Source organism: Kibdelosporangium aridum, assembly GCF_900176515.1.
Taxonomy (GTDB): domain Bacteria; phylum Actinomycetota; class Actinomycetes; order Mycobacteriales; family Pseudonocardiaceae; genus Kibdelosporangium; species Kibdelosporangium aridum.
On record NZ_FWXV01000007.1, the window covers coordinates 230,687 to 459,122 of the forward strand.

General features: G+C 66.2%; 223 protein-coding genes and 4 pseudogenes (2 of these 227 cut by a window edge). 78 read left to right on the forward strand and 149 right to left on the reverse strand.

The genetic code is table 11. The features are described from left to right. Positions 1 to 559, forward strand: the final stretch of a protein-coding gene (locus B9C43_RS34550) for a sensor histidine kinase (RefSeq protein WP_380141359.1). The gene continues 650 nt to the left of window position 1, outside the view; 559 of the gene's 1,209 nt are visible here — the last part of the coding sequence; its start codon lies off the left edge, out of view; its stop codon occupies positions 557 to 559. Positions 560 to 633: 74 nt separating this feature from the next. On the opposite strand, the gene B9C43_RS34555 is transcribed toward B9C43_RS34550, so the two are convergent. From B9C43_RS34555 to gap, 5 genes are all read right to left on the reverse strand, one after another. Beyond that, positions 634 to 975, reverse strand: a complete 342-nt coding sequence (locus tag B9C43_RS34555; protein ID WP_033385843.1) for an RNA polymerase-binding protein RbpA — start codon at positions 973 to 975, stop codon at positions 634 to 636. 81 nt (positions 976 to 1,056) lie between these two features. Next, a complete protein-coding gene (gene secG / locus B9C43_RS34560) occupies positions 1,057 to 1,290 on the reverse strand; it encodes a preprotein translocase subunit SecG (RefSeq protein WP_033385845.1) in 234 nt (77 codons plus the stop codon). 138 nt (positions 1,291 to 1,428) lie between these two features. After that, a complete protein-coding gene (tpiA, locus tag B9C43_RS34565) occupies positions 1,429 to 2,214 on the reverse strand; it encodes a triose-phosphate isomerase (protein WP_084430964.1) in 786 nt (261 codons plus the stop codon). A 6-nt stretch (positions 2,215 to 2,220) separates the two neighbouring features. Next, entirely contained in the window at positions 2,221 to 3,444 is a 1,224-nt protein-coding gene (locus B9C43_RS34570) for a phosphoglycerate kinase (RefSeq protein ID WP_033385850.1), read from the reverse strand. A 9-nt stretch (positions 3,445 to 3,453) separates the two neighbouring features. Then, the gene (gap, locus tag B9C43_RS34575; protein ID WP_033385852.1) at positions 3,454 to 4,461 is read right to left on the reverse strand and encodes a type I glyceraldehyde-3-phosphate dehydrogenase; all 1,008 of its coding nucleotides are present in this window, start codon (positions 4,459 to 4,461) and stop codon (positions 3,454 to 3,456) included. Between the two features lie 199 nt (positions 4,462 to 4,660). Here gap and B9C43_RS34580 point away from each other — a divergent pair, with 199 nt between their 5' ends. Beyond that, positions 4,661 to 5,104 (forward strand): Rieske (2Fe-2S) protein, encoded by a 444-nt coding sequence (locus B9C43_RS34580; RefSeq protein WP_084430965.1) that lies wholly within the window; start codon positions 4,661 to 4,663, stop codon positions 5,102 to 5,104. Between the two features lie 75 nt (positions 5,105 to 5,179). Continuing rightward, positions 5,180 to 5,848 carry a hypothetical protein gene (locus tag B9C43_RS58860; protein WP_235039027.1) on the forward strand — a complete coding sequence of 223 codons (669 nt, stop codon included), beginning with the start codon at positions 5,180 to 5,182 and terminating at the stop codon, positions 5,846 to 5,848. 297 nt (positions 5,849 to 6,145) lie between these two features. On the opposite strand, the gene B9C43_RS34595 is transcribed toward B9C43_RS58860, so the two are convergent. Genes B9C43_RS34595 through B9C43_RS34625 form a run of 7 tightly spaced genes read right to left on the reverse strand, consistent with a single transcriptional unit; the run spans position 6,146 to position 12,494 of the window. Then, complete coding sequence (locus tag B9C43_RS34595) at positions 6,146 to 6,973, reverse strand: alpha/beta fold hydrolase (protein WP_084430966.1); 828 nt, start codon at positions 6,971 to 6,973, stop codon at positions 6,146 to 6,148. A 10-nt stretch (positions 6,974 to 6,983) separates the two neighbouring features. Beyond that, complete coding sequence (locus B9C43_RS34600; RefSeq protein WP_084430967.1) at positions 6,984 to 8,282, reverse strand: ABC transporter substrate-binding protein; 1,299 nt, start codon at positions 8,280 to 8,282, stop codon at positions 6,984 to 6,986. Next, positions 8,279 to 9,265: a branched-chain amino acid ABC transporter permease gene (locus tag B9C43_RS34605; protein ID WP_084430968.1), complete on the reverse strand. Its 987-nt coding sequence runs from the start codon at positions 9,263 to 9,265 to the stop codon at positions 8,279 to 8,281. Before B9C43_RS34605 ends, B9C43_RS34600 begins: the two co-directional genes overlap by 4 nt. 1 nt (position 9,266) lies before the next feature. Continuing rightward, positions 9,267 to 10,118 carry a branched-chain amino acid ABC transporter permease gene (locus B9C43_RS34610; protein ID WP_084430969.1) on the reverse strand — a complete coding sequence of 284 codons (852 nt, stop codon included), beginning with the start codon at positions 10,116 to 10,118 and terminating at the stop codon, positions 9,267 to 9,269. Then, positions 10,115 to 10,813, reverse strand: a complete 699-nt coding sequence (locus B9C43_RS34615; RefSeq protein ID WP_084430970.1) for an ABC transporter ATP-binding protein — start codon at positions 10,811 to 10,813, stop codon at positions 10,115 to 10,117. Before B9C43_RS34615 ends, B9C43_RS34610 begins: the two co-directional genes overlap by 4 nt. Next, entirely contained in the window at positions 10,810 to 11,571 is a 762-nt protein-coding gene (locus tag B9C43_RS34620) for an ABC transporter ATP-binding protein (protein WP_084430971.1), read from the reverse strand. Before B9C43_RS34620 ends, B9C43_RS34615 begins: the two co-directional genes overlap by 4 nt. Continuing rightward, positions 11,568 to 12,494 carry an alpha/beta hydrolase family protein gene (locus tag B9C43_RS34625; protein ID WP_084430972.1) on the reverse strand — a complete coding sequence of 309 codons (927 nt, stop codon included), beginning with the start codon at positions 12,492 to 12,494 and terminating at the stop codon, positions 11,568 to 11,570. The genes B9C43_RS34620 and B9C43_RS34625 overlap by 4 nt, the downstream gene beginning before the upstream one ends. Before the next feature lie 151 nt (positions 12,495 to 12,645). Between B9C43_RS34625 and B9C43_RS34630 the strand changes: the two genes are divergently transcribed. Both B9C43_RS34630 and B9C43_RS34635 read left to right on the forward strand, forming a co-directional pair. Next, entirely contained in the window at positions 12,646 to 13,254 is a 609-nt protein-coding gene (locus B9C43_RS34630) for a QsdR family transcriptional regulator (protein ID WP_084430973.1), read from the forward strand. Positions 13,255 to 13,306: 52 nt separating this feature from the next. Then, the gene (locus tag B9C43_RS34635) at positions 13,307 to 15,232 is read left to right on the forward strand and encodes a helix-turn-helix transcriptional regulator (RefSeq protein WP_084430974.1); all 1,926 of its coding nucleotides are present in this window, start codon (positions 13,307 to 13,309) and stop codon (positions 15,230 to 15,232) included. Here the strand turns inward: B9C43_RS34635 and B9C43_RS34640 are convergent. From B9C43_RS34640 to uvrC, 5 genes are all read right to left on the reverse strand, one after another. Continuing rightward, entirely contained in the window at positions 15,229 to 16,104 is an 876-nt protein-coding gene (locus B9C43_RS34640) for an LLM class F420-dependent oxidoreductase (protein WP_084430975.1), read from the reverse strand. The two genes, B9C43_RS34635 and B9C43_RS34640, sit on opposite strands and share 4 nt — an antisense overlap. Before the next feature lie 106 nt (positions 16,105 to 16,210). Beyond that, positions 16,211 to 17,197: a DNA-binding protein WhiA gene (gene whiA / locus B9C43_RS34645; RefSeq protein ID WP_033385886.1), complete on the reverse strand. Its 987-nt coding sequence runs from the start codon at positions 17,195 to 17,197 to the stop codon at positions 16,211 to 16,213. Continuing rightward, positions 17,188 to 18,198: a gluconeogenesis factor YvcK family protein gene (locus B9C43_RS34650; RefSeq protein ID WP_143446807.1), complete on the reverse strand. Its 1,011-nt coding sequence runs from the start codon at positions 18,196 to 18,198 to the stop codon at positions 17,188 to 17,190. The genes whiA and B9C43_RS34650 overlap by 10 nt, the downstream gene beginning before the upstream one ends. A 38-nt stretch (positions 18,199 to 18,236) precedes the next feature. Further along, complete coding sequence (gene rapZ / locus B9C43_RS34655) at positions 18,237 to 19,109, reverse strand: RNase adapter RapZ (RefSeq protein ID WP_051896275.1); 873 nt, start codon at positions 19,107 to 19,109, stop codon at positions 18,237 to 18,239. Further along, entirely contained in the window at positions 19,102 to 21,078 is a 1,977-nt protein-coding gene (uvrC, locus tag B9C43_RS34660; protein WP_084431197.1) for an excinuclease ABC subunit UvrC, read from the reverse strand. The genes rapZ and uvrC overlap by 8 nt, the downstream gene beginning before the upstream one ends. Before the next feature lie 389 nt (positions 21,079 to 21,467). On the opposite strand from uvrC, the gene B9C43_RS34665 reads away from it, so the two are divergent. The 5 genes from B9C43_RS34665 (at position 21,468) to B9C43_RS34685 (ending at position 28,291) form a co-directional block, all read left to right on the forward strand. Beyond that, complete coding sequence (locus B9C43_RS34665) at positions 21,468 to 23,702, forward strand: WD40/YVTN/BNR-like repeat-containing protein (RefSeq protein WP_033385902.1); 2,235 nt, start codon at positions 21,468 to 21,470, stop codon at positions 23,700 to 23,702. 199 nt (positions 23,703 to 23,901) lie between these two features. Then, entirely contained in the window at positions 23,902 to 25,053 is a 1,152-nt protein-coding gene (locus B9C43_RS34670; protein ID WP_160096889.1) for an FIST signal transduction protein, read from the forward strand. 1 nt (position 25,054) lies between these two features. After that, a complete protein-coding gene (locus tag B9C43_RS34675) occupies positions 25,055 to 26,560 on the forward strand; it encodes a sensor domain-containing diguanylate cyclase (RefSeq protein ID WP_051896281.1) in 1,506 nt (501 codons plus the stop codon). Positions 26,561 to 26,629: 69 nt separating this feature from the next. Further along, a complete protein-coding gene (locus tag B9C43_RS34680; RefSeq protein WP_033385906.1) occupies positions 26,630 to 27,508 on the forward strand; it encodes an NAD-dependent epimerase/dehydratase family protein in 879 nt (292 codons plus the stop codon). A 30-nt stretch (positions 27,509 to 27,538) separates the two neighbouring features. After that, positions 27,539 to 28,291 carry an alpha/beta fold hydrolase gene (locus tag B9C43_RS34685; RefSeq protein WP_033385889.1) on the forward strand — a complete coding sequence of 251 codons (753 nt, stop codon included), beginning with the start codon at positions 27,539 to 27,541 and terminating at the stop codon, positions 28,289 to 28,291. Between the two features lie 514 nt (positions 28,292 to 28,805). Here the strand turns inward: B9C43_RS34685 and B9C43_RS34690 are convergent. The 8 genes from B9C43_RS34690 to B9C43_RS34725 all read right to left on the reverse strand — a co-directional run bounded on the left by B9C43_RS34690 (position 28,806) and on the right by B9C43_RS34725 (position 36,867). After that, positions 28,806 to 32,150, reverse strand: coding sequence for a glycosyl hydrolase family 95 catalytic domain-containing protein (locus B9C43_RS34690; RefSeq protein ID WP_235039028.1), 3,345 nt, complete (start codon positions 32,148 to 32,150; stop codon positions 28,806 to 28,808). Positions 32,151 to 32,427: 277 nt separating this feature from the next. Then, positions 32,428 to 32,889 carry a PH domain-containing protein gene (locus B9C43_RS34695; RefSeq protein WP_084431198.1) on the reverse strand — a complete coding sequence of 154 codons (462 nt, stop codon included), beginning with the start codon at positions 32,887 to 32,889 and terminating at the stop codon, positions 32,428 to 32,430. 26 nt (positions 32,890 to 32,915) lie between these two features. Beyond that, positions 32,916 to 33,413 (reverse strand): 6,7-dimethyl-8-ribityllumazine synthase, encoded by a 498-nt coding sequence (ribH, locus tag B9C43_RS34700; protein WP_033390112.1) that lies wholly within the window; start codon positions 33,411 to 33,413, stop codon positions 32,916 to 32,918. Then, a complete protein-coding gene (locus B9C43_RS34705; protein WP_033390113.1) occupies positions 33,410 to 34,681 on the reverse strand; it encodes a bifunctional 3,4-dihydroxy-2-butanone-4-phosphate synthase/GTP cyclohydrolase II in 1,272 nt (423 codons plus the stop codon). The genes ribH and B9C43_RS34705 overlap by 4 nt, the downstream gene beginning before the upstream one ends. Further along, complete coding sequence (locus tag B9C43_RS34710; RefSeq protein ID WP_084430978.1) at positions 34,671 to 35,294, reverse strand: riboflavin synthase; 624 nt, start codon at positions 35,292 to 35,294, stop codon at positions 34,671 to 34,673. The genes B9C43_RS34705 and B9C43_RS34710 overlap by 11 nt, the downstream gene beginning before the upstream one ends. A gap of 2 nt (positions 35,295 to 35,296) precedes the next feature. Further along, entirely contained in the window at positions 35,297 to 35,956 is a 660-nt protein-coding gene (rpe, locus tag B9C43_RS34715; protein WP_033390115.1) for a ribulose-phosphate 3-epimerase, read from the reverse strand. A gap of 24 nt (positions 35,957 to 35,980) precedes the next feature. Further along, positions 35,981 to 36,499 carry a flavoprotein gene (locus B9C43_RS34720; protein WP_084431199.1) on the reverse strand — a complete coding sequence of 173 codons (519 nt, stop codon included), beginning with the start codon at positions 36,497 to 36,499 and terminating at the stop codon, positions 35,981 to 35,983. Continuing rightward, positions 36,496 to 36,867, reverse strand: coding sequence for a PLD nuclease N-terminal domain-containing protein (locus B9C43_RS34725; RefSeq protein WP_084430979.1), 372 nt, complete (start codon positions 36,865 to 36,867; stop codon positions 36,496 to 36,498). The genes B9C43_RS34720 and B9C43_RS34725 overlap by 4 nt, the downstream gene beginning before the upstream one ends. 145 nt (positions 36,868 to 37,012) lie before the next feature. Here B9C43_RS34725 and B9C43_RS34730 point away from each other — a divergent pair, with 145 nt between their 5' ends. Then, on the forward strand, positions 37,013 to 37,438 hold the full coding sequence (locus B9C43_RS34730) for a DUF3574 domain-containing protein (protein WP_235039030.1): 426 nt from the start codon (positions 37,013 to 37,015) through the stop codon (positions 37,436 to 37,438). Between the two features lie 180 nt (positions 37,439 to 37,618). Here the strand turns inward: B9C43_RS34730 and B9C43_RS34735 are convergent, their stop codons facing one another. The 6 genes and pseudogenes from B9C43_RS34735 to B9C43_RS34760 form a co-directional block, all read right to left on the reverse strand. After that, entirely contained in the window at positions 37,619 to 39,037 is a 1,419-nt protein-coding gene (locus B9C43_RS34735; RefSeq protein WP_235039031.1) for an RsmB/NOP family class I SAM-dependent RNA methyltransferase, read from the reverse strand. Beyond that, complete coding sequence (gene fmt / locus B9C43_RS34740) at positions 39,034 to 39,963, reverse strand: methionyl-tRNA formyltransferase (protein WP_084430982.1); 930 nt, start codon at positions 39,961 to 39,963, stop codon at positions 39,034 to 39,036. Before fmt ends, B9C43_RS34735 begins: the two co-directional genes overlap by 4 nt. A gap of 2 nt (positions 39,964 to 39,965) precedes the next feature. After that, on the reverse strand, positions 39,966 to 40,511 hold the full coding sequence (gene def / locus B9C43_RS34745; RefSeq protein WP_033390120.1) for a peptide deformylase: 546 nt from the start codon (positions 40,509 to 40,511) through the stop codon (positions 39,966 to 39,968). Positions 40,512 to 40,522: 11 nt separating this feature from the next. Further along, positions 40,523 to 41,497: a hypothetical protein gene (locus B9C43_RS34750; protein WP_143446809.1), complete on the reverse strand. Its 975-nt coding sequence runs from the start codon at positions 41,495 to 41,497 to the stop codon at positions 40,523 to 40,525. Between the two features lie 261 nt (positions 41,498 to 41,758). Beyond that, positions 41,759 to 43,222 carry a glycoside hydrolase family 28 protein gene (locus B9C43_RS34755; RefSeq protein WP_084430983.1) on the reverse strand — a complete coding sequence of 488 codons (1,464 nt, stop codon included), beginning with the start codon at positions 43,220 to 43,222 and terminating at the stop codon, positions 41,759 to 41,761. Between the two features lie 97 nt (positions 43,223 to 43,319). Next, positions 43,320 to 44,499: pseudogene (locus B9C43_RS34760) on the reverse strand (thiolase family protein). 82 nt (positions 44,500 to 44,581) lie between these two features. Here B9C43_RS34760 and B9C43_RS34765 point away from each other — a divergent pair. Together B9C43_RS34765 and B9C43_RS34770 are read left to right on the forward strand one after the other, a co-directional pair. Then, entirely contained in the window at positions 44,582 to 45,052 is a 471-nt protein-coding gene (locus tag B9C43_RS34765; RefSeq protein ID WP_160096891.1) for a winged helix-turn-helix transcriptional regulator, read from the forward strand. Then, positions 45,049 to 45,519 (forward strand): PaaI family thioesterase, encoded by a 471-nt coding sequence (locus B9C43_RS34770; RefSeq protein WP_084430985.1) that lies wholly within the window; start codon positions 45,049 to 45,051, stop codon positions 45,517 to 45,519. Before B9C43_RS34765 ends, B9C43_RS34770 begins: the two co-directional genes overlap by 4 nt. Positions 45,520 to 45,564: 45 nt before the next feature. On the opposite strand, the gene B9C43_RS34775 is transcribed toward B9C43_RS34770, so the two are convergent. The 6 genes from B9C43_RS34775 to B9C43_RS34800 form a co-directional block, all read right to left on the reverse strand. Next, on the reverse strand, positions 45,565 to 47,496 hold the full coding sequence (locus B9C43_RS34775) for a glycoside hydrolase family 18 chitinase (RefSeq protein ID WP_084430986.1): 1,932 nt from the start codon (positions 47,494 to 47,496) through the stop codon (positions 45,565 to 45,567). 218 nt (positions 47,497 to 47,714) lie between these two features. Continuing rightward, the gene (gene ggt / locus B9C43_RS34780; protein WP_235039056.1) at positions 47,715 to 49,457 is read right to left on the reverse strand and encodes a gamma-glutamyltransferase; all 1,743 of its coding nucleotides are present in this window, start codon (positions 49,455 to 49,457) and stop codon (positions 47,715 to 47,717) included. 103 nt (positions 49,458 to 49,560) lie between these two features. Beyond that, positions 49,561 to 50,904: an aminobutyraldehyde dehydrogenase gene (locus B9C43_RS34785; protein ID WP_084430988.1), complete on the reverse strand. Its 1,344-nt coding sequence runs from the start codon at positions 50,902 to 50,904 to the stop codon at positions 49,561 to 49,563. After that, entirely contained in the window at positions 50,901 to 52,502 is a 1,602-nt protein-coding gene (locus B9C43_RS34790; protein WP_084430989.1) for a thiamine pyrophosphate-binding protein, read from the reverse strand. The genes B9C43_RS34785 and B9C43_RS34790 overlap by 4 nt, the downstream gene beginning before the upstream one ends. Continuing rightward, positions 52,499 to 53,437: an agmatinase gene (gene speB / locus B9C43_RS34795; RefSeq protein ID WP_084430990.1), complete on the reverse strand. Its 939-nt coding sequence runs from the start codon at positions 53,435 to 53,437 to the stop codon at positions 52,499 to 52,501. Before speB ends, B9C43_RS34790 begins: the two co-directional genes overlap by 4 nt. Next, positions 53,434 to 54,867 carry a sodium:solute symporter family protein gene (locus B9C43_RS34800; RefSeq protein ID WP_033390130.1) on the reverse strand — a complete coding sequence of 478 codons (1,434 nt, stop codon included), beginning with the start codon at positions 54,865 to 54,867 and terminating at the stop codon, positions 53,434 to 53,436. Before B9C43_RS34800 ends, speB begins: the two co-directional genes overlap by 4 nt. A gap of 124 nt (positions 54,868 to 54,991) precedes the next feature. Here B9C43_RS34800 and B9C43_RS34805 point away from each other — a divergent pair, with 124 nt between their 5' ends. Both B9C43_RS34805 and B9C43_RS34810 read left to right on the forward strand, forming a co-directional pair. Further along, positions 54,992 to 56,506, forward strand: coding sequence for a PucR family transcriptional regulator (locus B9C43_RS34805; protein ID WP_160096893.1), 1,515 nt, complete (start codon positions 54,992 to 54,994; stop codon positions 56,504 to 56,506). A 73-nt stretch (positions 56,507 to 56,579) separates the two neighbouring features. After that, the gene (locus tag B9C43_RS34810; RefSeq protein WP_033390134.1) at positions 56,580 to 57,155 is read left to right on the forward strand and encodes a sigma-70 family RNA polymerase sigma factor; all 576 of its coding nucleotides are present in this window, start codon (positions 56,580 to 56,582) and stop codon (positions 57,153 to 57,155) included. On the opposite strand, the gene B9C43_RS34815 is transcribed toward B9C43_RS34810, so the two are convergent. Continuing rightward, positions 57,152 to 57,373 (reverse strand): RNA-binding S4 domain-containing protein, encoded by a 222-nt coding sequence (locus B9C43_RS34815; RefSeq protein ID WP_033390135.1) that lies wholly within the window; start codon positions 57,371 to 57,373, stop codon positions 57,152 to 57,154. The two genes, B9C43_RS34810 and B9C43_RS34815, sit on opposite strands and share 4 nt — an antisense overlap. 151 nt (positions 57,374 to 57,524) lie before the next feature. Next, the gene (locus B9C43_RS34820; protein ID WP_235039032.1) at positions 57,525 to 58,661 is read right to left on the reverse strand and encodes a carboxylate-amine ligase; all 1,137 of its coding nucleotides are present in this window, start codon (positions 58,659 to 58,661) and stop codon (positions 57,525 to 57,527) included. Positions 58,662 to 58,795: 134 nt separating this feature from the next. On the opposite strand from B9C43_RS34820, the gene B9C43_RS34825 reads away from it, so the two are divergent. Then, positions 58,796 to 59,386, forward strand: a complete 591-nt coding sequence (locus B9C43_RS34825) for an RNA polymerase sigma factor (protein WP_235039033.1) — start codon at positions 58,796 to 58,798, stop codon at positions 59,384 to 59,386. Further along, on the forward strand, positions 59,383 to 60,123 hold the full coding sequence (locus tag B9C43_RS34830) for a hypothetical protein (RefSeq protein ID WP_084430992.1): 741 nt from the start codon (positions 59,383 to 59,385) through the stop codon (positions 60,121 to 60,123). Before B9C43_RS34825 ends, B9C43_RS34830 begins: the two co-directional genes overlap by 4 nt. On the opposite strand, the gene B9C43_RS34835 is transcribed toward B9C43_RS34830, so the two are convergent. Continuing rightward, positions 60,120 to 62,117, reverse strand: a complete 1,998-nt coding sequence (locus tag B9C43_RS34835; protein ID WP_084430993.1) for a primosomal protein N' — start codon at positions 62,115 to 62,117, stop codon at positions 60,120 to 60,122. The two genes, B9C43_RS34830 and B9C43_RS34835, sit on opposite strands and share 4 nt — an antisense overlap. Before the next feature lie 27 nt (positions 62,118 to 62,144). On the opposite strand from B9C43_RS34835, the gene B9C43_RS34840 reads away from it, so the two are divergent. Further along, a complete protein-coding gene (locus B9C43_RS34840; protein ID WP_084430994.1) occupies positions 62,145 to 63,083 on the forward strand; it encodes a proline dehydrogenase family protein in 939 nt (312 codons plus the stop codon). 124 nt (positions 63,084 to 63,207) lie between these two features. On the opposite strand, the gene metK is transcribed toward B9C43_RS34840, so the two are convergent. The 12 genes from metK to pyrR form a co-directional block, all read right to left on the reverse strand. Continuing rightward, the gene (gene metK / locus B9C43_RS34845) at positions 63,208 to 64,413 is read right to left on the reverse strand and encodes a methionine adenosyltransferase (RefSeq protein ID WP_033390139.1); all 1,206 of its coding nucleotides are present in this window, start codon (positions 64,411 to 64,413) and stop codon (positions 63,208 to 63,210) included. 51 nt (positions 64,414 to 64,464) lie between these two features. Beyond that, on the reverse strand, positions 64,465 to 65,718 hold the full coding sequence (coaBC, locus tag B9C43_RS34850) for a bifunctional phosphopantothenoylcysteine decarboxylase/phosphopantothenate--cysteine ligase CoaBC (protein ID WP_407657145.1): 1,254 nt from the start codon (positions 65,716 to 65,718) through the stop codon (positions 64,465 to 64,467). After that, the gene (gene rpoZ / locus B9C43_RS34855; protein WP_033390145.1) at positions 65,715 to 65,996 is read right to left on the reverse strand and encodes a DNA-directed RNA polymerase subunit omega; all 282 of its coding nucleotides are present in this window, start codon (positions 65,994 to 65,996) and stop codon (positions 65,715 to 65,717) included. Before rpoZ ends, coaBC begins: the two co-directional genes overlap by 4 nt. Positions 65,997 to 66,012: 16 nt before the next feature. Further along, a complete protein-coding gene (gene gmk / locus B9C43_RS34860) occupies positions 66,013 to 66,603 on the reverse strand; it encodes a guanylate kinase (RefSeq protein WP_235039034.1) in 591 nt (196 codons plus the stop codon). A gap of 11 nt (positions 66,604 to 66,614) precedes the next feature. Then, positions 66,615 to 66,932, reverse strand: coding sequence for an integration host factor, actinobacterial type (mihF, locus tag B9C43_RS34865; protein WP_033390147.1), 318 nt, complete (start codon positions 66,930 to 66,932; stop codon positions 66,615 to 66,617). A 111-nt stretch (positions 66,933 to 67,043) separates the two neighbouring features. After that, positions 67,044 to 67,892: an orotidine-5'-phosphate decarboxylase gene (gene pyrF, locus B9C43_RS34870; RefSeq protein WP_084430996.1), complete on the reverse strand. Its 849-nt coding sequence runs from the start codon at positions 67,890 to 67,892 to the stop codon at positions 67,044 to 67,046. Beyond that, positions 67,889 to 71,215, reverse strand: a complete 3,327-nt coding sequence (gene carB / locus B9C43_RS34875; RefSeq protein ID WP_084430997.1) for a carbamoyl-phosphate synthase large subunit — start codon at positions 71,213 to 71,215, stop codon at positions 67,889 to 67,891. The genes pyrF and carB overlap by 4 nt, the downstream gene beginning before the upstream one ends. A 3-nt stretch (positions 71,216 to 71,218) precedes the next feature. Continuing rightward, on the reverse strand, positions 71,219 to 72,328 hold the full coding sequence (gene carA / locus B9C43_RS34880; RefSeq protein ID WP_033390150.1) for a glutamine-hydrolyzing carbamoyl-phosphate synthase small subunit: 1,110 nt from the start codon (positions 72,326 to 72,328) through the stop codon (positions 71,219 to 71,221). Continuing rightward, positions 72,325 to 72,828, reverse strand: a complete 504-nt coding sequence (locus B9C43_RS34885; protein WP_084430999.1) for a PH-like domain-containing protein — start codon at positions 72,826 to 72,828, stop codon at positions 72,325 to 72,327. The genes carA and B9C43_RS34885 overlap by 4 nt, the downstream gene beginning before the upstream one ends. Beyond that, complete coding sequence (locus B9C43_RS34890; protein ID WP_084431000.1) at positions 72,825 to 74,108, reverse strand: dihydroorotase; 1,284 nt, start codon at positions 74,106 to 74,108, stop codon at positions 72,825 to 72,827. Before B9C43_RS34890 ends, B9C43_RS34885 begins: the two co-directional genes overlap by 4 nt. Continuing rightward, positions 74,105 to 75,037 (reverse strand): aspartate carbamoyltransferase catalytic subunit, encoded by a 933-nt coding sequence (locus B9C43_RS34895; protein WP_084431001.1) that lies wholly within the window; start codon positions 75,035 to 75,037, stop codon positions 74,105 to 74,107. Before B9C43_RS34895 ends, B9C43_RS34890 begins: the two co-directional genes overlap by 4 nt. Continuing rightward, positions 75,034 to 75,606: a bifunctional pyr operon transcriptional regulator/uracil phosphoribosyltransferase PyrR gene (gene pyrR, locus B9C43_RS34900; RefSeq protein ID WP_033390154.1), complete on the reverse strand. Its 573-nt coding sequence runs from the start codon at positions 75,604 to 75,606 to the stop codon at positions 75,034 to 75,036. The genes B9C43_RS34895 and pyrR overlap by 4 nt, the downstream gene beginning before the upstream one ends. 262 nt (positions 75,607 to 75,868) lie before the next feature. Between pyrR and bldD the strand changes: the two genes are divergently transcribed. After that, on the forward strand, positions 75,869 to 76,357 hold the full coding sequence (bldD, locus tag B9C43_RS34905) for a transcriptional regulator BldD (protein ID WP_003096372.1): 489 nt from the start codon (positions 75,869 to 75,871) through the stop codon (positions 76,355 to 76,357). A 270-nt stretch (positions 76,358 to 76,627) separates the two neighbouring features. Here the strand turns inward: bldD and nusB are convergent, their stop codons facing one another. Genes nusB through B9C43_RS34920 form a run of 3 tightly spaced genes read right to left on the reverse strand, consistent with a single transcriptional unit; the run spans position 76,628 to position 78,768 of the window. Beyond that, positions 76,628 to 77,047 carry a transcription antitermination factor NusB gene (gene nusB, locus B9C43_RS34910; RefSeq protein WP_033390155.1) on the reverse strand — a complete coding sequence of 140 codons (420 nt, stop codon included), beginning with the start codon at positions 77,045 to 77,047 and terminating at the stop codon, positions 76,628 to 76,630. A 1-nt stretch (position 77,048) separates the two neighbouring features. Continuing rightward, the gene (gene efp, locus B9C43_RS34915; RefSeq protein WP_260478970.1) at positions 77,049 to 77,615 is read right to left on the reverse strand and encodes an elongation factor P; all 567 of its coding nucleotides are present in this window, start codon (positions 77,613 to 77,615) and stop codon (positions 77,049 to 77,051) included. 43 nt (positions 77,616 to 77,658) lie between these two features. After that, positions 77,659 to 78,768: an aminopeptidase P family protein gene (locus B9C43_RS34920; protein ID WP_084431002.1), complete on the reverse strand. Its 1,110-nt coding sequence runs from the start codon at positions 78,766 to 78,768 to the stop codon at positions 77,659 to 77,661. Positions 78,769 to 78,838: 70 nt separating this feature from the next. Here B9C43_RS34920 and B9C43_RS34925 point away from each other — a divergent pair, with 70 nt between their 5' ends. Next, the gene (locus B9C43_RS34925) at positions 78,839 to 79,255 is read left to right on the forward strand and encodes a hypothetical protein (RefSeq protein ID WP_084431203.1); all 417 of its coding nucleotides are present in this window, start codon (positions 78,839 to 78,841) and stop codon (positions 79,253 to 79,255) included. On the opposite strand, the gene B9C43_RS34930 is transcribed toward B9C43_RS34925, so the two are convergent. From B9C43_RS34930 to B9C43_RS34985, 12 genes are all read right to left on the reverse strand, one after another. Continuing rightward, on the reverse strand, positions 79,219 to 80,703 hold the full coding sequence (locus B9C43_RS34930) for a glycoside hydrolase family protein (protein WP_084431202.1): 1,485 nt from the start codon (positions 80,701 to 80,703) through the stop codon (positions 79,219 to 79,221). The genes B9C43_RS34925 and B9C43_RS34930 overlap by 37 nt on opposite strands. A gap of 153 nt (positions 80,704 to 80,856) precedes the next feature. After that, a complete protein-coding gene (locus B9C43_RS34935; RefSeq protein ID WP_084431003.1) occupies positions 80,857 to 81,897 on the reverse strand; it encodes a GNAT family N-acetyltransferase in 1,041 nt (346 codons plus the stop codon). Next, on the reverse strand, positions 81,894 to 82,319 hold the full coding sequence (aroQ, locus tag B9C43_RS34940) for a type II 3-dehydroquinate dehydratase (RefSeq protein WP_084431004.1): 426 nt from the start codon (positions 82,317 to 82,319) through the stop codon (positions 81,894 to 81,896). The genes B9C43_RS34935 and aroQ overlap by 4 nt, the downstream gene beginning before the upstream one ends. Beyond that, on the reverse strand, positions 82,316 to 83,416 hold the full coding sequence (gene aroB, locus B9C43_RS34945; RefSeq protein WP_084431005.1) for a 3-dehydroquinate synthase: 1,101 nt from the start codon (positions 83,414 to 83,416) through the stop codon (positions 82,316 to 82,318). Before aroB ends, aroQ begins: the two co-directional genes overlap by 4 nt. 5 nt (positions 83,417 to 83,421) lie before the next feature. Continuing rightward, a complete protein-coding gene (locus B9C43_RS34950) occupies positions 83,422 to 83,937 on the reverse strand; it encodes a shikimate kinase (RefSeq protein WP_084431006.1) in 516 nt (171 codons plus the stop codon). Beyond that, positions 83,934 to 85,121 carry a chorismate synthase gene (gene aroC / locus B9C43_RS34955; RefSeq protein WP_084431007.1) on the reverse strand — a complete coding sequence of 396 codons (1,188 nt, stop codon included), beginning with the start codon at positions 85,119 to 85,121 and terminating at the stop codon, positions 83,934 to 83,936. Before aroC ends, B9C43_RS34950 begins: the two co-directional genes overlap by 4 nt. 27 nt (positions 85,122 to 85,148) lie before the next feature. Beyond that, positions 85,149 to 85,742: a hypothetical protein gene (locus B9C43_RS34960; protein ID WP_084431008.1), complete on the reverse strand. Its 594-nt coding sequence runs from the start codon at positions 85,740 to 85,742 to the stop codon at positions 85,149 to 85,151. Between the two features lie 139 nt (positions 85,743 to 85,881). Then, a complete protein-coding gene (locus B9C43_RS34965; protein WP_084431009.1) occupies positions 85,882 to 87,051 on the reverse strand; it encodes a DUF222 domain-containing protein in 1,170 nt (389 codons plus the stop codon). Positions 87,052 to 87,103: 52 nt separating this feature from the next. Then, positions 87,104 to 87,574: a prepilin peptidase gene (locus tag B9C43_RS34970; protein WP_235039036.1), complete on the reverse strand. Its 471-nt coding sequence runs from the start codon at positions 87,572 to 87,574 to the stop codon at positions 87,104 to 87,106. A 234-nt stretch (positions 87,575 to 87,808) separates the two neighbouring features. Next, positions 87,809 to 88,405, reverse strand: coding sequence for a class I SAM-dependent methyltransferase (locus tag B9C43_RS34975; RefSeq protein WP_200825823.1), 597 nt, complete (start codon positions 88,403 to 88,405; stop codon positions 87,809 to 87,811). Next, complete coding sequence (locus tag B9C43_RS34980; protein WP_084431011.1) at positions 88,393 to 88,848, reverse strand: PTS sugar transporter subunit IIA; 456 nt, start codon at positions 88,846 to 88,848, stop codon at positions 88,393 to 88,395. The genes B9C43_RS34975 and B9C43_RS34980 overlap by 13 nt, the downstream gene beginning before the upstream one ends. Then, the gene (locus B9C43_RS34985) at positions 88,845 to 89,081 is read right to left on the reverse strand and encodes a PTS sugar transporter subunit IIB (protein WP_033390170.1); all 237 of its coding nucleotides are present in this window, start codon (positions 89,079 to 89,081) and stop codon (positions 88,845 to 88,847) included. The genes B9C43_RS34980 and B9C43_RS34985 overlap by 4 nt, the downstream gene beginning before the upstream one ends. Before the next feature lie 193 nt (positions 89,082 to 89,274). On the opposite strand from B9C43_RS34985, the gene B9C43_RS34990 reads away from it, so the two are divergent. The 3 genes from B9C43_RS34990 to B9C43_RS35000 all read left to right on the forward strand — a co-directional run bounded on the left by B9C43_RS34990 (position 89,275) and on the right by B9C43_RS35000 (position 91,453). Then, complete coding sequence (locus B9C43_RS34990) at positions 89,275 to 90,570, forward strand: PTS transporter subunit EIIC (RefSeq protein WP_235039037.1); 1,296 nt, start codon at positions 89,275 to 89,277, stop codon at positions 90,568 to 90,570. Then, a complete protein-coding gene (locus B9C43_RS34995; protein ID WP_084431012.1) occupies positions 90,563 to 90,829 on the forward strand; it encodes an HPr family phosphocarrier protein in 267 nt (88 codons plus the stop codon). Before B9C43_RS34990 ends, B9C43_RS34995 begins: the two co-directional genes overlap by 8 nt. Positions 90,830 to 90,964: 135 nt before the next feature. Continuing rightward, positions 90,965 to 91,453, forward strand: coding sequence for a pyridoxamine 5'-phosphate oxidase family protein (locus tag B9C43_RS35000; protein ID WP_084431013.1), 489 nt, complete (start codon positions 90,965 to 90,967; stop codon positions 91,451 to 91,453). A gap of 84 nt (positions 91,454 to 91,537) precedes the next feature. On the opposite strand, the gene B9C43_RS35005 is transcribed toward B9C43_RS35000, so the two are convergent. From B9C43_RS35005 to aspS, 18 genes are all read right to left on the reverse strand, one after another. Further along, positions 91,538 to 92,146, reverse strand: a complete 609-nt coding sequence (locus tag B9C43_RS35005) for a GrpB family protein (RefSeq protein WP_084431014.1) — start codon at positions 92,144 to 92,146, stop codon at positions 91,538 to 91,540. Between the two features lie 57 nt (positions 92,147 to 92,203). Further along, entirely contained in the window at positions 92,204 to 92,362 is a 159-nt protein-coding gene (locus B9C43_RS56965; protein WP_160096897.1) for a hypothetical protein, read from the reverse strand. A gap of 71 nt (positions 92,363 to 92,433) precedes the next feature. Next, positions 92,434 to 93,294 carry a shikimate dehydrogenase gene (locus B9C43_RS35010; protein WP_456077599.1) on the reverse strand — a complete coding sequence of 287 codons (861 nt, stop codon included), beginning with the start codon at positions 93,292 to 93,294 and terminating at the stop codon, positions 92,434 to 92,436. Continuing rightward, positions 93,281 to 94,501, reverse strand: coding sequence for an endolytic transglycosylase MltG (gene mltG / locus B9C43_RS35015; RefSeq protein ID WP_235039038.1), 1,221 nt, complete (start codon positions 94,499 to 94,501; stop codon positions 93,281 to 93,283). The genes B9C43_RS35010 and mltG overlap by 14 nt, the downstream gene beginning before the upstream one ends. Then, positions 94,498 to 95,025: a Holliday junction resolvase RuvX gene (gene ruvX, locus B9C43_RS35020; protein WP_033390174.1), complete on the reverse strand. Its 528-nt coding sequence runs from the start codon at positions 95,023 to 95,025 to the stop codon at positions 94,498 to 94,500. The genes mltG and ruvX overlap by 4 nt, the downstream gene beginning before the upstream one ends. Beyond that, a complete protein-coding gene (alaS, locus tag B9C43_RS35025; protein ID WP_084431015.1) occupies positions 95,022 to 97,685 on the reverse strand; it encodes an alanine--tRNA ligase in 2,664 nt (887 codons plus the stop codon). The genes ruvX and alaS overlap by 4 nt, the downstream gene beginning before the upstream one ends. A 72-nt stretch (positions 97,686 to 97,757) precedes the next feature. Continuing rightward, complete coding sequence (locus B9C43_RS35030) at positions 97,758 to 98,024, reverse strand: hypothetical protein (protein WP_051795185.1); 267 nt, start codon at positions 98,022 to 98,024, stop codon at positions 97,758 to 97,760. Further along, complete coding sequence (locus B9C43_RS35035; RefSeq protein WP_033393075.1) at positions 98,021 to 98,422, reverse strand: DUF948 domain-containing protein; 402 nt, start codon at positions 98,420 to 98,422, stop codon at positions 98,021 to 98,023. The genes B9C43_RS35030 and B9C43_RS35035 overlap by 4 nt, the downstream gene beginning before the upstream one ends. A gap of 58 nt (positions 98,423 to 98,480) precedes the next feature. Next, on the reverse strand, positions 98,481 to 99,047 hold the full coding sequence (locus B9C43_RS35040; protein WP_084431016.1) for a hypothetical protein: 567 nt from the start codon (positions 99,045 to 99,047) through the stop codon (positions 98,481 to 98,483). A gap of 81 nt (positions 99,048 to 99,128) precedes the next feature. Then, positions 99,129 to 99,638, reverse strand: coding sequence for an RICIN domain-containing protein (locus tag B9C43_RS35045; RefSeq protein WP_033393077.1), 510 nt, complete (start codon positions 99,636 to 99,638; stop codon positions 99,129 to 99,131). A gap of 84 nt (positions 99,639 to 99,722) precedes the next feature. Beyond that, positions 99,723 to 101,303: a purple acid phosphatase family protein gene (locus B9C43_RS35050; protein ID WP_084431207.1), complete on the reverse strand. Its 1,581-nt coding sequence runs from the start codon at positions 101,301 to 101,303 to the stop codon at positions 99,723 to 99,725. Positions 101,304 to 101,403: 100 nt separating this feature from the next. Beyond that, positions 101,404 to 101,859, reverse strand: a complete 456-nt coding sequence (locus B9C43_RS35055; RefSeq protein ID WP_084431017.1) for a GNAT family N-acetyltransferase — start codon at positions 101,857 to 101,859, stop codon at positions 101,404 to 101,406. Further along, positions 101,856 to 103,211 (reverse strand): replication-associated recombination protein A, encoded by a 1,356-nt coding sequence (locus B9C43_RS35060; protein ID WP_084431208.1) that lies wholly within the window; start codon positions 103,209 to 103,211, stop codon positions 101,856 to 101,858. The genes B9C43_RS35055 and B9C43_RS35060 overlap by 4 nt, the downstream gene beginning before the upstream one ends. 18 nt (positions 103,212 to 103,229) lie before the next feature. After that, a complete protein-coding gene (locus B9C43_RS35065) occupies positions 103,230 to 103,709 on the reverse strand; it encodes a hypothetical protein (RefSeq protein ID WP_084431018.1) in 480 nt (159 codons plus the stop codon). Positions 103,710 to 103,719: 10 nt separating this feature from the next. After that, positions 103,720 to 104,520, reverse strand: coding sequence for an SGNH/GDSL hydrolase family protein (locus B9C43_RS35070; RefSeq protein WP_235039039.1), 801 nt, complete (start codon positions 104,518 to 104,520; stop codon positions 103,720 to 103,722). A 71-nt stretch (positions 104,521 to 104,591) separates the two neighbouring features. Continuing rightward, positions 104,592 to 105,788, reverse strand: a complete 1,197-nt coding sequence (locus B9C43_RS35075) for an aminoglycoside phosphotransferase family protein (RefSeq protein WP_033393079.1) — start codon at positions 105,786 to 105,788, stop codon at positions 104,592 to 104,594. A gap of 91 nt (positions 105,789 to 105,879) precedes the next feature. Then, positions 105,880 to 106,821 (reverse strand): DUF389 domain-containing protein, encoded by a 942-nt coding sequence (locus B9C43_RS35080; protein WP_084431019.1) that lies wholly within the window; start codon positions 106,819 to 106,821, stop codon positions 105,880 to 105,882. Positions 106,822 to 106,824: 3 nt separating this feature from the next. Then, entirely contained in the window at positions 106,825 to 108,600 is a 1,776-nt protein-coding gene (gene aspS / locus B9C43_RS35085) for an aspartate--tRNA ligase (RefSeq protein ID WP_084431020.1), read from the reverse strand. Positions 108,601 to 108,797: 197 nt separating this feature from the next. Here aspS and B9C43_RS35090 point away from each other — a divergent pair, with 197 nt between their 5' ends. Next, entirely contained in the window at positions 108,798 to 109,751 is a 954-nt protein-coding gene (locus tag B9C43_RS35090) for a helix-turn-helix domain-containing protein (RefSeq protein WP_051897796.1), read from the forward strand. Here the strand turns inward: B9C43_RS35090 and B9C43_RS35095 are convergent. The 5 genes from B9C43_RS35095 to B9C43_RS35115 form a co-directional block, all read right to left on the reverse strand. Next, positions 109,723 to 111,417, reverse strand: a complete 1,695-nt coding sequence (locus tag B9C43_RS35095) for an aminotransferase class V-fold PLP-dependent enzyme (RefSeq protein ID WP_084431021.1) — start codon at positions 111,415 to 111,417, stop codon at positions 109,723 to 109,725. The genes B9C43_RS35090 and B9C43_RS35095 overlap by 29 nt on opposite strands. Continuing rightward, positions 111,418 to 112,191: an amino acid ABC transporter ATP-binding protein gene (locus B9C43_RS35100; protein WP_084431022.1), complete on the reverse strand. Its 774-nt coding sequence runs from the start codon at positions 112,189 to 112,191 to the stop codon at positions 111,418 to 111,420. Next, entirely contained in the window at positions 112,188 to 113,057 is an 870-nt protein-coding gene (locus B9C43_RS35105; RefSeq protein ID WP_033393089.1) for an amino acid ABC transporter permease, read from the reverse strand. Before B9C43_RS35105 ends, B9C43_RS35100 begins: the two co-directional genes overlap by 4 nt. Positions 113,058 to 113,176: 119 nt before the next feature. Next, on the reverse strand, positions 113,177 to 114,088 hold the full coding sequence (locus B9C43_RS35110) for an ABC transporter substrate-binding protein (protein ID WP_084431023.1): 912 nt from the start codon (positions 114,086 to 114,088) through the stop codon (positions 113,177 to 113,179). Between the two features lie 19 nt (positions 114,089 to 114,107). After that, positions 114,108 to 115,571, reverse strand: coding sequence for an Rv2578c family radical SAM protein (locus B9C43_RS35115; RefSeq protein ID WP_084431024.1), 1,464 nt, complete (start codon positions 115,569 to 115,571; stop codon positions 114,108 to 114,110). 446 nt (positions 115,572 to 116,017) lie between these two features. On the opposite strand from B9C43_RS35115, the gene pnuC reads away from it, so the two are divergent. Genes pnuC through B9C43_RS35130 form a run of 3 tightly spaced genes read left to right on the forward strand, consistent with a single transcriptional unit; the run spans position 116,018 to position 119,034 of the window. Further along, complete coding sequence (gene pnuC / locus B9C43_RS35120; protein WP_084431025.1) at positions 116,018 to 116,659, forward strand: nicotinamide riboside transporter PnuC; 642 nt, start codon at positions 116,018 to 116,020, stop codon at positions 116,657 to 116,659. Continuing rightward, positions 116,656 to 117,741, forward strand: coding sequence for an AAA family ATPase (locus tag B9C43_RS35125; RefSeq protein WP_084431026.1), 1,086 nt, complete (start codon positions 116,656 to 116,658; stop codon positions 117,739 to 117,741). Before pnuC ends, B9C43_RS35125 begins: the two co-directional genes overlap by 4 nt. Before the next feature lie 24 nt (positions 117,742 to 117,765). Continuing rightward, positions 117,766 to 119,034 carry a YibE/F family protein gene (locus B9C43_RS35130; protein WP_084431027.1) on the forward strand — a complete coding sequence of 423 codons (1,269 nt, stop codon included), beginning with the start codon at positions 117,766 to 117,768 and terminating at the stop codon, positions 119,032 to 119,034. Here B9C43_RS35130 and B9C43_RS35135 read toward each other — a convergent pair. Then, entirely contained in the window at positions 118,991 to 119,623 is a 633-nt protein-coding gene (locus B9C43_RS35135) for a hypothetical protein (protein ID WP_084431028.1), read from the reverse strand. The genes B9C43_RS35130 and B9C43_RS35135 overlap by 44 nt on opposite strands. A 3-nt stretch (positions 119,624 to 119,626) precedes the next feature. Beyond that, positions 119,627 to 120,328 carry an MBL fold metallo-hydrolase gene (locus B9C43_RS35140; RefSeq protein WP_033393096.1) on the reverse strand — a complete coding sequence of 234 codons (702 nt, stop codon included), beginning with the start codon at positions 120,326 to 120,328 and terminating at the stop codon, positions 119,627 to 119,629. Between the two features lie 118 nt (positions 120,329 to 120,446). Between B9C43_RS35140 and B9C43_RS35145 the strand changes: the two genes are divergently transcribed. Continuing rightward, a complete protein-coding gene (locus B9C43_RS35145) occupies positions 120,447 to 121,289 on the forward strand; it encodes a peptidylprolyl isomerase (protein ID WP_084431029.1) in 843 nt (280 codons plus the stop codon). Positions 121,290 to 121,400: 111 nt separating this feature from the next. Further along, a complete protein-coding gene (locus B9C43_RS35150; protein ID WP_084431030.1) occupies positions 121,401 to 122,144 on the forward strand; it encodes a DUF6597 domain-containing transcriptional factor in 744 nt (247 codons plus the stop codon). 91 nt (positions 122,145 to 122,235) lie between these two features. Here B9C43_RS35150 and B9C43_RS35155 read toward each other — a convergent pair whose 3' ends face one another. From B9C43_RS35155 to ruvC, 8 genes are all read right to left on the reverse strand, one after another. After that, positions 122,236 to 124,551 (reverse strand): RelA/SpoT family protein, encoded by a 2,316-nt coding sequence (locus B9C43_RS35155; protein WP_084431031.1) that lies wholly within the window; start codon positions 124,549 to 124,551, stop codon positions 122,236 to 122,238. A 112-nt stretch (positions 124,552 to 124,663) separates the two neighbouring features. Further along, positions 124,664 to 125,179 (reverse strand): adenine phosphoribosyltransferase, encoded by a 516-nt coding sequence (locus tag B9C43_RS35160; protein ID WP_084431032.1) that lies wholly within the window; start codon positions 125,177 to 125,179, stop codon positions 124,664 to 124,666. Further along, entirely contained in the window at positions 125,179 to 126,414 is a 1,236-nt protein-coding gene (secF, locus tag B9C43_RS35165) for a protein translocase subunit SecF (RefSeq protein ID WP_084431033.1), read from the reverse strand. The genes B9C43_RS35160 and secF overlap by 1 nt, the downstream gene beginning before the upstream one ends. A gap of 1 nt (position 126,415) precedes the next feature. After that, positions 126,416 to 128,233 carry a protein translocase subunit SecD gene (gene secD, locus B9C43_RS35170; protein WP_084431034.1) on the reverse strand — a complete coding sequence of 606 codons (1,818 nt, stop codon included), beginning with the start codon at positions 128,231 to 128,233 and terminating at the stop codon, positions 126,416 to 126,418. A gap of 148 nt (positions 128,234 to 128,381) precedes the next feature. Beyond that, positions 128,382 to 128,801: a preprotein translocase subunit YajC gene (gene yajC / locus B9C43_RS35175; protein WP_033379981.1), complete on the reverse strand. Its 420-nt coding sequence runs from the start codon at positions 128,799 to 128,801 to the stop codon at positions 128,382 to 128,384. Between the two features lie 114 nt (positions 128,802 to 128,915). Continuing rightward, entirely contained in the window at positions 128,916 to 129,956 is a 1,041-nt protein-coding gene (ruvB, locus tag B9C43_RS35180; protein ID WP_084431035.1) for a Holliday junction branch migration DNA helicase RuvB, read from the reverse strand. Positions 129,957 to 129,980: 24 nt separating this feature from the next. Continuing rightward, positions 129,981 to 130,577: a Holliday junction branch migration protein RuvA gene (gene ruvA / locus B9C43_RS35185; RefSeq protein ID WP_084431036.1), complete on the reverse strand. Its 597-nt coding sequence runs from the start codon at positions 130,575 to 130,577 to the stop codon at positions 129,981 to 129,983. After that, complete coding sequence (ruvC, locus tag B9C43_RS35190) at positions 130,574 to 131,143, reverse strand: crossover junction endodeoxyribonuclease RuvC (protein ID WP_033379977.1); 570 nt, start codon at positions 131,141 to 131,143, stop codon at positions 130,574 to 130,576. The genes ruvA and ruvC overlap by 4 nt, the downstream gene beginning before the upstream one ends. Before the next feature lie 86 nt (positions 131,144 to 131,229). On the opposite strand from ruvC, the gene B9C43_RS35195 reads away from it, so the two are divergent. After that, on the forward strand, positions 131,230 to 131,673 hold the full coding sequence (locus tag B9C43_RS35195) for a cupin domain-containing protein (RefSeq protein WP_033379982.1): 444 nt from the start codon (positions 131,230 to 131,232) through the stop codon (positions 131,671 to 131,673). Here the strand turns inward: B9C43_RS35195 and B9C43_RS35200 are convergent. From B9C43_RS35200 to B9C43_RS35215, 4 genes are read right to left on the reverse strand one after another with little or no spacing between them, the layout of a single operon-like run. Beyond that, positions 131,634 to 132,896 (reverse strand): cation:proton antiporter, encoded by a 1,263-nt coding sequence (locus tag B9C43_RS35200; RefSeq protein WP_084431037.1) that lies wholly within the window; start codon positions 132,894 to 132,896, stop codon positions 131,634 to 131,636. The two genes, B9C43_RS35195 and B9C43_RS35200, sit on opposite strands and share 40 nt — an antisense overlap. A 10-nt stretch (positions 132,897 to 132,906) precedes the next feature. After that, a complete protein-coding gene (locus tag B9C43_RS35205; protein WP_084431038.1) occupies positions 132,907 to 134,229 on the reverse strand; it encodes a cytochrome P450 in 1,323 nt (440 codons plus the stop codon). After that, a complete protein-coding gene (locus B9C43_RS35210; protein WP_143446814.1) occupies positions 134,223 to 135,272 on the reverse strand; it encodes an alpha-hydroxy acid oxidase in 1,050 nt (349 codons plus the stop codon). The genes B9C43_RS35205 and B9C43_RS35210 overlap by 7 nt, the downstream gene beginning before the upstream one ends. Continuing rightward, the gene (locus B9C43_RS35215; RefSeq protein ID WP_084431039.1) at positions 135,272 to 136,834 is read right to left on the reverse strand and encodes an NAD(P)-binding domain-containing protein; all 1,563 of its coding nucleotides are present in this window, start codon (positions 136,832 to 136,834) and stop codon (positions 135,272 to 135,274) included. Before B9C43_RS35215 ends, B9C43_RS35210 begins: the two co-directional genes overlap by 1 nt. 167 nt (positions 136,835 to 137,001) lie before the next feature. On the opposite strand from B9C43_RS35215, the gene B9C43_RS35220 reads away from it, so the two are divergent. Continuing rightward, positions 137,002 to 139,749, forward strand: a complete 2,748-nt coding sequence (locus B9C43_RS35220; RefSeq protein ID WP_084431040.1) for a P-loop NTPase fold protein — start codon at positions 137,002 to 137,004, stop codon at positions 139,747 to 139,749. Here the strand turns inward: B9C43_RS35220 and B9C43_RS35225 are convergent. The 5 genes and pseudogenes from B9C43_RS35225 to B9C43_RS60255 form a co-directional block, all read right to left on the reverse strand. Continuing rightward, positions 139,736 to 140,254, reverse strand: a complete 519-nt coding sequence (locus B9C43_RS35225; protein ID WP_084431041.1) for a DUF4262 domain-containing protein — start codon at positions 140,252 to 140,254, stop codon at positions 139,736 to 139,738. The two genes, B9C43_RS35220 and B9C43_RS35225, sit on opposite strands and share 14 nt — an antisense overlap. A gap of 9 nt (positions 140,255 to 140,263) precedes the next feature. Beyond that, positions 140,264 to 140,830: a hypothetical protein gene (locus B9C43_RS35230; protein WP_084431042.1), complete on the reverse strand. Its 567-nt coding sequence runs from the start codon at positions 140,828 to 140,830 to the stop codon at positions 140,264 to 140,266. A 35-nt stretch (positions 140,831 to 140,865) separates the two neighbouring features. After that, positions 140,866 to 141,615: a YebC/PmpR family DNA-binding transcriptional regulator gene (locus B9C43_RS35235; RefSeq protein WP_033379987.1), complete on the reverse strand. Its 750-nt coding sequence runs from the start codon at positions 141,613 to 141,615 to the stop codon at positions 140,866 to 140,868. A gap of 25 nt (positions 141,616 to 141,640) precedes the next feature. Then, complete coding sequence (gene pdxT, locus B9C43_RS35240) at positions 141,641 to 142,258, reverse strand: pyridoxal 5'-phosphate synthase glutaminase subunit PdxT (protein WP_084431043.1); 618 nt, start codon at positions 142,256 to 142,258, stop codon at positions 141,641 to 141,643. 164 nt (positions 142,259 to 142,422) lie between these two features. After that, positions 142,423 to 142,542, reverse strand: a pseudogene (locus B9C43_RS60255) (SRPBCC family protein); the annotation flags it as partial. An 82-nt stretch (positions 142,543 to 142,624) separates the two neighbouring features. Here B9C43_RS60255 and B9C43_RS60260 point away from each other — a divergent pair. After that, positions 142,625 to 142,753, forward strand: a complete 129-nt coding sequence (locus B9C43_RS60260) for a hypothetical protein (protein WP_407657146.1) — start codon at positions 142,625 to 142,627, stop codon at positions 142,751 to 142,753. Here B9C43_RS60260 and B9C43_RS35250 read toward each other — a convergent pair. Then, positions 142,750 to 144,129 carry an amino acid permease gene (locus B9C43_RS35250; protein WP_084431045.1) on the reverse strand — a complete coding sequence of 460 codons (1,380 nt, stop codon included), beginning with the start codon at positions 144,127 to 144,129 and terminating at the stop codon, positions 142,750 to 142,752. The genes B9C43_RS60260 and B9C43_RS35250 overlap by 4 nt on opposite strands. A gap of 209 nt (positions 144,130 to 144,338) precedes the next feature. After that, entirely contained in the window at positions 144,339 to 145,424 is a 1,086-nt protein-coding gene (locus tag B9C43_RS35255; protein WP_143446816.1) for an abortive phage infection protein, read from the reverse strand. Between the two features lie 40 nt (positions 145,425 to 145,464). Here B9C43_RS35255 and B9C43_RS35260 point away from each other — a divergent pair, with 40 nt between their 5' ends. Continuing rightward, the gene (locus tag B9C43_RS35260; protein ID WP_160096903.1) at positions 145,465 to 146,085 is read left to right on the forward strand and encodes a TetR/AcrR family transcriptional regulator; all 621 of its coding nucleotides are present in this window, start codon (positions 145,465 to 145,467) and stop codon (positions 146,083 to 146,085) included. Positions 146,086 to 146,127: 42 nt separating this feature from the next. Here the strand turns inward: B9C43_RS35260 and pdxS are convergent, their stop codons facing one another. Then, positions 146,128 to 147,033, reverse strand: a complete 906-nt coding sequence (pdxS, locus tag B9C43_RS35265) for a pyridoxal 5'-phosphate synthase lyase subunit PdxS (protein WP_084431048.1) — start codon at positions 147,031 to 147,033, stop codon at positions 146,128 to 146,130. A gap of 273 nt (positions 147,034 to 147,306) precedes the next feature. On the opposite strand from pdxS, the gene B9C43_RS35270 reads away from it, so the two are divergent. Next, a complete protein-coding gene (locus B9C43_RS35270) occupies positions 147,307 to 149,427 on the forward strand; it encodes an elongation factor G-like protein EF-G2 (protein ID WP_084431049.1) in 2,121 nt (706 codons plus the stop codon). Here B9C43_RS35270 and B9C43_RS35275 read toward each other — a convergent pair. The 5 genes from B9C43_RS35275 to B9C43_RS35295 form a co-directional block, all read right to left on the reverse strand. Then, positions 149,424 to 150,386: an NUDIX hydrolase gene (locus B9C43_RS35275; protein ID WP_235039040.1), complete on the reverse strand. Its 963-nt coding sequence runs from the start codon at positions 150,384 to 150,386 to the stop codon at positions 149,424 to 149,426. The genes B9C43_RS35270 and B9C43_RS35275 overlap by 4 nt on opposite strands. Further along, positions 150,383 to 151,513 (reverse strand): glycosyltransferase family 4 protein, encoded by a 1,131-nt coding sequence (locus tag B9C43_RS35280; protein WP_084431050.1) that lies wholly within the window; start codon positions 151,511 to 151,513, stop codon positions 150,383 to 150,385. Before B9C43_RS35280 ends, B9C43_RS35275 begins: the two co-directional genes overlap by 4 nt. Beyond that, a complete protein-coding gene (locus tag B9C43_RS35285; protein ID WP_084431051.1) occupies positions 151,510 to 152,415 on the reverse strand; it encodes a phosphatidylinositol mannoside acyltransferase in 906 nt (301 codons plus the stop codon). The genes B9C43_RS35280 and B9C43_RS35285 overlap by 4 nt, the downstream gene beginning before the upstream one ends. Continuing rightward, positions 152,412 to 153,023, reverse strand: coding sequence for a phosphatidylinositol phosphate synthase (pgsA, locus tag B9C43_RS35290; protein ID WP_084431052.1), 612 nt, complete (start codon positions 153,021 to 153,023; stop codon positions 152,412 to 152,414). The genes B9C43_RS35285 and pgsA overlap by 4 nt, the downstream gene beginning before the upstream one ends. A 68-nt stretch (positions 153,024 to 153,091) precedes the next feature. Then, on the reverse strand, positions 153,092 to 153,586 hold the full coding sequence (locus B9C43_RS35295) for a MarR family winged helix-turn-helix transcriptional regulator (RefSeq protein ID WP_033380002.1): 495 nt from the start codon (positions 153,584 to 153,586) through the stop codon (positions 153,092 to 153,094). Between the two features lie 87 nt (positions 153,587 to 153,673). Here B9C43_RS35295 and B9C43_RS35300 point away from each other — a divergent pair, with 87 nt between their 5' ends. Next, positions 153,674 to 154,222, forward strand: a complete 549-nt coding sequence (locus B9C43_RS35300; protein WP_084431053.1) for a YceI family protein — start codon at positions 153,674 to 153,676, stop codon at positions 154,220 to 154,222. Positions 154,223 to 154,662: 440 nt separating this feature from the next. On the opposite strand, the gene B9C43_RS35305 is transcribed toward B9C43_RS35300, so the two are convergent. Together B9C43_RS35305 and thrS are read right to left on the reverse strand one after the other, a co-directional pair. Beyond that, positions 154,663 to 155,211 (reverse strand): HIT family protein, encoded by a 549-nt coding sequence (locus tag B9C43_RS35305; RefSeq protein ID WP_084431054.1) that lies wholly within the window; start codon positions 155,209 to 155,211, stop codon positions 154,663 to 154,665. Then, complete coding sequence (gene thrS, locus B9C43_RS35310; protein ID WP_084431212.1) at positions 155,208 to 157,223, reverse strand: threonine--tRNA ligase; 2,016 nt, start codon at positions 157,221 to 157,223, stop codon at positions 155,208 to 155,210. Before thrS ends, B9C43_RS35305 begins: the two co-directional genes overlap by 4 nt. Positions 157,224 to 157,449: 226 nt before the next feature. Here thrS and B9C43_RS35315 point away from each other — a divergent pair, with 226 nt between their 5' ends. Further along, on the forward strand, positions 157,450 to 157,983 hold the full coding sequence (locus B9C43_RS35315; protein WP_084431055.1) for a hypothetical protein: 534 nt from the start codon (positions 157,450 to 157,452) through the stop codon (positions 157,981 to 157,983). 236 nt (positions 157,984 to 158,219) lie between these two features. Here the strand turns inward: B9C43_RS35315 and B9C43_RS35320 are convergent, their stop codons facing one another. Beyond that, positions 158,220 to 158,843 carry a DUF305 domain-containing protein gene (locus B9C43_RS35320; RefSeq protein WP_084431056.1) on the reverse strand — a complete coding sequence of 208 codons (624 nt, stop codon included), beginning with the start codon at positions 158,841 to 158,843 and terminating at the stop codon, positions 158,220 to 158,222. A 126-nt stretch (positions 158,844 to 158,969) separates the two neighbouring features. Here B9C43_RS35320 and B9C43_RS35325 point away from each other — a divergent pair, with 126 nt between their 5' ends. The 11 genes from B9C43_RS35325 to B9C43_RS35380 all read left to right on the forward strand — a co-directional run bounded on the left by B9C43_RS35325 (position 158,970) and on the right by B9C43_RS35380 (position 171,952). Further along, a complete protein-coding gene (locus tag B9C43_RS35325; RefSeq protein WP_033380006.1) occupies positions 158,970 to 160,382 on the forward strand; it encodes an LVIVD repeat-containing protein in 1,413 nt (470 codons plus the stop codon). 105 nt (positions 160,383 to 160,487) lie between these two features. Then, positions 160,488 to 161,435: an ABC transporter ATP-binding protein gene (locus B9C43_RS35330; RefSeq protein WP_200825824.1), complete on the forward strand. Its 948-nt coding sequence runs from the start codon at positions 160,488 to 160,490 to the stop codon at positions 161,433 to 161,435. Next, entirely contained in the window at positions 161,428 to 162,285 is an 858-nt protein-coding gene (locus B9C43_RS35335) for an ABC transporter permease (protein ID WP_084431057.1), read from the forward strand. The genes B9C43_RS35330 and B9C43_RS35335 overlap by 8 nt, the downstream gene beginning before the upstream one ends. Further along, the gene (locus B9C43_RS35340) at positions 162,282 to 163,232 is read left to right on the forward strand and encodes an ABC transporter ATP-binding protein (RefSeq protein ID WP_084431058.1); all 951 of its coding nucleotides are present in this window, start codon (positions 162,282 to 162,284) and stop codon (positions 163,230 to 163,232) included. Before B9C43_RS35335 ends, B9C43_RS35340 begins: the two co-directional genes overlap by 4 nt. Beyond that, positions 163,229 to 163,945 (forward strand): ABC transporter permease subunit, encoded by a 717-nt coding sequence (locus tag B9C43_RS35345; RefSeq protein ID WP_084431059.1) that lies wholly within the window; start codon positions 163,229 to 163,231, stop codon positions 163,943 to 163,945. Before B9C43_RS35340 ends, B9C43_RS35345 begins: the two co-directional genes overlap by 4 nt. Before the next feature lie 68 nt (positions 163,946 to 164,013). Next, positions 164,014 to 164,382, forward strand: a complete 369-nt coding sequence (locus B9C43_RS55925; RefSeq protein ID WP_143446817.1) for a hypothetical protein — start codon at positions 164,014 to 164,016, stop codon at positions 164,380 to 164,382. A 496-nt stretch (positions 164,383 to 164,878) separates the two neighbouring features. After that, positions 164,879 to 165,733, forward strand: a complete 855-nt coding sequence (locus B9C43_RS35355) for a helix-turn-helix domain-containing protein (protein WP_084431061.1) — start codon at positions 164,879 to 164,881, stop codon at positions 165,731 to 165,733. A gap of 68 nt (positions 165,734 to 165,801) precedes the next feature. Further along, on the forward strand, positions 165,802 to 167,643 hold the full coding sequence (locus B9C43_RS35360) for a maleylacetate reductase and hydroxyquinol 1,2-dioxygenase domain-containing protein (protein WP_084431062.1): 1,842 nt from the start codon (positions 165,802 to 165,804) through the stop codon (positions 167,641 to 167,643). After that, positions 167,640 to 169,400, forward strand: a complete 1,761-nt coding sequence (locus B9C43_RS35365; RefSeq protein ID WP_084431063.1) for an FAD-dependent oxidoreductase — start codon at positions 167,640 to 167,642, stop codon at positions 169,398 to 169,400. Before B9C43_RS35360 ends, B9C43_RS35365 begins: the two co-directional genes overlap by 4 nt. 91 nt (positions 169,401 to 169,491) lie before the next feature. Continuing rightward, positions 169,492 to 170,859: a lipase family protein gene (locus B9C43_RS35370; protein WP_084431064.1), complete on the forward strand. Its 1,368-nt coding sequence runs from the start codon at positions 169,492 to 169,494 to the stop codon at positions 170,857 to 170,859. Between the two features lie 409 nt (positions 170,860 to 171,268). Further along, positions 171,269 to 171,952: a GntR family transcriptional regulator gene (locus tag B9C43_RS35380; RefSeq protein WP_200825825.1), complete on the forward strand. Its 684-nt coding sequence runs from the start codon at positions 171,269 to 171,271 to the stop codon at positions 171,950 to 171,952. A gap of 3 nt (positions 171,953 to 171,955) precedes the next feature. Here B9C43_RS35380 and B9C43_RS56970 read toward each other — a convergent pair whose 3' ends face one another. Next, a complete protein-coding gene (locus B9C43_RS56970) occupies positions 171,956 to 172,108 on the reverse strand; it encodes a hypothetical protein (RefSeq protein WP_160096905.1) in 153 nt (50 codons plus the stop codon). A 207-nt stretch (positions 172,109 to 172,315) separates the two neighbouring features. Between B9C43_RS56970 and B9C43_RS35385 the strand changes: the two genes are divergently transcribed. Continuing rightward, complete coding sequence (locus B9C43_RS35385) at positions 172,316 to 173,143, forward strand: phosphotransferase family protein (RefSeq protein WP_084431067.1); 828 nt, start codon at positions 172,316 to 172,318, stop codon at positions 173,141 to 173,143. 38 nt (positions 173,144 to 173,181) lie between these two features. Here B9C43_RS35385 and B9C43_RS35390 read toward each other — a convergent pair whose 3' ends face one another. Then, positions 173,182 to 173,934 carry an ABC transporter permease gene (locus B9C43_RS35390; protein WP_084431068.1) on the reverse strand — a complete coding sequence of 251 codons (753 nt, stop codon included), beginning with the start codon at positions 173,932 to 173,934 and terminating at the stop codon, positions 173,182 to 173,184. Further along, positions 173,931 to 174,908 (reverse strand): ATP-binding cassette domain-containing protein, encoded by a 978-nt coding sequence (locus B9C43_RS35395; protein ID WP_084431213.1) that lies wholly within the window; start codon positions 174,906 to 174,908, stop codon positions 173,931 to 173,933. The genes B9C43_RS35390 and B9C43_RS35395 overlap by 4 nt, the downstream gene beginning before the upstream one ends. Before the next feature lie 74 nt (positions 174,909 to 174,982). Between B9C43_RS35395 and B9C43_RS35400 the strand changes: the two genes are divergently transcribed. The 3 genes from B9C43_RS35400 to B9C43_RS35410 all read left to right on the forward strand — a co-directional run bounded on the left by B9C43_RS35400 (position 174,983) and on the right by B9C43_RS35410 (position 178,402). Then, positions 174,983 to 175,948, forward strand: coding sequence for a helix-turn-helix transcriptional regulator (locus B9C43_RS35400; RefSeq protein WP_200825826.1), 966 nt, complete (start codon positions 174,983 to 174,985; stop codon positions 175,946 to 175,948). A 192-nt stretch (positions 175,949 to 176,140) separates the two neighbouring features. Next, complete coding sequence (locus B9C43_RS35405; RefSeq protein ID WP_084431215.1) at positions 176,141 to 177,367, forward strand: MFS transporter; 1,227 nt, start codon at positions 176,141 to 176,143, stop codon at positions 177,365 to 177,367. Positions 177,368 to 177,376: 9 nt separating this feature from the next. Continuing rightward, positions 177,377 to 178,402, forward strand: a complete 1,026-nt coding sequence (locus B9C43_RS35410) for a DNA polymerase IV (RefSeq protein ID WP_084431069.1) — start codon at positions 177,377 to 177,379, stop codon at positions 178,400 to 178,402. On the opposite strand, the gene B9C43_RS35415 is transcribed toward B9C43_RS35410, so the two are convergent. Next, the gene (locus B9C43_RS35415) at positions 178,392 to 178,970 is read right to left on the reverse strand and encodes a TetR/AcrR family transcriptional regulator (RefSeq protein WP_051894730.1); all 579 of its coding nucleotides are present in this window, start codon (positions 178,968 to 178,970) and stop codon (positions 178,392 to 178,394) included. The genes B9C43_RS35410 and B9C43_RS35415 overlap by 11 nt on opposite strands. Before the next feature lie 36 nt (positions 178,971 to 179,006). Continuing rightward, entirely contained in the window at positions 179,007 to 179,366 is a 360-nt protein-coding gene (locus tag B9C43_RS35420; RefSeq protein WP_084431070.1) for an ArsR/SmtB family transcription factor, read from the reverse strand. Between the two features lie 331 nt (positions 179,367 to 179,697). Here B9C43_RS35420 and B9C43_RS35425 point away from each other — a divergent pair, with 331 nt between their 5' ends. Further along, the gene (locus B9C43_RS35425) at positions 179,698 to 182,034 is read left to right on the forward strand and encodes a glycosyl hydrolase family 95 catalytic domain-containing protein (protein ID WP_084431071.1); all 2,337 of its coding nucleotides are present in this window, start codon (positions 179,698 to 179,700) and stop codon (positions 182,032 to 182,034) included. Between the two features lie 3 nt (positions 182,035 to 182,037). Here the strand turns inward: B9C43_RS35425 and B9C43_RS35430 are convergent, their stop codons facing one another. Then, the gene (locus B9C43_RS35430; protein ID WP_200825827.1) at positions 182,038 to 182,478 is read right to left on the reverse strand and encodes a MarR family winged helix-turn-helix transcriptional regulator; all 441 of its coding nucleotides are present in this window, start codon (positions 182,476 to 182,478) and stop codon (positions 182,038 to 182,040) included. Positions 182,479 to 182,548: 70 nt separating this feature from the next. Between B9C43_RS35430 and B9C43_RS35435 the strand changes: the two genes are divergently transcribed. Further along, a complete protein-coding gene (locus B9C43_RS35435) occupies positions 182,549 to 182,923 on the forward strand; it encodes a VOC family protein (protein ID WP_084431072.1) in 375 nt (124 codons plus the stop codon). A 238-nt stretch (positions 182,924 to 183,161) separates the two neighbouring features. Here B9C43_RS35435 and B9C43_RS58870 read toward each other — a convergent pair whose 3' ends face one another. Next, complete coding sequence (locus tag B9C43_RS58870; protein WP_235039041.1) at positions 183,162 to 184,382, reverse strand: GNAT family N-acetyltransferase; 1,221 nt, start codon at positions 184,380 to 184,382, stop codon at positions 183,162 to 183,164. A 108-nt stretch (positions 184,383 to 184,490) separates the two neighbouring features. Here B9C43_RS58870 and B9C43_RS35445 point away from each other — a divergent pair, with 108 nt between their 5' ends. After that, positions 184,491 to 185,513 (forward strand): LacI family DNA-binding transcriptional regulator, encoded by a 1,023-nt coding sequence (locus B9C43_RS35445; RefSeq protein ID WP_084431073.1) that lies wholly within the window; start codon positions 184,491 to 184,493, stop codon positions 185,511 to 185,513. Here the strand turns inward: B9C43_RS35445 and B9C43_RS35450 are convergent. From B9C43_RS35450 to B9C43_RS35475, 6 genes are all read right to left on the reverse strand, one after another. Then, the gene (locus B9C43_RS35450; protein ID WP_084431074.1) at positions 185,510 to 186,232 is read right to left on the reverse strand and encodes an ABC transporter ATP-binding protein; all 723 of its coding nucleotides are present in this window, start codon (positions 186,230 to 186,232) and stop codon (positions 185,510 to 185,512) included. The genes B9C43_RS35445 and B9C43_RS35450 overlap by 4 nt on opposite strands. Continuing rightward, a complete protein-coding gene (locus tag B9C43_RS35455; RefSeq protein WP_084431075.1) occupies positions 186,232 to 187,950 on the reverse strand; it encodes a branched-chain amino acid ABC transporter ATP-binding protein/permease in 1,719 nt (572 codons plus the stop codon). The genes B9C43_RS35450 and B9C43_RS35455 overlap by 1 nt, the downstream gene beginning before the upstream one ends. A 44-nt stretch (positions 187,951 to 187,994) precedes the next feature. After that, positions 187,995 to 188,876, reverse strand: a complete 882-nt coding sequence (locus B9C43_RS35460; RefSeq protein WP_084431217.1) for a branched-chain amino acid ABC transporter permease — start codon at positions 188,874 to 188,876, stop codon at positions 187,995 to 187,997. After that, positions 188,873 to 190,087 (reverse strand): amino acid ABC transporter substrate-binding protein, encoded by a 1,215-nt coding sequence (locus tag B9C43_RS35465; RefSeq protein ID WP_084431076.1) that lies wholly within the window; start codon positions 190,085 to 190,087, stop codon positions 188,873 to 188,875. The genes B9C43_RS35460 and B9C43_RS35465 overlap by 4 nt, the downstream gene beginning before the upstream one ends. Positions 190,088 to 190,893: 806 nt before the next feature. Then, positions 190,894 to 191,283, reverse strand: coding sequence for an MmcQ/YjbR family DNA-binding protein (locus tag B9C43_RS35470; RefSeq protein WP_084431077.1), 390 nt, complete (start codon positions 191,281 to 191,283; stop codon positions 190,894 to 190,896). Between the two features lie 9 nt (positions 191,284 to 191,292). After that, entirely contained in the window at positions 191,293 to 192,015 is a 723-nt protein-coding gene (locus B9C43_RS35475) for a dienelactone hydrolase family protein (RefSeq protein ID WP_084431078.1), read from the reverse strand. Positions 192,016 to 192,118: 103 nt separating this feature from the next. Between B9C43_RS35475 and B9C43_RS35480 the strand changes: the two genes are divergently transcribed. Further along, positions 192,119 to 193,612 carry an ArnT family glycosyltransferase gene (locus tag B9C43_RS35480; RefSeq protein ID WP_084431218.1) on the forward strand — a complete coding sequence of 498 codons (1,494 nt, stop codon included), beginning with the start codon at positions 192,119 to 192,121 and terminating at the stop codon, positions 193,610 to 193,612. Here the strand turns inward: B9C43_RS35480 and B9C43_RS35485 are convergent. The 4 genes from B9C43_RS35485 to B9C43_RS35500 all read right to left on the reverse strand — a co-directional run bounded on the left by B9C43_RS35485 (position 193,606) and on the right by B9C43_RS35500 (position 196,689). Continuing rightward, entirely contained in the window at positions 193,606 to 194,481 is an 876-nt protein-coding gene (locus tag B9C43_RS35485; protein WP_033388473.1) for a DMT family transporter, read from the reverse strand. The two genes, B9C43_RS35480 and B9C43_RS35485, sit on opposite strands and share 7 nt — an antisense overlap. Then, positions 194,471 to 195,307, reverse strand: coding sequence for an AraC family transcriptional regulator (locus B9C43_RS35490; RefSeq protein WP_033388475.1), 837 nt, complete (start codon positions 195,305 to 195,307; stop codon positions 194,471 to 194,473). Before B9C43_RS35490 ends, B9C43_RS35485 begins: the two co-directional genes overlap by 11 nt. A 335-nt stretch (positions 195,308 to 195,642) precedes the next feature. Next, complete coding sequence (locus B9C43_RS35495; RefSeq protein ID WP_084431079.1) at positions 195,643 to 196,194, reverse strand: RNA ligase 1 family protein; 552 nt, start codon at positions 196,192 to 196,194, stop codon at positions 195,643 to 195,645. A gap of 54 nt (positions 196,195 to 196,248) precedes the next feature. Next, positions 196,249 to 196,689 (reverse strand): hypothetical protein, encoded by a 441-nt coding sequence (locus B9C43_RS35500; protein WP_143446818.1) that lies wholly within the window; start codon positions 196,687 to 196,689, stop codon positions 196,249 to 196,251. A gap of 161 nt (positions 196,690 to 196,850) precedes the next feature. Between B9C43_RS35500 and B9C43_RS35505 the strand changes: the two genes are divergently transcribed. From B9C43_RS35505 to B9C43_RS35545, 8 genes are all read left to right on the forward strand, one after another. After that, positions 196,851 to 197,708 (forward strand): TetR/AcrR family transcriptional regulator, encoded by an 858-nt coding sequence (locus B9C43_RS35505; protein WP_084431081.1) that lies wholly within the window; start codon positions 196,851 to 196,853, stop codon positions 197,706 to 197,708. A 646-nt stretch (positions 197,709 to 198,354) separates the two neighbouring features. After that, entirely contained in the window at positions 198,355 to 199,233 is an 879-nt protein-coding gene (locus tag B9C43_RS35515) for a beta-keto acid cleavage family enzyme (protein ID WP_033388482.1), read from the forward strand. Continuing rightward, on the forward strand, positions 199,230 to 200,153 hold the full coding sequence (locus tag B9C43_RS35520) for a 3-hydroxyacyl-CoA dehydrogenase NAD-binding domain-containing protein (RefSeq protein WP_084431083.1): 924 nt from the start codon (positions 199,230 to 199,232) through the stop codon (positions 200,151 to 200,153). Before B9C43_RS35515 ends, B9C43_RS35520 begins: the two co-directional genes overlap by 4 nt. Next, positions 200,146 to 200,559, forward strand: coding sequence for a thioesterase family protein (locus B9C43_RS35525; protein WP_033388484.1), 414 nt, complete (start codon positions 200,146 to 200,148; stop codon positions 200,557 to 200,559). The genes B9C43_RS35520 and B9C43_RS35525 overlap by 8 nt, the downstream gene beginning before the upstream one ends. 12 nt (positions 200,560 to 200,571) lie before the next feature. Beyond that, complete coding sequence (locus tag B9C43_RS35530; protein WP_084431084.1) at positions 200,572 to 202,122, forward strand: ABC transporter substrate-binding protein; 1,551 nt, start codon at positions 200,572 to 200,574, stop codon at positions 202,120 to 202,122. Continuing rightward, complete coding sequence (locus tag B9C43_RS35535) at positions 202,119 to 203,069, forward strand: ABC transporter permease (protein ID WP_084431085.1); 951 nt, start codon at positions 202,119 to 202,121, stop codon at positions 203,067 to 203,069. The genes B9C43_RS35530 and B9C43_RS35535 overlap by 4 nt, the downstream gene beginning before the upstream one ends. A gap of 23 nt (positions 203,070 to 203,092) precedes the next feature. Continuing rightward, entirely contained in the window at positions 203,093 to 203,953 is an 861-nt protein-coding gene (locus B9C43_RS35540) for an ABC transporter permease (RefSeq protein WP_235039061.1), read from the forward strand. After that, positions 203,950 to 205,482: an ABC transporter ATP-binding protein gene (locus B9C43_RS35545; protein ID WP_084431087.1), complete on the forward strand. Its 1,533-nt coding sequence runs from the start codon at positions 203,950 to 203,952 to the stop codon at positions 205,480 to 205,482. The genes B9C43_RS35540 and B9C43_RS35545 overlap by 4 nt, the downstream gene beginning before the upstream one ends. Here B9C43_RS35545 and B9C43_RS35550 read toward each other — a convergent pair. Then, a complete protein-coding gene (locus B9C43_RS35550) occupies positions 205,472 to 206,899 on the reverse strand; it encodes a PQQ-dependent sugar dehydrogenase (protein ID WP_160096907.1) in 1,428 nt (475 codons plus the stop codon). The genes B9C43_RS35545 and B9C43_RS35550 overlap by 11 nt on opposite strands. A gap of 83 nt (positions 206,900 to 206,982) precedes the next feature. Here B9C43_RS35550 and B9C43_RS35555 point away from each other — a divergent pair, with 83 nt between their 5' ends. Further along, positions 206,983 to 207,825, forward strand: coding sequence for an ADP-ribosylglycohydrolase family protein (locus tag B9C43_RS35555; RefSeq protein WP_084431089.1), 843 nt, complete (start codon positions 206,983 to 206,985; stop codon positions 207,823 to 207,825). Positions 207,826 to 207,893: 68 nt separating this feature from the next. On the opposite strand, the gene B9C43_RS35560 is transcribed toward B9C43_RS35555, so the two are convergent. Next, on the reverse strand, positions 207,894 to 210,161 hold the full coding sequence (locus B9C43_RS35560) for a CARDB domain-containing protein (protein WP_160096909.1): 2,268 nt from the start codon (positions 210,159 to 210,161) through the stop codon (positions 207,894 to 207,896). Between the two features lie 35 nt (positions 210,162 to 210,196). Between B9C43_RS35560 and B9C43_RS57760 the strand changes: the two genes are divergently transcribed. Beyond that, positions 210,197 to 210,361, forward strand: a complete 165-nt coding sequence (locus B9C43_RS57760) for a hypothetical protein (RefSeq protein WP_200825849.1) — start codon at positions 210,197 to 210,199, stop codon at positions 210,359 to 210,361. Here B9C43_RS57760 and B9C43_RS58875 read toward each other — a convergent pair. After that, positions 210,301 to 210,735: pseudogene (locus B9C43_RS58875) on the reverse strand (discoidin domain-containing protein); the annotation flags it as partial. The gene B9C43_RS57760 and the pseudogene B9C43_RS58875 overlap by 61 nt on opposite strands. 179 nt (positions 210,736 to 210,914) lie before the next feature. Here B9C43_RS58875 and B9C43_RS35570 point away from each other — a divergent pair. Genes B9C43_RS35570 through B9C43_RS35580 form a run of 3 tightly spaced genes read left to right on the forward strand, consistent with a single transcriptional unit; the run spans position 210,915 to position 213,369 of the window. Continuing rightward, positions 210,915 to 211,895 (forward strand): ABC transporter substrate-binding protein, encoded by a 981-nt coding sequence (locus B9C43_RS35570; protein WP_143446819.1) that lies wholly within the window; start codon positions 210,915 to 210,917, stop codon positions 211,893 to 211,895. Further along, positions 211,892 to 212,632: an ABC transporter ATP-binding protein gene (locus B9C43_RS35575; protein WP_084431092.1), complete on the forward strand. Its 741-nt coding sequence runs from the start codon at positions 211,892 to 211,894 to the stop codon at positions 212,630 to 212,632. Before B9C43_RS35570 ends, B9C43_RS35575 begins: the two co-directional genes overlap by 4 nt. Continuing rightward, the gene (locus B9C43_RS35580) at positions 212,629 to 213,369 is read left to right on the forward strand and encodes an ABC transporter permease (protein WP_084431093.1); all 741 of its coding nucleotides are present in this window, start codon (positions 212,629 to 212,631) and stop codon (positions 213,367 to 213,369) included. The genes B9C43_RS35575 and B9C43_RS35580 overlap by 4 nt, the downstream gene beginning before the upstream one ends. Here B9C43_RS35580 and B9C43_RS35585 read toward each other — a convergent pair. The 4 genes and pseudogenes from B9C43_RS35585 to B9C43_RS35600 all read right to left on the reverse strand — a co-directional run. Then, positions 213,366 to 213,545: pseudogene (locus B9C43_RS35585) on the reverse strand (response regulator transcription factor); the annotation flags it as partial. The gene B9C43_RS35580 and the pseudogene B9C43_RS35585 sit on opposite strands and share 4 nt — an antisense overlap. Positions 213,546 to 213,898: 353 nt before the next feature. After that, positions 213,899 to 214,618 carry a helix-turn-helix domain-containing protein gene (locus tag B9C43_RS35590; RefSeq protein WP_160096911.1) on the reverse strand — a complete coding sequence of 240 codons (720 nt, stop codon included), beginning with the start codon at positions 214,616 to 214,618 and terminating at the stop codon, positions 213,899 to 213,901. A gap of 7 nt (positions 214,619 to 214,625) precedes the next feature. After that, positions 214,626 to 215,366 (reverse strand): isocitrate lyase/PEP mutase family protein, encoded by a 741-nt coding sequence (locus B9C43_RS35595; protein ID WP_084431096.1) that lies wholly within the window; start codon positions 215,364 to 215,366, stop codon positions 214,626 to 214,628. After that, the gene (locus B9C43_RS35600; protein ID WP_033388503.1) at positions 215,363 to 215,821 is read right to left on the reverse strand and encodes a carboxymuconolactone decarboxylase family protein; all 459 of its coding nucleotides are present in this window, start codon (positions 215,819 to 215,821) and stop codon (positions 215,363 to 215,365) included. Before B9C43_RS35600 ends, B9C43_RS35595 begins: the two co-directional genes overlap by 4 nt. Before the next feature lie 134 nt (positions 215,822 to 215,955). Here B9C43_RS35600 and B9C43_RS35605 point away from each other — a divergent pair, with 134 nt between their 5' ends. Then, positions 215,956 to 216,363: a VOC family protein gene (locus B9C43_RS35605; protein WP_084431097.1), complete on the forward strand. Its 408-nt coding sequence runs from the start codon at positions 215,956 to 215,958 to the stop codon at positions 216,361 to 216,363. Positions 216,364 to 216,367: 4 nt separating this feature from the next. Here B9C43_RS35605 and B9C43_RS35610 read toward each other — a convergent pair whose 3' ends face one another. Further along, complete coding sequence (locus B9C43_RS35610) at positions 216,368 to 216,955, reverse strand: pyridoxamine 5'-phosphate oxidase family protein (protein WP_033388505.1); 588 nt, start codon at positions 216,953 to 216,955, stop codon at positions 216,368 to 216,370. A gap of 73 nt (positions 216,956 to 217,028) precedes the next feature. Here B9C43_RS35610 and B9C43_RS35615 point away from each other — a divergent pair, with 73 nt between their 5' ends. Next, positions 217,029 to 217,844, forward strand: coding sequence for an NmrA family NAD(P)-binding protein (locus tag B9C43_RS35615; RefSeq protein WP_084431098.1), 816 nt, complete (start codon positions 217,029 to 217,031; stop codon positions 217,842 to 217,844). Between the two features lie 111 nt (positions 217,845 to 217,955). After that, complete coding sequence (locus B9C43_RS35620) at positions 217,956 to 218,330, forward strand: YccF domain-containing protein (protein ID WP_033388507.1); 375 nt, start codon at positions 217,956 to 217,958, stop codon at positions 218,328 to 218,330. Here B9C43_RS35620 and B9C43_RS35625 read toward each other — a convergent pair. Together B9C43_RS35625 and B9C43_RS35630 are read right to left on the reverse strand one after the other, a co-directional pair. Continuing rightward, positions 218,272 to 218,598 (reverse strand): DUF6191 domain-containing protein, encoded by a 327-nt coding sequence (locus B9C43_RS35625; RefSeq protein ID WP_235039042.1) that lies wholly within the window; start codon positions 218,596 to 218,598, stop codon positions 218,272 to 218,274. The genes B9C43_RS35620 and B9C43_RS35625 overlap by 59 nt on opposite strands. A 36-nt stretch (positions 218,599 to 218,634) precedes the next feature. Next, positions 218,635 to 219,459, reverse strand: a complete 825-nt coding sequence (locus B9C43_RS35630; RefSeq protein ID WP_033388508.1) for an SAM-dependent methyltransferase — start codon at positions 219,457 to 219,459, stop codon at positions 218,635 to 218,637. 140 nt (positions 219,460 to 219,599) lie between these two features. Between B9C43_RS35630 and B9C43_RS35635 the strand changes: the two genes are divergently transcribed. After that, on the forward strand, positions 219,600 to 220,946 hold the full coding sequence (locus B9C43_RS35635) for a cytochrome P450 (protein ID WP_200825828.1): 1,347 nt from the start codon (positions 219,600 to 219,602) through the stop codon (positions 220,944 to 220,946). 31 nt (positions 220,947 to 220,977) lie between these two features. Then, the gene (locus B9C43_RS35640; RefSeq protein ID WP_235039043.1) at positions 220,978 to 221,997 is read left to right on the forward strand and encodes an alpha/beta hydrolase; all 1,020 of its coding nucleotides are present in this window, start codon (positions 220,978 to 220,980) and stop codon (positions 221,995 to 221,997) included. A 61-nt stretch (positions 221,998 to 222,058) separates the two neighbouring features. Here B9C43_RS35640 and B9C43_RS35645 read toward each other — a convergent pair whose 3' ends face one another. Next, positions 222,059 to 222,934, reverse strand: a complete 876-nt coding sequence (locus tag B9C43_RS35645; RefSeq protein WP_084431100.1) for an SAM-dependent methyltransferase — start codon at positions 222,932 to 222,934, stop codon at positions 222,059 to 222,061. 94 nt (positions 222,935 to 223,028) lie between these two features. On the opposite strand from B9C43_RS35645, the gene B9C43_RS35650 reads away from it, so the two are divergent. The 3 genes from B9C43_RS35650 (at position 223,029) to B9C43_RS35660 (ending at position 225,746) form a co-directional block, all read left to right on the forward strand. Then, on the forward strand, positions 223,029 to 224,147 hold the full coding sequence (locus tag B9C43_RS35650; RefSeq protein WP_084431101.1) for an acyl-CoA dehydrogenase family protein: 1,119 nt from the start codon (positions 223,029 to 223,031) through the stop codon (positions 224,145 to 224,147). Beyond that, positions 224,140 to 224,625, forward strand: a complete 486-nt coding sequence (locus tag B9C43_RS35655; RefSeq protein ID WP_084431102.1) for an LLM class flavin-dependent oxidoreductase — start codon at positions 224,140 to 224,142, stop codon at positions 224,623 to 224,625. Before B9C43_RS35650 ends, B9C43_RS35655 begins: the two co-directional genes overlap by 8 nt. Positions 224,626 to 224,738: 113 nt before the next feature. Then, positions 224,739 to 225,746, forward strand: a complete 1,008-nt coding sequence (locus B9C43_RS35660; protein ID WP_084431103.1) for an ABC transporter substrate-binding protein — start codon at positions 224,739 to 224,741, stop codon at positions 225,744 to 225,746. Between the two features lie 60 nt (positions 225,747 to 225,806). Here the strand turns inward: B9C43_RS35660 and B9C43_RS35665 are convergent, their stop codons facing one another. Further along, positions 225,807 to 226,916 (reverse strand): FAD-dependent oxidoreductase, encoded by a 1,110-nt coding sequence (locus B9C43_RS35665; protein WP_084431104.1) that lies wholly within the window; start codon positions 226,914 to 226,916, stop codon positions 225,807 to 225,809. Positions 226,917 to 226,983: 67 nt separating this feature from the next. Here B9C43_RS35665 and B9C43_RS35670 point away from each other — a divergent pair, with 67 nt between their 5' ends. Continuing rightward, complete coding sequence (locus tag B9C43_RS35670) at positions 226,984 to 227,664, forward strand: TetR/AcrR family transcriptional regulator (protein ID WP_084431105.1); 681 nt, start codon at positions 226,984 to 226,986, stop codon at positions 227,662 to 227,664. A gap of 182 nt (positions 227,665 to 227,846) precedes the next feature. After that, positions 227,847 to 228,436: the 5' portion of a 50S ribosomal protein L11 methyltransferase gene (locus B9C43_RS35675; protein WP_143446820.1), read on the forward strand. 427 nt of this gene lie beyond the right edge of the window; only the first 590 of its 1,017 coding nucleotides appear in the window; its start codon is at positions 227,847 to 227,849; its stop codon lies beyond the right edge, outside the window.

The following is a 228,436-nucleotide window of genomic DNA, read 5'->3' on the forward strand; positions in this document are numbered from 1 at the left end:
GTCCCATCAGGTCACCTTGATCGCCATGCAGGCGGGCGCGCTCGCGGTCTCCGCGCACGACGAGGAGTCCCGGCAAGGCGCGAACACCATCAGGCAGTTGAGCAAACGCACGCTCGACGAGCTGCGTGACCTGGTCGGCGTGCTGCGTTCGGGCACGTTCGACGACGGCGTGCATCCGGGACTGGAGGAGCTGCCGCAGTTGCTGCGCAACTCCGAGGTGCCGGTCGAGCTGGCCGAACAGGTGGTTCCTGACTCGGTGCCGCCCGCGGTCTCGCGTGCGGCGTACCGGACCGTGCAGGAAGCGTTGACCAACATCCACAAACACTCGCCGGGTGCCAAAGCTGTGATCCGGCTGTTCCCCTGCGGATCGGCGTTGATCGTCGAAGTGGTCAACGACCAGGCCGACCCCGAGATGGCGTATTCCAGCCGGCTGCCGTCCGGCGGGCACGGCCTGCTCGGTGTCCGGGAACGAGCCGTCCTGCTCGGCGGTACGTTCCACGCCGGCCACACACCGGACGGCGGTTTCCGGGTCTGCGTGACCTACCCGACCGAGAACTGACTGAAGCCGCAGACAGCTCAAAACCCTCGTAGGTGCCGCACCAGGCACTTACGAGGGTTGTTGAGTCTCTGGGCTCAGCCTTCGCGCTGTGCGCGGAGCTTGGCCAGCGCCTCGGCGAGGATCGCCTCGCCATCAGCGTCCGACCTGCGCTCCTTCACGTACGCGAGGTGAGTCTTGTACGGCTCGTTCCGGGGTGCGTTCGGCGGCGCTTGCTGGTCACGGCCACCCGGCAGGCCGCAGCGCGGGCAATCCCACGACTCCGGCTCTTCCGCGTCGACCGCGAACGACGGACGGGACTCGTGCCCGTTCGCACACCAGTAGGACACTCGGCGACGCGGAGCGGACTCGCCGCGCTCCGACTCACCCATCGGTCCAGCACCGACCCGGGTACCCCGAATCGCGTTACCACCAGCCATCGGCCCTCACACCCCCATCACACACGGCTATCCCGCAATGGTTGATCGGTGAACACTCGTACGTCCCCAGCGCGCGGGCACTCACGCGATCTTGATCAGCAACCCGAGCCCGATGATGCAGATCAGCCAGATGACTCCGACCACCAGGGTGGCACGGTCGAGGTTCTTCTCCACCACGCTTGACCCCGAAAGGCTCGACTGCATCCCGCCACCGAAGAGCGACGACAAACCACCGCCACGGCCGCGGTGCAGCAGCACCAAGAGGATCAACAGCACGCTCGTGGCGATCAAACCGATTTGCAGAGCCAGTTCCATTTCATCCTCGCTGTCGCACGGCAGGAATCACAGATTACCTCGTACGTGTCCCGCTTTGACCACGGGCCGTGTAAAGACCCAACGCTTGTGTCACGTAAACAGTCGGTTCGCCGGTTCAGTTCCCCGATCGAACGAGATTCAGACGAACGGACCGCCCGCGGCCATCGCGGAGAGCTTGGTGAACTCCTCGCCGTCCAGGCTCGCGCCGCCGACCAGGGCACCGTCGATGTCCGGCTGGGCCATCAGGTCGGAGACGTTGCTCGACTTCACTGACCCGCCGTAGAGGACGCGCACCTTCGTCGCGACCTCGGCGCCGTATTTCTCTTCGAGCTGTTTGCGCAGCGCACCGCAGACTTCCTGCGCGTCCGCCGGGGTGGCCACCTTGCCGGTGCCGATCGCCCACACGGGCTCGTATGCGATGACGATCTTCTCGACCTGCTCGGCCTTGAGGCCCTTGAGGTCGGCGACGAGCTGCTCGTTGCAGTGGTTCACGTGCCCAGCGGCCTCCCGCACGTCGAGCTTCTCGCCGACGCACAGGATGGGCGTGATGCCGTGCTTGAGGGCCTGCTTGACCTTCTTGTTGATCAGCTCGTCGCTTTCCTCGTGGTACTCGCGGCGCTCGGAGTGCCCGACCACGACGTACTGGCAGCCCAGCTTGGCCAGCATCGGGCCGGAGATGTCGCCGGTGTAGGCGCCCGACTCGTGCGGGGCGAGGTCCTGCGCCCCGTGCTTGATCTGGAGCTTGTCGCCCTCGATCACGTTCTGCACAGCGCGGATCGCGGTGAACGGCGGCAGGACCGCGACCTCCACCTTGGCGTAGTACTTCTCCGGCAGCGAGAACGCGATCTTCTGCACCAGCGCGATGGCCTCGAGGTGGTTGAGGTTCATCTTCCAGTTGCCGGCGATCAGCGGCGTGCGAGCCATGTCGGGTCAGTCCTCCAGAACCTGGACGCCGGGCAATTGCTTGCCCTCGAGGAACTCCAGCGACGCGCCGCCGCCGGTCGAGATATGTGAGAAACCGTCCTCGGGCAGGCCGAGCTGGCGTACGGCCGCAGCGGAGTCACCGCCGCCGACCACGCTGAACGCCTTGCTGTCGACCAGCGCCTGCGCCACGGCGCGGGTGCCGCCTGCGAACGCCTCGAACTCGAACACGCCCATCGGGCCGTTCCAGAACACGGTGGCCGCGTCGGCCAGTTTCGACGCGAACAGCTCACGCGTCTTCGGGCCGATGTCCAGGCCCTGCCGGTCGGCCGGGATCTCGGTCGCGGCGACGACCTCGTGCGGCGCGTCCGGCCCGAACTCGGTCGCGGCCAGCACGTCCACCGGCAGCAGCAGCTCGACGCCGCGCTTCTCGGCGTCCTCGAGGAAGCCACGCACCTGGTCGAGCTGGTCTTCCTGGAGCAGCGACTGGCCGACCTCGTGGCCCTGGGCCTTGAGGAACGTGTACGCCATGCCGCCGCCGATGAGCAGCCGGTCGACCTTGGTCAGCAGGTTGGCGATGACGCCGAGCTTGTCGGAGACCTTCGCGCCACCGAGCACCACAACGTATGGCCGCTCGGTGCCTGTGGCCTGATTTCCGGCTCCGCCGGAGGCGGTCAGCTTGTGCAGGACCTCGACCTCGGCGAGCACCAGGCCGCCCGCGTAGTGCGGAAGGCGCTTGGCCACGTCGAACACCGACGCCTGCTTGCGGTGCACGACGCCGAAGCCGTCGGACACGAACGCGTCGGCGAACTGCGCCAGCTCGTCGGCCAGCGCGCCCCGCTCGGCTTCGTCCTTGCTGGTCTCGCGCGCGTCGAAGCGGATGTTCTCCAGCAACGCGACGTCGCCGTCGGCCAGGGACCCGACGGTCGCCTTGGCCGATTCGCCGGTGACGTCCGCGGCCAGCTTGACGTCCTTGCCGAGCAGCTCACCCAGCCGCTTGGCCACGGGCTTGAGGGAGAACTTCGGGTCCGGCTCGCCCTTGGGGCGGCCGAGGTGCGCGGTGACAACGACCCGCGCGCCCGCGCCCGTGAGCTGCTGGATGGTGGGCAGCGACGCACGGACACGGCCGTCGTCGGTGATCGTCTCGCCGTCCAGAGGGACGTTCAGGTCGGCACGCACGAGCACGCGCCGACCTGACACACCCTCGGCCAGCAAATCAGCCAGGGTCTTCATCTCTGTACGTCAGCCGATCTTCGAGGCGACCAGGGTGACCAGGTCCGCGAGGCGGTTGGAGTAACCCCACTCGTTGTCGTACCAGCCGACGACCTTGACCTGGTTGCCGATGACCTTGGTCAGCGGCGCGTCGTAGATGCAGGACGCCGGGTCGGTGACGATGTCGGCCGACACGATCGGGTCGGTGTTGTAGCGAAGGATGCCCTTCAGCCCACCCTCAGCGGCCGCCTTGAACGCGGCGTTGACCTCGTCGACGGTGGTGTCGCGGCCGACGGTGACCGTGAGGTCGGTGGCCGAACCGGTCGGCACCGGCACGCGCAGCGCGTAACCGTCGAGCTTGCCGTTGAGCTCCGGCAGCACCAGGCCGATGGCCTTGGCCGCACCGGTGGACGTCGGGACGACGTTCAGCGCGGCAGCGCGGGCGCGGCGCAGGTCCTTGTGCGGCGCGTCCTGCAGGTTCTGGTCCTGCGTGTACGCGTGGATGGTGGTCATCAGGCCGCGCTCGACGGTGAAGGTGTCGTGCAGGACCTTGGCCAGCGGGGCCAGGCAGTTGGTGGTGCAGGAGGCGTTGGAGATGACGACCTGCGAGCCGTCGTACTTGTCCTCGTTCGCACCGAGCACGACCGTGAGGTCCTCGCCCTTGGCCGGGGCGGAGATGATGACCTTCTTGGCGCCGCCCTCGTCGACGTGCTTGCGGGCGTCGGCGGCGTTGGTGAAGAAGCCGGTGGACTCGACCACGACGTCCACGCCGAGGTCCTTCCACGGCAGCTTGCCGGGGTCGCGCTCGGCCAGGGCCTTGATGGTCTTGCCGCCGACGACGATGCCCTCGTCGGACACGCTCACGTCCTCCGAGAGCCTGCCGAGGATGCTGTCGTACTTCAGGAGGTGGGCCATGGTGGCCACGTCGCCCAGGTCGTTGAACGCCACAATCTCGATGTCGTGGCCGCTCGCCTGAACGGCGCGCCAGAAGTTCCGGCCGATCCGGCCGAAACCGTTGACACCTACTCGGACCGTCACGGTGAGCTCCTTGAGTTCGTGCTGTCAGGGGTGAGTCGGGCGAACCAACACTACTGCCCTGGTCCTGGCGCCATTGCCACAGTGCCGACCGCGTCACTTTATCGAATCAGAACCCGGATGGTTGAACCGGATATCCGCGGGCGGCGTGATCTTCCGATAACAACCCGGACGCCTACCCACCACCTTTTGGAGGCATCTCTTGCCGGACCCCACTCGCCGCACGGTCGTGTGCGGCCTGCTAGCCGGTCTGGTCGCGCCGGTCTCGCTCGCCGCCTGCTCGTCCTCCACTGACACACCGCCCGCCACGCCACCCGCCTCCACCGGCGGTGGCGGTACGGCCGGAGGCGGTGGCACACCGCTGGCCAAGCTCGCCGACGTCCCAGTCGGCGGCGGCACGATAGTCAACGGCGGCCCAGGCAAAGTCCTGCTCGTACGACCGACCGAGAACGAAGTCCGCGGCTTCGACCCCGTGTGCCCGCACGCGGGCGTCACGGTCTCCGCGCCGTCGGGCAGCACCATCACGTGCCCCGGCCACGGCAGCGTGTTCAACGCTTCGAACGGTGACGTGCAGAAGGGACCGGCCACGACCGGCCTGACCCCAGTCGCTGTGAAGATCAACGGCGACTCGATCGTCACCGCATGAGACCTGTTCGGCGGATGTGACGACGCTGAGTGACCGATAGCGTCCGGTGTTTCGCAGCTTGGGGAGGTATGCGAGATGCCGGGGTTCTTCACGGACAAAAATGGCGTCGTCCGTCCGCTGAACGGCAAGAAATCCAAGAGCGGTGCGGTGGTGGCGCTCGCCGCCGCCGGCGTGATCGCGGTGGGCGCAGGTGCCGCGACCGGCGGCGCCGGTGCCTCAACTGCCGCGGTCTCCGCCGGTTCGTCCACTGGATCAGGTGCGGCGCAAGCGATCCGCGTTCGCGCGAAAAGCAGCAAGGACTCCGCCCGCAAAGGACGCCATGACGAGGCTTGGCGGCGGATGTCCTGGAAATCGGTCAAGCGTCTGGCGAAACAGCAACTGCGCTGCGGGCCGCAGTCCTACGGCGAAGTCCAGCAATTCTTCTTGCGGAACCCGTGCAAGTCCCTCGATCGGATGCTCGTTCATCTCACGGATGACGACGGCAGCTCGCTAGCCGTGATGGTCGCGTGGGTACGGATGCCGAAAACCACTTCGGCACAAGGCCTTCGTCGTCTCGCGGACAAGTACGGCACGGGTTGCGTGACGCCCGTTGCTGGCTCACCGAAGCCGACTGGGCAGCACTACGCGTCACGTCGTTCCGGCGCGCTGGTGGTGATCGCCGAAGCAGAACCCGTCAGCGGGCGACCCACTGACGAAGCTCTGAACGCGGCGGCTGACATCGCAGCCCAGTTCCCACCCCCGTAGGCGGGAAAACCGCTCACCAAGACCGCGTCCCCTGGCGTTATCGTGCACGCCATGGAATGGGTACGCATCTTGTCGTTCCGGAACGAAGGCGGGTACTGGACGCGGCGCGCACTGTCGCTTTGACTGCTTGACCGCGGCATGGACTGGTTCCCGTTCCGAGACGACGAGGTCCGCATCGACGTGATGCGCGTCGCCGATCCGCAAGGTCCGACCTGTTGGTGCGCCATCTCTGTCACAGCGGATGGGTTGCGCAGGCTCGGCCTGCATCCCGATCAGCCGACGTCACGAATTGTCGGCTCAAGTCCGTGGTGGCCGCGCTAGGAACTCGTCCACGGCCCGCCGGAACTCGGCGGGCTGCTCGATCCACGGGTAGTGCCCGCACTCCTCGATCACCGCGACCTCGCCGTGCGGGAACAGGTCGGCAAGCGCGATCACCGGCGCGAATCCCGTCAGGCAATCCGAGTCACCGGCGATGACGAGCGTCGGCGCGGTCACCGCGCCAAGCCTGGACGGCAGGTCGGCGGGCGGCTGGACGCTGAAGTAGTCCTGTGCCGCCGCGAGGTCCCAGCGGCCGATCGCGGCGTGCCGCTGTTCGGCAACATCCCATTTCCTATATCCGATAGGCGCGGTGGCACGGTTCCAGGCGTTGAACGCGTCGTCATCGGACACGTCAGGGCCCGCTTCGAACGCCTGCAGAGCGGTGTCGAACGCCGGGTCGCCGCGCCTGGCGTCGATCAGCTTCGCCGCGTCCGACGGATCAGATATCAAATAGGTTGCCGGCGGAGTGATCAGCACCAGGCGTTCGACCCGCGACGGGAACTGAGCGGCGTACGAGATCGCCAGCCGCGTACCCGCCGAGTGCGCGACGATGACCAGCCGCTCGACGCCAAGTTGTGACCGCAGGGCATCCACGTCGGACGCCTGAGCCCAGTACGAACCAGCGCCGCCGGACGGTGACTGACCCACGCCGCGAAGGTGCGGCACGACGAGCCCGCTCAGCCCGGCCAAGTCGCCCAGGTAACTCGGGTGCCGTGCGGCCCCACCGGCAAGCGTGACGACGGGACCGCCCTCCCCTAGAACGTCGTAGTGCAAGGACACGCCATCTGCGGCAACGTAATTCGGCACATCCCGAATCTTATGGTCCGACGAGAGCGACCTCCGCGGGTGATTTGCGTGCCGTGGGCGCCGGGATGATCGCGCCCTGCTCGCGGTCGGTGGTCATCGGTGGCTGGATCTCCCGGGTCGTGCTGTCCGGGTTGACCTGGAAGACGTACGCACCGGTGTACCCGGAATGCGACTGCGCGGAGAACCCGAACGGCGTCACGCCGGGACCGTTGATCTGCCCGGACTCCATGGCCTGGACGAGTTTGGCGCGGGTCAGGTCCCGGCCGGTGAGCTTGAGTGCCTGCGCGAACGTGTACGCCTGCGCCATGCCGAAAATGACGGTGTTGGTCAGCGGCTCGTTCGGCATGTACTTGGCGTGCACCTCGCGGAACAGTTGGATCCACGGATCGTCGGTACGACCCGCGTCGGGCAGGTAGCCCGTGCCGATCATGCCGTTCAGCAACGCGGGGGCGGAAACCTCGGTCCCGCCGCGTTTCGCGAAGTCCTGCAGCAGTCCTGTGAGTGTCGCGGGGTCGGCGCCGATGCTGCTGACGACGAACTGTGTCTGGTAACCAAGCCTGGCCGCGGTGAGGATCGACAGCGCGGTGAACGCCGGAACACACGAGCACACCACGATTTCCGCGCCCGCCGACTTCAGGGCGTTCACCTGCGGCAGCACGTCGGTGTTCGCCGGGTCGTAGGCCTGGCGGGTCACGGTCCGGTCGGCGATGAACTGGTCAAGGCCCTTCTGCGCGTCGCGGCCCACGTCGTCGTTCTGGAACAGCAGGCCGACCTTCTTGCCCGGCAACTGATCCGCGATGTACTTGCCCTGGATCCTGCCCTCGCGGGTGTAGTCGACCTGGAATCCGAACGTCTGCTTGCTCGCCGGGTCGTCCCACATCAGCGCGCCGGACGAGACGAGCACGTCAGGCACGCCCTCGGTGTTCAGGTACTCGACCACTTTGGAGTGCGTCGGGGTGCCGAGGCCGCCGACGATGGCGAACACCTGGTCCTGCAGCACGAGTTTCTTGACGACTTCGACCGTGCGGGTCGGGTTGTAGCCGTCGTCCTCGACGCGGTAGTCGATCTTGCGGCCGTGGATGCCGCCCTTGTCGTTGATATAGCTGTACATCGCTTTGGCGGCGACCGAGATGCGGCTGTACCCGGGGGCGGCGGGCCCGGTCAGCGGCTGGTGTGTGCCGATCACGACGGTGTCGCCGGTGACGCCTGGCGCCGAGTCGCCAGACGCCGCACCACCGCCGGCGGGCCGTTCACCCGCGCCCGCACAGGCACTGAGTAACAGCAACGACACCAGGATCAGTGTTCTCATGGTCTTCCCTTCCGGATCGACTGCCACAACCGGGCCACAGCGCCATGGATGCCGCGCGGGAACACGAGCACCACCACGACGAGCACGGCGCCGAACACCGCGAGCGGCAAGTTCTGGGTGATGTTGGTGCTCAGATCCAGCGAGTGGGTCACGTCGTTGGCCCACGCGGGCACGTAAACCAACGCCAGCGCACCCCACAAGGCACCCCATAGGCTGCCGACTCCGCCGAGCACCATGGCGGCCAACAACGACAAGGACAACGCGACGCTGAACGAGCCGGGTGCGGCCGTGCCGAGCAAGAAGGCCTGCAATCCGCCGGCCAGCCCACCACATGCCGAGCTCAGCAGGAAAGCCATGATCTTGGTTCGTCCAATGTGGATGCCGGAAACAGCGGCGGCAACTTCGTCGTCACGGACGGCGCGCAGCAGCCGGCCGAACCGGCCGCGGACCACGTTCGCGAGCAGAACCAGCACAAGCAGGGCGGTCGTCCACACGACCCACGCCTGCCACTGGGTCTGCGAAACCTCAAGCCCCACAGGCAGACTGTTCACTGTGAACGCCAAACCGTTGCTGCCACCGAGGAAATCCGGGAACCGCTGAGTGATCGCCGGTAACCCGACAGCCAAACCCAGGGTCGCGCCAGCCAGGTAAGGACCGTGCAGTCGCGCGGCCGCGGCGCCGGTGAGCATGCCCGCGAGCCCCGCCGTGACGCCCGCCAGCAGGAGGTCCACCCAGAACGGCAACGACGGCACATAGATCACCAGGAGGCCGACCGTGTACGCGCCGATGAACATGAAAGCGCCGTGTCCCAACGAGATCTGACCATTGCCGCCAGTCAGGAGCGTCAGACCCGCGACCGCGACAAGGTAGTAGCCGACCGTCGCGATGCGCACGTTGGTGAACGGGTCGACCACCATCGTCACAAGAACGACTGCGGCCAGGGCCGCCAAGGCAAAGAGGACGTGCCGCAGCAATAGGCTCATCTCACACCCTCCTCGCCAGGCCGCGCCCGAACAAGCCGTGGGGACGCACGCTCAGCACCACCACGAGAATCGCGAGCGATGCGAGCGTGACGAGTTCGGGTCCGAGGTATCCGGACACATAGGACAGTCCTATGCCGGTTCCGAATCCGGCGATGACCGTGCCGATCGGGTTGTCCAGGCCACCGACGACAGCGGCCGTCAGCGAGTACACGAAGATCCCGTCCAGCACGGTCGGATACAGAAGAGGCGGCACAGCAAGCAAACCGGCGAGCGCGCCGACCGCCGCGGCCAACGCCGTGCCCGCGGTGACCATCAGCCCGACGCGCACACCGGCCAAAGCGGCGGCTTCTGGCGCGAATGCCGCGGCACGCATCCGCAAACCCAACGACGTGAACTTGAACAACAGCAAGACACCGGCTGCGGTGACAAGTACGACCAGAACCGCGAAAACGCTGGCCGCGGAGAACAATCCCCGGAAGTCGAAGGCGTAGCCGAAGGACCGCGGCTCGCTCGTCCATATCATGCCCGCAATCGCTTGCACGACCAGCAAAAGCCCGAGGGTGACGATCACCGAGCCGAGTTCGCCGTGCGCACGGGCCGGACGAATGAGCAACCGATCGCTCAGTGCGCCGAGCACGGCTCCCGCGACGATCGCCACCGCGAAGCCGAGCCAGTACGTTCCGGTGATCTGGTTGACGGTGAAGGCGAAGTACGTCGACAGCAACGCCAGCGCGGGCTGGGCGAAGTTCACCACCCGGGTCGCCCGGAAGATGATCACGAGCGACAGCCCCAGAGCCGCGTACACCGCTCCGCTCGCCAGGCCGCCGACAGTCAGCGTCCACCAGGTGCTCACCGGTTCACTCCCAAGTAGGCCTCGTGCAACGCCTCCACCGAGATCGACTCGGCCGATCCGTCCAGCGCCACCGCACCGAGCGCCAGTACGTAAGCCCGTTCGGCCACGGACAAGGCACTTCGCGCGTTTTGTTCCACCAGCAGCACGGTCAATCCCGTGCGGTCCCGCAGATCACGCAGGACGCGCATGATCGCCGCGGTCACCAACGGCGCCAACCCCAGTGACGGCTCGTCCAGCAGCAGAACGCGCGGCTTGCCCATCAAGGCACGGCCGATCGCGAGCATTTGCCGTTCCCCACCGGACAACGTGCTCGCCTGCCGTCCCAGTTTGTCGGTCAGCGGCGGGAACAGGTCCAGCACCTCGTCGAACGCCGGATTGCGGCACCACAGCCCGCCGAGCCGGAGGTTCTCCCGCACGGTCAGCTCCCTGATCACGCCGCCGTGTTCCGGGACGTGGCCGAGCCCCATCCGCGCGATCCGGTCGGCGGGAAGCCCGGTGATCTCGGTGCCGTCGAACGTGATCGACCCCGAGGACGGCGCCACCAGGCCGCTGATCGTCCGTAACAGGGTCGTCTTGCCGGCGCCGTTCGCGCCGAGGACAGCGGTCAGCGTCCCGTCGGGCACCGAGAGGTCCACGCCGTTCAAAGCGCGCACGGCACCGTACTTGGTGACCACTGAGGACAGCGACAGCGTCACGCCGGGACCCCCAGGTAGGCGTCGATCACGCGCTGGTCGTTCTGGATGTACGCGGGCCGTCCGGCCGCGATCACCTCGCCGAAGTCCAGCACCACGACCCGCGAGCAGACCCGCATCACCCAGTCGATGTTGTGCTCGACCACCACGACCGCGCATCGCGTGGACAGCGCGGTGATCCGCTCCTCCAGTTCGTCGATCTCATCGGCGGCCAGGCCGCTGGCTGGTTCGTCGAGCAGGAGCAGTCGAGGCTCCGCGACCAGTGCACGGGCGAGTGCCACGCGTTTGCGGATCCCGTATGGCAATGAACTGGGCATCGCGGCGTGCACGCCCGCGATGCCCAAGCCCTCCAGCGTTTCCATCGCCCGGTCGCGTAACTCGGCTTCGTCCCGTGCCGCGCGGCGCAGTCCGAGGAGTGTCGACAGTGGACCAGACCGGGCCAGCGGCCCCGCTCCGACCAGCACGTTGTCCAGTACGGACATGCCTGGGAACAGCCCGAGGCCTTGCAAGGTCCGGCTGATCCCCATGCTGGCCAACGAGTCCGGCCGATGGCCATGCAGTTGCGTGCCGCACCAGCGGATCGTGCCGCTTTGCGGCCGGACCAACCCGCTGACGACGTTGAACAGGGTGGTCTTGCCCGCGCCGTTCGGGCCGATGACGCCGAGGACGGTGCCGTCTTCGACGGCCAGGCTCACGTCTCGCAACGCGACCAGGCCGTCGAAGCGCACCGTCACTTTCTCGATGCTGAGCAGTTCGATCATGAGTGTGGGCAGGTGTCCCGGTAGTCGGAGATCTCCCGGTCGTTCGGAGCCGGGCAGAGGAACTGCTCGTAGCGGGTGTCGTTGTCGACGAACCGTTTGAGCCACGAGATCATGTACTTGGCCATCGTGGTGTTGGGCGTCTGCGGGAAGAAGTGGCTGGCGTTGTCCAGCTCCATGTACGCCTTCTCGGCCGACGCCGGAATCGAGGTGTAGAACGGGATCGAGTGCGACGCGACAGGCGCGACGGAGTCGCTCTCGCCGCCGATGACGAACGTCGGCACCCGCAGGGTCGACCACGTCTTCTGGGTGTTCCACGCCGCGATCGGGATCGCCGCCTGCAGCGTCGGCTGGTCTGCCGCTGCCTCAAGGGAACCGCCGCCGCCCATCGAGTGCCCGGCCACAGCGAGGCGGGAGGCGTCGATGCGCGTGCGGACCGTGCTGCGCTGAGTCAGGTACGTCAGCGCGGCCCGCAGCTGATCACCACGGCTGTCCGGTTGGTCGAGAGTGGACAGTGTGTCGATGGTGATCACCACGAACCCTTGGGAGGCAAGGCGAGGACCCATCCAGGAGATGCTGGACTGGGTCGCGGTGAAGCCCGGCGAGATGGCGAGCGCACCGAACGTGCCCTCGCTGGTGCTCGTCGGGTAGTAGATCGTGCCGCCACCGAAGCCGGTTGCCGACAACCGTGACACGGTCGTCTGGGAGACCGAGAACGGACCGCGAGAAGCTTCAATGCTGCTCTCGGTCGGGTCAGGGCCGCGTTCATAGGGGTTTTCAGCACTGAGTTCGACGGCGCCGATGGCGGTGGTGGGAGTACCGGTGACGACTGCGCCGAGGGCGGTGGCAGGGACTCCGGCGGCAACGACTGCGCCGATTACTGGGGCAATGGTCAGTCCGGTCAGGATCCGAACGCCTCTTCGCATGATGCGCTGTTCTCCAATCGACTCTTCGTTGAGCGTCGGACGCGATCAGTGACTGACTGTCGCAAGCGGTGAGCGCCGCGCGCATCGGTGGAATCGCCAGTCCTCACGCGCGCCGGGCGGGTACTAGGGCGTACCGCCGTACGCTGCCGTCGTGAGCCCCACCGCCGAAGAGATCGTCCGGGTCGCCGCGCACTGGATCGACCGGGGAATCCGGCTTGACACCCGCACTCTGGCCGCCGAGCTGGGGATTTCGCGGACCACGCTGTTCCGCCGGGTCGGCAACCGGGAGGACCTGCTCGGCGACACGCTCTGGTACATGGGCGACCGGACGCTCAAGGCAGCGCAACGGGACTGGCAGACCAAACACGGATCGGCGGTCCGCGACCCGGATGGCCAGTTGCGGTGCTTGGAGGTGATGCGCCGCTACCGGGCGGACATCGCGGGCAACCACGGCTTCCGCCAGTTCCTGAACGACGAGCCCGCTGTCGCGATCCGGGTGCTGACCGATCCGCAGGGCCGGGTGCAGCCGCGGGTGATGACCGCGCACGTCGAACTGCTGCGCCGGGACGTCGAGGACGGCGGGTTCGTGCCGGTGGTGAGCCTGGAGAACCTGTCGTACGCGATCGTCCGGCTCGGTGAGGCGTTCCTGTACTCCGATGTGCTGGCTTCCCGCGCGCCGGATTTGGCGGCCGCCTCGACTTTGCTCGGTGCGTTGGTGGAAGGGCGGGTGACGGCTCCAGAGCCGACCGTGGGGTTGTGAAACACTTCGCGCTGGTGTTTCATCGTCAGGGCGCTCACCGAGGAGGCCCTCCATGTCGTCCGCGTGGCACGAGAAGCTGCTCGCGGACGCGCGCGCCGGGCTCGGAGCAAGCCGCGTGCTGTTGGGTGCGGCACCGGACTTGGTGCCTGCCAACGACTTCACGGTGTTGCGGATCTGCGGGCTGCAGTCAGAACGCGACCTGCCGTTCGCCGCGCTGCATCGTCTGCTGCTGCCAGTACTGTCCGCTGACGACCTGCGTCAGACGCTGCGCGGCTCGCCACTCCAGTTGCGATGTGCGGTGCACGAACTCCTGATCGGCTTGTCCCCCGTGCTGGTCCAAGCCGACGACGCACAGTGGCTGGACCGGGAGACCATGGACGTTCTGGGATTCGTCGCCCGGCGGGTGACCGGTCACCGTCTCGCGGTCCTGATCTCCGGCTGTCCTGAGTGGACTGGCGAGCTGCCGTCCGCACTGGTCGGGCTGGTCGCCGAGCTGGGCAGCCCAGTCGACGCCGCACAGCACGCGTGGCACGCCGATCGCCCCGACTGGGCGCGGACACTGCTGTCCCGGGCTGGTGCGGACGCGGGTCGCACAGCGTTGTTGCTCGGCGAAATCGAACTGCGTGACGGCGATCCGGCTGTCGCCGTCCACGAACTGACCACCGCCGCGGCTCAACTGGACGATCCGAGTCCCGCGCTGCTATTGGCCGGTGAGGCCCGCCGGTTGTGCGGTGATGTGCGCGGTTACCGCGCGATGGCGCGCACGCTGCCGCCTATATCAGATCTGCCTATTTCAGATCTGATGTTGGCGCACTTCCGTGGTCTGACGGCGACGTTCGAAGGCAGGCACGCTGACGCCGCCCAACCGTTGCGCGACGTCGTGCGGCTCGGCATGGCGGCGACGGACGTGGCGTCGGCGGTGTGGGCTGCCGAAGCCGCGTTCGCGCTCGGCCTGGGCGAGAAAGCGTTCGAGTGCGCGTCGGCCGCGGTCAGCCGCGCCCGACCGACCGGTCGGGAGGCGGCATTGCCGTGGGCGCTCGTCCAGTTGTCGTTGGCGGCGATCGTGCTCGACCGCCACGAGGTCGCGCTGGAGGCGTCGCGCGAAGGTTTGGCCGCATCCACCGCACAGCGCACTACCCGGACGGAACACCTCTCCCTGCTCGCCCTGTCAGCCGCCTTGCGTGACGACCGCGAGACCGCCCAGTCGCATTTGGACAACGCGGCCACCGCGATCGCCAAGCGCGGCCTTGGCCGGCCGTGCGCGATCGCTTCGTGGGCATACGCATGTCTCGACCTCGCCGACGACCGTCCCGCGGACGCTTTGGCGCGACTGGACACCATGACGGCGGGCGTAAGCGGAACGCAGCCCGCGATCCGGGCACTGGCAACGCCGCAACTAGTCGAGGCAGCTGTGCTCGTCGGACAACACGACCGCGCGGAACGTGCACTGAAGGTCTTCGACGGCTGGGTCCGCACGGGCGGGAACTCGGCCTGGCTGGCGTTGTCGCACCGCTGCCACGCCCTGCTCACCGACGACCTCACCCATTTCGAGACGGCGATCGCCCTGCACCGCAAAGCAGGCGCGGCCATGGAACTGGCACGCACGCAACTGCTGTACGCCAACCGTCTGCGGCTACGGCGCCGTCTGCTCGACGCCCGCGACCAGTTCCGGTCCGCGTTGAGAGTGTTCCAGTCCATCGGCGCCCAGCGCTGGACCGCCCGCGCCGAAGCAGGGTTACGCGCCGCAGGCGAAACGGTCAGCGCACCGAACGTTTCGCTCGCGGGCCTGACCCCGCAGCAAGCGGCGATCTCCCGGCTGGTCGCCGTCGGCGAGACGAACAAGGAGATCGCCCGGCGGCTGGTGATCAGCCACCGGACGGTCGACCACCACCTGCGCAACATCTTCACCACGCTGGGCGTCCGCTCGCGGGTGGAACTGGCCCGCCGCGTCACCAGCCTGGAAGACGAGCAGGCCTAGAGCTCCGCGATCCGTTCGGCCACGGCGCCCGCGTTCTGTGCGATCCACTGCGACGCGCGTCCCGCGGGAGGCATGAGGATCACCAGGTCCACGCCCAGCTTGGCGTACTGGCCCATCTGTTCGGCAAACCCGTCCGGCCCGGTCTCGGCGAGCATCGCGCCCGCACCGGCGATCGTCTTCTGGATCGTGGAGTAGTCACGGCCGACGGCATCGCAGTGCTCACGCAACACGTCGAGCTTGCGCCGGATCTCGTCAGGCCCCAGCGTGAGGAAGAGATTGCACGCGTCGCCGTACTGGGCGACCATGCGCAACGTCTTCCGCTCGCCGCCACCACCGATCATGATCTGCGGACGCGGCGAGCTGACGGGCGCCGGCACGCACAACGTCTCGGCCAGCTTGTAGTGCTTGCCGTCGTACGGCCCGTTGTTGTTCGGATCCCACATCTGCAGGCAGATCTGCAGTGCCTCTTCCAGACGCTCGAACCGTTCGGCGACCGGCGGATACGGAACCCCGAGGCCGACGTGTTCGCGCTCGTACCAAGCCGCGCCGATGCCGAGCGTCGCGCGACCGCCGGACAACACGTCGAGGTTGGTCACGCTCTTGGCGAGCAACCCGGGGTACCGGTAGGTCACGCCGGTGACAAGCGCGCTCAACCGAACCGTCGACGTGTGCGCGGCGAGGAAGCTCAGTGTGGAGTACGCCTCGAGCATCCCGGCTTCCGCACCGCCGTTGTGCTCCATTTGAAAGAAGTGGTCCATCACGGAAATCCAGCCGACGCCAGCCGCCTCCGCGGCTTGTGCGGCCGCCGCCAGTTCGTCACGGATCTCGCCGGCGGGTTCGTCGAACTTGGTGATGTGCACACCGAGTCGCACGGTCGATCGCCTCATTTCGCAGTGCCTACCCAGCGACGCTATCTCCTGGAGCGCGCTCCAGGTCAACCTGCGCGCACGGGGCACTCCGCGCAACTCGGACGCCGGTTTAGACCTCTTCCTCCAGCATCTCGGCGGTCACCGCGGACTCGGTCGGCGGCAGGCCCAGATCCTTGGCACGCTTGTCGGCCATGGCCAGCAAACGGCGGATCCGACCCGCGACGGCGTCCTTCGTCATCGGCGGCTCGGCGAGCTGGCCGAGTTCCTCAAGTGACGCCTGACGGTTGGCCAACCGCAGTTTGCCCGCGGCCGTCAAGTGCTCGGGCGCCTCCGGACCGAGGATCTCCATGGCGCGCTGCACGCGGGCAGCGGCAGCGACAGCCGCACGGGCGGAGCGGCGGAGGTTGGCGTCGTCGAAGTTGGCGAGGCGGTTGGCCGTCGCGCGGACTTCGCGACGCATTCGGCGTTCTTCCCATGCCAGCACTGAGGAATGCGCACCCAATCGGGTGAGCAGAGCACCGATTGCGTCGCCGTCCCGGATGACAACCCGGTCCGCGCCACGGACTTCGCGTGACTTGGCCTGGATACCGAGGCGACGAGCCGCACCCACCAAAGCCAAAGCGGCCTCAGGACCCGGGCACGTGACCTCCAAAGCGGAGGAACGGCCAGGTTCGGTCAACGAGCCGTGCGCGAGGAAAGCACCGCGCCACGCGGCTTCCGCGTCACATACGCCACCGGACACCACCGCGGCGGGCAACCCACGCACGGGACGACCACGCGGGTCGAGCAGGCCGGTCTGACGGGCGAGGCCGTCACCGTCCTTGACCACGCGCACGACGTACCGAGTGCCTTTGCGCAACCCGCCGGACGTGATCACGTGCACGTCGGCGTGGTGCCCGTAGAGCTCGTGGATCTCCTTACGCAGTCGCCTGGCCGCTGAACCGGTGTCCAGCTCGGCCTCGACCACCACACGGCCGCCGACGATGTGCAGCCCTCCCGCGAAGCGCAGCAGGGAGGACACTTCCGCACGGCGGCAGCATGTCTTGGACACAGCCAGTCTGCTCAGCTCGTCCTTGACTGCCGCGGTCATCGCCACGTGTCCTCCTCTCCCCCGCCGGGCTCACGCCCTGCGTATCCCACCATCTCCTGGCCGGTCGCGCTCGTCGTTCCGGCCAACGCGTGCCGCAGGCTCCGGGCAAGCGCTGCCGGATCGTGACGATCCGCGGCTCCCTGCGTCGCTACAGGGGCCAGGTGCGCCTGCGCGCCGAGCGCGGCAGCGGCACGCCGCAACCGGTCCGGCGTCGGCACCGCGTTCGCGTCGGCGATGACCGCGTCCACGCGGAGCTCTGGAGCGTGTTCGCAGAGTACGTCCAGATGCTGCTCTGGTGAGAACCCAGCCGTCTCACCCGGTTGTGGCACGAGATTCAGCACGACCACACGCGTCGCTTTTGTCTCGACAAGCGCGCGATGCAACTCTGGCACCAGCAGGTGCGGCAGGACGCTCGTGAACCATGAGCCCGGACCGAGCACGACGAGGTCCGCCGAACGGACGGCGGCCAATGCCTCCGGACATGCGGTCGGCACATCACCCGAATTGGTCTGTACGCCGATCCGCCGCACCCGGCCCGGCGTCGTGGCCACGGCGACCTGGCCGCGGATCCGGCGGATCGCGGCGGGGTCCTCGTCGAGGCCTTCCACGTCGGCTTCGATGTCCAGCGGCTCGCACGACATGGGCAGCACGCGGCCGGTGATGCCGAGCATCCGGGCGGCTTCGTCCAGCGCGGCGACCGGGTCACCGAGGACCTCGATCAGCCCGGAGAGCACCAGGTTGCCGATCGCGTGCCCGGCCAGCGCGCCCGTGCCGCCGAACCGGTGCTGGAACACCGAGTTCCACAGTTTCGCGTTGTCGTCGGCGCCCGCCAGGGCGACCAACGCCTTACGCAGGTCGCCGGGCGGGAGCATGCCCAGTTCCCGGCGCAACCGGCCCGAGGAGCCGCCGTCGTCCGCGACGGTGACCACGGCTGTCACGTGCGGGGTGATCTCGCGCAGCGCGCACAGTGTGGCGTGCAGCCCGTGACCACCGCCGAGTGCGACCACCCGTGGAGTGTCCCGCTCCGGCTCCGTGGACCGATTTCTCACTCGCGCCCCAAATCCCGGTGGACGACCTTCACCGCCACACCGTCCTCTTTAGACAACCTGGTAGCCAGCTCTTCGGACATCGCGACGCTGCGGTGTTTCCCGCCGGTGCACCCGATCGCGAGGGTCAGGTAACGCTTGCCCTCGCGGCGGTAGCCCGCGCCGATCAGCCGGAGCAGTTCGTGGTAGCGCTCGAGGAAGTCCTCGGCGCCCTCCTGGGTCAGCACGTAGTTGCGGACCTCGGCGTCCAGCCCGGTCTGCTCACGCAACTCCGGGATCCAGAACGGGTTTGGCAGGAACCGGACGTCCATCACCAGGTCGGCGTCCATCGGCAGGCCGTACTTGTAGCCGAACGACAACACCGTCACCCGGGTCTGCAGGTCCTCCGCGCCGCCGAACGCGTCCTCGATCTTGGCGCGCAACTGGTGCACCGACAGCGAAGTCGTGTCCAGGATCAGGTCGGCTTCCTCGCGCAGCGGCGTCAGCAGGTGCCGCTCCGCCTTGATGCCGTCGATCAGCCTGCCGTCGCCCTGCATCGGGTGGCCGCGCCGGACGTGCTCGAACCGCCGGATCAGCAACTCGTCGGTCGCCTCGAGGAACAGCACCCGCGGCTTGTACCCGCGCGCGTCCAGGTCCTTGATCACCGACGACAGGTCCTCGGTGAACGCGCGGCTGCGCACGTCCATCACGACCGCGACCTTGGTGATCGCGCCCCGCGCCTGCACACCGAGCTCGATGATCGTCGCGATCAGCTCAGGCGGCAGGTTGTCCACCACGAACCAGCCAAGGTCCTCAAGACACTTGGCCGCCGTGCTGCGGCCGGCGCCGGACAGGCCGGTCACCACCGCCACTTCGATACCGGATTCAGACATCGTTCCCCTCTTTGTCCCGTGCCAAGGCCGCCAGGACGGCCTCCGCGGTGCGCCGGCCCACGCCCGGCACCCCGCTGATCTCGTCGATACTCGCCGCGCGCAGCCGTTTCAGCGAGCCGAAATGCTTGATCAACGCGGTTTTCCTGGTCTCGCCGAGACCGGGCACGTCATCGAGGGCGGACGTGGTCATCCGCTTGGCCCGTTTCTGGCGGTGATACGCGATCGCGAAGCGGTGCGCTTCGTCACGCACCCGTTGCAGCAAGTACAACGCCTCGCTGGCGCGCGGCAGGATGACCGGTTCCGGCTCGGCAGGCAGCCAGACCTCCTCCAGCCGCTTGGCCAGTCCGATCACCGCGACGTCACCGATCCCCATTTCGGTGAGCACGTCCGCGGCCGCGTTGGCCTGCGGCCCGGCACCGTCGACCACGAGCAGGTTCGGCGGGTAGGCGAACTTCTTCGGTTTGCCGGTCTCCGGGTCGATGCCCGGCTTCGAGCCGTCAGGTGCGGTCTCGTTGACCATCCGGTAGAACCGGCGACGGACGACCTCGGCGATGGACGCGACATCGCCCTGCGTCGCTGCTTCCCGGATGGCGAACCGGCGGTACTCGGCCTTACGCGGCAAGCCGTCCTCGAACACCACGAGCGACGCGACGACGTCACTGCCCTGGATATGGCTGATGTCGACGCATTCGATCCGCAGCGGCGCGGTGTCCAGGCCGAGCTGGTCCTGCAACTCCTGCAACGCGGCCGAACGAGCGGTCAGGTCGCCCGCGCGCTTGAGCTTGTGCTGAACGAACGCCTCTTTGGCGTTGCGCTCCACGGTTTCCATCAACGCACGCTTGTCCCCGCGCTGCGGAACCCTCAGCTGCACGCGGGAACCGCGCAATGTGCTGAGCCACTCGGCGATCGCCGGAGCGTCGTCGGGCAGTTCGGGGACGAGCACCTCGCGCGGCACTGCACTGTTTTCCTCTGGACTGTTTTCCTCTGGACTGCTGGCGATGGGCTCGTCGGCGGTGGCCTGGTCGCCGTAGAACTGGCTGAGGAACTGGTCGACCAGCCCCGCGGTTCCGGTCGCCTCGACCTTCTCGATCACCCAGCCGCGCTGGCCGCGGACCCGTCCGCCGCGGACGTGGAAGACCTGTACGGCGGCTTGCAGATCATCCTGTGCGAAGGCGACGACGTCCGCGTCCGCGCCGTCCCCGAGCACGACGGCCTGCTTTTCCATCGCCCGCCTGAGCGCGCCGAGATCGTCGCGCAGCCGCGCGGCCCGTTCGAATTCCAGCTCGGCCGCCGCCTCCTGCATCTCCTTTTCCAGGCGGCGCATCATCACATCGGTGCGGCCTGCGAAGAACTCACAGAAATCGTCGACGATCTGGCGGTGTTGTTCGGCGGTCACCCGCCCGACGCACGGCGCGGAACATTTGCCGATGTCGCCGAGCAGGCAGGGCCTGCCGATCCGGGACTGCCGCCGGAACACGTCCCGCGAACAAGTCCGGGCCGGGAACACTCTGAGTAGAACGTCGAGCGTTTCCCGCAACGCCCACGCGTGTGCGTATGGACCGAAGTACCGCACGCCTTTCCGGCGCGCACCGCGGTACACGTGCAGCCGCGGGAATTCCTCGTTGAGGGTGACCGCGAGCACTGGATAGGACTTGTCGTCGCGGTAGCGGACGTTGAACCGCGGGTCGAACTCCTTGATCCAGTTGTATTCCAGCTGCAGCGCCTCGACCTCGGTGGTCACCACCGTCCACTCGACCGACGCGGCCGTGGTGACCATCTGCGCGGTACGCGGGTGCAGGCCGGACACGTCGGCGAAGTAGGAGTTCAGCCGGCTGCGCAGGCTCTTGGCCTTGCCGACGTAGATGACCCGGCCGCCGGAATCTCGGAACTTGTACACGCCAGGGGCGTCCGGGATGGTTCCGGGCGCAGGGCGGTAACTAACACGACGGTCGGTCGACGGATCGGCCACCACATAAGCCTAGGCGCACCGTCCGACACTCTGACGAGTGACTACCGGCTGAGCCTGGCCAGCGCGCAGTACGCGAAGAAGACGCGATCAAGATCAGCGCCGGCGCCGCGACAGCCCGGAACTTACTCGGCGCCGCCACGACAGTGACAATGAGGCGGCAATCGGGCGGCAAAAGCCGCCACGCGCCGCAACGTCCTTTCTGTATTCACAGCATCCATTTTTCCCGGGACGAGCTATGCCATCTGGTAGGGACCAGCCCGCGGAACCGGTACCGGATGTGTGTGACGAGTATCTGTCAAAAAGTCCCCACTCATGCCGGATGTCCGGACCGGGCGGGCGCTCGTAACGTCACGGCGCCTTTGCCAACCGCTCACCCCATGGGGGTTTCGATGCGAGTTCGCCGATGTCTGGTCCTGGTGGCCGGCCTGACCCTGTTATCCCCGTTGGCCCCGACCCCCGCGCTGGCCGATCCCCCGGGCACCGGTCAACCCGGTGAATACCGTCCGGTGCGCGGGCCCTCGGCACCCGCGGAACACCGGTTCCTGCAGAAAGCGATCCGTGGCGAGTCGATCCCACGGCACGCCCACGACACCGCCGCGCAGGAGGCGGCGAAGCTGCCGGTGGTGGGCGGGCGTTGGCGCTCAGCCGGCCCGACCAACATCGGCGGCCGGATCGTGAGCCTCGCGCTGGACCCGAAACGGGCCGACACCCTGTACGCCGCCGCGGCCAGTGGTGGGCTTTGGCGCTCGACGGACGCGGGCCGCACCTTCGCTCCCGCGTGGCCGGACGACTGGACGCAGGCGATGGGCGCGGTAGTCGCCGCCGAGGACGGGACGTTGTACGTCGGCACCGGCGAGCCCAACCCGGGCGGCGGCAGCGTCACCTACGAGGGCACCGGTGTCTACCGCTCGACTGACGGCGGCAAGAACTGGCGGAACATCGGGTTGCGCGACTCGGGGACGATCGGCGCGATCGCGATCGACAAGAACCGGATTTTCGTGGCCGCCAACGGCTCGCTCTACAGCCCGGGCGGCGATCGCGGCGTCTACCTGTCCACCAACGGCGGATCGAGCTGGCGGCGCGTGCTCGACGTGGCCAACGAGTTCACCGGCGCGGTGGACGTCCAGATCGATCCGACCAACCCCAACCGTGTGTACGCCGTGCTGTGGGATCACCGCCGGACGCCGGTCAAACGCACCTACGGCGGCGAGGGCTCCGGTGTGTTCCGTAGCGACGACGGCGGCCTGACATGGCAGCGCCTCGGTGGCGGATTGCCTGGCGTGGGACCGGACGTGGGCCGGATCGGCATCGGCGTCTCGGCTTCTGAACCCGGCCGGGTATACGCCATCGTCAACAGCACCGCCGGGCCGTTCGCGGGCTTCTACACCTCGGCGGACGCGGGCGCGACGTGGACGCGGCTGCCGGAACCGGACGTGCTGAAGTCGTCGCAGTCCTCCTTCGGCTGGTGGTTCGGCAAGATCTGGGTCGACCCCGACGACAGCAAGCAGGTGCACGTCGCCGGCGTCCCGCTGATGACCACAAAGGACGGTGGAGGTACGTGGACCGCCGACAGCACCACGATCCACGTCGACCAGCACGCGATGATCTGGGACCCGCGCAAGCCAGGTCGCGTGTACCTGGGCAACGACGGCGGCGTGTACCGGTCGGACGCGGACGGTCTCGGCGGCTGGATCAAGGCGGAGTACGAGCCGTACACGCAGTTCTACAGCGCCGCGATCACCCCGCAGGACACGTCCCGGATCTCCGGTGGGACGCAGGACAACGGGTCGCTGCGGTCGTGGAACGGTGACCGGTTCAACGAATACCTCGGCGGTGACGGCGAGGAGAACATCATCAACCCGACCGACAAGCAGAACGTCTTCGCCTGCTACCAGTACGGCAACTGCTTCCGGTCGACCGACGGCGGCGACACCATGACGTACTTCGCCCCCGCGACGACCGCTGAGCGCCGCAACTGGTTCACGCCGCTGCAGTTCGACCCGTCCGACCCGAAAGTCCTGTACTACGGCGGGAACCGGCTCAACCGGTCGGCCGACGGCGGCGTGACGTGGACGCCGATCAGCCCGGATCTCACCGGCGGGCCAGGCCAGGACACCTATCCGTACGGCACCATCACCACGGTCGCCGCCGCACCATCCGATCCGCGCACGATCTGGGCGGGCACCGACGACGGCCGCGTCTGGATCACCCGGGACCTCGGGACCACGTGGACGAAGGTGCTCGACGGGCAGCCGTGGGTCACCCGGATCGCGGTCTCCGAACGGGACCCAGCGACCGCGTACGTCACGTTGTCCGGGTACCGCTCGGGGTCGGACCAAGCGCACGTGCTCATGACCCGATCGGCCGGGGCCAAGTGGACTGACATCTCCGGCAACCTGCCGTCGGCGCCGGTCAACGACGTGATCCTCGGCTTCGCCGGGCTGATCTACGTGGCCACGGACCAAGGCGTGTTCCTCGGGCACACCGCGGTCGCGGGCTACTGGAGCCGGCTCGGTCACGGCATGCCGCGGGTCGCGGTCGACGACATCGAGTACGACCCGCGCAACCATCGGCTGGTGGCGGCCACATTCGGCCGCGGACTTTACGAGACGTCCGTCCCGTAGAAGAACGAGAAACTAACGAACAAAGCACCGCAACGCGCCTATCTCCAGGTGTCCGTTTCGTCGCCTCCCGATGAACGGGACGGACCGTGCTCCGATCGGGTAACAGGGCCAGTCCCTGTTACCCGATGTGGGCCTGCCGACTACGGTGATGCACCTGGCAGCCTCGGGAGGGCGCATGATCGAGCCGGGCAGAAGATGGATGGGGGTCGCGCGTAGCGCGGACAACGCGAGCCGTGCCGCCGCCGCGGCGGCGACCGCCGACGCGATCACCGGCACGGATCCCAAGGTCCTGATCGTGTTCTTCGCGATCACCCACGATCCGGCCGAGGTGCTGGCCGGTGTCCGGGACACCTGCCCGGACGTCCCCCTTGTCGGGTGTTCCACGCACGGCGAGATCGCCCCGGGCGGACCGACCGACGGCACGGTGGTCGTCGCGGCCATCGGCGGGCCCGGGATCGAGGTCACCGCATCGGTCGCCGAAGGGGTCTCCGGGCGGCAGCGTGAAGCGGGCGCGGAGATCGCGCAGTGTGCTCTGCAGGCGAGCGAGGATCTCCCGCACAAGGTGCTGCTGATCCTGACTGACGGCCGGATCCGTGACCAGGAAGCGATTCTGCGCGGCTGCTACGGCGTCGTCGGCGCGAGCATCCCGCTCGTCGGCGGCGCCGCGGGTGACGGCTGGCGGATGGCGCACACGCTCGTGATCGGCAACGACCAGGTGCTGACCGACGCGGTCGCCGGCGTCACGATCGCCTCCGAGGCCCCACTGGCCGTCTCGGTCGGCCACGGCTGGCGCAAGACCGGCGACCCGATGATCGTGACGAGCGCGGGCAACGGCCGTGTGTACACATTGGACGACCGGCCCGCGATGGACGTGTACCTCGACCGGCTGGGCGCGCCGCCGGAGGCGTACACCGATCCACAGGCCTTTATGGACTTCGCGATGTCCCGCCCGCTTGGCGTGCAACGGCGAAGCGGTGTCGAGGCCCGCAACCTCTCCACCGAGATCGACATCGAGGGCCGCTCGATCGGCAGCGGGACCGCGATCGACCACGGCGGGCTGACGTGGGCGATGACCGGCGACGAGGACTCCATCCTCGAGGCGACCGACACCGTCTGCGAGAACGTGCTGGCCGACATGGGCGATCTCGAACCAGTGGGCCTGCTGGTGTTCAGCTGCGCGGCGCTGCGTGCCGTGCTCGGCGACGAAGGCATCAAACGGGAGAACGAGCGGATCGCCAAGTGGGCGCGCACGGCGCCGTTCGCCGGTTTCTACACATACGGGGAGATCGCGCGGATCCGCGGGATCGACGGTTTCCACAATCAGACGCTCGCGGTGTTGGCTATCAGTTGAGATGACCGACGAAGACGGATGGCTACAAGGTCAGCAGCTGCTCGAGCTGCTGGCCGTGATCTCGTCCTACCCGGACGAGGAGTCCGCCGTCCGCGGCGCGGTCGAACGTGCCGCCCAGGCCCTGGAGGCCGAGGTGGCGGCAGTCGTGATCGGCGAGCGGGTGGTCGCGTCGGTCGGCTTCCCGGCAGGCCTGGTCCCCGAGGACGACCTGGTGGCCGTGACCCGACGGGAACAGGACAAGCTGGAAGTGCCCGGCGTCGGCGAATGCCCGACGGTCTCGGCGCGCTGGGGCGGCACGCATCCGGGCAGCCTGCTGCTGGCCCGGTGGGACGAGGGCTTCAGCATCCAGGAGCAGTCGCTGGTCCGCGGGATGGCACGGCTGCTGGAGCTCACCCTGACGATGCTGCGCGCGTTGGAACGCAGCGAGCGCCAGGCCGCGGAGAACGCCGAGCTGCTGAAGTCGTTGCGGCAACGGCAACGCCTGGTGGAGCACTTGTTCGACATCCAGCGCGCGATCTCCCGCCGGCGCCCGCTCGCGCAGATCCTCGACATGATCACCGGCGCGGCGCAGGACCTGCTCGGTGACGAGATCGTCGGCCTGTGGCTGCGCGAATCGCCCGACGGCGAGGACACCAAGCTGGTCGCGCACGTCGGCCTGCGTACCGAGGTCGCGCGCAGGCGCCCGACAGTTCCGTTGACCGAGGCGGGGTCTGCGGGTCAAGCCATGCTCACCGACGACGTCGTTGTCCTGCACGGGTACGCCGAGACGTCATCGTTGATCGCCGAGCTGACCGACGGACGCCTGTGCGCCTCGATGGCCGCACCCGTGCATGACAGCGGGACGGTCACCGGAAGCCTGATGGTCGGCTCGCACCGGCAAACTCGCGCGTACACGGCGTCGGACGTGCAAACGCTGCGGGCGTTCGCCGAGCATGTCAGCCTGGCGCTGACCGACGCCAACACCGTTGACCGGATGTACCAGGCATTCCACGACTCGCTGACCGGACTGGCCAGCCGTGGGCTGTTCCTCGAGCAGCTGACCAAGCGCTTGGGAGCGGCCGAGCACGAAGCGAAACGCGTGGCGCTGCTGTTCCTCGACCTGGACAGGTTCAAAGCGGTCAACGACAGCCTCGGGCACGCGGCAGGCGACGACCTGCTGACCATCACGGCAGGCCGCCTGAAGTCCCAGCTGCGCGCGACAGACGTGGCCGCGCGCTTCGGCGGCGACGAGTTCGCCGTGCTCCTGTACGGCGTGGCCACCGCGGCCGACGCGGCGAAGGTCGCCGAACGGATCCTGCGCACTCTGGGCGAGCCGATGCCGATCGCCGGGCGGCAGCTGCGGGTGAACGCCAGCATCGGGATCGCCCTGAGCACACCGGGCATGCCCGATCCCGCCGACCTGATGCGCCGCGCGGATGTCGCGATGTACCAGGCGAAACGCAACGGCCGGGGCCGTCTGGAAGTGTTCACCGACGAGATGCTGTTGTCCTTCCCAACATCCGACTGACTCGCCGCTTGGACAGGTGCCGCTGCTGCACCATGAGCGCGACAGTCGCCGTGTGAAGGGATGACGGCCGTGCGAGTTCTCGTGATCGGATCGACTGGGACGCTGGGAAGTTTCGCGGTACCGCAGCTGATTGCGGCGGGGCATCGGGTGACTGGGCTGGCGCGTAACGAAGAACGTGCCGCCGTGGTCAAGAAGCTCGGCGCTGAACCGGTCGTGGCCGATCTGTTCGACGTCGAGCAGTTGATCGACGCGCTGAACGGGCACGACGCCGTTGTCAACCTGGCGACGCGGGTTCCCGTTGGGGGCAAACTGATCCGGTCGTCCTCGTGGGCGGAGAACGGACGCATCCGGATCGAGGGCAGCAAGGCGTTGGTCCGGGCGGCAACCGCGGCGGACATCGGGATCTTCGTCCAAGAAGGCGTTGCGCTGGCGTACGCCGACGGCGGAGACCGTGAACTGGACGAGGACGCCCCGGTCGTTGCGGCCGGGCCCCCGCAGACTTCGCTGATCGCACACGACACGGTTGCCGGCTTCGCGCAAGACGGCCGGATCGCGGTTCGGCTGCGGATCGCCAACGTGCACGGCGACGAACCGCTGACGCGATGGATCGTCAAAGGCGCTCGCGGATTGGGCCCGTCGTACTTCGGTTCCAAGGACGGATGGATCACGCCGATCCACCCCTCCGATGTCGGATCGGCCGTCGTCGCCGCCTTGACCGCCCCCAGCGGCGTGTACAACGTGGGCGCCACTCCGCTGCGCAAGCGGGAGTTCGGCGCGGTCGTCGCGGCCGTGGCAGGGGCCCGCAAAGCACGGACTGTGCCGATCACGTTCGGGTTTTTGAAGATCCTCGCGCGCTCGCAGCGGGTCGTGTCGACCAAGCTGACCGAGGCGACCGGATGGAAACCCGAGCGGCCGGTCGTGACCTCCGAGTGGTTCCCCTCGCCCTAGCGCTGCTCCCGCTGTGGCAAAATTCGTCGGATGGGAGACCGGCTGAGGGTGCAGCGAGGCGGTTCCGGCGACGCTGCGGTGTTGCTATTGCACGGTTTGGGCGCCACAGGAGATGTCTGGCACGGCGTGCACGAGCAGCTCGCGAACGGGCCATGCCGTTGGATCACCCCCGACTTGCCTGGTCACGGAGGGTCGGCCAACTTGCCGCGCTACACCTTCGGGCACATGGCGGCGGCGTTGGTCGAGCTGATCGAAGACGAGGAACACGTGGTCGTCCTCGGTCATTCACTGGGTGGAGTGCTCGGACTGACCTTGGCCAGCGGCTGGTTCGGCGGCTCCGTCGACCGCGCATGCGGCCTAGGCATCAAGGTGGCGTGGTCAGCGGCGGAACTTTCGGGCGCGAAGTCGTACGCCGAGCGGCCGAACAAGATGTACCTCGGCCGGACAGAAGCGGCGGAACGGTACCTGAAGGTGTCCGGCCTCGGCGGCCTCGTGGATGTCGAGGACCCGCGCGTGGACTTCGGCCTGGTCGGCACGCCCGACGGGTGGCGGTTGGCGTGCGACCCGAAGACGTTCGCCGTCGGACGTCCGGACGTACCCGGGTTGTTGGCAGCGAGTCAAGCGGAGACTGTGCTCGCCGTCGGGGAGCAGGACCAGATGTGCAGCCCCGAGCAGGTCCGGGAAGTCGACCCGAACGCCATCGTGCTGCCCGGCCTCGGCCACAACGCGCATGTCGAGGACCCAGGCGCGATGGTCAAACTGATCTCCGACCTGCTGAGCTGACTCGGTTGGACGTGCCTGGCTGCCAGGCGACCTCGACGAAGCAACGATGTGGTCGGGCGGAGTAGTTCGTTGTCATGCCCGCCGCCTCCAGGCGTCGTGATGGGCTTCTTCAGCCGAACCACTGAGCTGACCAACCCACCGCCCAGCCGAATCCACCAGTCCACCAAACCCGTCAAACCCGCTACCGGGCCGAACCACCGCCAACCCCGCTACAGCGCTAGCCCCGCCACAGCGCCGCCCCCCACAGCGCCGAACCCTCACAGCGCCGGGCCACCAAACCTGCTACCAGGCCGCCCCAGCCCACCGATCCCACCAGCACAAACCCGCCACAGCGCCGAACCCGCCAGTCCACCAACTCCACCACAGCGCCTGGCCACCGAATCCGCCACCATGCGGCCCCACCTCACCGAACCTGCCCACCCGACCGGGGAAGCCCTCGCGTCAATCACCGACATCGAAGGCTCCCCCGTCAGGCCAAAGTAACCGTGGGGTCTGACAGAAACTGGTTGGCCGGTCAGCTGAAGGCGCGGGTGCGCCAGGTGGGGACTTCGGCCGCTGTGAGGGCGTCGGCGAAGATCGCCGCCCGGTCGACCGCGCCGGTCAGCCGTTGACCGCCGTTCTGGTCGACGGCGAATCTCAACTGCCGGGTCGCGCAGCCGTTGATGCCGTCGTCCGGAACAGTCGCGCCGCCGACTCGTGCGCCGTCGACGTACACGTCGATCTGGCCGTTGTCGGTCATCGTGATCACCAAGTCGATGTACCGCCCGGTTGGCACGACGGCGTTCGTCGTCACGTTTTGTTTGGAGCCGATGAACCGCACGTTGTTCGACGGCGTCAGGTCGATCAGCACGCCGTCGTTCCCCGGATCGCCGCTCGGCTGGAAGTCGAACAACCGCCGATACGTCCCAGATCCGTCGACTTTCACCTCGGCGGCGAACGTCGCCTCACGCAAGAAACCAAGCGACGTATCCGCCGTGCGCAGGAACGACCCGTTCAACACGAGACCAGAACCCGTTGGCGCCGATGCGTCATATGACGCTGTGCCGTCGACGGTCGCGTCGCGGTTGAACGACGACTTGTCGTCAACGACGGTTCCTGACACCGGATCCCACGCGACGATCGGCCCGTTCGGTGACGGGATCGCGCACGGCGGCAACGGATCGATTCGCACCAACGTCACGCCCGACGCGTGCACTCCCCTACCACTGAGCTCGGCCCGTAAGCCTTGATACCGAGCCGCACTACCCGAAGGTGTGACGGTGAACGTGTACGTTCTGGACTGTCCAACTCGGATGGACGACACACGCTGGTTCGCCGGTGTGGCAGTCCATCCCGCAGGCAACGTCATCGCCAACTGCGACGCTGGAACCGGTCCGCCGATGCCGGACACCGTCACCTGTGCGTCGAACGGCGTCCCGGCGACGACTCGCTCAGGCGCGTCAACCGCGATCGCGATGTCAGCGACAGCGACGTACGTATTGCCAGCGACCGCGGTGAAGGCGATCTCCTTGCCAGCGCGCTGATGTGGCACGTCCCGGCCAGTCTGGTTGTCGACCAGGCGGTATCGCCCGGCGAACATCTCGCTGGCGACTTTGAGCTGTCCGGCACGTCCTGGCTTGAGCGTGACGCGCGTCGGAACGCCGCCCACCCAGTCGGTGTCGACAGTGACGTCACCGCGCGCCCGCAGTCCGCGAACTGACCCGGTGTCCCAGAAGTCCGGCGCGGCGGGCAGCACGTCGATGACGCCGCGGTGGCTTTGCAGCAGCATCTCCGCGACACCGGCGGTCGCGCCGAAGTTGCCGTCGATCTGGAACGGCGGGTGTGTGTCCCACAGGTTGTCCAAGGTGCTGCTCTTCAGCAGCTCCTCCAGCATCAGGTGCGAGTGGTTGCCGTCCAGCAGCCGCGCCCAGAAGTTGATCTTCCACGCTTTGCTCCAGCCGGTGCCGCCGTCACCGCGCGCGGTCAACGACTTCTCCGCGGCCGCGACGAGGTCCGGGTTCTGCTGCGGCGTGATCTGCCTGCCGGGGTGCAATGCGAACAGGTGCGAGACGTGCCGGTGGTCGTTGTTCGGGTCGTCCCAGTCCTGCTTCCACTCCTGCAACTGTCCCCACCGGCCGACTCGCAGACCGGGGTCAAGCCGGTTGAGCACGTCCCGTGCCTGTGTCGCGAATGCCTGGTCGCCCAGGATGTTCGCGGCTTCGGCGGTGCTGGTGAACAGGTCCCACACGATCTGCTGGGACATCGCCGCACCCGCGGAAAATGGTCCTTGCTCCGGGGAGAAGCTCGGCGTGACGACCAGCTTGCCGTCTCGCGGGTCGGCGAGCAGTTCGTCGATCCAGAACTCGGCCAACGACTTCATCATCGGGTACGCGCGGTTGCGCAGGAACGCGTCGTCGCGCGTGAACAGGTAGTGCTCGTAGTAGTGCTGCGCGAGCCACGCCCCTGCCTCGGGGAACCAGAACGAAGTCGCCCAATTGTGTACACCGGTGAAGCCGAACGGGTTGGTTTCGTTGTGCACCACCCAGCCGTCGTTGCCGAACATCTCCTGCGCGGTCTTACGTCCCGGCGCGACCATCGAGTCCACGTAGTCGAAGAACGGCTCGGTGGTCTCCGACAGATTCGTGGTCTCCGCAGGCCAGTAGTTCATCTGCAGGTTGATGTTGACGTGGTAGTCGGCGCTCCACGGCGGTGACGTCGAGTTGTTCCACACGCCCTGCAGGTTCGCGGGCAACGAACCGGCCCGCGACGACGCGATGAGCAAGTACCGGCCGTACTGGAAATGCATGACCTCCAACGCCTTGCGCGCCTCGGGCGGCAACGCCGTTCCCCGGTAAGCGCGCAGCAGTTCGTCCGTCGGCATGTCCGGCACGTTCTGACCGACATCGAGCGACACACGGTCGAACAAACCGCGGTGGTCGCGAACGTGAGCGTCCCGCAACGCTGCGAACGACTTCGCGGACGCCGCGTCGACGCGTCGCGTGACGGCATCGTGCGGATCGACCGACCGGTAGGTCGGGTAGACGTCCGAGTAGTTCGTCCCGGCCGCCAGCACGAGAGTGACCGCATCGGCGCCGCTGACGGTCACCGTGCCGTCGGGGTTGTCCGTGCGCGTGCCGCCTTCGTTGCGGACCTGCAGCTGCGACTCGAACCGCATGCCGTTGTCGTGCAGGTTGCCCGCGAACGTGATCCGGCCGTCGCGCGCACTGGACGACCGCGATCGGTTATCGGGTGCGATATAGGAAATCGTAAAAGAGATCCGGCCCGGCTGGCTGGCGCTGATGCGACCCACAAGGACTTCGTCGGGGGCGGAGGCGAAGTACTCGCGGGCGAACGTCGCGCCGCCGGACGCGTACGTGACTCCGGCGACGGCGTCGGCGATGTCGAGCGTGCGCCGGTAACCGGTGACGTTCGGCGGCGCTTGCGGCTGCGAGATGCGTACGTCACCGAACGTCTGGTACGCACCAAAACCTGTCTTGCCCTGACCGAGCACACTGGCGGCCCACTCGGGCGTCACCTGGCCCTCGGCGTTGATCCGGTCCTGAACCTGCTTGATGGCGTCGGGTCGCGGGGACCGCCAGTTGCCGAAGTCGTAGCCGGGTGAACCGGGACCACCGGTCCACAACGTCTTCTCGTTGAACTGCAGTTGCTCGTTCTGGACGCCGCCAAAGACGCTCGCGCCCAACGCGCCGTTGCCGATCGGCAGCGACTGCGATTCCCAGTCGGTTGCGGGTTCGTCGTACCAAAGCTTCAACCCGGTGTTCCGCGGCGATCTCGGTTGTTCGCCGGACGCACCGTCAGCCGCCGTGGCGGCCGCAGCGAGCGTGGCCATGGATAAAGCCATGACTACTGCTGCGACCACGGCCGTTCCTCGTTGAACGCGCATGTTCGTCATTCCTCGCTGTCATGACAGGACAACAATCAGGCTAGAGATCCGATGTATTTACCGTCAAGGCATGACAAAGAGACGCAAATAGACAGAAACGCGGGTCTATGCTCGGATGTTTCTCCGCTGGACGGAAGCGGCCACTGTGGACATGTGCTGTCCTGCGGCAAGGCATCGTGGGCACAACACAAACGCGCTGCGGCAGTGCGATGTCAATGCACTGCCGCAGCGCGGTTCAGAGAACTGGGGAGGCTTACTCCGCTGCGTTCGCCTTGAGGCGGCGCAGTTCGCGCATCGCGACGACAGACCGTTCGCCGTCGATCGCGGGGATGGCCATGATCGTCACGTATTCGTCGTCCGGCAGTTCGAGCCGCGCCCACGAGGCACCATCCGGGAAGCTGACGTGCTCGACCTGCTTCCACTCGTAGCGACGGGTGCCGATCAGGTTGCGCACCTCGATGCCCGACTCGTCCGCGCGGACACGCGACCGCGCGAACATCAGCACCCCAAGCGCAAGCATGACGCCGATGCCTACCATCGCGACCTGGTCCGACGTCTGGAAGTAAGCGCCAGTCCACTCACTGCGCAGCAGGAACGCCACCACCGTGAACACCGCGACGAAAGCCACCGCGATAACAAGGGCCACGTAGCGGACCTTGCGCGGGCGGAACTGGAACGTCGGCTCGGTCGGCACAGTCACCTCAGTCGTCCCCATCGGCTCAGTCGGCACAGTCGGCTCCGTCACTCGAATCCTCGTTCCGTCCATGGCTGACGGAGGCCACGCAGCACCATCGCGGCTTCGAGCGCGGCAGCACACGCCTCGAACCCCTTGTCCTCCGCCGAGTCTGGATAACCCGCCCGGTCGAGGGCCTGCTTCTCGTCGTTGACCGTCAGCACACCGTTGCCGACCGGGGTCCCTTCATCGAGCGAGACCCGGGTCAGGCCCGCGGTCACCGAGTCGCACACGTACTCGAAATGCGGAGTTCCGCCGCGGATGACGACGCCCAGCGCGACCACGGCTTCGTGGTGCTTGGCAAGCTCCTGGCAGACGACAGGCAGTTCGATGGCACCGGCCACGCGGACGACCGTCGGTTCGTCGATCTTCCCCTGCTTGGCCGCGGCCAGTGCGCGGTCAAGCAGTTGGTCCGTGATCTCGCTGTGCCATCTGGTGGCCGCGATGGCCAGCCGGATGCCCGAGCATTCCGGAACCGACGACTCAGGCCGTCCTTCGCCGCTCACTGCCGCGTCTCTCCTTCGAACTGTTCAAGGTTGCCCAGCTCGTGGCCCATCCGATCGCGCTTGGTGCGCAGGTACCGCAGGTTCTCCGGGTTCGGCCACACCGACAGCGGCACACGATCGACCACCGTCAGGCCATAGCCTTCCAGACCCACGCGCTTGGCCGGATTGTTGGTCAGCAAACGCATGGTCTTCACGCCGAGATCCGATAGGATCTGCGCGCCCGTACCGTAGTCACGCGCGTCGGCGGGCACCCCGAGGGCGAGGTTGGCGTCCACCGTGTCGGCGCCGCTGTCCTGCAACTGGTACGCCTGCAACTTGTGCATCAGGCCGATGCCGCGGCCCTCGTGGCCTCGCATGTAGAGCACAATGCCACGGCCCTCGGACGCGACCGCTTCCAGGGCGGCGTCAAGCTGGGGACCGCAGTCGCAGCGCAGCGAACCGAACACATCACCGGTCAGGCATTCCGAGTGGACCCGCACCAGGACCTCGGTGCCGTCGCCGATCTCGCCGTACACCAGCGCGATGTGTTCGATGCCGTCAAGCAGGCTGTCGTAACCGACCGCGCGGAAGGTGCCGTGCGCGGTCGGGATACGAGCCTCGGCAACCCGGACGACCTGCTTCTCGTTGCGCCGCCGGTAGGCGATCAGCGCGGCGATCGAGATGATCGCCAAGTCGTGCTCGGCCGCGAAGACCTCGAGCTCGTCGCGGCGCGCCATGTCGCCTTCGTCCTTTTGCGACACGATCTCGCACAGCACACCCGCTGGCCGCAGCCCCGCCATCACCGCCAGGTCGACGGCAGCCTCGGTGTGGCCGGGGCGGCGCAGCACGCCGCCTTCCTTGGCACGCAAGGGAACCACGTGGCCAGGGCGGCTGAAGTCAGTGGGCTTGCTGTCCTGGTCGGCCAGCAGCCGGATCGTGTGCGCACGGTCCGCGGCTGAGATACCGGTGCTCACGCCGTCGCGAGCGTCCACAGTGACCGTGTACGCCGTACCCCGGCGGTCCTGGTTGGTGTGGAACATCGGCGGCAGGTCGAGACGGTCACAGTCCGCCTCGGTCAGCGGGACGCAGATGTAGCCGGACGTGTACCGGACCATGAACGCGACCAGCTCGGGCGTGGCCTTCTCGGCCGCGAAGATCAGATCGCCCTCGTTCTCCCGGTCCTCGTCGTCGACGACGATCACTGGACGCCCTTCGGCGATGTCCTTGATCGCACGCTCGATGTCGTTCAAGCCGGCCACGGCGCCTCCTTCAGAACCACTAGCGCCCATTGTGGCCCTGCCCTGCCGCCGTTGCCGTCGCGATGTGAGGCACAGCAAGTCGCTCGACGTACTTGGCCAGCACGTCCACTTCCAGGTTCACCACGTCGCCCGGCTGGCGCAGACCCAGCGTGGTCAGCGACAACGTAGTCGGGATCAGGGCGACCGAGAACCGGTGGTCGGCGACGGACGCCACCGTCAGCGACACCCCGTCGATGGCGATCGAACCCTTCTCGACCACGTACCTCGCCAGGTCGGCCGGCAGTTCGAACGTGGTGAGCCCGTCCTCGGCGCGCGAGACGAACACGCCGGTGCCGTCCACGTGACCTTGCACGATGTGCCCGCCGAGCCGGTCACCGAGCGCCATCGCGCGCTCGAGGTTGACCTGGTCACCCTCGTGCGCCTTGGCCAGGCTGGAGCGCAGCAGCGTCTCGTGCACCACATCGACGGTGAACGCACCGCCGGAGACGTCCACGACGGTCAGGCACACGCCGTTGACCGCGATGGAGTCCCCGTGTTTGGCGTCGGAGGTCACCAGCGGGCCCGCGACCGTGAGCCGCGCCGCGTCGGGCAAGGGCTCGACAGCCACGATCTGGCCGCGCTCCTCGACGATCCCGGTGAACATGCTCAGGCTCCTCCCCTGATTCGCGCAGCGCGATCGCGCAGCGCCGAAATGGCTTTCCCGGGATCGTCCGCGTTGTAGACCGCTGACCCAGCGACAAAACAGTCGACACCGGCTTCAGCTGCTAGGTCGATCGTGTCGCTGTTTATTCCCCCGTCGATCTCGACGAGCAGATCTAGGTGCCCGGTGTCGACCAGGCGGCGCGCTTGGCGGACCTTGCCGAGCACTTCCGACATGAACGACTGCCCGCCGAACCCGGGTTCGACCGACATCACCAGCAGGGTGTCGTAGTGTTTGAGCACGTCGAGCCATGGCTCGAGCGGGGTGTCCGGCTTGATCGACAGCCCGGCTTTCGCGCCCGCGGCCTTGAGGTCCTTGGCGAGCTTGACCGGATCTCCGGCCGCCTCAGCGTGCACGGTGACGTTGTGCGCGCCTGCCTCGGCGTATCCGACCGCCCAGCGGTCCGGGTCGTCGATCATCAGGTGACAGTCCATCGGGATGTCGGTCACCTTCAGCAGCGCCTCGACCACGGGCAGTCCCAAGGTCAGGTTGGGCACGAAATGCGCGTCCATCACGTCGACATGCACCCAGTCCGCTCCCGCGATGGCGGCCAGCTCGTCAGCCAGGCGGGCGAAATCGGCGGACAAGATGCTAGGCGCGATCATTGGTTCTGCGGACACACCCGAAGTCTATGGTTGATGCGTTCCGGCTACCGGAAGGGCGTCCAGCACGGTCGTCCACGGTTGGTCATATGAGACCGGCGTCACCAGCGCACCCGCCGCGTGCAACGTGGCCAGATGGCTCGGCCACGCCGGGTGCGCCGCCTGCGTTTCGGACAACTGCGGGCACACCGACACGTGCACCTGCGGATTGCCGAGCGCTTCGCACAGCACGGTCAGGGCCTGGTTGTCAGCGATGCCGAGCGCCAGCTTGGCGGTGGAGCTCGCGCTCGCGGGCACGAACAGGAACGTGGCCGGGTCCGGATGCGGGCGAGGTTCGCCGGGCAACCGCGACTCGCTGCGCACCGGCAAGTCGGTGAGCTCAGTCAGCCGGTCGTATTCACCGGACGTCTTCAGCCACCGGTGCGCCGTCGGCGTCAGCGTGATCGCCAGCCGCCAGCCGCGCTCGGCGGCTGGCCGGGCGATCTCGTCGTGCAACCGGCTGTCGACGCCGAAGCACGCCGCGGCGACCAATCCCAGAACGGCTATGACTCGTCCTTCTGGTCTCGTGGCTTGGCTGCCTTGCGCTGCTGCTCCGCGCGTTCGCGGCACTTGCGCAAGAACTCCTCGTCGTCGTCCGGGCTGGCCGCGACGTGGCGCCCCGGCCGGTCGTATTCCGGGAACCGGCTCGGCGACGCCTGACGGTAGTGGCCACCGCCGCCGCCTGCCCGTTCCGGACGGCCGGCGACCAGCCACAGGATCGAGCCGATCAACGGCAGCAGCAAGACGATGAACAACCAGCCCATCTTGGGCAAGTTGCGGGTGGTCCCGTCGACGGTGGTGATCACGTCGACGAGGCAGAAGATCCAGAGGCCCATCACGACGATGCTGACCAGGCCACCAGCGAACAACGGCATGTGTCTCTCCGCCCCAGAAGACAAAGCGAAATCCGTGTGAAGAGCGGCCAGTGTGCCAGGCCTGCCCGAGCGGGCAGCTCGCAGGGTCCGGATACCGCCCGAAATTCGCGGACAAAGACCCGCCGGTACCGCTTGAATGCCGTCCATGACGACACGACGCACCGCCATCGCCGGCATGGTGACCGCGCTGATGCTGGGGTTGACCGCCGCCGGAACCGCCGCGCCGGCCACTGTGGACAACGCGGTCGAGAAGACACCTGGGGAGTCCTACAAGCGCACGGAGTTGTACTTCGGCGGCAGCAAACCGGACGGTTCGGTCATCACGCCCGCCGATTTCGAGCAGTTCGTGGACAAGGAGGTCACGCCCGCGTTCCCGGACGGCCTGACCTGGCTCGAGGCGCACGGCCAGTGGATGGGCGGCAAAGAGGACTCGTACGTGCTGATCCTGCTGTACCCGTACACCAAGCGGACGGCCAACCGCGACATCGAAGAGATCCGCACCGACTACAAGACGCAGTTCCAGCAGCAGTCCGTCCTGCGCGCTGACAGCGTCGAGCGTGTCTCCTTCTGACGCCGAAGCTGTGAGCGTTCCGGACAAAGCGGGACGCTCACAGGCACGAGGCGCCATCGGGTGTCTCATCGCGACACTCGGCGGACCGGCGAGCGCGATCCTCGCCAACGGCGGCCTGGGTCGGCTGATCAGGTCGTGTCACGACGCCGAGCGGGCCCTCGTGGCTTCCGTTGTACTTGCCTAAATCCTTCGGATGATGGCGCAGTACATCGCGTCCGTGCCGTGCAGGTGCGGCCAGAGCTGCACGTCGGGACCGTCGCCGAGATCGGGCACGCCAGGGAAGAACTCCCGGGCGTCCAATTGCTCTGCTTTGGTCCGGCGAACCACGTCGCCGACAACGCCAACGGTCTCGGACAGGTGCGGCGAGCACACGACGTACGCGACCACGCCGCCTGGCCGGACGAGTTCCATCGCCGACAGCAGCAGTTCGCGCTGCAGTTTGGTCAGGTCGCCGACGTCCGATTGCTGACGCCGCCACCGCGCCTCGGGCCTGCGCCGCAATGCACCGAGCCCGGTGCACGGCGCGTCCACGAGCACCCGGTCGAAGCTGCCCGGTTTGAACCCGGTGTCGCGACCGTCGACCACATGCACGGTCACCGGCTGTCCCTCGGTGGCGTTCTCGATGAGCTTCGCCCGGTGCGGCGCCTTTTCGACGGCGTCCACAGTCGCGTCACTCAGCCCAGCCAAGGCGCCGAGCATCGCCGCCTTACCGCCCGGCCCCGCGCACAGGTCCAGCCAACGCTCGTCGGAGCCGGTGAGCGTCGGCCGCGTCAACGCGATCGCGCACAGCTGACTGCCTTCGTCTTGCACGCCTGCGAACCGTTCGCGAACGGGTTCCATATCGGACGGATCACCGGCGCCGGCTTCCAACCGCACGCCATAAGGCGAGTACGGCGCGACATCGCCACCGGTGATCGCAGCGAGTTCCTCAGCGGTGATCTCGCCCGGCCGCGCCACCAAGTGCACAGCGGGACGTTCATCGTCGGCTTCCAGCGCGGCCTGCAGGCGGTCGCCCTTGTCGCCGAGCGAGTCAGCGAACGCGCGCGCGATCCACCGCGGATGAGCGGTCGCCGTTGCCAAATATCCTATAGGATCTTCGATACGGGATGGCGCCAGCGCGTCGACCCACTCCTGTTCGGACCGTTCGCCAACCTTGCGGAGCACCGCGTTGGCGAACCCGGCCAACCGGGAACCGACGTCGAACCGAGCGAGATCCACAGTGGACGACACGGCGGCGTGCGGTGGGATCCGGGTGCGCAACAGTTGATACGCGCCCAGCCGGAGCACGTCGAGCAGCTGCTTGTCCACTTGCGACAACGGACGGTCCGAGCATTCGGCGATCACCTGGTCCAGCCAGCCCATCGCGCGGCACGTGCCGTACGCCAACTCAGTCGCCAGAGCCGCGTCACGTCCGGTGATCCGCCGTTCCCGCAGCAAACCGGGCAAGACGAGGTTCGCGTACGCGTCACGGTCACGCACCGCGCGCAACGTGTCCAACGCCGCGCGACGAGCCGGATCCTCCATCGGCGGGCGCGGAGCGGACGGCTCACGGCGGCGCGGCGGATGCGCCCGTCGCGGCCGGGACGGTCGGTGCGTCAAGACAATCGTTCTCCTTGCTCGACCCGGGCCCCACGAGCCCAGTCGGTCGCAGCCATCTTCTTCTTACCCGGCGCTTGGACATCGCCCAGCTGCACGGGCTGCGTCGCGGTGCCGACAAGCACACGCTTGCGTTCCACTTTGACCTCACCAGGCTGCAGCGCCTCGGCGTCAACCACCGTCACCGGCCCGAGCTTGAGACGTTCGCCGCGGAACTCCGCCCACGCGCCCGGCTCCGGCGTGACGGCACGCACCAGGCGATCGACCGCGAGCGCGGGCTGCGTCACGTCGATGTGCCCGTCGTCCACCGTGATCTTGGAGGCGTAACTGACCCCGTCGACCTCTTGCTGCTCGACCGCGCGGATCGTGCCGTCCTCGATTCCGTCCAACGTGGACACCATCAGGTCGGCACCGGCCACCGCGAGCCTGGCGAGCAAGTCGCCCGCGGTGTCCTGCGGCCGGATCGGCTCGGTCAGCACACCGAACACCGGCCCCGCGTCCAGTTCCTTGACGATCCGGAACGTGCTCGCACCAGTGATCTCGTCGCCCGCCCTGATAGCGGCCTGCACCGGCGCGGCGCCACGCCACGCTGGCAACAGCGAGAAGTGCAGGTTCACCCAACCGTGCGGAGGAATGTCCAACGCGACCTGCGGCAGCAACGCCCCATACGCGACGACCGGGCAGCAGTCCGGCGCCAACTCGGTCAACTTGGCCAGGAAATCCGGGTCCTTGACGCGTTGCGGCGTAAGCACCTCGATGCCGTGTTCGTCAGCCAACGCACCGACCGGCGACCGGACGACGTGCCTGCCGCGGCCAGCGGGGGCGTCCGGCCTGGTCACCACCGCGACGACCTCGTGCCGCGGTGAGTCGATCAGTGCTTGGAGTGTCGGTACCGCGGGCTCGGGCGTCCCGGCGAAGACCAGCCGCATGGTCAGAAGCCTCCGAACAACGCGTGCGGGTCCTGCTTGATCGTCGGCATCGAACCGCTGAACCACGACGCCTGCCGGATCTCGCGCATCGCTTGCTTGCGCGTGTCCGGGTCGAGCCGGTCGAGGAACAGCACGCCGTCCAGGTGGTCGGTCTCATGCTGGATACAGCGCGCCAGCAGGTCGGTTCCCTCGATCTCGATCGGTTCGCCGTGCATGTTCCACCCGGTCGCGACGATGTTGCGCAGCCGCCGTGTCTCCCAGGTGAAGCCAGGGATGGACAGGCAGCCTTCCTCGCCGTCCTGGCATTCGTCGTCGATCGCGTTCCACGTCGGGTTCACCATGTGCCCGGCGAAGCCGTCGCAGTGATACGTGAACACCCGCAGGCCCACGCCCAACTGCGGGGCGGCGAGCCCGGCACCGCCCTGCGACTCCATGGTGTCCCACAGGTCCTGGACGAGCGTACGGAGCTCCTTGTCGAAGTCGACGACCTCGTCCGCGGGCGTGCGCAGCACCGGGTCACCGAAGAGCCTGATCGGTTGGATGGTCACGACGTTCGATTCTACGAAGTTTCCTCGTAGGCGGTTGTCAGCACTCCCTTGGTCAGGGTGATCCGGCCCTTGGTAGTCCCGCTGACGCCGGGCTCGTCAAGGTACCTGTCGTCGCCGTAGTCCTCCCATGCGGCGATTGCCTCTGACATCTCGGCCGCGTCGTCGTCCGCACCGCGCAGCACCGCGACGGCGAGCCGGAGATAGCAACCAGGTTTCGTATCCGAAAACTGATGAGCCATCGCCTCCACCTTGGCGATGACTTCGGTTCGGGAGTAAAGCGCGGCCAGCAGCGCCAGCGGATAACGATTGGCAGGCGGTTCGAAGTCCCAGCGCTCCAGCAACGACGGCAAAACTTCGCCGACAGCTCGGTGAACCTCATCAGTCCAGGCCGCGGGTTCCGGCTCGCCACCAAACGCCATCCGCGAAACCATGCTGGCGTCCCGCTCGCCTGCGGCGAGGGTCAGGTCGCGGTAGAGATACGACCGGCAGATGGCGGGCAGGGCGCCGGATGTCACCATCCGGGCGATGAACGGGATCGCGGGCGCCGTCGCCGAGTAGAACGTCCCCTGGTGCATGAGGTTGTCGCCGAAGAGCTCGCTGTGGATCTCCGCCCACTCTTCCCACACTTCGAAGTCGTGGGCGAGGCCGCGGATCAGGCCGGGGATGTCCTCGGCGCTGCCGTGCGCGTGCTCGAGTGCTGCCCAGTCGATGTCGTCGAGTCCGCTGAGATCGATCTCGGTTTTCTCGATGTCATCCGGGCTGAGCGAGAGGATGGCATCCGCGGGCTGCGGAACCTCCACGATCTCCGGCACGGCAGGCCGCCGCCCCGGATTGATCAGCCGAATCGGCCCGTCCTGGTCGGCAATCCCCAGCTGGCTCACATCGAACTGGGATCCGCCTTGGAAGAACCCACCGTGCTCTCGCGCGACCGCAGCGGCCCGCCGACCCACCTCGCGGTAAGCGCGATGACCGGCCTTGTCGGTCATATACGGTCCCTCGTCGACCACGAAGACGGTCCAACTCGTTCGCTCGACAGGGTCGACGTCAAACGGCAGCGCCCGGCTCGGTCGAGCTGTCACTCGGGGATATCCGAACTCCGCGAAGGCTTCGGCTAGTGCCCGGGCCGTCTCTTCATCTGGAACAACGAAATAGGACGTGCCAGCCATCGCCGTCCACTCACTCACAGTGTCCCCAAACGCAGTGCGGCGGCCGCTGTTGCTGCGGCCGCCGCATGGATATCACCGGGGTTACTGGACTCGGACGCGCGGGTTGCCGCTGTTGACGACCTGCTGCCCGCTGGACTTCTGGAACGTCACATCCCAGCTGCCCGTGCTGCGCTCCATGGTCACGCCGTCGATGACCACGCCGGTCGTGTCGTTGGCAAGGAACGCGGGCCGGCCGTCGGACTTCTGGAACTCAACGGTGCTGTTGAGGAACTTGATGCCCTTGGCGTGCCGCACCCAGAACGCGTAGGCCGGGCGGACGCCGAACGTCCGCGGCGGGTACGCGGTCGAGTTCTCCGGCGGCACGCGGTTGGCGTCGGACGCCGGGTGACCGCCGGGGAAGTTCAGGCTCACGTTCTCCAACGTGACGTTCTCGATCGGCGAGTCAGTGCGGCCGGTGATGGTGGCCGAGTACTCGTCGTCACCGGCGACGTCGCGCGGTGTGGTCAGGTTCGTGCCGGTGATGTTCTTCAGCGTGATGTTGCGGATCTTGCCCGCGGGCGGGTTGCCCGGGCAGCGCGAGCGTTTGCCGATGTGCATGAAGATCGCCGAGGCGGTCTTGCTGAGCTTGATGTTGTCGTACGTGATGTTCTCGATCGTGGCGCCGTCCATCGACACCATGCCTATGCCCGCCTTGCCCGCGCCGGTCACGTTGAGGTTCTTGAACTGGATGTTGCGGAAGTTACCGCACGTCTCCGAACCGAACTGCAGTGCGTTGTTCTCCGTCGACAGGATCGTCGAGTCCCGGACGATCGCGTTCTCGGTCGGGAAGGTCCGGCCGAGCGCGTAGTCGCTCTTGAACACGACCGCGTCGTCGCTGGCCTCGATCCGGGAGTTCGCGATCTCCACATTGGACGTGTTGATGATGTTGAACGCGTCCCGGTCGTCCGCGCTGAGGATCTTGGTGTTGTGCATCTGCACGCCGTCGCAGCCGTTGATCAGGATCGCGAAGTGGCCACCCTGGCGGAAGGTGATGTCCTGGAAGCGGAGGTTGCGGCAGTACTTGAGGCTCAGCGCCTTGTCGGCCTGGCCCTGGTCGGGATCGCCGGTGATCAGGTTGTTGTCGCCGTCGATCGTGCCAGCGCCGGTGAACGCGATGTTCTCGACGTTCTCGCCGAAGATCAGCGCGTTGCGGAAGTGGCTGTGCCCGTAGTCCTGGTATTCGTCCCATTCGTTCGGCTCGGCGCGATCCATGCCGCTGCTCGCGGCGAGCAAGGTCGCGCCCGCGTTGAGATTGAGCGTGACGTTGCTCTTGATGTGGATCGTCCGTGAGCGGTACCGCCCGGCCGGGAAGTCCACAACGCCGCCACCTGCCGCGTTGGCGGCGTTGATAGCCCGATCGATGGCATCGTCGTCGTTGGTGCTGCCGTTGCCTGTGGCGCCGTACGACTTGACGTTGAACACCGGCGGCGCCGCGGCCTGCGCCACAGGAATGGTCAGTCCTGTGATGATCAGTCCAGATACGATCAACGTGCCGATTCTCGCCATGAGCTCACCTCGTCTTCTTTGACGTGTCACTCTCGCGGCAGAATGAAAACGTTTACAGGAACGTACATTAGGGCTGCCGGACGGTCACCGTCAACATTCAGAGCCGTTCGATGATCGTGGCGTTGGCAAGGCCTCCGGCTTCGCACATGGTCTGCAGGCCGTACCGGCCGCCGGTCTGCTCGAGAACCGACAACAGCGTGGTCATCAGCCGCGCGCCACTCGCACCCAGCGGATGACCGATCGCAGTCGCGCCGCCGTTGACGTTCACCTTCGCCAGATCGGCACCGGTTTCCGCCTGCCAGGCCAGGACAACGCTGGCGAACGCTTCGTTGACCTCGAACGCGTCGATGTCGCCGAGCGTGAGGCCGGCCCGGTCGAGCACCTTGGCGGTCGCGGGAAAGACGCCGGTGAGCATCAGCAACGGATCGTCGCCGACGACGGCGAAGCTGTGCAGCCGTGCGCGCGGCTTAAGGCCGAGGCGTTGTGCCGTCTCGCTGCTGGTGATCAGCACAGCCGCGGCGCCGTCGTTGATCGGTGACGAGTTGCCCGCGGTCACGTGCCAGCCGATCTGCGGGAAACGCTCCGCCCAGTAGTCGTCGTAGAACGCCGGCTTGAGTCCGGCCAGAACGTCCACAGTGGTCGACGGGCGGACCGACTCGTCCAGTCGCACCTCGTCCGCGCCCACCTTCAGCGGCACAACGTCGCGGTCGAACCGACCGTCCGCCCATGCGGCCGCCGGGCGTTGATGACTCGTTGCGGCGAACATGTCGAGTTGCTCGCGGGTCAAACCCCAGCGAGCGGCGATCAACTCGGCGCTGATCCCTTGCGGAACGAGACCGTCCGGGTACCGCGCGGCAACCTGCGTGCCAATGAAGTCCCGGCCGTCGCGCTGGCTGCCGATCGGGACGTGGCTCATCGACTCGATGCCCGAGGCGATGACAACGTCGTACGCACCAGCGAGCACACCTTGAGCGGCGAAATGGATGGCCTGCTGACTGCTGCCACATTGCCGGTCAATGGTGACCGCGGGGACGGACTCCGGCAGTCCGGCGGCGAGCGCGGCCCAGCGCGCGGTGTTGCCACTTTTGCTCACCGATCTGGCCGACCGCACCGGAAATCACGTCGTCAATCAGTGCCGGGTCGATACCCGTCCGGTCGACAAGTGCGCGAATGGCGTGCGCGTGCAGGTCGACGGGATGCACACCAGCCAACGTTCCCGTGGCGCGGCCTTTGCCGATCGGCGTGCGTACGGCGTCGACGATCACAGCGTCCTTCATGGCCAACCTCCTTGTTGACTTGCTTAAAGCAAGCCTACTTCGTATAGGCTTTCTTCGAGCAAGCCAATGTGAGGAGCGTCCCGTGCTACGTCAGGACTGGTCGAAGCACCCGTGCCCGATCGCCCGATCACTCGATGTGGTCGGCGACCCGTGGGTCATGCTCGTGCTCCGCGAGGCGTTGCTGGGCACGACGAAGTTCGAGCGGTTCCGCGAAGTGCTCCAGGTCGCCGACAACGTGCTGTCACGCCGGCTTGCCCAGATGGTCGACGCGGGACTGCTGCGCCGCAGGCCGTATCGCGGCAAACAACGGATGCAGAACGAGTACGTGATCACAGACGCTGGCGCCGACCTTCTGCCAGCGCTCGACGCGCTCGCGCGGTGGGGCGAGAAGTACACACAGGCGCCCACCCGGCACATCGAGATGTCCATCCTGCACCGGTCAGCTGATCACTTGAGCAGTTCACCGACCGTGTGCAGCACTTGCGGCGAACCGCTCACCTCGGCCGACCGGGTCTATCAGCGCAAGTGGGCCGCCATGTCGGAGGGGCGATGACGAACAGCCGTACGTATCACTGGGGAACGCCCGAGTTCCCGGCGGAGCTGACCGGTATGGAGATCATGTGCGGAATCCTCGCGGGCACCGTCTCCCCGCCGCCGATGGTACAGACACTTGGCTTCGACATGATCGATGTCAAACCAGGCCGAGTCGTGTTCGGCGTCAAACCCGCGGAGTACATGTACAACGGCGCCGGCATCGTCCACGGTGGATTCATCGCGTCCATGATGGACACCGCTGCCGGCTGCGCGTTGCATACAAAATTGGATGTAGGCGTCGGCTATACGTCGATTGACCTGTCAGTCAAGTTCCTCAGCGCCATCTCAGAACGCACCGACGTGATCCGATGCACCGGAACGCTGACCCACCAAGGACGGCGAATCGCGTTGGCTGAAGCGCGGATGACCGACACCAAGGATCGTCTACTCGCGACAGCCACCAGCAGCCTGATGATCCTGTCGTGAACCGCGCACGTTGACCGGCGGGCCAACGTGCGCGGTCCTTTGCCGTCAGCCGATGCCCTGGTGCACCGCGGTCATCAACTCACCGTTGGACGTGTCGCCGTCCATTGACCAGATCATCGCTCCGCCCAGCCCGTTGCTGGTGATCCAGGCGGTCTTCCTGGCGATCTCGGTCGGGTCGTCGTAGGTCCAGAACGTGCTGCCGTTGAACAGCCACGCGTGTCCCGCGGCGGCATCCCGGTACACCTGGTAACCGCTGCCGACCAACGGTTTGATCAGCTTGTAGTCGTTGATGCCCGCTTCGTAGCGACCAGGCGCCGGACCGGTCGCCGTTTGGTGCAGGCCGTTGTTGACGTTGGGCACGCCGGTCCATCCACGGCTGTAGAACGGCACACCGAGAACAAGCCGGTTGGCGGGAGCGCCCCTGCTGGTCCACGCGTTCGCCGCGATCTCGACGCTGTACGGCTTCGGGCCGGGGTCGCCCGCCGGAAGGCGCAGCGCGGACTGGTTGTTGGTCACCGTCTCCCAACCACCGTGCAGGTCGTAACCCTGCAGGGTGGCGAAGTCCAGCGAGTTGAAGATCTGGCTCACCTCGAAGCCCGCGGTCACCTTGTCGGGATCGGCGGGCAGGAACGCGGTCAACTCGTAGTGCTTGCCCGTCGTCGCGCCGTACGCGTCAAGCTGGCGGCGCCACTCCTGAACCAGCAAAGTGAAGTTCTGCTTGTCCTCCGGACGCACGACGTTTCCGACGTTGCCCTCGCTGCCCGGCCATTCCCAGTCCAGGTCGATGCCGTCGAACACGCCCGCGGCCGACCCAGGTCCGCCTTGCGGCTCCCCGCCGAGTTGCGGCAGGTTGCCCTTGATCCACATGTCCAGGCACGAAGACACGTGCGCCTGTCGTGAGGAAGCGGTCAGCGCCGCGTTGGAGAAGTACTTCGACCAGGTCCAGCCACCCAGCGACAAGTTGACCTTCAGGTGCGGGTACTTGGCCTTCAACTGCTTGATCTGGTTGAGGTTTCCGGCCAGCGGCTGGTTGTAGACGTCCGCTTGCCCGTTGACGGTCAGGTCCGCGGTGAACCGCCGCTGGTAGTCAGCCCACGCGTCGCCTTGGCCCAGTTGGTTCGCCTGGAAGCAACGGCCGGCGGAATCGATGTTGCCGAACGCGTAGTTGATGTGCGTCAGTTTCGCCGCTGACCCGGAAGTGTCCAGGTTCTTGATGTAGTACGCGCGGTCGTAGACGCTCCACTGGGTGAAGTAGCCGACCTTGCGTTTTCCGCCCGGCCCGGGGTTGCCGGTCTCCTTTGTGGTCGCAGACACCGGCGCGCTGAGCGCGGAAACGTTGCCTGCACGGTCGCGTGCGCGCACCCGGAAGCTGTACGTCGTCGACGGTTGCAAACCGCCGACAATGAACGACGTGGACGACGCGGTGCCAACCGGCGTCGTCGAAGAACCTTGGAAAATATCGTATCCGATAACGCCGACGTTGTCGGTGGACGCGGTCCAGCTCAACGGAACCGTGCCGCTGGTCGTGCCCGCCGCGAGGCCGGTCGGGACGGTCGGCGCCTCGGTGTCAGGCTCCCCCGACGAACCGTCACACGGGTTGCCGTTGATCGTGCAGTTCACCGGCGCGCCGGGGCCGGCGCCGTTGAACCCGAATGTCGTCGTGGCGCCAGCGGCCACGCTGCCGTTGTACGGCCGGTTGACGAACGTGTAGCTGTCGCCGACGCGGGTCATGTTCGCTTCCCACGTCGAGCCGATGCTGGTGCCCGTGGGCAGATCGAACTTCACGGTCCAGCCGTTGAGCGCGGTCGAGTCACCGGCCCGGACCACCACTTGGCCGGTGAACCCGGTGCCCCAGTCGGACACCTTGGTGAACGTCGCGGTGGGATTGGCGGCGGCCTGCGCGGTGCCGGAGAAGCCAGATAACGCGAGTGAACTGGCGACCAGCAGGATGCCGAATCGCCGTTGTCCGACTGACATCGGTTTCTTCCTCCAGTTGGCAGGGTTGTGGCAGGAAGACCACACACCAGTTAATGGTTCAGACCAATGATCAACTCAAGGTCTAGACCAAACTTCGTCACCTGACCGCAACCCGCGCCGACAAGAAACCGGTTCCGGCGCAACGCGTCCGCACAACAAAAGCGGAGCACCCCGGCATAAGACCGAGGTGCTCCGCTTGTTGACGAACGACCAGCGCCCTACCAGCGCGCAGGAATCACGACCGCCGCCGAGCCACCGCCGCGCCGAACGGTCTCGGCCGCAGCGATCCACCGCCCGTCGGGCAACCGCTCAACGCCGGTCGCCGCGCCGATCTCACCCGGCGCGTTGCTGAAGCCCTGTCCACGAGCGATCAATTCAGCCGTCTCCGGCTGCGCGAGGAACTCCTTCTCGACCTGAGCCGACGCGGAGTTGCGCTGCGAGGCACGCGGTGCGGCGATCGCGTCCTTGAGCGACATGCCACGATCCACCCGTCCGGTGACCACCTGAGTGACCGTGGTGATGATGGACGCGCCACCCGGCGAGCCAGTGGCGAAGAACGGCTTCCCGTTACGCAACACGATGGTCGGCGCCATCGACGAGCGCGGCCGCTTGCCCGCGGCAGGCAGGTTCGGGTCAGGAACGCCGGGGAACAGCGGCGCGAAGTTGAAGTCGGTCAACTCGTTGTTGAGCAGGAAGCCGCGCCCCGGCACGACGATTCCGTTGCCGCCCTCCGACTCAATGGTCAATGTGTACGCAACGACGTTGCCCCACGCGTCCGCAGTGGTCAGGTGCGTGGTGTGCTTGCTGCCGATCTCGGCGGCGACACCCTGGCCAGTGGTCGCACACGGTTCCGGGTTACGCGGGTCGCCGGGCGCGACCGGGCTCGTCAACGCCTTGGTCGGGTTGATCAGGCAAGCGCGTGAGTCGGCAAAGCGCTGCGACAGCAACTCACGCGTGGGCACGTTGCTGAACGCCGGGTCCCCGACCCACCGGTTGCGGTCAGCGAACGCCAGCCGGGTCGACTCCAGGAAGTAATGCAGATAGTCCGTCTTCGACAGCTTGCTGAGGTTCGTCGGCTCCAGAATGTTCAGCGCTTCGCCGACGGTCGTGCCACCCGAGGACGGCGGCGCCATGCTGTAGACGTCCAGGCCGCGGTAGGCCGTCTTGGTCGGTTCGCGCAGCGGAGCGTCATAACGAGCAAGATCGGCCTCGGTCATCTTGCCTGGCCGCACGTTCAAAGTGGACGCCGGATCCTTCGGCGGCTGCTGCACGGTCTTGACGATTTCCTTGCCGATTTGACCGCGGTACAGCGACTTCAGGTTCGTGTCGGCCAGTTCCCGGTAGGTGTTGGCCATGTCGGGATTACGGAACTTCGTGCCCACCGCCGGCGGCTGGCCACCCGGCAGGTACAGCTCACGGGTGGACGGGAACGCGGAGAACCTCGCCGCGTTGTTGGCGATTTGGTTGCGGAACGTGTCGTCCACGACGAATCCGCTGCGGGCGAGCTGCTCCGCAGGCCTCATCACGTCCTTGAGCGACTTCCGTCCCCACAGCTGCAGCGCGCGCTGCCACGTGCGCGGTGTGCCGGGAACGCCAACGCTCAACCCGCTGGTCACACCTTCGGCGAAGGGAATCGGCACGCCGTTTTCTTGGAACATCGTTTCGGTCGCCGACATCGGTGTTGTCTCGCGGCCGTCGATCGTGTGGACCTTGCCGGTCTTCGCTTCGTAGAACACGAAGAATCCACCGCCGCCGATGCCGTTGGAGAACGGATCGGTGACGCCCAACGCCGCTGCCGTCGCCACTGCGGCATCGACCGCATTGCCACCACGACGCAGGACAGAGATGCCGATCGCGGTCGCGTCAGCGTCGATACTCGCGACCGCGCCGCCGTAGCCGATCGCCTCGGGCACCTTGGGCCGACTGGGACTCGCGCCCGCCTCCGCACCACCGACCAGCACGGTGGTCGCGGTGAGTAAGGCGAATAGGGCGGCTGATCTGCGCACGACGTGACCTCCCACAAACGTTTGAGGTTGCCCACTTTGCCTCGCCGGCGTGGCGATCTCAAGCCAGCTTGGTCATCACGTGCTTGACGCGCGTGTAGTCCTCCAGGCCGATCATGGACAGGTCCTTGCCGTATCCGGATTGGCCGAACCCGCCGTGCGGCATCTCCGCTGCGAGCGGGCCATGGGTGTTCACCCAGACACAGCCGAAGTCCAGGTCGATGCTGACGCGGGCGACGCGGCCCGCATCGGTTGTCCACACCGAGGAGGCCAGGCCTTGCGGGACGCCGTTCGCGCTGGTAACGCCCTCTTCCTCGGTACCGAACCGCTGCACGGTCACGACCGGCGCGAAGACCTCTTCCTGGACGATCTCGTCATCCTGGCGCAATCCGGAGACGACGGTCGGTTCCAGGAAGAATCCCCGGTCGCCGAGCCGCTTACCTCCACAGTGGACGACAGCATGGCCGGGAAGGCGGTCCATCAGCCCGAGCACCCGCTCCAACTGGACCGCGCTGTTGAGCGGCCCGGTCTTCGCCGCCTTGGCCCGGGCCACCAACGCGTTGACGAACTCGTCGTGCACGCGTTCCTGGACAAGCACTCGTGTCGCCGCCGTGCAGTCCTGGCCAGCGTTGTAGAACGCCGCGGCGATGATCCCGTCCGCCGCCGAGACCACGTCGACGTCGTCGAACACCAGAACCGGCGCGTTGCCGCCGAGCTCAAGGTGTGTCCGCTTCAAGGTGTCCGCCGCGGCCCGCGCCACTTCGATACCCGCGCGAGTGGATCCGGTGATCGACACCATCGCGGGGACGGGATGGGCGACAAGCAGCCTGCCAGTGTCGCGGTCGCCGGTGACAACGTTGACCACGCCTTCGGGCAGGAAGTCCGCAGCCAGCTCGCCAAGCAGGACCGTGCTGCTGGGCGTGGTGTCAGCTGGCTTGATCACAACGGTGTTACCTGCGGCGACGGCGGGCGCGATCTTCCACACCGCCATCATCAGCGGGTAGTTCCACGGCGTGATCTGCGCGATCACGCCGACTGGCTCGCGGCGCAGGCTCGACGTGTGCCCGGCCAAGTACTCCCCGGCTGACGCACCGGGCAACGTCCGTGCCGCACCTGCGAAGAACCGGAAGACGTCAGCGGACTGCGGAATTTCGTCACTGAGCATCACCGCCCGGTCCTTGCCGGTCTCCCGGCATTCCAGGTCAGCGAACTCGTCCGCCCTGGCTTGCAAGGCGTCAGCGATCGCGAGCAACGCGGCCTGCCGTTCCATCGGCGTGCTGCGGCGCCACGTGGTGAAGGCCTTCGCCGCGTTCTGGACCGCGGTATCCACTTCGGACTCACGACCGACCGGGATCGAGCCGAAGACTTCCCCGGTCGCAGGATTGACCAGGTCGAGTGCGTTCATCGGTGCTCCAGGTGGGTTGGGGCGAACATCCGCAGCAACGCAGGCAGGACAACCACACGCGGTCCCGCGTCGGCCAATGCGTCGGCCAGGTCGGTTCGAAGCCGTTCGGGAGTTGTCTGAATGGCCGGGATGCCGAACGACTCCGCCAGGGCCACAAAGTCCGGCCTGGCCAGTTCGGTTCCGCTGGCAGCACCGAAGGCGTCGGTCATGTATTCGCGCAGGATCCCGTAGCCGCCATCGTCCACAATGAGCCACGTGACGTTCAGGTTGTGCTGCTTCGCCGTGGCCAACTCCGGCAATCCGTACATGGCGCCGCCGTCGCCCGACACGGCCAGGACGGGGCCATCCACAGTGGACGCCGCACCGAGCGCGGCTGGGAACGCGTAGCCGAGACCGCCCGCACCCTGCGCTGAGTGCATTGCGCCGTCGCGTGGGTCCCATGCCGACCAAGCCCAGTAGGCCAGGATCGTCATGTCCCAAAAGCTCGGCGCGTCGTCGGGCAACGCGTCGCGGACGCTGGCGAGCACGTCACGTTCCAACGTCAAGTCCTGCCCGTCGAGTCGTTGCTGAACCTTGGTCAGCAGTTCGGGAACGACCGCGTCCCGTTGTTCCGCGAGCGGTATCAGTGCGCGCAAGGCGAGTTTCGCGTCGGCGTGGATGCCCAGCGCGCGGTGGTTGGACTCGAGCTTGCCCAGGTCGGCTTCGATCTGGATGACCCGGCCACGCGGCTGGAACGTGTGGTAGTTGCTCGACAGTTCGCCAAGTCCGGAACCGATCACCAGCAGGACGTCGGCGTCCTGCAGCACCTCGGTGGTGTGCCAGTCCTCCAACCAGGACTGCAGCGAAAGCTTGTGGTGCCACGGGAAGGCGCCCTTGCCGCCGAATGTCGTGACCACCGGCGCGCCGATCTTCTCGGCCAACGTCAGCAACTCCGGCTGCGCGCCGCTGCGGACCACTCCCCCGCCAGCGAGGATCACCGGCCGCTGCGCGTCGGCCAGTACACGCGCCGCCTCAGCGATCAACTCGGATCGTATTTCCAATACGATCGGCTGCCCTGACAGTTCGCTGACGACCGGAACCCCTGCGGGACCGAGCAATACATCCTGTGGGATCTCAACCCACACCGGTCCCGTCGGCGCACTCGCGGCGATCCGCCACGCCTCGGCGATGGCCGACGGAATCTGCGACGCGGCGCGCACCACACGCGTGTGTTTCACGACGTCGCGGAAGCTGGCCTGTTGGTCGGGCAGTTCATGGAGGAAGCCGCGCCGCGCGCCGCCCAGTCCGGCCGACGGGATCTGACTGCTGATGCCGAGCACTGGCACGCTGGATGCCGCCGCCTCTTGCAACCCGGCCAACGTCTGCAACGCGCCCGGACCGGTCGAGACGAACAACGGCGTCACCTCGCCGGTCGTCCGAGCGTGGCCGTCGGCGGCGAACGCCGCGTTGACTTCCGTTCGGCTGCCGACGTAGCGGAGTGTCGAGCGGTGCAACGCGTCGAGCAGTCCGAGCGCGTGCTGACCTGGAAGCCCGAAAACGGTGCGCGCACCCAGTGCGGTCAGAGACTCGACGACCAGGTCACCGCCGGTCCGGCTCATTTGGCCACGCCCATGGCCAGCAGTGTGACAAGGTCGTACGCGACGTGCGACGCGGCGATGGACGTGATGTCCGCGTGGTCGTACGCGGGTGCGACCTCGACGACGTCCGCCGAAACGAGGTTCGTTCCCGCCAGGCCGCGCAGGATCTCAAGTAGTTCCCGGCTTGTCATGCCGCCCGCTTCAGGCGTTCCGGTGCCCGGCGCGTGCGCGGGATCGAGGACGTCGATGTCGACCGACACGTACAACGGGCGGTCGCCGATCCGCTCTCGCAGCGCCTCGACGACCTCATCCACACCCCGGCGCATTACGTCAGCTGACGTAACGATGCCGAAGCCAAGACGTGCGTCCTCGGACAGGTCGGCGCGGCCGTAGAGCGGTCCGCGAGTGCCCACATGCGACAGTGCCGACGTGTCGAGCAGGCCTTCCTCGACCGCGCGGCGGAACGGCGTTCCGTGTGTGTACGGCTCACCGAAGTACGTGTCCCAAGTGTCCAGATGCGCGTCGAAGTGCAGCAGCGCCACAGGCCCATGTTTCGACGCGACGGCTCGCAGCAGCGGCAGGGCGATCGTGTGATCACCGCCGACCGTCACCAGTTTGGCGCCCGCGTTCAGCAGTTCCGTCGCCTGCTCGGAGATCTCCGTGATCGCCTTGCCGATGTTGAACGGGTTGCACACGATGTCCCCGGCGTCCACGACCTGCGCGGACTCGAAGGGTGAAACGTCCAGACCCGGGTGGTACGGCCTGAGCAGGCGGCTTGCCTCGCGGACGGCGGCCGGGGCGAACCGAGCGCCCGGCCGGTACGAGACGCCGATGTCGAAGGGGACGCCGACGACCGCGATGTCGGCTTTGCCCACCTCGTCCAGCCTGGGCAGCCGGGCGAACGTGGCGGGCCCGGCGAACCGGGGCACCTTCGAGGAATCGACCGGACCGATCATGCTGGCACTTCCTCCTTGACCTCGCCGTTGACGCGCCTGTTCCAGTGATCCAACACGGCCTTGTCGGTCGGCGGCGTCAGCAGACTGACCACCACGTAGGACACCAGGCTGACGCCAAGTCCGTAGTAGATGACCTCGTTGGCCTCAAGACCGGCGGTGAACATCACGATCACCACGGTGATCGCGCCGGTGACCATCGAGGCCAGCGCGCCCTGCCGGTTGCCGCGCTTCCAGATCAGCCCGCCAACGATCGCGACCAGCAAGCCGCCGACCAACAGGTTGTACGCGACGGTCAGCGCGGCGATCACGCCTTCGATCAGGATCGCCAGCACGATCGCGGCGACACCGAGCACCAAGGTGAAGATGCGGTTGGCGTGTACATCCTCTTTCGTATCCGATACACGCCTGGTCAGGCGCGGCCAGATGTCGTTCGCCGCGACCGTGGACGAGGCGATCAGCGCACCGCTCGACGTGGACATCAGCGCCGCAAGCGCGGCGGCGAGCACGAGACCGCGAACGCCCATCGGCAGCAGGTTCTCGACCGCGGTCGCGAAGGCGTCATCGCGGCTGGGCAGATTCGGATACAGCGCCTTGGTCGCCATGCCGATCAACGCGCCCGCGAACGCGTAGATGACGCAATACAGGCCGGAGGTGATCCCGCCCCAGGTCGCGACGCTTGAGGACCGCGCGGTGAACACCCGCTGCCAGATATCCTGTCCGATCAGCAGACCGAGCGTGTAGATCACCAAGTACGTGACGATGGTATCGCCGCCGATCGCGGTGAAGTCGAAGAAGCTCGCGTCTAGGCGTTCCCGCATCCCGTCGAACCCGCCGGCTTTGATCAACGCGAACGGCAGCAGCAGGAACAGGATGCCGACGGTCTTGACGACGAACTGGACGATGTCGGTCATAGATATCGACCACATGCCGCCGAGCACCGAGTACAACACCACGATCCCGCCCGCGAGCAGGATGCTCGACCAGCGGTCGAACCCGAACAGCACTTTGAAGATCGTCGATGACGCGCCAAGCGACGTGACCGTCAGCATCAGCGCGTAACCCCACATCACGACGCCGGACACGGACGCCGACGAACCCCCATATCGGATATCCAACATGTCCGAGACCGTGTACACCTTCAGCCGCTGGATCCGTCGGGCGTACGCGGCGGACAACAGCAGGATGCCGAGACCGATGGCGAGAACGAGCCAAGCGCCGGAGATGCCGAACTTGTAGCCGAGGCCCACGCCGCCGACCGTCGACGCGCCACCCAGCACGATCGCCGACATCGTTCCCGAGTACATCGGGCCGCCCAGCCGCCGCCCGGCGACCAGGTATTCGCTCTTGGTGGTGGCCCGGCGCATGCCCCACCACCCCATCGCGACCATGCCGAGCAAGTAGGCCACAATCACTGCGTTGTCGAGGGCCATGTCGATCTCCTACGCGTGGCGTTTCGTTCCGGTCACCGTAAAGAGCCAGGTCTGGTTCGTTCGAAGGTTGTTCTGCACAATCTGGCCAGCCACCATTGGACGAATCGGCCCGGGGAGGCGTGCCATGGTGCTCAGGACCATCCCATTGCGTGCGGTAGTCAGCCGCGCGGAGCTGGGCCTTGAGGTGAAAGCCGGCAAGTCGCGGCTGGACCGCCCGATCTGCTGGGCGCACGTCAGTGAACTGCGAGATCCGGTGCCGTACCTGCTCGGCCAGGAGCTGTTGCTGACCGCGGGCACGAACTTCCCGCGCACGCCGGCGGAAATTGACGCTTACGTGGAGAGCCTGATCAACGCGGGTGTCAGCGCGTTGGGCTTCGGAGTCACCCCGGTGTACGACGTTGTTCCCCGCGAACTGGTCAAGGCATGCCGCGACCGCGACCTGCCGTTGCTCGCCGTTCCGGAACGAACGCCGTTCCTTGCCGTCAGCCAGGCCGTCGGCGCCGCCCTCGCCGAGGCGCAAAATGCCGAACTTCGTGTCATCGCCGATGGTCAACGCAACTTGACGCGGGCCGCAACGCGTCCTCGGCCGACAGAGACCACGGTCCGTTCGTTGGCCACGTCGCTGACCGGCTGGGCCATGCTGCTGGATTCCGACGGCGCGGTCGTGACCAGGTCCGGCCTGGCGCCCGAGCCGACCGAGGACCTGCTGTCGTTGGCCACCCGGCTACGCGGTGGTTCAGGTCCGCGCAGCGCGAGCACGCACATCGGCGGCGATCACGTCGTCCTGCATCCGATCGACCAGTCGTCCGTGCTGATCGTCGGACGCAACCGGGCGTTCAGCGTCGGCGACCGCGCTGTCGTCGCGATGGCGTTGGCGATGCTCGGACTGTTGCGGCGAGACACAGACACGTCTCGCGGTCACGCTTCCCGATTGGCCGCGCGGTTACTGCTGGCCGCCGGTTCGGCCGCCGAGTCGACGGGCGACCATCTGGCCGCGTTGCTGGACAACCGCGCGGGACAGGATTACCGCGTTCTGGCGGGCGTTGACGTGCGTCGCAGGCACCGCGGCGACGTGGACGGCGACTTCTCTCAGCTCGTCCAGTTGCTGGGCACTCCCCTGGTCGATCTGGCAGGCGGCAGTTTCCGCGCCATCGTTTCCGCACGTTCAGCGCCGTCGCCGACCGCGTTGGAGACGTTGCACAAGCGCGGGTGGCTCGTCGGGATGAGCGGCGTCGTCGGTGTCGCCGATCTGCGGATGGCCGAACGGGAGGCCGTCGCCTTACGCCGCCGGGCCGCCGCATCGGGTCATCCGATCAGTGCGGACAACGAGTCGGAAAGCGTCGCTTCGCTGATCGACCCCGCTCAAGCGCGTGCGTTCGCGCGGCGCACTTTGGCGCCGCTCGCCGAGATACGCTCGCCCGGTCCGGCGCATCTGGTGGAAACGCTGCGGGTCTGGCTCGCCAACCACGGCAACTGGGACCGCTCCGCGGCCGCACTGGATGTGCACCGCAACAGCGTCCGGCACCGGATCGGTCAGATCGAGCGGGCCCTGCACGTGGATCTGTCCCAGGCACAGCACCGAATGGACCTCTGGTATGCCGTCAATTGGCTGCCACAGGATTGGCCCGATTCCCAGTAGGGCCTAAAGTCATCAATCCGCCGAAGTCTTCCGGCACTGTCGGTAACCACTGCGGGCAACAAGGATCGACCACGTGGCTACAGACTTGGTCAACTACCTCGACGCCCTGGTGCCGGCGGCCGTCGAAGGCGACCCTGAAGCGGTGGGTCGGCTGCTGACGACCATCCGGCCACTGGTCGTGCGCTATTGCCGCGCTCGCGTCGGCCGGGGTGAGCGTTCCTACACCTCAGCCGATGACATCGCGCAGGAGGCTTGCCTCGCGGTTCTCACCGCACTGCCGCGCTACGTGTTCCAAGGACGTCCGTTCCTGGCGTTCGTCTACGGCATCACGTCGCACAAGGTCGCCGATGCCCATCGCGCCGTCGCCCGTAACCGAGAGCAACCAGTCGCGGACATCCCGGACACGCCTGAGGTCGAGGGCAGTCCGGTCCAGCACGTCCTGCAGGGCGAGGCCGCCAGGCGGATCAACGAGATCCTGAGCATCCTACCCAGCCGCCAACGCGACATTCTCGTTCTGCGGATCGTCGTCGGGCTGTCCGCTGAGGAAACGGCCGCGGCCGTCGGCTCCACGCCAGGCGCCGTCCGGGTCGCTCAACACCGGGCGCTGGCACGTCTGCGACGACGAGCGGATATCGCCGAACTCGTTTAGCGGTTCGCCACCAAGCGCGCTTGTTCGCCGTCGACTGCGACCACGTCACCGTGCCGCAACTGCCTGCCCCGGCGCACCTCGACCTCGTCGTTGACCGTCACGTCCTGGGCCTCGATCAGGTCCTTCGCATGGCTGCCGTCCTCGGCCAGCCCAGCCAGTTTCAGGAACTGACCGAGCCTGATCGAGTCGTCCCGGATCGACACCTCACGAATGCTCATCGCGCACGAGCCTACCGCCATGCGGATCAACGACCGCTCGGCAACCTGCCCTTTATCGGATACGAAACACGAAATAGCCGCCAGCGAGGACACCGTGCGGCACTGCTGGCGGAGCGGGAGATCGGCTCCGAGCTCCCGAGCGCTCCGAAAGTCACGCGGACCGCGTCTGCTCGGCGAGGAACTGGACGACTCCACCCAACGACCCAGTTCTACTGAACGCCGCCCGTTGCCGAGCGGCGCCGCATCCGTCCAACACCAAACGGGCCAAAGACTCGTCAACCAACTCGTAGTCCCCGGACACCTCAAGCGCCGGGCGGATCCACCGCACCAACGCACTGGCGAGGTCCGCGGCCGGAGCCAGCCCTCCGGTGACGAGATCGACTCCCTGCCCTTCCAAGCCGTCCCGCGCCGCGCGCCACAGCGCGGGACGCAACAGGTGTGGCGGCACGGCAGGCGCGCGCTCGCCCGACGCCAACGCGGTGGCGGCGATACCGCGAACCAGTGCGGCCATCAGCACCGCGTCGTCGACGGTCGGAGCCACGTCGCAAACGCGGACTTCGACCGTCGGCTGATGGGCGGAAAGCCTTACGTCCCAATAAAGCATGCCGAGATCCATCGCCGCGCCGCTGGCAATGACCTGTTCACGAGCGGCGTAGTAGTCCGAGGCCGTTTCGAACCACGGCGGTGCGCCGGCTGACGGCCAACGGCTCCACATCAAATAGCGCCAGCTCGCGTATCCAGTGTCGGAGTCGTTGCAATACGGCGAATTGGCGCTGATCGCGAGCAGGGTGGGAAGCCAGTAACGAATGTGGTTGCACACCAGCACTCGGGCTTCATCGTCTGGCAGACCGACGTGCACATGACATCCGCAGACAGGCAGATCCCCAATCAGAGCACGGAATTCTCGGGTCATCCGGTGATACCGCGGCAAGGGGGTCAGTGCGCTTGGCGATCCACGGCCCAGCACTGGCGTCCCCGTGGCGATCAACCGCGACCCGTGCCGCTCCGCCTCCTCAGCGAGCACCCGGCGAGCACCACTCAGCTGCGCACGCAGCTCAGGCATGGTCAGGCAGACACCGCTGGCCGATTCGATTTGGCTCAGCGCGATCTCCGCCTGCAGGTCGTGCCCGTCACGTCGGACGTCCGACAGGATGTCCGGAGCACGGTCGGCCAGCCTGCCGGACTCCTCGTCGACCAGCAGGAACTCCTCTTCCACGCCGACCGTCAGCTGATCCACCTCGGTGGCGGCCAACAAGTACTCCCGGGTGCCGAGCTGGGCTTCGCTCACGCCTGCCTCCAGTGACGGCCTTCCTACCTTCGACAGTAGGAGCAGGCAGCACCACCCCGCATGCGGCGTTGGGCTGAACCAACTGTGAGTTTGGGGGATGCAACGTCGTTACCGGGTGTGGCCATCTAATAGATGTGACCACCAGAAGCTTGCAGGCCGATGTGCACAGCGACGCGGCGCTGTGGCACCGGGCCGCTTCAGGCAACAAAGCCGCGTTCGGTGAGCTGTTCGAGCGGCATGCGCAAGCCGTGTGGAACCACGCCTATCGGTTGACCGGCTCGTGGTCGTTGGCCGAAGACCTCACGTCCATGACGTTTCTGACCGCGTGGCGCAAGCTGCACGAAGTCACGTTGGTCCGCGACAGCGCCTTGCCTTGGTTGTACGCGGTCGCGGGAAACCTGGCGCGCACGGAATTCCGTAGTTCCGGGCGATTTGCCAGATTGCTACGCCGGATACCGACCGTTGAGACCATCGAGGACCACGCGGATTCGGTGGTGGACAAGGTCGACGGTGAAGTCAGGATGCGTGTGTTGCTCCAGGCCGTCGCACGATTGCCGAAATCCGAGCGTCAGGCCGTCGAGTTGTGCCTGATCGGCGAATTGTCCATCGCCGAAGCGGCCGAGCTGCTCGGTCTTGAGGAGGTCAGCATCCGGTCTCGGCTTTCGCGTGCCCGTTCCCGCCTTCGCCGCATGCTGGGCGACGATCTGCTGGAGGGAACACGATGACCCGCCACGACCCGCTGCCTCGCCGCGAGATGCCGCCGGAGGTCCGGGATCGGCTGCGACGCAGGCTATGGAGCCAATTGGACGTTCCGGCCCGGTCAAGGCTCAGCCGGGTACGCGCACCGATCGTCGCTGCCGTCGGCGCGGTCGCCGTCCTTATCGCCGGCACGGTTGTGCTGGCGCAGAACGTGTCTTCGTCGAACAACCCCATGGCAGCGGCGGCGTTCGGTACCGCGAATGTCGCCTCGCAAGGCGCCGAAGCCGAACTGGACCGCTGTTCCACGACGGCCGCACCCGCCAGCAACCTCCTGCAGCGTCCACAGTGGTCGTTCGTGACCAGGTTCGAGGCCGACGGCGTGAGCGTCACCGCGGCGCGTGTCGAGGGCAAACCGGTGTTCTGCGAGATCACAGCAACCACGGTGACGGTTTCCGATCCATTCGCCGAGCCCGGTTACGCCGCTTCGTCGGGCACCGCGGCCATGTTCGCGACCTCGAACGGCACTGTCGCTGGTGTAGTCGACTCCGGCTGGAGGGAGTTCGAACTGCGTATGACCGTCGAGCCGAACCGCACCGAGACCGTGACGCCTCGATTGAGCGACGGCTTCTTCGTCGCCCGCGCGCGAACACCTATCGACCCGCAGAAACCGGGCGTAAAGCTGTACGCCATGCACGATGGGGCCGAGCACATATTCAGTCGTGTGCCGCCAGTGCTCGCGTCCGCGGGAGGACTCAGGAACTAGACGAGTTCCAACGGATCGAGCCGGATCCTGATGGACTCCGGCTCTTTCCGTGCCGTTCGTTCCTTTTGCGCCACGGCGAGCGCGGCGGCGAGCGCACGCCCGTCAACACGAGGCGTCCGGATCAGCGCGCGCTCGTTGGTTTCGCCGATCGGCACCGGACCGAGCACTTCGGCCGACTCCGGCAGCGCGATGTTGTCCAGGAAATCGGCCAACGCGTCCGGTGATCCGTCCACTGACGCCATCCGGACCGCGGGCGGGAAGCCCAGTTCGGTCCGCGCCTCGAGTTCCTGCGCGGCATGCCAAGCCGGATCCCAGCGCACCAACGCTTGCACGGGAGCGAACGCGGACTCCGCCACCACAACCACTCGCCCACCGTCCACTCCGGGACGGACAAGCGCGGCCGCGCCCATCCAGCGCCGCAGCGTTTCTTCAGTGGCACGCAGATCCGCGCGACCGAGCAAAGCCCAGCTGTCCAACAAAAGCGCCGCGCCGTAACCGCACTCGGCAACTGGTTCGGCGCCTGGCGTCGACACGACGAGCGCGGGCGCGTTGGAAACCGTCGCGAGCACTTCGTCGGCGCCCGATGTCCGGACAGGCACGCCCGGGAACGCACGGCCCAACTCCTCCGCGGTCCGTTTAGAACCGACCACAACTGCCCTCAGCCGTCGTGATCCACAGTTCCCGCAACGGAAAGCGGCCTCGGCAGCACCGCACCACCGGCACGCAGCCGGACGCGCCATACCGTCGTCAAAACCGCCAGGCAACGCGAGCGGACCGGCGCATCTCCGGCATCGCGCTGGTGCTCGGCACTGCGCGCACGCCAACGCAGGCACGTAACCGCGCCGCGGTACCTGCACCAACACCGGCGCACCCGCCGCGAGGGCGTGCCGCGCTGCCTCAAAACTCACCAACGGCAGCCTGGCCGCCCGGGCGGCCGGATCGCGGGCGAGCTGGACGTCGGTCTCGCCGATCGCGGTCACCCGTGGCGCCGACTTCCTGACTTCGTCTCGGGTCGCGATGACCTCGTGCGCCCAGCCGGTGTCCAGGAGCAATTGGGCCTCGGCCGTCCTGGCGAACCCGCCGATGACCATGGCGGCCCCGGTTTGATGCGCGCGGAGCGTCAGGATTTCACGCACATGGGCGTACGGCGAACGTTGATCCGCGTGCAAGTCGTCACCGTCATCCCAGACGACGACCAGTCCAGGGTCCTTGACCGGCGCGAACGCCGTGGCCCGCGTGCCGAGAACGATCCTGGCCGAGCCCCGCAGGACGGCAAGCCATCGTTTGTAGCGCGTAGACGGCCCTAGATCGGCCGACAACGCCACGACTGCCGACTCCTGCGCCTTGCCGACCAGGTCAAGGCATGCGGCGTGCAGACGGGCCACATCGCGGTAGTCCGGGACGACCATGACCACACCCCGGCCTGTCGCCGCGACCGTCACCGCCAGTTCGGCGAGCCGCCGTGGCCAGTCGTCGTTCGGTAACGCCTGCCACACCGCGTGCGCGTTGCGACCGGCTTTCAGAGCGTCAAGAAACGCCGGTCCGCGTGGATACCGGCCCCAGCCGGTCTCCTCAGGCGGGTTGACGTCGATCGGTTCCGGCGACGGTGCCGCTTCGGCCCGGGCGTGGCGGGGCGGGATCGCCAGCCGCAGCACGTCCATCATCGTGCCCGCGTAGCGGTCGGCGACCGTTCTGGCCAGGTGCGCGATCTCCGACGCGAGTACTGGCTCAGGGGACACGACCTTCTCGAGGAACATCGGCTTGGGATGCTCGGACTCCGCCGCGCGCTCGATGACGTAGGCGTCCACGAGCCTGCCGGAGAACCGCACCCGCACCCGGCAGCCAGGAACCACTTGTTCGTCCAGCTGCGTGGGAATCAAGTAGTCAAATGTCTTGTCCAGGTGCGCCAATGGCACGTCGACGTAGACACGGGCAACCGGAAGGGCGGCCGCTGGGTGCCGTTCGCCCTTGTTTCGATTACCTGCGTTGACCACGCCTGAGGTTTACCAGAGGCTCGGATCATGACCATCTCCGCCCAGGCAGCGCAGGCAGCCGAAGTCATGCGCGCCCTCGCCCTCGACGAAGACCTGAAGTGGCGAATCCCCGCCGATCCGATGATCGGCCCGCTGGTGCGCAAGGTCGCCAGTCGGTACGTCGCCGGTGAGAACCTGGCCGATGCGCTCGAAAGAGTGACCGGGATCCTGGCCAACGGCCACCGCGCGAACGCCGAATACATGGGTGAAAGTTGCCGCGACGCGCAACGCGCCACTGAGGAGACCGCGGTGTTCGTCGACATGGCCCGTCGTTTGCCGGCGGGTTGCTCGGTATCGCTTGACCTTTCGCACATCGGTCTCGCCGTTGACGCCGGTCTCGTGCTGGACAACGCGACCGAGATCGCCGCGGCGACCGCCGAGACTGGGCGTGAAATGGTCATTTCAGCGGAAGGCTCGGACCGGACGGACGCCGTCCTAGCGGTCCACGAACAACTCTGCGCGCGCTTTGACCACGTGGGCATCACCGTTCAGGCGCGACTGCACCGAACGCGCGCCGACATGCGCCGCGTTCTCGAACGCCCCGGACGGATCCGTCTGGTCAAAGGCGCCTTCTTGGAAAGCGAAGCCGTCGCGTACCCGCGCGAGGCGCCCGAACTGGCCGTCGCCTATCAGCGCTACGCCGAGCAGCTGGTTGACGCCGGGCACCTTTGTTCGTTCGCGACCCACGACTGGGCCCTGATCAACCACATCGACAGCTACCTCGGCGGCACCGGGCGTCCCGACGCACCGTGGGAGTTCGAGACGCTTCTCGGTCTGGGACCGGACCGTCTCGAAGCAATGGCGAAAAGCGGTCACCCGACACGCGAGTACGTCGTGTTCGGCACCGAGTGGTGGCTCTACGTCTGCAACCGCATCGCCGAAGACCCGCAACGACTCCTGCAAGCCCTCGTCGACGCCGCGTCCTGACAACCGACCGGACACGAAACCGGTCACCCAAGAATCGGATACGAAACCCGATTAGACCGAACCGGAATCGGATACGAAAACGGCGCGGGCGATGATGCCCGCGCCGTTCGGCGACAATGAACCGTCAGAGCCCGGCAGCCTGCTTCAATGCCTCGGCACGGTCGGTGCGCTCCCACGGCAGGTCCAGCTCCGGACGACCGAAGTGGCCATACGCCGCGGTCGGCGCGTAAATCGGACGCAGCAGGTCCAAGTCACGGATGATCGCAGCCGGACGCAGATCGAAGACCTGGGAGATGGCCTGCTGGATCTTGGCCGGGTCGACGACCTCGGTGCCGAAGGTCTCCACGAACAGACCCACCGGCGCGGCCTTGCCGATCGCGTACGCCACCTGGACCTCGACCCGCGAGGCCAAGCCCGCCGCCACCGCGTTCTTGGCGACCCACCGCATCGCGTACGCCGCGGAACGGTCAACCTTCGACGGGTCCTTGCCGGAGAACGCGCCACCACCGTGCCGCGCCATACCGCCGTACGTGTCGACGATGATCTTGCGGCCGGTCAGGCCGGCGTCACCCATCGGACCGCCGACGACGAACCGGCCGGTCGGGTTGACTAGCAGTCGCACGTTGGACGTGTCCAAACTCAGATCGGCGATCTCCGGCACCATGACGTGCTCACGGATGTCGACGCCCAGCAGGCGCTCGAGGTCGATGCCCTCGGCGTGCTGCGACGACACCACGACGGTGTCCAGCCGAACGGCCTGGTCACCGGCGTACTCGATGGTGACCTGGGTCTTGCCGTCCGGACGCAGGTACGGCAGGACACCGTCCTTGCGGACCTTGGTCAGCCGCTTGGAGAGCCGATGCGCCAAAGCGATCGGCAGCGGCATCAGCTCAGGCGTGTCGGTGCACGCGTAGCCGAACATCAAGCCCTGGTCACCGGCACCCTGACGGTCGATCTCGTCGTCAGCGGACTCGACGCGGGACTCGTATGCGGTGTCCACACCCTGTGCGATGTCGGGCGACTGCGAACCGATGGCGATGTTCACGCCACAGGAGTTGCCGTCGAAGCCCTTGGCCGACGAGTCGTAGCCGATCTCGAGGATCTTGTCGCGGACGATGGACGGGATGTCCGCGTACGCCTCGGTGGTCACCTCACCGGCGACGTGCACCTGGCCGGTGGTCACCATGGTCTCGACCGCGACGCGGCTTCGTGGGTCTTTCCGCAGCAGGGCGTCCAGGATCGAGTCGCTGATCGCGTCGCAGATCTTGTCCGGGTGCCCCTCCGTGACCGACTCCGACGTGAACAGCCGGCTGGCCTTGTTTGTTGCCATTACCCCTCACTTCATCACGGATGAGCTGCATGGATCAGCGTACTGAAGGATCTAGCCAGCCGTTCGAGAAGTGCTGGAGTTCATGACGAAGTCCCATATTCCGGCCGCCATTTGCGCTTTGGAGCCCAGTGCGATAGGCCGTTCGGACCCGTCGGCGGCCAGCAACCATCCGGCGTTGTCCTCGACCTCGAACGCCTGTCCTTCACCGACGGCGTTGACAACGAGCAGGTCACAGCCCTTCCTGGCGAGCTTCGCACGCGCGTGCGTGAGCACGTCGCCGTGCTCGTCACCGGTCTCGGCGGCGAAGCCGACGATGTAGGCGTCGAACTTGCCCTCTGAGCGGGCCACGACCAGCTCGGCGAGCACATCCGGGTTACGGGTCAGCGCGACCGGATCCGGGTCCTTGTCGGACTTCTTGATCTTGTGGTCGGCCTTGCTGACCGGCCGGAAGTCCGCCACGGCAGCCGCCATGACCACGATGTCCGCCTCGGCCGCGGCCTTGTGCATGGCGTCCCGCAATTCCAGCGCGGTTCCGACGTTGACGATGTCCACGCCCGCAGGTTCCGGCAACGCGACGGTGTGCGCTGAGACCAGGGTGACCTGCGCGCCGCGCTGCGCAGCGACCCGCGCGAGCGCGTAGCCCTGCTTGCCAGACGAACGGTTGCCCAGGTAGCGGACCGGATCCAGCGGTTCACGGGTTCCGCCCGCGGACACCACGACCCGCTTGCCGGTCATGTCACGGGGCAGCGCGTCGGCACGAGCGAGCAGCAATCTGGCCAGGTCGACGATCTCGGCGGGGTCCGCCAGACGGCCCTTGCCGGTGTCCGTGCCGGTCAGCCGCCCGCTGGCGGGCTCGGTGACGATGACGCCCCGCGAACGCAGCAGCGCGACGTTGTCCTGAGTCGCCGGGTGCTCCCACATCTCGGTGTGCATCGCCGGGACCATCAGCACCGGGCATCGCGCGGTCAGCAGGGTGCCGGTGAGCATGTCGTTGGCGTTCCCGTGCGCGGCCTTGGCCAGCAGGTCCGCCGTTGCCGGGACGACGACGACAAGATCGGCTTGTTTGCCGATACGGACGTGAGCCACCTCGGGCACGTCCTCGAAAACGCCCGTGTACACGGGCTGGTGGGACAACGCCTCGAAAGTCGCCTTGCCGACGAAGTTCAGTGCCGACTCGGTGGGCAGCACCTGCACGTCGTGACCGGACTCGATCAGCCGGCGCAGGACCTCACAGGCCTTGTAGGCGGCGATGCCCCCGCCGACCCCGAGCACCACCCGGGGCCGGCCAGAAGCCGGGGTGGTCACTCGCCTTCGGTGTGCTCAAGCAGGCCGGAGTGGATCTCGCGAAGCGCGATGGACAGCGGCTTCTCGCGAGGGCCCGGCTCGACGAGCGGGCCGACGTACTCCAGCAGGCCCTCACCGAGCTGCGCGTAGTAGTCGTTGATCTGGCGGGCGCGCTTGGCGGCGTAGATCACCAGCGCGTATTTCGAACTGACCTTGTCAAGCAGGTCGTCGATCGGGGGGTTGGTGATGCCTTCCAGGTTGGTGGTCGGCTCGCCCAGTGCGCCCAGCTCGGTGGTCAAGAGGAACTCCAGGGATTCAGACAGCTGTACCGGTTATCAAGGTTAGCAACTCGGCCGCGGCCTGCTTCACGTCGGTGTTGACCACCAGCGCGTCGAACTCGCCTTGCGCGTCCAGTTCCTTCTCCGCGACGGCCAGACGGTGCTTGACCACCTCGGGGTCCTCGGTGCCTCGACCGGTCAACCGGCCGACCAAGGTTTCCCACGAAGGCGGTACGAGCATCACCAGCTGCGCGTCAGGCATCGCGGCGCGAACCTGCCGCGCGCCTTGCAGTTCGATCTCCAGGATGGCGGGTCGTCCCGCGGCCAGCGCGTCGAGAACCGGCTGGCGGGGCGTGCCGTAGCAGTTGCCCGCGTATTCGGCCCATTCCAGGAAATCGCCGCGGGCCACCATCTCGTCGAACCGCGGACGGTCGACGAAGTGGTAGTGGCCGCCGTCGATCTCACCGGGCCGCTGGGCGCGGGTGGTCATCGAGACGCTGAAGAAAATGCTCGGGTCCATCCTGCGCAGCTCGCCCACCACAGTGGACTTGCCGACGCCGGACGGACCCGACACAACAGTGAGCCGGGGCCGGGCGCGCACACCCGTCCCCGGCTCAGTGGCACTCAAGTGACTACCAGTCACTCGCCGCTGAACTCAGCGAGCAGCGCCTTGCGCTGCCGGTCGCCGAGACCCCTGAGACGGCGGCTTGGGGCGATCTGCAACCGCTCAATGATCTGGGTGGCGCGCACCTTGCCGACGCCGGGGAGGGCCTCCAGCAGTGCGGTCACCTTCATCTTGCCCAAGACCTCGTCGCTGTCGGACTGGGCGAGCACGTCCTTGAGGGTCGTGCCGCCTCGCTTCAGGCGCTCTTTGAGCTCAGCCCGGGCCCGACGAGCGGCAGCCGCCTTCTCCAGCGCTGCGGCCCGCTGCTCCTCGGTCAGCTGGGGAAGGGCCACGATTTCCTCCGTGGGGTGGGTGTTTCCGGATCGGGTGCTGGCGACCGTACCGACACGCCCGGGTCAAGGACAACGTGGGTCGCCGATCCTGCGCAGATCACGCGTGGTACATCAATGGTGACCCGCGGCCGACACGATCGCGTCACGCGTCCGCAGGGCCTCACTACGCAGCGCGAACACGTCCGGACCCGCCTTCAGGACGTCCCGTGACGAGGTGGGAAGCACGCTACGCAGGGATTTCCCGAAGAGTGTCCGGATATCGGACATCGTGCCCCCTTGTGCCCCGAAACCGGGCACCAGCACGGGCCCGTTGAGTGCCGCGAGGTCCACGCCAAGAGTCCCGATGGTGGCCCCGATGACGAGACCGATTCCCCCGATCGGAGTCACTCCGGCGTTGCGTTCGGCCGCACCGTCCACGACCGTTTGCGCAATGCTGCGTCCGCCATTGAGCGCACGCTGGACGTCCGACGCCTCAGGGTTCGAGGTCAGAGCGAGGACGAAAACGCCCCGCCCGGACTTCTCCGCGGCTTGGAACGCCGGTTCGAGTGAGCCGAATCCGAGGAAAGGTGACAGTGTTACGGCGTCGGCGGCGAGCGGCGATCCGTCGGTCAGGTACGCCGCCGCGTAGGCCGCCATCGTGGATCCGATGTCGCCGCGTTTGACGTCCAGCAGCACGAGTGCGCCAGCCTGCTGGGACTCCGCGATGACCCGCTCGAGCACCGCGATGCCCTTGGAGCCGTAGCGCTCGAAGAACGCCGACTGTGGCTTGAGGACGGCGATCTCGCCGGCCAAAGCGTCCACACAGGTCATCGCGAACCGTTCGAGTCCGTTCGCGTCGTCGGGAAGTTCCCACTGCGCCAGCAGACCGGGGTGCGGGTCGATGCCGACGCAGAGCGGGCCCCGTTCGGCGACGGTGTCAGTCAGCCGCGCGCCGAACGAGGCGCGATCCGATCGCGTCATGCCTTGCTCCCCGATTGTGCCTTCAGCGCTTCTTGCAGGGCTTGCAACGGCCGGACGGTGATTTCCCCTCGGATCAGGGCCTCGATGCCCTGAACGGCCGCTGCGGCGCCTTGAATCGTGGTCACACAAGGGATGTCACGCGCCACGGCGGCGGTACGGATCTCGTAACCGTCCACACGGGGCCCGCTGTTGCCGTACGGCGTGTTGATCACCATGACCACCTCGCCGTCGAGGATCACGCTGACCGCGTTGCGCACCGAGTCCGCCGGTGTCTCGAAGTGCTTGGGCACTTCGGCGCATGGGATGCCGTTGCGCCGGAGCACTTCCGCGGTCCCCTGGGTCGCGATGATCTCGAAGCCGAGGTCGGCGAGCCGCTTCACCGGGAAGATCATGGCGCGCTTGTCCCGGTTGGCCACCGACACGAACACGCGGCCGGACATCGGCAGCGAGCCGTACGAAGCGGTCTGTGACTTGGCGAACGCCTTGCCGAACGAGGTGTCGATGCCCATCACCTCGCCGGTCGACTTCATCTCCGGGCCCAGCAACGAATCCACGCCTTGGCCTTCCGGCGTGCGGAACCGGTGGAACGGCAGCACTGCTTCCTTGACGGCCACTGCGGCGTCCGACGGCAACTCGCCACCGTCGCCGGACGGCGGGAGCATGCCTTCGTCACGCAACTCCTTGATGGTCGCGCCGAGCATGATCCGCGCCGCGGCCTTCGCCAACGGCACCGCGGTCGCCTTGGACACGAACGGCACCGTCCGCGACGCGCGCGGGTTGGCTTCCAGCACGTACAGCTGGTCGTCCTTCAGCGCGTACTGGACGTTGAGCAGTCCGCGTACGCCCACGCCCTTGGCGATCGCCTCGGTCGAACGGCGGACGTTCTCCAAGTCCGTACGGCCCAACGTGATCGGCGGAAGGGCGCACGACGAATCTCCTGAGTGGATACCCGCTTCCTCGATGTGCTCCATCACGCCGCCGATGAACACCTCGTCGCCGTCGCACAACGCGTCGACGTCGATCTCGATCGCGTCGTCGAGGAACCGGTCGACCAGAACCGGGTGCTCCGGCGAGACCTCCGTCGCGCGTGCGATGTAGTCGGCGAGCGTGGAGTCGTCGTACACGATCTCCATGCCGCGCCCGCCGAGCACATAGGACGGTCGGACCAGAACCGGATATCCTATTTCGTCTGCAATCCGCTTCGCGCCCTCGTACGAGGTCGCTGTCCCGTAACGCGGCGCCGGCAAGCCGGCGGACGTCAGCACATCACCGAACGCTCCACGGTCCTCGGCCAGGTTGATCGCGGCGGGCGGCGTGCCGACCACCGGGACGCCCGCGTCCGCCAACCGTTGCGCGAGACCGAGCGGTGTCTGACCGCCGAGTTGCACGATGACGCCCGCGACGGTGCCGGACTCCTGCTCGGAGTGCACGACCTCCAGAACGTCCTCAAAGGTCAGTGGCTCGAAGTACAACCGGTCGGACGTGTCGTAGTCGGTCGACACCGTTTCCGGGTTGCAGTTGATCATCACGGTCTCGTACTGGTCGGCACGCAACGCCATGGCCGCGTGCACACACGAGTAGTCGAACTCGATGCCCTGCCCGATGCGGTTCGGACCGGAACCGAGGATGAGCACCTTCGGCTTGTCGCGCTGCGGCGTGACCTCGGTCTCGGCCGCCGGATCGGACTCGTAAGCCGAGTAGTGGTAGGGCGTCTTCGCGGCGAACTCGGCGGCGCAGGTGTCGACTGTCTTGAACACCGGCCGGATTCCGAGGCGGTGCCGCAGCGTGCGAACGCCGTCTTCCCCCGCCAGTTCCGGTCGCAGGGCCGCCACCTGACGGTCCGACAACCCGGCGCGTTTCGCCCTGCGCAACAACGGTTCGTCGAGCACGGCGGCGTTCAGGATCTCGGCACGCAACTCCACCAGCGACAGGATCTGGTCGATGAACCAGGGGTCGATGCCGGACGCCTTGTGCACGTCTTCGACGGACGCGCCAAGCCGCAAGGCGCGCTCCACCGTGTACAGCCTGCCGTCGTGCCCGGCCTTGAGCTGCTCCAAAGTGGACTCGAGGGTGGCGTCAGCCGGGTCCGGTGTTGTCCAGAAGCCCGCGGCCTTGGTTTCCATCGACCGCAACGCCTTGCCCAGCGCCTCGGTGAAGTTGCGGCCGAGCGACATCGCCTCGCCGACCGACTTCATCGTGGTGGTCAGCGTCTTGTCCGCGCCGGGGAACTTCTCGAACGCGAACCGCGGCACCTTGACCACGACGTAGTCCAGCGTCGGCTCGAAGCTCGCCGGGGTCTCGCCGGTGATGTCGTTCGGGATTTCGTCGAGCGTATATCCGATAGCAAGTTTGGCTGCGATCTTGGCGATCGGGAAACCGGTCGCCTTCGACGCCAGCGCCGACGACCGCGAAACGCGCGGGTTCATCTCGATGACGACCATCCGGCCGTTCTCCGGATTAATGGCGAACTGGATGTTGCAGCCGCCGGTGTCCACGCCGACCGCGCGCAGAACGTCGATGCCGACGTCGCGCATGTGCTGGTACTCGCGGTCGGTCAGCGTCATCGCGGGCGCGACGGTCACCGAGTCACCGGTGTGCACGCCCATCGGGTCGATGTTCTCGATCGAGCAGACGACCACCACGTTGTCGTGCCGGTCGCGCATCAGCTCGAGCTCGTACTCCTTCCAACCGAGGACGCTTTCCTCGATGAGCACCTCGGTCACCGGCGACTCGGCCAGGCCGAATGACGCGAGCCGCTCAAGCTCCTCGGGCGTGTGCGCCATGCCGGACCCCAGCCCGCCCATGGTGAACGACGGCCGGATGACCACGGGAAGACCCAGTTCCGCGACGGTTTCGCGGACCTCGTCCATCGAGTGGCAGACGCGGCTGCGCGGCGTCTCGCCGCCGATCTGCGCGACGATGTCCTTGAACTTCTGCCTGTCCTCACCGCGCTGGATCGCGTCGATGTCCGCGCCGATCAGCTCGACGTCGTACTTCTCAAGGACGCCCCGCTCGTGCAGCGCGACGGCTGTGTTCAGCGCGGTCTGCCCGCCTAGGGTCGCCAGGATCGCGTCGGGGCGTTCGGCGGCGATGACCTTCTCGACGAACTCCGGCGTGATCGGCTCGATGTAGGTGGCGTCGGCGAACTCCGGGTCGGTCATGATCGTCGCCGGGTTGGAGTTCACCAGGCTGACCCGCAGGCCTTCCTCCCGCAGCACGCGGCAGGCCTGGGTGCCCGAGTAGTCGAACTCGCACGCCTGCCCGATGACGATCGGCCCTGAGCCGATCACGAGCACGTGCTTGATGTCTGTCCGTTTCGGCATCTGTCAGGCCTCATCCATCAACGTCACGAACTGGTCGAACAGCGGCGCCGCGTCGTGCGGGCCCGCGGCGGCCTCGGGGTGGTACTGGACGCTGAACGCCGGCACGTCCACACAGCGCAAGCCCTCGACGGTGCCGTCGTTCGGGCAGTAGTGGCTCACTTCGGCCGCGCCGTACGGCGTGTCCAGTTTCTGGCCAGCTTCGCCTTCCAACGCGAACCCGTGGTTCTGCGCGGTGATCGCGACCCGGCCGGTGGCGGCCTCGATCACCGGCACGTTGATGCCACGGTGCCCGTACTGCATCTTGTACGTGCCCATACCCAGCGCACGGCCGAGAATCTGGTTGCCGAAACAGATGCCGAACAGCGGAATCCGGCGTTCCAGCACCTGCTGGGTCAGCGCGATCGCGTGCGCCTGGGTCTCCGGGTCCCCTGGGCCGTTGGCCAGGAAGACGCCGTTGGGCTCGACCGCGAGCAGGTCGTCCAGAGTGGACCCGACCGGCATCACGTGCGTCTCGATCCCGCGCTGGGCCATCATCCGCGGCGTGTTGAACTTGATGCCCAGGTCCAGCGCGGCGACCTTGAACCGGGTCTCGCCGTCGGCAGGGACGACGTAGGTCTCCTTGGTGCTGACCGCGCCAGAGAGGTCCGCGCCCTTCATCTTCGGGCTGTCCTTCACGGCCTGGACCATGGTGTCCACATCGGTCACCGCGTCACCCGCGAAGATCCCGGCGCGCATGGCGCCCTGCTCACGGATGTGCCGGGTGACCGTTCGCGTGTCGATTCCGGCGATGCCCACCACGCCCTGGTTGACCAACTCGTCGTTCAGCGAACGGCGGGACCGCCAGTTGGACGGGATCCGTGCGGGGTCGCGCACCACGTAACCGGCGACGTGGATCTTCGTGGACTCGTCGTCCTCGTCGTTCCACCCGGTGTTGCCGATCTGCGGGGCGGTCGCGACCACGATCTGGCCGTGGTACGACGGGTCGGTCAGGGTCTCCTGGTACCCGGTCATCGCGGTGCAGAAGACGACCTCGCCGAGGGTCGACCCGACCGCGCCGAACGCCTCACCCCGGAAGACCCGGCCGTCCTCAAGCACCAATACAGCTGGTGTCACTTCGCCGCTCCTCCTTTGGCCAGGCCGGTCAACGCCTCGACCCAGTCCGCGTACACGTCTTTGTCATCTCCCCGGAAGCCTGTGTCGAGCTCGTGCTCGCCCAGCCGCCAGCGCACGACCAGCAGGCCGTCGCGCCTCATCACCTTCCCGGCGATCGCACGGTCGGTGCGGGCGCTGACCACCGACTCGGCCGGGATCCACACCCGATCCGCGCCTTCCCTGTCGAACAACACACCGTCGTCCGTCAGGTGCACGGTCGCGGCGGCGCGGAACCCGACGTCCCCGACCGCGACGCGGTCCTGCCAGCTCGTCGCGGTCGTCGTGCTGATGTACACGCCGGTCGCGGGTTCGAGCAGGTCGTCTTTGAGGTGTTCCGGCGGCTGGGGAAACGCCGGAAGGACCGTGCTCTGCCTGCGTGCCCGATTGCGGTAGCCCCACCACATCGCGAGCACGCACAGCAGGAAGAAGGCCACGATCGCGAGCGTCAGCAAGATCCTCATCTAGCGGCCTTCCCGTCCCGGGCGGTCACCTTGCCGCGCAACAACGTGGCTTTGATGACGCCGGGAAGCTCCATGCCCTCGTACGGGGTGTTGCTCGCGAGACTGGCCAATTCCGCGCCGTTGACTGTCCACGTCGCCTTGGGGTCGACCAGGACCAGGTTGGCGGGTTCGCCGACCGCGATCGGCCGGCCGTGGTCCGGCAGCCCAGCGATCTCCGCCGGCCGCTCGCTCATCACGCGCGCGACCCCACGCCAGTCGAGCAGGCCGCCTTGGACCATCGTCTGGATCACGACGGACAGGGCGGTCTGCAGACCCAGCATGCCCGGTCGCGCGGCGGACCACTCACAGTCTTTGTCCTGCGGAGCGTGCGGCGCGTGGTCGGTGGCCACACAGTCGATGACACCTTCGGCCAGCGCTTCGCGAAGCGATTTCGTATCTGATATAGCCCGCAGCGGCGGGTTGACCTTGTTGACCGGGTCGTAGGTGTTCAGCCGATCGTCGTCGAGCAGCAGGTGGTGCGGAGTGACCTCGGCGGACACCTGCGTGCCGCGGGCCTTCGCCCAGCGCAGTACGTCGGCGGTGCCCGCGGTCGACACATGGCAGACGTGCAACCGCGCGCCGACGTGCCCGGCCAACAAACAGTCGCGGGCGACAATCGACTCCTCGGCGGCCGCCGGCCAACCGGCGAGACCGAGCCTCGCGGCCGTCTCACCTTCGTGCGCCTGCGCGCCGACCGTCAAACGCGGTTCTTCGGCGTGCTGCGCGATGAGCACGTCGAGGCCACGGCTGTACTCCAACGCGCGCCGCATGATGAGTGGGTCCGCGACGCACATGCCATCGTCCGAGAAGATCCGGACGTTGGCGTTGCTCCGGGCCATCGCACCGAGCTCAGCGAGGCGCTCGCCCTTCAAGCCGACGGTCACCGCACCGATGGGATGCACGTCAACCAACGCGACCTCACGGCCGCGGCGCCACACGTGCTCGACCACAACCGGGTTGTCAGCGATCGGGTCCGTGTTGGCCATCGCGAAAACCGCCGTGTAACCACCGAGCGCGGCCGCCGCCGAACCGGTCTCAATGGTCTCGGTGTCCTCGCGGCCCGGCTCGCGCAAGTGCGTGTGCAGGTCGACGAACCCCGGCAGCGCGATCAAGCCGCGTGCGTCGATGACGTCCTGGTCATCAGATTTCAGATTTCCTATATCCGATATCTGACCGTCCTCGACCAGGATGTCGACCGGGTCCCCTTCGCCGTACGGCACGGCGCCTTTGATCAGCGTCATGCGACTTCCTCTTCTCCGGCGAGCAGGTGGTAGAGCACCGCCATGCGGACGTGGACTCCATTTCGGACTTGGTCGGTGATCGCGGCCCGTGGCGAGTCCGCGACGGTGGACGCGATCTCCATGCCGCGCAGCATCGGTCCGGGATGCAGCACGACAGCGTGGTCAGGGAGCAGGCGCAGGCGCGCCTCCGACAGACCGTATGCGATGGAGTACTCGCGTGCAGAGGGGAAGAAGCCGCCGTGCATCCGTTCGGCCTGCACGCGCAACATCATCACAGCGTCCACAGCGGACAGTTCGGCGTCCAGTTCGTGCGACACCGTTACAGGCCAACTATTTACGCCCGTGGGCAGCAAGGTCGGCGGCGCGACGAGGACGACCTCGGCACCCAGCGTTGTGAGCAAATGCACGTTCGACCTGGCCACGCGACTGTGCAGCACGTCACCGACGATCGCTATCCGGCGACCGTCCAGGCCGCCGAGGCGCTCGCGGAGGGTGGCCGCGTCAAGCAACGCTTGGGTCGGGTGCTCGTGCATGCCGTCACCGGCGTTCACGACCGATGTGTGCGTGCCGGCCAGCCAGTCGGCCAGCCTGTGCGCCGCACCGGACGCCGGATGACGAACGATGACGCAATCCGCACCCGCGGCCGCCAACGTCAGCGCGGTGTCACGCAACGACTCGCCCTTGCTCACTGACGAACCGCTCGACGACACGTTGACGACGTCGGCGCTCATCCATTTGCCCGCGATCTCGAACGACACGCGCGTGCGGGTCGAGTTCTCGTAGAACATCGTGATGACCGTCCGACCGCGAAGTGTCGGCAGCTTACGGACCTCCCGGCCCAGAAGTGCCTGCTTCAGCGCCTCGGCGGTGTCCAGTACGGCAGTGGCCGCGTCACGGCTCAGGCCGTCGCAGCTCAGCAGGTGTTTCATCCGACAAGCTCCACGGCGTCGCGGCCGTCCAGTTCCTCGAGCAGCACTTCAATACCTTCCGACCGGGCGGTAGGCACGTTTTTGCCTACGTAGTCGGCTCTGATCGGCAGTTCACGGTGGCCGCGGTCGACCAGAACCGCGAGTTGGACAGCCTGTGGCCTGCCATGGTCACGCAGCGCATCCAAAGCGGCACGGACCGTTCGGCCGGAATAGAGCACGTCATCGACCAGGATGACGAGTTTGTCCTCGATACCGCCCTCGGGCAGGCTCGTCGGTTCAAGCGGGCGATTGGGATGGCGACGCAGGTCGTCGCGATAAAGAGTCACGTCGAGCACGCCCGTGGGGACGTGAACTCCGCTGAACTCCGCGATGCGTGCTGCCAGTCGCATGGCAAGCGGCGCGCCCCTTGTCGGAATGCCGATCAGCACGACTGGAGCAGCGTCAGGAGCACCGAGAGTCGTTTTCTCGATGACCTGATGGGCCATTCGGGCGACGGTGCGCGCGACGTCCCCGGCCGAGAGCAGCTCGCGCCGCCCGCCGGGATCCGCCGCGCCACGGGTGCGTGGCACTGGCGTGGACCTCCTTCCCCGCCTCGCTGGACGGGTCGTTAAAGGATGTCAAGGACCCTCACTACCAGGGTCATCAGGCACGTTACCAGGGCACACCGGTACACCGTCCGGGTGGTCTTCACGCCGATCTCGATACTGCAACTGAGCGAGGTGCTTGACCTGGTGGCCACGGCAAGTAACCATTACTCTGCGTATCGATCTAAGCAGAGACCCGTCGGCTCGCCTTCCCGGCCGCCGGGGCGAATGAATGGAGAACCGCCACATGGGCGATTACGCCAAGGCGCTAGGGGCCAAGCTCCGTGGCATCCGCCAGCAGCAAGGCCTGTCGTTGCACGGCGTCGAGCAGAAGTCCGGCGGACGCTGGAAGGCAGTCGTCGTCGGCTCCTACGAACGCGGCGACCGTGCAGTGACCGTGCAGAAGCTGGCCGAGCTGGCTGACTTCTACGGGGTACCGGTGGTCGAGCTCCTGCCTGAGGGAAGGGTCCCCTCCGGTGCCGAGCCAGCCACGAAGATCGTCATCAACCTGGAGCGGCTGCAACAGCTACCGGCCGAAAAGGTCGGCCCGCTGGCGCGCTACGCGGCCACCATCCAGAGTCAGCGAGGGGACTACAACGGCAAGGTGCTGTCCATCCGGACCGAGGACCTGCGGTCACTCGCCATCATCTACGACATGACCCCGGGCGAGCTCACCGAGCAGCTGATCGACTGGGGCGTGCTCCCGCCGGAAGCAAGGCCGTCCAAAGAGGACTGACATGACGCCGGCTGCGCGCTGGGGGACCCGTTGGACGATGGGTGGCGCGCAGCCGGTCGGCGCTGAGCACATAGCCTGAGGTCAAGAGGTCGCCCTGCACGACCGCCCGCCTCGACGGCTCTGCCAACCGCTGCGGCGCATGTCGCTGTCCACCAACGCGACAAAACCCGCCATTGGGGGAACCTCTAGTTCTCAGTCAACACCAGGGGTCCGACACTTCTCCGCCGCGCGCGTTTTCACCAGCACGTTTACGTGCAGGGCGTCTCTTGGTCAGAGAGTGGCGCGCAGCCTGTCCGCGATTGTGGCGATCCGGCCGAGCAGTCCGTTGACAAACCGCGGCGAATCGTCTGTCGACAGCATCTTCGCGAGCTGAACAGCCTCGTCAATGGCCACCGCGTCCGGCACGTCCGACGCCCACAACAGCTCATAAAGGCCGAGCCGAAGCACTGCGAGGTCCACTGCGGGCATCCGGTCGAGCGTCCAGCCTTCCGAATGCTCGGCAAGCAACTCGTCGATCCGCACCAACTGCGTCTGCACGCCCTCGATCAGCGTGACCGTGTAGTCGTTCACCGGCGGTACGTCAGGGGAACCGACCCGGTCAGCGAGCAGACTGACCGGGTCGACCTTCCTGAGCTGCGCTTCGAACAGCAGGTCAACCGCGCGCTTGCGAGCTTTGCTACGTGCGCCCATCTCAGCTGGAGACGCGCCCGAGGTAACGGCCGTCGCGCGTGTCGACCTTGACCTTCTCACCGGTGGAGAGGAACAGCGGCACCTGGATCTCCGCGCCGGTCTCGAGGGTCGCCGGCTTGGTGCCACCCGTGGAGCGGTCGCCCTGCAGACCGGGGTCGGTGTGCTGGATGACCAGCTCGAGCGAGGTCGGCAGCTCGACGTAGAGCGGCACGCCCTCGTGCGTGGCCACCGTGACCTCGGTGTTCTCCAGCAGGTAGTTCGCGCCGTCACCGACGACGTCCTTGCTGACGTGGATCTGGTCGTAGGTCTCGCCGTCCATGAACACGAAGTCCGAGCCATCGGCGTAGAGGTAGGTCATCGCACGGCGGTCGACGGTCGCGGTCTCCACCTTGGTGCCCGCGTTGAACGTCTTGTCGACGACCTTGCCGGACAGCACGGCCTTGAGGGTGGTCCGGACGAAGGCCGGGCCCTTGCCGGGCTTGACGTGCTGGAACGACACAACCGTCCACAACTGGCCCTCGATGTTGAGGACCATTCCGTTCTTCAGGTCGTTGGTGGTGGTGGCCACGGGTTCGACTCTCCTGTTTTCAAGTTCCAGGGCGTGCGTGCGTTCACACGACCATGAGCTGCTTGGTGGTCAAGGTGAGGAGTTCGGGACCGGCCTCCCGCACGACAAGCGTGTCCTCGATTCGGACACCGCCCTTGCCGGCCAGATACACGCCGGGCTCCACGGTGACCGCCATGCCGGCCGAAAGTGTACCTTCACCGGTCTTCGACAGGCTCGGGGCCTCGTGAATCTGCAGGCCAACGCCGTGTCCGAGGCCATGGAGGAACTCCTCGCCCCGACCGGCACGCTCGATGACGTCACGAGACGCGGCATCGACGTCCTTGACGTCCGCGCCGATCTTGAGCGCGGCCCGCCCAGCGGCTTGTGAAGCCGCGACGAGGTCGTAGATCTCCTTCTGCCAGTCCGCGGGCTCGCCGAGGACCACGGTGCGGGTCATGTCCGAGTGATACCCGTCCACCAACGCGCCGAAGTCCATCTTGACGAAATCACCGTGCTGCAGGACGGAATCTGTGGGCCGGTGGTGCGGAATAGCCGAGTTCGCGCCCGCGGCGACGATCGTCTCGAACGCGGGCTTCTCGGCGCCGTTCTCGAGCATCCGATCCTCGAGCTCGCGTGCGACTTCACGCTCTGACCTGCCCGGTCGCAGTCCGCCATGTGCCATCAGGTCGGCCAATGCACGGTCGGCGGCCGCACACGCCATCCGCAGCGCCTCGACCTCGGTGTCGTCCTTGATGATCCGCAGCTTCTCGATCATGCCCGGTGCACGGATCAGCTCGACGCCCGCGGCGGCGTCGGCGAGGCCGTCCAACGCCTCGACAGTGACGTGGTGGCTTTCGTAACCGGTCCGGCGGTGCTTGGTTTTCTGGGCGGCGAGTTTGTTGACCAATGCGATGGCGCTGGCGCGGTCGATGATTCGCTCGAGGTCGGGTACTTGGTGTTCGGCTTGCGTGAGGTATCGGCCGTCGGTGCAGAAGATGGTGTGCTTCTCGTCGCCGGGGCTGTCGGCGGCGTGTACCGCGAGTGCGGCGTTGGAACCGGTGAACCCGGTCAGGTATCGGATATTCAATAGGTCGACCACGAGCAGGGCGTCCAGCCCCCGCTCCCGGAGCTGGGTACGCAGTGCTTCACGGCGGCGGGCGTAGAGGTCAGACATGCGACGAGCTTAACGTCGGCACGGATTGTTGGATCACCGTTGGGCCGCACGCTCGTTATAGGGTCTTGTGGTGCGATTTTGGCTGATCCGAGGCGGAGTGCTCGCGTTTGTACTGGCTGGTGCGGACGTCGGGCTCGCCGCGATCGCTGTGCACGTCAGTTCGCTCGGCGTCATTCGCTCGATCGTGCTCGGTGTCGTCGCGGGGCTCGCTGCGCTGTGGGGCGCACTCGACGGATGGCACACCCTGGACGACCGCGCCCGGATCTGGGTGCTGGCATCGATCGTGGCCGGCTTCGCCAGCGGTGTGCTGCGGGTGATCGGCAAGGCGATCCTCGTGGACGAGACCGGGCTCAGTTCACTGGGCAGTGCGTTGACCGGCGACGCGGCGTTCGGTGCCTTGGTGATCCTCGTGCCCGCAGGACTCGGCTTGTTTGTTGGTGGACGGCTCGCTCAGCGCGGCACGGCCAAAGCGGGGCCGACCGAGTAGGCGTCCCATTTCGTCGCCGGGATGTCCTCGACGGTTGAGGAGTTCGCGGCGACGACCGTCGGCGTCACTGGATAAAGACGGCTTCCGCCGAGGAGGAAGCCAACTCCGCGACCTTCCGCCCGCATGGCCGCAGCGCCCGCCTTGATGTGCGCAGTAATCGGCGCACCGTTCAACGCCTCAGCTCGTTGGCTGATGACGACTGCGCCCATCGCTTCGGCAACCGACCGGCGGTCGACGCGCACAAACTCGTTGCCCAACACCATGTCGAGCGTCCTTTGCGGGGACGGCATCGCGAAACCTTGCAACGTGGCGAACGCTGACTGCTTGGTCGCGCAGCCGTGCGCGGTGTGCAGATCGAGTCCGAACAACTTGAGGTCTGTCGGTTCGGCCTTGTCTCGCGTCGCGCGGATGACGTCGATCGGTATGCGGCCGCATGGATCAGTCAGCGACAGCGGCGCGTGTCCGTCCGCACGGCGGGCTAGTCCCGGTCCCTCTTCCCAAGGCCCTGGAACGACTACCGGTTCGTACGGGTGTGCGGTGAAGTCCCTGTTCCAGAAGGTGATGGTGGTGCCGCCAGCCGTCTCGTGACCGATCGCGAACGCATCCAGCGCGTCGATCCACATCCAGTCGGCGCTGAAAGCGTCCACAACGGATCGTTCGCGGCCTGTGCCGGGTTTGAAGCCGCCGTGGCCCAACATCTCGACGCCTGTTGCGAACACTGGATCTTTCGAGCGCAACACGAACTGACCGGCTCCGTTGTCGTATGCCCCGGCTCCGTTTGTGTCGGTGAACATCAGATAGAACCAGCCGTCGAGGTACAGCGCCGATGGCTGACCCGCGCCGTAAGTGTTGCTTCGAGCGACTTCATATGACGAACCGACGATCGGCTCGCCTCCCTTTGCCCGCACCCACGTAACACCGTCTGCACTCGTGGCAAGCCCGATCGCATTGCCGGAACTGTGGTCGTTCGGCGCGCCTGTGTAGTACAGGTAATACGTTCCGTTGACCCTGATCACCGACGGGTCGCACGTGTGCCGACCGTCAAAGCCTTGTCCAGCACCGCCGAACACCGCCTGGGCGGTGGAGAAAGGGCCCGCCGGTGTGGCTGCCTCGGCGTAGAGCACATCGTCGCCCGGTGGCGGATTGCTGACCAGCTGGCTGCACCACCACATACGCACGCGGCCGCTGTCGACCATCACCGAAGGCGCGTAGTTGTATTGAGCGTTCTCCCCCGCAGCAGCGACAACCCCAGCATCCGGTCGCACATTGTCCTGGGACAACGCCCTCGGTTGCGGCGGAGGCGCCGCAGCAGGCGCGGGCGCCGGCCTAGGGGCGGATCGGGCGGGTTCAGATGCACCACCGATGACTGCGGCCCCAACGCCATCGGCCTGTGGCGGAACCTCCGAACACGACGCCAACGCCGCTGCACCTAGCAACACCAACACCAAACGACGCACACACGAACCTTCCGTCACCCAGTCGGGCGACAGTCTACGGTCCTCCCATTGGGCTCGGAGTCAACGCGGCGTGATCCGCATCCCCATGTCGGCCACCTCAATCACGACATCGGGGCCGTTCTGGGGCCACGGCCGTACCGAGAATCAGCGAACCGTTGTCCGCGGCAGTACGGCATAGACGCGGTGGGGATCGTCGTAGTGAACGCCTGTACCGACATCCAGGAAACCGAGCCGGGTGGCGAGGCGTTGGCTGGCGTCGTTGTCCCGATGGACAAGCGCCCAGACAGCTGCGAGGCGAAGCGTGTGCAACCCGTGGTCCCTGATCGCGATGGCGGCTTCGGTCGCCAGACCACGTCCTTGGTGCGCTGTGCCGAGATACCACCCGATCTCGGCCACATCGCCGGGAAGTTCCCACGACGGACGCAAGTGACCGATACCCACCAGGATGTCGTCCTCGACGAAAGCCCAATGCCCCATGCCAGTTGGCCCGTCATAGGCCAGCCTGCGGTCGATCATCTTGTCCACCCACCCAGGCTCCTGCACGTCCTTGCGCAGGAAGCGCGTCAGCTCCGGGTCGCTGAAGATGTCTCGCACGTCACGCCGGTCGTCCTCACGCAATGGCCGGATCACCAGGCGCTCGGTCCTCAGCGTGGGCTGCGCAGCCAGCCCGTTGGTCTCGACCGGTGGCAGCAGGACATGGATCCTGGCAGGCCCAGCCAACTGGTAGTGGTCGGCGATATCTAGGAAACCGAGTGACTTCGCGAGCCGAATGCTCGGCTCGTTGTGCTTGTGAATCAGCGCCCAAATCGCAGGCAACCCCAGGGTGCGGATGCCGTAGTCGAGCAACGTACGAAGCGCTTCGCCCGCGTACCCCTGACCGGCGTGCGTGCGAGCAATGAACCAACCAACTTCAATCACTTTGCCCGGCAGCCGGTCAGACGGTGTGAACCGGCCGACGCCGATCACCAGTCCGTTGAGATCCAGCAGCCAAGTGCCCATGCCGTTCGGCGAACCCCAGCCGAGCCATCTCTCGAAACTGGTCGCCGCGTTGACTGGATCCGACATGTCCCGCGTCAGATATTTGCTACTGGCCGGATCAGCGAAGATCTTGACCACCGCGTCCCGGTCGTCGGCCCGCATCGGCCGCAGCGTCAACCGGTTCGTCTCGAACGTCGGCTGGCTCATTGCTCAGCCAACCACCTGATCGCCAGCGGGTAGCCCTGAACGCCAAGACCAACGATCACTCCGCTGGCAACAGCGGAGATGTAGCTGTGGTGGCGGAACTCCTCACGTTGGTGCACGTTCGAGATGTGGACCTCGACCAGTGGGGCGGTCAACATCGCGCAGGCATCCGCGATCGCGATGGAGTAATGCGTCCATGCTCCCGCGTTCAGGACAACAGCGGTCTTCTGGTCGGCGGCCTCGTGCAGCCAGCCGATCATCTCGCCCTCGTGGTTGGTCTGCCTGACCTCGACGTCGACCCCGAGTTCCTTGCCGGTCTGCTCGCAAAGGGCGACCAGGTCGGCGTGCGTGGTGCGGCCGTAGACCTCTGGTTCTCTTGTGCCGAGCCTGCCCAGGTTCGGGCCATTGAGCACCAGGATCTTCACAGCAGCATCCCTCCGTCCGCCGATTTGGCCGCGACCGCCGAATACGCACCGGCCAGCAACGCCGGGTCGGGTCCTTCCAACCTGCCAGGCTTCGCCAGTCCATCAAGCACAACGAAGCGCAGCACTCCTGAGCGGGTCTTCTTGTCGTTGCGCATCCCGTCGATCAACTGAGGCAAAGCATCAGCGTCGTAGTGGGTCGGCAGGCCGATCGATTGGAGCACTTCGCGGTGCCGATCTGCGGTGGCGTCGTCGAGCCGACCAGCGAGGCGAGCCAACTCGGCGGCGAACACCATGCCCACGCTGACGGCCGCACCATGGCGCCAGCGATAACGCTCGCGCCGCTCGATCGCATGGCCGAGAGTGTGGCCGTAGTTGAGGATCTCGCGCAGTCCCGACTCACGGAGGTCCTGCCCGACCACGTCAGCCTTGATCTGGATCTTGCGGGCGACCAACTCGGCGATCACGTCACCGTCCGGGTCGACCGCGGCTTTCGGATCGGCTTCGACCAGCTCGAGGATGCGGGGATCCGCGATGAACCCGCCCTTGATCACCTCTGCCATGCCGGCGATGAGCTCATTGGCCGGCAACGTGGTGAGCGTGGAGAGGTCAACGAGCACCACGCTGGGCTCATGGAAGGCCCCGACGAGGTTCTTGCCCGCGTCGGTGTTGATGCCGGTCTTGCCACCGATCGACGCGTCGACCATGCCCAGCAGCGTCGTCGGGACGTTGATCAGGCGCACACCACGCAGCCAGGTCGCCGCGACAAACCCGGCAAGATCAGTGACCGCCCCGCCGCCGAGGCCGACGACGATGCCCTGCCGGTCCAGGCCGATACGACCGAGCACTTCCCAGCAATACCCGGCGACGGGCAGAGCCTTGCCGTCCTCGGCGTCCGGGATCTCAATCCTGTGCGTGTCGACGCCAGCGCTCGCGATTTCCTCACGAGCTGCCTCGGCTGTCGTGGTCAACGTCGGCGGGTGCACGATCGCGACCTTGGAAGCCCCTTGGACCCTTTCGACCAAATCACCAAGCAGACCGCGGCCGATGACGACCTCGTACGGCTGCTCGGCGGTCACTGCGATTCTGACTGGCTCCATCGCTGTCACCTCACCGGCATTGCCGCGAGAACATCTTCGAGGATGTCTTGCGGGTCACGGCCATTCGTTTCCACAGTGGCGTCCGCGACCTGGGTGTAGATCGGACGCCTGTCGGCCAGCATCTGCCGCAGGTGCGCCCGCGGGTTCGGCAACAGCCACGGGTGCAGCGCGACAAGGCCTTCCCGCTTAAGCAAGTGATCGAGGTCAACGTCCAGGAACACGACGTTATAGGGCTTCAGCAACTCCGGGACGCCAGGTGCGGTGGGTGTCCCGCCTCCGAGGGCGAGCACCCCGTCGTGCTTGGGCAGAACACGGACCAGGAGTTCGTGTTCCAATTCCTGGAACCGCTCACGACCGAAGTCGACAACCAAGTCGCCGGCTTCCTTGCCATGCTCAGCTGCCATGTCATCGTCGAAGTCACGAAAGCCGACGCCGAGCCGTTCGGCCGCCATCCTGCCGATCGTGCTCTTGCCCGAACCGGGTGGCCCCACCAGGACCAGCACCGGACCGTTGGTGCTCACCAGCGCTCCTCCAGTGCCTTCAAGTACGCCGCAGCATTTGCCCGCGTCTCGCGCATCGAATCGCCGCCGAACTTCTCCAACGCCGCGTCGGCCAGGATCAGCGCGACAACGGACTCAAGGACAACACCGGCACGCGGGACCGCGCACACGTCCGACCGCTGGTGGATGGCCACCGCAGGTTCACCCGTAACGACATCCACAGTGGACAGTGCTTTCGGGACGGTCGAGATCGGCTTCATGGCGACTCGGGCGCGCAACGGCTCGCCATTGGTGACACCGCCCTCCAAACCACCAGCGCGGTTGGAGCGGCGAGTCACCCCCTTCGGACCATCACCCTTGTCAATCTCGTCGTGTGCCTTGCTGCCCCAACGCCGCGCGGTGGTGAAACCATCACCGATCTCCACGCCCTTCATCGCCTGGACACCCATCAGCGCACCGGCCAACCGAGCGTCAAGCCGTCGGTCCCAGTGAACGTAGCTACCCAAGCCGGGCGGCAAGCCATACGCGATCACTTCGATCACGCCTCCGACGGTGTCGCCGGCCTGCTTGACAGCGTCTACCTCCGCCACCATCGCGTCAGTTGCCGCCTGGCCGAACGCCCGTACTGGGCTCTCGTCAATCGCCGCGAGGTCTCCTGGCGTCGGCTCGGGCCCTTCAGGTGCTTCTGCGGCACCGATGGACACGACATGGCTAATGATCTCGACGCCGAGCAATTGCCGGAGGAAGGCCTTGGCCACGGTGCCCAGCGCCGTCCGCGCCGCGGTCTCCCGCGCGCTGGCTCGTTCGAGCACTGGCCGAGCCTCTTCAAAGCCGTACTTCTGCATGCCTGCGAGGTCCGCATGGCCAGGTCGAGGCCGGGTCAATGGCTCGTTCCGGGCAAGTCCGGCCAGCTCGTCCGGGTCAACCGGATCGGCCGCCATGACCTTCTCCCACTTGGGCCATTCGGAGTTCTCGATCTTGACCGCGATCGGGCCACCCTGAGTACGGCCGTGTCGCACGCCACCGAGGAACTCGACATCGTCGGTCTCGAACCCCATGCGCGGGCTGCGCCCGAAGCCGAGCCTGCGCCTGGCCAGTTGGCCGGTCAGGTCCTCCGTGGTGACCTCGACCCCGGCCACCATTCCTTCGAGCACGGCAACAAGGGCCGGGCCGTGCGATTCCCCAGCGGTTATCCAGCGCAGCACAGGTCGATCCTTTCACGTCGTGGGAGCTCAGCCCTCCCCTGGGGGCGGTTGTCCAGATGCGAGCCACTGCCGGAATTGCTCGGGATTGCGCACTCCGTGCTCGAGTACGGCGGTGTAAATGGGCAGGCCGCCCGGGTATGCCGGTAGACGGCGTTGGGCGTCCTTGATCGCCAAGATGACATCCCGCTGGTCAGCCATGACCGAGTGACGCAGCTCCTCATGCCATGAAGCAACGTTGTCGTGCACGTCGTGCAACCACAGCGAGAGGTCGACACACCACTCCCCTCCGGGTCGTTCAATGCCGATCTCGACGTGGTACCGCTCGTCCCGGGCGTATTCAGTAGGACAACGCGTCCCCCTCTCATCCTGGAATTCGAAACCCACCACCCCTGGAAGATCGATCAGACGCTGCATCAACGTCATCACATCCGTTGGCGTGAATTGGGGCCCGACAAGGACCATCACGTCCAGTTCGCGCCAGGTCATCAGCCCGGAAACGAAGCTCCCTGCTAACAGCACGGGTCCTGACTCGGCCAGGAGCTCAACAAGCTTCAGCTCGTGTAGCAGCTCCGCGCCCTCGGCCTGTAATTGCGCCTGGCGCTGCGCCAGCTCCGACTCCACTTCGACAGTCCACCACGGGGCCGTGGTGGACTCGTACGCAATTTCCCATCAGATAGTCGTGCCGATGCCACACCGCCGCGGGTGCATGGGCTGTGGAGACGTCAGTGCGCGCCTCCGATCTGGGCGTGAGCGGTACTGATCAGGCTGGCGGGTCGAGGTACCGGTGGTCAGGTGCGATCGCATACGCGTGAGTCGTGTGGCCGTCCGGACTGGTGAGGGTTAGCACGCCTGGCGCTGGATAAGTGAAGGTCCAACCGACGTGCTGCTTCTCCACCTTGTGATGGGCACATCGTGTGGCGACAGTCGCGGCGTTGGGTTCGTCATCGGGGACGATGGGGCTGGCCTCCGCAGCTGCCCTGCAACCAGCGATCTGACATTCGTCAGGACGTTCAAGCTGAGCTGGCAGAGCATACCGACGGTGACTGACGTCGAGGACATGCACCGTTGGGTTCATCGATTCCGAACCACGCGGCGCGTCAGCCACATGCTCGGCGGCGGGAACAGATTCATGTGCGGCGGGCTCGTTGCGTCGTTCGGTTTGGCCCGGTTGGGCCGCTGACGAGATCGCATCCTTGTTGGGTAGGTCTTTACCACCGTTGTCGCCCACGACCAGGTCGAACACGACCGCCACTCGGCGCTGTCCATCAGTGCGAGTGTCGCCGGGGACTTTGGCTTCCTTGGCGAGAGCATCGATGCGCGAGCGGGCAGCGACCGCGTCCTCCGTTGTGAGGTCGACAGTAAGTTTGCTCATCCCGTCAACACAGGGTTCGACTGATACGTCGGGGTTCTGCCTGGACGCTTTGCGGCGGGCGACCGCGTCGGCGTCCACCTTGGTCACTTCTTGCCGGATGGACTCCCGGAACCTGCGGTAGTTGGCGCGTGCACCACCTTCAAGGACTGCCCGCTCGATCCTGGCCGCGTCCTCTTTGGACATGCGGCCGGCGAGGTCGACCATTGCCAGCGCCCGGCGTTGGTCGATCTCGCCTTTGGCTAGCGCGGACAGCGTCGCAGGCAGCCATTCGACCAGCTTGCGCGACTGCCTGATCTGCGTGTCGACGACCCGAGGTGACACTGCAAGCTCCGCGGACAACAGTTTACGGGCGTCGTTGTCGAGTGCCTTCCCATCCTTTCCTGGCGGCCTTAGGTCCGCGAACCTGGCTAGTGCCCTGGCGATCTGCGCTTCGTAGAAGGCTTTCATCCGGGTGGCGTGGATGATCACGTTCAGACATTGCGACGCGGCCATCTTCTCGATGGAACCGATCACCGGCGACTCAACACGGCCGTGGTCCATCAACTTGTCAGCAGGCATTGTTCATCCAATCGAAGATCACGAAACAGGGAATGTGCGGATCGTTTGACGCTCAGAGCGCCAGAGGCGCGACGTCAGCAGGTAAGCCAGGCGTCGCAGGCAGGAACGCGAGAAGCCATGTGGCAGCAAGCAAACCTGGTCCGTGCGGGACACGGTCGGATTGACGACCTGGCGACACCGCTCGAAGTGCGAGGGTGATCAGGGCCGCCAACGCCAGGCCGACGGAGAGGGCAAGCCAGCTCACCGCGCCGAGTATTGCTCCCAGGCTGCCGGAGAGCTTGACGTCACCGCGTCCCAGCGATCCAGGGACGAGGAAGTGGATAGTCGCGTGTAGACAGAAGAACAACGCGCCGCCCACGAGTGCCCGTTCCAGGCTGCCCGCGAACGCAAGCAGCAGCCCGAAAACGGGATAAGCCGAGAGCGTCAGCGCGTCTGGAAGCCGGCCGTGCTTCAAGTCTGTTGCGGTAAGCGGGACGGCGAACCAAGACAACGCCATCATCACCGGCAACCAAAGGGTAGGCATGCCCGCCAGACCTGCTAGTCCCCAAAGGATCGCGCAGGCGGCTTCACACCACCCGGGCCTCAACTGCGCGCCACGCCGCAGCCTGCACAGCAGGCAGCGGCCGAGCGCTCCAGCAAGGAGACCGCTCGCGATAAGGGACACGGTGAGGACCACGCGTCCACCCTGCCCACAAGTGGCCGCTGAAAGCCAGAGTTTGGTGGATCGAGACCGTACGAACGGTCCGTTCGTACGATGTCAGTTGGGCTTTTCCCAGGTCAGCGAGTAGCGCCAAAGAATATGACGGCGGTATCGGACCCCTGGGAGTAACGTCGCTGCCAGACGACGCATGCTGGAGTAGGTCTCGGGCGGAGGCCAGCACACGGGCGATGGGTGCTGCCAGTAGCCTTTCGAGCGCTTGTGCACCCGCGTTGCCACGGCCCCGGCCACCTCATACGGCAGGTCGCGCACTTGCGGTCTGGCCAGCCCGACGATCACCATCGTTCCACCCGGTCTCAGCAGGGATTTGAAGCGGGTGAGCGCCGCAGTGGCGTCCATGTGGTGCAGTGTGGCGACCGACGTTATGAAGTCGAACGACGAGGGAAAGTCGTGCGTCAGGACATCCGCCACAACATATGAAATGTCGTCGTCGAACGACGTCGCCAAGTCGATGCTCGATCGGTCGAGATCCACCCCGACGACGTCCGGCACCTTCTCCCGCAGCCGACGGGCCAGCATGCCTTCACCACACCCGACGTCCAACGCGCTACGGGCACCTGGCGGCACAGCGGACAAGATCATCGGGTGGTAGTGGATGTTGTGGTTCCAGCGGTTGGACATGATCAAGGGTGCCACAGGAACAACGTGTCGCCAGCGTTCACGGGACCATCAGGCGCGACGTCCGTCAGCGCGCCATTCTGTGCGTCCAGTGCGACAACAGGGCAGATCGACGAGTAGCCGACAGCTTCGACAGCGGCCGGATTCCATCCGATGATCGGCTGCCCTGCGCGTACGGTTTCCCCTTTCACCACGTGCAAGGTGAAACCGTCGCCCTTCATCTTCACTGTGTCGATTCCCAAGTGGACCAATACGGCTTGGCCGCTGTCTCCCGCCACGACGAATGCGTGCGGATGCAGAGTCACCACGACGCCGTCAATCGGCGACAGGACGTCGGCGGCTGCGGTAGAAGGCTGTACGGCTACGCCTGGTCCGACCATGGTCTGGGCGAAGACTGGGTCTGGCACGGCGGAAAGGGCGACAACCGACCCGGACACCGGGCTGGAAACACGCAATGTCACAGAAGGTCCTCGATGTCGCTGGCGATGGTGTCAGCTTCCGGTCCGACCACGATCTGCACCGCTCCGCCCATCCGGACGACACCGTGCACGCCGAGAGAACGCAACGCTGGTTCGTCCACCAGGGAATCGTCCTCCAGTTCGCACCTGAGCCGGGTGATACACGGCTCGAGTTCGATCACGTTTTCCGCTCCACCGATGGCGGCAAGGATCTTCGCCGCTCGCTCGTCTGCCATCTGCTCGTCCCTCTCTGTTGCGCAGCCTGCGCAATTTGTACGCGCCACATACCGACCGCGTCACGCATCGACACAAAGCTGTAACGGTCGTTGACACTTAACACCTGTCAGGCGCATAGTCCCGCACCTACCTGGTCTAGACCAGGCGGTTGAACGCGTCAGGACACCCGGCCCCGACACGGGAGATTTTCCAGTGAGCGCACCACAGATCCAGCAGTCCGGCCGCGGCTTGGCCGGTTTACAACGCTTCGCGCGAAGCCTCATGCTACCCATCGCGGCTCTTCCGGCCGCGGCTCTGTTGTCCCGCCTCGGTTACATCGACGGTAACGGCAAAGGACAAGGCGAGCTGATCGCAGCCATCCCCGGAGCGTTCTTCGACGACGCCGCGAGGGTGATCGGCGCTGGCGGCAACGCGCTGTTCGACTTCCTGCCTTTGCTGTTCGCGATCGGTATCGCCATCGGATTCGCACGAAAGGCGGACGGCTCAGCCGCACTCGCAGCCGCAGTCGGCTACCTGGTGTTCCACCAGGTGCTCGTCGCCACCATCCAGGACACGAGTCTCACCGAGGGCAAGTCGTTCATGGGCGGCCCGTACGGTGTCCTGGGTGGCATCATCAGCGGCCTGATCACCGCTGTCCTCTGGACGCGGTATCACCGCATCAAACTGCCGCCCTACCTGGCCTTCTTCGGCGGCAGAAGGTTCGTGCCGATCATCGCCGCGGTGGTCATGCTGATCGTCGGTGTGCTTCTTGGGTTGGTCTACAGCTGGTTCAACAGCGGGTTGACGGCCGTCGGTGAGGCCGTTTCGGGGTCCACCGTTCTCGGGGCAGGCATTTACGGTGCGCTCAACCGGTTCCTGATCCCCTTCGGCCTGCACCACATCATCAACTCGTTCGTGTGGTTTGTGTTCGGCGAGGCCAACGGTGTCACAGGTGACCTCAACCGGTTCTTCGCCGGTGACCCCAATGCCGGCACGTTCATGTCCGGGTTCTTCCCGATCTTCATGTTCGCGCTGCCCGCAGCGGCGCTGGCGATTTACCACACCGCCCGGCCGGAGAACCGCAGGCTGGTCGGCGGCCTGATGCTGGCCGCGGCGCTCGCGTCGTTCCTGACCGGTGTGACCGAGCCGCTCGAGTTCGCGTTCATCTTCGTTGCTTGGCCACTGTTGATCGTGCACGCCGTGCTCACAGGCGTGTCACTCGCGGTTACCAACGCTCTTGGTGTGCATGACGGGTTCGGGTTCTCGGCAGGCGCTATCGACTACGTGTTGAACTGGAATCTCGCTACCAAGCCGTGGTTGATCATCCCGATCGGTCTGGTGTTCGCGGTGATCTATTACGCAGTGTTCCGGTTCGTCATCACGAAGTGGAACTTGCGCACGCCGGGCCGGGAAGCTGAGCCGCTCGACAACGAGACGACGATGGACACGCCGACGGAGCGGGTCCGGCCGCCGCAGAATCCGCCACCCTCGCCGGGTCGACGTGCCTGAGGTGCGGGTCCGGGTGGCCAGCAAGGTAGGGCTGCACGCAAGGCCCGCCGCGCTGGTCGCCCGGTTGGCGGCCGAACAGCCGGTTACCGTGACCATCCGCAAGGACGGTGGCGAACCGGTGCTTGCGGCCAGCTTGCTTAACCTGATGACGCTTGGCGCGATGCATGGTGATGAGGTTGTCCTTGCCGCTGAGGGTGATGGTGCAGAGTCCAGTTTGGACAAGCTCGCGGCGTTGATTGCGACCGATTTGGATTCATAGGTCGCCGAACTGCCGCGACCGGGCTGCGGTGTTGTCGACTTGGCGTTGTTGGTGCTGCTGGCGCATTTCAAGTGCGGCCACAGCGTGTCTCGAAAGCAGGCGCCCGGTTCTTGGTGTGCGTTACGGTGACGCGCTATGGCGACTTGGAAAGAGTTCAGTGAAGCGGCGCCGCAGACCGCCTCAGTCTTCGTTCGCCGGCACACGGCCACCGGCAACCTCTGCATGCTGGGCACTCTCCGTTCGGACGGGTTTCCCCGAATAAGTCCGATGGAGCCGAGATTCTTCGAAGGCCAGCTCTGGCTCATCGGGATGCCGAACACGACGAAGTTCTACGACCTCGCGCGTGACCCGCGGTTCTGTCTGCATACCGCGACCGTTGACACACATCTGGCCGACGGCGACGCGAAGCTCTTCGGCGTGGTCCAAGACGTTCAGGACAAGGCTCTGCACCAGCGGTTCGCCGAGGCGTTGTTCGAGGAGACTGGTTTCGACCTTCGCGGACGAGAGTTCGGCCATTTCTACGCGGCCGACCTGACCAGTGCGTCGGCGGTGGAGTCCGTCGACGACCGACTGGAGATCACCATCTGGAAGCCCGGCGAGCCCGAGCGGGTCGTTCGCAAATAAGTCTTGTGCCGCGGTTGGCGGCGTCAAATCCGGCGTCCGACTTCCGGGGTGCACGCGGTCGCCGGAAGCCGGAGCCATGCGTCGTTAGTAAGTCGGGCAGAGATAGTCCGGTGTGCCCGCGCGTGTCTTGATTGCTTGAATTATGTCGGTTTTGGCGTCCGCGTAGTTCTGGACGTACTTCCAGTCGCGTTTGGCCAGTTCCTGCTTAGTTGTCTGATATAGCAGGCGGTCGTCGTCGTTGGTTCGAAGCCAGTCACGGAATACTGTGTAGATGTCCATCTCGACGCATCCGGCCGTGTACGTGTGCAGGTTGACGTCCCGCTTGTGGCCGCGGTCGACGCGCGAATAGAAGCAGCGATGTTCGTGGAATTCCGGCTCGCGAATGTGCAGGTCATAGCCCGCAGCGACGAGGGCAGGCACGTAGGAGTCCTCGTTGGAGGAATCTGGCACCTCAAGCGCGATGTCGATGATGGGTTTGGCCGCCAGGCCGGGAACCGATGTCGAGCCGACGTGCTCGACGCGCAGCGCGACCGGCCCTAGCGCGGTGCGTATTTTGTCGGCTTCCTCGGCGAACCACGAGGGCCAAAGCGGGTCATAGTCGGCGACGACGACTTTTACGGAGTAAGGAGCCGGAGCGTCGCCGACCAACGCGGCCAGATATTGGTCGTCCTTGGACACGTGTTCCTCAGACACGACAAACCCCTCTCGATAGGCAAGTCCTTCAGGCCATCGAGAGGTGCAACCGCTTATTCAGCGCCCTAGTTTGCGCCGCGTAGTGGTCCGTTGCGCCGCCGCAGCGACCGTCCCCACGGCTGCCACCGCACCGAACAACGCCAAGAAACCGGCAAAGAACACGGCCATGACGACAAGCACGACCGCCAGCATGCCCATGGTCAACGCTGTACCCACGCACACCCTCCGTTCAGCGATACCCACCGCATCGTGAGCATCACTTCCCTGTGTATCACGGGTCAGGCGGCTCAGGCCAGCGGCAACGGGACTGTTCCGCCTGTCGCATCGAACAGTGCGTCCCGCATGACTTCGCGGGGCGCCGGAAGCCCGGTGAACTGCGAGACCTGCCCGAACGCCTGATGCAGCAACATGTCCAAGCCAGTCCCGATCCGACCGCCGCGCGCCTGTACGGCGGCCGCGAGCGGAGTGGGCCACGGGTGGTAAATGACGTCCACGACGCACGGAGCGGCGGCCAATTCGGACACCTGCGAGTCCGCGACCCCAGCGGGCACAGTGCTCACCACGACGTCGGACGACGCCACGAGGTCCCGGAAGTCAGCGGCAGACCAGCGGACCACGTCCAACTTGACGCCAAGTCGTTCCGCGCAACGAGAAGCGTCAGCCGCCCTGGCCGGATCCCTGACGACCAAGGCGAAAGAGTCAACGTCCACACTGGCCAAAGCGACCATCGTCGCGAGTGCTGTCCCCCCTGCGCCCAGGAGAAGCGCGTGCGCACCCGGCTTTCTCTGGTATCCACCGGCGTACAGCAACGCGCCAACCACGCCGTCGACGTCCGTGCAGTCGATCCGCCAGCCGCCGTCAGGCAACTGGACGAGCGTATTTCCCGCGCCGACAAGCGAAGCGCGTTCGGTGACCTCATCGGCCACTGCCAAAGCGGCTTGTTTGCCGGGCATGGTCACGGACAAACCAGCCCATTCCGGCCCCAGCCCGGCAACCAAGTCCCGCAGCCCATCGGCGTCGCACGAGATCCGTGAATACGTCCAGCCCGTCAGACCAAGCGCCTGATAGGCAGCCGAATGCAGCACAGGCGACAACGAGTGCTCGACCGGCTGCCCGACGATCGCGGCACGGCGATCAGTAAGCGCCACGAGCCCTGGCATCCCTGATGTTCTGGTCATGCTGCGCCTGGGTCTCGGCGAAGCACGATGTGCCGTCCTTCTCGCACTTCACGAAGTACACCCACGGCCCGTCCGCCGGTTTCGCCGCCGCCTGCAACGCCGCCTTGCTGGTGGCCGCGATCGGCGTGGGGGTCAGACCGAAGTTCAGATAGCTGTTGTACGGACCTGGTGTGTTGCGCACGCTGCCGTCCGTGGTGATGGTCGGGCGGTCGAGCACGTAGTTGATCGTCGAGTCGAAGCCGAGCCGAATGTTGTCGGCCAGCCGCCGGTAGATCACGCGGGAGATCTTGTCAAAGTCCTTCTCGATGCCCTCGCGCTCGATCAACGAGCCCATGATCAGCACCTGGTACGGCGTGTACCCGGTCTTCGCAGCCAACCCGGGCATGCCCCAGCCGTCCAGTGTCGTCGCGGAGTCCTTGACGACCTTGGTCAGCAGGTCCTGCGCGCTGAGACCAGGCTCGACGTCGTAGACACCCGGCGTGATCAGGCCTTCCAGCCTGCGCTTCGGCTCGGCCTGCGAGGCGAACGGCACCGCCCACGCGGGCGCGCCGAGCTGGGCGAGATCCGTGTTCTCGGCGACCTTGCGCAGCTCTTCGACCGTCGGCCCGGCCTTCTTGCCGTTCATGGTGACCGTGCCGGCGTTGGAGATCAGCGTGAAGATGCCCGCGGTGGTCTTGCCGTCCGGCTGCTTGATGTCGTCGAGCTGCGTGCCCGCACGGATCTGCAGCTGGCCGACCCGGGCGTCCTTGGTGACGATCCGGTCGACCGCGGCCTTGCCGGACATCTTTGTCTTCATCAGGTAGTAGCCAGGCTGGATCGCCTTGACCTTCGGCTGGTCCTCACCCGCCGAAGTGAAGGCACGCGAACTGGCCACGACGTCCTTCGCCTTGAGCGCGGCGCCGATGTCGGCCGTGCCCTGACCCGCCTTCACTTCGACCACTACGTCCGAGTCGCCTGCGCCGGCGTAGTCGTCGAATCCGCCGAATCCGAGAACCTGGGTGACGCCATACCACGCACCACCAGCGATGATCGCGACCACGACGACTGCGACAACCCAGAACGTCGGGCTACGGCGCTTCTTGCGTCGCGGTTCCCGAGGCTCGTCGTCGTAGTCGTACTCGTCGTCGTGTTGGTCGTGCCTCCGCGAGTTGTCGAACAGTCCGAGTCCGTCGGTCACTCCGCACCCTCCGGTGAACTTCCCCCGACCCGGTCGTTGTTCCTGCGCACGGCGGCCGCGCGCGTGTCCAGCCACGCTTGCAGGATCTCCACCGCAGCGGCCTGATCGACCACGGCACGCTGCTTCTTGCCACGTACGCCACGCTGCGACAGCATCCGTGACGCTGTCACCGTGGTCAGTCGCTCGTCGCCGAGCCGGACAGGCACCTGCCCGACCCGCTCGGCCAAAGCCGTGGCGTAGGCGACCGCGCCGATCGCCGCCGGGCCGTGCCGGCCAGCCAATGTCTTGGGCAAACCGACCACCACCTCGACCACTTCGTGTTCGGTGACGAGTTGCGCGATCTGGTCCAGATCGCTTCCGGACTTCTCGTCACGTGACAGAGTAACGAGCGGGGTCGCGAGCATCGGCGCTGGATCGCTCAGCGCGACGCCGACCCTTACCGAGCCGACGTCAACGCCAAGCCTCCGACCAGGCCCGGGATCGTTGTCTCCCGGGCGGTGCGCGGTCGGACTGTCATGCGTCACGCGCCGTCCAGCTCCTTACGCAGCAGAGCGATGGCGTCGTCGATCCCGGCGGGCTTGGTGCCGCCACCCTGGGCCATGTCCGGCTTGCCGCCGCCACGGCCGTCGATGGCCGAGGCGAACGAGCTGACCAGCTTGCCGGCGGCCAAGCCCTTGTCCCTGGCCCCACCGGTGGTGGCCACGACGAAGCTGACCTTGTCACCGGCCGGGGCGAACAGCGCGACCACACCGGCCTCGCCACCGCCAAGCCGGTTACGCACGTCCGTGGCCAGGGCCCGCAGGCCACCGGCGTCAACGCCCTCAGGAACACGCTCGGCGACCAGGCGGACGCCGCCCAAGTCCTGGGCCTTGGCGGCCAGGTCACCGGCGGACTGCAGCACCTGGGCGATGCGCAGCTGCTCGATCTCCTTCTCGGCGCTCTTGATCCGGCCGAGCAGGCCTTCGATCCGGCCGGGCAGCTCGGCCGACGGCACCTTCAGCTGGTCGGCGAGCTGCGACACGAGCAGCTGCTCCTTGCGGACGTAACGCAGCGCGTCGGAGCCGACCAAGGCCTCGACCCGGTGCACGCCGGAACCGATTGACGAGTCGGTGACGAGCTTGACCAGGCCGAGCTGGCCGATCCGGTCGACGTGCGTGCCACCGCAGAGCTCACGCGAGTACTCGCCCATGTCGACGACGCGCACGTTGTCGCCGTACTTCTCGCCGAACAGCGCGACGGCGCCCAGCTCGAGGGCCTTGGCCTTGGTCGTGGTGAACGTCTGCACCTCGACGTCGGTCTGCAGGTAGTCGTTCACCTCCTCCTCGACCTCGGTCAGGATGTCGGTGGACACCGAACCGGGGGTGGTGAAGTCGAACCGCATCCGGCCAGGGGCGTTCAGCGAACCGGCCTGGGCGGCGCGCTGGCCGTAAGCACCACGAACAGCGGCGTGCACGAGGTGCGTGGCGGAGTGAGCACGGGCGATGGATTTGCGGCGGTCACGGTCGACTGACCCCGTGACCTCGGAGTCCAGGCCGATCTCGCCGGAAAGCACGGTCACCCGGTGCACGAACAGGCCGGGGACGGCCTTCTGCACGTCGTCGACCTGGATCTCGGCGCCCGAACCGACCAGCAGACCGGTGTCGGCGATCTGGCCACCGCTCTCGGCGTAGAACGGGGTGCGGTCCAGGACAAGCTCGGCGTGCTGCCCAGCGCTCACCTTGGCCACCGGCTGGCCGTCGACCAGAAGACCGATCACCCGGGCGGTCGCCTGCAGGTCGGTGTAGCCGAGGAACTGGGTCTCGCCGTGCTGCTCGAGCACCTTGCGGTACTCCGACAAGTCGCCGTGGCCGGTCTTGCGGGCGGCGGCGTCGGCCTTGGCCCGCTGCCGCTGCTCCTCCATCAGCTCGCGGAACCGGGCCTCGTCGACCTGCAGGCCCTGCTCAGAAGCCATCTCCAGGGTCAGGTCGATCGGGAAGCCATACGTGTCGTGCAGCTGGAAGGCCTTGTCACCGGCGAGCACCCTGCTGCCGCTGTCCTTGGTCTGCGAGGCGGCGAGGTCGAAGATCCGCGAACCGGTGGTGAGGGTGGCGCGGAAGGTGTCTTCCTCGGTCTTCACCACGGCCGAGATCCGGTCGAAGTCGCGGACGAGCTCCGGGTAGGACGGGCCCATGGCGTCGCGGACGACGGCGGCGAACTCCGGCAGGACCGGCTCGTCGACGCCGAGCAGGCGCACGGAGCGGACGATCCGGCGCAGCAAACGGCGCAGCACGTAACCACGGCCTTCGTTGCCCGGCGTCACGCCGTCGCCGATCAGCATCACGCCGCTGCGGGCGTGGTCGGCGATGACGCGGAACCGCACGTCGTCGACGTGGTCGGCGCCGTATCGGCGTCCGGACATCTCCTCGGCCTTGCCGATCACCGGGCGAACCAGGTCTGTTTCGTAGACGTTGTCCACGCCCTGCAGCAAGTAGGCGACGCGCTCGACGCCCATGCCGGTGTCGATGTTCTTCTTCGGCAGGGTGCCGATCGGCTTGTGGCCGTACTTCGGGCTCTGCTCGCCGCGCACGTCCTGCATGAAGACGAGGTTCCAGATCTCCAGGTACCGGTCCTCGTCGACGACCGGGCCGCCCTCTTTGCCGAACTGCGAGCCGCGGTCGTAGTAGATCTCCGAGCAGGGACCACCCGGGCCGGGCACGCCCATGTCCCAGTAGTTGTCGCGGCCGTCGCGGCGCTGGATCCGCTCGTCGGGCAGTCCGGCGATCTTCTTCCAGAGCTCGATGGCCTCGTCGTCGTCGAGGTAGACGGTGGTCCAGATGCGGTCCGGGTCCAGCCCGAAGCCGCCGTCGTCGACCGACGAGGTGATCAGGTTCCAGGCGTGCTCGATCGCACCGGCCTTGAAGTAGTCGCCGAACGAGAAGTTCCCGGCCATCTGGAAGAACGTGTTGTGCCGGGTGGTCTTGCCGACCTCGTCGATGTCGCCGGTGCGCACGCACTTCTGCACGCTGGTGGCAGTCGGGTACGGCGGCGGGGCCTCGCCGAGGAAGTACGGCTTGAACTGCACCATGCCAGCGTTGACGAACAGCAGGTTCGGGTCGTCGAGGATCAGCGAGGCGCTCGGCACCTCGGTGTGCCCGGCGTTCTTGAAGTGGTTCAGGAAGCGGTTGCGAATCTCATGCGTTTGCACGGCTTATCCCTGGCAGAAGGAGGGTCGAAGGACAGGTGGCGGGCACGGCGGAACGACGGGCTGGGAAGCGACTCAGTCGTCCGCCCGTCGCGCTCGTGCGCCGTGCAAGCGCACGCCCGACCGCTCGGTCACCACGTCCTGCAACTCCTTCTCACGCTCTTGCATCCCCGCGCGCACGTCCGCACCGAACGCGCCCACGGCGCCCGCCAGCTCGCGCATCGCGTCGCTGACGTTCTCGGCGACACCGGCCGGGGTGGCCTGGTACGCCTTCTCTCTGAGTTTACGTGACAGCGCAACGCCGGCCGCGACGCCGACGCCGAGCCAGAACAGCCTGCTCATTTGCGACCCCTACGACGACGCGTGTGCTTGCCCTCACGCTCGTCCTTGCGCTTGCGGCGGGCCTTGATCGCCTTGCTCAGGCCGTAGGACACGGCCGCGACCTTGACGAGCGGACCGCCGAGGGTGGCGGTGAAAACCGAGGTCAGGGCCGAGACGTTGCCGCTGACGGCCTGCGCGTTCGCGGTGATCCCGTCCACCCGCTCAAGCTGGGTGTTGACGTGGGTGAGCGTGGTGTTGGCGCCGGTGAACAACGGGTCGGAGTTCTCGTGCGCCTTGCGGATCGCGATGGTGGCCTCGTCCAGCGTGCGCCCTAGCTTGATCAACGGGCGCGCCACCAGGATCACCAGCAGCAGGAACACGACTACTGCAGCAGCCGCGATCCATTCCCCTGCGGACACGAAGCCTCCCGGAAAGGCGTTGCTCGAATTGGGTGAAGGAAAGGTTACCGGGGTGGCTTCAGTCGTCCGGCAGCGCCTCAAGACCGAGGTCCTTGCGCATCTCGGCGCGCATTTGCTTGAACCCGGCCTGCGACTCGTCCCAGAGCTCCTTCACGCGGGTCCACTCCGGCGCCTTGCTGCCCGAGGACATGTACATCGCCAGCCGGGAACGCGGCAGCATGGTCTTACGCAGCAGGTCGTTGAAGCGCTCCGACGCGAACAAGTTCACCGGACCGAGTGAGTGGCGCAGTTCCTCCCTGGCCCGCCACACGTCGTCACGCTGGTCCGGGCGCAGCACCTGCGGGTTGTCGGCGATCCGCCGCACGGCGGCGACCACCGGGTACACCAGCCAGTCGTACGCCTCGACCGCCGCGATGACCTGTGAGAACGCGTTCTGGCGGCCTTCGTAGCTGCGGTTCTCGCGGTCCTTGACGCGTTCGCGCTCCCAGCGCTTGTCCTCGCGCTCCTGCTCACGGCGCCAGCGACGGTCCTCACGCCACGCCGCGATGAACTGAGCACTCAACACACCGACGAACCCGAGGACGGCGACGACGATGGTGACCCATAACGGAACTGAAGAGGACATGAGCCGGAAAATAGCGCGGCCCCTGGGCGAACCCAGGGGCCGGTCAACGTAATGACGCCCGGAACGGTCGCCGATCCAGCGTCACGTCATGTAGCCAGCGAACCAGATCTGGTCGTCGAACCGCTTGTCACAGGTGTGCAGGACTGCCTGGTTGCCGTTCTCGAACCCACGAACGATCAGGCACTTGCCGGACGCGCGGTGGCGGAGCAGGAACTCGTGATCGCTCACCATCTCACTACGCCACTGCTGACTGTCCCAGACGTGACAGGTGTACGCGACGGCCCTGGCCTCGTTGCCATTGGTGTGCACGGTCAGGCACTTCTTGGCGTGCTCGTTGTAGACCTGGTACCAGCCGTTGCGGATATCTTGGAAGTCCCAGCGCTGGTCAGCGAAGTCTCCGACACAGTCGTACTGGAACGCCGGGCTGTTCTCACCCTTGTTCTGGGCGACGAGGCACTTGTCCGAATTCCGGTTCGACAAGTGCGTGTTGGCCAGCACCCCCGCGTCGGCCGACGCAGCGGCGTTGGCCGGCGGAACGGCGACCACGACTGCTGCTATTGCGGCGGCGACTGCCGCGCCTTTCCTGAACATCTACGCACTCCATCCCGGCCGGGATCCCCACCCGGCCAGGATCAGATGCTTTAGCCCGGCGCCGACTTCGCGGTCACTCGACGGTCACGCGTCGCCGATGTCCGCGCCGAGCGTGAGGCTGCCGAAGTGCAGACCCGCGGTGCGTTCGAGAACGAAACGGTCGACCTCGGCGCCGGTGGCGGTCAGGACGCGGACCGTCAGGTGGGTTTTGCGACCGGGGAACGCCGGTTCGGAGTCGATGGCGAGGAAGGCGTAACCGGTGAACCGGACGCGCGACCACTGGACGAGTTCGGTGACTTTCGCCTTGCCGGGCGCCCAGTGATACGACGGCACGTCCGCGTGCGGCAGTTCGTGGCCGGCGTACGTGTCTGGGGCTGGGAAGTCGTAGAGGCTCTTGCCGCCACCGCCGCAGGTCGCGTACACGGTGCCGTCCGTGTCGGGCCGGATCGTACTTCCTATAGGAACCTGCTTGGTTACGCGACCGGCCCGCAGTGCGTCGCTGCGTTCGTAGACGTGGTTGTGTCCGTTGACGACGAGATCGACCTTGTAGCGGTCGAACAACGGCACCCAATGGTCGCGGACGCCGCCGTCGGACGCATGGCTGTTGGTTGTCGAATACGCGCAGTGGTGGAAGAAGACGACGATGAAGTCGACGTCCGGCTGTGCGCGCAGGAACGCCAGGCGTTGTTTGAGCCAGCGGGTTTGTTCGCCGCCGGTGAAGCCGTAGTTGGCCGGGATCTCGTAGGAGACGTCGTTGGCGTCCAGTGAGATGACGCCGACGTTGCCGTAAATGAACGAGTACGCGCCCGGGCACGACCGCGGACCTGAGCCCGGGAAGTCCCAGCGCGCGGTCTGGCCGCCGTAGCCGTTGTGCGGGTACAGCGCCTCCATGTCGTGGTTGCCGGTGGTGACCATCCAGGGCACGTTCGCGGCGACGGGCTCGATCTGACCGAAGTACGCGTCCCAGACCTTCGGGCTGAACGTGTCGTGACCGGCGTCCGGTGTGCTGCCGATCGGCAGTCCGCCGCCGTTGGGGTCCGCGTACGCGATGTCGCCGGCGAGCAAGTGGAACGCCGGGTTCTGCCGAGCGACCGCGCCGTCGTTGGCCAACGCCGCTGTGGTGACGCCTTGGTCACCGAACGCCGTGAACGTGAACTTGTGCGGCGGGAAGCCACGCGGCGGCGCGGTGGTGAACGTGGCGTCGGCGTGCTTCGGATCAAAGTCGTCGTGACCGACGGCGTAGTAGTACTTGGCGCCCGGTCGCAGGTTGCCGATCTCGGCATGCAGGTAGTACTGGTCGGTCGGCGCGATCACGCCGTTGACCTCGGAGTGCAAGGAACGGATCTCGGCGGGTACGCGGTGGCCGAGATCGTTCGGGTCATGACCGACGCGAACGAACGGTTTGCGGACGGGTGCCGGGACCTGCCAGCCGATGCGCATTTGGGTCCGCGGGTTGCGGCCGAACGCGATGTGCCTGCCGGTGGGCGTTACGCGGTCGCCGGACGCGTACGCCAGGCCGGGCAGGAAGGTCGGTCCGGCGACCGCCAAAGCCGCGACCGCCGCGCCGCGACCGAGTAACGACCGGCGGCTCAGGTACTCGTACTGCTCGGCCATGGACAGGCGGCCAGCCAGATCGTCGGGCACACCGACACGAGGTATCTGCATGCCGACATGCTCATCCGGCCACATTCCAACGCGACCACACCGGCATGAACACCAGCTGTCCACTATGGATAGTGGCGGTCAAGGGATTCCGAAGACCTCTTTACCCGACCAGGAAACGCAGTCGGGTGCGGCTGCCCGGCAGGTTCTCGGTGTCGGCCGGTTCGGGGACGACAGCGTGCCAGAAAGCGGCCGCCGCGGTGTTGTTGTCGTCGTAGTCGAGCGTCCACGGCCCCGGGTGGCGTTCGAACAAGCGCTTGGCCGCGACGCGGGCGACACCTCGACGTCGGTGACGACGGACGACAAAGAACTCCGCGACCGTCCACGCGTCGTCAGCGAACCGAGCCAGCGCGAAACCAGCAAGCTCGTCATCGACGGTGATGAAGTACGCCTCCCGGGTTTCATATAGGAAATACAAATCCAGGTAGCCGTAGGCGAACGTTCCGTGCGGCGACAGGCTCAACTCACGGATCTCTGAAAAGTCATGCAGGTAGAGCTGCATCAAGTTCGCCAGCACCGGCTTGTCCGACTCGGTGACCGGCGTTAGTTCGACCGTCACTCGCCGCGGATCGCCTTACGCAGCTTGGGCACGCGCTCAGCCAGCGCTCGTTCAGCACCCCGGGCGGTTGGCTCGTAGTAGTCGCGTCCGACCAGGTTGTCCGGCGGATACTGCTGCGCCAGAACACCTTCCGGAACGTTGTGCGGATACCGGTATCCCTGGGCGTTGCCGAGACGAGCGGCACCCGCGTAGTGGCCATCGCGCAAATGCGCCGGCACCGTCCCAGCGCCACCCGAACGGACATCGGACAGCGCGGAGTCGATGGCCATGATGACCGCGTTGGACTTCGGCGCGGTCGCGAGATGGATAGTCGCCTGAGCGAGCGCGAGACGGCCCTCGGGCATGCCAATGAACTGCACCGCTTGATGTGCGGCGACGCAGACCTGCAACGCGGTCGGGTCGGCCATGCCGATGTCCTCGCTGGCGTGCACGACCAAGCGGCGCGCAATGAACCGTGGGTCCTCCCCCGCCTCGATCATCCGCGCCAGGTAATGCAAGGCGGCGTCGACGTCGGAGCCGCGGATCGACTTGATGAACGCGCTGGTCACGTCGTAGTGCTGGTCGCCCTGCCGGTCATACCGGACCGCGGCCTTGTCGACCGTCGCCTCGACGGTCGCGAGGTCGATATCCGAAAGCCCGGTCGAGGCCGCCGAGTCAGCGGCCGCCTCCAAAGCCGTCAACGCACGCCGTGCGTCGCCGCCCGCGAGCCGAACCAGATGTTCTTCGGCGTCCTCGGCCAGTCCGAGTTTGCCGTCCAGCCCGCGAGGGTCGGCAACCGTCCGGCGGATCAGTACGCGAACGTCCTCATCGGTCAACGGGTGCAGTTGCAGCACCAGCGACCGCGACAGCAGCGGAGACACGATGGAGAAGAACGGGTTCTCTGTCGTGGCCGCGACCAGCAGGACGATCCGGTCCTCGACCGCACCGAGCAAGGCGTCTTGCTGCGTGCGCGAGAAGCGGTGCACCTCGTCAATGAACAAGACGGTCGACTCGCCCGACCGCGTCAACCGGCGTTTGGCCTCGTCAATGACGGCGCGCACTTCCTTGACGCCCGCGGTCAGCGCCGACAACGCGACGAACCGCCGACCGATCGCCTGCGAGACCAAGGTGGCGAGCGTCGTCTTGCCCGTCCCCGGAGGTCCGTAGAGCAGCACCGAAGCCGGAGCCGCGCCCTCGACCAGACGGCGAAGCGGCGACCCGGCACCGAGCAGGTGATCCTGGCCGACTACTTCGTCAAGCGACTGCGGGCGCATCCGCACTGCGAGCGGAGCGTTCGCCGCCACTCGCTCCGCTGACCCCGGATGGGGTTGCGGGGCGGACGGTTCCGACACGTCGAACAGGCCCTCATCCACGGCAAACACGCTACCTAATCAAGGCCCGCCCACTGGTCCCGCGGGTAAGACATCCGCCAGGTAGGCGTCCAGATCCGGCCGATCGGGCGTCATGACGTGCCGGACCCACGCCGAGCGTTCGTGGACCAGAGCGGGCAGCTCCCAGACGCACCCGATGAGCGGTTCGGTCAGTTCGCTGAACGCGACGGCGTCCAGGGGTGACGAGGCCGCCTGGACGTGCAGGATCGCCTGGTAGACCCAGGTGTAGAGGTTCAGCCATAACGCGTCCGCGCCCTGGTGGAGCACGGCGAACGCGTATCTGGGCGAGTCGGCCTGTTCGTGGACGAGCGACGGGTGCGTCAAGGAGTCAGGCAGCAGCTTGGGGAGGAATTCGTCCGCTGCCGCGACCGTCGGGGCGGCGATCGGCTCTTGGCCGATCGTCACCTGGTAGGGCTTGATGGTCCAGCCGTCGACCAGGGTGGCTGGCGACGGCCGGGAGTAACGCTCGGTGAAGCTCATGCCTCGCACATTAGCGAGGGGGTCCGACAAAACTCTTCAGCATGATCGACAACGCGTAGGGCACGAGGTCACGGCCGCGCCGCCACAGCCATGGGATGCCCTTCACGATTAGCCACAGGACGTGCCCGGCCGTGCCGACCTGGCGTCCGCCGGAACACGTCAAACTCACTGGGTTGGGTATCGCGCAGTCGCGCTCGGCGAGCAGGCTGGCGAACCCCTGCGCGAGCAGACGGTGTCCCAGCTCGGAGGGGTGCAATCGGTCGACGCTCCACGCGCTCATCTCGTAGGCCCCGGGCAGCAGATCGAGGTCGAGGCATCCTGTGTCGTACGCCGCCGAGACGGAGTCGATCACCGAGTTGAGAGCGTCGATCCGGCTGCGTAGCGCGCGTCGCAACGATCCGGGAAGCCGGAAGACCTTCGCGTGGTCGTGAAAACGGACGGTCAGCACCACTGTGCCCGCCGCTTTGAGCGCGCTCACGACGTGTTCCAGGTCGGCCCGGATGCGCTCGGGGTCGAAGTCCGAGCGCAGGGTGTCGTTCATCCCGACGATGATCACGGCCACTTCCGGCGCCATGGCCAGCGCTTGCGGCAGCTGGATGGTCCGCACGCAGCCCATCCGGGCACCGGTGAACGAAACGTTGGCGAACCGCACCTGTTCGGTGCCGCTCAGTGCGTCGGCGAGCAGCGGGCCGACGCCACGCCACCCGCCGCCGGGCAACGGATCGCCCAGCCCCGCCGCGGTCGAATCCCCCAGCACGACGAGACTACGTATCTGTCGCAGCCCCTGGGGCGCGTACTCCAGCACGGTCACGGCATAACGATCTCTGGCGTTCGCTCACCACCGGTGACTTCGGGTTAACCGTCCGAAGACGCCTTTTTGAACTATCGGAACGCCGGATACATCGGCAGTTTCAGATCGGGCCCAAACTTCTTGGACAGCGCGTCGACCACGGCCTGTGCGTGCTCGACGATGTTGTCCGCGCCCGCCCGCGCTGCCTCGTCGCACAGGTGCCGCCAACGCGCCGCGAGCGAAACGCTGCGCCTGGGTGACGGCAGGTGGCTGTCGATCGGACCGTCCTGCTCACCGGGCCTCGGCAGGAACCAGAACGTGGACGCCCAGACCCAGAACAACTGCGCGTCGAGCATTCGCGGCAGCACAACCGAGTCATCGGCCAGGTCCGGCCACATCACGCGCACCTCAGCGCGCCACGCCGCGAACATCGCCTCCGTCATGCCCGCGGGCAACGCAAACGCGCACCAGCACGACGGGAACGGCACACGCAGGTAGGCAGCGTCGAGCATGATGTTGCGGACGCAGCCGCCCTCGAAGTCCAGGAACCGGACACCGCGGCTGGTGATCAAGTTGTTGTCCGGGCACAGGTCCGACGGGCTGAACCCGCGGTGCCTGCTGGTCGCCAGCAACCACCGGGTCCGTTCCGCGCGCTCGAACACGTGCGCCGGGGTGTGCACGCCGAGGACGTCCTCGAGCAGTTGCGGCAGGCGTTCGATGGCGGCGGGCCCGTTGACCGCCAAGGGGTCCCCTTTCACCTTCGCGGACGACAGCCTGCGCATCAGCGCGTCGAAATCTGCCTCGCGGCCTGCGGTCGTCGCATGCAACCGGCCCAACGACCGCGCCCACGACAACAGCGCGCGTTCCGCAGCGCGTGCGTCGTCGCCGAGCAGCTTGTCCGCGAGGGTCGGAGCGCGGCCCAGGTCTTCTATAACGATCACGCCAGCCGTGCCGTCGTGTGCATACAACTCCGGGCACATCCGCTCTTCGGCCGTCAGCGCGGTGAACAGTTGGTAACTGACCGCTTCGCGGACGAACGCCTCGGAGGGCATCGGCGGGTTGTAGCGCTTGACCACCAGGGTGCGCGGCAGCGAGAACGGCGTGGCCGCCACCCGCACCCGCACGACAGTGGAGAGCTTGCTGCCGCCGAGGTCTTCCGGTTCGGCGAGCTGGATCTTGGCCCCGTATCGGCGCCTGAGCACCGCTTCCGCGGCGTTCACTGCCTCGGAGATGGCCGGGTTCGGCGGCTGGTCGAGATCGGGCGGGTCGGCGGCGATGTCCACACTCATCTCCTCTGACCCTACTCCCGCATCATTGCGGCCCCGACAGTAGTCACAATCAACGATAGAGACGCTCAGTCAGCCTCAACAGGTCACGATCTCAACCAGTGGACAACGGACGACCGTTGTCCCGGTTGGTCCACGTCCGCTTGCGCAGAACCAACACCAATCCCGCGGCAAGCACGATGCCGACCAGGTTCACGACCAACTGGCCGAACGAGTACAGACAACGTTGCCATTCCCCCAGCACAGCGGCGACCGCCGCATAGCCGGCTGCGGGGATGGTCGTCACGGAGATGAACACCCCCACCAGTGCGGCGGACTTGGCCGACGTCATCGACAACATTCCCGCCGCCCCTGCCAACAATGCCACGATTAGCGAGAACACGCCCACGTCGTAGACGAAATCGACGTTGTGCCCACCGCGAACGGCGTTCACGTCCAGCAGACCGGCCCATTGGCCGAGCAATGTGCCACCTGCGGTGACCACCATGGCCAGCAGAAACCCGATCGCGATCGCGGCGACCGCCCGCCCGACCAGATCCCAGCGGCGACGCACGAGTCCGACCGCGATCGCGGCGAGCGGACCGAACTCCGGTCCCACCACCATGGCGCCGACGATCGTCACCGGTGAATCGGTCACCACACCGACCGCGGCCAGCAGGCACGCGATGATCATGAACCCGAGGAACGTGCCGTTGAGCCGGGACTCCTCCCCCGTGCGGGCGAGTAGTTCCTCCCAGACGACGGCGTCCGCCGCTTCACCGGGCGCGTCCTCAGCCGCTTTGTCCGCCGAGTCGGAAAGCGCTGTGTCGATCTGCTCGACCGTGATCGCGCCGACGTGGTCGAGGTCGCGCGCGCACAACTTCTCGATCACGTCATCGGCCGCTTCCCGGGCGACATCGGCCTCGACGACGTCACCTTCAGGCGCGACGGCCACGCCACGCAGGACGATCAGATGCGTCGCGCCCGGTTCGGCTTTGAGCAGGTCGACCACCGCGGTGGTGTGCTCTGGCGGGCACACCACCCGCAGATGCAACATCGATCAGGCCTGCGGCTGCGGCTTGGGCTTGAAGTCGACGCCCGCTTCCTTGCGCTGCTCGGCAGTGATGGGTGCCGGTGCGCCGGTCAGCGGGTCGTAACCGCCGCCGGACTTCGGGAACGCGATGACGTCGCGAATCGAGTCCGAACCGGACAGCAGCATGCAGATGCGGTCCCAGCCGAACGCGACACCACCGTGTGGCGGCGGGCCGTAGGAGAACGCGTCCAGCAGGAAGCCGAACTTCTCCTGCGCCTCCTCCGGGCCGATGCCCATCACGTTGAACGCGCGCTGCTGCACTTCGCGGTTGTGGATACGGATCGATCCACCGCCGAGTTCGTTGCCGTTGCACACCAAGTCGTACGCGTAGGCCTTGGCGTTGCCGGGGTCCTCTTCGAAACGGTCGATCCACTCCGGCGTCGGCGAGGTGAACGCGTGGTGCAGAGCGGTCCACTTGCCCGAGCCGACCGCGACGTCGTCCGAGCCCTCGACGGCCTGGAACATCGGGAAGTCCACAACCCACACGAACGACCACGCGGACTCGTCGATCAGGTCGCACTTCTTGCCGATCTCCAGCCGCGCGGCGCCCAGCAGGGCACGCGAGGAGCCCGGGTCGCCCGCGCCGAAGAAGATGCAGTCACCGGGGTTCGCGCCGACGGCCTTGGCCAGGCCTTCACGCTCGGCGTCGGAGATGTTCTTGGCGACCGGACCGGTCAAGGTGCCGTCCTCGGCGACGAGGACGTAGCCGAGGCCCTTGGCGCCGCGCGTCTTGGCCCACTCCTGCCAGGCGTCGAGCTGGCGACGCGGCTGGCTGGCGCCGCCCGGCATCACGACCGCGCCGACGTACGGCGCCTGGAACACGCGGAACGGCGTGTCCTTGAAGAACTCGGTGAGGTCGGTCAGCTCGACGCCCAGCCGCAGGTCGGGCTTGTCGGAGCCGTAACGGGACATCGCCTCGGCGTAGCTGATCCGCGGGATCGGCAGCGTGATCTCGTAGCCGCCGAGCTCACGCCAGAGCGCCGAGATGACCTTTTCGGACAAGGCGATCACGTCGTCCTGGTCGACGAAGCTCATCTCGATGTCCAGCTGGGTGAACTCCGGCTGCCGGTCGGCGCGGAAGTCCTCGTCCCGGTAGCAGCGCGCGATCTGGTAGTACCGCTCCATTCCGCCGACCATCAGCAGCTGCTTGAACAGCTGCGGCGACTGCGGCAACGCGTACCACGAACCAGGCGCCAGCCGAGCGGGCACGACGAAGTCCCGCGCGCCTTCCGGCGTGGAGCGCGTCAGCGTCGGCGTCTCGATCTCGAGGAAGCCGTCGCCGTGCAGCACGTCGCGCGCGATCCGGTTGGCTTCGCTGCGCAGGCGCATCGCGGCCGCAGGGCCGCTGCGGCGCAGGTCGAGGTAGCGGTGCTTGAGGCGGGCTTCCTCGCCGACGGTCAGGTGCTCGTCCAGCGGGAACGGCAGCGGCGCGGCCTCGCTGAGCACCTCGAGCTCGGTGACCAGGACCTCGATCTGCCCGGTCGGGATGTCCGGGTTCTCGTTGCCTTCCGGCCGGACCGACACCTCGCCGACGATCTTCACGCAGAACTCGCTGCGCAGTTTGTGCGCGCGCTCGGCCATCTCGCCTTCGCGGAACACGACCTGGGAGACGCCGGAGCGGTCACGCAGATCGATGAAGATGACACCGCCGTGATCGCGCCTGCGCGCCACCCAGCCGCTGAGTGTGACGGTCTGCCCGGCGTGCTCGGGCCGGAGAGTCCCGGCCTCATGGGTGCGGATCACGGGTAGTGCACTCCAATTCACGATCAGCTTTTTACCTGGGCCGCGAGTCAGCCCCAGGTGAAAAGGCTAGCCAACCCCTCTGCGGCATTTACCGTCGGCTACCGGCAACGGCGGGAGAAGACCAACTCTTGTCGGTACCACGGGCGGTTACCACGAAGTAGTGTCGTGTAACGGTTCATGACCAGGGGAGCCTGACTATGGGAGGCTGGCCGGTTGGGGACGCCGGTGCGATCGACGAGGTCGACGCGCTGGCCGGTGACGCATTCCCGATCGCCCTGCGTGCGGCGATCCGCGCGAGTGGACTGAGTCTCGACCGGATCCAGTACCGGCTCAGAGCCCGGGGCCTGACGATCAGCGTGACCGCGCTGAGCTATTGGCAGTCGGGCAGGCGCAGGCCGGAACGGCCGGAGTCGATGAGTGCTCTGAAGCACCTCGAGGAAGTGCTCGGCGTCGAGTCCGGGTCTTTGACCGCACTGCTTGGACCGCCGCGCCCGCGCGGCCGTGCCCAGCGCACTCCGGCTGCGATCCCGATCGATGCTTTATGGGAGAACCGTGAGCAACTCGCGCCGCTGCTGGCGCGGATGGATCTGGCTTCGGACACGTCATTGACGCGGATCAGCCAGCACGACCGGGTCGAGATCGCCGGCGATCGTGGTGAGCGCAGTGTGCGGGTGCGTCAGGTTTTACGCGCCGAGCATGACGGCGCCGATCGGTGGATTTCGGTGTATGACGTGGCAAAGCCTGGTAACCCGCTGCCGCGGATCGTTCCGCTGCAGTCGTGCCGCCTCGGCCGGGTCGCGAAGGACCCGGCAGCCGGACTGATCGTCAGCGAACTGCTTTTCGACCGTCCGCTGTCACGTGGCGAGACGGTGATCATGGAGTACGAGGTCGCCATGACCGGGCCGCCGTACGCGCGTGGCGACGACTCGTTCTGCCGCAAGTTCCGGCTGCCCGTTCGCGATTACGTGGTCGAGATGCGGTTCGACCCCACTGATCTGCCTGCGTTCTGCCATCAGGTCAGCACGCCCGCCGACGACCCGGATGCCGGGACACGGCGCGATCTGGTTGTCGACAGTGCGGGCCGGACGCACGCCGTTGTGCTTGGCTTCGGCCCCGGCACGTTCACGGTTGAGTGGGGCTGGGTCCCCTAGTTTCGTTGAGGTAGTTGTAGATCGTGTACCTGGTCACCTTCAGTTCCGCGGCGAGGTAGTCGACAGCGTCGCGGATCAGGAAGAACCCTGCGTCGTCGAGGACTTTGACGACCTGTGACTTGTGTGCCTTCTTCATCAGCGACACGGGCACGCCGACGTCCGCGACGGCTCGTTCGACCAGGTGCCGCTGCAAGGTGTCGACGTCGCCAGGGAATGTCTCGACGTCCTGCGCGGGCGGGCTTGCCGAAGTGGACTCGGAGTTGACGCATAGGCATCCGACGGCGACTCCGTCCGGGTCGCGGATGAACACCGTCGACGACGTTATTGGACGGCCGTCCGGTGCGTGCGTTTCGTAGTTCGTCAGGTCCTGCGTCGTTCCGCGACGAACCAAACCGAGCAGCAGGTCCGTCATCGGCCCGCCGACCGACCGGTAGGTCAGATCGCCGGCGATGGCCACGATGGAGTTCGGCAGCTTGCTCAGGTCGTGCAACACGACCTCGGTCCCCGGCCCCAACGCCGAGCCGAGTCCGTTGATCGTCGGGATCAACGTCTCCAGCACGCCCGCGACCGAGCGCCGCGGCTCGCCGGCCGACCGACCGGTCGGAAGGATGCGTTTCAACGCGATGGACAGTTGATCGACCGTGTCGGCGGTGGTCGACACGTGCGGCGATAGCCGGACGTGCTCGGGACGGATGGTCGCCGTGATCCCCTCGGCGGTCAACGCGGCACCGACGGTTTCCGCCGGCCGCCCGGGAATCGTGAACGCGAGGATGCCCGCCCGGCGGGCAGGCTCGAACGACGAAACGATCTGACCGCCCGCGCGTTGGATGACGTCGCCGAGTTCGTCGATCTTCGCCGAGATCTCCGCCTCGATCTGTTTGACGCTGGCTTGCTCGACGAGCTCCAGTGCGGTGTTCAGCGCTCCCGCCGCGATCGGGCTGAGGTTCGTCAACGACCACGCGGCCGCGAACGGCGCAGGTTCGTGGACGGAGTCGTCGAACAACCCTGGGTCTTCGGCGCCCGTCCAACCGGACAACACAGGGGCGAGCCGCTCGAGTGCACGGTCGGACAGCACCATGAAGCCGGTCGACCATCCGGCGCGCAGCCATTTCTGGCCGCCGACGACGAGCACGTCGGCGACCTCCCACGGTTCGTCAACGACGCCGAAACCCTGGATGCCGTCAACGACGAGCAGGCGGTCGCCCACTGTTTCGCGCATCGCGGCGAGGTCCGCGCGGAACCCCGTCCGGAAATCGACCGCGCTGAGCGATACCGCGACGGTGTCCTTGGTTAGTGCCTCCGGGATTTCCGTCACATGACGAACCCAGCGCGGCGTCACTCCTGCCGCGCGTGACCAGGGATAAGTGTTCGCAGGGAACTCCGCGGCCGAGACGACGACCTCGCCGGTGACTCCGAATGCCGCCTGGAACAAGCCAGTGCTGGTGTTCGGCAACAGCACGACGTGGTCAGTGTCCGTGCGGCACAAGCGCGCGACCGCCGCGCGGGCGCGCAAATCCTGACGCATGAGGTCGTCGACCGTTGTCGGACCGGCGACCGCGGAGTACTCCGTCAGGCGCGTGCGTTCGGCGAGCACGGCGTTGGACGGCGGACCGAATCGGGCGAAGTCCAGATATCCGGTCGGTTCGCGGAACTGGTTTGCGATCACCTAAAGCACCTTCGCCAGGAACTGCCGTGTCCGTTGATGTTCCGGGTTGTCCAGCACCTGGCTCGGCGGGCCGGTCTCGACGACGGCGCCGTCCACCATGAACACGACGTCGTCGGCGACCTGACGGGCAAAACCGATCTCATGGGTCACGACGATCATCGTCATGCCGTCCTTCGCCAGCCCCACCATCACGTCCAGTACCTCACCGACCAGCTCCGGATCCAACGCCGACGTCGGTTCGTCGAACAACATCAGCTTCGGTTCCATCGCCAGCGCCCGGGCGATCGCTACGCGCTGCTGCTGCCCGCCCGACAACTGGCCCGGATACGAACCGGCTTTGTCCGCGAGGCCCACACGGTCAAGCAACGTCATCGCCTTCTCGCGCGCTTCGGCGTTGGTGCGCCGTTTGACGTGCACCGGTCCCTCGATCACGTTGTCCAACGCGGTGCGGTGCGGGAACAGGTTGAACCGTTGGAAGACCATGCCGATGCCGCGCCGTTGCTTGGCTACCTCGCGCTCACGCAGCTCATGCAACTTCCCATTTCGTACCCGATATCCGATCGGTTCGCCGTCGACCCAGATCTGCCCGCCGTCGATCGGCTCGAGGTGGTTGATGCAACGCAGAAACGTGCTCTTGCCCGCGCCGGACGGGCCGAGCAGGCACACCACCTGGCCGGGCAGGACGTCCATCGACACTTCGCGCAGAACTGTGGTGTTGCCGAACTTCTTGACCACACCGACCGCTTGGACCAGCGGCCCGGAAGACCCAGTCATGCTCTCCCCAACTTCAGCGACCGGCCGACCTTGTTGCGCAGCCGATGCGCGCGGTCGGCCGCGTCGAACGACCGCTCCAGGTAGTACTGGCCGACGCTGGCGATGCTGACCAAGATCATGTACCAGGCCGCCGCCGCCAGCAGCGTCTCCATGAACTCCAGATTGCGGGACGCGATGTTGCTCGCCGCCTTGGTCAGCTCGACGTACGGGATCACCGAGGCGATCGACGTGCCCTTGAGCATGTTGATGAAGTCGTTGCCGGTCGGCGGGATGATCACCCGCATCGCCTGCGGCAAGGTCACCCGGATCAACGTCTTGCCCGGTGTCATGCCGATCGACTGCGCCGCTTCGATCTGGCCGCGGTCCACGCTGTTCAGCCCGGCCCGGATGATCTCGGCCATGTAGGCGCTTTCGTTGAGCCCCAGGCCAAGCAACGCGGCGGCGAACGCGTTGATCACCGTGTTCGTCGGCGCGTCGACAACGAACGGGATCGAGATGACCGGGAACACCAGGGCGAGGTTGTACCAGATCAGGATCTGCAGCAGGACCGGCAAACCACGGAAGATCCAGATGTAACCCCACGCGAACCAGCGAGCGACAGGGTTGGCCGACCTGCCGAGCAACGCGATGACGACACCGATGACGATCGCGCCCGCTTGCGCGGCGACCGCGAGACCAAGTGTGCGCCACAGGCCTTCGATCATCACCTCGAACGCGAAGAAGTCCGGGATGTCCTCCCAGAGGATCTGCGCGTCGGCGAACGCGAACCCGAGCGCGACGAGGATGCCGATGATGATCGCCGCGCCGACCCACCGTCCCCAGTGGGTCAGCCGGACGATCTCCATGTTCGGGTCAGGCGTGGTCATCACCCGCTCCCCTCGCCCGCCACCTGCGCGGATCCTGGATTGTCAGACCCCGCTGGTAACGTGAAAAACAAGGGATCCCCTTGGGGGAATTGCACATGCGGTGGTTCCTGCGCCTGTGGTCAGGGGCCGCCATTGATGGCGACCTTCTGGATCGCACCCTGGGTGACGTTCCACGACTGCAGGATCTTGGTGTACGTGCCGTCGTCCACAAGCGACTGCAGCGCCAACTGCACGGCCTTGGCCAGTTTCGGGTTCGCCTTGTTCACGCCGATGCCGTACGGGCCACCGTTGATCGGCGGCAGGTTGACCACCTCGAAGTACTTGCCGTCGCCCGCTGTCTGCGCGACGTACACGGCAGTCGGCAGGTCGTTCAGGATCGCCTGCACCCGCCCGGTGCGCAACTGGTTCTGGTTCTGCGTGTCGCTGTCGGTCGCCGCGACGGTGACCTCGCCCTTGCCTTGCTGGGTGCAGATCGTGCTGCGTTCCTTGGCGTACGTCTCCTGGCTGCTGCCGGAGTTCACCGCGACCGCCTTGCCGCACAGGTCATCCGGTGACTTGATGCCAGCCGGATTGCCCTTCTGGATCATGATCGTGATGCCAGAGGTGAAGTAGTCGACGAAGTCGATGGACTTCTGCCGCTCCTTGGTGTCGTTCATCGCGGCCATGGTCAGGTCGATCCGCCCGGCCTGCAGGCTGGTGATCAGCGAACCGAACGCCATGTCCTCGTAGACCATCTCCACGCCGAGCTTGCGGCCGATCGCCTTGGCAAGGTCGACCTCGGAGCCGATCGGCGTCTTGCCGTCGGCCGCGTAGAAGTTGTTCGGCGGGTTCTGGATGTTCGAGCCGATCCGGATCTTGCCGGCCGAGGCGATCTCCGGCGGCAGCTCCGCCGCGAGTTTGTCGTCCTTGGCCACCGCCGAAACCGGTGAGTCCTGCCCGCTCGCAGCCGGCGCGCCGGCCGGCTCGTCCTTGCCGCCACAAGCTGTGAGCAGCGCCAATGCCGCCGCCAGCACGCTGATCCGTCGAAGCATGCGGAGCAAGTTACAACTCTCAGTTGAAACTGTCCACATTTTGTTGAAGCATGAGTTCCAGCTGCTCAGACGCCACGGGCGGCGATTTTGGCGTGGCCTGCGGCAGGCTCCCACGCGGAAAACTGCTGCCTTGCAGGCCGTACTTGCGCACGAGCGGTTTGACGCGTTCGCCGAGCCAGTCACGGTAGGCGCGGTTGGCGTAACTGCCCCGCGCGTAGATGTCTCGATAGTCGTCAAGCAGGTCAGGGCGCTCGCGCTCCAACCACGCTGCGAACCATTCGCGCGTACCCGGCCTCAGGTGCAACGGGATCATCGTCGCGCCGGTCGCGCCAGCCTCGGCGATCTGGGCAAGCGCCGCGTCAAGCTGCTCGCGTGAGTCCGTCATCCGCGGGATCACCGGCGCCACCATCACACCGCACGGAAGCCCCGCGTCGGTCACGCGCTTGATCATGTCCAGCCTGGCCTGCGGGCTCGGCGTGCCCGGTTCAAGCCGCTGCTGCAACTCCCGGTCGACGAGTGCGAGCGACACCCCGATCCCGACCGGGACCTGCTTGCTCACCTTTGCCAGCAACGGGATGTCCCGCACCATCACGGTGCCTTTGGTCAGGATCGAGAACGGCGTCCCCGAATCGGCGAGCGCCTCGATGATCCGCGGCATCAGCTTGTAGCGCCCCTCGGCCCGTTGATACGGGTCGGTGTTCGTGCCCATCGCGACGTGTTCACGTCGCCATTTCGGCGAACGGACCTGTTTGGCAACGACCTCGGGCGCGTTCACCTTCACCACGATCTGAGTGTCGAAGTCGCGCCCGGCGTCGAACTCCAGGTACGTATGCGTATTGCGGGCGAAACAGTTATGGCTGACCACGCCGTTGGCGATGAAGTCGCCTGTGCCCGTGGTGATGTCGTACATGACGACCGGTCCGCCGATCGGTTCGATGTTCGTGACCGCCAGCCGCGGCTCGACAACCCCGTCGACGTCAGTGACGAGCCTGATCCCGTTGACGAGGAACGGTTGTCCCGTCATCCCCTCAGCCACCTGCTGCCAACCCTGCTCGGTCAGCAACCGGTGTTCGCCGCTCGCGACGAGCGTCGTGCCGTCTTCGAGCGTGACACGGAATGCGGGTTTGACGGTCGACCAATGCGCGAGGACGCGCGTCGGCACGCGATGGCGGTGGTTGCCCAACCGGCCGGTGCCGTAGATCTCGTCGCCGACGTTGACCTCAGCCAGCGGCCGGATTGTGCCGTCACGCATGAGGATCTCGGTGTCACCCGCGAGGCAATAGGTGCACGCGTGCGAGCAGCCGCGGTACGGGTTGATCGTCCACTGGAACGGCATCGACGAACTCGCGGGCACTCGGTTGAGCACCGACTTGGCGTGTACCTCGTGGAACGTGATGTCGGCGAACTCCGGGGTGCGAACCGTGCGCACCAGCCCTGGCAGGGCCAGTTGCCCGCGATCGGCCCGTTGAGCGTCCCAGCGCATGACCTTGATCCGAACATATGTTCGAGGCGCTGTCAAACTTTGTGCAAGTTTTGTACGCCGGTACGGAACAGTGCCATCTGTCGGCGGCGCACAACCCCCCAGGCGCCGCCGACCATCCACCCTGTCAGTTCGCCGTCGCGGCCGGACTTCGCACCGTAGCCACATTGGACAGCGGCCAGCACTATGCCGATGCGGTTCTGGCAGTTGGTCGCAGGGCACGCGCTACTGGGCCAACGCGTGTTGCACGGCATCGCGGAATCTCGGAAGTACCAGCACCTGGTGCGCTGCATCAGATTGCGCCCGAATGCTCGCCATGTTGCGCAGCTGCCCAGAGACGGACGCCAGCAACGCCTCAAAGAACATGGATAAGCGGATACCGAGCGACATCGGCCATCCGCGCCAGCGCCGGTCTTCCACGTTCGTGCGCAGCTGTCATGATCACAGGCATGTCGTTGCTGGACACGCTGCTGGTGCCGTTCCGCACACCCGCGGTCACAATCGGCGGCACCAGCACGAGCTGGGGCGAGATCGCCGGGTTCGTCACGGGCGCGTTATGCGTGTGGCTGGTCGCCAGGCAGAACGTCTGGAACTGGCCGATCGGCATCCTCAACAACATCGCGTTCCTCGCGCTGTTCATGACCAGTGGGCTGTACGCGGACGGCTGGTTGCAGGTCGTCTACATGGCGCTTGCCGTGTACGGCTGGTGGTCGTGGCTACGCGGCGGCCAAGCGCACACCTACCTACCGGTCGGTCGGACGACAGCCGGTCAATGGTGGACGTTGCTCGGCGTTGGTCTCGCGGGAACAGTCGCGCTGACGTGGATATTAGATACGAAAACGGATTCGACCGTGCCGTTGCCGGACGCCGCGACGACGGTGTTGTCCTTGCTCGCCACGTGGGGCCAGGCGCGTAAGAAGGTCGAGTCCTGGTGGCTGTGGATCACCGCGGACCTGATTTACATCCCGCTGTACGCCTACAAGCAACTGTGGCTGACCGCGATCCTCTACGTCGGCTTCCTGGCTCTGTGCGTGGTCGGCCTGCGCAACTGGCGCGCGGACGTGCGCACGCGAGAGTTGGTGCCGGCGTGAAGCAGTTCCAGCACGCATTGGTGCTCGGCAAGTTCTATCCGCCGCACCTCGGCCACCACTTGCTCATCCGCACGGCCGCGGCGGCGAGTGAACGAACGACGGTCGCCGTTCTGGCGTCCAGCGTCGAGTCGATTCCCGTGGCGTCCAGGGTGTCCTGGTTGACCGCCGAACACAGCGGCGATTCCGGTGTTGCCGTGCTGGGCGACATCGACGAGCACCCGACCGACTTCGACGACGACGCCATCTGGGAGGCGCACGTCGCGATCACGCGTTCGGTGCTGTCCCGCCGGGCGATCATGGACGGCGATCCTGCGTCAGCGACCGTCGACGCGGTCTTCACGTCCGAGGACTACGGCGCGGAGTTGGCGAAACGCCTTGGCGCTCAGCATGTTCCCGTGGATCCCGATCGGGTGACGCATCCCGTCTCGGGCACCGCGGTGCGCGCCGACCCGCGCGGCCGTTGGCAGGATCTGGCTCCGGCGACCCGAGCCGGACTCGCCGCACGAATCGTCGTGGTCGGCGCCGAATCGACCGGCACCACGACGTTGTCGCGGGCTTTGGCTGATCACTACAAAGCGCCTTGGGTGCCGGAGTACGGCCGTGTGCACACCGAGGAGAAATTGGCTGCCGCCAAGGCGTTCACCCCATCGGTCGATGTGGACGGTCTGGTATGGACGGTTGGCGACTTCATCGACGTCGCCGTTCGCCAGGCACGCGCCGAAGACGAAGCCGCCCACATCGGACCCGTTCTGGTGTGTGACAACGATCCGTGGGCGGCCACTGTGTGGTGCGAACGCTATCTCGGTTGTTCCTACCCTCAGGTCGCCGATGCCGTGGGCGATCGACGACCTGCGCTGTACCTCCTGACCGACCATGCGGACGTACCGTTCGAACAGGACGGTTGGCGCAACGGTGAGCATTTGCGCGAATGGATGACCGGCCTGTTCGTTAGCCGCCTGACGGAGCGCCGCGTACCGTGGGTACGCGTGACGGGAAGCCGATCGCAGCGCCTGGAACAAGCGATCGACGCCTGTGAGGACATGCTTGTAAGACATTTTCGCTACGCCGATCCATTGGGGTGAAGCACGAGAGGGCAGGATGTCCCGGTGCACGACGACACCGTCCCCATCCCTCGCGTCACCGACGAACCAGAGATACCTACTGGTCATGGACACGGGCACGGGCACAGACCGGCAGAACCCACGACGCGGAACGTCCGTCGGCTGCTGACGTGGCTGCTACTGCCGTTCGCAATCGCTTCCGTCGTCGGCGTCGTGCTGCTCTACCCCACCGGCGACACACCGTCTCCCGTCAACGGCCAACAGCAACCGGTCCGCGGCGAGGTCGTCGCGGCGGCATTTGGGGCGTGTGACGGCGGCGTGCAGGTTGGTACGCCGGATCCCGCATGCCTGGTGATCACGGTCAGGATGAGCGACGGTCCTGCGCCTGGCCGCGAAATCACCAGCCGGTCGCCGAACGAACCAAGCACACCGCGGTTCGCCGTTGGTGACAAAGTCGTCATGGCGTACGCAGGCGGTGACCCGACCGTGGGCGAGTCGTATCGCGTCGTCGATTTCCAACGCGGGCTGCCGCTCGCGGTGCTCGCCGCGTTGTTCGCTGTGGCCATCCTGGTGCTCGGCCGTTACCAGGGCTTCGCGGCGCTGATCGCGCTCGGCATCAGCTTCGCCGTACTGCTGCTTTTCGTGCTGCCCGCCATTCTGTCCGGCGAGAACCCGCTGCTTGTCGCCGTCGCCGGTGCCGGGCTGATCATGTTCGTCGCGCTGTATCTGACACACGGGTTGTCGGCGCGCACGTCAACGGCAGTCCTCGGCACAATGATCAGCCTGGTTCTGATCGGCGTCCTGGGTGCGTTGTTCTCGGCCGTCACCAACCTCACCGGGCTCGACGAAGACACCGCCTTGTTGCTCGGTACGCTCGGGCAAGGTCTTGATACGCGCGGGTTGTTGTTGGCCGGGCTAGTGATCGGCGCGCTGGGCGTGCTTGACGACGTGACCGTCACGCAGGCAAGCGCCGTCTGGGAGCTGCGTCGTGCGAACCCGCTGCTCACCTGGCGTGAGCTGTACGCCGCCGGTTTGCGCATTGGCCGCGACCACGTGTCGTCCGCCGTGAACACGCTCGCGATGGCCTACGCGGGCGCAGCGCTTCCCGTGCTGCTGTTCTCGTACCTGTCCGGCGCCGGTCTCGGCACGATCCTGGGTTCGCAGTCGATCGCGCAGGAGATCGTGCGCACTCTGGTCGGCAGCATCGGGTTGGTTGCGTGCGTCCCGGTGACCACGTTGGTGGCTGCACTCGTGGCCAGCCGCGAGCCCGCTATTCCAGAGAAGCCACGAACTTCGTCACGGCCTCGGGCTTGAGGCGGACCGCGAGCTTGCCGGCGGGCGCGGCCTTGGCCAGCTGATACAACGGGCGGCCGTCGAGGCCTTCGCCCCGTGCCTCGGCCCTGAGCTGGGCCACGAGCAATTCGGAGATCACCAGCGAACCGGTGTTCTCGCTGGCCGCCAACGCGTCGGCGAGCTTGCGCAGCGCCATGATGCCCAGTTCGGCGCCGCCCGTGCCGGAATACGACGCGACCGCCATGTTGATCCCGCGGCTGCGGGGCGTCTCGGCCACCAGCATGCTGACGGTGCGCACGCTGCGAACGTCCATCACGACCATTTCGAGCCGCTCAGCCTTGGACAAATCGACCGCGCGGCGCCCGAACGTCCGCAGAACGACCTTGGTGCCGTCCAGCCATAGCGTCCGGCGCGCCTGCGACCAGCTGAACAGCAACAGCGGCAGGCCAATGACGCCAGCCGCGACAAGCCCGGTCACCTGGCCGAAAATCAGGCCGAGCACCCCGCCGATGGCGGCCGCCAGGATCAGGATCGCGATGACCGCCATCCGGAAACGCTTTCGCACGCCGGCCCGGTCCAGCAGGTCCAGCGGCAAGTGGTCGTTCGTCATGTCCTACAGCCCTCGCAACGGACCGGGCACCGTCGAGCCTTCTTCCAGACCGGCGAGGAACGGGTTGCTCACGCGCTCGCGGCCGATCGTCGTTGTCGGGCCGTGCCCAGGCAGCACAACGGTGTCATCAGGCAGGGTAAGGATCTTCGTGCGCAACGACTGCGCCATCTTGTGGACGTCACCGCCCGGCAGGTCGGTCCGGCCGATCGACCCGGCGAACAACGTGTCACCGGCGAACAGCAACCGGCCGCCTTCCTGCGTACCGCACCGGAACGTCACCGATCCCTGGGTGTGTCCGGGCGTGTGGTCGACGGTCATGCTCAGCCCGGCGAGATCCAGCACGGACTGATCGGTCAGCTCGCGTACCTCCTGTGGCTCGCGCATCGCGAGCTTGCCGCCGAAGAACGCGGCGGATTCCGCGCTGACGCCCTTCAACGGGTCTGACAGCAGGTCACGGTCGTCAGGGTGGATCCACGCGGGGATGTCGTTGCCGTCGCAGATCGGGGCGACGGCGAAACAGTGATCGAAGTGCCCGTGCGTGAGGATGGCGGCGACCGGGGTCAGGCCGTGCTCCTTGATCGCCTCCGCGACCGGCTCGGCGGCGTCCTGGCCTGGGTCGACGATCACGCAGGCCTCGCCTTCGCCCGGCGCGATCAGGTAGCAATTGGCCTGCAGAGCCCCTGTGGGGAAGCCGACGACAAGCACTCGCACGTCCTCTCGGGTGAATACGGCCACACTACTGGGCATGCCCTCTACACAGTTCTTACTGGGGGTGCAAATAGACTGCGCCGGCTAGCAACGTGAGGGCTCAGGGAGGGTGCAGGTGCCGACGAATCAGCAACGCCGGGAGGCGGCCAAGCGGAAGCTGGAACGCCAGCTTGCCCGTAGGGCCGAGCGCGCGAAGAAGCGGCGGATCATCGCCACCGCACTAACCGTCGGTGGTGTCGTGGTGGTGGTCGGACTGATCTACCTCCTGGTCGTGTTGAACAGCGGCGAAAGCACCAACACGGCAACCGACGCCACGACCGAGCCGACTCCTTCGCCTGCCGAGACCACGAGTGGTCCGTGCAAGTACGAGAAGACCCCGGACCAGCCGGCGTCCAAGCCGGTCGACGTGCCGGCGGACGTGGACCCGACGCCGAACGCGGGGACGGCGAAGATCACCCTGAAGACCAACCAGGGCGAAATCCCGCTGACCATCGACCGCGCGAAGGCGCCGTGCACGGCGCAGGCGATCGAGCACCTGGCGAAGTCCAAGTTCTATGACGGAACGCCGTGCCACCGGTTGACCGCGTCGGACAGCCTGAAGGTGCTGCAGTGCGGTGACCCGACGGGTTCCGGCAGCGGTGGGCCCGGTTTCTCCACCAAGAAGGAGAACCCGACCAACCTGGCACCGGCGCCGAGCGGCAATGGCAGCGTCATCTACCCCAAGGGAACGCTGGCGATGGCGGCCCGCTCGGGCTCGAACGTCACCGAAAGCCAGTTCTTCCTGGTGTACGCGGACAGCACGCTGCCGCCGGACTATCCGGTCTTCGGCACGATCGACCCGGCCGGCCTGGCCACCATCGACAAGATCGCGGCGGGTGGCATCACCCCAGGTGACAACGGTCCGACGGACGGCGCACCGAAGAACGCGGTGACCGTCGAAACGGCCACCGTTTCCTAATCGCTTGGTCACGACGGCGCCGCTTGCGAGCGGCGCCGTTGTCGTGTTCAGGGCCGACGGCGGACCGTCAGCTGGATTACCGTTGTTGGTACCAGTGGGGACGGAGCAGTGATGTACCGGGAGTACGAGCCGCCGCAGACCGGGGCCGTCCGCTGCGTGTGGACGAGTTCGAAGGTCGGAATGCAGCGCGTCGTCCCGGACGGCTGCATGGACCTCATCTGGAACGGTGAGCGGCTGCACCTGGCCGGACCCGACACTCAGGCGTTCCTCACCGAGGCCAACGGCATCACAGTCGGCGTTCGTTTCCAGCCGGGTGCGGCACCCGGGTTCTTCGACGTCCCGGCGCACGCGATTGCCAACACGCGGGTGCCGTTGGAGGAGCTGTGGCCAAAGGATCGCGTGCACCGGCTCGTCGACGGCCTGCACGAGGGCCTGCCAGGCCGGAAACTGCTGAACGAGGTGTACTCGGCCGAGTCTGACGGGTTCGCCAACGCGGTCAGGCGGCTCGTCGCCAGCAACGAGGTTCGCGGAGCGGCGGACGAGCTGGGTATCACCGAACGGCATCTGCATCGCAAGTGCCTGGCGAAGTTCGGCTACGGCCCGAAGACGCTGCAGCGCATCATGCGGTTCTCCAGCGCGATGGAACTCGTCTACGCCGGCAAACCGTTTTCCGATATCGCATATGAAATCGGATATGCGGATCAGGCGCACCTGTCACGCGAAGTGAAAGCCCTGGCGGGAGCGACATTGACCAAGTTGGTCCAAGACGCCGACCTGCAAGAGGCTTCGATAGATGACGCAGCCGTGCATGACGCGGCGCTCCGTGACTTGGCACTTCACGACGCGACAGTTTGACGGCGCGGCGCTTCACGGCGGCACTTCACGCCGCAGCACTTCAGGACTCGGCACTCCGCGGCGCCGCCGTGTACGACGAAACTGTGCAGGTTTAAGACGCCGACGTCACCCGGTAGACGTCGTAGACGCCCTCGACGCTCCGAACGGCCTTCAGCACATGGCCGAGGTGCTTCGGGTCGCCCATCTCGAACGAGAACCGCGAAACGGCCACCCGGTCCCGTGACGTCGTCACTGACGCCGACAGGATGTTGACCCGTTCGTCGGCGAGCACCTTGGTCACGTCGGACAGCAGCCGGTGCCGGTCCAGCGCCTCGACCTGGATCGCAACGAGGAACACCGACGACGCCGAAGGCGCCCACTCGACATCGACCAACCGCTCAGGCTCGGCGAGCAGTTCGTCAGCGTTCGTGCAGTCCGTCCGGTGCACACTGACGCCACCACCACGAGTGACGAACCCGAGGATGTCGTCGCCCGGTACCGGCGTGCAGCAACGCGCGAGCTTGACCCACACGTCCGAAGCGCCCTTGACGACAACCCCCGCGTCACCGGACGCCCGGCGGCGCGTGACGGTCGACGGAGTCGCCCGTTCGGCGAGTTCCTCCTCGGCGTGCTCGACGCCGCCGAGCAGCGCGACAAGCCGCTGAACGACGTGGCGCCCTGACGTGTGCCCCTCGCCAACGGCCGCGTACAGCGAACTGATGTCCGGATAACGCAGTTCACGGGACAACGCCGTCATCGCGTCAACCGACACGAGGCGCTGCATCGGCAGGCCGACCCGGCGGACTTCCTTGGCGATCGCGTCCTTGCCCGCCTCGATCGCCTCTTCGCGGCGTTCCTTGGCGAACCACTGCTTGATCTTGGCCCGCGCCCGTGGCGACGCGGCGAACTGCAGCCAGTCCCGTGACGGACCGGCGCCCTCGGCCTTCGAGGTGAAGATCTCGACGACCTCACCGTTCTCCAGCTTGCGTTCCAGAGCGACAAGGCGGCCGTTCACCCGCGCACCGATGCACCGGTGACCGACCTCGGTGTGCACGGCGTACGCGAAGTCGACCGGGGTCGACCCGGCGGGCAGCGTGATGACGTCGCCCTTCGGCGTGAACACGAAGATCTCGCGGGTGGAGAACTGGTAGCGCAGCGACTCGAGGAACTCCCCCGGGTCCGCGGCTTCACGCTGCCAGTCGAGCAGCTGCCGCATCCACGCCATCTCGTCGACCTCGACACCCTTGCTGTCGTGGGTGCCGCGGGTCTCCTTGTAGCGCCAGTGCGCGGCGATGCCGTATTCGGCCGTGTGGTGCATGTCGTGCGTACGGATCTGCACCTCGAGCGGCTTGCCGTCCGGCCCGATGACGGTGGTGTGCAGCGACTGGTACACGCCGAACCGCGGCTGGGCGATGTAGTCCTTGAACCGGCCGGGCATCGGCTGCCACATGGCGTGCACGACGCCCATCGCGGCGTAGCAGTCGCGAACGTCCTCGACCAGCAGCCGGACGCCGACCAGGTCGTGGATGTCGTCGAAGTCGCGGCCGCGCACGATCATCTTCTGGTGGATCGAGTAGTAGCGCTTCTGCCTGCCCTCGACCGTGCACTTGATCTTGGCGTCGGTCAGGTGCTTGTCCAGCTCCTCGATCACCGCGTTGAGGTAGTTCTCGCGGGACGGGGCGCGGTTGGCGACCAGCCGGACGATCTCGTTGAACTTCTTGGGCTGCAGGATCGCGAACGCGAGGTCCTCCAGCTCCCACTTGACCGTGGCCATGCCCAGCCGGTGCGCCAGCGGGGCCAGCACCTCGAGGGTCTCCTTGGCCTTGCGCGCCTGCTTCTCCGGCGGCAGGAACCGCATGGTGCGCATGTTGTGCAGCCGGTCGGCCAGTTTGATCACCAGAACCCGCGGGTCCTTGGCCATCGCGATGATCATCTTGCGGATGGTCTCGGCCTCGGCCGCCGTGCCCAGCTTGACCTTGTCCAGCTTGGTCACGCCGTCGACCAGGTGCGCCACCTCGTCGCCGAAATCGGCTCGAAGCAACTCGAGCGAGTAGTCGGTGTCCTCGACCGTGTCGTGCAGCAGGGCCGCGACCAGGGTCGTGGTGTCCATGCCCAGCTCGGCGAGGATCGTCGCGACCGCGAGCGGGTGCGTGATGTACGGGTCGCCGGACTTGCGGCGCTGGTGCCGGTGCTTCTCCTCGGCGACGTCGTACGCCTGCTGGAGCAGCCCGAGGTCGGCTTTGGGGTGCAGTTCACGGTGCACCGCGGCCAGAGGCTCGAGCACCTGCTTGACCGGGGCGGCACGCTGCGCGGTGATTCGGCGGGCGAGCCGTGTGCGGACACGACGCGTCGCTGAAGGCGGCCTAGGGACGGCCGGCTGTTCCGGGGCCGGCTTCAGGCTCGCCGCGGACTCCACGTCATGACTCACTCACACGCTCCCGCACTGTCACCAGAGCCTCACGGGCCACGACTGCGACCCGTGTATTGAGAATAACGCGTTAGCCCTGGTGACCATGCCCATTCGCGGTGGGCGGTGCTCCTCACACGGTGAGCAGCGTGTGCAGTTTCCGTCCGACGAGTCGGCTACGACCGCCCAGTGCGCCGATCTCCAGCAACACTGTGATCCCTGCCACTTCGCCCTTGGCAAGCTCCACCAGCTCACATGCGGCGGCCGCGGTACCGCCGGTGGCCAGCACGTCGTCGATGACCGCCACCCGCTGGCCGGGCTGGATCACCCCGGCGGGGATCTCCAGTTCGGCGGTGCCGTATTCGAGCGAGTACGACGCCTTGCCGTCGACCACGGGCAGCTTGCCCACTTTGCGGACAGGCACCACACCGAGTCCAAGTGAGTACGCGACGGCCGCGCCGAAGAAGAAGCCCCGCGCGTCGATCGCGACGATCACGTCGGCACCGTCGAGGGTCTCCGCCATCGCGTCGATGACTGTCCTGAAAGCGGCCGGGTCGCCCAGAACGGGCGTGATGTCCTGGAACATCACGCCCGGCTCAGGGAAGTCGGGCACTCGCCGGATCAGGGCGAGTGCCTCGTTCAACTCCATCAGTGCTTGCGCTTCCCGCTGGGCCGCTTGCCGTGCGGCTGCCCCTGCCTGCGCCGCTGCTCGGCGGCGCTGGGGTTACGGGCAGGCACGCCACCGGCCGCGCTCAGTGCGCGCTCACGGCGCAGTTCCGAAGCGAGCGACTCGTCGTCGAACGCTTCTCCCTTGCCGCCGTCCGCAGCGCCCGCGGCGCCCGCGGCGCGAGCCGCGATGTTGGCCCGGCGCGCGTACACACGCTTGGCCTGCGCCTGGAACTTCGGGTTGCGCATGGTGAAGTCCACCAGCAGCGGCGTGGCCAGGCCGATCGACGAGACGACGCCGGCGAGCATGCCTGCGATCTGCACCAGCGCCAGGTCCTGCAGGGTGCCGACACCCAGCAGGATCGCGCCGACCACGAACAGGCCGACGACCGGCAGCAACGCGATCAACGCGGTGTTGATCGACCGCATCAGGGTCTGGTTGACCGCGAGGTTGGCCGCCTCGCCGTAGGTCCGGCGGGTCAGTCCGAGCAGGCCGCGGGTGTTCTCCTTGACCTTGTCGAACACGACCACCGTGTCGTACAGCGAGAAGCCGAGGATGGTCAGCAGACCGATCGCGGTCGCCGGGGTGACCTCGAAGCCGACAAGCGAGTAGATACCCGCCGTCACGATCACGTCGTGGAACAGCGTGATCAGGGCGGCGACGGCCATCCGTAGCTCGAAGTACAGCGCCAGGAAGATCGTCACCAGCACCAAGAACACGAGCAGCGCCCACAGTGCCTGGCTGGTGACCTCACCACCCCACGTGCCGCTGACCGCGCTGTCGCTGATGGCGCCTTCCGGCTGCAGCTGCGACGTCAGCGCTGACTTCAACCGTGCGATCTCGTTGGGGTTGAGGGTCTCGGTCCGGATCTGGATGGACGCGCTGTCACCCACACCGACGCTCTGCACCGACTCCGGCGCCTCGCCCAGCGTGTCGGTGTAGACCTGCGTGACCTGTTCGGTGGTGATGGTGCCCCGTGCGCCGTCGGCGTCCAGCTGGACCTTGGTACCACCGGAGAAGTCGATACCGAAGTTGAAGCCACGGAACACGATCGACGCGATGCACACCAGCACGAGCACCGAGAAGAAGACGTAGAACTTCCTCCGGTTGCCGATGACGTCCAGCGCGCCGTTGCCGACGTAGAGGCGCTGGAAGAACGAGCCGCGCTTGACGGGCTTGGGCGTCTGCGGCGCCTTGGGCGTTTCCTCGCCGGCCACCTCAGGCCTCCTTCACTGTGGGACCGGTACGGCCGCTGCTGGCCGGTTGGGCTTGCTCGGCCGCGTGGCTCTCGCGGTGCGCGGCACCGAGCCCGACGAGCTTGGGGTTGGACAGCTTCTTCGACCGCGACACCATCGCCACCAGCGGGTGCGTCACCAGGAAGACCACGATCAGGTCGAGGACCGTGGACATGCCCAGGGTGAACGCGAAGCCCTTCACCTGGCCGACCGCGAGCAGGTACAGCACGGCGGCGGACAGGAAGAGCACCGCGTCGGCGGACAGGATCGTGCGGCGGGCACGGGCCCATGCGCGCGGTACGGCCGAGCGGAATGTCCGGCCTTCTCGCATCTCGTCCTTTAGTCGTTCGAAGAACACGACGAACGAGTCGGCGGTGAAGCCGATCGCGACGATCAGACCGGCGACGCCCGCGAGGTCGAGGCTGTAGCCGATGAACCGGCCGAACAGCACGATGATCGCGTAGACGATCGCGAACGACAGGGCCAGCGACAGGATCGTCAGCACGCCGAGCAGGCGGTAGTAGAACAAGCAGTAGATGAACACCAGCAGCAGGCCGATCGCGCCGGCGATGATGCCTGCCTGCAACGAGGCCAGTCCGAGGGTCGCCGAAACGGTCTCGGCGTCCGACGACTGGAACGACAGCGGCAGCGAACCGTACTTCAGCACGTCGGCCAGTGCGGTCGCGGTGCGCTGGTTGAAGCTACCGCTGATCTCGGTGTTGCCACCGGGGATCGGGCCGCGGATCTCCGGGGCCGAGACGACCTTGGTGTCCAGCACGAACGCGGCGCGCTGGCCGACGTTGGCGGCGGTGAACTTGGCCCAGATGTCCGAGCCGGCGCTGTTGAAGGACAGATTGACCACGAAGCCCGCGCCCTGCGAGTTCGGGGCGGCGTTGGCGTCACTGATGTCCGTTCCGCGCAGGAACACCTTGCTCAGGACGTACTTCTCGTCGCCTTCCTGGTTGCACGCGACCAGCGGCAGGTTGGGGTCGTCGTTGCCGACCAGCGGGTCGTCGGCCTCGCAGCTCAACGACAGCAACGCGGTCTGCTGCGCGGTCTGGTCGGCCTGCGGGGCGTTGCCGCCGTCTTCGACGCTGGCCAGCGCCGGGTTCTGCCGGACTTCACGCGCGGCCTTGATCTGTGCGGCGACCTCAGGGCTGACGGCACCCGTGTTGCTGGGGTCCGGGGCGGGCTGGGTCGTGGGCGGCGGCGCGGCCGGGGTGCTGGGCGTGGTACTACCCGACGTGGGCGGCTGCTGCTGCAGCTGCGGCGCCGGACGGCCCTGCGGCTGGTTCCCGCTCGGCGGCGGGGACGCGGTCTGGCTGCCGGACGGAGGAGGCGTGGCGGACTGGCTGCCGGACGGCGGTGGCTGGGTCCCGCTCGTCGGCGGCGTCTGCGAGGCCGGAGGCTGCTGAGGCGTGTTCGGGATCGCCTGCAGGACCTTGCGGAAGCCGAGGGTCGCGGTCTGGCCAAGTTCTTTGGCCTTCTCGCCGCCGTCACCGGGCACCGTGATCACGATGTTGTTGCCGTCGAGGACGACCTCGGCACCGCTGATGCCCTGGCCGTTGACGCGCGTCTCGATGATCTGCCGTGCCTGGTTGAGTGACTCAGGGCTCGGCGCGTTGCCGTCCAGCGTTCGCGCGGTCAGCACCACACGGGTGCCACCCTTGAGGTCGATGCCCAGCTTGGGGACCGCCTTGTGGTCACCAGTGCCGAACACCAGGCCGTAGAGGACCGCGATGATCGCTACGAAGAAGGCGAGATAACGAACGGGGCGGAAGTGCCCAGCCGATGGTGCCACGTCTGTCCGTCTCTCTATGTGTCACTAGTTGGGAACCGGGTTGGGTTGGTCATGACGCTGCGCCCGCACCCGATCTCGAATGGGTGAGGGCGCAGCGTACCGCGAAGGCGATGAGGTTGGTGTTTCCCCAGCGCTCAGTGAAATGCGGTCAGCTCTTTTTGGTCTGCTCGAGCGGCGGGGCGACCTCGGCCGTGGACTTCGGCGTCTCGGAGGCGACGGTCTTCTCGTCCTTGTCGTTGGCCTTGGTGTCCTCGGCCTCGGCGACGGCCTCGTCGTCGCCCTCGACGGTCTCCTCGACGACATCGTCACTGACCTTCTCGCGGACGGCCGCGCGCAGCCAGGTGGTCACGATGCCGTCGGCGATCTCGATGTCAACGGTGGCGTCATCGGAGGCGTTCGCCACGTAGCCGTAAAGGCCGGACGTGGTCATCACCTTGTCGCCGACCTCGATCGAGTTCTGCAGTTCCTGCTGCTGCTGCATCGCCCGCTTCTGCTTGCGGCTCATCAGCACCATGGGCACGATGAGCACCGCGATCAGCAGAAACGGAAGCAGTTGCCCGAGGTTCATTTCTCTCCGTTCGGCGGACATCCCGTTGGAGTGGAAATGCCCGATTGTTCTGGTTGCCTGCCGCCGAGTGTGCCACCAGCGCGTTACGCCCAGGCATTCAGCCTGTGCGCGCGGTCACTCGTCGAACAGCGTAGGCGCCGCTTGACCTGGTGCGTCGCTCGGGGCTTGCAACCCGAGATGCGCCCACGCGGTCGCTGTCGCTACTCGGCCACGAGGGGTTCTTGCCAGCATGCCAGCGCGTACCAGGTACGGCTCGCACACTTCCTCCACGGTAGTTGACTCTTCCCCCACGGCGACAGCCAAAGTCGAAATACCGACCGGTCCGCCGCCGAATGACTTGACCAGCGCGTTCAGCACGGCCCTGTCCAGGCGGTCCAGGCCCAGTTCGTCGACGTCGTAGACCTCGAGCGCGGCCCTGGCGACGTCAACTGTGACCGCACCGTTAGCTCGGACCTCCGCATAGTCACGCACGCGGCGCAGCAGCCGGTTGGCGATACGGGGTGTGCCACGCGAGCGCCGGGCGATCTCCACGGCGCCGTCTGGCCGCAGGTCAACGCCCAGAATCGTGGCTGAACGAGCGAGCACCTGCTCGAGTTCGTGCGGCTCGTAGAACTCCATGTGCGCGGTGAAGCCGAACCGGTCGCGCAACGGCCCGGTCAGCACGCCGGACCTCGTGGTGGCGCCGACCAGCGTGAACGGCGCGATGTCGAGGGGGATGCTGGTGGCGCCGGGGCCTTTGCCGACCACGACGTCCACCCGGAAGTCCTCCATCGCCAGGTAGAGCATCTCCTCGGCGGGCCGGGCGATCCGGTGGATCTCGTCGATGAACAGCACGTCGCCCTCGACCAGGTTGGACAGCATCGCCGCGAGGTCGCCCGCACGCTCGAGCGCGGGACCGGACGTGATCCGGATGGCGCTGCCCAACTCGGCGGCGATGATCATCGAGAGACTGGTTTTGCCGAGGCCGGGCGGGCCGGAAAGCAGTACGTGGTCGGGTGGCGCGCCGCGCCGCATGGCGCCTTCGAGCACCAGTTCCAGCTGCTCACGGACCCGTGCCTGGCCGACGAACTCGCTGAGCCGCTTCGGCCGCAGCGTCGCTTCGACGTCGCGATCCTCGGGTTCGGCGAGCGGAGACAGGGCGTCCTCGTCGGTCACGGGACCATCGTGCACGGCGCTCCCCTATCGCTTGCGACCGAGGATGGCCAGGGACTTGCGCAGCACCACCGACGTATCGCCCGCGGAATTCTCCGCGAGCACGCCGTCGACGGCCTGTTCGGCGGCTCTCTGTGCGAACCCGAGGCCGACGAGCGCTTCGACGACCGAGCTGCGCACGACGCTCGCGGTCGGCGCGACCGGCGACTCGCCGCCGGACGCGAGGGCGCCGACCTTGTCCCGCAGTTCGATGATCAGCCTCTCGGCGCCTTTCTTGCCGATGCCGGGGACCTGCGTGAGCATCGCGACGTTGCCCTCGGACAGGGCCGCCCTGAGCTTGTCGGGTTCCAGCACCGCGAGCATCGCCAGGCCGAGCCGTGGCCCGATGCCGGACACGGTCAGCAGCATGTAGAACAGGTCGCGCGCGTCCGTGTCGGCGAAACCGAACAGGGTCAACGAGTCCTCACGCACGATCAGCGCGGTGTAGAGCTGGGCTTCTTCGCCCCGGCGCAAGGTCGCCAGGCACGATGGCGCCGCCTGTATCGCGAAGCCGACCCCGCCGACCTCGATCACGGCGTGGTCGAGCCCGACCGACAGCACCGGGCCACGTACCGACGAGATCACCGCTTCGCTCCTTTTCGTGCTTGCGTGAGCCGGGCCTTGTGCACCCGGGCCAACTCGGCCGCGCGCTGCTCGGCTTCGGCGAGCCGAGCACGCATCGGCGCGCGCCAAATGTGACAGATGGCCAATGCGAGCGCGTCGGCGGCGTCCGCTGTGCCAGGCTTTTCCTGCAGCTTGAGCAGCCGCATCACCATCGCGGTCACCTGCGCCTTGTCGGCGCGGCCCGAACCGGTGACGGCCGCTTTGACCTCGCTGGGGGTATGGAACTCGACTTTCAGGCCGCGCCTGGCCGCGGCGACCGCGACCACGCCGCCAGCCTGCGCCGTGCCCATCGCCGTCTGCACGTTGTACTGGCTGAACACGCGCTCGACCGCGACCACGTCCGGCTTGTGCAGATCCAGCCAGTTCTCGACGGCGTTCGACACCGCGAGCAAGCGGTCGGCCAGTTCAGCCTCGACCGGCGTGCGGACCGTGTCCACCGCGACACAACTGACTTTGCGGCCGGTCCCGCCGTCGACCACAGCGATACCGCACCTGGTCAAGCCCGGGTCGACACCGAGCACACGCACACCATCACCCCTAAGAACGCTTGTTCGAGAGCGTAACGGGTGGGCTGTCCGCACACGCGCAGACACGCTTGTGGTTGGTTGGGAGCGTGACACCGGAAGAGATCATCAAGGCGTTGGACCTGCAGCCGTTGCCGGTGGAAGGCGGGCTGTACAAGGAGAACCTGAACGGCCACGCGCACGCGTCAGCGATCTACTACATGCTTGTCGCGCCGCAGTTCTCCCGGCTGCACAAGCTCGAGCACGTCGAGATCTTCGCGTATCACGCGGGCGCGCCTGCCCGGATGTTGTTGCTGCACCCCGACGGCACGGTCGAACGTCCGGTTCTTGGCATGGACCTGGCGGCTGGTCAGCGGCCTCAGGTGATCGTTCCGGCGGGAACGTGGCAGGCCACGGAAACACTCGGCGAATGGAGCCTGCTCGGCACGGTCATGGCACCGCCGTACAACGAAGACGGCGTGACCTTCGCCGAAGCAGGCCCGCTCGTCGCCAGCTATCCCGCTGCCGCCTCGGACATATCGCGCTTGGCCTGACGGCGTTCGGCACGTTTGTCCAGCAAGCTCAGCCAAGGTGCGGTCATCATCGTCGTCACGATGGCGACCAGCACCAGGACGCTGAACAGCGCCTGTGTCACGATGCCGACTTGTAGGCCGACGTTCAACGCGATCAATTGCATCAAGCCGCGGGCGTTCATCAGCACGCCGACCCGCATCGCGGTGTGGTTGGTCTCGCCTGTCAGCCGCGCCGCTGCCCAGCACGCACCGAACTTGCCGATCACCGCGACCGCGATGCTGCCCGACGCGAGCAGCATCAGCGGCACGGTGAACAGCAGGCCGAACGACGTGTTCAAGCCGGAGTAGGCGAAGAACAGCGGCAGGAACACGACTTTGGTGACCGAACTGATCGAGCTGACGACTCGGTCGGCCCGTTCGCCGCGCGGGAAGATGAAGCCGAGGCAAAAGCCGCCGAACACCGAATAGAGCCCGATCAGGTCGGTCCACCACGCGGCCGCGAACAGCACTACCGCCGTCGCCAGGACAAGGTGTTCCATGGCCATGCCCGGCCGCGACATGATCCACGCGAGGACAGGCTTGCCGACGAACCAGAGCACCAGGATGAACAGCAATGATCCGCCTGCGGTGACGAGGATGCGGTTGGGGTCACCGGTTGCGAGGCCGATCGTCAACGCCAGCAGGATCCACGCGACGCCGTCGTCGAGCGCACCCGCGGCCAATGACAGCGAGCCCTGACGTGTGTGGGTCAGGTTCCGTTCGCTGATGATCCGCGCCAGCATGGGGAACGCCGTGATCGCCAGGGTGACCCCGACGAACAACGCCGACACCCCAATCGGGACGCCTTCTTTAAGGGCGTCAACGTGTCCTTGGGTCACGAGGATCAGTGCGACGCCGAGCAGCAATGGCGCGGTGACCCCGGCGAGGGAGACCGCGCCGGCCGGGCGGCCCAGGCCGCGGACTTTGTGCTTGGCGAACTGGTGGCCGACTTCGAACATGAACGCGACCAGGCCGATGTGGCTGACCACGTACAGCATCGGGCGGACCGCGTCGGGGAACAGCCAGTCCTGTACGCCCGGAAGTAACAGCCCGAGCAGGGACGGTCCGAGCAGAACGCCTGCGATCATCTCGCCAACGACTGGCGGCTGGCCGATTCGCCGAGCGGCCATCACCACCACTCGGCACGTCAGCAGGATGACGACCGCGGCCAGGAAGAACCGCGCGGTAGTGGTGGCGATGTCCATGTGGTGCCCCTCAATCCACGGCCAGCCGGCCATTCAGTTGTTCGAAGTAGCGCCCGCACAGCCGCTGCCGTCGGGCGTCCCAGACCATGTAGCTGCCCAGTACGAGCTGGGTGATGCTCCGTGTCACGTCTTCGCAGCGGTCACGCAAGCGCATGACCGCCAGCCGCCTACCGACCGGTCGGGTGCCTTCCGACCGGTCGGTCAGGAGGCAGGGACCGCGGTTGGGGATCGATCGCGTGTGCGCCGCAGACGTGCGCAGTTCGAAACGCGCGAGCGTCGTTTGCGCGACGGCGCGCATCGTGACGGGCATTAGGCCGCGCGCCGGGCACGCGCGGTTGGCCGTCACGCCGTACGGGATGTGATTGACGTCTTTGGCGGAGAGCGTCTTCCACCGTTCCGGGTCGAACCGTTCCGGATGCTCGAAGCCCGCTTGGTGGAAATCGGGATAGTTGAACAGAAGCACCGAGCCGGTCGGGATCGTGCCGATCTCGCCGGTGGTGATGCGGTGCGCGACGCCGAACAACGGGTACAGGCGTAAGGCCTCGTCCATGACGTGGTCGAGGTTGATCGTGCCGTCCAGCAGTCCGCGCTGCACGTCAGGGTGTTGCGCGATCGCCATGAGCAGATGCGCCATCGCTTCGCTGGACTGCACCACCGCCGTGTTGAAGAATGTGCCCTGCAGGTACCAGGCCTGTTCCTGAACGGTGAGGACATCAGGCAACCGATGCGGTACTTCGCCTGCCTCGATGCGCGTGACCAAGTAACGCGTGAGCCGTTCACGGCGGGCCATGTGCCGCAGACCGCAGCACTTGAGCGACGTGACCACGTCGTTGGCGTTGCCGACGATCAGGTCGCGGGCGGTCTTCGGACAGGGTTCGTCAAAGACCATCTCGTAGTAGAACTCCGCCCAGATCGGCATCATCAGGTCACGAAGCCGGACCTCGTTGGTTGGCTTCGTCAAAAGTTGCCCGAGGACGCGGTCAGCGCACGCTTCGGCGACGGTCGCCGCCTTGGTGTGCGTGGCGGCCAGGATGCGCCGGGTTGTCCGGGCGACTTCGGTGTACCGCTCGCCGGGTTCGAGATGTTCCTGGTGCACCTGTGGTCCGGGGGCCAGCCAGTACCAGAACAAGTCGGACAACACGGCGCCGCGGCTGCGTCCGTTGGCTGCGGGGTGCTCGTACAGCGCGCGGAATTGGGTGACCTCGACCTGGATGCCTTCTTTGCCGTTGATGTGCGCGAAGATCCGCAGCCGTAATCGGACGACCAGTGCGGGTAACCAGAACGGCAGGCTGACCAGAAACCCGACCAGGGCGGCGAGGACGATGATCAACATCGGACCTCCCTGACGAGATCGCGCGCGACGTGGTCCACCGATGCGCAACCGCAGAACGCGAACGCACGGTCGGTTTCCGCGCGAAGCAGCTCCAGTACTTCGGTGACGCCTTCTTCGCCACGCGCCGCCAGGCCCCACAAAACGGGTCTGCCGATCCCGACAGCACGCGCGCCAAGTGCGAGCGCTTTGACGACATCCGTTCCGCGACGAACTCCGCCGTCGACGAGCACCGGCACGTCAACGGCCGCCGCGACGTCCGCCACCGCGTCGATCGCGGCGACGACGGTGTCCAGTTGACGACCGCCATGGTTGGACACGAACAGTCCGCTGACGCCGTGCTCAACCGCGGTCAACGCGTCGGCGGGGTGCAGGACTCCTTTGAGGACGATCGGCAGATCGGTCATGGCCACAACGCGGTCGATGTGGTCCCACGACAGTCCGGGAACCATCTCGATGTCGCGCACGCCGCCGTCAGCGGTGAGATCGCGCATGTTCTCGCAGTGCATGCCGGGTGGCAGATCGTGGAAGCCGTTGCGGTTATCGCGTTCCCGCCAGCCGAACACCGGCGAGTCGACCGTGACGACCAACGCGCGGCACCCGGCGTCCTCCGCGCGCCGGATCAACGTCCGCGTGATTCCGATATCAGATTGGATATAGGCCTGGAACCACAGAACGAGGTCGGCGCCGCCAGCCTTGGCGATGTCGCCGATCGACACGGTCGACGCCATGCTCGCGATCATGACCGTGCCGGCTTTCGCGGCCGCTCGCGCGGTCGCCTGTTCTCCTTGCGGATCGGCCAGCCGGTGAAACGCGGTTGGCGAGAGGACGACTGGCATCGTCACCTCGTTGCCGAACAACGTCGTGCACAGATCGCGTTGCGCGTGCCCGCGCAGCACGCGAGGCAACAGGCGAAGCCGGGCGAACGCGCGCTCGTTCGCCCGCACCGTCACCTCGTCGTCCGCGCCGCCCGCGATGAAGTCGTAGGCGTACCGCGGCAGCCGGTCCCGGGCCAGCGCCTCGAATTCCCTGACCGAGAACAGCATTACTTCGCCACGGACAGGACGGTCTGCGACAGCCGTTCGGCGAGGAAGTCGGTCAACGGCTTGCGGTGGTTCTCCTCACTCGTCCAGTCGTTTTCCAGGTTCTCGGCCACGTGGTGCTCCGCGAGCATGGCGCCACGCTGGAAATGACGTACGACCGGATGCAGATATGCCGCGTCATGCGCCTGCCCAGGGCTGTCCTGTGCGACGCGTTGCACGGTGATGTCGAAGGGGTCGACCTTGTCGTGGTCCGGACCGTATTCGAGGGTGATGGTGAAGTAGTTCTCGGCGAACCCGCTGTCGTGGGCGTAGTCGACCGGGACTTCTTCGAAGTACTCGGCGTCCGTGCCGTCCACGGCGATCAGGTCGCCGAGCATGCCGAACTGCTGCCACAGCGCCGAACTGCGGTTCACCCGGCCGATGATCGCGTCGGTCAACGCGGTCGCGTCGATCGGATACGAAACATGGGGCCACGACTGGCCGTGGTTCTTGCGCTCCAGGATCCGGTGCAGCGCCTTGACCGTGTAGCGGAAGCCGTGGATGAACCCGCTCGTGGACTTCTTGAAGTCACGGACCTGCATCACCGTGCCCGCGAAGTACAGGCCAGGCACGTTCGTGGACTGCCATTCGCTGGTCTGCGCGGGGAAACGGTCCTTGATCACCAGTTCCGGCGTGCAGTTCTCAGCGAAGATGGACGTGTCGAACCGGAACCCGGTGCACGCGATCACCCGGTCGTACGGGATGTCCTTGACGACCTCGTTGGCCCTGGAGAAGGTGACCGACGCGATGAACTTGTCGCCTTCTTGGCGGATACCGAGGATGTTGCCGTCGAGGATCGCGTTCTGCGACTTGAGCTGGTATGTGTCGAGGAAGTTGTTGTTGACCGCACGCAAATGCCCGACGTAGTGCGTCTTCCAGGCGAACTTGACCGAGTTCGGCCCGGCGACATGGATGACCGCGGCGGTCTCGACCAGGTTGTCGGCGGTCTCGAACGCCGAGTTGCCCTTGCCGATGATCAGCACGCGTTGGTCGACGAAGTCATGCGGGTCGACGCTGACGGTGGTGTACGGCTCGGCCAGGTCGATGCCCGGGATGTCCGGCAGGTACGGCTTTGACGGCCCAGTCGCGACGATCAACGTGGGCGCTTCGTAGACCTCACCGTTGTGGTCCACGACGCGGAAGTTCTTGTCCTTGCTGACTTCGACCGCCCGTGAGTTGTACCGGACGTTCAGGTCGAGCTTGGTCGCGTAGTCGCCGAGGTAGCGGACCATGTCGTCGGCGTTGGGGAAATAGCGCGGGCTGTATTTGGTGAAAAGCAGGCCGTCGTCGTCTGACAGCAACGAGTTCCAGTCCATCCGCAGGTTGAACTCGGGATCGCCGATCCCGGTGTGCGGCTTGTTGATCGAGATCAGCTGACGGTGGCGTGGGAACGTCTCGAAGAACGCTCCCGCCGACGAGCCGGCTTCGACCACTAAGTAATCCCGTCCGGCACGGTCGAGGAAGTAGGCCAGCTGCAGCCCGGCCGGACCGGCCCCGATCACCAGATAATCCGTGGTAATAGGCATGAATCCCCTCCATTGGGCACGCCTGTGCACGTGTGACAAGGGATGACTACGCACGTAACTACGATGTAGTTCGATAGTCGGACATTGTTATTTTTCCCAGTGTCAACGCCACCATCCGGCCGTTGTTTGGACGGAAACCAACTGGTATGCGCCAGTAGGCTTGCGCGGTGCCGAAGAGGATCTACGTCATCTCCAGTCGCGAGGATCGGCCAAAGGCACGGCAGTCTTTGGAGAAGGCCCTCGCCGACGCGGGCCACCGAGTGGCCGACGAACTGTCCTCAGACGTCGACGGCGCTGTGGTGGTCGTCGGTCCGGGTGCGCTGCATTCGTCGAAGGTCTTCGCGGCCACCCAGCAACTGCTCGCACTGCAGAACGTCAGATGGTTCCCCGTGGTCCCCCTGCTGGCCGACGGGATGGACCTGTCTCAGGTCAGGGCCAGCGCACTGCAAGTGCTCGGCGGTATCCAGATGTCCCGCGCGGATTCCCTGCAGCATCGGATCACCGACACGCTCGCTGCTCTTGGCGCAGGCGGGCAACTGCCAGCCGAGCGTGGGCACCATCCGTTCACCACGATCCGGGTGATCAACGCGTCTCCGCTTGGCGCCGTGAATTCGGTGGCGACAGGCGAGGTGGCGGGGAGACCTGTTGTCGCCGCCGCCCTGGACGACGGCCAGGTTCAGGTGTGGCAGCTGTTGGACCGAGCCGCCCGCCCGTTGGTCCTCACCGGCCACCATGCTCCGGTGTGGACGGTCGCGATCGGGCGTGCGCTTGACCGTGACGTCATCGTCAGCGGCGGAAACGACCGCACGGTCCGCGTCTGGGACGCCGTGACCGGCGACTCTCTGGCGGTCATCACAGGACACAAAAGCGGCGTGAACTGTGTGGCGATCTCGCCCACCGGGACGTATGTGGCCAGTGGAAGCGAAGTCACCGGAACGCTCTATTGGGAGTTGCACGAGGACGGTGCCAGTGAGGTGCCCGCTCCCAGTTTCAAGGCAGCCACCGCTGTCGCGTTCCACGGCGACGAAGTACTCGTCGGCACCGCTGAAGGAAAACTGCACCAGCTGAACCTCGAGGATCGGAGCAGCACGTCGATCGGTGGGCTGGGGGTCGCGGTGACCGCGGTAGCCGCCGACGGTCCGATCATGGTCAGTGGCGATGATGACGGATTCGTCCGCGAGTGGAACCACAGCCGGTCGAGGGAAAGCCACTCAGGCGGAGTTCGAACTGTGGCCGTGGGCGTTCTCGACGGCGTGGACGTCGCGGTGAGCGGCGGCAAGGACTGCCTTGTCCAGGTCTGGGAGTGGGCCACCGACAACATCCGCAAGCTCGAGGGGCACAGCCGAACCGTCCGCGGGGTCGCCATCGGGACCATCGAGGGCCAATCCGTCATCGTCAGCGGAGGGGATGACGGGACGGTCCGCATCTGGGGCGACGTTGTCGCGGACCATGTCGAGTGGCTCTCTGACTCGCCATCGAACGAAGACCTCCTCATGCGCCGCCCGCTCGCCCGCTCCGTGGCGGCGCGTTTGCGGCGGATGAACGACGACGAACCCGGCACGTCGTTTCTCGTGCACATCGACGGGCCGTGGGGCGCGGGCAAAAGCACGCTGCTGAAGTTCTTGGAGAAGGAACTGGAACCCGGCTTCACGCCGATCCACTTCAACGCGTGGGCCGAAGCAGGTGTCGGACCAGCGTGGTGGGCATTGCTGACCAAGCTCCGCACCGCGGTCAGCAAGCAGCGCCGATGGCCGGGACGCGTGTGGTTGCGCTTCCGGGAAGCCTTCGCGCGACTGCGGCGCGTCGGTGCTCCCGTGGCCTTGGCGTTCGCGGGCTTGATCGCGCTCGCTGGCCTCGTGTGGTGGTTGTTCTCCCCGGCGGCCATCAAACAGATATCCAATACGATCACCGGAGCGCTCGCCGCCATCGGGACGTTCGGCGCCGGCGCGTTGGTGGTCAGCCGCTTCCTGCTGTGGGACTCGGCGCGTGGCGCGAAGCTCTTCGAGCAGTCCAACACCAACCCCATGCTCGAAGTCACCCGGCATTTCGGCTGGCTGATGGCCCGCTCCAAGAAACCCGTCGTGTTCTTCATCGACGACTTGGACCGATGCCAGGACGCGTACGTCGTCGAGTTGCTCGACAGCGTCCAGACGCTCGTGCGCGACGCGAGCAAACGCAGCGCGCACTTCGTCGTCTCCGCCGACGGCGCGTGGATCCGCACGAGTTACGAGCTGGCCTACGAGAAGTTCAGCGAAGCCGTCTCGGCACCTGGGCAGCCACTCGGTTACCTGTTCCTCGACAAGTTCTTCCAGCTACGGATTCCGGTCCCGTCCATCGACGCCCCACGCCAGCAACAGTATTTGCGTGAACTGCTCAAGGGACCGGTGACGTCGACCAGGGAGCTTGCCGAAGAGGAGCACCGCGTACGCGAGCAACTGACCAGGAGTACCACCGAAGCACAGGTCATCGAGACGCTCGAGTCCGCGAGCGCCGAAGTGCGCGACCGGGTCGCAGAAACGGCACTCGACAAATTGACGACGCCAGAGGCCGTGGTGGCGACCGAACACAGCCTGCAGCGGTTCGCTCCCCTGCTGCCGGCGAACCCACGCACCATGAAACGGTTCGTCAACGCGTACAGCGCTTTGCGCGCCGTGCGAACTCTCGAAGGCAATCCGGTGCGCGTCGAGTCCCTGGCTCGGTGGACGGTCATCGAGATCCGCTGGCCGAGCCTCGCGGACTATCTGCGTGCCCATCCCGAGGCGATTTCGCTTGTCGGCACAGAGGAACTCGACGACGTGCCGGAACGACTGCGAGCCCTGTTCGGTGATCCAGCGCTACGGATGATCACGAAGGCCGATTTCGACGCGACGACAATCCGGTCATGCTGTGGCGTTTCGATCCCTACGGACCATTGACGCCGGGCATCCAGCTTTCCGGCCGACCGCTTTCGGTCAGGACGTGCTGCCAGGCCGCGAAGCCAGGGGGCGCGTCCGCGGACCACGGCCACAGTCCCTGGTCGGTCGGCGTGATGATCTGCAGCGCCGGGAAGTCGCCTTTGCGGTACAGCACGAACGCGCTGCCGAAGTACTCGAAGTAGTGGCCTTTGTTCACACGCTCGATCGTGACCGGCAGGCCCTCGAAGAAGCCGTCGTAGAGCTGGCCGGGCAAGAAGCGCTCACCGTTCTTGGCGCGATCGAGGTAAGCGTTGATCAGTACCGGCCCCATGCCTTCCGGCAGTCCGAGAACGACCGCCTCGGCGACACCGAAACGCCGCCACGCGCCGACCGAGAACGTGTAGCCCGCGCCTTCCTGATCCGGTGGGACGTCGATGACCGCACACCCATTGACTTCGGTCTCATGGAGCAGCCAGTCGCGGAATCTCTGTTCGTCAGGGTTCAGCGGCTCGGACACGTCGGCCATTCTGCCTGGTCACCTGATCGAGCGATAACCCGCCTTGGCCCTGCCGAACGCGTACAGCAGGTACCCCAATGCCAGCAAGGCGACGATGAACCCCGCGATCACACCGGGGAAGCTCGGTGCGCCAGGGTTGAGGAAACGGCCGTAGAGTCGCAAATCCGCGGCCACGTAGTAGATCAAGTACAGCAGCGGGTAACCGAGCCAGCTGATCGGGTGCCACCACTTCATCGCGCGTTGATTCCGGCCGACGACCAGGAAGTCAGCGAGCACGGCCAATGGCGTGATCATGTGCTCGAACAACGAGTACGCGCGACTTAGGTTGCCGCTCAACAACGTCATGTACGTGACGCACACCAGCAGCAACAAGACCGTCATCGCGCCACGCAACCACGGCGACCGGGGCTCGGCACGACCCGTCACCAACGGATACACCGCCAGCCCGGTGTAAACGACACCGGTCAGCAGACTGGCCTGCTGACTCAACGCGGTCAGCGGGTCAGGCAACCAGTTGACTGCGAGGAAGAACCCAAGGAACCCGCAGAAGGCAACGAACAGACGCCACGCGAAAACCCCGGGCACAGCCCGGGGTCTCGGCAGAACAGCTTCGTCGGCGGTCAGCCCACCGCCTCCATAACCTCGTCGCTGACGTCAAAGTTGGCGTAGACGTTCTGCACGTCGTCGCAGTCTTCGAGCGCGTCGATCAGCTTGAAGACCTTCTTGGCGCCTTCGACGTCCAGCGGCACCGAAACCGACGGCAGGAAGCTCGACTCCGCGGACTCGTAGTCGTAACCCGCGTCCTGGACCGCCTTGCGCACGGATACCAGGTCGGTCGCTTCGGAGACGATCTCGAAGCTCTCGCCGAGGTTGTTGACCTCTTCGGCGCCCGCGTCGATGACGGCCATCAGCACGTCGTCCTCGGCGAGCCCGCTCGACGGGATCAGCACGACGCCCTTGCGGTTGAACAGATAGGACACCGAGCCCGGGTCGGCCATCGAGCCACCGTTGCGGGTCATCGCGGTACGGACCTCACCAGCCGCACGGTTGCGGTTGTCGGTCAGGCACTCGACCAGCAGAGCCACGCCGTTGGGGCCGTAGCCCTCGTACATGATCGTCTGCCACTCGGCGCCACCGGCTTCCTCACCGGCGCCGCGCTTACGGGCCCGCTCGATGTTGTCCAGCGGGACCGAGTTCTTGCGCGCCTTCTGCATGGCGTCGTACAGCGTGGGGTTGCCGTCCGGGTCGCCCCCGCCGGTCCGCGCGGCGACTTCGATGTTCTTGATCAGCTTCGCGAACAGCTTGCCACGCTTGGCGTCGAGGGCGGCCTTCTTGTGCTTGGTAGTCGCCCACTTGGAGTGGCCGCTCATCTCTCCTCCGTCGTCTACGCGCCAGTCAGGACGCCCGAACTATCTCCGTGAACAGCCGGTGCACCCGCCCGTCGCCGGTGAGCTCCGGGTGGAAGGCAGTGGCCAGCACGGACCGTTGCCGAACCGCGACGATCCTACCGGCGGCCGGTCCCGCAGTTTCGGTATCCGGCACCGTAGCGAGCACCTCCACCTCAGGAGACACCGACTCCACCCATGGCGCACGGATGAACACGGCGTGCAACGGCCCGCCGTCGACACCGGTGAACTCCAGGTCCTCCTCGAACGAGTCGACCTGCCGCCCGAACGCGTTGCGCCGCACGATCATGTCGATCCCGTCCAGTTGATGCTGGTCAGGGCGTCCGTCCAGGACCTTCGAGGCCAACATGATCATGCCGGCGCACGACCCGTACGCGGGCAGCCCGTCGGCGATCCGCGCCTTCAGCGGCTGGAGCAACTCGAAGGTCTCCAGCAGCCGTGACATGGTCGTGGACTCGCCACCGGGCAGCACGATCCCGTGCAGCCCGTCGAGTTCTTCGACCCGCCGCACCGGCCGGACCTGCACGTCACACGCTGTCAGGGCAGCAGCGTGCTCGCGCACGTCGCCCTGCAACGCGAGCACACCGACAACTGGCTGAGCCGTCAACCTGGGTTCCCCTCCCGAAACGCCTCCTACCAGCTTAGAAGATCAGTTCTCGGTGTACGCCTTCAGCGCCTGGTTGGCAGCTTCGAACTCCGCGACGAGGATCTCCCGGCCGCTGGCCATGGCCTGGCCGACCATCGAACCGGAGACCCGGGCACAGGCTCGCCCGCGATGACCTCTAGCGTCGGGTGCCACTGTTTGTACTGGTCAAAGGCAACAAGGACGCGCCAGACCCGGTCCGCCGGCGCGTCGATCACGACGGACGTGACCACTTCATTTTCCTGCATCGTTGTCGCACAGCGGTTCCGTGAACGAGCCAAACTTCTCCGACATCATATTTCAGATACGATCCACCGCGAACGTCCTGACATGGATGCCGGAGCCGTCGCCACCGAGTTGCTCGCCTTCCTGGAAGGCGCGGTCACCCTGTGGCTGCTCGACCCCGGCACCGTTGACTTGCCCGCGTTGTACCGCCGGTACCTCGACCGGCTGTTCTAGTCGGCGGTTACGGACTCACGGCGGCGGGAGATCACGCGCCAGCCGATGGCCAGCGCGATGACAATCGCGGGCAGCGAATAGAACGCGATCCGTTCGGCGCCGTCAGAGAACGCCATCAGCACGATGACGAGTGCGAGGAACCCGAGCGTTGCCCAACCGGTGTACGGCGCACCTGGCATCCGGTAGTCGGGGCGTTCCAGTTCGCCGCGCAACGCCGCTTGCCGCAGACGGATCTGACAGAAGACCAACGTCGCCCAGGTGGCGACCACGCCAAGCGAGGCGATGGCGATCGCGATGTCGAACGCCTCCTTGGGCACGAGGTAGTTCAACACCACGCCGAACACGTAAGCGACCGAGGTGAACAGGATGCCGCCGTACGGCACGTGCCGTGCGTTCATCTTGCCGACGAACTTCGGCGCCTCGCCCTTTTCGGCCAACGCCCGCAAGATTCGTCCGGTCGAGTACAGGCCGGAGTTGCACGACGAAAGCGCCGCGGTCAGGACCACCGCGTTCATGATGTCGCCGACACCCGGGATGCCCAGGCGGGAGAACACCGTGACGAACGGACTTTCGCCGCCGTTGTAGAAGGGCCACGGCAGCAGCATCGCCAGCAGCAGCACCGAGCCGACGTAGAAGATCGCGATCCGCCACACCACGCTGTTGATCGCCCTCGGCAGCACCTTGTGCGGGTCCTTGGTCTCCCCAGCCGCGATTCCGACCAACTCGATCGACGAGTACGCGAAGATCACTGCCTGCAGGGTCATCAGCGCGATCCCGATACCGGCGGGGAAGAAACCGCCGTGCTCGGTCAGGTTGCCGATGCCCGCCGGGGTTCCGCCGATGTCCGCGGCGGTCACCACCAGGCCGAGGCCGACCACCAGGAACACCACGATGGCCAGCACCTTGATCAGCGAGAACCAGAACTCCAGCTCGCCGAACAGCTTCACCGACAACAGGTTGACCGCGAGCAGGACGGCCAGCGCGATCATCGCGGTGATCCACTGCGGCACGTCCGGCAACCACCGGTGCACGTAGATGGCGACCGCGGTGATCTCCGCGATGCCGGTCATCGCCCAGTTCACCCAGTACATCCAGCCTGAGGCGAAGCCCGCCCACGGGCCGATGAACCTGCGCGCGTAGGTCACGAAACTGCCCGAGTGGGGCTCGTGCATGACCAACTCGCCCAATGCCCGCATCACGAAGAACGCCGCGAGGCCGCACAACGCGTACGACAAGACCAGCGACGGACCGGCCTGGTTGAGTCTTCCGCCGGCACCGAGGAACAGCCCAACACCGATCGCACCACCGATGGCGATCATCTGTACCTGGCGTTTGCCCAGCGCCTTGCGGTAACCGTCTACATCGACCGAGTCCATAGCTGCCGAACCGTAGAGTTTGGACCCGCGAATGATCGAGACCCCTTAAGGAAAACTTAGCGTGAGTCGAACGTCACAATCGGTCATGAGCTGGGGTTGGCTCGCCGAGCAGCCGGGCGCAGGCCGCCTCGCTGCGCCCGGTCGCCGGTGTCGACGAAGTGCACCAAAACTGTCCTAAAGGGACGCTGTCGCACGCCGCTGAGTGAACGCTAAGCGTTGTGCCGGGCGACGGCGTGGAACGCTTCCTTCGGCTCCCAGCGGTAAGGCGAGTACGGATCGGCGTAGTGCTGCCGGATCACTTTGACCAGACTGAACGCGCTGATGTCGAGGTCGCGTTCACGGACGGGCGAGTGCGGCGCCTCGGGGTTGATGAAGGTGTAGATGTGCGCGGGCATCCCCTCGGCCGCGAAGATCCGCAACATCCGAGTGATGTGCTCAGCCTGGACACGTTCGTCGCGAACGAAACCCGGCTTGATCACTGGCGGATCCTGTGTGTAGTCGACGATGTCGTAGCCGCCCGCGCCTCGCTCTGGCGCGCCGGGATACGTGCAGCAGCCGGACTCCAGGATCGTGATGGGCTTGTTCCACTTGCGGTACTGCGCGAGATCGGCGTGGTATTCGGCGTCGGTCTTGAAATACGGGTAGTAGTCCAGGCCGACGATGTCGAACAGCGACCAGTCCACTGGCTCGAAGAACGCGCCGCCATAGGTGACAGTCCCCCGGAAGTTGGCACGCGCGGTATCCGCGGCCTTGCCGAGGAACGTGTTGAGCCGCTGGTAGATGTTCGGCCATTCCTCGGGCGGGATGGTGCCGACGGCCGCGATGCGTTCCTGGAAGTTGGCGCCCGGAATGATTCCCGGCGTGAACAGCAGGTGTTCGCACCCTGCGGCGAAGATGACCTTGCCGCCGCGCCTGCATAGCTTTTCGGCCTGACGCGCTGACTCGGCGAGATGGTCGAGCACCTCGTTCTGCGGATGGTCGTACAGACGCGGTTGCACGTAGACGGTCATCCCGCGTTCGACTGCGGCCCGCGCCGTGGCTGTCAGCCGATCGATGTCGGTACCGAAGACGGAGATCGACGGGCAGCGCAACCGTCGGCTGATCGCGTCCAGTTCCTGTTCCATCAGCTTGCGGCTCCAGCTCACACGGCTCAGCGGCATGTCCGGGAAGTGCAGAGTTCCGGTGTCGTAGGTGACCCCTGCTTTCAGCCGTTGCCCCGCATTCGCCTCTCCTGCCAGGCCTAACGCGGCCAGGCCACCCACTGCTGCCGCACGTAAGAACGTCGCCCTTTTCATATTTTATCCCATGTCTGGTTGGTCAGCTAAGATACTGGTCATGCAACCAGAAAATGAGCGAAGCGACCAGGGACGGCGCTCGTTCATCGAGGCGGCCCGGCGCGCACAGATCGTCGACGCGGCGATCGAGACCATCGTCGAGCTGGGTTACGCCAAGGCGTCCTTCGCGCAGATCGCTCGTCGCGCCGGTGTGAGCGCGGGCTTGATCAGCTACCACTTCGCCAACCGGGAAGAGCTGATCAACCAGGTGATGATCACCGTGCACGAGTCGATGGACGCCGACCTCACCACCAAGACCGAAGGCTCAGGCAGCTATGCGGTGTCGTTGCGGCGGTTGATCGAGGGGTACGTGCATTACTGCGCAGCGCATCCGAAGGAACTGATCGCGATTAGCCGGATCGCGGCGAACGCGACTGAGGCGCGCGAGTGGGCCGACGGACAACGCGACGCCACGCTCGACGAGCTGGAAGACATGTTCCGCGAGGGACAGCAAGCCGGTGAGTACCGGGATTTTGCGCCACGGGTGATGGCGCTGACGTTGATGGCCGCGTTGGAGGCCGTGCCTCGCGAGCTCTTCGAACGGCCGGATACCGAGGTCGCCGCGTACGCGACCGAACTTGCCGACGTGTTCGACCACGCCACACGCAAAACAGCCCCGTGAGCGGGCGACGCTCACGGGGCCTGTTTCAGATTTCGTATCGGATTACCAGCCGCGCTCGGCCAGGCGGTGCGGCTGCGGGATCTCGTCGACGTTGATGCCGACCATCGCCTCGCCCAGGCCACGCGACACCTTGGCGATCACGTCGGGGTCGTCGTAGAAGGTCGTGGCCTTCACGATCGCCTCCGCGCGCTGCGCCGGGTTTCCGGACTTGAAGATGCCGGAACCAACGAACACGCCCTCGGCGCCGAGCTGCATCATCATCGCGGCGTCCGCGGGAGTGGCGATACCACCGGCAGTGAACAGCACGACCGGCAGCTTGCCGAGCTCAGCGACCTCCTTGACCAGCTCGTACGGCGCCTGCAGCTCCTTGGCTGCCACGTACAGCTCGTCCTCGGGCAGGTTCTGCAGGCGGCGGATCTCCTGGCGGATCTTGCGCATGTGCGTGGTGGCGTTGGAGACGTCACCGGTACCGGCCTCGCCCTTGGAGCGGATCATGGCCGCGCCCTCGGTGATCCGGCGCAGCGCCTCGCCCAGGTTGGTCGCGCCACAGACGAAGGGCACGGTGAACTGCCACTTGTCGATGTGGTTGGCGTAATCGGCCGGGGTCAGCACCTCGGACTCGTCGATGTAGTCCACGCCCAGCGACTGCAGGACCTGCGCCTCGACGAAGTGACCGATCCGGGCCTTGGCCATGACCGGGATCGACACGGCGGCGATGATGCCGTCGATCATGTCCGGGTCGCTCATCCGGGACACGCCGCCCTGCGCGCGGATGTCGGCGGGCACGCGCTCCAGCGCCATGACCGCGACAGCGCCGGCGTCTTCGGCGATCTTCGCCTGCTCCGGGGTGACCACGTCCATGATCACTCCGCCCTTGAGCATCTCCGCCATACCGCGCTTCACACGGGCGGTCCCGGTCTGCGGGACGGATTCTGGGCTGGTGGTCACGGAAGTCGTCCTCTCGACGTAACGATTGGTTCACCTCGAATCGTACGGCGGGTGTGGCCACTTCCAACGGGCCAATCTAACCCAATATCACCAGGCCACTTCACCAAAGCCCCAGCGTGTGGCCCCTGTCACCCCTTAACAGCGGATGGCGACGCCGTTACTACCACTGGATGGCAGAAGACCGCCGGGGTTGTCCCCGACCTGCAAAGGGGTGTGAGATCGAGCACATTGTGTCCTACAGCTGAACACTGTCCGTGCGGGAGGTTGAGGGCTATGGCTGGTAAGCACACCGAGAACGGAGACGTCGGAGCCGCGGTCGCTGTGGACGACCCCGCCAAAGTGCGCAATGTGGTCCTGGTGGGGCCGTCTGGTTCAGGAAAGACCACACTGACAGAAGCCCTGCTCACCGCGGCCGGAGTGCTGTCGCGCGCGGGGTCGGTCACCGAAGGGACCACCGTCTGCGACCACGACCCCGCGGCCGTTCGTCAGCAGCGGTCGGTTGGGTTGTCCGTCGCGCCGCTGATGTACGACGGCGTCAAGATCAACCTCATTGACACACCCGGGTACGCCGACTTCGTCGGGGAATTGCGGGCCGGGTTGCGGGCCGCGGACGCTGCTTTGTTCGTCGTCTGCGCGGCGGAAGGCGTTGACGCCGCGACCGTTGCGGTATGGGAAGAGTGCGCCGCTGTCGGAATGCCCCGTGCTGTGGTCGTCGCGCGGCTCGACCACCAACGCGCCGACGCCGAAAACGAGATCGCCGCGTGCCGCGAGGCGTTCGGCGCGGGCGTGCTCCCGTTGTACCTGCCCGCGAAGAACGGCCTGGTCGGGCTGATCACCCAACGGTTCTACGACTACTCCGACGGCTATCCGCCGAAGACGGGCGAGCCGGACCCGGCCGACCTCGACCGGATGACCGAGGCGCGCAACGAGCTGATCGAGGGAATCATCGCCGAGAGCGAGGACGAGACCCTGATGGACCGGTATCTCGCCGGTGAGGATCTCGACCAGGACACGCTCATCGAAGACTTGGAGAAAGCGGTCGCGCGCGGCTCGTTCCACCCGGTCATCCCGGTCTGTTCGACGTCTGGCGTCGGCCTGGCCGAGGTGCTCGAAGGCATCAAGCGCGCGTTCCCGTCGCCCTTGGAGCACATGCTGCCCGAGGTCACCGACCCGAACGGCAAGAACCGCGAGAAGTTGAAGGCTGATCCCGACGGTCCTCTCGCAGCCGAAGTCGTGCGCACCGCGGTCGACTCGTACGTCGGGCGAGTGTCGTTGGTACGCGTGTTCTCCGGAACGTTGCGCCCGGAGCGCCCGGTGCACGTGTCAGGTCACGGCATGTCCGAACGAGGGCACGAAGACCACGACGTTGACGAACGCGTGGCGCATATCTACTCGCCGCTCGGCGCGACTCTGCGCGAAGTGCCGTATTGCGTCGCCGGCGATCTGTGCGCGTTGACCAAGGTGGGTTCGGCGGAAACCGGCGACACAGTCTCCGCACCGGACCATCCGTTGCTGATGACGCCATGGAAGATGCCCGAACCGTTGCTGCCGGTCGCGGTCGTGGCCAAGACACGCAGCGACGAAGACACGATGGCGCGCAACCTCGCGAGGCTCGTGGCCGGTGACCCAACGCTTCGCTTGGAACGCAACGCCGAAACGCACCAGTTGGTGCTGTGGTGCATGGGTGAGGCGCACGCGGACGTCGTACTCGCGCGTTTGCGGTCGGGTGGCGCGGATGTGGACACCGAGCCGGTGAAGGTCGCGTTGCGTGAGACGTTCGCTGGTCCGGCGAAGGCGAAGGGCAGGCACGTCAAGCAGTCCGGTGGGCACGGCCAATACGCGGTCTGCGACATCATCGTCGAACCGTTGCCGCGTGGCTCCGGGTTCCAGTTCGTCGACAAGATCGTCGGCGGGGCGATCCCGAACCAGTTCATCCCGAGTGTGGAGAAGGGCATCCGGGCGCAGCTCGAGCGCGGCCTGCTGTCCGGCTACCCGGTGGTGGACATCAAGGTCACGTTGGTCGACGGCAAGGCGCACAGCGTGGACTCGTCGGACGCGGCGTTCCAGACCGCCGGGTCGATCGCGTTGAAGGAGGCCGCCGCCGCTGGTCAGATCACGTTGCTCGAACCGGTGGACACGGTGACCGTCCGGTTGCCCGACGAGCACTTGGGCACGGTGCTCGGCGATCTGTCCAGCCGTCGCGGACGTGTGCTGGGCACCGAGGCGGACACGTCACCGGGCTATTCGGTGATTCGCGCCGAAGTGCCGGCGACGCAACTGATCCGGTACGCGATCGATCTGCGGTCGCTCAGTTCCGGTTCGGCGACGTTCACCCGCGAGTTCAGCCGGTTCGACCCACTGCCACAGAACCTCGTGGCGAGCATGACCACCTAGCGGACGGACCTGGTCCGTCCGTCCCATTCGGACTCCAGCAGGGACGGCAGCAACTGGGCGAGCTGGACGGGATAAACGGTGTCGGTGGTGGCGCGCAGGTCGGCTGCGCTCCACCAGCGATGCTCGTCGATCGTGTCCAGCTCGATCTGGTTGAAGCCGGAGGTGTCCACAGTGGTCGTCGAGGCGGTCGCGACGAAGAACCACTCTTCGGCGTCGTAGCTGCGGCCGTCGAAGCTGAACACCGCGCGCCGCCGCCAGACGGGCCCGGTCAGCTGGTCGTCCGCCAGTTTGATGCCGGTCTCCTCAAACAGCTCCCGCAGCGCCGCGGCACGAATGTCCTCGTCCGGGTCGACCCCGCCGCCGACGGTGAACCAGAACGTGTCGTTCTCGTCGCTGGGGTTGCCGCCGTGGAACAGCAGCACGCGGCCTTCGTCGTCAAGCAACAGCACGCGTGCTGACGACCTGGGCACCGGTGCGACTTCGCCGCTCAGCTGCGGCTCGGCGATTTCGAAGTACTCCGGCTGCGGCGCGGTCCCGGCGAGTTTGAGCCAGCGGACCGTTCGCCGTCGGCGTTGCGCCAACGTGTCGCGGACGGCGTCGTTGTGCACGCGACGCGCGATGACGACGCGTTGTTCGGCGTCGACCAGTTCGGCGACGAGCGCCAACGGCAACTGGCTGCGGTCGACGGCGGCGAGTTCGCGGCTGAGTTCGTTCTCCGCCGCTTCACGGTCGTAACGCGCGGCGTTCTCAGCGTGGTCAGCGATTTCCCGTAGAGCGCCCGGCGCCGCTCCGGTCGCGGCGACCGCACGCGCGACAACCGCGCGGCGCGCAAGCGCGGCCTCCAACCCGGCCCACGCGGCATCGGATCGGATATGAAGTCGGTTTAGCCGGTTGGCCGTCGCCATCAGCCAGGCCACCAGGATCAGCACCAGCGGGACGACGATGAGCAGGACGGTCACAGCGCCTCACCAACCTGCCGTGGGTCGGCGGCGATCGCGGTCTCGTAGACGCGCAACACTTGACCGGCGACAACCGACCAGTCGAACGCAGCGGCGCGGCGCGATCCCTCGGAGGCCAACGTCGCGCGGCGCTCCGGGTCGAGGAGCAACCCGCGGAGCGCGCGAGCCAACGCAGTCGGATTTCCTACAGGATGTAGGACGCCAGCCGTCCCGTCATCGAGCACGCGCCGGAACGCATCAAGATCGCTGGCGACCACCGGAGTACCCGCGGCCATTGCCTCGAGCAGGATGATCCCGAAGCTCTCGCCGCCGGTGTTGGGTGCGCAGTAGACGTCGACGCTGCTCAACGCGCGCGCTTTGGTCTCGTCGTCGACTTGGCCGAGCAGGTCGAGCCGGTCAGCCAGCTCCGCACCAGCTTCGCGCCGCAAGTCGTCCGCATCCCCGCGGCCGACGACCAGAAGCCGCAAGTCAGGCACGTCGGTCAACAGTTGGCGCATCGCGGCGAGCAACACCGGCATGCCCTTGCGCGGTTCGGTGAACCGCCCGACGAACCCGATCGTCGGGCCCTTGCGTGGATATCCGTCCAAAGGTTTGGCGTCGGCGAAGAAATTGACGTCAACGCCGTTGGGGACTTGGACCGCGTCGCCGCCCAGGTGCTCGACTTGCACCCGGCGCGCCAAAGCGGACACCGCGATCCGCGCCGTGATCTTCTCCAGGAACGGCTGGAGCACCACTTGGAACGCGTTCAACACGCGCGATTTCGTCGTCGACGTGTGATACGTGGCGACGATCGGCCCCTCAGCGACCATCAACGCCAGCAAGGACAAACTCGGGGCGATCGGCTCGTGAAGGTGCAGAACGTCGAAGTCATGTTCCCGGATCCACCGTCGCACTCGCGCGTACGACACCGGGCCGAACGACAGCCGCGCCACCGAACCGTTGTACGGAATGGCGACCGCGCGACCGGCGGGCTGGACGAAGTCAGGTAACGGAGTCTCCTCGTCGGCGGGCGCGAGCACCGCGACCTCGTGACCCATCCCCCGCAACGCCCGGGCGAGGTCGACAACGTGGGCCTGCACTCCCCCAGGGACCTCGAAGGAGTACGGGCACACGACACCGATCCTCATTCGCCGAGCGCTTCCCTGCGTGCGTCCGAAAGGTCGGCGATCCACAGTTTCTGCAGCATGTGCCAGTCCGCCGGATGTTCGGCGATGTCTTTGGCGTACGCGTCGGCCAACGCTTGTGTCGCCGCCGGGACCTCGGCCCGTGACTCGACCAGTTGCGGCGAATGGATCTTCAAACCCCAGCCGTCGTCGATGAACAGGTTGTCGACGACCGCGAGCGTCGCGCCGGTGGTCGCCGCCAGACGGGCCGGCCCGGAAGGCATCCGGGTCTCCTCGCCGAAGAACGTGACCGGGATGCCGTTCTTGGTCAGGTCGCGGTCGGCGACCAGGCACACGATGCCGTTGTTCTTGAGCCGGTCGATCATGCCCCGGAACGGTCCGCTGCCGCCGCCGGTCAACGGAAGGACGTCAAACCCGAGCGAACGCCGGTAGGCAAGGAACCGTTCCCAGACGGATTCGGGCTTGAGTCGCTCGGCAACGGTCGTGAACTCGCCGTAGTTCTGCGCCAGCCAAATACCCGACACGTCGAAGTTGCCGGTGTGCGGCAACGCGAGCACCAGGCCCTTGCCGCGCTCCAGCGCCGCTTCGACCACGTCACGTCCGACGACGACTTCGCTGACCTGCCGGGCGATCGCCCGATGGTCCATCGTCGGCAGCCGGAAGACTTCTTTCCAGTACCGCGAGTACGACCGGAGGCCTTGGCGGACGAGGTCGTCCAGCTCCTTCGAAGTCGCCCCAGGCACGACACGGGTCAGGTTGCGGCGCAACTGCCGGGCACCGGAGCCGTTGCGCAGCGCGGCCACATCGGCTCCCGCCTGGAACGCCGGGCGCGCGACAAACTCCGGCAGGACTTTGACCAAGCCCCATCCAGCGCCGTACGCGGCGTCGACCAGCCGTTCCTTCACGCGATCTCCTCCTGCGCCGCCTGCCACACCGCGACCAACCGCTGGATCACCGTGACCACGGACAGCACCGCGAGACCCCACAACGCGACATGCAGGGCGTACGGCACTCCTAGTCCGAACAGCCCGGTACCTACCAGTGTGATGATCAGACGCTCGGCGCGCTCGACAATGCCGACATCCGCGTGCAGTCCGGACGCCTCAGCCCTGGCCTTGACGTACGAGATGACCTGTCCGCTGACCAGACAGATCAGCGCGGCGGCACCCAGCGTGTAGTTCTGCGCGACGGCCAGGCAGTACCAGGCGACGGCGGCGCTGAGCGCGCCGTCGGCGATCCGGTCACAGCTGGAATCCAGCACGCCGCCGAACTTGGTACCTTTGCCTTTGGCCCGTGCCATAGCGCCGTCCAGCAGGTCCAGCATGGCGAAACCCCACACCACGAACGTGCCGGCGACCAGCTCGCCACGGGGAAAGAACCACAACGCACCGGCGACCGCGCCGACGGTGCCGATGACAGTCATCGCGTTAGGCGTCAGTCCGAGCCGGACAAGCCATGCGCCAATCGGATCGGTCACGCGCGAGACCGAAGCACGGGCGAAGATGTTCAGCATGAGGTCTCGGCGGGCACCCTGATCGACTCGGTTAGCGGCAACCGCAGCCTAACCGCTGACCCGGCCGGTCAGTACTCGGCCTGCAGCTCGACCTTGGCCTTGTCACACTGCGGGGTGAGACCGGCCTGGATCGCCGCGGTGATCTGGTCCAGCTGCTCGAGCTGTTCGGGCGTCAGCACATCGAACAGGTGCTCGCGGACCGCCGTGACGTGCCCTGGCGCCGCCTTCTCCAGAACTTTGAAGCCCTCGTCGGTCAACTCGGCGAACTGACCGCGCTTGTCGCTTTCACACGCGCGCCTGCGAACCCAGCCCGCTTCTTCCAACCGGGACACCGCGTGCGAAAGACGGCTACGAGACGAACGACACATCGCGGCGAGCTCGCTCATGCGCAGCGAACGGCCGGGCATCTCGGAGAGCACTGCGAGGATCTCGAAATACGCCAGCGGCATGCCCGAGTCGCGCTGCATCTGCCGGTCAAGGTGTTCCATGAAGGACCCGGTCGCCCCTAGGAAGCCACGCCAGATCATCTGTTCGCGGGCGTCGAGCCACCGGACCTCTGTCATGACTCCATCGTACCCCATGGTTGAACTCTAAACTAAATCGCGCTAGGGTCTGGTTGAAGATTCAACGAGCCCACGAAAAGGATAGACATGAGCACCCCAACCATCAACATCCCTGGCTACAAGACCGGCACCTGGGCGATCGACCCGATCCACTCGGACGTCTCGTTCATCGTCCGCCACCTGGGTGTCTCGAAGGTTCGTGGCCAGTTCAACACATTCTCCGGCGAGATCGTCACCGCCGAGAACCCGCTGCAGTCCACCGTGACCGCGACCATCGACGCCGGCTCCTTCCACACCCGCCAGGAGCAGCGCGACAACCACGTGAAGTCCGAGGACTTCCTGCACGTGGACGACCACCCCGAGATCAAGTTCGTGTCCACCGGCGTGCGCCAGAACGGTGAGGACTTCCTGGTGGACGGCGACCTGACCATCCGCGGCGTCACCAAGCCGGTCACCCTCGAGCTGGAGATCAACGGCTTCGGCCAGGGCCCGGACGGCAGCCCGCTGGTGGGCATCTCAGCTACTACGGAGATCAGCCGCAAGGACTTCGGCGTGCACGGCGGCGCGGCAGGCGCCATGGTCGGCGACAAGATCCAGATCGCCCTTGAGGTCGAGGCTGGCCTGAAGTCCGAGTGACTATGTGAAAACCCGGCTAATTGCGTGCCAACGCAAGTAGACCCGCCCGCTCTTGTGCCCCCGACACCTCCGATCGGGGGCACAGGCGTGCCAGCCGCAGCGCGAACTATCCGGCAGACCGCCATCAGCCCTGGGAAATTCAATAGCGCATTCACCGGAGCACGTGTTGGCGCAAGCCGCGGATCACGGCGAGACCACGCTGACCGTCACCGACATGGACCGGTCAGTGTCCGCCCGCAGACAAACGTGGCCTTGGGGACAACCCGAAGAAGATGATCTACAGCGCACCGGGAATGTCAGACCCCTTGAGTACGCTGGATTCCGGGGGCCGGAGGCCGCCCCGCAGGGCAGTCATGTGCAGAGGCTGGGCCCCGGAGATCACCGAACCGGAGCCGGATTCTCAGCGCTCAACGGGAAAACACACGCGCCACAGTAGACGGTCAGGTCGTCTTCCAAGCGTCCGCAAGCAGCTGACGGGTTTCGGCGAGCAGCTGCGGCAGGACCTTCGTGTGGCCGATCACCGGCATGAAGTTCGCGTCACCGCCCCACCGGGGCACCAGATGCTGATGCAGATGCGCCGCGATCCCCGCACCGGCGATCACACCCTGGTTCATACCGATGTTGAACCCGTGCGGCGACGCGACCGTCCGGCCGACGCGCATGGCCTGCTGCGTGAACTCGGCGAGCTCCAGGGTTTCCTCAACCGTCAGGTCCGTGTAGTCCGCGACATGCCGATAAGGCACGACCATCAGATGCCCTGGGTTGTACGGGTAGAGGTTCAGCAGCGCGTACACCAGCTCGCCGCGGGCGATGATCAGCGCGTCGACGTCGTCGAGTTCGACGACGCGGCAGAACGGGCAACCCTCGGACTGGTCGTGGTCCGGCTTGTTCTCGCCCTTGATGTACGCCATCCGGTGCGGAGTCCAGAGGCGTTGCAGGGCGTCGGGCTCGCCGACGCCCTGCTGCTCGACCAGTTCAGGATCGCTCACAGCGTCGCCTGGACCGATTCGGCCGTCGGCGAGCTGTTCTCACGCCGCTCGATCCACGCGGTGATCGTGTCGACCGCTCGATCGACTGGGACGCCGTTGATCTGGGTGCCGTCGCGGAACCGGAACGACACCGCGCCCGCCTCGACGTCCTTGCCGCCCGCGAGCAGCATGAACGGCACCTTCTGCATGGTGTGGTTACGGATCTTCTTCTGCATGCGGTCGTCGGAGAAGTCCAGCTCCACCCGCACACCGCGCGCCTTCAACGCCTTCGACACCTGCTGCAGGTGCTCCGCGTGCTCGTCGGCGATCGGGATACCGACCACCTGCACGGGCGCGAGCCACGCCGGGAACGCACCAGCGTAGTGCTCGGTGAGCACGCCGAAGAAGCGCTCGATCGACCCGAACAGCGCGCGGTGGATCATCACCGGGCGCTGGCGTGAGCCGTCCGCCGCGGTGTACTCCAGCTCGAAGCGCTCCGGCAGGTTGAAGTCCAGCTGGATGGTCGACATCTGCCAGGTGCGGCCGAGCGCGTCCTTGGCCTGCACCGAGATCTTCGGGCCGTAGAACGCCGCGCCACCCGGGTCGGGAATCAGCTCGAGGCCGGATTCCTCCGCCACGGACCGCAGTGTCTCGGTCGCCTGCTCCCAGATCTCGTCCGAGCCGACGTACTTCTCGTCGTTCTTTGTGGACAGTTCGAGGTAGAAGTCGTCGAGACCGTAGTCGCGCAACAGGTTCAGCACGAAGGTCAGCAGCGACTTGAGCTCGTCGCGGACCTGCTCGGGGGTGCAGAAGATGTGCGCGTCGTCCTGCGTCATGCCGCGCACCCGGGTCAGGCCGTGGACCACGCCGGACTTCTCGTACCGGTAGACCGAGCCGAACTCGAACATCCGCAGCGGCAGCTCGCGGTACGACCGCCCGCGCGACCGGAAGATCAGGTCGTGGAACGGGCAGTTCATCGGCTTGAGGTAGTAGTCCTGCCCCGGCTTGCGGACCGTGCCGTCCTCGTTGAGCTCCGCGTCCAGGTGCATCGCCGGGTACATGCCGTCGCGGTACCAGTCCAGGTGCCCGGAGACCTCGAACAGCGTGCCCTTGGTGATGTGCGGCGAGTAGACGAACTCGTAGTCCTCTTCCTCGTGCCGACGCCGCGAGTAGTCCTCCATCGCCTTGCGGATCACGCCGCCCTTGGGGTGGAACACCGCCAGGCCGGAGCCGATCTCGTCGGGGAAGCTGAACAGGTCGAGCTCGTTGCCGAGTTTGCGGTGGTCGCGCTTCTCCGCCTCCGCGAGCATCTCCAGGTAGTGGTCCTGGGCTTCCTGGGATTCCCACGCGGTGCCGTAGATCCGCTGCAGCTGCGGGTTCTTCTCGCTGCCACGCCAGTACGCGGCGGCCGACCGGGTCAGCTTGAAGGCCGGGATGTACTTCGTGGTCGGCACGTGCGGGCCGCGGCACAGGTCGCCCCAGACCTTGTCACCCGAGCGCGGGTCGAGGTTGTCGTAGATCGTCAGCTCGCCGCCGCCGACCTCCATCACCTCGCTAGTGTCCACATCGGATTTGATGTCCACCAGTTCCAGCTTGTACGGCTCGGCTTTCAGCTCGTCCTTGGCCGCGTCGATCGACTCGACGACACGCCGGGAGAACCGCTGCGCACCCTTGATGATCTGCTTCATGCGCTTCTCCAGCGCCTGCAGGTCCTCCTGGGTGAAGGGCTTCTCCACGTCGAAGTCGTAGTAGAAACCATCCTTGATGAACGGGCCGATGCCGAGCTTGGCGTCCGGGAACATCTGCTGGACGGCCTGGGCGAGCACGTGCGCGGTCGAATGCCGGATGACCGAACGGCCGTCCTCGGTGCTCGCCGCGACCGCCTCGACCTCGACATCCGCGTCCGGCGCCCATGACAGGTCGCGCAGCTTGCCTTCCGGGTCGCGGACAACCACGATGGCGTCCGGGCCTTTGGTCGGCAGCTCTGCCTCCCGCACGGCGGTGCTCGCCGTAGTCCCTGCCGGTACCACCACGCGCTGGGCGGGTGCGGCCTGGACGGCGGGAGACTGGGACACGGTATTGCTCCTTCACGACGGTTTTCGGTGTGGGTTGGCATCGTATCGAGTGGCCGACCAGCCGGTTCTGCCCTGGGTCGCCCCTGGCTGTTACCGATTCGACAGCCTTCGCACAGCTAACGCACAGTAACCCGGGTGAACCTGGAGACGTCATCGATTTTTCGCACGTGACGGGGAGCTACCAGTGTCCGATCAACCCAATGACCCACGACCACAGGCTCAGCCCAAGGACCAGGACGCGCAGCCCGAAGCTCCCGCCCAGGCCACCACTCCGCTGAACCAGCCAGAGCCCGAGAAGCCCGCTGAACAGGCTGCCGCTGCGCAGACCACACCGCCACAGGCCGAGCAGACCGACGAGACTTCGGCCCACGGCGCCGAAGCGCCGCCGCCTCCGCCGACTCCTACGCCGCCGGTCGCTACACGGACACCGGGAGGATTCGGCCGGTTCGTCCGACACCGCGCCACGCAACTGGTCGCAGCAGGCCTTGTCGGCTTGGTGGTCGGCGGCGGCGTGGTCGCCCTGATCGACCGGGACGGTCCGCGCGGCCGTGACTACTACGGCTATCACGGGCAGTTCGACCGCGGCCCGCGCGGCAACGGCCCGTACTGGGAGCAGCGTCCGTATCGCGATTTCCGGGACGGTCCACGCGCTCCTCGCCAGGCACCACAACCGCCGACGGCTCCGAGCACGCCAAGCACGCCGCCAACCACCGGATGACCTACATCAGATAGGAAATACGACCGGCGGTCGCGCCTCGCTGATCACTGCTGACAGCGGCCCTGCAGCACCACCATCGCCGACTGATCCGCCAGCGCCTGAACGACTGAAGCAACTGACTCGCGGACGTCTGACGAGAGGAGACCGGCTCGCCGACGTCTGAACCACTAAGAAGACTGACTCGCCAGCGCCAGAACCGTCTCAGGATCGGATAGGAAATCTGATGCCGGAACGGGTCAGGGTGCGAGCATCGTCTTCATCTGGGCGATCTCCTTCTCCTGCGTGACGATCACGTCCTGGGCCATCTCCTCGACGAAGACGTCCGCGCCGGTCTGCAGCACGTCGGTCGCCATGGACAGCGCGCCTTCGTGATGCTTGGTCATCAACTGCACGAACAACTTGTCGAACTCCGGACCGCTCGCCGCGCGCAACGCGGCGAGCTGTTCGGGTGTCGCCATACCCATCATCTGCTCGTGACCTTCGTGCGCGGCGGGGCCGCCGCCGTTCTTGGACAACCAGGCCTCCATCGACTTGATGTCGGGGCCTTGGGTGTCGGCGATCCGGCTGGCGAACGACTTCAGCGTCGGGTTCGCGCCGCGCTGGGGCACCAGGCTGGTCATCTCCAGAGCCTGCTGGTGGTGCTTGATCATCATCCGGATGTAGCGGAAGTCCGCGTCGTTCGGCTGGTTGCGTGGCAGGTCGGCGGGGGTTTGGCCGGGTGCCAACGTCTTCGCGGCCTCTCCCGGTTTGCCCGGAACGATCACCCCGGGCGACTCCTCCGAGTGCTGGTCTGGCTCGGTGGTACACCCGGCGACCACCAGAAGTGTCGCAGCCAAGCCAATACCCCAGATACGCCTCACGGTGTGTCACCGTACAACAGACCAGTCGGGCTGGTTTCCTACTTTCGGATGCTTTCCGCAGCTAAATGTTGGCGGAATACTGTCGGCACCCGGCGTTTCCTGTGCGTCGGGCGAGAGGAGCCTGACATGGGGGCGAAAGGTAGATCGCTCGCGCTGCTCGGAGCCGCGGCGGTGGCACTACCGATGATCATCAGCACGCCCGCAGCGGCTGCTGACCAGAGCGGCATCCCCGGCATCGACGAGGTCCGGCACAGCTGGAACATCCGACAGCTGGCCAGCGTGCCGAAGCAAGCGCCGTTCAACGTCCCTGAAGCGTTGAACACCGACCTGGCGTTCAGTGGCGACAAGGCGATTGTCGGCAACTACAACGGGTTCACCATCTACGACATCCGCAACCCACGGAAGCCGAAGCTGATCAGCCAGGTGTCCTGCCCGGGTGGTCAGAACGACGTCTCGGTCTCCGGCAACCTCGTCTTCCTGTCCACGGACTCGTCACGCAGCGACAACTCGTGCAACAGCGTGTCGAAGCCTGCGTCCGAGAAGGACGCGTGGGAAGGCATCAAGATCTTCGACATCAGCGACGCCCGCGCGCCGAAGTACGTCGCGGCGGTGGAGACGAACTGCGGTTCGCACACCCACACGCTGGTGCCGGACAACAAGTCCAAGGACCTGTACCTGTACGTCTCGTCGTACGGTCCGCGTGCGGAGTTCCCCGACTGCTCACCGCCGCACGACCTGATCTCGATCATCAAGGTGCCGGCGAAGAACCCGGCCGCGGCGGCCATCGTGGCCAAGCCGGTGCTCTTCCCGGACGGCGGTAACCCCGGTGTCGGCGGCACGTTCCCCGACAAGATCGTCTCGGCGACCTCGGGCTGCCACGACATCACCGTGTACCCCTCGAAGGATCTCGCGGCCGGTGCCTGCATGGGTGACGGCATCCTGTTCGACATCAAGAACCGCGAGAAGCCGCGCGTGATCAACCAGGTGCGGGACAACGAACACTTCGCGTTCTGGCACTCGGCGACGTTCAACAACGAGGGCACGAAGGTCGTGTTCACCGACGAGCTCGGTGGCGGCGGGCGCGCGACCTGCAACGAGCAGATCGGCCCGGAGCGCGGTGCGGACGGCGTCTACGACATCACCGGTCGTGGCGACAACCGCAAGCTGGAGTTCCGAAGCTACTTCAAGATCCCGCGGCCCAACGCGGAGTCCGAGGTGTGCGTCGCGCACAACGGCTCGCTGATCCCGGTGCTCGGCAAGGACATCATGGTCCAGGCCTGGTACCAGGGCGGGATCTCGGTGTGGGACTTCACCGACTCGGCACGGCCGAAGGAGATCGGCTACTGGGAACGCGGCCCGGTCTCCAACACGCTGACCACCGCTGGTCCGTGGTCGACGTACTACTACAACGGGCACATCTACTCGTCGGACATCGAGAAGGGCTTCGAGGTCCTCGAGATCATCGATCCCCGGGTGATCTCCGCGAAGTTCGTGAAGATGAAGGAGCTCAACGCCCAGACGCAGACCCGCTTCTGGTGATCTGACTTCTTCACGCTGAAGCCGGTGCGACCCGTCGCACCGGCTTCAGCCGTTTGCGGGCCCGACCCCTAAGGGCGAGGTCGCGTTTTCCAGGGGCAGTGCCGGATGTCCGAATCGCCGCGAGTCCGTAACGTGCTGCGCGTGAACCTGATCGAGACCGAGTCACTGGAGAAGCGGTACGGCGGCACGGTCACCGCGCTTGCCGACCTCACGGTGACCATTGAGCCGGGCATCGTGGGGCTGGTCGGCGCCAACGGCGCGGGCAAGAGCACGCTGATCAAACTGTCGCTGGGGTTGCTCGAACCGACCGGCGGGAAGATCCGGGTACTGGGGTTGGACCCGCTCACCGACGGCGACGCGATCCGTGCACGGGTGGGTTACATGCCCGAGCACGACTGTCTTCCGCCCGACATGTCCGCCGCCGAGTTCGTCACGCACATGGGACGCGTCAGCGGCCTTCCACCCGCCGCGGCACGCGAGCGGGCGTCGGAGACGTTGCGGCATGTCGGCTTGTACGAGGAGCGCTATCGCCAGATCGGCGGTTACTCGACCGGCATGAAGCAACGGGTCAAACTCGCCCAAGCGCTTGTGCACGATCCCGAGTTGCTGTTGCTGGACGAGCCGACGAACGGGCTCGACCCGGAGGGCCGCAGGGCGATGCTCACCCTGGTGCACCGGATCGGCAGCGAGTTCGGCATCTCCGTGGTGGTCTGCTCGCACCTGCTCGGCGAGATCGAGCGGATCTGCACGTCGCTGGTGGCCATCGAGAGCGGCAGGCTGCTGCGTTCGGCGACGCTGTCGTCGATGACGCAGCACAGCGACATCCTGATGATCGAAGTCGACGACGGCGAGGATGCGCTGACCGACCGGTTGGTAGGCGACGGGCTCGCGGTGCGACGCAAGGACCGCGTGCTGATGGTGACGCTCAACGGCGACACCACGTTCGACACGATCCGCGACGCGGTCGCGGACCTAGACCTGTCATTGCACCGTCTTGAGCAGCACCGTCACCAGGTCGCCGACCTGTTCCGGGAGGAGGTCAGCCATGCCTGAATCGGGTGTCATACACGATATTGGATATCAACGATACGAAGGCCCGCGGCTGAGCCGCCGGTATTCCGCGTGGTCGATCTACGTGCACAGCCTGCGCAGCGCGTTCGGCCTCGGCCGCACCGCGAAGGCGAAGATCCTGCCCTTGGGGATGTTCACGGTCGCGTGCATGGCGTCGCTGATCATCGTCGTGGTCAGCAGCCAGTTGCCCGAGCCCGTGCTGACGTACGTCGGGCTGGTGTCGACGTTCTCGTACGGAATCACCGCGTTCGCCGCGATCGTCGCGCCCGAACTGGTGTCGCGCGATCTGCGCAACAGCCTCCTGCCGCTGTACTTCTCCCGGCCGCCGCACCGGACGCATTACGCGCTCGCCAAGTTCGGCGCGCTGATCTCGGCCGTCTTCATCATGTACGCAGGCCCTCTGTTGATCATGTTCGTCGGGTTGGCGTTCGGTTCCGGCGGTCTTGGCGAGGTGTTCAGCGAACTCGGAGACCTCATACCCGGCGTGGTGGTGGCCTTGATCCACGCGATCGTGGTCGCGGCGATCGCGCTGCCGCTGGCCTCGCTGACCGGCAGGCGCGTGTTCGCAACTGGCCTGATCATCGCCGTTTTCCTGCTCAGCGCACCGGTATCCGGGGCGTTGCAGTCGTTCAGCTCGGGTGACGCGGCGTACCTGGCCGGCTTGATCAACCCGGTGAACCTGCTGAACGGCGTGGACGAGTGGCTGTTCGGCACAACCGAAAACCTCACGCTGATCGGACCGTACGGCCCCATCTACGGCGTGGCGGCGCTGCTGCTCACCGTGCTGGGTACCGCAGCGCTGATGTGGCGTTACGAGAAGGTGAAAGCATGACCGCCACCGCTATCGAACCAGGGACGACGACCAAGATGGCCACAGTAGAACTGACCGGGGTGTCGCACTGGTACGGCAACGTCGTCGCGGTCAACGACGTCACCCTGACAATCGGCCCAGGCGTCACCGGCCTGCTCGGCCCGAACGGCGCGGGCAAGACAACTGTGCTGCACATGATGGCCGGTTTCCTCCCACCGTCGCAGGGAACAGTGACTGTCGGCGGACGCCCGTCCTGGCGTAACCCCGACGTCTACAAGGAACTCGGGTTGGTCACCGAACGCGAAAGCGTGCCCGGTTACCTGACCGCGCAGGAGTTCGTCTACGCCAGCGCGAAGCTGCACGGCCTGCGAGACCCAGGGGCCGCGACCGCCAAAGCCCTTGGCATCGTCGAGATGAACGACGCCAAAGACCGCCGCATCTCCACGTACTCCAAAGGCATGCGGCAGCGCACGCGAGTCGCCGCGTCGCTCGTGCACGACCCTTCGGTGCTGCTGTTGGACGAGCCGTTCAATGGAATGGACCCACGCCAGCGGCTGCACATGATGGACCTGCTGCACACCATGGCGGGCGAGGGCCGCACGATCCTGTTCAGCTCGCACATCCTGGAAGAGGTCGAACAGCTTTCCGGGACCGTGCAGGTGATCGTCGCAGGCAGGCTGGCGGCGTCCGGCGACTACCGGCACATCCGACGGCTGATGACCAACCGGCCGCACGTGTTCACCATCCAGTCGTCCGACGACCGCGGGCTGGCGGCGGCGCTGATGGAGCTCAAGTCGGTGTCCGGAGTGGAGCTTGAGCCCTCCGGCCTGCACGTCCGCGCGAACGACTACGGAACCTTCACCCGCGCGCTGACAAAGGTCGCGCGGGACAAGGACATCCGGTTGACCGCGGTGCTGCCGTCCGACGAGTCCCTGGAAAACGTCTTCTCCTACCTGGTGGCGTCATGAACCTCACGATCGCCGGTCTGACCGCACGGGCCCTGCTGGGCAGGCGGCGGATCCTGTTGCTGTTGCCGATGCCCGCGTTGCTGATCGGCCTGACCCTGATCGCCAACAGTTCGCCCGCGTCGCCGGACGAATGGGGACCGATCGTGCTGGGCCAGCTCGGCCTCGGCGTGATCCTGCCGCTGACCGCGTTGATCGTCGGCAGCAGCGTGCTCGGCCTGGAGATCGAAGACGGGACGATCACGCACATCCTGGCCAAACCGTTGCCTCGCAGCGAGATCATCGTGGCGAAGCTCGTGGTGGCGTGGGCGGTCACAGCGGTGACCACGGCACTGCCGCTCGGCATCGCCGGCATGATCACGGACTCAGGCGCCACCGGCGTCGGCCTCGCGGTGGGCGCGGCGGTGGGCGCGCTGGCGTACACCGCGTTCTTCCTGGCATTGAGCCTGATGTCGCGCCGGCCGGTCGCGATCGGCCTGATCTACATCATGCTGTGGGAAAACCTGCTGGTGCAGTTCGTTTCCGGCGCGCGGACGCTGAGCATCCAGCAGTACTCGGTGACGCTCGCCGACGGCCTGGCGGGCAACACGGAGCTGCTCAACTCCAACTTGTCCACCGTGACGGCATCGATCCTGGCCGCCGCGTTCATCGCGATCGGCACGGTCGTCGCCACGCAGCGGCTTCGTTCCTTCGCTCTGACGGGCGAGACCAGCTGAAATCCGGGGGTTATCCCCCACCAGGAGACCGGATGGCATCGAGCCACCCGGTCTCTTACTTTTCAAGTATGGCAACAAAAACTCTAGACCTACTCGGCGCGAACGGTTGGCGCCGCGTCGTTTTCATGTACGTCGGCCCCGGCAAACGCCGCCAGTGGGCTGCCCGCCTCGGCCGACCGGGGCGCAGGACACCACCCGCGGTGACCGCGATCGCAGGCGCTGTCTCGATCTTCCTGTCGTTGTTCATCGGCTACCTGATCGGCAGAATCGCAACGTACGGCGTCTTTTGGCGCGAGGGACACGAAGCGGGAGCGTGGGGCGGACCGACACTCGTCGGAGCATGGCTCACTCACGCGTTGATCGCGGCTCCGATAGTGGCATTGGCGATGTGGCTGCTGGTCCCGATCACCAATCTCATCATCCGCGGCCTACGCTAACCCCCTGCATACGGCCACACCGTGCCGTCAACCGGCACGCCGAACTCAACTCACCCGCGATCCTTCGAGCCGCAGCCCACGCCCGCCCATTCCCTTCCAGCATAAGGACATCCCCCGCCCGACCCGGGGGGCTCCCCGTTCGCCAGTCTATCGGTGGGGCATGATCAACAGGGGTGAAGTTGTGTCCCCTGTGGACAACTGCGCGGGTGTGGACAAGTGGGCGATGTGGATCTTTCCGCGGGATCGTTTGTCGGTCTCCGTCGGTAGGCTTGATTCCGGGGGCCGGAGGCCGCGCCTATGACCGGCAGAACGCGTCATCCGAAGGGTGCGGCGCTGTCAGTCCGCAGGCGCTCGTGGGCCTTGAGCAGCCCGGTCACCCTGGCGAATCCGAGAGTGCTCTGGTCTTGGCGGTCGGTCGTTATTTCGTCACAGTGGTATCAACTGTGGAAGTAGTCTCAAATGCAGTTGCACTATTCTCACCGGTGGAGGTGTTCCTATGGCTGAGCTGGGAGTTGCCGACACCAACGGCATTCTGGCGATGCCGTGGATCGAACCGGAGCGGACCAGCGCAGGCCTTGGCTGGGAGCACGTCTACGTCTCCAAGCAGCGCGAAGTGCCGTACGCCGCGACCTTCAACGCAGCCGCGAGCCATCAGCTGATCATCCACCTGGTCAAGCCGGTGAAGGTTCGCCGCGGGAGGTTGCGGCCCAAGAACGTGCTTCCAGGAGAGATGTTCCTGCAGCCCGCGCACGGCGAGCTTTCTGTCGAAGTGGGTGGCGAACTCGAGACTCTGCACGTCTACCTCGCGGACGAGGCTTTGCAGGCAGGCCGCGACAAACCAGTGCGCTTAGCCGAAGAACTCGGCACAACGGACCCGTTGCTCGAACAGCTCGCCTTGGCGCTGGACGCGACCGTCCGGGAATGGGAGCCGAGCGCACGTACCTATGTGGACCAAGTGACGGCATTGATTGCCAGTCAACTGATCCGGAATCACAGCGCCAGCCGCCCCATCCCGGAACCGAAAGCCACCGGGCTTTCTCAACGGCAGTTTGACCAAGTACGTGATTTGCTGGCCGAACGGTTGCACGAGCCGGTTCCGTTGAAGGACATGGCCGCCGTCGCCGGACTGTCGGTCAGCCAGTTCTCCCGCCAGTTCAAGGTCACGACAGGCACCGCGCCCCACCGTTTCCTGCTCAAAATGCGGCTGAAGCAAGCCGAATTGCTCCTGCGGACCGGGTCTGTGCCCATCGCGGACATCGCGGCGCAGTGCGGTTTCACCCATCAGGAGCACATGACCAGGGTGATGCGCGCTCATCTGGGTACCACGCCAGGAGCGCTGCGCACCGGCTGAGCGTTTTGTGCAGCCGACACAGCAGGATTGTGCAGGAATGGTGACAATCCGGCCCGGATACTCGGGCAATGACGTCATTCACCTACTCGGCGGGCCCGGCTCGGGTGGTGTTCGGATCCGGCACGATCTCCGCGCTGCCTGACGAGGTCGCAAGGCTCGACGCGTCCCGCGTACTGCTCATCGGCACGCACAGGGCTGAGCCCGCGCGCACGGCACTTGGTTCCTTGGCGGTCGCGCGGTTCGACAAGCCGACGATGCACACCCCAGTCGAAGTGACTGAGGACGCCCTCGCGGTGCTGCGCGAACACGATGTGGACTGCTTGGTCGCGGTCGGCGGCGGGTCGGCCATTGGCCTGGCGAAAGCGTTGGCGTTGCGAACCGATCTGCCGCAGATCGCAGTCCCGACGACATACGCCGGATCCGAGGCGACGCCTGTCCTGGGACAGACCGCCGACGGCAAGAAGACGACGATCCGGACTCCAGCCGTGCAGCCGGAGACCATCGTCTACGACGTCGACCTCACTGTGGATCTTCCGGCAAACCTGTCGGTGACCAGCGGCATCAATGCGATGGCCCACGCGGTGGAGGCTCTCTACTCGCCGGATGCCAACCCGGTCATCGACCAGCTGGCGCTCTATGCGATCCGTCGCCTGGCTCGATCGCTTCCCAAGGTCGTGGCCGACCCGAAGGACCGGGCAGCTCGTGAAGATCTGCTGCAAGCCGCGTGGTTGGCAGGAACGTGTCTCGGCACGGTCAGCATGGGGCTGCACCACAAACTCGCGCACATGCTCGGAGGCACGTTCGGCCTGCCGCACAGCGAGACGCACACAGTGCTTCTCCCCCACGTCATGGCCTATGTGGCGCCAGCTTCGATGGATCGGATCGCCGACGCGCTAGGTGTTGGCGACGCGCCAACAGGCGTCTACGACCTCGTGGCCGACCTCGGCGGCCCCACTTCCCTGAAAGAGCTGGGGATGACCGAGAACGACCTGAACACAGTGGACGAACACCGGCCGTTGCTCGAGGAAGCCTGGGCAGGAGATCGTCCACACCAGACCGGGCTGCCGGACGTCAGCAAACTGACCCAGCAAGTCGTCGACAGCATGCACGGCGACAGCTCGCGCACCCGCGCGCTGCTGCAGGACCTGGTGCGCACATTGCACTCCTACGTGGTGCGCAACGATCTGACCGAGTCGGAATGGATGCAGGCGATCTCGTTCCTGACCAGGACCGGTCAGATCACGACCGAAACGCGCCAGGAGTTCATCCTGCTGTCGGACACGCTCGGCATCTCCAGCGTCGTCGATGTGCTCACCAATTCACGGACGCCGGACACGACGCCGTCCGCGGTGCTCGGGCCGTTCTACACCGAAGGCCCACCTGAGCGCGAACATGGATACGACATCGCCGATGGACTGCCCGGAATGCCGGTGTGGGCGGATGTCCAGGTCATCGACACGCACGACAAACCGGTCGCCGATGCCATCGTGGACGTATGGCAGTCCAATGAGGACGGCTTCTACGACGTGCAGTTGCCCGACCTGGACGGCCCGGTGTTGCGGGCCCGGTTCCGGACCGACGCCGATGGGCGGGTGCGGTACTGGTCGATCGTTCCTGTTTCGTATCCGATACCTGATGACGGACCGGTCGGCGAGATGCTTCGCGCGGTTGGCAGGCACCCGTATCGCGCGCCGCACATGCACTTCATGATCGCCAAGCCGGGGTTCCACACGCTGATCACCCAATTGTTCGTCAAGGGCGGCGACTACTTGGACTCCGACGCGGTCTTCGGCGTCAAGGACGGCCTGATCGTCGATTTTCCCGAACAGCACGGGCCTGCTCCGGACGGCCGGGACGTCCCCCGCTGGTCCCGGGTTGATTTCGTATTTCGTATCTCGGAGGGGCAATGAGTTACGACACCGATGTCCTCGTGGTGGGCAGCGGCCCGGCGGGTGGCGCCGCGGCGTTGGCCTTGGCCACATACGGCACGCGCACGCTGCTCGTGAACAAGTACGGCTGGCTGGCCAACACTCCCCGTGCGCACATCACCAACCAGCGAACCATGGAGGTTCTGCGCGATCTGGGCGTCGAGCAGGACGCGCTGGTCAGCGGGACGCCGCCAAACCTGATGGGTGACACGGTGCTGTGCACGTCGCTGGCGGGCGCGGAGATCGGCCGGATCACCACGTGGGGTACGGGTGACCATTCGGCGACCGAGTACAACTCGGCGAGTCCGTGCCACATGATCGACCTGCCGCAGACGTACCTCGAGCCGATCCTGGTCTCCGCTGCGGCCGCCCGTGGCGCGAAGATCCGGATGGACACCGAGTTCCTGGACTTCACCCAGGACGCCGACGGCGTGACCGTTCGGTTGCGTGACCGGGTGCGCGGCGACGAGTACACCGTTCGTACCCGATATCTGATCGGCGCGGACGGCGGTCGCAGCCAGGTCGCCGAACTCGCCGGCCTGCCGATCGCCGGTCAAACCGGAAAAGCAGGCAGCATGAACATCCTGTTCAAGGCCGACTTGAGCCGGTACGTCGCGCATCGGCCGAGCGTCCTGTACTGGGTGATGCGGCCAGGCGCGCACATGGGTGGGATCGGTATGGGGCTGGTCCGGATGGTCCGGCCGTGGAACGAATGGCTGCTTGTCTGGGGTTACGACGTCGAGCAACCACCGCCGGAGGTCACCGCGGCGGAGGCGACCGCGATCGTTCGCGACCTGGTCGGCGACCCTGGTCTCGCGGTCGAGATCGAGTCCACGTCACTGTGGACGGTCAACCACAACTACGCGACAAGGTATTCGAACGGTCGCGTGTTCTGCGCTGGTGACGCGGTGCACCGGCATCCGCCGTCGAATGGGCTCGGCTCGAACACGTCCATTCAGGACTCGTACAACCTGGCGTGGAAGCTGTCCATGGTCATCCGCGGCGAAGCCGGGCCCGGATTGTTGGAGTCCTACAGCGCCGAGCGAGCGCCGATCGGCAAGCAGATTGTTGACCGGGCGAATCTGAGCCGTGATCAGTTCGGGCCCATCTTCGAGGTGTTGGGTATCGGAGGCGACACCGATTCGGCGGGCATTGAACGAGGGCTGGCCGCGTGCCTGGCCGAGAACCCTGAAGGTGCGGCGAAGCGGCGTGACCTGGAAGCCGCGATCCGGCTCAAGAATTACGAGTTCAACGCGCACGGCGTCGAGATGAACCAGCGGTACGTGTCGTCCGCGGTGCTCGAGGACGGCTCCGACCAGGAGATGTGGCACAAGGACAGCGAACTGTTCCACCAGCCGAGCATTCGCCCCGGCGCTCGGTTGCCGCACGTCTGGTTGGTAGGCACCGATGGGAGGCGGGTGTCCACACTCGATCTGGTCGGTCGAGGGAAGTTCACCGTCGTCACGGGACTGGCCGGAACCGCGTGGGTCGACGCCGCGAGCAAGGTCAGCGCATCGCTCGGCATCGACCTGAGCATCGCTCGGATCGGCACGGACGGCGCTCGTGACGCCTACGGCAGTTGGCACCGAATGGCGCAGTTCCCGGAAGACGGATGCCTGCTCGTCCGGCCGGACGGCTATATCGCGTGGCGGCAGGAGTCGCCGGTTGACGCCGAGGCCAAGCTCGCCGACGCGCTGCGGTCCGTTCTTGACCGTGCCGCAGTGCCAGCAAACAGGTAAGGCCTCTTTCAAGATCCTTCGTAACCTGCCGGTACATCAGTCGTTCATTTCGATCAGAGGTCTTTTCAGATCTACTGAAGGGTGACCGGCAATGACAACGATGTTCACCGGTACGCGGAGAGGCAGGGTCGCCGCGCTGGTCGGCGCCGCACTGCTGACGACACTGACAACCACGGCGGTCGGCACCTCGTCGGCCGCCGCGGCCCCGCCTCCACCGCAGAGCGACCCGTTCTACCAGCCGCCGAGCGGCTATGAATCGACCGCGCCCGGTACCGTCCTGCGTTCACGATCGGTCTCCATCGCGGCATTCGGCGCGTTGCCGCAAAAGATCCAGGCGTGGCAACTGCTCTACCGGACCACCGACCAGAAGGACAATCCGCAGGCGACGGTGACGACCGTGCTCCTGCCATGGGGCGCCCGGCCGTCAGCGACCAGGCCGCTGCTGTCGTATCAAGTGGCCGAGGACAGCGCGGCTCCGCAATGCGCGATTTCCTATCAACTGCGGCAAGGCGCCGGGAACGACAACATCGTCGCCCAAGCCGAGATCCTGCTGATCAACGCTGCCGTACAGCAGGGCTGGGCGGTTTCCGTGCCCGACTATGAAGGTCCGCGTAGTGCGTACGTCGCTGGCAGGCAGGCCGGTCACGCAACGTTGGACGGCATCCGCGCGGCGAAGAACTTCGCGCCCCTGGGTTTGGGACCGCAGACCAACATCGGGTTGTGGGGTTACTCGGGTGGGGCGCTGGCATCCGGATGGGCGGCCGAACTGCAGCCGGGTTACGCGCCCGAGTTGAACATCAAGGGCGTCGCGGAAGGCGGGCTGCCGGTCAGCCCGAAGAATGTGCTGCTCGGCGCGAACCGCGGGCCGTTCGCCGGAATCGCGATGAGCGGCATCGCCGGGTTGAGCCACGCGTACCCCGAATTGGCCGAGTTCATGGACACGTATCTGACGACCGAAGGGAAGGCCGCGTTCGCCAAGGCGCGGACTCAATGCAATCACGCGAACGCAGGCGAGTTCGCGTTCAAAGACCTCTTCAAGTACTTCAGCATCCCGGATCCGCTGAGCCGTCCGGTGCCGCAGCAGGTGCTCGCCGAGGTCACCATGGGCCAGCACAATCCCACGGCGCCGGTTTTCGTGTACCACTCCGTCAATGATGAACTGGTGCCGAGCGCGGACACGGACGCGGTGGTCAAGAAGTACTGCGCGGGCGGCAGCCGGGTGACGTATCAACGCGACATCCTCAGCGAACACATCGCGCTGGTGATCACCGGTGCGCCGGATGCGCTCAACTGGCTGAAGGACCGTCTCGGTGGTCAGCCGGTGTCCAATGGCTGCAGCACGAAGACCGTTGTGTCGTCTATCGCGACTCCGAAGGCGTTGGCGACCTTCGGGATCGTGATCGTCAACAACCTGCTCGCCCTGCTTGGCAAGCCTGTCGGTCCCGCAGACATGATCTGACGCGGCCGTCGGCCCCCCGATATCCAGTCTAGCGGTGGACACTGACGCAACCGTCGGCGTCAAGATCGACAACGGCCAGTTGTCCACAGTGTCCCGGTGACGAATAGGCCTGGAACCTTAAGTCTGGTTCCATAGGCCTATTCGTCTGGACTACAGCTTGCCGAGGCCGACGGCTGCGGCGAGCGCCGCGTTGCCCGCGTCCGGGGGGGTCAGGTGGTCGCTTTCGTAGTCACTCTTCGGCAACGGTCGTCGACCGCGCTCCTCCGCGCAGGGACGTACGGTAGGATCAGATATCAGATACGAAACCTGAATCTTCATACCGTGCGGATTGATCACCGTCGACGGCCGTCTGGCAGCTGCAACCGCCATGAGATTCAGCGGACGCCGACCGATCTGGGGAGGATTCGCAGTGGCCTCGGTACCAGTGCCGCGGTTGACCCCGCCGCCACGAACCATGCTGCGTGACACCGTGTACGAGTCCATCAAGCAGATGCTGATGGACCATGACCTTGCTCCTGGCGCCAGGCTGTCGATCGACGGGATCGCCAGGCAACTCCAAGTCTCGCCGACGCCGGTGCGCGAGGCGATGACCAAATTGGAGTCCGACGGCCTGGTGGCCAAACGGCCGCACGCGGGCTACGTCGTCGCATCGCTGCTGGACGAGGCGAGCTTGGCGAATCTGTACGAGATGCGCGTTCTGCTCGAACCTCCTGCCGCTGGGCTGGCGGCGATGCGCGCGACTGACGAGCAGATCGCCGAGATGCGCGCTCTCGTCGTGACCATGACCGCCCATCCGGCTGGGGAGAACTACGAGCAGTATCGCGACTTTGCCGTCCGGGACGCCCAGCTGCACCGGCTGATCGCCGAAGCGTCCGGCAATCCGCTGATTGCCGACGCACTGTCTCGCCTGCACGCTCACACGCACAGCTACCGCCTCTACTTCAAGGTCGGCATTGCCGAGGAGACCACCCAGGAACACCAACAGATAGTCGAAGCAATCGCCGCCCACAACAGCGAAGCAGCCCCCGAAGCGATGTTTCGCCATCTCAGTGCGTCCAACGAGCGCCTCCAAGCGGTGTACGCGCAGGAGTGACCGCTAACCGGCAGGCCACCCGAGCAACGCGCGCAACCGCTGCACGGCTTCGGAGAAAGCCCGCCGGTCAAGCACGGCGGCCTTCAGTCGTTCACTGTCGACAGGCAGGGTGTCATCCGCCGACGCCAAACCCTCACGACGGTTGTACTGCCGCATCAGCGAAAGCCTCTACCGGCCAGCGGCACGGTTCATCAACCACCCGGTCATCCGAGCTCGAGTGACGGTTGGCCACGGGCGCAGCCGCCGAACATGTCAGGATGCGCACGCATCGGCATCCCACCGCCGGACAGAATTGGCCAACGGTTTACCAACAGTTGACACAGGACGTTACAAATTCGCCGTCGTGCGGTATGTTGCCCGGCCATGGGCGCGCCGCAACTGGGGAGTCGATACGAGTGGGCTGACCTGCCGCACGAGCTGATCACTGCCGTCGTCGAACGCACTGGTCCGATCCGTCACGCGGTTTGCTCGCCCGACGGGTACAGCAGTCAGCTGGCCGCGACCTTGGACACCGTGAGCGGGCGGGTTTTCGTCAAAGGCATGCGGCTCGACCACCCGGAACGGTGGACGCAGGACGTCGAGGCCGCCATCGGCCCGCACCTCGCTCCCCTGGCGCCCACCGTCCGTTGGCGAATCGTCGCCGGCGGGTGGGATCTGATCGGGTTCGACCACATCACGGGTCACAGCGCCAACTACCAGCCGAGTTCAACCGATCTGCCGCTCGTCGTCGAAGGCATCACGGCGATCGGGCGGATGAGGTGCCCCGCAGGCGTCAAGCTCAAGACCGCCCGGGCACGCTGGGGCCGGTTCCTTGACGATCCGTCAGACGCTGCCGAGTTCGCCGGTGACGCGCTGGTTCATTCCGACCTCAACCCCAGCAACTTCTTGATCACCAACGCCAACGGCGTGCACATGGTGGATTGGCCGTGGGCGACGCGCGGTGCCGCGTGGCTTGACGCCGCGTGCTGGGTTGTGTGGCTTGTCTACAGCGGACACCCGCCGCATGTCGCGGAGCAATGGGCGTCCAAAGTGCCAAGTTGGGCGCAGGCAAGTCCGGACGCGATCGATCTTTTCGCGGTCGCGCAGACGCGGTACTGGCAGGCCAAAATGGACGCACATACCAACCGGATGACGATGGCGTTGCGCCGCGCGGCTTCCCGGTGGGCGCTGCACCGCGGAATGTGGGCATGAGGAAGCGCGCCTGACCCCCAGGGCAGGCGCGCTTTCCATCAGGCCTTGCGCATCGCGCGCGTACCGACAAGCAAGCCGAGGACCGCGACGACCACGGCGGCGCCCAGTCCGGCGAGTACCGTTCCCGACGCGATGGTGCCGTTGAACAGCAAGCGTTCCGCGTCGACCACATAGGTCAGCGGGTTGAACCTGGCCATCGTCTGCAGCCATTCCGGGCCGTTGTCGATCGGCAGCATCATCCCGGCGAGCAGCAGCAGCGGGAACAACAACGTCTGCTGCACGCCCCAGAACATCCACTCGTGATCCTTCGACGCCAGCGCCAGGGTGTACGACAGCGCACCGAGGCCGACGCAGAAGATCGCCAGGATCGCCAGGCCGATCAACGCTCCCGCGACGTTCAGCGTGAACCCGAAGGGAATCGTCACCAGCACCAGCACCACCGTCTGGCCAAGCATCGGCACGATCTCCTTCAACGCCCGCCCGATGATCAACGCGGGCCTGCGCAGCGGCGAGACCAGCATCCGTTCGTGCGAACCGGTCTGCATCTCGTACAGCAGGTTCGCGCCGGTCGCGGACGCGCCGAACAGGCACGACATCACGACGATGCCCGGCACGAACCACTGCAGCGACGAGTCCCCGGGTAGCAGAGGCGCGAACAACGCCAAGAAGAACAGCGGCTGGACCATGGTGAAGATCACCGAGAACGGGTTGCGCAGCACCGGCCGCAACTCGCGGGTGAACACCGTGAGGATGTCGGTCACCAGGCTGGTCTTCAGAGTTACCGTGGTCATGCCTTCTTCTCCTTCAGGGAAACGTCTTCACGCAGGCTGCGGCCGGTCAGGGTGAGGAAAACGTCGTCGAGCGTCGGGCGCGTGACCTCGACGCTGGCCACGTCGATCAACGCGTCGTCAAGGCTGCGAAGCAGTTTCGGCGCGATCTGCGCGCCACCGTCCACTTCGAGCAGTACCTGCGCGCCGGATTGCGTCACCGTTGCGCCTCCGGCGACGCCCAGCGCATGGTGCGTGGTCACGCGGCGCGCCTCGTCGGCGTTGTCGAACGTCAAGGTGATGCGGTCGCTGGCGTGTTCGGCCTTGAGCCGCGTCGGGCTGTCATCGGCGATCACGCGGCCGTGGTCGATCACGATCACGCGCTCGGCCAGCGAGTCGGCTTCGTCGAGGTAGTGCGTTGTCAGCACGATCGTCGTGCCGTGGTCGGCGCGCAGGCGCACGATGTGTTCCTGCAGGTTCGCGCGGTTCTGCGGGTCGAGACCGGTGGACGGCTCGTCGAGGAACAGCAAGGTGGGTGCGTGGATCAGGCCCATCGCGATGTCGAGCCGGCGGCGCTGGCCACCGGACAGTTTGGACACCAGGCGATCGGCGACCGCGGTCAGGTCCAGCGACTCGATCAGCTCGTCCGCACGGGCGCGTGCCGCCGAAGCGCTCATGCCGTATGCGCGCCCGTGGCTGACCAACTCGTCACGGCCGCGCTGGCTGTGTCCGGCGCCATTGCCCTGACCGATGTAGCCGATCCGGTTGCGCACATCGCGCTGCTGCCTGGTGACGTCGAGTCCGGCCACCCGTGCGGTGCCCGACGTGGGCGCGAGCAAAGTGGTCAGCATCCGCAGGGTGGTGGACTTGCCCGCCCCGTTCGGGCCGAGCAGCGCCACCATCTCGCCGGTCTCGACGCGTAGGTCGAGCCCCTTGACAGCCTCGACCGTCTCGTTGCGCACGGCGAAGTGCCTGGTCAATCCGCTTGTCTCGATCATCGCTTCGGTCATGGCGACAACGTTAGAATCCATTCAGGTCAGTTTCTGACCGCAACGGATGGGAATCTGAATCCATGGCGAACACAAGTGCACGGATGCTGCGACTGCTGTCCTTGTTGCAGACCCATCGGTTCTGGCCGGGCAGCGAACTGGCTGACCGGCTCGAGGTCAGCCAACGAACACTCAGGCGCGACGTCGACCGGTTGCGGGAACTGGGTTACCCAGTCGACGCGAACCGGGGCGTCGCGGGTGGATACCAACTGCAGTCGGGCGCGGCCATGCCGCCGTTGCTGCTCGACGACGAAGAAGCCGTCGCGATCGCGGTCGGATTGCGGACGGCCGCGGGCGGCGCGGTCGACGGCATCGAAGAGACCTCGATGCGGGCGTTGACGAAGGTCATCCAGGTGATGCCGCCACGGTTGCGGCGCAGAGTAGAGGCGCTGCGCAGCTATACCGTGCCGACGTTCTGGGGCGGTGCCACGACCAACGCGACCGTCGATGCGATGTCGTTGACGGTGATCGCATCGTCGTGCCGTGACGACGAACGGCTTCGCTTCGGCTACAAGACCTATGACGGCGAGGAGTCGAAACGGCATGTCGAGCCGCACCGGCTGGTCTCACTGGGACGTCGCTGGTACCTCGTCGCGTGGGACGTCGAACGGCATGACTGGCGCACGTTCCGTGCCGACCGGATGGTCGACCCGAAGCCGACCGGTGCGCGGTTCCGGCAGCGCGAGCTGCCCGGCGGTGACGCGGGCGCGTTCGTCCGTGACCGGTTGAACCAACGGCCGACGCAGTACGAGGCGATCATGGAGATCAAGGCCCCGGCGACGAAGGTCAAGGAGCACGTGGCGCATTGGGGCACGGTCGAGCCGGTCACCGACGAGACCTGCCGTCTGATCATGAAGGTCGACTCGTTCGAGTGGCCAACGGTGGTCCTCGGCGTCATCGGTGCCGAGTTCACCGTCGTCGGGCCGCCGGAACTGAAGGACTACATCCGCGAAATGGGGAAGGCGTTGCTGCGCTCGACCGAGGGCTAGAAGCGTTACCGATCTCCGCTGTCGATTTTCACACACCGTTATTTTTTGGGTTTCCCGCAGAGCAGTGGGTAGCGTGTCGGCGCCTGGCATCGAGGCCGGCACGTCACTGTCACAGACCGGACGGACCATCCGCTGGGGGCGAGTCCGTCCGGCCTTCGAAAGGGAATTGTCTTGCGGCGCACCATGCCGCCGATGTTTCGCGCGCTCGCGCACCACAACTATCGGCTTTGGGCCGGCGCGGATCTCGTGTCGGTCACCGGCACGTGGATGCAGGTCCTCGGTCTGAACTGGGTGGTGCTGGCGCAGACCGGCTCCGCGACCGCGGTCGGCCTGTCCGTGATGACCACCGCACTGCCCGCGATCGTGCTCGGGCCGTGGGCCGGGGCGTTGGCTGACCGGATCGACCCGCGCCGGGTGATCATCGCCGGACACGTCGGCCACGCCGCGCTCGCGTTGATCCTCGCGCTGGTCGTGGCCACCGACGCGCCGGTGGCGGTGATCTACCCGCTGACCGTGCTGTCCGGGTTGATCAGCGTGTTCGAAGGGCCCGCACTGGGCCGATTCGGTGCCATGGTGGTCCCGCGGGAACACCTCGGCAACGCCCTGGCACTCGGCTCATTGATCAACTCCACCGGTCGTGTGCTGGGCATGAGCGCGGCCGGCCTGCTGGCCGCCACAGTGGGTGAGCCCACGCTGTTCCTCGTCAACGCGGTCAGCTTCGGTGCGGTGCTACTGGCCATCGCGCTGATGCGGCCGGTGGAGTTGCACCCGTTGACCACGAGCACACCGGATCGGGCGGGAATTCGCGCAGGACTGCGATACCTGAGCAGGCGTCGCACGTTGCTGACGCTGTTGGCGCTCGGTTTCGTACTGTCCGGGCTGGGGCGCAACTACCAGGTGACCATGGCGGCCATGGCCGATGGCCCGCTGGGCTCAGGGGCGACCGGCTATGGCGTGCTCTCCGCGGTGTTCGCGGTCGGGACTGTCCTCGGCGGACTGATCGCGGCCCGTCTGCGTGAGCTGACGTTGCCGTTGTTGTTCGGCGCGGCCGCGATCACCAGCTGCCTGCAGGCATTGAGCGGGCTGAGCACCAGCCTGATCGGCTTCGCGGCGATGATCCTGCCGATCGCGGCAGGCGCGGTCCTGATCGACACGGTCAGCAGCACGCGCCTGCAACTGGACTCCGCCGGGGACATGCGTGGCCGGGTGCTGGCGGCTCAGAACGTCGTCGCGGCTGCCGCGGGAGCGGTCGGCGCGCCCCTGCTCGGCTGGTTGTGCGAACACCTCAGTCCTGGGATGGCGCTGGTGGTGGGCGGTTCGGTCACGTTGGCCGCCACGTTGCTGGCCATCTCGGCGAGCAGGCGCGCCCCGGACACGATCCTGGTCGATGAGCCCGCATTGGCCACTGCTCGGGCCTAGCCTGAACGCATGGACTGGGTGCTGCACGTCGATCTCGACCAGTTCCTCGCCGCGGTCGAGATCGCACGGCACCCTGAGCTGAAGGGCAAGCCGGTCGTGGTGGGCGGGGCAGGCGACCCGACGCAGCGCGGGGTCGTGGCCACGGCGTCGTACGAGGCCAGGGCGTTCGGCGTGCATTCGGGCATGCCGTTGCGGACCGCCGCCAAGAAGTGCCCCGACGCGATCTTCCTGCCCAGTGACGCACCGGCGTACGAAGAAGTGTCCGACCGCGTGATGGCCACTTTGCGCGAGTTCCCTGTGGTCGTCGAGGTCATCGGCTGGGACGAGGCGTTCGTCGGCGCGCGCACCGATGACCCCGAGGTGCTGGCCGCCGACATCCAGAAAGCCGTGTCAGCGAAGACCGGGATGTCGTGTTCTGTGGGCATCGGGGACAACAAGCTGCGCGCGAAAATCGCCACGGGGTTCGCCAAGCCCGCCGGCGTTTACCGGCTGACCAGGGACAACTGGGTGGCCGTGATGGCCAAGCGGCCAGTGGACGCGCTCTGGGGAATCGGCCCGAAGACGACCAAGAAGCTACTCGAACTGGGGTTGGAGACGGTCGAGCAGCTGGCGCGCTCGGACCCTGCCGCACTGGCCGAGCGGTTCGGGCCGAATATGGGCCCGTGGTACCGGACGCTCGCGTTGGGAGCCGGTGACCCGAACGTCGAAGCCACGCCGTACGTGGCCAAGTCCCGCAGCCGCGAGGTCACGTTCCAGGAGAACATCAGCGACCATGCGGAGATCGCGTCCCAAGTGGCCGGTCTGGCGAAGCGGGTCGCTCAGGACGTCGCGGACGAAGGCCGTCCGGCGGCGCGTGTCGCGGTGAAGGTCAGGTTCGCGCCGTTCCTGACGTACACGCGCAGCATCACGCTGCCGTCGCCCAGCGACGACCCTGCGGAGATCGAACGCGCGGCACTGGAAGTGCTCGATTTGTTCGAACTGAAGAAGCCGGTGCGGTTGCTCGGGGTGCGGGCTGAGTTCCCGGTCACCGATTGAGGATCGTGTTCATGAGCGTCATCGTCGTCTCGGCCGGGCCAAGGGTCTGCAACGACTCCGGTAGCACGATGAAGCTGAACAGGGTTCCGACGTAGATCACCCGCAGCAAGTGGATCTGCACGTCGGTGGGCTCGACGCCGTCGGCCCGGTGTGCTTCGTGCACGAGTTTCACGCCTGAGGTGAACGTCTCGACCAGGGTGGCGTGCAGCTCGGGCCGCCTGGTTCCTTCGAGCAGCAACTCCATCATCGCGCGGTACCGGTCCTTGTGGACGGTCACCGACTCGTCGAGCACCTGCGCGAGGATCTCCATCAGTGCGGTGCGGTCCAGCTCGCCCGCACGCTTGGCGCGCAACTCGGCGATCCACTCGAAGTGCAAGTGGACGATGCGTTTCACGGTCGCCTCAAGCAATGCGTCCCGCGACCGGAAGTAGTTCGACGTCGTGCCCCGGGGCACCGCGGCCGTTTCGTCGACCGATCGGTGCGACAGCCCATGGCTGCCTTCGCTTGCGACGATCGCGATGGCGGCGTCCGCGAGGGCGTCGCGGCGTTGCTGGTTGACCGGTGGCACGGCGGTACCTCCCTGGACGGCTCCGGGAGGGCGAGTCTAATTGTCCGCCGCCCGTTGACCGTCTTCCGCGGCCCGTCGTTCGCGCTTGCCGCGCGCCAGCTCGGTGCCGAGCGCGTCGAGGCGTTGCGTCCAGAACCGCCGGTAGCGCTCCAGCCAGAGGTCGATCTGCTTCAGCGGCTCGGGATCGACCGAATACAGCCGTCGAGTGCCGTCCGGGCGGACGGTCGCGAACCCGTTGTCCCTGAGCACCCGCAGATGCTGGGAGACTCCCGGTTGGGAGATGCCGAACTCCTCCTGCACGACCGCGCTGATCTCGCCGGCGGCTCGTTCCCCGTCGGCGAGCAGCTCGAGGATCCGGCGCCGGACCGGGTCACCGAGCACGTCGAACGCATGCATACCGTCAATTAAACGGCCCGTACTTATATAAGTCAAAGCCTATTCGCTTTGGTGGCATTGACCCGATGACCGACCGGTCGGTAGGCGTGTTGCGGCGCGCCACTCAACGAGCAGGGGAAACTTTTTATGTATCAAAAACAAGCCTTCTAACTGCGGCTTCGCCGGAGTGGCCGAAACAAGCCACCGCAGATCGCTGGTGATCGGATACGATCAGATCTGTCCGGTTCGGGACAAAGAGTTACGACGTTTGACCGTTGACGGCCTGTTCGCCGCAGTGACATCATCCGATCCATATCGTATCTGATATCCGATATCTGATTGGGGTTGTTCGATGTCGCACACCCGCCGCACCATCCTCAAAGCCGGCAGCGTGATCGGCGCCGGAGCCGCGATCGGCGGGCTGCGGACATTCACCGCCCAGGCCGAGGAAGTGGACCGGCCGGCCTCGGTCCAGCTGGTGTCCGAACAAGACGCCACCACGTTCTTCCACCTCGCGCCCGCGGTGGAAAGCCGGATCATCGAGCAAGGTCTGCCCATCGGCAACGGCCGGTTAGGCGCGCTTGTCGGCGGCAACCCGGCGAGCGACTCCTTCTACGTCACTGACGTCTCGCTGTGGGCCGGCGACAAGAACGACGTGCTCGACAACGAGGGCCAGTTCCCCTACGAACGCGTGCACTTCGGCACCTTCAACGTGCTGGCGCAGGCTGCCGTGTCGATCCCGGAGCACGCGCCGAACGTGATCACGAGGTACCGCCGCACGCTGGACATCAGCAACGGCATCGTCACCTCGTCCTACGAGTACAAGGGCACCAGATACCGGCGCGAGGTGTACTCCAGCCACCCGGACGACGTGATCGTCATGCGTCTGACACGCGATGGCCGCGGCGCGCACACCGGCACTATCTCGATCACCGGCACGCACAACGAGTCCACAGTCGACGGCACGATCAGCGGAAAGCTGGACAACGGCCTGAAGTACGCCGCGGTCGTCCAGGCGGCGAGCAGGGGCGGCCGGATCGGGCTGAAGGACAACCAGGTCACGTTCACCGACTGCGCCGAAGTCGTCATCGTCATCAGCGGCGGAACGAACTACGTACCCAGATACGAAATCGGATATATGAACGCGAGCGCCGATCCGTTGGCGATCGCGCGCGACAAGGCGACGAAGACGCTCAAGGCGTCCGGTGACGCGTTGCTCGCCACGCACGTCCGCGACTACCAGTCGCTGTACAACCGGATGACGGTCAACTTCGGACAGTCCTCCCGCCACCAGCGGTCAATGGACACGTGGTCTCGGCTCGTCGTCCGCGGCACGCCCGGTGCGGCGGCCGACCCGGAGCTTGAGGCCAGCTACCTGCAGTTCGGCCGCTACCTGATGATCACCGGCTCACGTGACAACCTGCCGCTGAACCTGCAGGGCCTGTGGCTGCACAACAACACACCGGACTGGATGGCCGACTACCACACCGACGTCAACGTCCAGATGAACTACTGGATGGCCGACCGCGCGGGCCTGTCGGACTGCTTCGAACCGTTCGCCGACTACTGCGTCGCGCAGCTGCCCGGCTGGACCAAGACGACCCAGGAGTTGTTCCTCGACCCGCGCAACAGGTTCCGCAACAGCTCCGGCAAGGTCGGTGGCTGGGCGGTGGCGTACTCGACGAACATCTACGGCGGCTCCGGCTGGTGGTGGCACTCCGGCGGCAACGCGTGGATCTGCAACTCGCTGTGGGAGCACTACGAGTACACACAGGACCGCGCATACCTGGCGAAGATCTACCCGCTGCTCAAGGGCGCCTGCGAGTTCTGGGAGCACCGGCTGATCATGGACCCGGTGCGGCAGAAACTGGTCGCCGACAAGGACTGGTCGCCCGAGCACGGGCCGCAGGACGCCATCGGCATCACCTACGCACAGGAACTGTGCTGGGACCTGTTCGAGCACTTCCGCGCCGCGAGCACGATCCTGAACAAGGACCGCGCGTACGCGCAGACCATCGCCGGGCTGCAGGAGAAGCTGTACATGCCCGAGGTCAGCCCGAAGTCCGGCTGGCTGCAGGAGTGGATGAGCCCGGACAACCTCGGCGAGACCACGCACCGGCACTTGTCCGGCCTGATCGGGTTCTTCCCCGGTGACCGGATCAAGACCGACACCAGTCCCCGCGAACTGGTCGAAGGCGTACGCCAGCAGTTGATCGCGCGTGGGATGGACAGCTTCGGCTGGGCGTGCGCGTGGCGTGCACTGTGCTGGGCGAGGCTGAAGGACTCCGAGCGCGCGTACCAGCTGTTCCTCAACGTGCTGCGGCCTTCGGTCAGCAACTCCAACGGCACCGCGCCGAACCTGTTCGACATGTACAGCCAGGGCAGCTACGCGATCTTCCAGATCGACGCCAACTTCGGCGCGCCGTCGGCGATGATCGAAATGCTGGTGTACTCGCGGCCGGGCCTGATCGAACTGCTGCCCGCGTTGCCCGCGCAGTGGGCCAAGACGGGCAAGATCACCGGTGTCGGCGCACGCGGCGGCTTCACGGTGGACGTCTCATGGCGCGACGGGAAGGTCACAAGCGCGACCATCCACAGCACCACGGGCACCGAGACCGTGGTGCAGTTCGGCTCGTGGCGCAAGAACATCCGCCTGCGCCCCGGGCAGAGCGTCACTGTCAGGCCGTAGCCCTCAGACACCCAGTTCGCCGGCCAACCTCCGCAAATAGCCGGCGAACTGGGCCCTATCCTGCTCCTCCCAGTTCTCGGTCAGCTCGTCGAACACGCGGCGCTGCCAATTCCGCGCGCCCGCGAGCAACTGCTCACCGGACTCGGTGAGCCGGACCACCGTCCGCCGTTTGTCCTTTTCGGACTCCGTACGCACCAGATATCCCGCTTCGGCGGCATCCCTGACCATCCGGCTCGCGCCGGAGTGGTCGAGGCCGAGCTGGTGCGCGATCGCGTTCACCGTCGCCTCGCCGCCCTGACCGGCGGTCTGGACGGCCTCGACCGCCTGGATGTGCTGCACGTGCCGCATCTCGCCGGTCACCTCCGCGGACGCGCGCGTGCTCCACCGTCTGGACCAGAACCGCACGAGCCGGAACAACGCCGGCCCGCCATCGGCGTCACTCACCATGCCCCACCCTACATCGTGTGCAAATCGCACGTATAATTGCGTGCGAATCACACGCATTGGAGGACACGTGAGCATCGTGCTGAATCACACGATCGTCCCGGCCACCGACAAGGTCGAGGCTGCGCGGTTCCTGGCTGACCTGCTTGGACTGGAGGTTGGCGCGCCAGCGGGGCCGTTCATCCCCCTGCAGGTGAACGACGATCTGACGCTGGACTTCGACGACCGGCACGGGGTGCACCCCTGCCACTACGCGTTCCTGGTCGACGACGGAACCTTCGACGCTCTGCTGGCGAAGGTCGAACGGTCACCCGAGATCGACTACGGCTCCGGCCATGCGGGTGGCTGGGACCGCTCGATCAACCACTTGGGCGGTGGGCGCGGGGTGTACGTCCGCGATCCGAACGGACACGCCTACGAGTTCTTCACAGCGATACCCGACTGAACTCCAGCGGCCCCGCGACGAGGTGTCCTGCCCAGACGGGCAAGCAGTCCAGAAGCCGAGTTGCGGTTGGCAAGCCACCGCCATTGACGCTCCCGGGACCCTGTCGCCAGGACATCTCCGGCGGCTTCAGTCAAATTCGGTCGCCGTGGGGCGCTGGCCGCAGATGCGGCTCGTTCAGGTCCATGTCGTCGAGGCGAAGCGGGATCTTGAGTCGGAACACTGGTTCCTGTCGGGTGGATCACGCCGGGGGATTCCATACGTAGGGTGTCGTGGTGGTCACCGGTGTGAAGCCGAGGCGTTCCAGGATCGGGCGGCTGTCGTCGGACGCGTCGACCCACAGGTAACGGATCCCCATCTGCACGGCCACCTTCGCCCGATACGACACGAGCGCACGGTAGATCCCTCGGCCGCGCCACGACGCAGCTGTCGTGCCACCGAGCAGGCCGGCGAATTCCTTGTCCTGTTTGGGCATCATCCAGCCGGCCGAGACCACTTCGCCGCCGGCTTCGGCCACGAACACCGTCCACTGGTTCTTGCGCCTGATCAGCAGGTCGGCCAGCCAGTTGACGCCTTCGCCCCACACACCGACGTTCATCTTCCCGATCCGGCGCATGTCCTCGTCGGAATCGGTCTGCCGGATGGTCACTCCGGCCGGTACGACCGGGTCGGCGGCATACGTGGCCGCATCCCCGATCATCACCGTTTCCTTGTCCTCCGGCCGGAAACCGGCGGCCAGGAGTCTGCTTGGCAGGTCCGCTGGCAAGTCGTGCGCGCGGGTCTTCCATTCGACGCTTTGGCTCCGTGCCGCGAAGAAGTCGCGCTGACGGGCGATCAACGCGTCCACGTCCACATCGGAGATGTCCCTCGGCATGCTGATGAACCCTTGATGCGGCCGCAGGATCCGGACAATCGGGCCATCGGGCTCGATGTCGGCGTCCTCTTCCAGATCGGCCCACTCGGACGGGCGGACATGCCGGTCATAGGCTTCCAGCAACGGAGTCGGCAGGTCGATCCGCAGCAACGGCAGCATCCGGCCGGGAATCGACCCGGACGGCGACTCGCCGACCTTCACCGCGCCCATCGCCAGGTAGAACCCCTCGGCATAGGGTTCGGCGTCGATCGTCAGAACCGTGAAGCCCGCCGCACGCGCCGACTCGAGAGCGTGCTCCCACAATTTGCGGCCGAGGCCTTTGCCGATGTCGTCCGGTTCGAGCCACAGATCACGGAGTTCGCCTTCGGGCGCACAGCCTTCGACGCTGTAGAAGCCCAGCAGCCGCTCTCCCTCGACCGCGACCACGATCCTGCGGTCGGCGACCTCGTCCGGCGTGAACGTCATTTCGGCACGGCAGGAATCGAGGAAATCCTGGTCATATCCCCAGTACGCCTTCGACCGCAATGCCAGTTCCCCCAGCGCCGCGGCCTCGTCAGGCCGTGCAGCGCGCATCATGATCTGTGCCACCCGACCATCGTGCCATCGGGCGCTACTCGATTACGGCAGGTCAGCATGGCCACTGGTCGTGTTAACCTGCGTATGCAATCGTTTTCCGCCGAGGCCGGGTGCTGCCGAATGACGAACTCCCCCACCCTCAAAGAGGTCGCGCAACGCGCTGGAGTGCACGTCACCACGGCGTCGAGAGCGCTCAACCCGGCGACTTCCTCGCTGGTGAACCCCGCGACCATGCGCCGCGTGCAGGCCGCCGCACGTGAACTGCGGTACCAGCCCAACGCCATGGCCCGTGGTCTGAAGACCTCGCGGTCGATGTCGGTCGGTGTGCTGCTTCCTGACCTGACCAACCCGTTGTTCCCGCCGATCGTGCGCGGGATCGAGGACGTGCTGGCGAATTCCGGCTACACCACGCTGATCGCCAACACCGACAACGACCTCGAACGGCAGCGCACCTTGTTCGACACGCTGCGCGCCCGCCAGGTCGACGGCGTGATCATCGCGACTGCCCGCCGTGACGACAACCTGTTCGCAGAGGCGCATCAGCAGGGCGTGCGGATGGTCATGGTCAACCGGCGCGTGGACCAGTCCGATATTCCGTCGGTCACAGGCGATGACCACGACGGCATCGCTATGGCAGTCCGTCATCTGATCGAACTCGGCCACACGCGCATCGCCCACGTCGGCGGTCCACAGCACACGTCCACGGGGCGCACGCGCCAGCGCGCGTACCGTCAGGCGCTCGATGACGCGGGCATCGAGCTCGACCCGGGGCTTCTGGTGACGGCGCAAGAGTTCACTGAAGCCGAGGGAGCCAAGGCGACAAGGTCCATGTTCGAGGCGGGTAAGCGGCCGACGGCGATTGTCGCCGCCAACGACATGATCGCGCTTGGCTGCCTCGATGTGTTCTCAGAACGCCGGTTGCAGTGCCCCACTGACATCAGCTTGGTCGGCTTCAACGACATGCCGTTCGTGGATCGCCTCACGCCGCCGCTGAGCACCGTGCACGTGCCGCACTACCAAATCGGCGCGGAGGCGGCACGAATGCTGCTCGATCGCCTCGCGAACCCGGATCTGCCGCCGAAGTCGATCACGCTGCCCGCGACGCTGGTGCTGCGTGAATCGACCGCGGCGCCGCGCCCCTAACTGTTCGGCTCCAAGGCCCCAAGGTACAAGGACGCGATCTCCGGGTGGTTGGTGATCTCTTCGGCGGTGCCCAGCAACCGGACACGGCCGCCTTCCATGACCACGCCGTGCGTGGACAGGGACAGCCCGAGTCGGACGTTCTGTTCCACAAGCACCACGGTCTTGCCACGCTCGCGCATGCCATTGATCAGCCCGGCGACCGCGGCAATGCTCTTCGGATCAAGGCCAAGTGACGGCTCGTCCAGCAGCACGACCGCAGGATCCAGCATCAGCGACCGTCCTATCTCGACCATCCGCCGTTGCCCGCCGGACAGGTTGCCCGCAGGCGCGTTTGGACGCTCGGCGATCAACGGAATCAACTCAGCCACCGCGGAATATCGCTCCTCCAACAACTTCCGTTGCCGACGGATCAAATAACCACCCATCAACACGTTCTCACGCACGCTCATCCGCGGGAACAACGCTCCCGCTTGCGGCACCTGAGCGACGCCCTTGGCCAATACTTCCGGCGCGCTCAGCCTGTCGATCCGTTCCTCTCCCAGCGACACAGTTCCTTGACGTGGCTTGATCAATCCACTGACCACACGCAGAACCGTCGACTTCCCAGCCCCGTTCGGACCGAGCACGCACGTCACCGACTCGGGAACGACGCTCAGGTCGAGCCCCTGTAAGACATCACCTCCGCCGTAACCGGCGTAGACACCGTCCAATGTCAACATCAGGTGGTCACCTCGCCGAGGTACGCGTCCAGCACGGCCGGGTCGTTGCGGATCACGCCGGGCTGCCCGGACGCGATCACTTCGCCCCTGGCCAGTACGAAGACCGGGTCGCACAAGTCAAGCACCATCGGGATGTTGTGTTCCACCACGAGGAAGGTGATGCCCCGCCGGTTGGCCGCCCTGATGATCTCCGCCATCCGGTCGACCAGGCCAGGGTTGATCCCACCCGCGGGCTCGTCGAGCAGGACCATCCGCGGCTCCAGCATCAGCACCTGGGCCAGTTCGACCAGTTTCTGTTGGCCGTACGACAAAGCACCCGCACGCTCGGATTCGAACCGTCCTAACCCGACAAACGACAGCAGCTCGCGTGCCCGATCAGCCTCATGGCCCGCGACCGCACCCGACGCGAGCACGCGTGGCGAGAACGATTCGAGCGGCGCGACCACGTTCTCCAGCACGGTCATGCTCTTGAACAGCCTGGTCACTTGGAATGTCCGGCCGAGACCGCGATGTGCCCTTGCCCACGGTGAAAGCCTGTCGATGCGCTCGCCGTCGAACCAGACTTCGCCGGTGTGCGCGCCACCCGTGCCGGTGATCAGGTTGAACAATGTGGTCTTGCCGGAGCCGTTCGGCCCGATCAGTGCGGTGATCGATCCGACTGGGACGGTCAGGTCGACGCCGTTGACTGCTTTCAGTCCGCCGAATGCTTTGTGGACGTTCCTCAGTTCCAGCAGCGGCCCGGTTTTCGGCTCGATCGGCTCGCGCGTGACGGCTTCGACCGGCCCGTGTTCCAGTGCGCCGGCATGGTCGGTGTACTCGACGTCGCGGCGCTTGGTGAGTAGTCGTTGCAGGACCGGGAGCAAGCCGTCCGGCAGGAACAGCACAATGATCACGAGCGCCACACCGAAAAGCAGCAAGCGGCTTTGCGTGCCGCCGCCGTAGACTGTCGCGGCTTCGCTGGCGAATGACACGATGAACGCGCCGACGACCGGCCCCCACAACGTTCCTCGGCCGCCGACGAGTGCGGCGAGCACAACCGTGACACTGGTCAGGATGTTGAAGGCGCCCAACGGGTTCAGAAACGTCAGGAAGTACGCGTAGACCGCGCCCGCGACGCCGATGAAGAACGCGCTGGCCGCGTACGCGAGGTTCTTGTAAAGCGTGGTCGGAATGCCGATGGCTGCCGCTTTTCCTTCGTCCTCACGGATCGCCACCAGTCCGGTGCCGAACTTCGTACGCCGGATCCACGCGCTGAAGCCGAACGTGACCACCATCAGGCCGAGGAACATGAAGTAGAACGGAATATTGCCGACGTCACGGCCCCATGTCGGCAGTTCGAGGGTGATCCCGTCGGATCCGTTGGTCAGCCCCGGCAAGTTGATCGTAAGCACTTGGAACAGCAGCAGCATCGCGATCGTGATGATCACGAACGCGGGCCCCTTGGCACGCAACACAACGCTGCCGACAAGAAATGCGATCGCGACAGCGACCACACCGGACAGTGGCGCCAGAGCCAGCGGATGGATTTCCCAGCGAGTGGACAAGATTCCGGCTGTGTAAGCTCCGATGCCAAGGAAAACGCTGTGTCCCAACGAGACGTACCCGGCGAACCCCGAGATGATGTTCCAGCTGATGGACTGGATCGCCACGAGGAAAGCCAGCAGCATGACCGTGTGCTCGTATGTGGCATCTGGCGCGATGAACGGAAACGCGATCATCGCGATGAACGCTACCGAAGCTATCGCTAGACTTACCCGACGATTCACGTGGCGACATCCTCACGCAGCCGGGTCCCGAACAACCCATGTGGACGAACCAGGAGCACGAGCAGGATCACCGCGTAGAAAACCAGCGTTGCCCAGCGTGGTGAACCGTAGGTCGCGGTGATTGTCTCCGCGAGCCCAAGAATGATCGCGCCCACCCACGCGCCGCGTAGTGATCCCATTCCACCCAGCACGATGATGCCGAGCAACCGTGCGATCCATTCATAGTGCGACGCTGGGAAGAACGGGTACAACACGGATAAGATCGATCCGCCCGTGCCCGCGGTCGCCGCTCCGATCGCGAATGACAACGAGGCGACCGAGGTGGCACCGATGCCGACAAGCGCTGCGCCCGAAGGGTTCTGTGCGGTCGCACGGATCGCGCGTCCGGTCCACGTTCGGTTGAGCACCAAATACAGCAAGCCGAGCACGAGCAATGCCGCGAGGCAGCCGTAAACCTGCGCCTTGGGCAGAACGACCGATCCGATGTGGAACGACTCGGCGAAATAGGACGGTGTGGCGGATCGGAAGTAGTTGCCCGCCGTGATGTTCAGCAGTCCTTCGATCGTCAGCGCGATGCCAAACGTCAGCAGCATCGACATCGCCGGGCTGGTGCTGCGGACCCGCACGACCACCAGCCGGTAGAGCACCCAGCCGATGCCGAACATCAGCGGGGTCGTGGCCAGCGCGAGCAGGATCGGGTCGATTCCGGTCAACTGCCAGGCTTTCCACGTCAGCATCGCGACGAGTACGAGGAACGCGCCCTGGGCGACGTTGACGATGCCCATGATGCCGAACATCAGGGTCAGTCCCGCCGCCATCAGGGCGTAAACCCCGCCGATCAACAGCCCTAATGCGATCGTTTGCAAAGCTTGGGTCATGGCCATGCCGGCTTGGGGAACACAATGTTCTGCGTGGTCGCAGCCTCCTTCGGGGACACGACCTCCACCTTGCCGTTCTGCCACTGAGCCAGCATGAACGAGCTCTGCGGTTCACCGTTTGCAGCCCACTTCAGCGGACCGAGGATGGTCGGCACCTCGTTGGCCCGCAACCAGTCCGCCAACGCGACCTGGTCGATCCGGCCGACGTTGGTCACGGCCGCCTGCAGAACCTGCCCCGCGGCGAAGGCGTCCGCGGCGTCCTCCGTCGGCGGGCCGTTGAAGCGCTTGCGGTACTCCGCGACGAACTCGTCATTCAACGGTGTCTTGGCGGTCTCGCTCCAGCTCGTGCTGTAGAAAACGCCTTCGGTCGCGTCTTCGCCGACACCGCTGCTGTACTGGTTGCCGTTGCCCGGCGCGTTGGTCTGGAACAGGACCTTGGGCGAGAACCCGACCTGCCGGAACGCGCGCACCGCGCCGATGCCGTCCTCGAACTGCGCGCCCTGCGCCACGATGTCCGGCGCTTTCGCGGCGATCTGCGCGGCGATCGGCTGGAAGTTCGTGGTGTTGGCCGGATAGGTGTCCGAGTAGACGGTTGTCAGGCCGGCAGCCTCCAGCTGCTGCTGCAGCGATTCGATGGCCGGGCGCGTGAACGGGTCGTCCTGCGTCATGAACGCGGCCGTCTTCGGGCGTTGCGCCTCAGGCAACGACTTGATCCACGCCGTGATGCCGTCCGCGTGGTGCGGCGCGGTCGCCGGTTGGGTGAAGAACAGCATCTTGAAGCCGCGCGTGAACATGTTCGGCGCGCCACCGGCGGGCTCCACGTACAGCATCTGGTTACGCTCGGCCACCGCCGAGGCGGCGTAGTTGAGCAGGGACGAGAAGCTGCCGAGCAGCAAGTCGACACGGTCCTGCGTGATCAGCTTGGTGTAGTCGGCGATGATCGTGTCCTGACTGCTGGCGTCGTCGGTGACGCGCAGGTCGATCTGCCTGCCGAGCAGGCCGCCGGTCGCGTTGACCTTGTCGCGCCAGATCTCGTAGCCACGCTTGGCCTCGCCGCCGGGCTGGGAGAACTGCCCGGTCAACGGCAGCGATGTGCCGATCACGATCGGACCGCTGCCGCCGCCATCGCTCGAGCCGCTGCAGCCGGCCGCCAGCAGTGCCACGCACGCGAGCAGGGCACGCAGTCTCAGCCGGGCAGGTTTGTCTCGCATCGCGGGTCTCCTCGACGTCGTCGGGCGGGGCATCCGGCGGCATGCACGATCGAACCACAGCAAACGATTGCAGCGCAGGCCATCGTGCGCCGGTCGTCGCAGTCTGTCAACCGTCGTTGGGTATCACGGGATGCGGATCAGCACCATCCGCCGTTTGCCGAGTCCGCCGGGATCCGGCGCTGCCGTGGCTCTGCGGGACCCGAATCGAGTCGCTGGATCTGGGCGCTGAACAACCCGGATCGGCCGCAGCGCAGGGATCGATCGTAGTGAAGGGATCATCCGCAAATCCGGTTATCCACAGCTGCCGCGAAAAGCCCTGTCGATCAAGCCCCATCGATAGACTGGATCGGGGACGCCCCCCGGGATGGGCGGGGGCATGTTCTCTTGGTGGGGGTTGTCTTCCGGGTCTGGGTTGTCTTCCGGGTCTGGGCTGTCTTCCAGTCAGGGCTGTCTTCCAGTCAGGGCTGTCTTCCAGTCAGGGCTGTCTTCCAGTCAGGGCTGTCTTCCGGGTCTGGGCTGTCTTCCAGTCAGGGCTGTCTTCCAGTCAGGGGGCATGCCTTTTGATGGGCGTCTTGGGAGCAGGTATCGGCGGAAGCGTGCCTTTTGTTGGTGCGTCGGCGGATCGCGGATACCTGTCGGACCTGAGTCATTGGCTGCCGAAAGGGACTTCGGCAGCACGTGACATGGCATTGGCCTGAACCCCGCCGCGCCGGACCTAACCGATGACTCTCTGAGTCCCGCTGGGGCACCCGCATGCGCCTCGCGGCCTCGATCCGCCTACGAAAAACCAGCCAAAGACCGCAGCATCAGTGCTCGGCGAGGTACTCCTTGGCCAATCGTTTCGGCGCACGGTCGAGCCAGGCTTCCGTAACGAGTTCGTCCAACTCGGGCACCGAGATCTCCGCCAACCGGACCAGGATCGCTGGGTACCCGTCGAAGTGTGGCGTGGTGAAGTACACCGCCGGGTCTTCGGCGAGCAGTGCTTCCTTCACGCCCACGTCAGCGACGCGGACTCCCAAGATCGGGCCATCTGGTGCACTGGACCCCAGGGCCTCGTAATCTGCCTTGCGCAACGGCCGTTCCCAGATGAATGACCTGTCCTTCACCCGCCACTGGATGTGGCCGTAGCCCGATGTGGATTCCTCGACCGACGGCAATGCCATCGCGATCCGGCGTACGTCTTCCCACTCTGCCATGGTTCATCTTCACCGGAGGTGCTCGTCGAAGAAAGTCTCGATTCGCTGCCAGGCGTCTGCCGCCGCCGCTGGCTCCGGGCCCATTCCGGCCACGCGCATGATCACCCGGATCGGCTTGGGGCCGATCTCGGCGTCGTTCAGGAACGAGTGCCCCGCCGTCGGGTACTGCTTGACGTCGTGGGTGATCCCGGCGCGGGTCAGTGCACGTTCGAGCTTGGCGGGGGCGCTGCGCAACGGCAGGTCCTTGCCGCCGTAGCTGGCGACGATCGGGCATGCGCCTGCCAGTGCCGTGTCCAGGTCGCGGGGCAGGAAGGCGTAGTTCACCGAGGAGGCGTCGAACCCCGAGTTGGCCGTGGCCAGCGCGAAGCCACCGCCCATGCAGAAGCCGATCACGCCCACATTGCCTGAGCAGTCCGATGATGCGATCAGCCACTCGCGGGCGGACTCGATGTCGGCGAACGGGCGGCCTTCGCCCTTCGTCAACGCGAGCATCGTCGACACCAGGCACTTGCGGATTCCACCTGCACTGAACAGGTCGACGGCCAGCGCCAGGAAGCCCGCCTCGGCCAGGCGATCTGTCTGCCTGCGTACGACGTCGTTGAGCCCGAGGGCCTCGTGGATGACGACGACGCCTGGCCACGGTCCGTCCCCTGACGGCTTGGCCAGATACCCGCGCAGCGGCTGGGACCCGCCGTTCTTGCTGGCGAGCTCGGTCATGTCGACGTCGGTCATGGGGCTCCCCTCCTGGCGATAACGATCCGACGGTAGTGCTCTCGCAGTGATCCCGCACTCCGGCGACACGCCGGTAGGCTGCGCGGACCTGGGGAGGTCCTTGATGACTCAAGAAGTCGTGACCACTAAATCTTTACCTGCAGTCGCGTGGCGGCCGGTCGGTCTGGTCGCCGCCATCCAGCTCGTCGTTCTGACCGCGTTGTCCGGCCGGTACGGGTTCCACCGCGACGAGCTGTACTTCGTCGCGGCGGGCAAGCACCTGGACTGGGGCTACACCGACCAGCCGCCGATCACGCCCGCGCTCGCCTGGCTCAGCACCTCGATCTTCGGCGAAACACCGTTCGGTCTGCGGGTTGTCGCCACGCTCGCGGCCGTCGCCACGATCATCGTGATCGCTTACGTGGCAAGGGAACTGGGCGGCAACAGCACTGTCCAATGGGTATCGGCCGCGGTCGCCGCGCTGGGGCCGTTCGTGGTGGCGGTGTCGCACATGCTGTCCACGACCACCATCGACATGCTGATTTGGACGCTGCTCGGGTTGTTCGTGTTGCGGCTGTTGCGGACCGGTGACGGGCGCTGGTGGCTCGCGATCGGCGCGGTCATCGGGGCCGGGATGGCCAACAAGTGGCTGATCCTGGTGCTGGTCTTCGGTCTCGCGGTCGGTGTTCTGGTCTTCGGTCCCCGCGCGGTGTTGCGGACTTGGTGGCTTGCGGCCGGTGTCGCGGTGACGCTGGTGCTCGTCGCGCCGATCATGGTGTGGCAGGCGGCGAACGACTTCCCGATGCTCACTGTCGCATCCGGAATCAGCGAGGACGACGGCGCGGAGAACCGGATCCTGTTCATCCCCATGCAGCTGGTCTATCCGACACCCGTCGGCGCCGCAGTGTGGATCGCCGGTCTCCTCCGGCTGTGGCGTGATCCTTCGCTGCGGTGGGCGCGAGCACTCGCCATGAGCTACCCCGTCGTGTGTATCGTGTTGCTGATTGCCGGCGGGAAGCCGTATTACTCGGTTCCGTTGTTGCTGTTGCTGATTCCGGCTGGTGTCCAACCTGTACTGAACTGGCTCACCACTACGTCGCGACGGGCCGTTGTCGGCGTGTTCGCCGCCATTGGCGTCGTTTTGGCTGTGATCACTGGTTTGCCGGTGCTGCCACCGTCCGGTTTGAACGGACCGGTACTGGCGATCAACAAGGAGCAGGGCGAGCAGGTCGGCTGGCCGGAGCTGACGGCGAACGTCGCGCGGGCGTGGACCCAGATCCCGGAAGCCCAGCGCGCCACATCGGTGATCTTCACCAGCAACTACGGACAAGCCGGTGCGATCGAGCACTACGGGCCGGGTTTCGCTTTGCCGCAACCGCATTCGGGCCACATGTCCTATTGGGACTGGGGACCTCCGTCGGACAGCATGACGGGCGCCGTGCTTGTCGTCGGTGGACAGCCGATGCAGTCTTCGTTGATGGCCGGATGCCGTATCGTCGCGGAGAACGACAACGGCATCGGCCTGGACAACGAGGAAAAGGACACACCGATCACGTTGTGCGACAGGACAACCGCGCCATGGTCGGTGATCTGGCCGCAGCTGCGGCGCTTCTATTGAGCCACGGCTGCTGGTATTCGCTCCTTCGCACGCGAGGTCGCCAGTATCGATCCGCCGAGGATCAGCACAAACGCGACGATCGTGACCATCGTCAACGGCTCGTTGAGCACGAGCACGCCCGCTGCCACGGCAACGAGCGGGTTGACGTACGTGATCACCAACGCCTTTGACGGGCCGACCTCGCGGATCAACGCGAAGAAGAACAGGAACGCGACGGCGGTGCACAGCAAAGCAAGGCCGCCCAACGCAAGCAGCACGTCGGTCGACGGCATCTGCTGTGGCCACGTCGCGATCGCGAACGGCAGGTACACGATCGCCGCGATGCCCAAGGAAACCGTGGCCAGCACGAGCCCAGGCACTTCCTGGAGTTTGCGCGCGGCGATGATCGGCGCGACGGCGTAGCCCACCGTGACCAACAGGACCTCGATGATCGACCAAGCGTTACCGCCGCCCAGGTTCGGGCCTGCAAGCAGCGCGACGCCGCCAAAACCGATCGCCAGCCCGATCCACTGCGCCGAGCTGAGCCGTTCCCCGCGCATGCTCACCAGCAGCGCGCCGATCGTCGGCACGGCCGCGATCAGCAAGCCAGTCAACGAACTCGACAGATGACGCTCGGCATCCGACAGCAGGTACCACGGCGCGATGATCTCGGTCGCGGCGAACGCGAGAAGCGGTTTCCAGTGCCTGCGCAGCACATCCCAATCAATCCGGCGCAAGGCGAGCGGCAACAGCACCGCCGCGCCAATGGCCGTCCGGGCGAACACGATCATGGGGACGGACACACCGCCGACCGCCACCTTGATCATCAGGTACGGCAACCCCCAGATCACACCCATCAGGCCGAAAAGAATCCACCCTTTACGTGTCACCGAACAAGCTTCGCCTGTTCAGCCCGGCGATGTCTTGAACGCTGTTGCGGAACACGCCCGGCGTGACGCCGAAAACACGGCGGAACCACCTGGTCAGATGCGCCTGGTCGGCAAATCCCGTCAACGCCGCGGCCTGCGCGGGACGGTGGCCGGCGGCCAGCAACGCCCTCGCCCGTGTGGCACGGTACTGCGAAAGCCATGCGAACGGCGGCATCCCCACTGTTTCCCGGAACGCACGCAACACCTGGAACCGGGATAGCCCCAGGTCAGCAGCGATTTCATGCAGGCCTGGCGGGTCGAGCAAGCGATCGGCCAGCCGGTCCTTGGTGACGCGTGCGACCTGGTCGCCCGCCCGGACGCGCTTGATCTCCTCAGGCCTGCCCGCGTGCCGCTGGACGAGCTCGGTCAGCACCCACGACAGCCGCGACTCGGCCTCCAGCGGGTCCCGCCACTGCGTGATCAGCGCGTGCGTGCGCTGGATCTGCTCGGCCAGCTCGACATCGTGGATGATCGGTGACGGGAAATGAGGGATCTCCGTCTCGGACAAGCTGGTCCACTGTGGATAAAGCACCCGGTATGCGAAACCGCCCGGCGTCGCTGCGCCGCCCGTATGCGTCTCCCCTGGTTCAACCACCACGATGTCGCCTGGGCCCGACATGTACTGCCGGGCACCGATCTGGATCACTTCGACGCCGCTGGTGCAGGCGCCGATCGCGAACTCCTCGTGCGCGTGCGGCGCGAACACGTGCCGGACGAACCGTGCCGTCATCAGGTCGAGCGGAACGCCCTGCCCCGCTTCGACCCGTGTCCACGTAGCGTGCTCCATACCTGGAGAAGCTACCCGCACGCCGCAAGCTGTTTCACTACGTGGATTTCATCGCCGCTCGCGGACAGTGCCCGGCGTGGCGCACAACGTCACATCCGCGGCTCCGGCCGCATGGGGTGGGGTGGCGCGAGGCCCGGATCGGCCGGTGCTACCGTCAACCAAACCGGGAAAACCCCCGACCCTGTACCGCAATATCGACATCAGCCGGACGTCGTCCGGCCGGGTTCACTTCGGCCCGGTCTGATGGTGGCCGCCCGATGGGCGGTGCCCCGCGTGGTGGCGTCGGATCACTCCCCGACACGACCGGCGCCCCACGCGGCGGACCCCACAGGCGTTCAACTCTGGCTTGCCAGCGCGTCCCGGCGTTTCAGCTTCGCCATCCGGCCGTCCGGGTGGTGCCAGACGATCCCCTCGAACTCGGGATGCGCGAGCAACCACGCCATCAAGCCGTCGAAGTCGCGCGGCACATCGTCGAAGACCTCGGCGGTTTCGTGCCGCACCAGCCGATGCCCTTCGTAGGCTTCCGGGTTCCCGTTGAGCTTCGGCCCGCACAGCTCGTAGGTTCCCGGCGAGAACTCCTGCCCCGCAACGGCTTCGTTGAAGAACTTGACGAATGACGACTGCTCGATCGGTTCCCAGCCCACGGTCTTGCCGGTCGCCGGGTCCTGCTGGACGGCGACGAAGCCGGTCGGCGCGGCCTTGCCCGGCTTGACTTCGCGGCGTGCCCACCAGCGACCCGCGTCGTCGAGCCGGACGCAGGTGCCGTCGTACTTGCGCGTGGGGTCGCCTTCACCGGCGAGCACCCACGCACAGTCTGGGTGCACCTCACGAGTGACCCGGCGTAGATCGTCCGGGTCGCGTACGAACAGCGTTGGGATCTTCTGCAAAGTCCGCCTCCATCGGTGTCGAGCACATCGATGGTCGCAGGCCTGTCCAGTCGATTACCTGTGCCTGCCGTCGTAGTACCCGCCCCGGCCCCAATAGCCATCCCGGTCCCGGTAACCGTCACGGTACCTGTTGTAGTAGTACCAATAGGACCAGTATTGGTCCTGATAGGACGGTGGTTCCTCGGTCGGCGGTGGAGTAGTGGTCGGCGGCGGCGGTGCGGGCTTCTTCGGTTTGGGCGGCACGGTTTTCCTGGGCGGCGGTGGCGGGACCGTCGAGGTCGCTGACGTCGCCGCGACCGGTGGCACAACCGGAATGAACACGGTTGGCGGTTCTTCGCCAGGGGACGGGATGTAGCCGTTCAGCTCCTCAGCTTGCGGCACAATGATCTTGCTGCTTCGTGATTCCGAATCGGGTTGATCGGTCATCGTTGTCGCGACGATCGCTGCCAGCACTCCCGACGTGCCCACGGCAGCCCAACTAAGCCTGCGCCTCACCAAAACCTCCCTCGCACTCCTGCGTGACAATGCGTAACCGGACCACAATGGATGGTCAAGCACGCATGTGCGGGAGGCATCGGGGCCCGCCACTGGACCACACCATGGCCCATTGCGTGGGGGATTGCGATTATCGCAACGCCGGTTTACCGTCTTCTGGCATGGATGTGACGGATGAGCTCCGGACGCGAGTCCGTGGGTTGATCCAGGCGATGCCAGGGGCGCAGCGCGACTTCGCCGCGGGCATCGGGTTGGACGAGACCAAACTGTCCAAAGCGTTATCGGGCGCGCGCCGGTTCTCCGCCGGCGAACTCGTCCGGATCGCGGAGTACAGCGGTGTCACGGTCAACTGGCTACTGAACGGTAGTGACGAGGCCAAGACAGTCACTGCGGTTCCGGCGCCTGCCGCGCGCTCGATCCGAGTGCCCCCCGACCTCGAACCACGCCGCCGGATCCTGGAGACGGCGTGGCAGCTGATCGCCGAACGCGGTTACCACCGCGTGCGGGTCGCCGACATCGCCAAGGCATGCGGCACGAGCACAGCGACGATCCACCACCACTTCCCCACCAAAACCGAAGTCCTCAACGAAGCGTTGCGGCGCAACGTGAAACTCGCGTTCGACCGTCAGGTCGCCGAGTTGCACACCGTGCAGGACGCCCGTCAACGCCTGCTCAGACTGGTCGAACTGCAGCTGCCGAAGGACGGTCTGCTGCGCGACGAGTGGTCGGTCTGGCTGCAGGTGTGGAACGAGAGCGCGATCAACCCGAAGATCCGCTCGCTGTACTGGGACTCCTATGACCGCTGGTACAACACCATCGCCATGACCATCCGAAGTGGACAGGAGCAGGGCGTTTTCCGGGCGCAGGACCCGGACAAGGCGACGGCTCAGCTGACCGCTTTGATCGATGGCCTCGGCATTCAGGTGCTGACGGGTCGGCCCGGGAGTTCGGTTGCCGCGATGCGGGAGCTGCTCCACGACTTCATCGAACAGAACATCGCCGCGGAACCAGTGCGGTAAACAGCATTAACGAGCCGGGTGGGCGGCCCTCGGCCCCCGGTTTCCAGTCTATCGAGCATCACCGACAAGACCTGGGCAACCAGGTCGGCCGCCGCAGAGTTGTCCACAGGCTGCGGCGCTTGGCAGAAGCGACACAACAACAGGCCCCAGCGCTTGACAGAAGCGACGCAACAACAGGCCCCAGCGCTTGAAGAAGCGACGCAACAACAGGCCGCGGCGCTTGACCGGATCGGAACCGCGGCCGCACCGCCCGATCAACACCAGATGACAGAAAACCGCCTCAACTAACCACAGCGCGGCCCTCGGCCCCCCCGATTACCAGTCTATCGGGCACCACCGACACAACCAGCACAACAAGATCACTAACAGACGAGTTACCCACAAGGTGGACGCCGGGCTCCGCCCCCGGTTTCCAGTCTATCGAGCACCACCGACACGCCTTGGGCAGCAAGATCACCAGCACTTGGGCTGTCCACAGGTCTTGCGTCGGCTGAAGCGACTGAAATGTGGCACCTAGTCCAACCGGCGCGCCGACGTCCACAAGGGCCCTGATCGGGACCATTCCGGCGCCCACTCGGGCATTCGAGCTCGGGCTGCGGACTGCGCCGCCCGATGGCATCAACCACTGCCTCTAGGAAGGGACGCCGTGAAGGATCGAGTGATCATTACCTGCGCACTCACCGGTGCGGGGGACACCGTTGGCAAGAGTGAGCATGTTCCGGTTACTCCTGAGCAGATCGCGGCGTCTGCTGTGGAGGCTGCCAATGCGGGCGCCGCCGTCGTCCACATTCATGTCCGGGATGTGGAGACTGGGCAGGGGTCGCGGGATGTCGCGCTGTACCGGGAGGTTGTGGCGCGGATCAAGGATTCCGGCGTTGATGTCGTGATCAACCTGACTGCTGGTATGGGTGGGGATCTTGTCATTGACCAGGAGGATCCGCTTAAGCCGGTGGATGGCACCGACCTTGTCAACGGGCTGCAGCGGCTTCCGCACGTCGAAGAACTCCTCCCGGACATTTGCACCCTCGACTGCGGGTCGCTCAACTTCGGGGAGGGCAGTCAGCTTTACGTGTCCACTCCGGACATGCTCAGGGCTGGCGCTCAGCGCATCCTTGAGCTGGGTGTCAAGCCTGAGCTGGAGATCTTTGATACCGGGCAGCTGTGGTTCGCCACCAAGATGATCGACGAAGGGCTGATCGCGAAGCCTCCGCTTTTCCAGCTGTGTATGGGGATTCCCTACGGTGCACCGGCCAACCCGGAGCTTCTGCAGACGATGGTCCATATGCTGCCGGATGGCGCTCAGTGGGCTTCCTTCGCGATCGGGCGGGACCAGCTCAAGTGGGTGGCGCATTCCGCCTTGCTCGGTGGGCATGTTCGCGTTGGCCTCGAAGACAACCTGTATCTCAGCAAGGGTGTCAAGGCGACCAACGGGCAACTGGTGGAGCGTGCGGTGAAGATCATTGAGGATCTCGGCGGCACGACAGCGAGTCCTGACGAAGCTCGCGTTCAGCTGGGGTTGAAGTGAAGACCGTTGCCTGCGTTGGCGCAGGCGTCATCGGGGGCGGTTGGGTCGCGCATTTCTTGGCGCGTGGCATGCGGGTTGTCGCGTGGGATCCCGCGCCGGACGCCGAAGAGAAACTGCGCAGGCTGGTTGACGCCGCCTGGCCCGCCTTGACCGAGCTCGGGCTTGCGGATCACGCTTCGAAGGACAACCTCAGCATCGCCAAGACACTGGCCGAAGCGACCGCGGACGCCGAGTTCGTCCAGGAGAGCGCGCCGGAGAAGCTTGAGTTGAAGCAGAAACTGCTCGCGGACATCGATGACGTGACTCCACCCCACGTGGTCATCGCCTCGTCGACATCCGGGTACGGCATGACCGAGATGCAGGTTGCCGCGAAGAACCCGGACCGGCTCGTGGTCGGGCACCCGTTCAACCCGCCCTACCTCATTCCCCTTGTCGAGGTTGTCGGCGGGAAGCTCACCCGACGTTCCGCAGTCGAGCAAGCCGCTGATTTCTACCGCGGGACAGGCAAAACCGTGATCGTGATGGAACGGGAGGTGCCTGGGTTCATCGCGAACCGGTTGCAGGAGGCGATGTGGCGCGAGGCGTTGCACATGGTCGCCAACGGTGAGGCCACCGTCGAGCAGATCGACCTCTCCATCACTGACGGCCCAGGTCTGCGGTGGCCGGTCCACGGCCCACTGCTGACGTTCCACCTCGCCGGTGGTGAAGGCGGGATGGCGCACATGCTCGACCACTTCGGGCCTTCCCTGAAATCCCCATGGACCAGGCTCGATGCGCCCGAGCTGACCAAACACCTGCGCGACAGCGTCGTCCAGGGCTGCCTTGCGGAAGCCGACGGGCGATCGATCGAGGACCTCGTCGAACAACGAGACCGGGCGATCATCGCGATCCAGCGAGCGGTACGGGACAACCATGCTTGAATACCGCGACACGGTCCGTGACGAGTGGATCGACTACAACGGGCACCTCAGCGAACCGTTCTACGTCATGGTCTTCGGCTTCGCCACGACCGCGATGATGGGCGACGCGGGCATCGACCCGAACGACGGAAATTCGCTCTACACAGTCGAAGCACATGTCCGGTACCTGCGCGAAGTCGCGCCGGCGGCCGAGCTGAAAGTCACCACTGTCGTGCTCGACGTCGGCGCCAAGAAAGTCCGGTTCTGCCACGAGATGTACGTCGGCGACACCCTCGTCGCCACGGAGGAACTCCTCGCTCTGCATGTCCGGGACGGCACAACCGCACCTTTTCCCGAGCATGCGCGGGAACGTCTCAGACACCATCTGTCCCCCGCCCCCGACTACGCAGGACGTGCTATTTCCTAGAAAGCCAAGACCATGGCCGAATTACAGGTCAACCGCCGAGGGTTTCTCACACTGCTCGGCGCGACTCCCTTCCTCACCTCTTGTGGCGCGGGTCAGGCAGCCGTCGACCCGCCGACCGGGCCGCCCAGACGTGGTGGCACGCTGCGTGTCGGCGTGACCGGCGGCGGCGCCAAGGACACGCTCGATCCGCACATTCCCGCGACCAACCCGGACATTGCCCGCACGGTCAACTTGTTCGAGCCGCTCGCCCACCGCAACCACGAGTACAAGCTGGAAATGCTGGTTGCGGAGTCGATCACTTCGTCTCCGGACGCGCAGACGTGGACCGCGGTGATCCGCGACGGGATCCGGTTCCATGACGGGCGCCCGGTCACACCGCCGGATGTCGTGGCCACGTTCCAGCGAATCCTGGACCCGCAGGATCCCAAGGGCGGCGCGGCGAACCTGACCATGCTCGACCGGGTTGTCGCGACCGGCGACCGGACGGTGGAGTTCCGGCTGACGGAACCCTCGGCGGTGTTCGACGATCTGGTCGGCCAGTACGTGATGGGGATCGTCCCGTCCGATTTCTCGCCGGACAAACCGATAGGCACCGGGCCCTTCAAAGCCGGGTCGTTCACCGCAGGCCTGCAAAGCGTCTTCTCGCGCAACGACCTGTACTGGCGGCCGGGTGAACCGTACCTCGACGAGCTGGTTCTGATCAACTTCACCGAAGACGACGCCAGGATCAACGCACTGCTGTCGTCCCAAGTGGACGCCATCGACCAAGTGCCGGTCGCACTGGTCGACGTGTTGCGCAGCGATCCGAGGATCCGCGTCCTCGACTCACCGACCGGGACGTGGCTGCCGTTCACGATGCGGACCGACCGGCCGCCGTTCGACGACGTGCGGGTACGGCAGGCGATGCGTCTGGTCGTCGACCGTGAGCAGATGATCAACCAAGTGCTCAGCGGCCAAGGCCAGATCGGCAACGACCTGTACGCGCCGTTCGACGAGGCCTATGCCCGTGATCTGCCGCAACGCACCAGGGACATCGCCGAGGCCAAGCGTTTGCTCGCCGAGGCGGGCAAGGAGAACCTGGAGGTCGAACTGGTCACCGCGCCCATCCAGGCCGGTGCCGTCGAAGCAGCCCAGGTCTTCCAGCGCCAGGCGCAGGACGCGGGTATCCGCGTACGGATCAACCGCCTCGACACCACGACGTTCTTCGGCGACGACTACCTGTCGTGGGATTTCGCCCAGTCATTCTGGTACACGCGCAACTACCTCCCGCAGGTCGCGCAGGGGTCCATGCCGGACTCGCCGTACAACGAAACCCATTGGGCCGACCCGGAGTTCCAGGACCTGATCAAGCGCGCACGAACCACAGTGGACAAGTCCACGCGGGACAGCCTGCTGGCACAGGCGCAGTGGATCGAATACGAGCGCGGCGGCAACATCATCTGGGGCTTCATGAACCAGGTGGACGCGTATCAGGTGTACGTGGCCGGGCTGGTCGCCGACCGCACCGGGATCTCCTTGTCCGGCTACCAGTTCCGGCACGTGTGGCTGGGAGGTGCGCGATGACCCGCCTGATCGCTCGCCGGATCCTGGTCAGCCTCGCGGTGTTGTGGCTGGTCACCCTGCTCGTCTTCATCGCGACGCTGCTGCTGCCCGGCGATCCGGCCCGCGCGATCCTCGGCCAGCAGGCCACGCCCGAGCGGATCGCGGCACTACAGGACCAGCTCAACCTGAACGACCCGGTGTGGCAGCGGTATCTGGCGTGGCTCGGTGGTGTGTTCACCGGCGACCTTGGCACGTCCACGGCCACCCAGGGCTCGGTCAACGCACTGCTCGGTGACCGGATCGTGGCATCGCTGGTGCTGCTCGTCGCCGCCGCGGCGATCAGTACGCCGGTCGGTCTCATTCTGGGCACGTGGACCGCGATGCGCCGGGGCAAAATCGCCGATCACACGGTCTCGGGCATCAGCCTGGTGATCGCGGCCCTGCCGGAGTTCGTGATCGGCGTCGGGCTGATCGTGCTGCTGTCCACCACGGTGTTCACGGTCTTCCCGTCGGTCACACTCGCCGCGCCGGGTGAGGCGGTCTGGGAAAGGCCGATCCAGCTGGTGTTGCCGGTGCTGACGTTGGTCCTCGTGGTCACGCCGTACATCACCCGGATGATGCGGGCGACCATGATCGACGTCCTGGACAGCGGTTACGTCGAGATGGCGCGGCTGAAGGGCCTGCCCGAACGCACTGTGATCACCAGGCACGCCCTTCCGCACGCGGTCGGTCCGGTCGCCCAGGTGATCGCCCTGCAACTGGCGTGGCTGGCCGGTGGTGTCGTGGTGGTGGAGTTCCTGTTCCGCTACCCCGGGATCGGCCAGGCGTTGATCGACGCGGTGAACAACCGCGATGTCGAGGTGGTCCAAGCTGTCACGCTGCTGATCGCGGCGCTGTACATCGTGGTGAACCTGCTCGCCGACGTGATCGGCATCCTGACCAACCCCAAGCTCAGGACGACGCTATGACCACAGTGGACAAGAAGACCGAGATGGCCGAACCGGTCGCGGTCGCCCAACCGCCAGGTCTGTTCCGGCGTGCGTGGTCGTTCCGGCAAGCCAAGATCGGCGTGGCGCTCACCGCTGTTGTGGTGATCGTGGCGATCGTCGGGCCGTGGGCCGGGCCGTGGATCACCGGATTCGAGGCGAACGACTTCGCCGGCAAGCCGTTCAAACCCGACGGCATCGCGGGCACGGACGGCATCGGACGCGATGTGCTCACTCGATTTCTAGCGGGTGGAACATCTCTTCTTCTCTACGCGGCACTAGCGACGGCTCTCGGTGTGGTGCTCGGCGCGGCGTTAGGGATGCTTGCCGGGTACAGCGGAGGCGTCCTGGACGGCCTGATCATGCGTGGCAACGACGTGCTCATGTCGTTCCCGCAATTGGTGTTCGCACTCCTGGCGATCGCGATGATCGGGCCCGAGGGCTGGCTGCTGGTGCTGGTCATCGGGATCAGTCACGCATCCAGAGTCGCCCGGGTGGCACGGCAGGCGACGGTCACGGTCGTCGGCAACGAGTACATCCGCGCAGCCGAGATGTACGCGACCCCGCGCTGGCTCATCCTGTCGCGTGAGGTATTGCCCAACATCACCGGGCCGCTGATGGTCGAGCTCGGTCTGCGGCTGACCTATTCGATCGGATACGTGGCCTCACTGTCGTTCCTCGGCCTCGGCATCCAGCCTCCCGCGGCCGACTGGGGCCTGATGATCAACGAGAACCGGATCGCCCTGGTCGTCCAGCCGTGGGGCGTGCTGCTGCCGGTGCTCGCGATCGCCGTGCTGACCGTCGGCACGAACCTGATCACCGACTCGCTGGCTTCGGCCGCGGCCGGCCGGGGAGGCAAACGATGAACCTCGTGGTGCGGAACCTGTCCGTGGCAACCGCCGACGGCGAGAAGATCCTCGACGATGTCTCGTACCGCGTCGACTCCGGCGAGATCCTCGCTCTGGTCGGCGAGTCCGGGTCCGGCAAGACCACAGCGGGCCTGGCCGCGCTCGGGCACTTCCGCACCGGGCTGATCAATACTGGCGGCACAGTCACGACAGACACCGACATCCTCGCTTTGACCGAGACCGCACGGCGTGCGCTGCGCGGCAAGACCGTGTCCTACATCCCGCAGGATCCGGCGCTGTCGCTGAACCCAGGCATTCGGATCGGCAAGCAGATCCGTGAGGTGCTGGAAAACCACGGATTCGAGGCCGAGAACCGGGTCAAGGAGGTCCTTGACGAGGTCGGCCTGCCCAGCGACCCGGCCTATCAGCGGCGATATCCGCATCAGCTGTCCGGCGGGCAGCAGCAACGCGTCGGCGTCGCGATGGCTTTCGCCTGCAGGCCAAGCGTTGTCGTTCTGGACGAGCCGACGACCGGTCTGGACGTGATGACGCAGTCCTTGGTGCTGCGGACAATCCGGCAGCTCACCAAGGATCATGGCGCCGCCGCGTTGTACATCACGCACGACCTCGCGGTGGTCGCCGAGATCGCAGACCGGGTGGCGGTGATGTATCGCGGGTCGATCGTCGAGTCCGGTGAGACCACCAAGGTACTGCGCACGCCGGAACATCCGTACACCAGGGAGCTCGTCGCCGCGGTGCCCAGTCTCGCCGGTGACTCCGAAGCTTGCGCCTCGGCCAAGGACGCTGTGCTTGCCGTTCAGAACATCTCGGTGTCCTATGGAGACACTCAGGTCCTGCGCGGTATCGATTTGACCGTACGGGCCGGGGAATGCGTCATGCTGCTCGGCGAGTCCGGGTCCGGCAAGACGACGCTGTCACACTGCATTTCCGGGCTGGCTCGTTACGGCGGCTCCATCACCCTGGCCGGCACCGAGCTGGCGCCGTCCACAAAGGGCAGGACGAAACAGCACCTGCGGGACTTGCAGTACGTCTTCCAGAGCCCGTTCTCATCGCTGAACCCGCGTAAGACGATCGCACAGTCGATCGAAGTGCCGTTGCTGCGGTTGACGGACATGTCCCGTACGCAACGCCGGGAGCGCGTGGCCGAGATGCTGGACCGTGTCCGGCTGTCGACAGCGGCCGCGCACCGCCTGCCTGACCAGCTCAGTGGTGGTCAGCGGCAGCGCGCGGCCATCGCCCGGGCACTCGTGACGACACCACGAGTGCTTGTGTGTGACGAGGTCACGTCCGCGCTGGACGTGTCGGTGCAGGCCACGATCCTCGACCTGCTCGGTGAACTACGGCAGGAGCTGGGCATGGCGATGTTGTTCGTCACGCACAACATCGCCCTTGCCCGGCAAGTCGCCGATCGTGTCGCGGTCCTGCGTGGTGGCGAGATCGTGGAGATCGGTGACGTCGGCCGGATCCTTGACGATCCGCAACACGACTACACCAAAGCCCTGCTCGCCAACACACCTAGCCTCTAGTCAGCTTCAACAGCACGCCGCCGGTGCCGAACGGCACACCACTGCGGTTGCCGAGGACGTAGAGCTCACCGCTCACGTCCTCGGCGAACCCGAAGACCGACAGCGTCTGCTCGAACGCGGCAGGCGGGCGGCTGGTGTCGGTCAGGCCCAGGCGCTTCGCGGCATCACCGAAGCCGCGGGTGTCGACCACCCGCTGCAAGCCGTGCCTGCGCTCCTCCAGGTACAGGATCCGGCCGTAGTTGTTGGTCGGTGTGGTCGTGCTGAACAGCCGCGACCACTCGCCGAACACGTACTTGCCGCGCAGCTGCGGGATGTCGCGACCGCGGTAGACGAACCCACCGATGACCGAGTGACCTTCGTGGTGTGTGTCGTACTGCGCGATCGGGTCCTGCAAGCCCGGCGGCACCGGCCCGAAGGGCGCGCGCTGGGCGAACCCGGCCTTGGTGCCGTTGGGGTTGAAGAAGAGCGTGCCCTCCTTGATCCGCCAGCCGTAGTTGCCGCCGTTGACGACCAGGCTGACCTCCTCGATGTCGTTCTGGCCGACATCGCCGACGTACAGGTTGCCGTTGTCGAACGACAACCGCCACGGGTTGCGGAACCCGATCGCGTAGATTTCGGCGATCAGCCCCGGCAGTCCCGCGTACGGGTTGGTCGCCGGGATGCCGTACTGCTTGTTGGCGGAGTCGCGCTTGTCGACATCGATACGCAGGATGTCACCAAGCGGGTTGGTCGGGTTCTGCGCGTTGCCACCGGCGTGACCGACTTCTTCGTCGTCGGCGCCGCCGCCGTCACCCGTTGGCACGTAAAGCAATCCGTCCGGGCCGAACGTGATGTCACCGGCGTTGTGGTTGAACTGCGGCCAGTCGATCCGCATGAGTTCCCTGCGGCTGGCCGGGTCGACCCCGGTTGCGGTCATCTTCCACTCGGCAAGGACGTTCTGGTGGTCGGGTGCGACACCGGCCGGCAGTGTGGTCGGGAACGTCGGCGGCGCGGTGACCTTCTCGGACGTCCACGTGTACAGCAGCCCGTTGCGGGCGAAGCCGGGGTGGAATGCCGTCCCCAGGAACCCGCGCTCGTCGAACGTGTTGGGTCCGCCGACACCCAGCGGAACCAGGCGCGAGCTGACGTCAAGGACAGTTGTCTGCGCGCCGGTCTTCAGGTTGACGCTGACCAGCTTGCCAACCTGATCGATGACGTACAACCGGTCGTCATGGCCAGGTGCACGAACACCTTTGAGCGGAGCGGTGAGGCCGTCGCTGACTTTCTCGAGGCCGATCTGCACACCACCGGTCTTCACCGGGGCGAAAATCGTGTTGTCGTAGGGGTTGTCCGGCGGATGCGCCAGCGCTGTCCCACTGAGCGGGGACACCAGAAGCACCACGGTCAACACACCTGAAAGCAGGGTTGTCCGTCTCATGAGCCCATCCTGCCGAGATGATCTTCGCGAAGATATCCGTTTGGTCCGATCCGGCACAATCAAGCCGACACAAGGAGGCATAAATGTTGGTCGAATTGGCGGTAGGGGACGCCTATGGCGCGGGATTCGAGTACGCGCCCGCGGGTTTTGTGGCCGCGCGCAACGACTTGAGCGGATACGTCCAGCACGGAAAACACTTAGGTATCAAGCCGGGCCAGTACACAGACGACACGCAGATGACGATCGCGGTGGCCGAAGCACTGGTGTCCGGCGAGGATTGGACACCGCGGAACCTGGCGTCGAGGTTCGTCGAGGCGTTCAAGCGAGATCCCCGCGAGGGGTACGCGGGCCGGTTTTACCAGTTCTTACAAGACGTTCAGGACGGCGCGGACTTCCTGGCCCGGATCCGGCCGGACAGCGAGAAGAGCGGCGCGGCCATGCGAGCCGGGCCTGTCGGGCTGCTGCCGACCGTCGCCGATGTGATGCACCACTCAGCGGTACAGGCCCGGGTCACCCACGACACGCCGGAAGGCGTTGAGGCGGCTCAGGCAGCGGCCTTGGCCGTGCACTACTGCCATTACGAGCTAGGGCCGGTTGCCGCGGTCGGCAAGTGGATCGATGGGCAGGTTTCCCGTGGGGGTTGGGGCCGGGTTTGGCGCGGGAAGGTTGGTTCGAAGGGCCGGATGAGTGTCACGGCGGCGCTGACCGCCTTGGCTGGCAACACAAGCATGAGTGACTTGCTTCGGGCATGCGTCGCGTTCACCGGAGACGTGGACACAGTGGCCACTGTCGCACTGGCCGCCGCGTCCCGGTCCGCGGAGTACACACAGGACTTGCCCGGGTCGTTCATGGACGGTTTGGAGAACGGGCAGTTCGGCCGGAAGTTCCTGGACGAGCTGGATGTCCAGTTGCTACGGAGGTTCTGATCGTGTGCTGCGCCGAACCTGGGTTCCGGCGAGGCGAATGACTCTCCCCCGCCGGAAACCCCTCGCCCCTATTTCAGGTTGATCCTGAACGTCGACGTCGTGTTGCGGATGTCTGTGTGGTTGTTCTTCAGCTTCAGGCCGTGGAAGGTGACCTCGCCGACCGCAGGTCCCTGCCCTGGCTCGGGGAATTCGTTGGCCCACAACCCGAAGCCTGACTTGGCTTCGAACTCGTCGCCGGACTTGCGGGCGCCGGTGACGGTGACGTTCTTGAACTCGGTGTCCTGGATCTTGTTGACCAGCTGTCCGTTGACGTAGTTGGACTGGAACATGATTCCGCTGTACGTCGGGTCCACTATGTCCACATTCGACACCCTGATCGCCTGGAACTTGTTCGTGGCGGAGAACAGCCAGAGGGCGGGGAAGGTCTGGGCGCCGAAGAAGTGGCCGCCCGCTCGGACGATCGTCACGTCGCTGACGACCGTGTGGGCGGGGCCGAAGTCGCGCATGGGGGCGGCGAAGCTCAGCGAGCTGATCGTCGCTCCGCTTCCGGCCAGGGTGTCGGCGATGTAGATGTCCTTGAAGGTGTTGGCTTGTCCGCCGTAGACCGCTATTCCCGCGGCCCGCCATGGCAAGATCGCCGTCAGGTGTTCGAAGACGTTGTTCTTCTGCTCTCCGTCGAAGATGTCCGTTGCGGCCCAGAGGACGAAGCTGTCGTCTCCGGTTGTCCGGGCTTCGTTGTTGATGACGTGGTTGTAGGTGCTTCCGTTGGTCAGGTTCACCGCGTCGGCGAAGGTGTTGCGGAAACGGGAATTCTTCACCGTCGTGTTGTGGACGTTCGAACCCCAGATCCCCACGACCGTGTGCTCTATCCAGATGTTGTCGAACGTCAAGCCGGAGACCCCGGTCAGGTCGAAGACCTTTCCTGGGCCGTCGATCCGGGTCTGGTAGTTGCCGAAGTACGAGAAACCGGCGAACGTCGAACCACTGGCGGACGGCGCGACGTCGAAGCCCGCGTCCGTGTTGTCCGCCGCGGCGGGTGCGTGGAAACGAGTGAACCACGGGCCTGCGCCGATCACCTTCATCGCGGTCCCGGCAATCGTGAGCTTGGCCGGATTGTCATAGGAGCCAGGCGGAAGGTAGACGCCCTGCAGCTTGCCTGTGATGTCGGTGCGGACCTTGTCCACGGCCGCTTGGACGTCGTTGTGGGTGAAGCCCGCCGGGGTGACGAACCGCGCGGGGTCAGGGTTGGGAGCCGGGGCTACCTGTTCCACCGAGATGAAGTCCACCGCGTGGCTCAGCGCCCGCGAGTTGACCAGCTTGATCTTGCTGCCAGCCGGGACGGTCACCCCGAGCAACAGGTTGGCCTCGTCGTAGATGTGGCGCGGTGGGCCTGCGGCAGGGTCGTTGACCGGCCAGGTCTCCGGGCCGTAGAGCCAGGTGTACTTCGAGGTCAACGGGATCGGCTTGAGGAACTTGCCGTTCACGTAGACGTCCAGCGACGAGTCTCGGCCGCCGCCCTGTGGTGCGTCAGGGATGGAGAAACGGGTGACCAACGTGTTGGTCGGTTTGCGGGTGGTGAACTCGACCGCGCTGCCGACAGTATTCAGCGTGACGGCCTTACGACCCGATGCCTCACCGGCCAAGTCACCTATTGTCCGGTTAGGACCGACGACTGCCGCACCACCACTCAGCACCCCATCTTCCGCTTCGTAGGTGTCGTACGGCATCGCTGAACCGCGTCCGATGAACAGGTCTTGCGCGTTGATGTTGTTGCCCCGCTTGATCGGGACCTCGGCGGAGTCGACAGGCATCGTCGAGCGCAGGATGTACTTGCCGTTCGCGCGCGGGTGCCACTTGCCCAGCGGTACTTGCGCGGATGCGCCTGGGGCAAGACGGCCGACGGACACGCCGAAGAAGGTTCCGGCGCGCTTGCCTGTATACGCCTCTTCGACGGTCACCAGGATCGGGTGGACGATTCCCGCGGTCGGCGCGGTTCCCTTGTTGCGAATGATCCCGGTGAACGCATCCGACTCCCAACGGACGTCAGCGACGATGTCCGCGCTGTGAACCGGCGTGATGGTCAGAGAAGCTGCCGATGAGGAGTTGTTCTGCTCGTTCTCCTCGAAGATCTGGGTGGCCTCGTCGACGCGCGCGACCACCTGGTGCGTTCCCGCGTCGAAGCGGCCAAGCTGAACCGGCACCGGAACCGACGCCCCTGCGGCGAGTGGACCGACCTGGCCGGTGGCGGTCTTGGTTCCGTCCACGTAGAACGTGACGTTGGTGGGACGGTCGGATGCCAGCGGCCCGACGTTGGCGACGGTCGCCGTCGCCGTCACCGACGATTCCTGAGGCAGGAGACACTGTCACGCTTGTGACGGTCAGGTCCGGGTTCGGGGCCGGTGTGCCGAAGACCTGGAACTCCGCGATTTGCCCGCCCGAACCGCCGGTGTTGCCGGTGATCCGCAACTGGACGTCGGCGACCTTGGCGGTGACAGGGATGTCGACGCGGTTGCCGCTGGCTGGGTCGAAGGTGTAGCCGGTGGACGCGACCAGGCTGGTGAAGCCCGACGCCGACTGCTCGCGGCCGAGGACCTCGACGGTCTGGGTTCGCGGGCCCCACTCTGGCGCCGGGTTGAGGCGCAAGCCGATCGACGTGATGTCCGCGTTGGCACCCAGCGACACCGTCAACGTGTTCGGGTAGGTGTCCGGCGCGGCTTCCCAGTAGGACGTCGGATCGTCGTCGTTCGCTTTGGTGGCGGCGAAGTTTCCGATCACGGACGATGCCGTGATCGACCTGCCGAGCGCTAGGTTGGTGTCCGCCGCCAGCGCAGGCACGGCGGAGCCTGCCAGGACGAGTCCGGCGACAACCGTGGCCACGGCCAATCGGCGCGGTGATCTGCTGGGAGCCATGGGGCGACACACCTCTTCTTCCGGCGCTCTGCCAGGTAAGCCGCACAATCTATCGAGTTTTTCCAGAAATGATGCCGCCGCTTGCAGCAATGCCCGATAAACCCGGCAGGGCGTGGCTGATCGGGCAACCCCGACCCGATATGGTCAGGATTTCACGACGAGGCCGATGGGGAGCGCCGATGCGGAAACACCTCCTGGCAGCACTGGCAGCGGCAGCGTTGACCGCGTGCTCGACGCCGGCCACCGACCAGCCCGCGGCCGGAAACGCCGACAAAGTCACGTACCTGACCTCGTTCAGCACTTTCGGCCGGGACGCATACGCCTATGTGGCACAGGAAAAGGGCTACTTCAAGGAGGTCAACCTCGACGTCACGATCAACCCCGGCACTGCGACCGTCGATGTGCTCAAACTGGTCGCGAGCGGGCGTGCGGACTTCGGCGCCGGCGACTTCACCGCGACCGCGATCACCGTCGCGAAGGAGAAACTGCCGGTCACCACGGTCGCCATGATCCACCAGAAGTCGCTGGCCGCGATCGTCTCGTTGACCGACAAGGGCATCAAGACGCCGGCCGACCTGGTCGGCAAACGCATCGGTGACCAGCCGGGATCGACCAACCAGCTGATGTTCCCGGTCTACGCCAAACAGGCGGGGATCGATCACACCAAGGTCGAGTTCGTGCCGTCGGCTCCGCCGGCGCTGCCCCAGCTGCTCGCCGCCGGCCAGGTCGACGGGATCGGCCAGTTCGTCGTCGGTGTCCCGCTGATCGAGAAGGCCGCGCAGGGCCGCAAAGCCAATGCGCTGCCCTACGGCGATCTTCTTCCCGATCTCTATGGCAATGCTCTGGTCACCCAGAAAGACCTGCCGGCCAAGAATCCCCAACTGGTCGACCGATTTCGTGGGGCATTGCTGAAAGGCCTGGCGTACTCCATCGAGCACCCGGAGGAGAGCGGCCAGATTCTGAAGAAATACCAGCCGACTCAGGATGCGGCGGTGGCAGCCGCCGAAGTGGCGTTGATGCTGCCCTATGTCCGGCCGACCGACGGGCCGGTCGGCCGCTCGGACGAGTTCCGGGTGGCCAGGACAATCCAGCTGCTGGTCGAGGCCGGTGCGATCCCGGAGAGTTCGGTGACGTCCAAGGATCTTGTGGCCGGCTCATGATCGAGATCGCTGGGGTGCGCCACACGTTCGGAGAAGTCGAGGCACTCGCCGGAATCGACCTGTCGATCGCGGCACACGAATTCGTCACGCTGATCGGCCGCTCCGGCTGCGGGAAGTCGACGCTGCTGAGGATCGTCGCCGGGCTGCTTGAACCGGCAGCGGGGAAGGTCGCGGTGAACGGCGAGCCGGTGATCAAGCCCCGCCGGGACGTGTCATTCATGTTCCAGCAACCCGCTTTGCTGCCATGGCGTTCCGTACTGTCCAATGTGATGCTTCCGGTTGAGATCTTCGGTCTCGACCGGCGCGGCTACACCGACCGTGCACACTTACTACTCGCCGCAGTCGGACTGGCAGGCTTCGAAAAGCGCCTGCCGCATGAGCTTTCCGGCGGCATGCGGCAAAGAGTCTCGCTGTGCCGATCCCTCATCCAAAGCCCGACGGTGTTGCTGATGGACGAACCGTTCTCCGCATTGGACGCGCTGACCAGGACCGAGCTCTCCGAGTTGCTGCAACAGATCCAGCTCGAATACTCGGCCACGATCGTGTTCGTCACGCACTCGATCGACGAAGCCGTGCTGCTGTCCGACCGCGTCGCGGTCATGACACCGCGGCCCGGGCGGATCCATCGGATCGTCGAGGTCGACATCCCGCGGCCGCGCACGCTCGGCCGCAACGCGCACGCGGCCGACGTGGCGAGGATCAGCAATGAACTGCACGACCTGTTGGCACCGGCATGAAAGTAGTCCTGCCGATTGTCGGCCTCGCTGTGGTGATCGGCCTGTGGTGGCTGGCCACGATCGTGTTCTCGATCGAACGCTACCTGGTGCCCAGCCCCAAGGACGTCTTCGACGCTTACACAGCGCAGCAAGGGTTCCTGCTCGACCAAGCGGGCGTCACGCTGTTGGAGACCGTTCAAGGGTTCCTGCTCGCACTGGCCGCCGGGGTGCCGATCGCGCTGCTGATCGCGTGGTCGAAGATCCTCGAGCGGATGATCTACCCGCTGCTGCTCGCGGTGAACGCGGTACCGAAGATCGCCATCGCGCCGATCCTGGTGGTGTGGCTGGGTTTCGACATGCTGCCCAAGGTGATCATGGTGTTCCTGGTCTGCTTCTTCCCGATCGTGATCTCGACGGCGTCCGGGATGAAGTCGACCCCGGCCGAGCTGGTCGAACTGCTGCGGTCGATGGACTGTTCGCGCTGGCAGGAGTTCTTCAAGCTGCGGCTGCGGTACGCGATGCCGCAGGTGTTCGTCGGGATGAAGGTGGCGATCTCGCTGGCCGTGATCGGCGCGGTGATCGGTGAATTCGTTGGCGCGAAAGCGGGTCTTGGTTACGTGATCGTCCAGTCCGGAGCCAGCGCCGACACCTCACTGGCGTTCGCGGCCATGGCATTGCTCGCGGTGATGAGCATCGTGTTGTTCTACGGATTGGTCATGCTGGAGAAAGTCCTGCTGCCGTGGGCGGAAGGAGACTAGCTCTTTTCGGCAACCCACGCGGCGATCTGCGCGCGGGAGGCGAATTTCAGCTTGCGCAGGATGTGGTCGACGTGCACCTCGGCCGTCCGCCGGGAAATGTTGAGGCGGCCGGCGATCTCCTTGTTCGTGGCGCCTTGCGCGACCAGATCGGCGACCTGCTGCTCCCGTTTGGTCAATGGTTTTCACGCGGTTGTAGCATTCGACGCTTTCGCCGTAGCACTTGTCCGCGGTCGGGTGGTCGCTGGTCACCAAAGCTGTGGTCGCACGCCCGTACAAAGCCAACGACAGCAATTCGTCGTCGCCGAGTTGGCGCGCCAACTCCACCGCCAGCTCACCCATCCGGACGGCGGCCTGCCCTTCGCCAAGCCCGGCTGTGGCGTATGCGTTGACCCACAAGGCATGCACCCGGAGGTCATCGGGCAGGGAGAGCGCGAGCACCCGATCGAGCCATCGGCGTCCTTCACCGAAGAACCCGCAGTTGAGCCAGTAGAAGTGCAGGTTCACGGCAAGCCACGCGCCGGTCAGGCCGTCACCGTCGGACAGGCCGAAGCCCAAAGCGGACCTCAGGTTGGCGTGTCCCGGCGCGTCTGCGCGACCAGCTGATCGTCTCCAGCATCCGGTATCGCGCGACGTCGTCGCTGGCGTCGCGGATCAGCACCGGGTCCTCAGCGTCGACGGCGACGTCCACGCAGAGGTCGGCGGCGATCCACGCGAGGTGATGATCATTCATCCGGTCGGCGAAAGCGCAGGCCAGACCGTATGCCTGGGTGAGCGCGGCGGACAGTTCCGGCGTGCGCTCCCCCGATTTCGCGACCGCGCGAAGCCGCTTGAGCAGGCACGGCAACAGGTTGGCGACCACGGTGTAGCGGCGTGCCGACTCACGCCACGTGGCCAGCAAATGATCCAGTTCCATGCACAGCCGCGGGACCGGCGGAGTGCGCGCGGGCTCAGCCATGAACAGCGGTTGCATCAACACGTCACGCAACCGCTCGGTCAACGGCCCGCAGTTCGGCTCGTTCCTGGTGTTCTCGTCGTCACGCCAGCCGAGGAACTCGGTCAGGTCGTCGATGTGCAGCACGCGCGCCAAGTGCGTGAGCACCTCGATGCTGTCCAGCTTGCGCTGACCGCGTTCGACCTGGCGCAGCCACTCTTCACTGCGTCCGACGAGGTTGGCCACGACCCGGCGGGACAGGCCCAGCTGGCGTCGAGGTAAGTACTTGCGAGGGCAAGCGATCGCCTGCCCTCGCACGCGTCTTTCAGTACGGCCGCTGACCTGCGGCGACCTGTGCCAGCGTGTCCCATAGGAAACCCTGAACGTGCATCCACAGCCCGGCGCCCAGCGAGATCCGGGCAATCCCCAGCTCGGCGAGGGCGGCGAAGTCCGGGCCTCCCGGCAGGTACACCGCGTTCACCGGGGCCGGTGCGACCGCCTCGGTGAACGCTCTCAGCACCTCGACATCGTGCACCAGGATCGGGTAGACGCAGTCAGCGCCGGCCTCCAGATAGGCACGTGCCCGCGAGATTCCCTCGTCCAGCACGGCTTTCTGCTCCTCGGCCCGGACGAACACGTCGACCCGGGCGTTCACGACCAGGGCGGGGACCGCGGCTTTGAGGGCCGCGATCCGGTCGGCCTGCTTGCTGGTCTCGACGAGGCCGCCGCCCGCGTGGTCGGTGTCCTCGAAGTTGCAGCCGGCCACGCCGATGTCGGCGAGACGGCTGGCCAGCACCGCCTCAGGCAGGCCGTAGCCGCCTTCGACGTCGATGGTCACCGGGACCGACACCGCACGGGTGATCCGGGCGAACGCCGCGAACGACGTCTCGACCGGCGTGCCGTGGTGGTCGGCGTAGCCGAGGGACTCCGCGACGGCGGCCGAACCCGTTGCCACGACGGGGAACCCGGCCTGCTCGACGAGTTTGGCCGACGCCGCGTCCCACGCGTTCGGCAAGATCAGCGGGTCTCCTGGCACATGCAGTGCCTTCAGGCTGGACGTGGTCACTCCTGGGGCAGCTTCGGGCGGCCGGGCACGTTGACCCGGTTGAACGAGTTGATCACGACCGTCATCCAGATGACGGCCTGGTACTGCGCCTCGTTGAAGACCTTCATGGCCCGCTCGTAGAGGTCCTCCGGTACTTCCTTGGTGTCGGTGAGACGCGTCATCACCTCGGTCAGCTCAAGGGCGACCCGCTCCTCCTCGGTGAACAGGTCGGTCTCCCGCCAGGCGTCCAGCACGAACAGCCTGCGCGCGTTCTCGCCGTACTTGATCGAGTCGCGGGTGTGCATGTCCAGGCAGAACGCACAGCCGTTGAGCTGGGACGCGCGAATCTTGATCAACTCGAGCAGCAACTGGTCCACGCCGGCCTCGATGCCGGCCTGCTCGACTTCCTGGCCCATCGCGACAAGTGCCTTGAAGGCCTTCGGAATACCCATCATGGTCTGGATTCGCTGTGTCATGACGGCAACGCTATCCGGAACTTGTCCACATCCGAGGTCCAGTCTCGGGCCGAGACCGTGGACCAGTTTGGTTGCCGCAGGTGCCGCCGGATGCGACGATGCTGACCTTCGTCCAGCTAGCTAGGAGATATCCGGTGGCTTCCACACTCAACCCGTACATCAGCTTCAACGGCGACGCCCGGCAGGCGATGGAGTTCTACGCGAGTGTTCTCGGAGGAGAACCCGACCTGCGGACGTTCGGTGAATACGGCATGGCGGGGACTCCGCAGGAGAACCAGATCATGCACGGCCAGCTGGAGACACCGAAGGGCTACACCCTCATGGCGTCCGACACGCCGCCCGGCATGGACTACAGCCCTGGCACCAACATCACCGTCAGCCTCAGCGGTGACGACGTGGACGACCTGCGCGGCTACTTCGCCGCGCTGTCCGAGGGCGGCACGGTCACGGTGCCGTTGGAGAAGCAGATGTGGGGCGACGAATTCGGGGCGCTGACGGACAAGTTCGGCATCAACTGGATGATCAACATCACGACCGGATAGTCGGTCACCTGGGCGACTCAAGCGGCGGCAACGGCAAAGGCAGGCCAGGCAAGCCGTCGATGCTGACTGCGATGTGGTCCTTCTTCGCGAAGTAAGCGCTGAGCGACTCGTCGTCCTCACGGGCGAACCGACGGCCGTGCAGGTCGCGGTCCTCCTCGTAGGTCATCAACGGGACCGCGTAGCCACACGTGTCCCGGATCAACTCGGCGTGCACGAGGATGATCGCGCGCAGGCCATGCTCGGTCATGTCCGGGAAGTGCTTGGCCAGGTCCGGGAATCGGGCGTCGTCGCGGAACACCGGTTCGCCGCGGCCGTGGATCCGCACGATGTTCGGCGGGCCTTGGAAAGCACACCACATCAACGTGATCCGGCCGTTCTCCCGCAAGTGGGCGATGGTCTCCGCGTTGCTGCCCGCGAAGTCCAGGTATGCCACGGTTTTCTCGTCGAGGACCGCGAAGGATCCTTTGAGTCCCTTGGGCGACAGGTTGACCGTGCCGTCCTGCCGCAGTGGCGCGGTCGCGGTGAAGAACATCGGCTGCTCGTTGATGAACGTGCGCAGGCGGCCGGTGATCGCTGGATACGTCTTCCCCATGACCTCATCATGTCAGGCATGTCATCCGAATTGAGGACGCTCCGCGGCCTATATTCCCCATAGTGTCCGGTTCATGACGATTCTGGTAACGGGGGCGACCGGCAACGTCGGGCGTCACCTTGTGGCACAGCTGGTCGAAAGTGGACACCGTGTTCGCGCGTTGTCGCGCAACCCGGCGACGGCGAACCTGCCTGCCGAAGCCGAAGTGGTCGCGGGCGATTTGACCGACGCCGCAAGCCTCACAGCTGCCTTCGACGGTGTGACGGCCGCGCATCTGATCAACTTCAACGGCGCGGACGGCTCCCCGTTGACCAACGGTGCCGAGATACTGGCTGCGGCCAAGGGTGTCGAGAAAGTGACCATCCTCAAAGGAGAGCGCGGCAAAAGCCCGCTGGAGGAAGCCGTCGAGGCCAGTGGTCTGGAGTGCACGGCTATCGCGCCGGGTGAGTTCATGTCCAATGTGCTCGAATGGGCCGACTCGATCCGCGCGGAAGGCGTTGTCCACGAAGCATTCGGCGACGTCCAGAGTGCACTGGTACACGACGCTGACATCGCAGCGGTCGCCGCGACCGCGCTGACCACATCGGGCCACGCGGGCAAGCTGTACATGGTGACCGGGCCGGAGGCGTTGACCCACGCGGACAAGGTCCGCATCCTCAGCGAGGTTCTCGGCCGTGACATCAAGTACGTCGAGCTCAGCAGGGACGAAGCGGTGCAGAGGTGGCGCGGGTTCGGCTATGCCGACGAGTTCATCGCGTTCTTCCTTGACCTGATGGACAATCCAGTCGAGGAGGCGCTGACGCCTCAGCCGACGGTCGAAAACGTCACCGGCAAACCCGCGCGGCCCTTCGCGCAATGGGTACGGGAGAACGCGGCGGCGTTCAGCTAGGCACGCTGAGCACGCATTTCACGGCGATGGTGTGGGCTGCGGGGCCGCGTCCTTACCGGATCGACAAGGCGGCCGATCGGCCTAACGGGGATCTCATGCCAGACTGGAGCCATGAAAACGCTGCTCAACGTCATCTGGCTGGTGCTCTGCGGCTTCTGGATGGCCATCGGTTACGTGATCGCCGGGATCATCTGCTGCATCCTGATCATCACGATCCCGTTCGGGCTCGCGTCGTTCCGGATCGCGAACTACGCGCTCTGGCCGTTCGGGCGCACCATCGAGCAGCGGCGGGAAGCGGGGGCCATGTCGGTGATCGGCAACGTGATCTGGTTCATCTTCGCGGGCTGGTGGCTGGCGCTCGGCCACCTCGTCACCGGGTTCCTGCTGTGCCTGACGATCATCGGCATCCCGCTGGCGATCGCGAACTTCAAGATGATTCCGATCTCCCTGGTTCCGCTGGGTTCCCAGATCGTTCCGACCACCTGACCGGCAGCACGACGGTGCCCTTGACCAAGTCCACTCCGGACGGCGGGGCACCTTGTGCGTCTTCTTCCCGCATGATCGCGACGGAATCGCGGTGCTCGAGCTGGATGCGCTTCGACCCGTAGAAGATCGCGGTGAACTCGTTGACGTACGTCTCGGCCAGCGGCGTCCCGCTCTGCTTGCCGCGCCTTTTCCTGATCAGCTCCCATGAACCGACGATGATCAGCAGCAACACGGCAGCCGGGCCGCTCAACGCCAATGCAGTCTCCACACCACGCCCAACGACCCTGCCGCCGTGCGGGTTCCGTCAGAGCTTCTTTCCTACGCCACCGTAAACGTGCGAGTTGAGCTCCGGGTTGTCGGCGATGTCGCCTGGCCCGCGCGGATGCCACAGGCCGCAGCCGACCAGGCCAGGCTCGACGAGCTCGAAGCCGTCGAACATGCGCAGGATCTGATCATGGGAGCGCGGAGTCAACTGGTCCGTGCTGCGTGATTCGCGGATCTTGCCCTGCACCTCGGTGACCTGGTCTTCGCGTTGCTCGGCCGTCACGTGCGACAACGCCAGATAGCTGCCCGTCGGCAACGCGTCACGGTAACGCCCGATCAACGCCCACGGGTCGTCCTCGTCCGGCACCCAGTGGATCATCATCACCAGCAGCATCCCGATCGGCTTGTCGAAGTCGAGCAGCCGCCGGGCCTGCGAGCTGTGCACAATGCTCTCCGGGTCGCGCATGTCCGCCCGCAGGACGTCCGCCCTGTCGTTGTTGCCGAGCATCAATTCACTGTGTGCCACCGCGATCGGGTCTTTGTCCACATACAACACGCGCGCTTGCGGGTTCGCCTGCTGCGCCACCACGTGCACGTTTCCGACGGTCGGAATTCCGGAACCGATGTCCAGGAACTGCGTCACCCCTTGGTCGACCATGAAACGCACCACTCTGCCGAGGAACGCGCGGTTGATCCTGGCGATCTTCGCGGCACCCGGCATGGCCTTCTCGGCCTGTTCGGCGACCATCCTGTCGACAGCGAAGTTGTGCGCACCACCCAGCAGGAAGTCGTACGTCCGCGCCATGCTCGGCACAGATGTGTCGACCTCGTCAGGAATCCAGTTCTGCGTCTGCTGTTCGGTCATGACCGCACCTCCGCGTCAAAAGGCGACAGTGCACATTACCGGCCACGGATACCTCCCGTGATTACCCGATCGGGTACTCGTCCAGGCGGCCGAATACCTCTACGGTAAGTGGTCGACTTGTCACGACCGCGAGGGAGCGGATGTCCGTGAGTCCCCCCGGCACGCTGAGCGCCATGCCGGTCGCACCCGGGCGCTGGCCATTGCTCGGCCACACGCCTTCCTTACTGCGACAACGCTTCGGCTTCACGTCGTCGCTCGCTCAGCACGGTGATGTCGTCAAGGTCTACCTCGGCCCGCTGCCCGCGTACGCGGTCACCAGCCCCGCACTGATCCACCAGATTCTTGTCACCGATGGAAAGAAGTTCGACAAGGGCATCTTGTTCGACCGGTTCCGGCCGTTCTTCGGCAACGGGATCGCGATGTCCAACGACCCGTTGCACGCCCGGCAGCGCAGGCTGGTGCAGCCCGCGTTCCACATCAACCGGATCGCGGGCTACGCGACCGTGATGTCCGAGGCCGCGCAGGCCATCGCCGAATCATGGCGTCCCAACCAGGTGGTCGAGTTCGACCAGGCGATGCACCAGCTGGCCGTGACTATCGCCGGGCGGACGCTGTTCACCACGGAACTCGGTGGTGCGGCGATCGCCGAAGCACAGCGGTCGATGCCGGTCGTGATCAAGCAGGGCATGATCCGGGCACTGTCACCGGGGTTCGTCACCCATTTGCCGATTCCCGGCAACCGCCAGTTCGACCAGGCGATCGAACGGCTGCGCGCGATCGTGCTCGCGGTCATCGCCGAAGGCCGTGAACAGCAGGAAGATCGCGACGGCATCCTCTCGATGTTGTTGTCCGCACGGGACGAGGACACCGGCGAGCCGATGACCGACCAGCAGGTCTACGACGAGGTCGTCACCTTGCTGACCGGCGGGATCGAGACCACCGCGCTGGCGTTGTCCTGGTTCTTCCACGAAATCGCCAGGCATCCGCAGATCCAGCAACGCTGGCACGAGGAGATCGACGCGCTCGGCGGTCGCCCGGTGACCTACGAGGACGTGCCGAAACTGACCTACACCGGCCAGATCTCCAAGGAAGTGCTGCGCCGCTACCCGATCTGGCTGCTGATGCGGCGCACCAACACCGACGTCGACCTCGACGGAACGGTGGTGCCACCGGCGACCGAGGTCGTGTTCAGCCCGCACGCGTTGCACCACGATCCCCGGTTCTACCCGGACCCGTACCGGTTCGACCCGGATCGATGGGACGCGGCCAAGACCCCACCGCCGCCAGGCGCGTATGTGCCGTTCAGCGACGGTTCCCGCAAGTGCATCGGCAACCACTTCGCGCTCGCCGAGATCACCATCGCGGCCGCGACCATCGGGTCGCGGTGGCGGATGGTTCCCGTGCCGGGCAGGCAAGTGCGGATCAAGGTCACCGGTGCGGCGTATCCGAGTCAACTGCCCATGACGGCTGTTCCCCGCGTCGTCTGACGTCTTACTGTCCTAAGTGGAGGTAGTTTCCGTGCGAGCACGGCGTCTCGTTCCCGCGTTGACCGCTGCCCTGGTAGCCGCGGTCGTCGGTTTCCCCGCAGCCCCCGCGACGGCCGCGACCACGTGCCGCGACGTGAACTTCCCGGTGTCACTGGCCGGCACAGCGCAGACGATGTACGGCAGGCTCTGCGCACCGACCGGCGCGAGCACCATCCAGGTGCTGGTCCCCGGCGCCTCGTACAACACCGCCTACTGGGACTTCCCGCACACGCCGGAAACCCGGTCGTTCCGCTTGGCGATGAACAAGGCCGGATACGCCACCCTCACCCTCGACCGCCTCGGCGCCGGCCGCAGCAGCAAGCCGCCTGCCGTGGCACTGACCGCGTTCACCCAGGCAACCGTTGTGCACCAAGTAATCCAGGCGGTTCGCGCCGGGGATGGTGTGCCGCGGTACGACAAGGTCATCCTCGGCGGGCACTCCGTCGGCTCGGCCATTTCGATCATCGAGGCCGGTACGTACAAGGACGTCGACGCGGTGCTGATCACCGGGTTGACGCACGGCGTGAACGTGCTCGGCGCGGTACCCATCTTCGCGTCGCTGATCCCGGCCGGTCTCGACCCGAAGTTCGCCGACCGCGCGCTGGACGTCGGGTACCTGACCACGTTGGCAGGAACCAGATTCGCCGACTTCCACATGCCAGGCAAGCGGGTCACCGGTGTGCCGGAGACCGACGAGGAGACCAAGGACGTGTTCGCGCCGGGCGAGGTGGTCGACACGTTGCTGCTCGGCGCGATCCTGCCGTACTCCAAGAAGATCGAGGTCCCGGTCATGCTGGCGATGGGCAAGGACCCGGCGTTCTGCGGACTGCTCGCCGCGGACTGCTCCAGCGCGGAATCACTCCGCCGTTCGGAAGCGCCGTACTATTCGGCGGCGGCCAACCTGAAGACCTATTTGGTGGGCAGCTACGGCCACTCGCTCAACTTCGCACCGGACGCGCCGCTGTACCACGCGGCCGTGATCAAGTGGGCCGACTCCATGGTCGGCCGCTGACCCGAACGCACTTCAAAGCCGGGGCAGCTCAAGGGTTGCCTCGGCTTCCCATCCGTTCATGTCACCTGCTGCCCGCGGTGATCGCGGGTGCGCCGGGTGGAGTTGGCAGGGACACCGTCTGCGTGAATCCCGCCTCGATGAGGAAGTCCCGTGCCCGCATGTCGTCGAGCATTGTGCCGCCGTAGACCGCGGTCTGCAGGCGGCTCAACGCGGCACTTCCTTCGTTGGCACGGATTTTGGCGTGTCCCATGATCACCCAACCGCCCGGGATCAGCGCCTCCCGGATGCGCTTGAGTCCTTCCCGCAAGGCGGATCCGGACACAAAGGGAGCCGGGATCCACGCGAGACCGTAAGTGTCCACTTCGGTCAGATCGCTGACGTCCTGGTTGCGCAGTTCGACGCGGTGCGGGACCGTGCTTTCGGCGACGTTCTGCGCGGCGAGTTTCAACGCGCCCGGCATGATGTCCAAGCCGACGACGGTCAACGCGGGGAACAGTTCGGCGTACGCGATCGCCAGCGCGCCAACACCGGTTCCCACGTCCAGCATCCGGGCGCCCGGCTGGGCGAGCAGGGCGTCGAGGCCGGGCAGCAGGGACAGGATGACGTCCTTGACCAGCTGGGCGCCCCGCGCACTGAGCCGTCCCTCGGCCTGCATGGTCTCTTCGGACTGATCCGCCCATGGCCGGTCGCCCCGCAGCAAAGCGCCGGACTGCAGGATGGCCGAGGCTGCTTGGACAGCGAGGCCCTGACGGACAGTCATCGGGTCGTTCTCGGCGCTGAGGTCGACGTCGATGCCGAGCGAGTGCAGCAAGGTCAGTGACGCATCGCGCAGGTCGGGCGGTGTGTTGGTGCGCAGGGCGAGCACGAGCGCGGCCGCCGACCAGATCACCTGATCGTTGGCCTCGATGCGGGACTGCAGGTCCTGAACGGTGGTCATGCCGAAATATACGAGTGCACCGGCCGCTGGGATCCCGTGATGGCGCAAACGTGTCACTAAAATCGGCCCGGGAACCGACCACGAGGAGTGACGGATGCATCCACTTGGGCCGCCGCCGGAAGAACAGCACTGGGTGGACACGGCGGCTGAGCTCGCGCGGGAGTTCGCCAAGACCGCGGCCGCGTACGACGAGAGCACCGATGTTCCGCTGGCCAATCTCGAAGCACTGCACACCAGCGGCCTGGACCGTGCGTTGCTGCCAAGGGAATTCGGCGGTGAGGACCTCAGCTACCGCAGCTACGGCGAGATTGTCCGGTTGCTCGCGGCCGGATGCCCGTCCACGGCGTGCATCTGGGTCATGCACGTTGGCGCCGCGATCGGCCTCGTGCAGATGTCGGCGCCCGAGTCGGCCAGGTTCTACGCGGACGAATACATCGCTGGCCGTCGTTTCGCCAACGCGTTGAGCGAGCCGAGCGGAGGCAATCTTTTCCTGTTGCCCCAACAGCACGCGCAGCCGGCCGCAGGCGGGTTCCGGCTGTCGGGCGCGAAACGGTTCACCTCGGGCTGCGAGATCGCCGACCACTTCCTGGTGAACGTGCTGATCGACGACACGCCCACGTTCTTCGGCGTCCCTGCCGACGAGACGATCAAGTACCTGCCGATCGGCGACACAATGGGCTTGCGTGCCAATGGAAGCCGTCTGGTCGAGTTCCGTGACACGCTTCTGCGTTCGGAACGGCGTTGTCCTCCGTCGACCGGTCACCGTCCTAATCGGATCGGCGGTGGCATCGCGTTCTTGTCGCTCGGTGTCGCGGATGCCGCGATCGCCGCGCTGATCGAGCACGCGCGTACCCGGACCATTCCCACGACCGGTCAGCCGCTCGCCACCATGCAGTGGCTCCGGTTCGACCTGGCCGACGTGCACAGCCGCCTTGAAGCGGCGGGAATGTACGCGCGGCACATGACGTGGCTCGCCGACCAGAACGACCTCGAGTTCAACCCCGCCACCATGCGCGCGAAACTCCTGGCCAACCAAGTCGCCGTGGATGCCGCGCAGCTGGCGCTCAAAGCCGGTGGCGGATCGGGTTATCTGAGTACGTCACCGATCCAACGGATCCTGCGCGACGCCTACGCGGGCTGGGTGATGGCGTATTCGGTCGAGGTGTGCCGCGACCGGCTGAGCGCGGATCTGTTCGAGGACAGCAATGCCTGACCGGCCGAGGATGCTGTTCAACGCCTTCACCATGTTCACGCCCTCGCACCACACGCAGGGCATGTGGGCCGAGCCGGACAGCAAGCAGCTGGCGTACAACGATCCAGAGACGTGGATCGAGCTGGCGGATCTCGGCTTCGCCTTCACCCAGAACATCCTGCAGGAGCACCCTTATCCGTTCGCGCGCAAGTTGTCCACATTGGACCACCTTACCGGCGGGCGGGTGGCGTGGAACATCGTGACGACCTTCCTCGAAGGTACCGACCGGAACCTCGGCTATGGCGGCCTTCCCGATCACGACGACCGATATGCCCGCGCCAGGATGAGCGTGTACCTGCACCACGTCCTGAGAACTCGCGGCCTGATCCAGTCCGGGTACTCGCCCGGGACGCTGCGAGAGAAGTTCTTCCCAGGTGGCGGGCCCAGATTGGCCGCGTCGCACCCGGCCCGCCGGCCAGGTCCCCCGGTTGGGGAATAACCCGATAGGCCCAAAGCCGGGGTTGTGGTCACGTAGCAAGATCCCTACAGTGACCGGACGTACCCCCGGAGTAACCCGTCCGGGCTAACCCCATTTCACCATCGGGAGAGGTAATGCGGCCGGTCGTCCTCGCCATCGTGACCGCCCTGCTCGCGTCCCTGTCCGGCTGCGGCCTGCTCGGCGGCTCGTCCGACGACAAGGCAGGGCCGACGGACAAGGTCGAGAAGTCCACGATCCGGCTCGGCCTGTTGCCCGTCGTCGACGTGGCATCGGTTCACCTGGCCATCCAGGAGGGCTACTTCCAGCAGGAAGGCCTGGACGTCAAGCTGATCAACATCCAGGGCGCGGGTGCCGCGATCCCCAACCTGGTCAGCGACAAGGCCGACTTCGACATCGTGTTCGGAAACTACCTCTCGTTCTTCAACTCCCAGGCCAAGGGCGTCGCACAGAACGTCGAAGGCCTGAAGTTCGTCGCGGACGGCTACGTGGCCAAGCCGAACACCTGGATGGTGCTCGCCGGCCCGAACTCGACGGCGAAGAAGATCAGCGACCTGCCGGGCAAGAAGATCGCGGTGACGACGAAGCAAAGCCTGGCCGAGGTGAGCATCCGGTCGGTGCTGAAGGTCAACGACGTCGACGCCAACCAGGTGACCTTCGTCGAAATGCCGTACACCGACATGGGCGCCGCACTTGAGGCCAACCGCGTCGACGCGGCATTGCTCGCCGAGCCTTTCATCACACAGGCCGCCAAGAACTACGGCGCAGTCCAGCTGTTCGACGCGGCCTCGGGCCCGACGGCCGAACTCCCGATCGCCGGCTACGGCACGACGGGGAAGTTCGCCAGGGAGAACCCGAAGACGATCGCGGCATTCCAGCGGGCGTTCGCCAAGGGGCAGGAGGCGGCGGGCTCGGACCGCTCCAAGGTCGAGAAGTTGTTGCCGGGCTACGCCAAGATCGACCCGCAGACCGCCGCACTCGTGAACCTCGGCGGCTTCCCGACCAGGCTGGAAGCCAGCAGGCTGCAACGGATCCCCGACCTGATGCTCGAGTTCGGCATGCTGCAGCAGCGGCTCGACGCGAACACGATGATCCTGGCGAACCCGGCCTCACCAGGCCGATAGCGGCGGCATCCGGCGCCTGGTCAGTGTCTCGTTCAGGGTCGTGACCGACTCTTGCCACCGTCAGCCTGGTTGGAAGAATTCGAGCATTTTCTGGGCGGCGTCCGGTGACATCAGCAATTCCTGGATGTCCGCGGACATCCGGGCGGCGGCGCCGGTGCGTTCGAACATCTCGCGTTCGTATTCCTTGACGGCGCTGGGAAAGTCGTTCGGGTGCGCGGCCAGTGTGAGGCCGAGCACGGCGCCGTCGAGCAGTGCCATGTTGGCGCCTTCGCCGACCGGCGGCATCAGGTGCGCGGCGTCGCCGAGCAGCGTGACGTCTGGCTTGGACGGCCAGGTCAGGCCGATCGGGAGAGTGTGGATCGACCGCGGCACGATCGTGTCGTCGCAGGCGGCGATCAGCGCGGTGAACCGTGAGTCCCAGCCAGCGAGCAGGTCGATCAGCCGCGCCCGGGCGGCGGCCGGGTCGTCGAACGGGATCCCGCTGGTGGCGAACCAGTCCTCGGCGGTGTTGTAGAAGCTGATGCCGATCCGTACGCGGCCGTCCCCGTTGCGCTGCGCCGCCAGGGACAGTCCGTTGCCGAGCACCCAGTAGTTGCCGCGCCCGACCATCGCCGCGAGGTCGGGGTGCGTGCGGTCGATATCGGGAATGCCGACCTCGACGGCGTTCTGGCCGATATGCACTGGGCGGGCGTCGGTGAGCAGCGGGCGGACGCGGGACTGCGCGCCGTCCGCGCCGACCAGTAGGTCATACGTCGCACTGCTGCCGTCGGCGAAGTGCAGCACGCCGTCGGCGGCGGATTCGAACGCGTGCCCCCAACGGACCACGTCTTCGGGGATGGAGTCCAGCAGTAGGTTGCGCAGATCGGCGCGGTCGACCTCGGGTCGAGCCAGCGGGGCGTCGTCGGGGGTGTCGTGCTGGAGCAGCAGCGTGCCATCCGGTTGGAGAAGACGCATGTCCTGGCCTTCGCCGCGGGCAATCGCGTAGAACTCGTCGATCAGACCGGCCTCGCGCAGCGCCCGCTGGCCGGAGTGGATATCGAGCATGCCGCCCTGACCGCGCGCGTCGCGTGACGGTTCACGTTCGTACACGACGGCGTCGATGCCGTTCACGTGCAGCACTCGAGCAAGGGCCAAGCCACCTAAGCCGGCTCCCACAATCGCGATGGTCATAACTGTCCTCGATTCACCGTATCGGTCGATACACTGTATCACGAGCCGACGCTGTATTGTCGTCGGCATGTTGGTGTGGGAGCGGCCGGAGCCACCGGATCGACCAATGCCGGCCCCGCTGAGCAGGGAGCGGATCGTCCGAGCGGCGATCCAACTCGCCGACGCGGACGGCCTGGACGCGGTGTCGCTACGCAAGGTCGCCGCAGTGCTGGACGTCGGACCGATGCGGCTGTACGGCTACATCGCCACCAAGGAGGAGTTGCTCGACCTGATGGTCGATGCGGTCTATGTGGAGATCCGGCCGACCGGCAACGGTTGGCGAGAGGTGCTGCGTTCCCTTGCCGAAACCACCCGGCGCGCCGCCCACCAGCACGAATGGCTCGCCGATCTGCTCGGTGGACGGCCCCAGCTCGGGCCGAACACACTGGCCAGCGGAGAGGCCGTGCTGGCTGCGATGGGCGGCGTCGAGCTGGACACTGTCGTACCGGCGGTCGCAGCGGTCAACGCGTACGTGATCGGCGCGGTACGCCGGGAGATCACCGAGCGGCGCGCCGAGCGAGCCTCCGGGATGGACAAGCAGCAGTGGCAGGTCGCCTTCGGGCCTTATCTGGAGCGGATCTTCGCCACCGGCCGATTCCCCGCACTGGCCACGGTCGTCCGCGATGGCCCCCACCTTGACGCCGACCAAACCTTCTTGACCGGCCTCGAGTTCCTCCTCGACGGCATCGAAGCTCGCATCTCGAGGTAAACCCCGAAAAACTCCTTCCGCGCAGTGGTACCGTCGTGCTCATGATTGTTGCTGGTTCGGTGGTGTGGCGCGGTTCGTCCGAGTAGACGGTCCGTTCGTTCCCCATCGAATCGAGCCGTCTTCGGACGGCCGCTCTGCTCTTCCGCCGCCGAGGACGGCTCCCACTGGCTTTGGGAGTCCAGGTGGAGACCATCATCGAGGTCGGCGACCGGCTGACGGCCGACCATGCGGTGAAGTTGGCCAGGCAGGACCGGATCCTGTTGTGGCGCGGCGATTTCCGCAACGCCCTGCAACTGCTCGCGGCCATGAAACGCAGGCTCAACCGCGTGCGGCGAGAAGCCACTCCGGCGAAGACCTTTCACAGCTACCGCAAGGCCACGGCCCGGCGCGCCCATCTGCTCAGCCGGGTCCAGGTCGACGTCAACCCCGACTTCACGCTCGACCTGCCGCACGCACCCGACGTCTCCGAAGCGTGCAAGCAAGCATTCGGCCAGGACCTGCACCGCATGCCGTTGACCGAAATACTCGGCGCGTTGGGCGCTCATCGGTGGCGCACAAAGGGTGTGCACGTGCCCGTGCTGGGAAGCAAGATCCACCCGCACTACGGCGTTTTCGCGCCGACGCGGCAGGAATACCTCGATCTTGTCGCCGACGCGCCGTGGCCCAACCCGCGGACGGCGTTCGACATCGGGACGGGAACTGGTGTGCTGGCTGCGATGCTTACCAAGCGAGGTGCCGGCAACGTTGTGGCCGTTGACATTGAGCCGCGTGC

Excerpts from the sequence above, each read along its gene's own strand:
- B9C43_RS35385 (WP_084431067.1), top strand. The coding sequence starts at position 172,316 with ATGGGCGCGCCGCAACTGGGGAGTCGATACGAGTGGGCTGACCTGCCG.
- B9C43_RS34830 (WP_084430992.1), top strand. The coding sequence starts at position 59,383 with ATGACCCGCCACGACCCGCTGCCTCGCCGCGAGATGCCGCCGGAGGTC.
- B9C43_RS35225 (WP_084431041.1), bottom strand. The coding sequence starts at position 140,254 with ATGGCCGACGTGTCCGAGCCGCTGAACCCTGACGAACAGAGATTCCGC.
- B9C43_RS34815 (WP_033390135.1), bottom strand. The coding sequence starts at position 57,373 with ATGAGCATTCGTGAGGTGTCGATCCGGGACGACTCGATCAGGCTCGGT.
- pgsA (WP_084431052.1), bottom strand. The coding sequence starts at position 153,023 with ATGCTGAACATCTTCGCCCGTGCTTCGGTCTCGCGCGTGACCGATCCG.
- speB (WP_084430990.1), bottom strand. The coding sequence starts at position 53,437 with ATGATCGGTCCGGTCGATTCCTCGAAGGTGCCCCGGTTCGCCGGGCCC.
- B9C43_RS34570 (WP_033385850.1), bottom strand. The coding sequence starts at position 3,444 with ATGAAGACCCTGGCTGATTTGCTGGCCGAGGGTGTGTCAGGTCGGCGC.
- B9C43_RS35295 (WP_033380002.1), bottom strand. The coding sequence starts at position 153,586 with ATGACAGAGGTCCGGTGGCTCGACGCCCGCGAACAGATGATCTGGCGT.
- B9C43_RS35355 (WP_084431061.1), top strand. The coding sequence starts at position 164,879 with ATGGCTGAGCTGGGAGTTGCCGACACCAACGGCATTCTGGCGATGCCG.
- B9C43_RS35075 (WP_033393079.1), bottom strand. The coding sequence starts at position 105,788 with ATGAGTGTGGACATCGCCGCCGACCCGCCCGATCTCGACCAGCCGCCG.
- B9C43_RS35365 (WP_084431063.1), top strand. The coding sequence starts at position 167,640 with ATGAGTTACGACACCGATGTCCTCGTGGTGGGCAGCGGCCCGGCGGGT.
- B9C43_RS35555 (WP_084431089.1), top strand. The coding sequence starts at position 206,983 with ATGTTGGTCGAATTGGCGGTAGGGGACGCCTATGGCGCGGGATTCGAG.
- B9C43_RS34935 (WP_084431003.1), bottom strand. The coding sequence starts at position 81,897 with ATGAGCCAGCCGACGTTCGAGACGAACCGGTTGACGCTGCGGCCGATG.
- B9C43_RS35270 (WP_084431049.1), top strand. The coding sequence starts at position 147,307 with ATGGCTGGTAAGCACACCGAGAACGGAGACGTCGGAGCCGCGGTCGCT.
- B9C43_RS34970 (WP_235039036.1), bottom strand. The coding sequence starts at position 87,574 with ATGCCTACCCTTTGGTTGCCGGTGATGATGGCGTTGTCTTGGTTCGCC.
- B9C43_RS34790 (WP_084430989.1), bottom strand. The coding sequence starts at position 52,502 with ATGAGCCGGACCGGCGGTGACCTGGTCGTCGAGTCTCTGACCGCACTG.
- B9C43_RS34965 (WP_084431009.1), bottom strand. The coding sequence starts at position 87,051 with ATGCCTGCTGACAAGTTGATGGACCACGGCCGTGTTGAGTCGCCGGTG.
- B9C43_RS35100 (WP_084431022.1), bottom strand. The coding sequence starts at position 112,191 with ATGACTGGGTCTTCCGGGCCGCTGGTCCAAGCGGTCGGTGTGGTCAAG.
- B9C43_RS35530 (WP_084431084.1), top strand. The coding sequence starts at position 200,572 with ATGGCCGAATTACAGGTCAACCGCCGAGGGTTTCTCACACTGCTCGGC.
- B9C43_RS35505 (WP_084431081.1), top strand. The coding sequence starts at position 196,851 with ATGGATGTGACGGATGAGCTCCGGACGCGAGTCCGTGGGTTGATCCAG.
- B9C43_RS60260 (WP_407657146.1), top strand. The coding sequence starts at position 142,625 with ATGGATGCCGGAGCCGTCGCCACCGAGTTGCTCGCCTTCCTGGAAGGC.
- B9C43_RS34885 (WP_084430999.1), bottom strand. The coding sequence starts at position 72,828 with ATGAGGATCTTGCTGACGCTCGCGATCGTGGCCTTCTTCCTGCTGTGC.
- B9C43_RS35420 (WP_084431070.1), bottom strand. The coding sequence starts at position 179,366 with ATGCATGCGTTCGACGTGCTCGGTGACCCGGTCCGGCGCCGGATCCTC.
- B9C43_RS34685 (WP_033385889.1), top strand. The coding sequence starts at position 27,539 with ATGGGAGACCGGCTGAGGGTGCAGCGAGGCGGTTCCGGCGACGCTGCG.
- B9C43_RS35480 (WP_084431218.1), top strand. The coding sequence starts at position 192,119 with ATGACTCAAGAAGTCGTGACCACTAAATCTTTACCTGCAGTCGCGTGG.
- B9C43_RS35260 (WP_160096903.1), top strand. The coding sequence starts at position 145,465 with ATGCAACCAGAAAATGAGCGAAGCGACCAGGGACGGCGCTCGTTCATC.
- pnuC (WP_084431025.1), top strand. The coding sequence starts at position 116,018 with ATGTCGTTGCTGGACACGCTGCTGGTGCCGTTCCGCACACCCGCGGTC.
- B9C43_RS34895 (WP_084431001.1), bottom strand. The coding sequence starts at position 75,037 with ATGAAACACCTGCTGAGCTGCGACGGCCTGAGCCGTGACGCGGCCACT.
- tpiA (WP_084430964.1), bottom strand. The coding sequence starts at position 2,214 with ATGGCTCGCACGCCGCTGATCGCCGGCAACTGGAAGATGAACCTCAAC.
- secG (WP_033385845.1), bottom strand. The coding sequence starts at position 1,290 with ATGGAACTGGCTCTGCAAATCGGTTTGATCGCCACGAGCGTGCTGTTG.
- B9C43_RS34800 (WP_033390130.1), bottom strand. The coding sequence starts at position 54,867 with ATGGCCCTCGACAACGCAGTGATTGTGGCCTACTTGCTCGGCATGGTC.
- B9C43_RS56970 (WP_160096905.1), bottom strand. The coding sequence starts at position 172,108 with ATGCGGCAGTACAACCGTCGTGAGGGTTTGGCGTCGGCGGATGACACC.
- B9C43_RS58860 (WP_235039027.1), top strand. The coding sequence starts at position 5,180 with ATGCCGGGGTTCTTCACGGACAAAAATGGCGTCGTCCGTCCGCTGAAC.
- B9C43_RS35470 (WP_084431077.1), bottom strand. The coding sequence starts at position 191,283 with ATGGCAGAGTGGGAAGACGTACGCCGGATCGCGATGGCATTGCCGTCG.
- rapZ (WP_051896275.1), bottom strand. The coding sequence starts at position 19,109 with ATGTCTGAATCCGGTATCGAAGTGGCGGTGGTGACCGGCCTGTCCGGC.
- B9C43_RS34985 (WP_033390170.1), bottom strand. The coding sequence starts at position 89,081 with ATGGCAGACGAGCGAGCGGCGAAGATCCTTGCCGCCATCGGTGGAGCG.
- B9C43_RS35445 (WP_084431073.1), top strand. The coding sequence starts at position 184,491 with ATGACGAACTCCCCCACCCTCAAAGAGGTCGCGCAACGCGCTGGAGTG.
- B9C43_RS34840 (WP_084430994.1), top strand. The coding sequence starts at position 62,145 with ATGACCATCTCCGCCCAGGCAGCGCAGGCAGCCGAAGTCATGCGCGCC.
- B9C43_RS34750 (WP_143446809.1), bottom strand. The coding sequence starts at position 41,497 with ATGACCGACAAGGCCGGTCATCGCGCTTACCGCGAGGTGGGTCGGCGG.
- B9C43_RS35550 (WP_160096907.1), bottom strand. The coding sequence starts at position 206,899 with ATGAGACGGACAACCCTGCTTTCAGGTGTGTTGACCGTGGTGCTTCTG.
- bldD (WP_003096372.1), top strand. The coding sequence starts at position 75,869 with ATGGGCGATTACGCCAAGGCGCTAGGGGCCAAGCTCCGTGGCATCCGC.
- B9C43_RS35570 (WP_143446819.1), top strand. The coding sequence starts at position 210,915 with ATGCGGAAACACCTCCTGGCAGCACTGGCAGCGGCAGCGTTGACCGCG.
- B9C43_RS34665 (WP_033385902.1), top strand. The coding sequence starts at position 21,468 with ATGCGAGTTCGCCGATGTCTGGTCCTGGTGGCCGGCCTGACCCTGTTA.
- B9C43_RS35235 (WP_033379987.1), bottom strand. The coding sequence starts at position 141,615 with ATGAGCGGCCACTCCAAGTGGGCGACTACCAAGCACAAGAAGGCCGCC.
- B9C43_RS35615 (WP_084431098.1), top strand. The coding sequence starts at position 217,029 with ATGACGATTCTGGTAACGGGGGCGACCGGCAACGTCGGGCGTCACCTT.
- B9C43_RS35655 (WP_084431102.1), top strand. The coding sequence starts at position 224,140 with ATGCCTGACCGGCCGAGGATGCTGTTCAACGCCTTCACCATGTTCACG.
- B9C43_RS35410 (WP_084431069.1), top strand. The coding sequence starts at position 177,377 with ATGGACTGGGTGCTGCACGTCGATCTCGACCAGTTCCTCGCCGCGGTC.
- B9C43_RS34705 (WP_033390113.1), bottom strand. The coding sequence starts at position 34,681 with ATGGGCGCTAGTGGTTCTGAAGGAGGCGCCGTGGCCGGCTTGAACGAC.
- B9C43_RS35475 (WP_084431078.1), bottom strand. The coding sequence starts at position 192,015 with ATGACCGACGTCGACATGACCGAGCTCGCCAGCAAGAACGGCGGGTCC.
- B9C43_RS34710 (WP_084430978.1), bottom strand. The coding sequence starts at position 35,294 with ATGTTCACCGGGATCGTCGAGGAGCGCGGCCAGATCGTGGCTGTCGAG.
- nusB (WP_033390155.1), bottom strand. The coding sequence starts at position 77,047 with ATGGGCGCACGTAGCAAAGCTCGCAAGCGCGCGGTTGACCTGCTGTTC.
- B9C43_RS35370 (WP_084431064.1), top strand. The coding sequence starts at position 169,492 with ATGACAACGATGTTCACCGGTACGCGGAGAGGCAGGGTCGCCGCGCTG.
- B9C43_RS35030 (WP_051795185.1), bottom strand. The coding sequence starts at position 98,024 with ATGAGCAGGCTGTTCTGGCTCGGCGTCGGCGTCGCGGCCGGCGTTGCG.
- B9C43_RS35065 (WP_084431018.1), bottom strand. The coding sequence starts at position 103,709 with ATGAGCTTCACCGAGCGTTACTCCCGGCCGTCGCCAGCCACCCTGGTC.
- B9C43_RS35340 (WP_084431058.1), top strand. The coding sequence starts at position 162,282 with ATGACCGCCACCGCTATCGAACCAGGGACGACGACCAAGATGGCCACA.
- B9C43_RS34635 (WP_084430974.1), top strand. The coding sequence starts at position 13,307 with ATGTCGTCCGCGTGGCACGAGAAGCTGCTCGCGGACGCGCGCGCCGGG.
- B9C43_RS34770 (WP_084430985.1), top strand. The coding sequence starts at position 45,049 with ATGACGAACAGCCGTACGTATCACTGGGGAACGCCCGAGTTCCCGGCG.
- B9C43_RS35545 (WP_084431087.1), top strand. The coding sequence starts at position 203,950 with ATGAACCTCGTGGTGCGGAACCTGTCCGTGGCAACCGCCGACGGCGAG.
- B9C43_RS35330 (WP_200825824.1), top strand. The coding sequence starts at position 160,488 with ATGTCCGAATCGCCGCGAGTCCGTAACGTGCTGCGCGTGAACCTGATC.
- B9C43_RS35455 (WP_084431075.1), bottom strand. The coding sequence starts at position 187,950 with ATGATCGCGTTTCCGTTCATCGCGCCAGATGCCACATACGAGCACACG.
- B9C43_RS35650 (WP_084431101.1), top strand. The coding sequence starts at position 223,029 with ATGCATCCACTTGGGCCGCCGCCGGAAGAACAGCACTGGGTGGACACG.
- B9C43_RS34600 (WP_084430967.1), bottom strand. The coding sequence starts at position 8,282 with ATGAGAACACTGATCCTGGTGTCGTTGCTGTTACTCAGTGCCTGTGCG.
- B9C43_RS34605 (WP_084430968.1), bottom strand. The coding sequence starts at position 9,265 with ATGAGCCTATTGCTGCGGCACGTCCTCTTTGCCTTGGCGGCCCTGGCC.
- rpe (WP_033390115.1), bottom strand. The coding sequence starts at position 35,956 with ATGATCGCGCCTAGCATCTTGTCCGCCGATTTCGCCCGCCTGGCTGAC.
- B9C43_RS35210 (WP_143446814.1), bottom strand. The coding sequence starts at position 135,272 with ATGCTGTTCTCGGTCAGGGAATTCGAGGCGCTGGCCCGGGACCGGCTG.
- B9C43_RS35405 (WP_084431215.1), top strand. The coding sequence starts at position 176,141 with ATGTTTCGCGCGCTCGCGCACCACAACTATCGGCTTTGGGCCGGCGCG.
- B9C43_RS35620 (WP_033388507.1), top strand. The coding sequence starts at position 217,956 with ATGAAAACGCTGCTCAACGTCATCTGGCTGGTGCTCTGCGGCTTCTGG.
- B9C43_RS34725 (WP_084430979.1), bottom strand. The coding sequence starts at position 36,867 with ATGCCGTTGTTCGCTGGTGGCCTGGTCAGCATCGTCGTGATGGGCCTC.
- carB (WP_084430997.1), bottom strand. The coding sequence starts at position 71,215 with ATGCCGAAACGGACAGACATCAAGCACGTGCTCGTGATCGGCTCAGGG.
- B9C43_RS35665 (WP_084431104.1), bottom strand. The coding sequence starts at position 226,916 with ATGACCATCGCGATTGTGGGAGCCGGCTTAGGTGGCTTGGCCCTTGCT.
- B9C43_RS35610 (WP_033388505.1), bottom strand. The coding sequence starts at position 216,955 with ATGGGGAAGACGTATCCAGCGATCACCGGCCGCCTGCGCACGTTCATC.
- B9C43_RS35360 (WP_084431062.1), top strand. The coding sequence starts at position 165,802 with ATGACGTCATTCACCTACTCGGCGGGCCCGGCTCGGGTGGTGTTCGGA.
- pyrF (WP_084430996.1), bottom strand. The coding sequence starts at position 67,892 with ATGACGCGATCGGATCGCGCCTCGTTCGGCGCGCGGCTGACTGACACC.
- B9C43_RS34920 (WP_084431002.1), bottom strand. The coding sequence starts at position 78,768 with ATGTCTGACCTCTACGCCCGCCGCCGTGAAGCACTGCGTACCCAGCTC.
- B9C43_RS35525 (WP_033388484.1), top strand. The coding sequence starts at position 200,146 with ATGCTTGAATACCGCGACACGGTCCGTGACGAGTGGATCGACTACAAC.
- B9C43_RS34555 (WP_033385843.1), bottom strand. The coding sequence starts at position 975 with ATGGCTGGTGGTAACGCGATTCGGGGTACCCGGGTCGGTGCTGGACCG.
- B9C43_RS34695 (WP_084431198.1), bottom strand. The coding sequence starts at position 32,889 with ATGGGGACGACTGAGGTGACTGTGCCGACCGAGCCGACGTTCCAGTTC.
- B9C43_RS35490 (WP_033388475.1), bottom strand. The coding sequence starts at position 195,307 with ATGGAGCACGCTACGTGGACACGGGTCGAAGCGGGGCAGGGCGTTCCG.
- B9C43_RS35040 (WP_084431016.1), bottom strand. The coding sequence starts at position 99,047 with ATGTCCTCTTCAGTTCCGTTATGGGTCACCATCGTCGTCGCCGTCCTC.
- B9C43_RS35105 (WP_033393089.1), bottom strand. The coding sequence starts at position 113,057 with ATGACCACGCCTGACCCGAACATGGAGATCGTCCGGCTGACCCACTGG.
- B9C43_RS35150 (WP_084431030.1), top strand. The coding sequence starts at position 121,401 with ATGTACCGGGAGTACGAGCCGCCGCAGACCGGGGCCGTCCGCTGCGTG.
- B9C43_RS35645 (WP_084431100.1), bottom strand. The coding sequence starts at position 222,934 with ATGACCACCGTTCAGGACCTGCAGTCCCGCATCGAGGCCAACGATCAG.
- B9C43_RS35630 (WP_033388508.1), bottom strand. The coding sequence starts at position 219,459 with ATGACCGAACAGCAGACGCAGAACTGGATTCCTGACGAGGTCGACACA.
- B9C43_RS35450 (WP_084431074.1), bottom strand. The coding sequence starts at position 186,232 with ATGTTGACATTGGACGGTGTCTACGCCGGTTACGGCGGAGGTGATGTC.
- B9C43_RS34805 (WP_160096893.1), top strand. The coding sequence starts at position 54,992 with ATGGTGCTCAGGACCATCCCATTGCGTGCGGTAGTCAGCCGCGCGGAG.
- B9C43_RS34670 (WP_160096889.1), top strand. The coding sequence starts at position 23,902 with ATGGGGGTCGCGCGTAGCGCGGACAACGCGAGCCGTGCCGCCGCCGCG.
- B9C43_RS34620 (WP_084430971.1), bottom strand. The coding sequence starts at position 11,571 with ATGATCGAACTGCTCAGCATCGAGAAAGTGACGGTGCGCTTCGACGGC.
- B9C43_RS35280 (WP_084431050.1), bottom strand. The coding sequence starts at position 151,513 with ATGAGGATCGGTGTCGTGTGCCCGTACTCCTTCGAGGTCCCTGGGGGA.
- B9C43_RS35205 (WP_084431038.1), bottom strand. The coding sequence starts at position 134,229 with ATGTTGATCATCGTCCTCGCCGCCCTGGTCGGGTTTCTGGTCAGCCTG.
- B9C43_RS35250 (WP_084431045.1), bottom strand. The coding sequence starts at position 144,129 with ATGGACTCGGTCGATGTAGACGGTTACCGCAAGGCGCTGGGCAAACGC.
- B9C43_RS35090 (WP_051897796.1), top strand. The coding sequence starts at position 108,798 with ATGGGAGGCTGGCCGGTTGGGGACGCCGGTGCGATCGACGAGGTCGAC.
- metK (WP_033390139.1), bottom strand. The coding sequence starts at position 64,413 with ATGGCAACAAACAAGGCCAGCCGGCTGTTCACGTCGGAGTCGGTCACG.
- B9C43_RS35050 (WP_084431207.1), bottom strand. The coding sequence starts at position 101,303 with ATGCAGATACCTCGTGTCGGTGTGCCCGACGATCTGGCTGGCCGCCTG.
- B9C43_RS35345 (WP_084431059.1), top strand. The coding sequence starts at position 163,229 with ATGAACCTCACGATCGCCGGTCTGACCGCACGGGCCCTGCTGGGCAGG.
- fmt (WP_084430982.1), bottom strand. The coding sequence starts at position 39,963 with ATGCGGCTGGTCTTCGCCGGGACGCCCGAGCCCGCGGTACCGACACTC.
- B9C43_RS34890 (WP_084431000.1), bottom strand. The coding sequence starts at position 74,108 with ATGACGCTGATCAAAGGCGCCGTGCCGTACGGCGAAGGGGACCCGGTC.
- B9C43_RS35390 (WP_084431068.1), bottom strand. The coding sequence starts at position 173,934 with ATGACCACGGTAACTCTGAAGACCAGCCTGGTGACCGACATCCTCACG.
- B9C43_RS34675 (WP_051896281.1), top strand. The coding sequence starts at position 25,055 with ATGACCGACGAAGACGGATGGCTACAAGGTCAGCAGCTGCTCGAGCTG.
- B9C43_RS35535 (WP_084431085.1), top strand. The coding sequence starts at position 202,119 with ATGACCCGCCTGATCGCTCGCCGGATCCTGGTCAGCCTCGCGGTGTTG.
- B9C43_RS35080 (WP_084431019.1), bottom strand. The coding sequence starts at position 106,821 with ATGTTGCATCTGCGGGTGGTGTGCCCGCCAGAGCACACCACCGCGGTG.
- B9C43_RS35325 (WP_033380006.1), top strand. The coding sequence starts at position 158,970 with ATGGGGGCGAAAGGTAGATCGCTCGCGCTGCTCGGAGCCGCGGCGGTG.
- B9C43_RS34775 (WP_084430986.1), bottom strand. The coding sequence starts at position 47,496 with ATGTCAGTCGGACAACGGCGATTCGGCATCCTGCTGGTCGCCAGTTCA.
- B9C43_RS55925 (WP_143446817.1), top strand. The coding sequence starts at position 164,014 with ATGGCAACAAAAACTCTAGACCTACTCGGCGCGAACGGTTGGCGCCGC.
- B9C43_RS35395 (WP_084431213.1), bottom strand. The coding sequence starts at position 174,908 with ATGATCGAGACAAGCGGATTGACCAGGCACTTCGCCGTGCGCAACGAG.
- B9C43_RS35575 (WP_084431092.1), top strand. The coding sequence starts at position 211,892 with ATGATCGAGATCGCTGGGGTGCGCCACACGTTCGGAGAAGTCGAGGCA.
- B9C43_RS35110 (WP_084431023.1), bottom strand. The coding sequence starts at position 114,088 with ATGCTTCGACGGATCAGCGTGCTGGCGGCGGCATTGGCGCTGCTCACA.
- B9C43_RS35255 (WP_143446816.1), bottom strand. The coding sequence starts at position 145,424 with ATGAAAAGGGCGACGTTCTTACGTGCGGCAGCAGTGGGTGGCCTGGCC.
- B9C43_RS35160 (WP_084431032.1), bottom strand. The coding sequence starts at position 125,179 with ATGGAGTTGAACGAGGCACTCGCCCTGATCCGGCGAGTGCCCGACTTC.
- B9C43_RS34730 (WP_235039030.1), top strand. The coding sequence starts at position 37,013 with ATGACGACACGACGCACCGCCATCGCCGGCATGGTGACCGCGCTGATG.
- aroB (WP_084431005.1), bottom strand. The coding sequence starts at position 83,416 with ATGGAGCCAGTCAGAATCGCAGTGACCGCCGAGCAGCCGTACGAGGTC.
- B9C43_RS35580 (WP_084431093.1), top strand. The coding sequence starts at position 212,629 with ATGAAAGTAGTCCTGCCGATTGTCGGCCTCGCTGTGGTGATCGGCCTG.
- B9C43_RS35300 (WP_084431053.1), top strand. The coding sequence starts at position 153,674 with ATGAGCACCCCAACCATCAACATCCCTGGCTACAAGACCGGCACCTGG.
- B9C43_RS35045 (WP_033393077.1), bottom strand. The coding sequence starts at position 99,638 with ATGTTCAGGAAAGGCGCGGCAGTCGCCGCCGCAATAGCAGCAGTCGTG.
- B9C43_RS35135 (WP_084431028.1), bottom strand. The coding sequence starts at position 119,623 with ATGACGAACGACCACTTGCCGCTGGACCTGCTGGACCGGGCCGGCGTG.
- B9C43_RS35335 (WP_084431057.1), top strand. The coding sequence starts at position 161,428 with ATGCCTGAATCGGGTGTCATACACGATATTGGATATCAACGATACGAA.
- B9C43_RS35460 (WP_084431217.1), bottom strand. The coding sequence starts at position 188,876 with ATGACCCAAGCTTTGCAAACGATCGCATTAGGGCTGTTGATCGGCGGG.
- B9C43_RS35425 (WP_084431071.1), top strand. The coding sequence starts at position 179,698 with ATGTCGCACACCCGCCGCACCATCCTCAAAGCCGGCAGCGTGATCGGC.
- B9C43_RS35600 (WP_033388503.1), bottom strand. The coding sequence starts at position 215,821 with ATGACACAGCGAATCCAGACCATGATGGGTATTCCGAAGGCCTTCAAG.
- yajC (WP_033379981.1), bottom strand. The coding sequence starts at position 128,801 with ATGAACCTCGGGCAACTGCTTCCGTTTCTGCTGATCGCGGTGCTCATC.
- B9C43_RS35115 (WP_084431024.1), bottom strand. The coding sequence starts at position 115,571 with ATGCGCTGGGACGCTCAACGGGCCGATCGCGGGCAACTGGCCCTGCCA.
- B9C43_RS34785 (WP_084430988.1), bottom strand. The coding sequence starts at position 50,904 with ATGAACGCACTCGACCTGGTCAATCCTGCGACCGGGGAAGTCTTCGGC.
- B9C43_RS35200 (WP_084431037.1), bottom strand. The coding sequence starts at position 132,896 with ATGGACATCGCCACCACTACCGCGCGGTTCTTCCTGGCCGCGGTCGTC.
- B9C43_RS35465 (WP_084431076.1), bottom strand. The coding sequence starts at position 190,087 with ATGCGAGACAAACCTGCCCGGCTGAGACTGCGTGCCCTGCTCGCGTGC.
- B9C43_RS34625 (WP_084430972.1), bottom strand. The coding sequence starts at position 12,494 with ATGCGAAGAGGCGTTCGGATCCTGACCGGACTGACCATTGCCCCAGTA.
- B9C43_RS35000 (WP_084431013.1), top strand. The coding sequence starts at position 90,965 with ATGGCGACTTGGAAAGAGTTCAGTGAAGCGGCGCCGCAGACCGCCTCA.
- B9C43_RS35635 (WP_200825828.1), top strand. The coding sequence starts at position 219,600 with ATGTCCGTGAGTCCCCCCGGCACGCTGAGCGCCATGCCGGTCGCACCC.
- B9C43_RS34755 (WP_084430983.1), bottom strand. The coding sequence starts at position 43,222 with ATGGCGAGAATCGGCACGTTGATCGTATCTGGACTGATCATCACAGGA.
- B9C43_RS35660 (WP_084431103.1), top strand. The coding sequence starts at position 224,739 with ATGCGGCCGGTCGTCCTCGCCATCGTGACCGCCCTGCTCGCGTCCCTG.
- B9C43_RS35400 (WP_200825826.1), top strand. The coding sequence starts at position 174,983 with ATGGCGAACACAAGTGCACGGATGCTGCGACTGCTGTCCTTGTTGCAG.
- B9C43_RS35215 (WP_084431039.1), bottom strand. The coding sequence starts at position 136,834 with ATGCCTATTACCACGGATTATCTGGTGATCGGGGCCGGTCCGGCCGGG.
- B9C43_RS35540 (WP_235039061.1), top strand. The coding sequence starts at position 203,093 with ATGGCCGAACCGGTCGCGGTCGCCCAACCGCCAGGTCTGTTCCGGCGT.
- B9C43_RS35670 (WP_084431105.1), top strand. The coding sequence starts at position 226,984 with ATGTTGGTGTGGGAGCGGCCGGAGCCACCGGATCGACCAATGCCGGCC.